General features: G+C 41.2%; 219 protein-coding genes, 6 tRNA genes, 2 rRNA genes, 1 other RNA gene and 2 pseudogenes (2 of these 230 only partly in view). 106 read left to right on the top strand and 124 right to left on the bottom strand.

Features of this window, described 5'->3' with window-relative positions; all coding sequences use genetic code 11:
- From FAI40_07485 to katG, 3 genes are all read left to right on the top strand, one after another.
- Positions 1-1,943: ribosomal RNA gene (locus FAI40_07485) — 23S ribosomal RNA — on the top strand (it extends 786 nt beyond the left edge of the window).
- A 103-nt stretch (positions 1,944-2,046) separates the two neighbouring features.
- A 5S ribosomal RNA gene (gene rrf / locus FAI40_07490) occupies positions 2,047-2,161 on the top strand.
- A gap of 243 nt (positions 2,162-2,404) precedes the next feature.
- The gene (gene katG, locus FAI40_07495) at positions 2,405-4,687 is read left to right on the top strand and encodes a catalase/peroxidase HPI (protein ID QCE35784.1); all 2,283 of its coding nucleotides are present in this window, start codon (positions 2,405-2,407) and stop codon (positions 4,685-4,687) included.
- A gap of 71 nt (positions 4,688-4,758) precedes the next feature.
- Here katG and FAI40_07500 read toward each other — a convergent pair whose 3' ends face one another.
- Complete coding sequence (locus FAI40_07500; GenBank protein ID QCE35184.1) at positions 4,759-5,448, bottom strand: SDR family NAD(P)-dependent oxidoreductase; 690 nt, start codon at positions 5,446-5,448, stop codon at positions 4,759-4,761.
- 109 nt (positions 5,449-5,557) lie between these two features.
- Here FAI40_07500 and FAI40_07505 point away from each other — a divergent pair, with 109 nt between their 5' ends.
- Positions 5,558-6,418, top strand: coding sequence for a hypothetical protein (locus FAI40_07505; protein ID QCE35185.1), 861 nt, complete (start codon positions 5,558-5,560; stop codon positions 6,416-6,418).
- A gap of 6 nt (positions 6,419-6,424) precedes the next feature.
- Here the strand turns inward: FAI40_07505 and FAI40_07510 are convergent, their stop codons facing one another.
- The 13 genes from FAI40_07510 to FAI40_07570 all read right to left on the bottom strand — a co-directional run bounded on the left by FAI40_07510 (position 6,425) and on the right by FAI40_07570 (position 21,992).
- Positions 6,425-7,528, bottom strand: a complete 1,104-nt coding sequence (locus FAI40_07510; protein QCE35186.1) for a hypothetical protein — start codon at positions 7,526-7,528, stop codon at positions 6,425-6,427.
- Positions 7,529-7,597: 69 nt separating this feature from the next.
- Positions 7,598-8,704, bottom strand: coding sequence for a hypothetical protein (locus FAI40_07515; protein ID QCE35187.1), 1,107 nt, complete (start codon positions 8,702-8,704; stop codon positions 7,598-7,600).
- A 10-nt stretch (positions 8,705-8,714) separates the two neighbouring features.
- Positions 8,715-10,103 carry an MBOAT family protein gene (locus tag FAI40_07520; protein QCE35188.1) on the bottom strand — a complete coding sequence of 463 codons (1,389 nt, stop codon included), beginning with the start codon at positions 10,101-10,103 and terminating at the stop codon, positions 8,715-8,717.
- On the bottom strand, positions 10,103-10,351 hold the full coding sequence (locus FAI40_07525; GenBank protein QCE35189.1) for an acyl carrier protein: 249 nt from the start codon (positions 10,349-10,351) through the stop codon (positions 10,103-10,105). Before FAI40_07525 ends, FAI40_07520 begins: the two co-directional genes overlap by 1 nt.
- A gap of 26 nt (positions 10,352-10,377) precedes the next feature.
- Entirely contained in the window at positions 10,378-11,958 is a 1,581-nt protein-coding gene (locus tag FAI40_07530; GenBank protein ID QCE35190.1) for a D-alanine--poly(phosphoribitol) ligase, read from the bottom strand.
- 143 nt (positions 11,959-12,101) lie between these two features.
- A complete protein-coding gene (locus FAI40_07535; protein QCE35191.1) occupies positions 12,102-14,345 on the bottom strand; it encodes a hypothetical protein in 2,244 nt (747 codons plus the stop codon).
- Positions 14,346-14,432: 87 nt separating this feature from the next.
- A complete protein-coding gene (locus FAI40_07540) occupies positions 14,433-15,152 on the bottom strand; it encodes a hypothetical protein (protein QCE35192.1) in 720 nt (239 codons plus the stop codon).
- Positions 15,153-15,300: 148 nt separating this feature from the next.
- Positions 15,301-16,617 carry a cytochrome c gene (locus FAI40_07545; GenBank protein QCE35193.1) on the bottom strand — a complete coding sequence of 439 codons (1,317 nt, stop codon included), beginning with the start codon at positions 16,615-16,617 and terminating at the stop codon, positions 15,301-15,303.
- A 4-nt stretch (positions 16,618-16,621) separates the two neighbouring features.
- Positions 16,622-18,430 carry a GMC family oxidoreductase gene (locus tag FAI40_07550; protein ID QCE35194.1) on the bottom strand — a complete coding sequence of 603 codons (1,809 nt, stop codon included), beginning with the start codon at positions 18,428-18,430 and terminating at the stop codon, positions 16,622-16,624.
- On the bottom strand, positions 18,427-19,176 hold the full coding sequence (locus FAI40_07555) for a gluconate 2-dehydrogenase subunit 3 family protein (protein ID QCE35195.1): 750 nt from the start codon (positions 19,174-19,176) through the stop codon (positions 18,427-18,429). Before FAI40_07555 ends, FAI40_07550 begins: the two co-directional genes overlap by 4 nt.
- Complete coding sequence (locus tag FAI40_07560; GenBank protein ID QCE35196.1) at positions 19,173-19,802, bottom strand: hypothetical protein; 630 nt, start codon at positions 19,800-19,802, stop codon at positions 19,173-19,175. Before FAI40_07560 ends, FAI40_07555 begins: the two co-directional genes overlap by 4 nt.
- Complete coding sequence (locus FAI40_07565) at positions 19,799-20,779, bottom strand: Hsp33 family molecular chaperone HslO (protein ID QCE35197.1); 981 nt, start codon at positions 20,777-20,779, stop codon at positions 19,799-19,801. Before FAI40_07565 ends, FAI40_07560 begins: the two co-directional genes overlap by 4 nt.
- A gap of 31 nt (positions 20,780-20,810) precedes the next feature.
- Positions 20,811-21,992 (bottom strand): aspartate aminotransferase family protein, encoded by a 1,182-nt coding sequence (locus FAI40_07570; GenBank protein QCE35198.1) that lies wholly within the window; start codon positions 21,990-21,992, stop codon positions 20,811-20,813.
- A gap of 128 nt (positions 21,993-22,120) precedes the next feature.
- Between FAI40_07570 and FAI40_07575 the strand changes: the two genes are divergently transcribed.
- The 7 genes from FAI40_07575 (at position 22,121) to mutL (ending at position 30,261) form a co-directional block, all read left to right on the top strand.
- The gene (locus tag FAI40_07575; protein ID QCE35199.1) at positions 22,121-22,756 is read left to right on the top strand and encodes a regulatory protein RecX; all 636 of its coding nucleotides are present in this window, start codon (positions 22,121-22,123) and stop codon (positions 22,754-22,756) included.
- A gap of 131 nt (positions 22,757-22,887) precedes the next feature.
- A complete protein-coding gene (locus FAI40_07580; protein ID QCE35200.1) occupies positions 22,888-23,139 on the top strand; it encodes a twin-arginine translocase TatA/TatE family subunit in 252 nt (83 codons plus the stop codon).
- 71 nt (positions 23,140-23,210) lie between these two features.
- A complete protein-coding gene (gene ribF / locus FAI40_07585; GenBank protein QCE35785.1) occupies positions 23,211-24,176 on the top strand; it encodes a riboflavin biosynthesis protein RibF in 966 nt (321 codons plus the stop codon).
- A gap of 64 nt (positions 24,177-24,240) precedes the next feature.
- Positions 24,241-27,243 carry an isoleucine--tRNA ligase gene (locus tag FAI40_07590; protein ID QCE35201.1) on the top strand — a complete coding sequence of 1,001 codons (3,003 nt, stop codon included), beginning with the start codon at positions 24,241-24,243 and terminating at the stop codon, positions 27,241-27,243.
- An 89-nt stretch (positions 27,244-27,332) separates the two neighbouring features.
- Positions 27,333-27,806, top strand: coding sequence for a signal peptidase II (gene lspA, locus FAI40_07595; GenBank protein QCE35786.1), 474 nt, complete (start codon positions 27,333-27,335; stop codon positions 27,804-27,806).
- Between the two features lie 10 nt (positions 27,807-27,816).
- The gene (locus FAI40_07600; GenBank protein QCE35202.1) at positions 27,817-28,344 is read left to right on the top strand and encodes a DUF3035 domain-containing protein; all 528 of its coding nucleotides are present in this window, start codon (positions 27,817-27,819) and stop codon (positions 28,342-28,344) included.
- A gap of 9 nt (positions 28,345-28,353) precedes the next feature.
- Positions 28,354-30,261 carry a DNA mismatch repair endonuclease MutL gene (gene mutL, locus FAI40_07605; GenBank protein ID QCE35203.1) on the top strand — a complete coding sequence of 636 codons (1,908 nt, stop codon included), beginning with the start codon at positions 28,354-28,356 and terminating at the stop codon, positions 30,259-30,261.
- 9 nt (positions 30,262-30,270) lie between these two features.
- On the opposite strand, the gene FAI40_07610 is transcribed toward mutL, so the two are convergent.
- Positions 30,271-30,831: a DUF1643 domain-containing protein gene (locus tag FAI40_07610; GenBank protein ID QCE35204.1), complete on the bottom strand. Its 561-nt coding sequence runs from the start codon at positions 30,829-30,831 to the stop codon at positions 30,271-30,273.
- Entirely contained in the window at positions 30,828-32,108 is a 1,281-nt protein-coding gene (locus FAI40_07615) for a lytic transglycosylase domain-containing protein (protein ID QCE35205.1), read from the bottom strand. Before FAI40_07615 ends, FAI40_07610 begins: the two co-directional genes overlap by 4 nt.
- Positions 32,109-32,277: 169 nt before the next feature.
- Between FAI40_07615 and FAI40_07620 the strand changes: the two genes are divergently transcribed.
- The gene (locus FAI40_07620; protein QCE35206.1) at positions 32,278-32,505 is read left to right on the top strand and encodes a hypothetical protein; all 228 of its coding nucleotides are present in this window, start codon (positions 32,278-32,280) and stop codon (positions 32,503-32,505) included.
- Positions 32,506-32,563: 58 nt separating this feature from the next.
- Here FAI40_07620 and FAI40_07625 read toward each other — a convergent pair whose 3' ends face one another.
- Together FAI40_07625 and FAI40_07630 are read right to left on the bottom strand one after the other, a co-directional pair.
- The gene (locus tag FAI40_07625; protein ID QCE35207.1) at positions 32,564-33,709 is read right to left on the bottom strand and encodes an AbrB family transcriptional regulator; all 1,146 of its coding nucleotides are present in this window, start codon (positions 33,707-33,709) and stop codon (positions 32,564-32,566) included.
- Positions 33,710-33,734: 25 nt separating this feature from the next.
- A complete protein-coding gene (locus FAI40_07630) occupies positions 33,735-34,310 on the bottom strand; it encodes a hypothetical protein (protein ID QCE35208.1) in 576 nt (191 codons plus the stop codon).
- A gap of 186 nt (positions 34,311-34,496) precedes the next feature.
- Between FAI40_07630 and FAI40_07635 the strand changes: the two genes are divergently transcribed.
- Entirely contained in the window at positions 34,497-36,011 is a 1,515-nt protein-coding gene (locus tag FAI40_07635) for a bifunctional heptose 7-phosphate kinase/heptose 1-phosphate adenyltransferase (GenBank protein QCE35209.1), read from the top strand.
- Between the two features lie 10 nt (positions 36,012-36,021).
- Complete coding sequence (locus FAI40_07640) at positions 36,022-37,215, top strand: hypothetical protein (GenBank protein QCE35210.1); 1,194 nt, start codon at positions 36,022-36,024, stop codon at positions 37,213-37,215.
- A gap of 16 nt (positions 37,216-37,231) precedes the next feature.
- Here FAI40_07640 and ssrA read toward each other — a convergent pair.
- Positions 37,232-37,561: a transfer-messenger RNA gene (gene ssrA, locus FAI40_07645) on the bottom strand.
- Between the two features lie 91 nt (positions 37,562-37,652).
- Between ssrA and FAI40_07650 the strand changes: the two genes are divergently transcribed.
- From FAI40_07650 to FAI40_07670, 5 genes are all read left to right on the top strand, one after another.
- Positions 37,653-38,567, top strand: coding sequence for an FAD-dependent thymidylate synthase (locus tag FAI40_07650; GenBank protein QCE35787.1), 915 nt, complete (start codon positions 37,653-37,655; stop codon positions 38,565-38,567).
- 260 nt (positions 38,568-38,827) lie between these two features.
- A complete protein-coding gene (locus FAI40_07655; protein ID QCE35211.1) occupies positions 38,828-39,430 on the top strand; it encodes a NifU family protein in 603 nt (200 codons plus the stop codon).
- A 40-nt stretch (positions 39,431-39,470) separates the two neighbouring features.
- Positions 39,471-40,097, top strand: coding sequence for a malonic semialdehyde reductase (locus FAI40_07660; protein ID QCE35212.1), 627 nt, complete (start codon positions 39,471-39,473; stop codon positions 40,095-40,097).
- Complete coding sequence (gene tsaB / locus FAI40_07665; protein ID QCE35213.1) at positions 40,094-40,768, top strand: tRNA (adenosine(37)-N6)-threonylcarbamoyltransferase complex dimerization subunit type 1 TsaB; 675 nt, start codon at positions 40,094-40,096, stop codon at positions 40,766-40,768. Before FAI40_07660 ends, tsaB begins: the two co-directional genes overlap by 4 nt.
- 8 nt (positions 40,769-40,776) lie before the next feature.
- Positions 40,777-41,268: a GNAT family N-acetyltransferase gene (locus FAI40_07670; protein ID QCE35214.1), complete on the top strand. Its 492-nt coding sequence runs from the start codon at positions 40,777-40,779 to the stop codon at positions 41,266-41,268.
- Here FAI40_07670 and FAI40_07675 read toward each other — a convergent pair.
- On the bottom strand, positions 41,255-41,518 hold the full coding sequence (locus tag FAI40_07675) for a sulfurtransferase TusA family protein (GenBank protein QCE35215.1): 264 nt from the start codon (positions 41,516-41,518) through the stop codon (positions 41,255-41,257). The two genes, FAI40_07670 and FAI40_07675, sit on opposite strands and share 14 nt — an antisense overlap.
- A gap of 112 nt (positions 41,519-41,630) precedes the next feature.
- On the opposite strand from FAI40_07675, the gene FAI40_07680 reads away from it, so the two are divergent.
- The 6 genes from FAI40_07680 (at position 41,631) to FAI40_07705 (ending at position 46,218) form a co-directional block, all read left to right on the top strand.
- A complete protein-coding gene (locus FAI40_07680) occupies positions 41,631-42,104 on the top strand; it encodes a transcriptional repressor (GenBank protein ID QCE35216.1) in 474 nt (157 codons plus the stop codon).
- A 91-nt stretch (positions 42,105-42,195) separates the two neighbouring features.
- Positions 42,196-43,095 carry a GNAT family N-acetyltransferase gene (locus tag FAI40_07685; protein ID QCE35217.1) on the top strand — a complete coding sequence of 300 codons (900 nt, stop codon included), beginning with the start codon at positions 42,196-42,198 and terminating at the stop codon, positions 43,093-43,095.
- A gap of 29 nt (positions 43,096-43,124) precedes the next feature.
- Positions 43,125-44,690, top strand: coding sequence for an apolipoprotein N-acyltransferase (lnt, locus tag FAI40_07690; GenBank protein QCE35218.1), 1,566 nt, complete (start codon positions 43,125-43,127; stop codon positions 44,688-44,690).
- Between the two features lie 2 nt (positions 44,691-44,692).
- Positions 44,693-45,259: a hypothetical protein gene (locus FAI40_07695; protein QCE35219.1), complete on the top strand. Its 567-nt coding sequence runs from the start codon at positions 44,693-44,695 to the stop codon at positions 45,257-45,259.
- A 217-nt stretch (positions 45,260-45,476) separates the two neighbouring features.
- On the top strand, positions 45,477-45,794 hold the full coding sequence (locus FAI40_07700; GenBank protein ID QCE35220.1) for a hypothetical protein: 318 nt from the start codon (positions 45,477-45,479) through the stop codon (positions 45,792-45,794).
- A gap of 94 nt (positions 45,795-45,888) precedes the next feature.
- Complete coding sequence (locus tag FAI40_07705) at positions 45,889-46,218, top strand: hypothetical protein (GenBank protein ID QCE35221.1); 330 nt, start codon at positions 45,889-45,891, stop codon at positions 46,216-46,218.
- Here FAI40_07705 and FAI40_07710 read toward each other — a convergent pair.
- Positions 46,215-46,853: a protein tyrosine phosphatase gene (locus FAI40_07710; GenBank protein ID QCE35222.1), complete on the bottom strand. Its 639-nt coding sequence runs from the start codon at positions 46,851-46,853 to the stop codon at positions 46,215-46,217. The two genes, FAI40_07705 and FAI40_07710, sit on opposite strands and share 4 nt — an antisense overlap.
- 80 nt (positions 46,854-46,933) lie before the next feature.
- Here FAI40_07710 and FAI40_07715 point away from each other — a divergent pair, with 80 nt between their 5' ends.
- Positions 46,934-47,362, top strand: coding sequence for a hypothetical protein (locus FAI40_07715; protein ID QCE35223.1), 429 nt, complete (start codon positions 46,934-46,936; stop codon positions 47,360-47,362).
- A 60-nt stretch (positions 47,363-47,422) separates the two neighbouring features.
- Here the strand turns inward: FAI40_07715 and FAI40_07720 are convergent, their stop codons facing one another.
- The 3 genes from FAI40_07720 to FAI40_07730 all read right to left on the bottom strand — a co-directional run bounded on the left by FAI40_07720 (position 47,423) and on the right by FAI40_07730 (position 49,200).
- Positions 47,423-47,563 carry a Trm112 family protein gene (locus tag FAI40_07720; protein ID QCE35224.1) on the bottom strand — a complete coding sequence of 47 codons (141 nt, stop codon included), beginning with the start codon at positions 47,561-47,563 and terminating at the stop codon, positions 47,423-47,425.
- 63 nt (positions 47,564-47,626) lie between these two features.
- Positions 47,627-48,253 carry a peptidase gene (locus FAI40_07725; GenBank protein ID QCE35225.1) on the bottom strand — a complete coding sequence of 209 codons (627 nt, stop codon included), beginning with the start codon at positions 48,251-48,253 and terminating at the stop codon, positions 47,627-47,629.
- Positions 48,254-48,264: 11 nt separating this feature from the next.
- Positions 48,265-49,200, bottom strand: coding sequence for a tetratricopeptide repeat protein (locus tag FAI40_07730; protein QCE35226.1), 936 nt, complete (start codon positions 49,198-49,200; stop codon positions 48,265-48,267).
- Between the two features lie 182 nt (positions 49,201-49,382).
- Here FAI40_07730 and FAI40_07735 point away from each other — a divergent pair.
- Positions 49,383-49,457 (top strand) — tRNA-Gly (locus FAI40_07735).
- Positions 49,458-49,504: 47 nt separating this feature from the next.
- Positions 49,505-49,579, top strand: a tRNA-Gly gene (locus FAI40_07740).
- Positions 49,580-49,716: 137 nt separating this feature from the next.
- Here FAI40_07740 and FAI40_07745 read toward each other — a convergent pair.
- Positions 49,717-50,127 carry a hypothetical protein gene (locus FAI40_07745; protein ID QCE35227.1) on the bottom strand — a complete coding sequence of 137 codons (411 nt, stop codon included), beginning with the start codon at positions 50,125-50,127 and terminating at the stop codon, positions 49,717-49,719.
- A 198-nt stretch (positions 50,128-50,325) separates the two neighbouring features.
- Between FAI40_07745 and FAI40_07750 the strand changes: the two genes are divergently transcribed.
- The gene (locus tag FAI40_07750; protein ID QCE35228.1) at positions 50,326-50,748 is read left to right on the top strand and encodes an EamA family transporter; all 423 of its coding nucleotides are present in this window, start codon (positions 50,326-50,328) and stop codon (positions 50,746-50,748) included.
- A 20-nt stretch (positions 50,749-50,768) separates the two neighbouring features.
- On the opposite strand, the gene FAI40_07755 is transcribed toward FAI40_07750, so the two are convergent.
- From FAI40_07755 to FAI40_07770, 4 genes are all read right to left on the bottom strand, one after another.
- A complete protein-coding gene (locus FAI40_07755) occupies positions 50,769-53,498 on the bottom strand; it encodes a TonB-dependent receptor (protein ID QCE35229.1) in 2,730 nt (909 codons plus the stop codon).
- A gap of 221 nt (positions 53,499-53,719) precedes the next feature.
- Entirely contained in the window at positions 53,720-55,834 is a 2,115-nt protein-coding gene (locus tag FAI40_07760; GenBank protein ID QCE35230.1) for a TonB-dependent siderophore receptor, read from the bottom strand.
- 120 nt (positions 55,835-55,954) lie between these two features.
- Positions 55,955-57,262, bottom strand: coding sequence for an AI-2E family transporter (locus tag FAI40_07765; GenBank protein QCE35231.1), 1,308 nt, complete (start codon positions 57,260-57,262; stop codon positions 55,955-55,957).
- A gap of 106 nt (positions 57,263-57,368) precedes the next feature.
- Complete coding sequence (locus FAI40_07770; protein QCE35232.1) at positions 57,369-57,893, bottom strand: inorganic diphosphatase; 525 nt, start codon at positions 57,891-57,893, stop codon at positions 57,369-57,371.
- Positions 57,894-58,138: 245 nt separating this feature from the next.
- On the opposite strand from FAI40_07770, the gene FAI40_07775 reads away from it, so the two are divergent.
- The 8 genes from FAI40_07775 to FAI40_07810 all read left to right on the top strand — a co-directional run bounded on the left by FAI40_07775 (position 58,139) and on the right by FAI40_07810 (position 66,491).
- A tRNA-Met gene (locus FAI40_07775) sits at positions 58,139-58,212 on the top strand.
- A gap of 66 nt (positions 58,213-58,278) precedes the next feature.
- Positions 58,279-59,958 carry an energy-dependent translational throttle protein EttA gene (gene ettA / locus FAI40_07780; protein ID QCE35233.1) on the top strand — a complete coding sequence of 560 codons (1,680 nt, stop codon included), beginning with the start codon at positions 58,279-58,281 and terminating at the stop codon, positions 59,956-59,958.
- A 27-nt stretch (positions 59,959-59,985) separates the two neighbouring features.
- Positions 59,986-60,528, top strand: a complete 543-nt coding sequence (locus FAI40_07785) for a GNAT family N-acetyltransferase (GenBank protein ID QCE35234.1) — start codon at positions 59,986-59,988, stop codon at positions 60,526-60,528.
- Between the two features lie 3 nt (positions 60,529-60,531).
- Positions 60,532-61,494, top strand: a complete 963-nt coding sequence (gene argC / locus FAI40_07790) for an N-acetyl-gamma-glutamyl-phosphate reductase (GenBank protein QCE35235.1) — start codon at positions 60,532-60,534, stop codon at positions 61,492-61,494.
- A 130-nt stretch (positions 61,495-61,624) separates the two neighbouring features.
- Positions 61,625-63,943 (top strand): nitric-oxide reductase large subunit, encoded by a 2,319-nt coding sequence (locus FAI40_07795; GenBank protein ID QCE35788.1) that lies wholly within the window; start codon positions 61,625-61,627, stop codon positions 63,941-63,943.
- 130 nt (positions 63,944-64,073) lie between these two features.
- Positions 64,074-64,160: transfer RNA gene (locus tag FAI40_07800), tRNA-Leu, on the top strand.
- A gap of 293 nt (positions 64,161-64,453) precedes the next feature.
- Entirely contained in the window at positions 64,454-65,797 is a 1,344-nt protein-coding gene (locus tag FAI40_07805; GenBank protein QCE35236.1) for a hypothetical protein, read from the top strand.
- 64 nt (positions 65,798-65,861) lie between these two features.
- On the top strand, positions 65,862-66,491 hold the full coding sequence (locus FAI40_07810; GenBank protein QCE35237.1) for a LysE family translocator: 630 nt from the start codon (positions 65,862-65,864) through the stop codon (positions 66,489-66,491).
- On the opposite strand, the gene FAI40_07815 is transcribed toward FAI40_07810, so the two are convergent.
- A complete protein-coding gene (locus FAI40_07815; protein ID QCE35238.1) occupies positions 66,445-67,146 on the bottom strand; it encodes a hypothetical protein in 702 nt (233 codons plus the stop codon). The genes FAI40_07810 and FAI40_07815 overlap by 47 nt on opposite strands.
- A 120-nt stretch (positions 67,147-67,266) precedes the next feature.
- Here FAI40_07815 and rfbB point away from each other — a divergent pair, with 120 nt between their 5' ends.
- On the top strand, positions 67,267-68,322 hold the full coding sequence (gene rfbB, locus FAI40_07820; protein ID QCE35239.1) for a dTDP-glucose 4,6-dehydratase: 1,056 nt from the start codon (positions 67,267-67,269) through the stop codon (positions 68,320-68,322).
- Complete coding sequence (locus FAI40_07825) at positions 68,322-69,215, top strand: glucose-1-phosphate thymidylyltransferase (protein ID QCE35240.1); 894 nt, start codon at positions 68,322-68,324, stop codon at positions 69,213-69,215. Before rfbB ends, FAI40_07825 begins: the two co-directional genes overlap by 1 nt.
- 75 nt (positions 69,216-69,290) lie before the next feature.
- On the opposite strand, the gene FAI40_07830 is transcribed toward FAI40_07825, so the two are convergent.
- Together FAI40_07830 and FAI40_07835 are read right to left on the bottom strand one after the other, a co-directional pair.
- Positions 69,291-70,580, bottom strand: a complete 1,290-nt coding sequence (locus FAI40_07830) for a hypothetical protein (protein QCE35241.1) — start codon at positions 70,578-70,580, stop codon at positions 69,291-69,293.
- 75 nt (positions 70,581-70,655) lie between these two features.
- Positions 70,656-71,489: a hypothetical protein gene (locus FAI40_07835; protein QCE35242.1), complete on the bottom strand. Its 834-nt coding sequence runs from the start codon at positions 71,487-71,489 to the stop codon at positions 70,656-70,658.
- A gap of 156 nt (positions 71,490-71,645) precedes the next feature.
- Between FAI40_07835 and FAI40_07840 the strand changes: the two genes are divergently transcribed.
- Positions 71,646-72,140 carry a hypothetical protein gene (locus FAI40_07840; GenBank protein ID QCE35243.1) on the top strand — a complete coding sequence of 165 codons (495 nt, stop codon included), beginning with the start codon at positions 71,646-71,648 and terminating at the stop codon, positions 72,138-72,140.
- A gap of 77 nt (positions 72,141-72,217) precedes the next feature.
- Here FAI40_07840 and fdhE read toward each other — a convergent pair whose 3' ends face one another.
- The 10 genes from fdhE to FAI40_07890 form a co-directional block, all read right to left on the bottom strand.
- Positions 72,218-73,237, bottom strand: coding sequence for a formate dehydrogenase accessory protein FdhE (gene fdhE, locus FAI40_07845; protein QCE35244.1), 1,020 nt, complete (start codon positions 73,235-73,237; stop codon positions 72,218-72,220).
- A 30-nt stretch (positions 73,238-73,267) separates the two neighbouring features.
- Positions 73,268-73,939: a formate dehydrogenase subunit gamma gene (locus FAI40_07850; protein ID QCE35789.1), complete on the bottom strand. Its 672-nt coding sequence runs from the start codon at positions 73,937-73,939 to the stop codon at positions 73,268-73,270.
- 14 nt (positions 73,940-73,953) lie between these two features.
- Positions 73,954-75,069 carry a formate dehydrogenase subunit beta gene (gene fdxH, locus FAI40_07855; protein QCE35245.1) on the bottom strand — a complete coding sequence of 372 codons (1,116 nt, stop codon included), beginning with the start codon at positions 75,067-75,069 and terminating at the stop codon, positions 73,954-73,956.
- A 17-nt stretch (positions 75,070-75,086) separates the two neighbouring features.
- Entirely contained in the window at positions 75,087-78,191 is a 3,105-nt protein-coding gene (gene fdnG, locus FAI40_07860) for a formate dehydrogenase-N subunit alpha (GenBank protein QCE35246.1), read from the bottom strand.
- A 269-nt stretch (positions 78,192-78,460) separates the two neighbouring features.
- A complete protein-coding gene (locus tag FAI40_07865) occupies positions 78,461-79,066 on the bottom strand; it encodes a hypothetical protein (protein QCE35247.1) in 606 nt (201 codons plus the stop codon).
- Entirely contained in the window at positions 79,050-79,901 is an 852-nt protein-coding gene (locus FAI40_07870) for a hypothetical protein (GenBank protein QCE35248.1), read from the bottom strand. Before FAI40_07870 ends, FAI40_07865 begins: the two co-directional genes overlap by 17 nt.
- Positions 79,775-81,094 (bottom strand): cytochrome bc complex cytochrome b subunit, encoded by a 1,320-nt coding sequence (locus tag FAI40_07875; GenBank protein QCE35249.1) that lies wholly within the window; start codon positions 81,092-81,094, stop codon positions 79,775-79,777. The genes FAI40_07870 and FAI40_07875 overlap by 127 nt, the downstream gene beginning before the upstream one ends.
- Positions 81,091-81,741 (bottom strand): ubiquinol-cytochrome c reductase iron-sulfur subunit, encoded by a 651-nt coding sequence (petA, locus tag FAI40_07880; protein QCE35250.1) that lies wholly within the window; start codon positions 81,739-81,741, stop codon positions 81,091-81,093. The genes FAI40_07875 and petA overlap by 4 nt, the downstream gene beginning before the upstream one ends.
- A 266-nt stretch (positions 81,742-82,007) precedes the next feature.
- Positions 82,008-84,644 (bottom strand): aconitate hydratase AcnA, encoded by a 2,637-nt coding sequence (gene acnA, locus FAI40_07885; GenBank protein ID QCE35251.1) that lies wholly within the window; start codon positions 84,642-84,644, stop codon positions 82,008-82,010.
- Between the two features lie 28 nt (positions 84,645-84,672).
- The gene (locus tag FAI40_07890) at positions 84,673-86,019 is read right to left on the bottom strand and encodes a citrate synthase (GenBank protein ID QCE35252.1); all 1,347 of its coding nucleotides are present in this window, start codon (positions 86,017-86,019) and stop codon (positions 84,673-84,675) included.
- 170 nt (positions 86,020-86,189) lie between these two features.
- On the opposite strand from FAI40_07890, the gene FAI40_07895 reads away from it, so the two are divergent.
- From FAI40_07895 to FAI40_07915, 5 genes are all read left to right on the top strand, one after another.
- A complete protein-coding gene (locus tag FAI40_07895; GenBank protein ID QCE35253.1) occupies positions 86,190-87,224 on the top strand; it encodes an NAD-dependent isocitrate dehydrogenase in 1,035 nt (344 codons plus the stop codon).
- A 2-nt stretch (positions 87,225-87,226) separates the two neighbouring features.
- Entirely contained in the window at positions 87,227-87,727 is a 501-nt protein-coding gene (locus FAI40_07900; GenBank protein QCE35254.1) for a hypothetical protein, read from the top strand.
- A 283-nt stretch (positions 87,728-88,010) separates the two neighbouring features.
- Positions 88,011-88,631, top strand: coding sequence for a 3'-5' exonuclease (locus tag FAI40_07905; protein ID QCE35790.1), 621 nt, complete (start codon positions 88,011-88,013; stop codon positions 88,629-88,631).
- Positions 88,628-90,121: a hypothetical protein gene (locus tag FAI40_07910; GenBank protein QCE35255.1), complete on the top strand. Its 1,494-nt coding sequence runs from the start codon at positions 88,628-88,630 to the stop codon at positions 90,119-90,121. Before FAI40_07905 ends, FAI40_07910 begins: the two co-directional genes overlap by 4 nt.
- Positions 90,122-90,153: 32 nt before the next feature.
- Positions 90,154-90,468 (top strand): hypothetical protein, encoded by a 315-nt coding sequence (locus tag FAI40_07915; protein ID QCE35256.1) that lies wholly within the window; start codon positions 90,154-90,156, stop codon positions 90,466-90,468.
- Positions 90,469-90,515: 47 nt separating this feature from the next.
- Here FAI40_07915 and FAI40_07920 read toward each other — a convergent pair.
- From FAI40_07920 to FAI40_07940, 5 genes and pseudogenes are all read right to left on the bottom strand, one after another.
- A pseudogene (locus tag FAI40_07920) lies at positions 90,516-93,022 on the bottom strand (restriction endonuclease).
- A complete protein-coding gene (locus tag FAI40_07925; protein ID QCE35257.1) occupies positions 93,019-93,762 on the bottom strand; it encodes a hypothetical protein in 744 nt (247 codons plus the stop codon). The pseudogene FAI40_07920 and the gene FAI40_07925 overlap by 4 nt, the downstream one beginning before the upstream one ends.
- Positions 93,763-93,766: 4 nt before the next feature.
- Positions 93,767-94,764, bottom strand: a pseudogene (locus tag FAI40_07930) (restriction endonuclease).
- Between the two features lie 16 nt (positions 94,765-94,780).
- Positions 94,781-95,446: an SAM-dependent DNA methyltransferase gene (locus FAI40_07935; protein ID QCE35258.1), complete on the bottom strand. Its 666-nt coding sequence runs from the start codon at positions 95,444-95,446 to the stop codon at positions 94,781-94,783.
- 126 nt (positions 95,447-95,572) lie between these two features.
- Positions 95,573-96,613, bottom strand: a complete 1,041-nt coding sequence (locus tag FAI40_07940) for a GMP reductase (protein ID QCE35259.1) — start codon at positions 96,611-96,613, stop codon at positions 95,573-95,575.
- 107 nt (positions 96,614-96,720) lie between these two features.
- Here FAI40_07940 and FAI40_07945 point away from each other — a divergent pair, with 107 nt between their 5' ends.
- The gene (locus FAI40_07945) at positions 96,721-97,170 is read left to right on the top strand and encodes a carboxymuconolactone decarboxylase family protein (protein ID QCE35260.1); all 450 of its coding nucleotides are present in this window, start codon (positions 96,721-96,723) and stop codon (positions 97,168-97,170) included.
- Positions 97,171-97,303: 133 nt separating this feature from the next.
- On the opposite strand, the gene fghA is transcribed toward FAI40_07945, so the two are convergent.
- The 3 genes from fghA to FAI40_07960 all read right to left on the bottom strand — a co-directional run bounded on the left by fghA (position 97,304) and on the right by FAI40_07960 (position 99,958).
- Positions 97,304-98,266, bottom strand: coding sequence for an S-formylglutathione hydrolase (gene fghA / locus FAI40_07950; GenBank protein QCE35261.1), 963 nt, complete (start codon positions 98,264-98,266; stop codon positions 97,304-97,306).
- 24 nt (positions 98,267-98,290) lie between these two features.
- Complete coding sequence (locus FAI40_07955; protein ID QCE35262.1) at positions 98,291-98,950, bottom strand: LysE family translocator; 660 nt, start codon at positions 98,948-98,950, stop codon at positions 98,291-98,293.
- 99 nt (positions 98,951-99,049) lie between these two features.
- Positions 99,050-99,958, bottom strand: coding sequence for a LysR family transcriptional regulator (locus tag FAI40_07960; GenBank protein ID QCE35263.1), 909 nt, complete (start codon positions 99,956-99,958; stop codon positions 99,050-99,052).
- Positions 99,959-100,128: 170 nt separating this feature from the next.
- On the opposite strand from FAI40_07960, the gene FAI40_07965 reads away from it, so the two are divergent.
- Positions 100,129-101,256, top strand: coding sequence for an S-(hydroxymethyl)glutathione dehydrogenase/class III alcohol dehydrogenase (locus FAI40_07965; protein QCE35791.1), 1,128 nt, complete (start codon positions 100,129-100,131; stop codon positions 101,254-101,256).
- A gap of 108 nt (positions 101,257-101,364) precedes the next feature.
- On the opposite strand, the gene FAI40_07970 is transcribed toward FAI40_07965, so the two are convergent.
- The 4 genes from FAI40_07970 to FAI40_07985 form a co-directional block, all read right to left on the bottom strand.
- Positions 101,365-101,811, bottom strand: a complete 447-nt coding sequence (locus tag FAI40_07970; GenBank protein QCE35264.1) for a hypothetical protein — start codon at positions 101,809-101,811, stop codon at positions 101,365-101,367.
- The gene (locus FAI40_07975) at positions 101,790-102,149 is read right to left on the bottom strand and encodes a hypothetical protein (protein QCE35265.1); all 360 of its coding nucleotides are present in this window, start codon (positions 102,147-102,149) and stop codon (positions 101,790-101,792) included. Before FAI40_07975 ends, FAI40_07970 begins: the two co-directional genes overlap by 22 nt.
- A gap of 2 nt (positions 102,150-102,151) precedes the next feature.
- The gene (locus FAI40_07980) at positions 102,152-102,595 is read right to left on the bottom strand and encodes a hypothetical protein (GenBank protein QCE35266.1); all 444 of its coding nucleotides are present in this window, start codon (positions 102,593-102,595) and stop codon (positions 102,152-102,154) included.
- A gap of 302 nt (positions 102,596-102,897) precedes the next feature.
- On the bottom strand, positions 102,898-103,263 hold the full coding sequence (locus FAI40_07985; protein ID QCE35267.1) for a hypothetical protein: 366 nt from the start codon (positions 103,261-103,263) through the stop codon (positions 102,898-102,900).
- 166 nt (positions 103,264-103,429) lie between these two features.
- Here FAI40_07985 and FAI40_07990 point away from each other — a divergent pair, with 166 nt between their 5' ends.
- From FAI40_07990 to FAI40_08045, 12 genes are all read left to right on the top strand, one after another.
- Entirely contained in the window at positions 103,430-105,121 is a 1,692-nt protein-coding gene (locus FAI40_07990) for a D-lactate dehydrogenase (GenBank protein QCE35268.1), read from the top strand.
- Between the two features lie 71 nt (positions 105,122-105,192).
- A complete protein-coding gene (locus FAI40_07995) occupies positions 105,193-106,179 on the top strand; it encodes an NADPH:quinone oxidoreductase (protein ID QCE35269.1) in 987 nt (328 codons plus the stop codon).
- A 9-nt stretch (positions 106,180-106,188) separates the two neighbouring features.
- The gene (locus tag FAI40_08000) at positions 106,189-106,842 is read left to right on the top strand and encodes a glutathione S-transferase (protein ID QCE35270.1); all 654 of its coding nucleotides are present in this window, start codon (positions 106,189-106,191) and stop codon (positions 106,840-106,842) included.
- A gap of 299 nt (positions 106,843-107,141) precedes the next feature.
- Positions 107,142-108,716, top strand: a complete 1,575-nt coding sequence (locus FAI40_08005; GenBank protein ID QCE35271.1) for a glycoside hydrolase family 32 protein — start codon at positions 107,142-107,144, stop codon at positions 108,714-108,716.
- A 198-nt stretch (positions 108,717-108,914) separates the two neighbouring features.
- A complete protein-coding gene (proP, locus tag FAI40_08010) occupies positions 108,915-110,426 on the top strand; it encodes a glycine betaine/L-proline transporter ProP (GenBank protein ID QCE35272.1) in 1,512 nt (503 codons plus the stop codon).
- Positions 110,427-110,504: 78 nt separating this feature from the next.
- Entirely contained in the window at positions 110,505-111,008 is a 504-nt protein-coding gene (locus tag FAI40_08015) for a DUF1737 domain-containing protein (protein ID QCE35273.1), read from the top strand.
- A 75-nt stretch (positions 111,009-111,083) separates the two neighbouring features.
- Complete coding sequence (locus FAI40_08020) at positions 111,084-111,659, top strand: sel1 repeat family protein (GenBank protein QCE35274.1); 576 nt, start codon at positions 111,084-111,086, stop codon at positions 111,657-111,659.
- A gap of 509 nt (positions 111,660-112,168) precedes the next feature.
- Positions 112,169-113,404, top strand: a complete 1,236-nt coding sequence (locus FAI40_08025) for a DUF4102 domain-containing protein (GenBank protein ID QCE35275.1) — start codon at positions 112,169-112,171, stop codon at positions 113,402-113,404.
- A 486-nt stretch (positions 113,405-113,890) separates the two neighbouring features.
- Entirely contained in the window at positions 113,891-114,409 is a 519-nt protein-coding gene (locus tag FAI40_08030; protein ID QCE35276.1) for a hypothetical protein, read from the top strand.
- Positions 114,410-114,988, top strand: coding sequence for a hypothetical protein (locus tag FAI40_08035; protein ID QCE35277.1), 579 nt, complete (start codon positions 114,410-114,412; stop codon positions 114,986-114,988).
- Between the two features lie 53 nt (positions 114,989-115,041).
- Positions 115,042-115,782: a ParA family protein gene (locus FAI40_08040; protein QCE35278.1), complete on the top strand. Its 741-nt coding sequence runs from the start codon at positions 115,042-115,044 to the stop codon at positions 115,780-115,782.
- A 2-nt stretch (positions 115,783-115,784) separates the two neighbouring features.
- Entirely contained in the window at positions 115,785-117,008 is a 1,224-nt protein-coding gene (locus FAI40_08045) for a ParB/RepB/Spo0J family partition protein (protein ID QCE35279.1), read from the top strand.
- A gap of 112 nt (positions 117,009-117,120) precedes the next feature.
- On the opposite strand, the gene FAI40_08050 is transcribed toward FAI40_08045, so the two are convergent.
- From FAI40_08050 to FAI40_08065, 4 genes are read right to left on the bottom strand one after another with little or no spacing between them, the layout of a single operon-like run.
- Entirely contained in the window at positions 117,121-117,630 is a 510-nt protein-coding gene (locus FAI40_08050) for a hypothetical protein (GenBank protein ID QCE35280.1), read from the bottom strand.
- The gene (locus FAI40_08055; protein QCE35281.1) at positions 117,627-118,397 is read right to left on the bottom strand and encodes a conjugal transfer protein TraL; all 771 of its coding nucleotides are present in this window, start codon (positions 118,395-118,397) and stop codon (positions 117,627-117,629) included. The genes FAI40_08050 and FAI40_08055 overlap by 4 nt, the downstream gene beginning before the upstream one ends.
- 16 nt (positions 118,398-118,413) lie before the next feature.
- On the bottom strand, positions 118,414-118,932 hold the full coding sequence (locus FAI40_08060) for a hypothetical protein (protein ID QCE35282.1): 519 nt from the start codon (positions 118,930-118,932) through the stop codon (positions 118,414-118,416).
- Entirely contained in the window at positions 118,925-119,236 is a 312-nt protein-coding gene (locus FAI40_08065) for a hypothetical protein (protein QCE35283.1), read from the bottom strand. Before FAI40_08065 ends, FAI40_08060 begins: the two co-directional genes overlap by 8 nt.
- A 310-nt stretch (positions 119,237-119,546) precedes the next feature.
- Between FAI40_08065 and FAI40_08070 the strand changes: the two genes are divergently transcribed.
- The 4 genes from FAI40_08070 (at position 119,547) to FAI40_08085 (ending at position 124,170) form a co-directional block, all read left to right on the top strand.
- A complete protein-coding gene (locus tag FAI40_08070) occupies positions 119,547-119,936 on the top strand; it encodes a conjugal transfer protein TraJ (protein ID QCE35284.1) in 390 nt (129 codons plus the stop codon).
- A 15-nt stretch (positions 119,937-119,951) separates the two neighbouring features.
- Complete coding sequence (locus FAI40_08075) at positions 119,952-120,299, top strand: hypothetical protein (GenBank protein ID QCE35285.1); 348 nt, start codon at positions 119,952-119,954, stop codon at positions 120,297-120,299.
- Position 120,300: 1 nt separating this feature from the next.
- Positions 120,301-120,768, top strand: coding sequence for a hypothetical protein (locus tag FAI40_08080; GenBank protein QCE35286.1), 468 nt, complete (start codon positions 120,301-120,303; stop codon positions 120,766-120,768).
- Between the two features lie 312 nt (positions 120,769-121,080).
- Positions 121,081-124,170, top strand: coding sequence for a hypothetical protein (locus tag FAI40_08085; GenBank protein ID QCE35287.1), 3,090 nt, complete (start codon positions 121,081-121,083; stop codon positions 124,168-124,170).
- Between the two features lie 2 nt (positions 124,171-124,172).
- Here FAI40_08085 and tssI (FAI40_08090) read toward each other — a convergent pair whose 3' ends face one another.
- From tssI (FAI40_08090) to FAI40_08105, 4 genes are all read right to left on the bottom strand, one after another.
- Positions 124,173-127,076 carry a type VI secretion system tip protein VgrG gene (gene tssI / locus FAI40_08090; protein QCE35288.1) on the bottom strand — a complete coding sequence of 968 codons (2,904 nt, stop codon included), beginning with the start codon at positions 127,074-127,076 and terminating at the stop codon, positions 124,173-124,175.
- Between the two features lie 16 nt (positions 127,077-127,092).
- Positions 127,093-127,641, bottom strand: a complete 549-nt coding sequence (locus FAI40_08095) for an ankyrin repeat domain-containing protein (GenBank protein QCE35289.1) — start codon at positions 127,639-127,641, stop codon at positions 127,093-127,095.
- A 225-nt stretch (positions 127,642-127,866) separates the two neighbouring features.
- Positions 127,867-128,244: a hypothetical protein gene (locus FAI40_08100; GenBank protein QCE35290.1), complete on the bottom strand. Its 378-nt coding sequence runs from the start codon at positions 128,242-128,244 to the stop codon at positions 127,867-127,869.
- A 16-nt stretch (positions 128,245-128,260) separates the two neighbouring features.
- Positions 128,261-129,007, bottom strand: a complete 747-nt coding sequence (locus tag FAI40_08105) for an ankyrin repeat domain-containing protein (GenBank protein QCE35291.1) — start codon at positions 129,005-129,007, stop codon at positions 128,261-128,263.
- A gap of 180 nt (positions 129,008-129,187) precedes the next feature.
- Between FAI40_08105 and FAI40_08110 the strand changes: the two genes are divergently transcribed.
- A complete protein-coding gene (locus tag FAI40_08110) occupies positions 129,188-129,673 on the top strand; it encodes a type VI secretion system tube protein Hcp (GenBank protein QCE35292.1) in 486 nt (161 codons plus the stop codon).
- Between the two features lie 22 nt (positions 129,674-129,695).
- Here the strand turns inward: FAI40_08110 and FAI40_08115 are convergent, their stop codons facing one another.
- From FAI40_08115 to FAI40_08175, 13 genes are all read right to left on the bottom strand, one after another.
- Entirely contained in the window at positions 129,696-129,995 is a 300-nt protein-coding gene (locus FAI40_08115) for a DUF1493 family protein (GenBank protein ID QCE35293.1), read from the bottom strand.
- Positions 129,992-130,432 (bottom strand): hypothetical protein, encoded by a 441-nt coding sequence (locus tag FAI40_08120; GenBank protein QCE35792.1) that lies wholly within the window; start codon positions 130,430-130,432, stop codon positions 129,992-129,994. Before FAI40_08120 ends, FAI40_08115 begins: the two co-directional genes overlap by 4 nt.
- 379 nt (positions 130,433-130,811) lie before the next feature.
- Complete coding sequence (locus FAI40_08125; GenBank protein QCE35294.1) at positions 130,812-131,360, bottom strand: DUF4232 domain-containing protein; 549 nt, start codon at positions 131,358-131,360, stop codon at positions 130,812-130,814.
- 85 nt (positions 131,361-131,445) lie between these two features.
- Positions 131,446-132,390 carry a serine/threonine protein kinase gene (locus FAI40_08130; GenBank protein ID QCE35295.1) on the bottom strand — a complete coding sequence of 315 codons (945 nt, stop codon included), beginning with the start codon at positions 132,388-132,390 and terminating at the stop codon, positions 131,446-131,448.
- A 38-nt stretch (positions 132,391-132,428) separates the two neighbouring features.
- Positions 132,429-132,998 carry a type VI secretion system-associated protein TagF gene (tagF, locus tag FAI40_08135; protein ID QCE35296.1) on the bottom strand — a complete coding sequence of 190 codons (570 nt, stop codon included), beginning with the start codon at positions 132,996-132,998 and terminating at the stop codon, positions 132,429-132,431.
- On the bottom strand, positions 132,998-136,366 hold the full coding sequence (tssM, locus tag FAI40_08140) for a type VI secretion system membrane subunit TssM (protein QCE35297.1): 3,369 nt from the start codon (positions 136,364-136,366) through the stop codon (positions 132,998-133,000). Before tssM ends, tagF begins: the two co-directional genes overlap by 1 nt.
- Positions 136,366-137,700, bottom strand: a complete 1,335-nt coding sequence (locus FAI40_08145; protein ID QCE35298.1) for a hypothetical protein — start codon at positions 137,698-137,700, stop codon at positions 136,366-136,368. Before FAI40_08145 ends, tssM begins: the two co-directional genes overlap by 1 nt.
- Positions 137,697-139,028 carry a type VI secretion system baseplate subunit TssK gene (tssK, locus tag FAI40_08150; protein ID QCE35299.1) on the bottom strand — a complete coding sequence of 444 codons (1,332 nt, stop codon included), beginning with the start codon at positions 139,026-139,028 and terminating at the stop codon, positions 137,697-137,699. The genes FAI40_08145 and tssK overlap by 4 nt, the downstream gene beginning before the upstream one ends.
- Positions 139,025-140,404, bottom strand: coding sequence for a type VI secretion system-associated FHA domain protein TagH (gene tagH / locus FAI40_08155; GenBank protein ID QCE35300.1), 1,380 nt, complete (start codon positions 140,402-140,404; stop codon positions 139,025-139,027). Before tagH ends, tssK begins: the two co-directional genes overlap by 4 nt.
- Before the next feature lie 112 nt (positions 140,405-140,516).
- Entirely contained in the window at positions 140,517-141,026 is a 510-nt protein-coding gene (locus FAI40_08160; protein QCE35301.1) for a type VI secretion system tube protein Hcp, read from the bottom strand.
- 169 nt (positions 141,027-141,195) lie between these two features.
- Positions 141,196-142,359, bottom strand: a complete 1,164-nt coding sequence (locus FAI40_08165) for a hypothetical protein (protein QCE35302.1) — start codon at positions 142,357-142,359, stop codon at positions 141,196-141,198.
- Entirely contained in the window at positions 142,356-142,901 is a 546-nt protein-coding gene (locus FAI40_08170; GenBank protein ID QCE35303.1) for an ankyrin repeat domain-containing protein, read from the bottom strand. Before FAI40_08170 ends, FAI40_08165 begins: the two co-directional genes overlap by 4 nt.
- Positions 142,902-142,963: 62 nt before the next feature.
- Positions 142,964-143,203: a hypothetical protein gene (locus tag FAI40_08175; GenBank protein ID QCE35304.1), complete on the bottom strand. Its 240-nt coding sequence runs from the start codon at positions 143,201-143,203 to the stop codon at positions 142,964-142,966.
- Positions 143,204-143,413: 210 nt separating this feature from the next.
- Between FAI40_08175 and FAI40_08180 the strand changes: the two genes are divergently transcribed.
- The 7 genes from FAI40_08180 to tssG all read left to right on the top strand — a co-directional run bounded on the left by FAI40_08180 (position 143,414) and on the right by tssG (position 151,491).
- A complete protein-coding gene (locus FAI40_08180; protein QCE35305.1) occupies positions 143,414-144,535 on the top strand; it encodes a hypothetical protein in 1,122 nt (373 codons plus the stop codon).
- A gap of 81 nt (positions 144,536-144,616) precedes the next feature.
- Positions 144,617-145,123, top strand: a complete 507-nt coding sequence (tssB, locus tag FAI40_08185; GenBank protein ID QCE35306.1) for a type VI secretion system contractile sheath small subunit — start codon at positions 144,617-144,619, stop codon at positions 145,121-145,123.
- A 2-nt stretch (positions 145,124-145,125) separates the two neighbouring features.
- A complete protein-coding gene (gene tssC, locus FAI40_08190) occupies positions 145,126-146,619 on the top strand; it encodes a type VI secretion system contractile sheath large subunit (GenBank protein ID QCE35307.1) in 1,494 nt (497 codons plus the stop codon).
- On the top strand, positions 146,612-148,138 hold the full coding sequence (gene tssC / locus FAI40_08195) for a type VI secretion system contractile sheath large subunit (GenBank protein QCE35308.1): 1,527 nt from the start codon (positions 146,612-146,614) through the stop codon (positions 148,136-148,138). The genes tssC (FAI40_08190) and tssC (FAI40_08195) overlap by 8 nt, the downstream gene beginning before the upstream one ends.
- A gap of 18 nt (positions 148,139-148,156) precedes the next feature.
- The gene (gene tssE, locus FAI40_08200) at positions 148,157-148,603 is read left to right on the top strand and encodes a type VI secretion system baseplate subunit TssE (protein ID QCE35309.1); all 447 of its coding nucleotides are present in this window, start codon (positions 148,157-148,159) and stop codon (positions 148,601-148,603) included.
- A gap of 57 nt (positions 148,604-148,660) precedes the next feature.
- Positions 148,661-150,463, top strand: coding sequence for a type VI secretion system baseplate subunit TssF (gene tssF, locus FAI40_08205; protein QCE35310.1), 1,803 nt, complete (start codon positions 148,661-148,663; stop codon positions 150,461-150,463).
- A 2-nt stretch (positions 150,464-150,465) separates the two neighbouring features.
- The gene (gene tssG / locus FAI40_08210; GenBank protein ID QCE35311.1) at positions 150,466-151,491 is read left to right on the top strand and encodes a type VI secretion system baseplate subunit TssG; all 1,026 of its coding nucleotides are present in this window, start codon (positions 150,466-150,468) and stop codon (positions 151,489-151,491) included.
- Here the strand turns inward: tssG and FAI40_08215 are convergent.
- From FAI40_08215 to FAI40_08230, 4 genes are all read right to left on the bottom strand, one after another.
- On the bottom strand, positions 151,485-151,727 hold the full coding sequence (locus tag FAI40_08215) for a hypothetical protein (protein QCE35312.1): 243 nt from the start codon (positions 151,725-151,727) through the stop codon (positions 151,485-151,487). The genes tssG and FAI40_08215 overlap by 7 nt on opposite strands.
- 10 nt (positions 151,728-151,737) lie before the next feature.
- The gene (tssI, locus tag FAI40_08220; GenBank protein QCE35313.1) at positions 151,738-154,410 is read right to left on the bottom strand and encodes a type VI secretion system tip protein VgrG; all 2,673 of its coding nucleotides are present in this window, start codon (positions 154,408-154,410) and stop codon (positions 151,738-151,740) included.
- Complete coding sequence (locus FAI40_08225) at positions 154,400-154,861, bottom strand: ankyrin repeat domain-containing protein (GenBank protein QCE35314.1); 462 nt, start codon at positions 154,859-154,861, stop codon at positions 154,400-154,402. Before FAI40_08225 ends, tssI (FAI40_08220) begins: the two co-directional genes overlap by 11 nt.
- 405 nt (positions 154,862-155,266) lie before the next feature.
- The gene (locus FAI40_08230) at positions 155,267-155,914 is read right to left on the bottom strand and encodes an ankyrin repeat domain-containing protein (protein QCE35315.1); all 648 of its coding nucleotides are present in this window, start codon (positions 155,912-155,914) and stop codon (positions 155,267-155,269) included.
- A 524-nt stretch (positions 155,915-156,438) separates the two neighbouring features.
- Between FAI40_08230 and FAI40_08235 the strand changes: the two genes are divergently transcribed.
- The 3 genes from FAI40_08235 (at position 156,439) to FAI40_08245 (ending at position 160,494) form a co-directional block, all read left to right on the top strand.
- Positions 156,439-157,740, top strand: coding sequence for a hypothetical protein (locus FAI40_08235; GenBank protein QCE35316.1), 1,302 nt, complete (start codon positions 156,439-156,441; stop codon positions 157,738-157,740).
- 190 nt (positions 157,741-157,930) lie between these two features.
- Entirely contained in the window at positions 157,931-158,572 is a 642-nt protein-coding gene (gene nfsB / locus FAI40_08240; protein QCE35317.1) for an oxygen-insensitive NAD(P)H nitroreductase, read from the top strand.
- Positions 158,573-158,937: 365 nt separating this feature from the next.
- A complete protein-coding gene (locus FAI40_08245; protein ID QCE35318.1) occupies positions 158,938-160,494 on the top strand; it encodes a phenylalanine aminomutase (D-beta-phenylalanine forming) in 1,557 nt (518 codons plus the stop codon).
- Positions 160,495-160,701: 207 nt separating this feature from the next.
- Here FAI40_08245 and FAI40_08250 read toward each other — a convergent pair whose 3' ends face one another.
- From FAI40_08250 to topB, 5 genes are read right to left on the bottom strand one after another with little or no spacing between them, the layout of a single operon-like run.
- Positions 160,702-162,846 (bottom strand): hypothetical protein, encoded by a 2,145-nt coding sequence (locus FAI40_08250; GenBank protein QCE35319.1) that lies wholly within the window; start codon positions 162,844-162,846, stop codon positions 160,702-160,704.
- A gap of 36 nt (positions 162,847-162,882) precedes the next feature.
- Entirely contained in the window at positions 162,883-163,296 is a 414-nt protein-coding gene (locus tag FAI40_08255) for a hypothetical protein (protein QCE35320.1), read from the bottom strand.
- Positions 163,293-167,351: a DUF1738 domain-containing protein gene (locus FAI40_08260; GenBank protein ID QCE35321.1), complete on the bottom strand. Its 4,059-nt coding sequence runs from the start codon at positions 167,349-167,351 to the stop codon at positions 163,293-163,295. Before FAI40_08260 ends, FAI40_08255 begins: the two co-directional genes overlap by 4 nt.
- The gene (locus FAI40_08265) at positions 167,335-168,093 is read right to left on the bottom strand and encodes a hypothetical protein (protein QCE35322.1); all 759 of its coding nucleotides are present in this window, start codon (positions 168,091-168,093) and stop codon (positions 167,335-167,337) included. Before FAI40_08265 ends, FAI40_08260 begins: the two co-directional genes overlap by 17 nt.
- A 41-nt stretch (positions 168,094-168,134) precedes the next feature.
- A complete protein-coding gene (topB, locus tag FAI40_08270) occupies positions 168,135-170,198 on the bottom strand; it encodes a DNA topoisomerase III (protein ID QCE35793.1) in 2,064 nt (687 codons plus the stop codon).
- A gap of 200 nt (positions 170,199-170,398) precedes the next feature.
- On the opposite strand from topB, the gene ssb reads away from it, so the two are divergent.
- Positions 170,399-170,830, top strand: coding sequence for a single-stranded DNA-binding protein (ssb, locus tag FAI40_08275; protein QCE35323.1), 432 nt, complete (start codon positions 170,399-170,401; stop codon positions 170,828-170,830).
- A gap of 95 nt (positions 170,831-170,925) precedes the next feature.
- Here ssb and FAI40_08280 read toward each other — a convergent pair whose 3' ends face one another.
- The 22 genes from FAI40_08280 to FAI40_08385 all read right to left on the bottom strand — a co-directional run bounded on the left by FAI40_08280 (position 170,926) and on the right by FAI40_08385 (position 186,984).
- Positions 170,926-171,453 (bottom strand): hypothetical protein, encoded by a 528-nt coding sequence (locus tag FAI40_08280; GenBank protein QCE35324.1) that lies wholly within the window; start codon positions 171,451-171,453, stop codon positions 170,926-170,928.
- Positions 171,437-171,718 carry a type II toxin-antitoxin system YafQ family toxin gene (locus FAI40_08285; GenBank protein ID QCE35325.1) on the bottom strand — a complete coding sequence of 94 codons (282 nt, stop codon included), beginning with the start codon at positions 171,716-171,718 and terminating at the stop codon, positions 171,437-171,439. The genes FAI40_08280 and FAI40_08285 overlap by 17 nt, the downstream gene beginning before the upstream one ends.
- 5 nt (positions 171,719-171,723) lie before the next feature.
- Positions 171,724-171,981, bottom strand: a complete 258-nt coding sequence (locus tag FAI40_08290; protein QCE35326.1) for a type II toxin-antitoxin system RelB/DinJ family antitoxin — start codon at positions 171,979-171,981, stop codon at positions 171,724-171,726.
- Between the two features lie 53 nt (positions 171,982-172,034).
- Entirely contained in the window at positions 172,035-172,586 is a 552-nt protein-coding gene (traF, locus tag FAI40_08295; GenBank protein ID QCE35327.1) for a conjugative transfer signal peptidase TraF, read from the bottom strand.
- Between the two features lie 44 nt (positions 172,587-172,630).
- The gene (gene trbL / locus FAI40_08300; GenBank protein QCE35328.1) at positions 172,631-173,791 is read right to left on the bottom strand and encodes a P-type conjugative transfer protein TrbL; all 1,161 of its coding nucleotides are present in this window, start codon (positions 173,789-173,791) and stop codon (positions 172,631-172,633) included.
- Between the two features lie 41 nt (positions 173,792-173,832).
- Positions 173,833-174,156 carry a hypothetical protein gene (locus FAI40_08305; GenBank protein QCE35329.1) on the bottom strand — a complete coding sequence of 108 codons (324 nt, stop codon included), beginning with the start codon at positions 174,154-174,156 and terminating at the stop codon, positions 173,833-173,835.
- Positions 174,157-174,189: 33 nt separating this feature from the next.
- Complete coding sequence (locus FAI40_08310; GenBank protein ID QCE35330.1) at positions 174,190-174,999, bottom strand: hypothetical protein; 810 nt, start codon at positions 174,997-174,999, stop codon at positions 174,190-174,192.
- Between the two features lie 6 nt (positions 175,000-175,005).
- Complete coding sequence (locus FAI40_08315; GenBank protein ID QCE35331.1) at positions 175,006-175,185, bottom strand: hypothetical protein; 180 nt, start codon at positions 175,183-175,185, stop codon at positions 175,006-175,008.
- Positions 175,186-175,411: 226 nt separating this feature from the next.
- On the bottom strand, positions 175,412-175,798 hold the full coding sequence (locus FAI40_08320; protein ID QCE35332.1) for a DUF86 domain-containing protein: 387 nt from the start codon (positions 175,796-175,798) through the stop codon (positions 175,412-175,414).
- The gene (locus tag FAI40_08325; protein QCE35333.1) at positions 175,779-176,069 is read right to left on the bottom strand and encodes a nucleotidyltransferase; all 291 of its coding nucleotides are present in this window, start codon (positions 176,067-176,069) and stop codon (positions 175,779-175,781) included. The genes FAI40_08320 and FAI40_08325 overlap by 20 nt, the downstream gene beginning before the upstream one ends.
- Before the next feature lie 79 nt (positions 176,070-176,148).
- Positions 176,149-177,525 (bottom strand): hypothetical protein, encoded by a 1,377-nt coding sequence (locus tag FAI40_08330; protein QCE35334.1) that lies wholly within the window; start codon positions 177,523-177,525, stop codon positions 176,149-176,151.
- On the bottom strand, positions 177,522-178,022 hold the full coding sequence (locus FAI40_08335) for a hypothetical protein (protein QCE35335.1): 501 nt from the start codon (positions 178,020-178,022) through the stop codon (positions 177,522-177,524). The genes FAI40_08330 and FAI40_08335 overlap by 4 nt, the downstream gene beginning before the upstream one ends.
- The gene (gene trbG / locus FAI40_08340; protein ID QCE35336.1) at positions 178,022-179,443 is read right to left on the bottom strand and encodes a P-type conjugative transfer protein TrbG; all 1,422 of its coding nucleotides are present in this window, start codon (positions 179,441-179,443) and stop codon (positions 178,022-178,024) included. Before trbG ends, FAI40_08335 begins: the two co-directional genes overlap by 1 nt.
- Positions 179,444-179,457: 14 nt before the next feature.
- Positions 179,458-180,225 (bottom strand): conjugal transfer protein TrbF, encoded by a 768-nt coding sequence (locus FAI40_08345; GenBank protein QCE35337.1) that lies wholly within the window; start codon positions 180,223-180,225, stop codon positions 179,458-179,460.
- Positions 180,177-182,762, bottom strand: a complete 2,586-nt coding sequence (locus FAI40_08350; protein QCE35338.1) for a conjugal transfer protein TrbE — start codon at positions 182,760-182,762, stop codon at positions 180,177-180,179. The genes FAI40_08345 and FAI40_08350 overlap by 49 nt, the downstream gene beginning before the upstream one ends.
- 12 nt (positions 182,763-182,774) lie before the next feature.
- A complete protein-coding gene (locus FAI40_08355; GenBank protein ID QCE35339.1) occupies positions 182,775-183,080 on the bottom strand; it encodes a conjugal transfer protein TrbD in 306 nt (101 codons plus the stop codon).
- Positions 183,077-183,619: a hypothetical protein gene (locus FAI40_08360; GenBank protein QCE35340.1), complete on the bottom strand. Its 543-nt coding sequence runs from the start codon at positions 183,617-183,619 to the stop codon at positions 183,077-183,079. Before FAI40_08360 ends, FAI40_08355 begins: the two co-directional genes overlap by 4 nt.
- On the bottom strand, positions 183,552-184,535 hold the full coding sequence (gene trbB, locus FAI40_08365) for a P-type conjugative transfer ATPase TrbB (GenBank protein ID QCE35341.1): 984 nt from the start codon (positions 184,533-184,535) through the stop codon (positions 183,552-183,554). The genes FAI40_08360 and trbB overlap by 68 nt, the downstream gene beginning before the upstream one ends.
- Before the next feature lie 138 nt (positions 184,536-184,673).
- The gene (locus FAI40_08370) at positions 184,674-184,907 is read right to left on the bottom strand and encodes a hypothetical protein (protein QCE35342.1); all 234 of its coding nucleotides are present in this window, start codon (positions 184,905-184,907) and stop codon (positions 184,674-184,676) included.
- A gap of 171 nt (positions 184,908-185,078) precedes the next feature.
- A complete protein-coding gene (locus FAI40_08375; GenBank protein QCE35343.1) occupies positions 185,079-186,260 on the bottom strand; it encodes a hypothetical protein in 1,182 nt (393 codons plus the stop codon).
- A gap of 116 nt (positions 186,261-186,376) precedes the next feature.
- Positions 186,377-186,739 (bottom strand): hypothetical protein, encoded by a 363-nt coding sequence (locus FAI40_08380; GenBank protein ID QCE35344.1) that lies wholly within the window; start codon positions 186,737-186,739, stop codon positions 186,377-186,379.
- Between the two features lie 155 nt (positions 186,740-186,894).
- Positions 186,895-186,984, bottom strand: a tRNA-Ser gene (locus tag FAI40_08385).
- A 116-nt stretch (positions 186,985-187,100) separates the two neighbouring features.
- On the opposite strand from FAI40_08385, the gene FAI40_08390 reads away from it, so the two are divergent.
- The 9 genes from FAI40_08390 to FAI40_08430 all read left to right on the top strand — a co-directional run bounded on the left by FAI40_08390 (position 187,101) and on the right by FAI40_08430 (position 195,237).
- Complete coding sequence (locus FAI40_08390; GenBank protein ID QCE35345.1) at positions 187,101-187,412, top strand: P-II family nitrogen regulator; 312 nt, start codon at positions 187,101-187,103, stop codon at positions 187,410-187,412.
- Positions 187,413-187,543: 131 nt separating this feature from the next.
- Positions 187,544-188,830, top strand: coding sequence for an MFS transporter (locus FAI40_08395; protein QCE35346.1), 1,287 nt, complete (start codon positions 187,544-187,546; stop codon positions 188,828-188,830).
- A gap of 61 nt (positions 188,831-188,891) precedes the next feature.
- Positions 188,892-190,163, top strand: a complete 1,272-nt coding sequence (locus tag FAI40_08400) for an ammonium transporter (protein QCE35794.1) — start codon at positions 188,892-188,894, stop codon at positions 190,161-190,163.
- 151 nt (positions 190,164-190,314) lie between these two features.
- Positions 190,315-191,745 carry a signal recognition particle protein gene (locus tag FAI40_08405; GenBank protein QCE35347.1) on the top strand — a complete coding sequence of 477 codons (1,431 nt, stop codon included), beginning with the start codon at positions 190,315-190,317 and terminating at the stop codon, positions 191,743-191,745.
- Positions 191,746-191,808: 63 nt separating this feature from the next.
- Positions 191,809-192,210 (top strand): 30S ribosomal protein S16, encoded by a 402-nt coding sequence (gene rpsP, locus FAI40_08410; protein ID QCE35348.1) that lies wholly within the window; start codon positions 191,809-191,811, stop codon positions 192,208-192,210.
- A 51-nt stretch (positions 192,211-192,261) separates the two neighbouring features.
- Positions 192,262-192,795: a 16S rRNA processing protein RimM gene (gene rimM, locus FAI40_08415; GenBank protein ID QCE35349.1), complete on the top strand. Its 534-nt coding sequence runs from the start codon at positions 192,262-192,264 to the stop codon at positions 192,793-192,795.
- A complete protein-coding gene (gene trmD / locus FAI40_08420) occupies positions 192,792-193,493 on the top strand; it encodes a tRNA (guanosine(37)-N1)-methyltransferase TrmD (protein ID QCE35350.1) in 702 nt (233 codons plus the stop codon). Before rimM ends, trmD begins: the two co-directional genes overlap by 4 nt.
- A 101-nt stretch (positions 193,494-193,594) precedes the next feature.
- The gene (locus FAI40_08425) at positions 193,595-194,017 is read left to right on the top strand and encodes a 50S ribosomal protein L19 (GenBank protein ID QCE35351.1); all 423 of its coding nucleotides are present in this window, start codon (positions 193,595-193,597) and stop codon (positions 194,015-194,017) included.
- Positions 194,018-194,037: 20 nt separating this feature from the next.
- Positions 194,038-195,237, top strand: coding sequence for a pyridoxal phosphate-dependent aminotransferase (locus FAI40_08430; GenBank protein ID QCE35352.1), 1,200 nt, complete (start codon positions 194,038-194,040; stop codon positions 195,235-195,237).
- Between the two features lie 167 nt (positions 195,238-195,404).
- Here the strand turns inward: FAI40_08430 and FAI40_08435 are convergent, their stop codons facing one another.
- From FAI40_08435 to FAI40_08445, 3 genes are all read right to left on the bottom strand, one after another.
- Complete coding sequence (locus tag FAI40_08435) at positions 195,405-196,868, bottom strand: hypothetical protein (protein QCE35353.1); 1,464 nt, start codon at positions 196,866-196,868, stop codon at positions 195,405-195,407.
- Between the two features lie 444 nt (positions 196,869-197,312).
- Complete coding sequence (locus FAI40_08440; GenBank protein QCE35354.1) at positions 197,313-198,080, bottom strand: thioredoxin family protein; 768 nt, start codon at positions 198,078-198,080, stop codon at positions 197,313-197,315.
- Positions 198,081-198,116: 36 nt separating this feature from the next.
- Entirely contained in the window at positions 198,117-198,554 is a 438-nt protein-coding gene (locus tag FAI40_08445; protein QCE35355.1) for a DUF423 domain-containing protein, read from the bottom strand.
- A 299-nt stretch (positions 198,555-198,853) separates the two neighbouring features.
- On the opposite strand from FAI40_08445, the gene FAI40_08450 reads away from it, so the two are divergent.
- Entirely contained in the window at positions 198,854-199,447 is a 594-nt protein-coding gene (locus FAI40_08450) for a hypothetical protein (protein QCE35356.1), read from the top strand.
- Positions 199,448-199,484: 37 nt separating this feature from the next.
- Here the strand turns inward: FAI40_08450 and FAI40_08455 are convergent, their stop codons facing one another.
- Positions 199,485-201,413 carry an oligopeptide transporter, OPT family gene (locus FAI40_08455; GenBank protein QCE35357.1) on the bottom strand — a complete coding sequence of 643 codons (1,929 nt, stop codon included), beginning with the start codon at positions 201,411-201,413 and terminating at the stop codon, positions 199,485-199,487.
- A gap of 221 nt (positions 201,414-201,634) precedes the next feature.
- Between FAI40_08455 and FAI40_08460 the strand changes: the two genes are divergently transcribed.
- The gene (locus tag FAI40_08460; protein ID QCE35358.1) at positions 201,635-202,642 is read left to right on the top strand and encodes a hypothetical protein; all 1,008 of its coding nucleotides are present in this window, start codon (positions 201,635-201,637) and stop codon (positions 202,640-202,642) included.
- A 218-nt stretch (positions 202,643-202,860) separates the two neighbouring features.
- On the top strand, positions 202,861-203,820 hold the full coding sequence (locus FAI40_08465; protein ID QCE35359.1) for a hypothetical protein: 960 nt from the start codon (positions 202,861-202,863) through the stop codon (positions 203,818-203,820).
- Here FAI40_08465 and FAI40_08470 read toward each other — a convergent pair.
- Positions 203,801-204,409: a hypothetical protein gene (locus FAI40_08470; GenBank protein ID QCE35360.1), complete on the bottom strand. Its 609-nt coding sequence runs from the start codon at positions 204,407-204,409 to the stop codon at positions 203,801-203,803. The genes FAI40_08465 and FAI40_08470 overlap by 20 nt on opposite strands.
- A gap of 162 nt (positions 204,410-204,571) precedes the next feature.
- On the opposite strand from FAI40_08470, the gene ispH reads away from it, so the two are divergent.
- The 6 genes from ispH to FAI40_08500 all read left to right on the top strand — a co-directional run bounded on the left by ispH (position 204,572) and on the right by FAI40_08500 (position 208,767).
- Positions 204,572-205,588, top strand: a complete 1,017-nt coding sequence (gene ispH / locus FAI40_08475; protein ID QCE35361.1) for a 4-hydroxy-3-methylbut-2-enyl diphosphate reductase — start codon at positions 204,572-204,574, stop codon at positions 205,586-205,588.
- A 28-nt stretch (positions 205,589-205,616) separates the two neighbouring features.
- Positions 205,617-206,069 carry a ribonuclease HI gene (gene rnhA, locus FAI40_08480; GenBank protein QCE35362.1) on the top strand — a complete coding sequence of 151 codons (453 nt, stop codon included), beginning with the start codon at positions 205,617-205,619 and terminating at the stop codon, positions 206,067-206,069.
- A gap of 79 nt (positions 206,070-206,148) precedes the next feature.
- Positions 206,149-206,224 (top strand) — tRNA-Asn (locus tag FAI40_08485).
- 523 nt (positions 206,225-206,747) lie between these two features.
- The gene (locus tag FAI40_08490) at positions 206,748-207,278 is read left to right on the top strand and encodes a hypothetical protein (GenBank protein QCE35363.1); all 531 of its coding nucleotides are present in this window, start codon (positions 206,748-206,750) and stop codon (positions 207,276-207,278) included.
- Positions 207,275-208,447, top strand: a complete 1,173-nt coding sequence (locus FAI40_08495) for a hypothetical protein (GenBank protein QCE35364.1) — start codon at positions 207,275-207,277, stop codon at positions 208,445-208,447. The genes FAI40_08490 and FAI40_08495 overlap by 4 nt, the downstream gene beginning before the upstream one ends.
- Positions 208,448-208,449: 2 nt before the next feature.
- Positions 208,450-208,767 (top strand): DUF3761 domain-containing protein, encoded by a 318-nt coding sequence (locus FAI40_08500; protein QCE35365.1) that lies wholly within the window; start codon positions 208,450-208,452, stop codon positions 208,765-208,767.
- Positions 208,768-210,274: 1,507 nt separating this feature from the next.
- On the opposite strand, the gene FAI40_08505 is transcribed toward FAI40_08500, so the two are convergent.
- Positions 210,275-210,511 carry a hypothetical protein gene (locus tag FAI40_08505; protein ID QCE35366.1) on the bottom strand — a complete coding sequence of 79 codons (237 nt, stop codon included), beginning with the start codon at positions 210,509-210,511 and terminating at the stop codon, positions 210,275-210,277.
- 84 nt (positions 210,512-210,595) lie between these two features.
- A complete protein-coding gene (locus FAI40_08510) occupies positions 210,596-210,886 on the bottom strand; it encodes a hypothetical protein (protein ID QCE35367.1) in 291 nt (96 codons plus the stop codon).
- Positions 210,887-211,008: 122 nt separating this feature from the next.
- On the opposite strand from FAI40_08510, the gene FAI40_08515 reads away from it, so the two are divergent.
- The 3 genes from FAI40_08515 to FAI40_08525 all read left to right on the top strand — a co-directional run bounded on the left by FAI40_08515 (position 211,009) and on the right by FAI40_08525 (position 212,292).
- Positions 211,009-211,407 carry a helix-turn-helix domain-containing protein gene (locus FAI40_08515; protein ID QCE35368.1) on the top strand — a complete coding sequence of 133 codons (399 nt, stop codon included), beginning with the start codon at positions 211,009-211,011 and terminating at the stop codon, positions 211,405-211,407.
- A 368-nt stretch (positions 211,408-211,775) separates the two neighbouring features.
- A complete protein-coding gene (locus FAI40_08520; GenBank protein ID QCE35369.1) occupies positions 211,776-212,003 on the top strand; it encodes a helix-turn-helix domain-containing protein in 228 nt (75 codons plus the stop codon).
- A gap of 28 nt (positions 212,004-212,031) precedes the next feature.
- The gene (locus FAI40_08525) at positions 212,032-212,292 is read left to right on the top strand and encodes a hypothetical protein (GenBank protein QCE35370.1); all 261 of its coding nucleotides are present in this window, start codon (positions 212,032-212,034) and stop codon (positions 212,290-212,292) included.
- Positions 212,293-213,069: 777 nt separating this feature from the next.
- On the opposite strand, the gene FAI40_08530 is transcribed toward FAI40_08525, so the two are convergent.
- The 7 genes from FAI40_08530 to FAI40_08560 form a co-directional block, all read right to left on the bottom strand.
- Complete coding sequence (locus tag FAI40_08530) at positions 213,070-215,001, bottom strand: DUF927 domain-containing protein (GenBank protein ID QCE35371.1); 1,932 nt, start codon at positions 214,999-215,001, stop codon at positions 213,070-213,072.
- Between the two features lie 59 nt (positions 215,002-215,060).
- Positions 215,061-215,735 (bottom strand): hypothetical protein, encoded by a 675-nt coding sequence (locus FAI40_08535; GenBank protein QCE35372.1) that lies wholly within the window; start codon positions 215,733-215,735, stop codon positions 215,061-215,063.
- Positions 215,722-216,135 (bottom strand): hypothetical protein, encoded by a 414-nt coding sequence (locus FAI40_08540; GenBank protein QCE35373.1) that lies wholly within the window; start codon positions 216,133-216,135, stop codon positions 215,722-215,724. The genes FAI40_08535 and FAI40_08540 overlap by 14 nt, the downstream gene beginning before the upstream one ends.
- Positions 216,132-216,380, bottom strand: coding sequence for a hypothetical protein (locus FAI40_08545; GenBank protein ID QCE35795.1), 249 nt, complete (start codon positions 216,378-216,380; stop codon positions 216,132-216,134). The genes FAI40_08540 and FAI40_08545 overlap by 4 nt, the downstream gene beginning before the upstream one ends.
- Before the next feature lie 259 nt (positions 216,381-216,639).
- Positions 216,640-216,840 carry a helix-turn-helix domain-containing protein gene (locus tag FAI40_08550; GenBank protein ID QCE35374.1) on the bottom strand — a complete coding sequence of 67 codons (201 nt, stop codon included), beginning with the start codon at positions 216,838-216,840 and terminating at the stop codon, positions 216,640-216,642.
- Between the two features lie 89 nt (positions 216,841-216,929).
- On the bottom strand, positions 216,930-217,700 hold the full coding sequence (locus FAI40_08555) for a hypothetical protein (GenBank protein ID QCE35375.1): 771 nt from the start codon (positions 217,698-217,700) through the stop codon (positions 216,930-216,932).
- Positions 217,700-218,914, bottom strand: a complete 1,215-nt coding sequence (locus tag FAI40_08560) for a DUF4102 domain-containing protein (GenBank protein ID QCE35376.1) — start codon at positions 218,912-218,914, stop codon at positions 217,700-217,702. Before FAI40_08560 ends, FAI40_08555 begins: the two co-directional genes overlap by 1 nt.
- Positions 218,915-219,581: 667 nt before the next feature.
- Here FAI40_08560 and FAI40_08565 point away from each other — a divergent pair.
- From FAI40_08565 to FAI40_08585, 5 genes are all read left to right on the top strand, one after another.
- On the top strand, positions 219,582-219,662 hold the full coding sequence (locus tag FAI40_08565; protein QCE35796.1) for a hypothetical protein: 81 nt from the start codon (positions 219,582-219,584) through the stop codon (positions 219,660-219,662).
- A gap of 66 nt (positions 219,663-219,728) precedes the next feature.
- Positions 219,729-220,442, top strand: coding sequence for a DUF805 domain-containing protein (locus FAI40_08570; protein ID QCE35377.1), 714 nt, complete (start codon positions 219,729-219,731; stop codon positions 220,440-220,442).
- A 52-nt stretch (positions 220,443-220,494) separates the two neighbouring features.
- Positions 220,495-221,196 (top strand): DUF805 domain-containing protein, encoded by a 702-nt coding sequence (locus tag FAI40_08575; protein QCE35378.1) that lies wholly within the window; start codon positions 220,495-220,497, stop codon positions 221,194-221,196.
- Positions 221,197-221,495: 299 nt separating this feature from the next.
- Positions 221,496-221,915 (top strand): DUF805 domain-containing protein, encoded by a 420-nt coding sequence (locus tag FAI40_08580; protein ID QCE35797.1) that lies wholly within the window; start codon positions 221,496-221,498, stop codon positions 221,913-221,915.
- Between the two features lie 89 nt (positions 221,916-222,004).
- Complete coding sequence (locus tag FAI40_08585) at positions 222,005-222,928, top strand: LysR family transcriptional regulator (GenBank protein QCE35379.1); 924 nt, start codon at positions 222,005-222,007, stop codon at positions 222,926-222,928.
- Between the two features lie 42 nt (positions 222,929-222,970).
- On the opposite strand, the gene wrbA is transcribed toward FAI40_08585, so the two are convergent.
- On the bottom strand, positions 222,971-223,567 hold the full coding sequence (gene wrbA, locus FAI40_08590) for an NAD(P)H:quinone oxidoreductase (protein ID QCE35380.1): 597 nt from the start codon (positions 223,565-223,567) through the stop codon (positions 222,971-222,973).
- Between the two features lie 258 nt (positions 223,568-223,825).
- Between wrbA and FAI40_08595 the strand changes: the two genes are divergently transcribed.
- From FAI40_08595 to cysK, 5 genes are all read left to right on the top strand, one after another.
- Entirely contained in the window at positions 223,826-224,476 is a 651-nt protein-coding gene (locus tag FAI40_08595) for a DUF805 domain-containing protein (protein QCE35381.1), read from the top strand.
- 64 nt (positions 224,477-224,540) lie between these two features.
- Entirely contained in the window at positions 224,541-225,086 is a 546-nt protein-coding gene (locus tag FAI40_08600; protein ID QCE35382.1) for an SHOCT domain-containing protein, read from the top strand.
- Between the two features lie 77 nt (positions 225,087-225,163).
- Entirely contained in the window at positions 225,164-226,543 is a 1,380-nt protein-coding gene (locus FAI40_08605) for an amino acid permease (GenBank protein QCE35383.1), read from the top strand.
- A gap of 6 nt (positions 226,544-226,549) precedes the next feature.
- A complete protein-coding gene (locus FAI40_08610) occupies positions 226,550-227,419 on the top strand; it encodes an EamA family transporter (protein QCE35384.1) in 870 nt (289 codons plus the stop codon).
- A 9-nt stretch (positions 227,420-227,428) separates the two neighbouring features.
- Complete coding sequence (gene cysK, locus FAI40_08615; GenBank protein QCE35385.1) at positions 227,429-228,424, top strand: cysteine synthase A; 996 nt, start codon at positions 227,429-227,431, stop codon at positions 228,422-228,424.
- Positions 228,425-228,433: 9 nt separating this feature from the next.
- Here the strand turns inward: cysK and cysE are convergent, their stop codons facing one another.
- The 3 genes from cysE to FAI40_08630 form a co-directional block, all read right to left on the bottom strand.
- Positions 228,434-229,201 carry a serine O-acetyltransferase gene (gene cysE, locus FAI40_08620; protein ID QCE35386.1) on the bottom strand — a complete coding sequence of 256 codons (768 nt, stop codon included), beginning with the start codon at positions 229,199-229,201 and terminating at the stop codon, positions 228,434-228,436.
- Between the two features lie 66 nt (positions 229,202-229,267).
- Positions 229,268-230,134 (bottom strand): phage Gp37/Gp68 family protein, encoded by an 867-nt coding sequence (locus FAI40_08625; GenBank protein ID QCE35798.1) that lies wholly within the window; start codon positions 230,132-230,134, stop codon positions 229,268-229,270.
- Between the two features lie 13 nt (positions 230,135-230,147).
- Positions 230,148-230,686: the 3' portion of a hypothetical protein gene (locus tag FAI40_08630; GenBank protein ID QCE35387.1), read on the bottom strand. The gene runs 118 nt beyond the window's last position; only the last 539 of its 657 coding nucleotides appear in the window; its start codon lies beyond the right edge, outside the window; its stop codon occupies positions 230,148-230,150.

Below are 230,686 nucleotides of genomic sequence, written 5' to 3' on the forward strand. Positions count from 1 at the left end.
TTCTCCGCGAAATCTATTGAGGTAGAGCGTTATGTATTACTAGAGGAGGTAGAGCACTGAATGAGCTAGGGGGACTCACCGTCTTACCAAACTCAATCAAACTTCGAATGCCTTTAAGTAGAGCATAGCAGACACACAGTGGGTGCTAAGGTCCATTGTGGAGAGGGAAACAGCCCTGACCGCCGTCTAAGGTCCCCAAATCGCAACTAAGTGTGAAAGGAAGTGGGAACTCCAGGACAGCCAGGAGGTTGGCTTAGAAGCAGCCATCCTTTAAAGAAAGCGTAATAGCTCACTGGTCTAAATAAGAGTTCCTGCGCCGAAAATGTAACGGGGCTAAAGTTGTGTACCGAAGACGCGGATGTATATGATTTATCATGGTCATATACGTGGTAGCGGAGCGTTCCATAGGCTGATGAAGGTAGATTGTGAGATCTATTGGAGGTATTGGAAGTGCGAATGCTGACATGAGTAGCGATAAAAAGTGTGAGAGACACTTTCGCCGAAAGTCCAAGGTTTCCTGCGCCAGGTTAATCCGCGCAGGGTGAGCCGGCCCCTAAGGTGAGGGCGAAAGCCGTAATCGATGGGAATCAGGTTAATATTCCTGAGCCTGCTAGAAGTGACGGATCTGAAATGTTGTTTATTCTTAATGGATTGAATAGGCTTTTTGAGGATTCCAGGAAATAGCTCTAGCGTATAGACCGTACTCTAAACCGACACAGGTGGACAGGTAGAGCATACCAAGGCGCTTGAGAGAACGATGCTGAAGGAACTAGGCAAAATGCTTGCGTAACTTCGGAAGAAGCAAGGCCATTTTAAGGGAAACCTTAAGGTGGTGGCACAGACCAGGGGGTAGCGACTGTTTAGTAAAAACACAGGGCTCTGCGAAATTGAGAAATGACGTATAGGGCCTGACGCCTGCCCGGTGCCGGAAGGTTAAGAGGAGATGTTAGCGCATTGAATTGAAGCCCCGGTAAACGGCGGCCGTAACTATAACGGTCCTAAGGTAGCGAAATTCCTTGTCGGGTAAGTTCCGACCTGCACGAATGGCGTAACGACTTCCCCGCTGTCTCCAGCATCGACTCAGCGAAATTGAATTCCCCGTGAAGATGCGGGGTACCCGCGGTCAGACGGAAAGACCCTATGAACCTTTACTGCAGCTTTGCAGTGGCACCAGGAAGATTTTGTGTAGGATAGGTGGGAGACAATGAACTTAGGGCGCCAGCTTTAAGGGAGTCACTGTTGAAATACCACCCTGAATGTTTCTGTTGTCTAACTGAGCCTGTTTAGCACGGGCCAGGACCCTGCATGGTGGGCAGTTTGACTGGGGCGGTCGCCTCCCAAAATGTAACGGAGGCGCGCGATGGTAGGCTCAGTCCGGTTGGAAATCGGATTTTGAGTGCAATGGCATAAGCCTGCCTGACTGTGAGAGTGACAGCTCGAGCAGAGACGAAAGTCGGCCATAGTGATCCGGTGGTTCCTTGTGGAAGGGCCATCGCTCAACGGATAAAAGGTACTCTAGGGATAACAGGCTGATCTCCCCCAAGAGTTCACATCGACGGGGAGGTTTGGCACCTCGATGTCGGCTCATCACATCCCGGGGCTGAAGCAGGTCCCAAGGGTTCGGCTGTTCGCCGATTAAAGTGGTACGTGAGCTGGGTTTAGAACGTCGTGAGACAGTTCGGTCCCTATCTGCCGTGGGCGTTAAGACTTGAAAGGATTTGTTCCTAGTACGAGAGGACCGGAATGAACGAACCTCTGGTGCACCAGTTGTCACGCCAGTGGCATGGCTGGGTAGCCAAGTTCGGAATGGATAACCGCTGAAAGCATCTAAGCGGGAAACCAGCCTTAAGATAAGGTCTTTTTGGGGCGTTGAAGACCACAACGTTAATAGGTCTGGTGTGAAAGTCCAGCAATGGATGAAGCTTACAGATACTAATCCCCCAGACCTCTCCAGCTTTGTATTCAATACAAACCAAACGCATCTCTTAATAACTTCTTCAATCTTACTTCTCTTCTATAACAATCCCTATCAGATGTGCCTCAGCGGCGGGGGGTTATGGCGAGGGTCCCAAACCCGATCCCATCCCGAACTCGATGGTTAAACCCCTCAGCGCCAATGATACTTCGTCTCAAGACGCGGAAAAGTAGGTCGCCCCCCGCTACTAAGGCACATCTCTTAAAACAAACCCCCCACTCAATTAACGCAAGTGGGGGGTTTGCTTTGCAAAAAAAGAATTAAGGGGGAGCTAGCACAAGTAGACCTTTAGTTCTTGTCCATTACTTATCATTTGGCTAAAGTAGATTCTGTTAGAATATCTGGAACGAGAAAGTAAGGTTCCTAATAGTATAGCAAATTAAGGAATGTTATATGACTGAAATGAATCGCCGTAAGGCTTTTATGATGATGGGTGGCGTTGGAGCAGCAGGATTTCTTGCTTCCAAGGTTAGCGCCGCTCCAAAGGCTTCTGCAGAAGCTCCTAAAAAACCAGATGCTGAAAAGGCACCTCTTTCTAAAGGATGTCCTTTTTCTGGATCGGGTACACCGTACGCCGTTGCAGGTGAAGGTACAGAGAACAGTGATTGGTGGCCATACCGTTTGCGTGTGGATTTGTTGAATAAGCATTCAGAGAGATCCAATCCGCTTGGTGAAAAATTTGATTACCGTGAGGCCTTTAAATCAATTGATTATGAAGGGCTTAAACGTGATCTTCGCGCCTTGATGACGGATTCTCAAGATTGGTGGCCTGCCGATTTTGGTAATTATGGCCCTTTCTTTATTCGTATGGCTTGGCACTCTGCGGGAACATATCGTCTTGATGATGGCCGTGGCGGCGGTGGAAGAGGGCAACAACGTTTTGCACCTCTTAATAGTTGGCCAGATAATGTGAACTTAGATAAAGCACGTCGTCTTCTATGGCCGGTTAAACAGAAATATGGACAGAAAATTTCTTGGGCAGATTTGATTCTCATGACTGGGAACGTGGCTCTAGAAAATATGGGCTTTAGAACACTTGGTTTCTCTGGTGGACGTGAAGATGTCTGGGAGCCTGATGAGGACGTAAACTGGGGTTACGAAAAAGAATGGCTTGCACATCGTCCTTTAAAGAAATTTGAAGAGCCTTTGGGGGCTTCTGAAATGGGATTGATTTATGTCAATCCAGAGGGGCCTGAAGGCAGAGGTGATCCTCTTGAGGCTGCACAGTTTATTCGTCACGTTTTTGGCCGTATGGGCTGGAGTGAAGAAGAAATTGTTGCCATTATTGCTGGTGGTCATACCTTTGGTAAAACACATGGTGCAGCGCCTCAATCTCACCAAGGTCCTGCTCCAGAAGCAAATGATTTGGCAGCTCAAGGTCTTGGCTGGATTAGCAATTACGGCACAGGCCATGGTGGCGATACGATTAGCAGCGGCCTTGAGGTGACATGGACTCAAACGCCAGCACAGTGGAGTAATTTTTTCTTTGAAAACCTTTTCAAATATGAATGGGTAAAAGTCAAAAGCCCAGCTGGACATGTTCAGTTTGAAGCAAAAGATGCAGAAGAAATCATTCCGGATGCACATGATAAGAGTAAAAAACATAAACCAACAATGCTTGTGACAGATGTTGCATTGCGTGTTGATCCTGTTTATGAGAAAATTTCTCGTCATTTCTTAGAAAATCCACAAGCGTTTGCAGAGGCATTTGCGCATGCGTGGTTTAAACTTTTGCATCGTGATTTTGGACCTCGCTCCCGTTATGTCGGTCCTGAAGTTCCAGACGCTGAATTTTTATGGCAGGATCCACTACCAAAGGCGAACAATAAGCCAATTGGTGATTCTGAGATTAAAGCACTTAAGCAGAAAATTTCGGAAACAGGTTTAAATGTTTCTGAACTTGTTGGAACGGCTTGGGCTTCTGCTGCGACTTTTAGAGGTGGAGATAAAAGAGGTGGTGCAAATGGTGCACGTATCGCTTTAGCACCTCAAAAAGATTGGGAAGTGAATAATCCGAAGCAACTTGCGAAGGTTTTGGATGCTTTAAAGAAGGTCCGTTCTGATTTTAATTCAGGTGGTAAACAGGTATCTCTCGCAGATATCATTGTTTTGGCAGGTAATGTTGGTGTTGAAAAAGCGGCGAAAGCAGCTGGTTTTGATATCACTGTTCCATTTACACCTGGACGTGTGGATGCGACCCAAGAAAAGACAGATATCAAGAATATCAATTCTTTAAAACCTCTTGCAGATGGTTTTAGAAACTATAAAGAGGCGGGATATGCTCCTCTTGCAGAAAAATTCTTGATTGATACGGCTCAGAAATTAACTCTTAGCGCACCAGAAATGACAGCGCTGATGGCTGGTTTAAAGGTCATTAATATTAATTACGACGGATCAGATGTTGGTGTTCTCACCAAGAATCCTGGTGCTTTAACCAATGATTTCTTTGTGAATTTGCTTGATATGGGGACAGACTGGAAAGCAACTTCCAAAGAGCAAGAATTGTTTGAAGGCGTGGATTGCAAGACAAATAAGGTAAAATGGAGAGGATCAAGAACAGATTTGATTTTTGGTTCTAACTCTGAGTTGCGTTCTTTGGCGGAAGTTTATGCAAGTGAGGACGGTAAAGAGCGTCTCGTTCATGATTTTGTCGCAGCATGGGATAAAGTTATGATGTTGGATCGTTTTGATCTTCTTGATGCTAAAAAATAAGATCATTTTTTGATCTAAGAGAGATAGTGGGGCTTTTGCCCCGCTATTTTTTTAAGCTTTTGCTTGGTTCATTACCAAGGCAGCTTATCTCCTTTGTAATTCAAAAATTGCAGCCCTGTTTTTCCTTCTAAACTGATAAGTGTTTTGACCATGGGAATAACAGATTCTTCGATACTGAAATTTGCATATGGGCCGCCCATATCTGTTCTGACCCAGCCAGGATGCATGAGAACGCAAGCACGTTTTGGATATTCATGTGAAAAGTTCCGCATGAGCTGATTGAGAGCTGTTTTACTGCTCCGGTAAAGATGAAGTCCTCCAGAAGTATTCTCCTCAATGGAAGCCATGCGTGTCGTCATAACGCCAATGATCCCTTTTGGAAGAACGAGAGATTCAAATTTGTCTAACAAACGTATAGGATTTAAGGCATTATTGAGCATTGCATGATTAAAGTCTTCATCGCTAATCTCGCTCAATCTTGCTGTTCGGTCTGGCATAATGCCAGCATTGACGAAAAGAATATCGAGTTTTTGGCCTTCAAGTTTTTTTCTAAGATCAGCAACTTGATTGGCTTTATTGAGATCAACCTCTTCAATTTGAAGATTTGAAGGGTATTTTTCTGTGAGCTTTTTTAGAGAGAGTGGGATGATATTTCCTCGAATGGTAGCAATGACATGCCACCCTTTTTTAAGAAATTCTTCGACCATAGCGAGACCGAGGCCACGGGACGTTCCAACAATTAGAATATTTTTAGTGCTCATTTTCCATCCTTATTACATCTTAGAAAGGGACGTGATATTTTAAATCTAACGCTTTCTATTTTGAAAGGGTACTTTTGAAATATGCTTTTCTTCTTTTGGAGATAAAGAAATGCGTCGTTTATCGCATATAAAATTCTTGAGCTTCTTTTTTTTCTGTCTTTTGTTGATGCCACAAAAGAGTTTTGCTTGGGGAGCCGAGGGGCATGCAATTGTTGCTGAGCTAGCAATGCATTGTTTGCCAGAAGCGAAACAAGCAAAAATTAAAGCGCTTTTGAAAGAAGATAAAAGTTTACTTGTTCCGACCTCTTTAGAAGGTGAGGCTAGCTTCCCAGATTCTTATTGGCCACTGCATCCAGAGACATTGCCATGGCACTATGTTAATAATGACTGGAAACATCCCAACGTCTTATCCGCCTGTCCTCCGATTGAAAGTGCGGAGAAAGGTGGTTGTGTTTTAAACCGCATTGAATATTTTAGAAAAATTTTAAAAGATCAGAACGCTTCTTTAGAGAAGAAGCTCTTTGCCCTTCAGTTTATAATTCATTTGGTTGGTGATATGCATCAGCCATTACATGCCATTAGCGACAAGGATCGTGGTGGAACACAAAAATTTGCTGTTGTCTCTGGGCAGCTTGTGCCAACAAATTTTGCTTCAAGCCTTCATACCTATTGGGATACAAATTTTATCGTATTAGAGTGGCTAGGGCGGGTAGATTTAGAGCAAAAATTGATTGCTGAAATAACGCCGAAGGAGATACAGTCTTGGCAAAAAGGAAGTGTTTGGGACTGGTCACGAGAAGCTTATAAATTAGGCGCAAGAGATGGTTATGCTGCTTTGCCAAAGGCACATAAAGATGGACTTTATGTTTTAGATGAAATTTATGTGCATCAGGCTCAAAAAGATATTCATCTTCAATTAAAAAGAGCCGCAGTCAGATTGGCGATGATTTTAGAGGAAAGCGCATTTTAGTCATTTTTATTTATTATTTTGTGTTAGTTGGTAAAAGAGTTCGGTCAGTTTCTCTGTGAAAATTTTGCTGCCAGCTTCATTGAGATGCTGACTATCTTGCATATACTCAAAGTGGTTTAGACTTTCAAAATAGTTTTCATCGATAAATTGAACATTATCCTGTTGGGGAAGCTGCTCTCTTATATCTGCGGCATTTGGTAAAGGTAATCTATCTGTCTCGTAAAAAGCATGGGGCATTTGCAAAAAGATAAGTTTCGTTGGTGTATTTTTATATAAAGAGATTGTTTTCCCGAGCCACGTTTTTTCATATGCGAGAACCTTTTCACTCTCTTCTTGCTTTTTTTCAATGCTTAAAGGGGGGACATCATATTTTAGGACTTGATGGCAGAAACTTTTTCCAAAAGGGCAGGAAAGAATTTCATTCTGCGAACCAATTTGCAGGCCTGAAATAGATTTTGAAACAGCAGACCCTTTATAGAAATATTGGTACTTTTCTTCATCTGTTCTTAGATTATTTCTAAGTCTTTGGCTCGGAATAAATCTTTCTAAATCGTTAATATAAGGACGAGCAGAGAAGAGACAGGCCTGAGTAAGTTTATACTGGACTTGCCTGTTTGGGTGTTCTTTTAAAAAGGAGAACCATTCTTTTATCCGAAGAAATGAGGCTATTTCCAAGCCTTCTTCGTATTCTGTGTCATCTCTAGGGTCAAAAGAGGCAAGCGTTTTATAGGATTCTAAAGGAATGATAATAAATTGAAATTTATTGCGATATGGATCTATCTCTTTGAGCAAGTGATATTGAGTATAGGCTTTTGTTCCAGAGAGTAACAGCGGAATAACCTGAAAAGGGGCATTAGGATTGTTGGTTTCAAGATCTTGAAGTCTTAATCCAGCCTTCATTAGCGAAGCGCTTGGGATAAAGATATTTTGTTTTTGAGAAGAGACATGCTTGAGAGCATATTTTATTTTTAAGCGTACTGTTCCTGTGTAGGAATCTGCAAGATAGGTATCGTAAAATCCAGATCTAAAAATAAAATTATCAAGTGAGAAAAAGGCAAGAAGGCTTAAAGATAAGAGGATAAGAGGGGATTTTGCATTAAATCTACTCACTTTCCCCTCCTTTGTGCTGTTTCTAGACAAATCTTTGCACGATACACTTTTATAAGCGCTTTACCGTTTTCAAGATATGGGCTTCTCTTGCACACATTGATAGAGGAGTGAAGTAAGCCTTTTGGTAAAAACTTCACTGCCTTGTTTATTTAAATGCTGATAATCTTTCATATATTGAAAGTCATTAAGCTGATCAAAATAATGCTCATCTATAAAATGGACATTATGCTGTTTTGGCAAAATATTCTTTAAATCAGGCGCAGTAGAAAGCGGTTTGCGACTATCATTATAGAAGGCTCGCGGCATTTGAATAAAGACAAGCTGGGTTGAAGAATCTTTATAAAGCTCGAGAATTTTTGTCAGCCAAGTTTTTTCATAGGCTAGAATTTTTTTACTCAAGACTTCTTTTTGAACTTCAGGAAGAAGGGGGGTGCTTTGTCTGAGATGTGTTTCGCAAAAAGCACCTAAGGGACAATAAATAATTTCATTATTGGGACCAAGTTTGACGCCTAAAATAGTATGGGTATCTGATGTTCCTGCGTAAAGCTTATGATAGTTTTCATCATCTGAATGAAGGTTTTGAGAAAAGCGGCGGCTTGGAATAAAGCGATCCAAATCGTTAATATAAGTGCGATTGGCAAAAATACAGGCCATACTGAGCTTATAAAAAAGTTCAGACCCCTTATAGGTTTTTAAAAAAGCTGGACATTCTTGAGGTTTTATGAAGGAAATGATTTCAAGAGCTTCTTCATATTCTGTGTCATCCCCTGGATCGAAATTTGAAAGTATTTTGTAAGATTCCGAAGGAAGGATAATTGTGTGATACCTATTATGGGTCGGATCAATAGTTTTTAAAAGATGGTAATGTGTGTAGGCCGCAGACCCCGAGAGAAAGAGAGGAATAATTGTAAAAGGCGCTTCTGGATTTGCTTTTTCAAAATCATTCAATCGGAACCCAGCTTTCATTAATGAAGCGCTAGGAATGAGAATGAGGGGATTTTTTGTATTTTCGTGCTCTTTCGCGTATTTTATTTTAATAGGTGCTGTCATACCACCGGGATCGGAAAGATAACTCGCATAAAAGCCTGATCTGAAAATTAAAATATCGAGTGCAAAAAAGGCAATGACACTTAGACATAAGAGGGCAAATGGAGATTTGATATTAAGTTTTTTCATTTTCTCCCTCTTAAAATTGTCCGTAAATAAATTTAACAGCTTTATCTATAGAGAGGGCTGATAGAAGTAAAAGACAAAAACCGTATTGCAACCAATTTGGAAAGAAGGAGTCGATTTTTCTTTGAATAGGTTTAAATCCAGGAGCACCCGCACCGACATAAAAAGCGATGATCATACAAAGAGTTGATTGTATGAGAATCATAGAATTAACGTCGGCGACAGAAAAAGTTCCTCTTGGGGTGTAACCAGAGAGAAGTTTGAGATGGAATAATGTGGTCTTCCAATCTCCTAAATAGAAAAAAATCTGTGAAAAACTCATAAGAATGAAGGTGAAAATGATCCCAAGAGTCATTCGAATGGCGTTAAGGATTTTTCCTGTGCCGAATAAAAAGTCACGCCATTTTTTTGTGAAAAGCGTGACAAGGATGAAGAAAGCATGAAGTGCACCATAAAGCAGGTAATCGAGGAAAAAACCGTGCCATATTCCAATCAGAATCATATTTGCAGCAACAGCAATACTGAGCCCAACTTTTCCTAAGTTGCGCAAGGCCATATTTAGAGGGGTAAAAAGATAGTCTGTCAGCCAAGAGGTTAAGCTCATATGCCAGCGCTGCCACATTTGTTGAATATTTGGCGCAGCAAAGGGAGCATTAAAGTTTTTAGGTCCATCAATGCCAAAGATTTTCCCAACCCCTAGGGCTATATTGGTATAGCCCGCAAAATCTGCATAAAGTTGCAAAGTATAGCAGGCCGTTAGAAGGCAGAGGATAGAGAAATTATAATCTTGAGGCGTTTTATCAATTGTATCGATAAAGCGAGAAAGCCGATCTCCAATAAGAAGCTTTAACATTAGGCCGCCTAAAATAAGGCGGAATCCGTGTTCAATTTGTTCGGGGTCAGCTTTTCGGACAACGACTTCCCGAAGTTGCGGTAAAAAGTCATAAGCGCGCTGTATTGGACCGCTGACAATTTGCGGAAAAAAAGACGCATAAGCAAGGAGATAGAGAAAATCTTTTTCGACAGATTCATCGTCCCAATAAACTTCAACAAGGTACGAAATGAGTTTAAAGGAATAATAGGAAATACCCAGAGGCAATAAAAAGCCATGCCAAGCGCCCAGAGCTTTAAAGGCAATAAGCATTGCCAAAACTGTGCCCACACCCAGCCAAAGAAAAATGTCTTTCTTATGGTCTTCCTCGTGGCTTGCGATTTTAAGGCCGCAAAAATAGATCAATGCAGTTGAGATTAAGAGCAAAGGCACATAAGAAAGCTGTGCAAGCGCATAAAATCCCAAGGAAAAAATAACCAAGAGCAAAAGCCGAAAACGGGCAGGCACAAAATAAAAGGCAACTGCCATTGGCACAAGCGCAAGGTAAAAAGGAAGAGACGTAAAATCCATTAGAGTTTTTGAGTAATAAGCCTAATTAAGTCACCAACATTGTTCATGCCACGGACTTCTCGGGTTTTTAATTTGATAGAGAATTCTTTTTCAGTGCCGATAATGAGGGCAATATGTGTTAAAGAATCCCAGTCCTTGACATCATCTGCGGACATTTCTTCTGTAATATTAAGATTAGGATTTTTAAAGACTTTTCGAAATACACCTGTTAGCCGTTCTTTAATGGCCTTAATATCTGCATCTGCCATGATTATTCCTTAAATAAACTTTGAGGTTAGACTTCATTATCGTCTGTCATATAGTGAGGAAGGGCTTTTCGATTAAGTTTGCCGTTATCCAAGCGTGGCAGTGAATCTAGAAGATAGTAATAGCGAGGGATCATATAGATGGGCAAATTTTTACTCAAGATTTCAAAGAGGATTTCAGACGTATATTTCTCTTTTACCGCTTTTGGTGGCAATACGAAGAAGCAGATCAAATCATCGACAGAGGATTCATTGAAAGGATAGCCACTTACAATGACTTGTTCGAGATTAAGCATTTTGCGCAGATGCGTTTCAATTTCCTCTGTTTCCACCCGGTATCCTAAGACTTTTAACTGGTGGTCAATCCGCCCTTTGAAAAAGAACACGCCATCTTCATTTTGAGAAACAAGATCACCTGTCCGATACCATCTGCGCATTTTGCCTTGATCTTCACGCCAAACGAAAGCGGCCTCGGTTTTTTCTTTATCATCTAGATAGCCATCTGCTTGTTGGGCACCAGAAAGTAAGAGTTCGCCAGCCTCTTCTTTTTCTGCGATTTTCCCGTCTTCTTTAAGGATGAGAGTTGCGGTTTTTGGAAAAACGGTGCCGATAGGGACAATTTCTCCCTTAAAATGAGGGGGAAGTTCATAATCGAGGCAATCTACGGTCATTTCTGTTGGGCCGTAACTATTAACAAGGCGTGTATTGGGAGCAGCTTTTTGCCATGCTTTTGCTGTTTTGGGGAACAAAGGCGCACCGCTGAAATCTGTCCATTTAAGCTTTGGAAATGTATTTTCTTTTAGAAGACCGCGTTCGAGTAAAATATCGGCGACATTTGGCACAGAATGCCATACCGTAATTTCATTTTCTTGGATAAAACGCAAAGGTGTGAAAACTGTTTTTGCAGAAAGTAAATAAAGCGTCGCACCATTTGAAAAACAAACAGTATAATTACCCACAGAAACGTCCCAAGAGAGGTCTACAGGCTGGGCTACCCTGTCTTCTGATGAAAAATGATGGCGTGTATTTATGTTTTCGGTGTACGTAGCCCTTGCCTTTGTTGAGAGGAGGACACCTTTAGGGGATCCTGAAGAGCCAGAGGTGAAAATAATATAAGCTTCTTCTTTTCCAGAAAGGGTTTTTGGAGAGGCGATTTCTTTTGCTGCTATTGTTGGAATAAGTGTGGCATTTAACCCCAATGTCTGCAAGGAGTGCAGAGTTTTTTCATCACCAGCAAATAAAAGAGAAGGAAAATTCTCTATAAATTCATCAGTGAGCAGTTTTAAGCCGTTTTCATCAATTAACAGGGCGGTGCTTTTTGAAGCGATAAGCTGTTCAGACAGACGGGTAACAGGCGCTTTTAGGCTCAGGGGAACATAAGCAATTCCTTGCCAGGCTGTGGCAATAACCCCGATATAGGCAGAAAGGGTTCGGTCGGCCAAAAGGGCCAACCGGTTGACATTATTTTTCGAGAGAAGGGCGGCAAAAGCAGCACTTCGATCTCTTAAAACCTGATAAGAAAGCGAAACACCTTCAGGATTAACAATCGCCGAGCTATTGGGAGATTTTTTAGCAAAATCATCAATATAAGTCGCAAGATTTTTTGTCATTCCTGAGTCCACAATAAATTTAAGAATTTAAACGCTTGGAAGATAAAGAGTTTTAAAAAATTTTTCTGAAAAATAAGTTTCATCTTTATTTAGAAGAGGTCTTTTTCTTCATAGAGTAAAAGTAGAATTTTATGAAGACTTTCTCATTGTTTTTCCAAGAATTCTTTTCTCAGGCTTACGATGTCTTTTCGTAAATCTTCTTCTGAAGCGGTGAGGAGGCGATTAAAGAAGGCTCTAAGTTCTTCCTGTTTGTGCGCATTAAAATAGAGAGGATGCTTGCGGAAAAGACGCTCAACGCCTTTGGGAAAATGTTTATCATTTCCTCTAAGGAGATTGCTTAATGTGCTGCGGAGAGCTTTCCAAACATAATAATAGGGCGATTTTGATTTTACCATAAAGCCACGCTGATCTTCGAAGACATAGCCTTCAGATTCTTCGTTTTCCTTTTCTTTTAAAAAGGAGAGAAAGGTTTCCTTGTTTGGTAAAATTGCCTTTAGAGGCGCAAGCTCAACTTCCAGCCATTCAGCCACTTTTTTGAGGTGGTCATAGGGGAGTTTTTTAAATTCAAGATTTCGGTAGATGACATCTAAAAGGATAAGCTTTTTGGAGGGATAGGAAATAATATGGGGGTCATTGGCAGGGTCAATAACTTCAAAGATACATGAAACGCCAAAATTTTTATTGAGCGAATAGAGTTTTTCGCCAAGGGTTTGCGAGATTTGTGCCTGAAAGAGTTCTGCAAACGGACCCGTTAAATAGTTTTTAGAAGAGGCGAGAAGATAGCCTTCATCATAACCCGTAATGCCTAAAAAGCCATTTTCTTTTAAGCGGGTTGTAATGGGGTAGGCAAATTTATCAGCGATTTCCTCTAAAGGCAGGACTTCCCCAATGTTGAAAAATTTATCATAGGATCGTGCTGCGATTGTTCCATTTTTTTCATTAAAAAACAGACCTCTTGCCTTGAGCGTCGTATTATCCCAGCCACCTTTATGGAAGATGTGCCGCTTAAAGCTGATTGAAATTATATTTTCCCAGCCTTTTTGATGGTTGATTTGGATTCCATCATGGGCTTTCGTTGTCTCAAGAAAAGATTTTGGAAAGGTTATTTTTGTAGCGCTGAAAAGTTGTCTTATCTCTTGGGGTATCATGACTTCAGCATAGATTTTTTTCTTTACGTCATAGTCAATAAAGGTCTCTTTGGGAAGAAAGCCTTCTTTCCTATGATGGATAGAGCGTAAAGCCCCGTCAAATTCGACTTTGCCTTCGAGATTAAAAGAATGGTGTCCTGCAAGGATCGGCGCATTCTGTTTGTTCCGATGTCCATGAATTTGGTAAAATTTTGACTCTTTTCCGACATTTTCTGAAAAAATACGATCGATATCTGTGTTATAATCCGACCAGCCTTTTTCACACTCATTGGCAGAAATTTTCCAAATCTCCCGAAAGGGGACAGGCAGGCCGCCATGAGAAACAAAAACCTCTTTTCCATGAAATTGATATGCAAAATAGGAACGCAGGGCACGCAGAAAAATTTTAAATTTAGATTTTTTTGGCTCCCAGCCCGCCTGAAGTAATTCAGGGAGGGTTTTTTCTGTAAACTCTTTGCTTCTTATTTCTTCTTGGTTATTCCAAGCCCTGAGATGGCGCTCATGATTTCCTGCAAGAAGGATAATATTTGGTTTTAAAAGGTTTTCCTGGAAGGCATTTTCCCAGAGAAAATCCATTGTGCCTTTGTTGTCGTAGCCACGGTCAATATAGTCCCCAACAAAGATATAAAATTTATTCGGCTCGAAACCGTTTGGAAGGAGTTTTTTTAAATGTTTAGAACAGCCATGAATATCTCCAATTGTGATAATCTCGTCATATGAGTCCAAAATTTTGGATTTTATAGAAAAAGTTTGATTCATATCAAACAGATTGGGAGAAAATATTTTGAGACGCTTAGAAACTTTTTCTTTTGCTTCTTGGAGGGATTGCCAGATATTTGAGACAATTCCTGGGGAAACATACTGAATGCTTCTTTTACGTTTTTCGTTAAAGGCAAGGCATTGCTCTAAGGTTGGATCAAAATCGACGATAAACGTTTCATAGCCGTATTTTAAGGCAAGATTTTCCCATGTGCCGATAGCGCGTCCAACCCCTGTTGAATCGATAATCGTCGTATCCCCTCGGCGAAATCTTTCTCGTATAAGGATTTCCATACGATTAAAAATTTGCCGATTGTAGGATTGATTGATCGTTAAGCTGCCATCAGAGAGAAAAGTCGGGTTCCCAAATTTTAACCTGAGCTGATCTGTTGAGATTGTATAGGGTTCTAAACCTGTTTCATGGATCCAAGTTGATTTTCCACAGCCCGGAGCGCCTCTTAAAATGAGTAACAATCTCATCGCTCTTTATCCCCATAAATTTATTTCATGGAGTATCTTAGAAAGATATAAAAAAATATCCTAGAGGGCTGTAGAAAAATTAAAGATTCAGTATCCGCCAATATCTGCAAAACTATGTGAAAGGGTGCAGTCACGGAAGTTTTGAAGCACTTTGTCCGCCCCATTCAGCGTTACAACATATCGACGCCCCGCACCAAAAGTCAGAATAGCTTTTCTCGAGGTTTCAAGAGCATCTAAAAGAGGGGTGAGTTGTTGCGGTGTAACGGTGGCCTCTAAGGTCATTTTGTTTTTTTGCGACATTGAAAGCGTTGTCCGGTAATTCCCGACAGAAAAGGTTGTTTCTCCCGTAATATTTGGGGGGAGATTCCATGTTGTGTTCATGGCATCAATTTCGAGACCTGTTTTTGCAGAACGGAACATGATTCTAAAAGGGCTGTTTTCATGATTCATAGCGCCACAGACAGAGACGATTTCACCAGCGTCATCTTTCTTTTCAAATCCCATCCAGTTCCCAATTTTGAGATCAACATCTTTCAAGGCCTTTAAGGCGCTATTTTTATCTTCAGGTGGATTGTTGTTAAGGGGAACGGTTGGCGTTGCCGCATTCCCTGATGAGTTTAGCCCTTGCTGTTGCGCTGAATCAGGTTCGGTTGGCGCACTGCCACTTGTCGCTGCTTTGTTCTGGTTTTTTGGCACAGGTGGGGTGGAGGTTGGGTCAGCATGAACCGTTCCCAAAGAAGTTGCTGTTAAAGTGAGAACAAAAAAACTAGCTCCAAGGAGGGCAGGAAACTTTCTTGAATATTTCATATCTTTTCCTTTGCGTTTTTAAGTCAGAGTTATCTGTGCATGAAATAGGTTTTAAGAGAAGGGAGGCAAAACAATTCTATAACTTCCTAAAGAAACCCTCATCTTGGTTTTCTCAGGTCTGATTATCTATTTCTAATCCATTCCCCCTTTAATTTAAAGGGGCTGCTGGAAGGACTTCTTTTTGAATATTTCTGCGGATTTTTCGGACCTTTCGCACAGAGACAGGCTTTGCATGGTTTCCCCATGCGGATCGGATATAGGTAAGGACTTCCGAAATTTGGATATCTGAAAGCATTTCAGAAAAACCAGGCATCGTAAAAGAAGAGGGGGAAATAGAGGGAATAATAGGGGTACTACCGCCGTTTTCAAGGAGATGAATGAGAGAGGCTGTGTTGGATGAGGTTACGATTGGGTTCTTTTTAAGCGGGGGAAAGGATAAGCCATAGCCTTGACCGTCACTGCCATGGCAAGAAGCGCAACGATCGATATAAATTTGCTCCCCCCGTGAAAATTGACGATGCTGTTTTTGGATTCCTTCTTCACGGATGGCCCAATCATTTTCTTTATCGTTGATGGGTGGAAGAGAAAGTAAAAAGGCAGAAATCGCTTTAATATCCTCATCTTTCCAATAGGAAGTGCTTTTTTGAATCACTTCGGTCATAGATCCAAAAACATGGCTTTTTGTAGATTTTCCTGTTTTTAAGAAGCGTTCTAAATCTTTCTGTGTCCAGTCTTTGAGGCCGGAATTTGAATCTTGCCGAAGATTTGGCGCATTCCAGCCTTCCATATTTTGTCCCCCTGAAAGGAAAAGGTGGCTGGTCTCTTCTTCGAGTGTTTGTTCTTGAAGTGCATTTCCTCTGGGGGTATGGCAAGCACCGCAATGCCCAGCCCCTTCAGCAAGGTAAGCCCCCCGTTTTATCAGGGAATCTTTGGCCTGCGGCGTACTCTCTGCTTTTGCTTTTTCAGCACTTGGCGCAAAGAAATAACGCCATATTGTTAAAGGCCAGCGAACATTAACGAGCCAAAAGATTTTTTCTTTTGGAGCCGGTTGATGAACAGGGGCAACTGCTTTTTGAAAATAGAGATAGAGATTATGGATTTCTTTATCACTTAGATGCGCATAAGAGGGATATGGCATCGCTGGATAAAGAGATTTCCCATCCTTGCGGACACCTTCACGAACGGCTTTTGAAAATTCCTGTTCGGTGTAAGTGCCAATACCATAGGTTAAATCGGGCGTGATATTGGTAGCGTAGATAAGTCCCGTTGGAATGGCAAAGGCAAGTCCGCCAGAATATTCGGGCTTATCTTTGAGCGTATGGCATGCAGCGCAATCGGCTAAAAGAGCGCTATATCTTCCAGATTCAATTTGTGTTTTGAGTTGAGAGGCCAAGCCTGCTTGGACAGAAAAGGTGAAGGTCGCTAACGCAAAGAAACAAGCTATTGGAAAGATAAAGCGTTTCATCTGATCAATCCCGACAGAGAGGGTCAGGTTTTTTTAAGTAGGTTTCTTTTATTGCTTTTGCAGACCAATAGGCTAAAGCCGCAACGAGACCTGTTGGATTATAAGTGATGCTATGAGGAAACGCACTTGCGCCAATTACAAAAAGATTATGAAGTTCCCAGCTTTGGAGATAGGGATTTACGGCACTGATATTCGGGTTATCGCCCATAACGGCTCCGCCTCCTAGATGGGTTGTTTTATAGTCTGAAGTATTAAAGGGTGCGGAAAGATGGTTTAGCTTCCATTTTCTGGCATTTAGCTGGTTTGCAATTTGTGGGATTTTGCCTGTGACATAGCGGTTCATTTTAATATCATTCGAATGCCAGTCGAATGTCATGCGCAGCAGGGGCTGCCCGTAAGCATTTTTCCATGTTGGATCAAGATCAAGGCAATTATTCCTGTAAGAGAGCGAGTTTCCATGAGAGTCAATTTCAAAGGAATGTTGATACATGTCTTTGAGACTTTCTTTAAAACCATGACCCCAGTTGCGTTTTGCTTGGGGTTTATGGTTCACCGCAGCGCCAATAGGACGTAATCCTGACTGGTTTACCCATAAGGCGCTTCCGCCAATGAAACCTAATTTTTGGGTATCTAAATGAGGGAGCGTGAAATCATCAATGGCGACACCACTGCCGCCAGCTCCGACAAATTGATTGATTTGTGTTTCTTTATCAAGGAAAATCCGAGAGGTGGAAAGAGATTGGTAGTGAAAATTTTTACCGACGGTGCCTTTCCCTGTTTTTGGATTGTAGATTTCCCCAATTTTAGAGAGTTGGAGTAAATGAACATTATTCATCGAAAAAGCACCTAAAATGACGATTTCAGCTTTAACTTTTTGTGTTTTTCCTGTTTTTAAGTTTGCAAAAGTGACGCCTGTCGCACGTTTTTTGTCTTTGCTTTTGTCAATGTGCAGAACATGTGCAAGTTCAATGAGATGGAAAAGAGGGGAAGGATAAAGGGCAGGAAAAATATTCACATTAGGCGATGCCTTGGAATAATTATAACAGTTATAGCCACCGCAATAGCCACAGAAATTACATGCCCCCATGTCACATTTATAAGGGTTTTTATAGGCTTTTGAGGCGTTAGCAGCAGGAATTGTATAGGGGTGGAAGCCTGCTTTTTGACAGCCTTCCCGAAAAAGTGCGCCTGAGTAAGTTTCTCGCAGGGCCGGCAGAGGAAAGTTTTCAGAACGATCTGGGGCGAAAATATTCCCTTTTCCGACAATTTTTCCCTTAACTGTATAAGCTTCTCCAGAAGTGCCAAAAACTTTTTCTGCTTTTGTAAAAAAAGGCTCTAAATCTGTATAGGAAACACCAAAATTTTGTAAAATCATATCTGGAGGAATAAGGCCATTTCGGTAGGCTTGTTTTCCGTAGCGCTCTTCAAGATATGTTTTTAAATGCAGCTCTTCTGGGATAACCCTGAAATGACAACCAGCCCAATGAAGGCCAGCGCCGCCAACGCCTGTTCCTAATAAAAAAGCGCCAGCACGCCGATAAGGCAGAGCTTGCTGGGAGAGGTGGTTGCGGATGGTAAAAGTACTTTTGGATAAATCTTGAAAGAGGTGATGGCGAAAATTTCCTCTTAATTCATCAATGCTTGCAGGATAAGCGCCTTCAAGGGCAGTATTACGTTTTGGACCACGTTCTAGAACAATGACAGAAAGGCCGGCCTCTGTTAGTTCTTTTGCCATAATCGCGCCAACCCAGCCTGCGCCAACAATGACAACATCCGCTTTAAGTGTCGAGTTTGAGGCGGAAATCTCGGTCATAAGGAAGTCGTGCCATTCTCTTCTTGGAGTTGCCAAAAACGTTGCATTTTTTCAAAGGAAAGGGGGATTGCAACAGGTTTGTAAGGATAGGGCGCACCATGTTGGTTAATCCATTTCATAAATTCTGCGCGGGCCCCGGGAAATCCAAGATATTCCCAGCCTTTCATTTCTGTATTTCCGCCATAAAGCGGATCAGAAAAAACGCCTTCTAAAACATTTTGTCTTAGCTGTGTAAAAAAGACCGAACTTGGAATATCTCCAAGATTTATTTGGTCATCTTCAAGATTTTCTAAAATCTGAATTTGTGTTTCTGAAGGAAGGTTTACAAAAGATTTTTCATGAAAGTTGTCTTTGATCCAAGCAAAAAGTCTGCTTAAGGCGGTTTTGTAGAGATCATAAGGCGGATACGGGAGCTGGTATCCTAGAGCGTGGTCTCCCTGTACAAAAGGTCCTGAGAGATAAGTTCGTTCTCCAAAGCCGTAGGGCATTGCAAGTTGACGTTCAAGATAATCAACAACATGGAGGCCTTTCTTATCGTGCGTCAGGTCTTCTGTTGGAAAAATCAGTTGAGAGGCAATTTCAAGGAACTGGCGTTCTTCTGGTTGAAAAAGGAGAGAGCCATGTGTGTAAGCATTGCCCTTGGTACACCCCGTAAAGGAGAGTAAAGCAATGCAGCTACTGCTTCCGAAAAGAAAATTGCGGCGTGTAAAGGGTACAATATTGTCGGAAAGAAGGTGCTGGCTCAGTGGGGTGTCCTTGCAGAATTTGAGTTTTTCTCATTTTGGGAGGTGTCTGCGGCAGAATGTATTGAAGAATCTTCATTTGACTGTACGAGCCAATTCGAAAATTTTTGGTGGAGTTGGGTTTCAATCTCGGTGTTGACGTCTTCTACCAAAAGATTTGTCAGACGTAAGAGCGTATCACTGTCTGATTCCCCTTTCTTGGGGGTTACTTTCTGATAAACTTCGGCCGAAAGATTTCCTGTTTTTGCAAAAGCTGGGTTCTCCATTGTGAGGGAGAGGATAATTTTACCGTCATAATTATTGAGGTGATGGACAAGACTTGCTTGCCGAATATTCAGAATAGCCTCTCCCGATTTCCCTTCACAGGCAAAACGTTGTCTGGCAAGGTCTTTTAGAAGCTCGTTTGGCGTATAGTCCATCTGCTGAGATTCATGTTTGGGTAATGGTGTGGCATCGTCAATTACCCGAAGAGAGGCAACATTGAGATGAAGGCGAGGTAGAAAATTATAGTTGGGACGGTGATGTGCACGTGAGACTTCTGCGATGACACGGCCAGCATCTAAGAGGAAAAACCCAAGCCCTACGAAAAGCGCACAGGTCATCATGATTCTATAGAGACGGATATTCATGGGATTATTTCTTCGGGGAGAAAGGAAAAGCGGATATTGCAAAAATGGCAGTCAACTTCAATCTTGCCTTCATGAATAAGTTCTTTTTGCTCCTCTCCTTGAAAGCCTTTGAGCATATTTTCAATCTTCTGACGGGTGCAACGGCATCCAAAAGAGAGGGAACGGAAGTCACTTGCCATGACTTCTAAGCTCCCGAAAAGCCGATAGACAATTTCTTCAGAAGGCACCGTTGCGTTCAGAGCCTCATCCTGTTTTAGAGTGTCTGCCAGAGTACAGGCGGTTTCCCATAAATCTTTAATTTTATCTCCACTTAGAGAACTATCTTTGACGGCTCTTATCTGACTCTCGTCTGGCAAGCGTTCTAAAATAAGCGCCGCAGACTGGTATTTTCCTTCGATTAAATCTGAAAAAAGTAAAATATGGCAAGGATATTGCGCACTATCTTTGAAATAGCGTTCTGCTAAATGGGCGAGCGTTTCTGTTTCGCTGCCTTCCATTTTAACAATACCCTGTTGAGGCTGGGGGGCATGTTTTTCTTGAACTGTAAAGGCGAGATACCCTGATCCTAGAAGTTTTCCAGCTTCGGCATCTTTAGAAGGAGTCTCTTTGTTTTCTTCATTTTTTTGCAAGGTAACACGCAACGCTCCCTCGCTGGAGCAATCACTTGCCATCATAGAGAGAAGGCCGTCACCCTTGGTTTGAACAGTGAAATTACCTTCAAATTTTAAAGCAGTAGCAAGCCCAGCCGTCAGCGCTGCCATTTTTCCCATAAGAAAAAGAGCTGCGGAATCTGCCTCTTTATGACGGGAAAGAAGCGCATTTCCCAAATCGCCAAGACGGATAAAGCGTCCCCTGACAGGTGCATTCCTCAGAAAAAAGGGAAGAACAGCTTTTTCTTCTGTAAGGTTAGGGACTTCTCTTGGACGTCCAGAACCAGATTCTTTTGTATTGAGAGAGATAGACGAAGAGGAAAACATAAGCGGCAACGTTTTTAATAAGCACAAAGAATCAATATTTTAATACTAAGGCGACTTGTGAGAGTTTTTCAATGGCTATTTTACATTCTTCCTCGGTTACAATCAGAGGAGGGAGCAAACGCAGGACATTATCGCCCGCTGGAACGGCTAAAAATTTGTGGCGCAAGCACATTTTTGCCACTTCTGAAACAGGCGGTGCACAGCGCAGACCCTTTATTAGACCGATACCGCGCACTTCTGTAAAAACTTCTGGATAGTCTTGGACTAATTTCTGGAGCATTTTATGAAAGGATAAGCTTGTCTTTTGAACTTTTGGTAAGAAACTTGGGGCTAGAATTTCTTCTAAAACTGTTTTTGCAGCGATGCAGGCGAAAGGATTTCCCGCAAAGGTTGAGCCATGTGTTCCAGCTGTCAAATGCTCGCCAAGTTCTTTTTTAACCAATACCGCCCCAATGGGAATACCGCCACCGAGACCCTTAGCAAGACTGAGGACATCAGGGGTGACATTAAATTGCTCATGGGCAAAGAGGTGTCCGCTGCGTCCAACGCCTGTTTGGACTTCGTCAAACCCTAGAAAAATACCATTTTCACTGCAAATGTCTCGTAATTTCTGAAGGAATGCAGTGTCGGGAACATTAATGCCACTTTCCCCTTGAATCGGCTCGACAAGAATGCCGGCAACCTTTCCGTCAAGAAGAGGATAAATAGAATCAATATTGTTAAAGACAGCGTGGCGGAATTCGCTGGGCATAGGCCCAAACCCTTCCTGATATTTAGGGTTTCCTGTTGCAGAGAGCATGGCAAGTGTCCGGCCATGGAAAGCATGATTAAAGCTAATAATGGCACGGCGTTCGGGGTGGTCTGACATATATTGTGCACGGCGGATAAGTTTAACGAGTGCCTCATTGGCTTCTGTGCCGGAATTTGCGAAAAGCACATAATCCGCAAAAGAATGTTTTACGAGATGTTCTGCAACCTCTTCACTCTCTGGAATTTGATATAAGTTTGAGACGTGTATGAGCTTGTGAAGTTGTTCAGTAAGATTTTTAACAAGTTCAGGGTGTGAATGCCCCAAAGAAGAGACGGCAATGCCCGCACCAAAATCTAAATATTTTTCACCAGATTTTTCATAAAGCCAGACGCCTTTTCCATGTGTGAAGGCGATTGGAAAACGGTTATAATTTGGCGTTAGAAAAGAAGAATGGCGCGTCATAAAGTCACATTATAAAAGTAAAATGCTTGGAGCATATCTGCTGTTTAAAAGCAAAATACACTATAATGTCTTAGAAATCAGTATTTTAAAAAATTAAGTGGTTTTGAAAAGCAGGTATTGAGTAGATTATGTCAAAAACACCGAAACAATCTTTGCTTCCAACGCTAGATCGTTTTTATCTAAAAGAAGCTTTGCTGGCTTACACGGCACGTTTTTCGACGACAAAGCAAAAAGCTGCACAAATGTTAGAGCGAAAAATTATGCGCTGGGGCTTTAAAGCTCAAAAGGCGGGTTTGCCAGAGTCAGCTATTTATGAAATCCAAGAAAATGCAAAAGTGCATATACCGCACCTACTTTTGGAGATGGTTTCCTTAGGTGCGATCAATGATTTAGAGTTTGGGCGCTCTAAAGTGCGCCATAGCGCAGGCCGAAAATCACGGCGGCTTATTGTTGCAAAATTATCCGCAAAAGGTATTGGTTCGGATCTTTTGGAAGAGGCTATTGAGGAAGGGCTTGGGGAAGCTGGATCAGAAAAAGCAGAAGCGCTGGAGGTTGAAGCTGCCCTTCGATTGGCAAAAAAACGAAAAATTGGTCCGTTTCAAGAAGAAAGAGAAGAGGGTGAAGGGATGATAGATGAATACGCAGAAATGCAAAAATTTTCTAAAGAGCTCGGTATTTTTGCCAGAGCAGGATTTGGCAGGGAGATTGCGATGAGAGTTTTGAAAATGCCTTTGGAGGAGGCGCTTCCTTATTTTGAAGAATAGAGTGGTTTCTTCTATTAAAATTAAAGGCTAGTATCTTCTGCAATTATACCTATATAATTTAGGACTGAAATTTATTATTTTGGGGATTGTTTTGAGAATGAAATTCTATCCCCCGGCAAGAGGTTGGTTCTATGGGATCTATGAGCATCACGCATTGGATTATTCTGGGCGTTATTGTCCTTATTCTATTTGGCGGAAGTGGCAAAATTAGCAGCATGATGGGCGATTTGGCTAAAGGGTTAAAGACCTTTAAGAAGAGTATGGCTGAAGAAGATGAGCCAGATTCTAAAGCGTCCGCTTCAATTGCCCATAAAGACGGCCAAGATGTTTCTATGGCTTCTTCTCGCACAGCAGCACCGGCAGAACAGTCTCGTAAGGATTAAAGCGTCCGTTGTTCGTCTCGGTCATTAGCATTTGAATTAAAGGATTTGTTTTGGGCACAAAATTTCCTGCCCTGTATAAGGATTGGCGTTTAATTCCAGCACAGGCCAAGGGCTGTGCTGTTGCTTTAGGTAATTTTGATGGTGTGCATCTTGGGCACCAGTATTTATTGCAAAAGCTCTCGAGAGCCTGTCCCTCAGCCCCTTTGGGAGTGGTTACGTTTGCGCCGCATCCAAAAGCATTTTTCCGCCCTCAGGATCCGCCTTTTCAGTTGGTGAATACAGGGAAGGAGCGTGCAAATTATTTGGCCCATTTCGGGGTTGAGCATGTTTTTGAGATCGCTTTCAATCAGGAATTTGCCAATTTTTCTCCAGAAATTTTTGTTGAAGAAGTACTGATTAACTCTTTAGGGGTTAAGCATGTTGGCTGTGGAGTAGATTTTTCTTTCGGGCATCGTCGTCTTGGCAATGTCGCTTTGCTTGCGCAGCTTTTGGGGAAGGCACAAATTGGTTTAACGGATGTCGAACCACGTGATGATGCCGAAGGGCCTATTTCCTCGACCCGTATAAGAAAAGCTTTACAAGAAGGTTATCCAGAGAGAGCAATGCATTTTTTAGGACGCCCCTGGCGGCTTTCTGGGAAGGTGTTGCATGGGGATAAAAGGGGGCGTTTACTCGGCTTTCCAACGGCAAATGTGGCGCTTGGTAATTATATTGAGCCAGCAAGGGGCGCTTATGTCTGCGCCATTAAGTTGCCTCAGGATGGTGGAGACGGTGCAGGGAATGTTTATCATGGGATAGCCAATATTGGTCGGCGCCCAACCATTGATGATAAAATTCAAAGTCGTATAGAAGCGCATTTATTCGATTTTTCAGGCGATTTGTACGGTCGTATGATTGATATTTTTCTTCTCAGTCATTTGAGAGAGGAAAAGCGCTTTGAAAATTTAACGGTTCTGACGGAACAAATCAACGCAGATGCCTTGGCGGCACAGTCTTGGTTTGCAGAGGGGAATGCTGAGCGTATTTCTCTTTTTTAACTTTTCCTTTAAAATATCTTACTCATTAAAACTTTAAGTTTCTAAGCTGATTTGGAAAAACGTAATGTCTCAAAAAGATCATCATCACTTAAACGAGATTACTCAGGCAGAAAAAATTGCCCAAGGGGACTATCGGGGGACGGTGTTTCTGCCAAGGACAAATTTTCCAATGCGTGGAAATCTTCCCACGCAAGAGCCTAAGCGTTTAAAACAATGGGAAGCGGAGAAACTAGATCAGAGGATTAAAGAGGCAGGACGTCAGAGAAAAACGGTTTTTACACTGCATGATGGCCCTCCTTATGCTAATGGACGTATTCATATTGGGCATGCTTTGAATAAAGTGATGAAGGATGTGATTAACCGTGCGCAGCGTATGTCAGGAAAAGAAGTTCGATATATTCCTGGCTGGGATTGCCATGGTCTTCCAATTGAGTGGAAAGTCGAAGAGGAAAACCGTAAGAAGAAAAAAGAAGATGTTAAAGACGATATTTTAGGATTTCGCGCTCAATGTCGTGATTATGCTAAACATTGGGTCAGCGTTCAGGAAGCAGATTTTAAACGTGTTGGTGTACAGGCTGAATGGCAAAATCGCTATGTGACAATGGATTATCGTTATGAGAGCGGAATTGCAAAGGAAATAGGCGCATTTCTTTTGAGCGGACGTCTCTATCGCGGTTTAAAGCCCGTTATGTGGAGTCCTGTCGAGAGAACGGCTTTGGCAGAGGCTGAAATTGAATATCATGACGTTAAAAGTCGCACGTTATTTGTCGCCTTTCCAATTAAACAAGATCCTACGCATGGCAAATTGAAAAATGTCTCTGCGGTCATGTGGACAACAACGCCTTGGACTGTGCCTCTCAATCGGGCTTTAGCCTATAACCCTGAGTTGGAATATTGCGTGATTGAGGCTAAGGAAGTTACTGAATCTTCTTTAGTTCCTGTGAATAGCCGCCTTCTCTTAGCAAAGGAACTGGTCGAAGATTTCGTAAAAAAGGCACAAATTTCTAAATATCGCCAAGTTTCAGAGATACTGGGGGCAGATTTAGAGGGGGCGACAGCCTATCATCCCTTCTCGTCCCATGTGTTAGGAAAAGACCTTCCGAATGGGGAAGTCTTTTATAATGGAGAACGCCCTTTCCTTGGAGGAGATTTTGTTACGGCTGAGGCTGGGACGGGTGTTGTTCACATGGCGCCAGCGCATGGAGATGATGATTTTCGCCTTTGTATTTCCCATGGCATTAAGATTACAGAAGATGTTTTAGACAATGGGCTGTATGCAGATCATGTATCAGGATTAAGTGGCGTTCACGTTTTTAAGGCGGCCGATCCTGTTTGTGACTTGTTGAATGAATCACGTGAACATTATGAAGGAAAAGCGCCAGCTGGTTTAATGGCAGAAGAGGAAATTTTACATTCCTATCCGCATTCTTGGCGTTCTAAAAAGCCCATTATTTTCCGAGCAACCCCTCAATGGTTTATCGCAATGGATGGGCATGAAACGCCAGAAGGGGGAGCTGCAGGCTCTTTAAGAGATAAGGCTTTGGATGCGTTGGAGGAGGTGACGTTTTTGCCTGCCTCTTCTCGTCGGCGCTTAACTTCTATGCTTGCAGGACGTCCTGACTGGTGTATTTCCCGTCAAAGGACATGGGGCGTCCCTATTGCAATTTTTGTTGAAAAGAAAACGAATAAGCTTTTGCGCGATGCAGAAGTGATGCAAAGAATTGTAGATGTCTTTGCACAAGAAGGGGCAGATGCTTGGTATCAGCCAGACATGGCAAAACGTTTTCTCGGTGAAAAATATAATCCTGAAGATTATGAGCCTGTTTTTGATGTCGTGGATGTTTGGTTTGAAAGTGGATGTATGCCAGGTCTTGTTCTGCAAGATGCGCAAGGGAAGCGCCAAGAAGGGCTTAATTTTCCAGCAGATTTGATTCTGGAAGGCTCAGATCAGCATCGTGGCTGGTTTCAATCTACTTTGTTGGAATGTCTTGAATCTTGGGATATTGCCCCTTCCAAAACGATTTTGACGCAGGGCTTTGTTTTGGATGGCAAAGGCCGGAAAATGTCAAAATCTTTGGGGAATGTGGTTTCTCCTATTGATGTTGCAGATGAAATGGGGGCGGATATTTTGCGTTTCTGGGTTGTTAACTCAGATTCCAGTGAAGATTTGCGTATTAGTAAGGAAATTTTGAAACAGCAAGGGGAAATGTACCGCCGTATCCGCAATAGTCTGCGTTGGATTTTAGGCGGGTTAGAGGGGTTTGATGAAAAGGAAATCGTCCCTTTTGAAAAATTGCCCTCTTTAGAGCGCTATATTCTGCATCGCTTACGTCAGATTCATCAGAAAATCACCCTTGCTGCTGGCACTGAAAAAATGTCAGCAACGCATGATTGGCGTGATGTTTTTAATGAAATTTATAATTTCTGTAATTTAGATCTTTCCGCTTTTTATTTTGATATTCGTAAAGACGTTCTTTATTGCGACGGGCAGCAGGAGCATATTCGCCAGTCGGTTAGAACGCTTTTGGATATTCTCCATCGGGCTTTGACAACTTGGCTTGCACCAGCCTTAGTCTTTACCGCAGAGGAGGCTTGGACCGTTCGTTTTGGAGAGAGTAAGGACTCCGATGGAAAAGCTTCAAGCGTGCATTTAGAAACCTTCTATGAACCAGCTCACCAGAATGGCACTTATCTTTGGGATGATACTGCTTTAGCTGCAAATTGGGAGAGAATCCGTGAACTCCGGGGAATGATCACAACAGAGTTAGAAGGTTTAAGAACTTCGGGAGAAATACGCTCTTCGCTTGAGGCCTCCGTTCTTCTAACGCTTTCGGAAGAAGATCAAAACTTGCTTTCATCTGAGGATTGGCAAGATATTTGTATTGTTTCACGGTTAAAATTGACGCAAGGTGAAAAATTCTCTGCTAACGTAGAAAAAGCAAGTGGTGAAAAATGTGCCCGCTGTTGGAAAGTGCTGGAAGATGTAGGGCAGAATGAACAATACAGCGATCTTTGCCCGCGTTGCGTAGCTGTTGTTAAAACTTATTTAGAGGAAATGCCTTCATGAGCGCAGATAACCTTTCTTTCAGAGAAAAAGTTCGAACTTATCTGAATGGTTTTTCTTGGAAGCAGGCGACACCTTCTAAATTTATTGCGATGGGATTAATCGTTCTTGTTTTTCTGATTGATCAATGGAGTAAAGGGATTATCCTCGAAAAATTGAGCGGTTTTGTTCATGCAAAGGAAATTACGCCTTTTTTTGATTTAGTTTTGGTTCGAAATAAGGCTGTAACCTTTGGGATGTTTGGCGGCGTTACAGATACGCTCGGTCCATGGGTTTTTATTATTATTTCGTTAATGGCCTGTATGGCTCTCGGGATGTATCTCTGGCGGACGACTTCGGTTTTGATTGCGCTTTGCTGCGGATTGATTATTGGGGGAGCGCTTGGAAATGCTTTTGACCGCTTATTTCGAGGCGGTACTGTCGTTGATTTTTTGTATTTCCATATTGGGGAAGTTTCTTGGTACGTCTTTAACTTGGCAGATACAGCGATTGTTGGTGGCGTCATGATTTGGATCATTTATTCTTTTTTCAGTGATAAAAAGAATACGGGTAATTTCGAGGGCTGAGGGAGAGAAAATGAAGCATTCTTATCATGTGAAAATTTTAACGACAGTTGTCTGCTCTTTTTTTCTTTCCACAGCCCTCTCAGGTTGTTCAGGAGATGAAGCTGCGAGAGCTTTTGGCCTTAAACGTTCTTTGCCAGACGAATATACAGTGACAACAAGAGCACCTCTTTCCATGCCTCCATCTGAGAGAATGGCTTTGCCTGGAGGTGATAAGTCTGAAGGCTCTGATGTCGATAAAAGTGCTAGCTTGGAAGCAATGGAAACGCTTTCCCCCGAGATGGCGATTCATCCGATTGTTGGAGAACCTAGTCCAGGTCAGTCTGAGTTAACCGCAGCGACGCAAAAAGCTGCTGCAACGCCAGATTCCGGCGGTCTTTCGGAATCTGAAGATCCCCGTTTTGTGAATCGTGTGATGTTTTGGAAAGAGAAAAAGACAGGCGCAGTTGTTAGTGCCGAGGCGGAAAATCATCGTTTACGGCGAAATGAGGCTCTTGGCCGTCCAATGAATGAAGGCCCAACACCAACGGAACAACCCTAAAGGTATCAGATGCTCCCCCAAACAGAAGCGTTGAACGAGGCAGATCATTTTTCTTCCATTCACCGCTTACCGGATCATTTAGTAAATTTGATTGCGGCTGGCGAGGTTGTGGAGCGCCCTTCAGGGGTTGTGAAAGAACTTGTTGAAAACGCATTGGATGCGGGTGCGTCAACAATCGAAATTGAAACGAAGTCTGGCGGAAAAGACCTGATTGAGGTTGTTGATGATGGCAGAGGCATGTCTCCAGAGGAATTGCCCTTTGCTGTGCAGCGTCATTGCACTTCTAAACTTCAGCTGATCTCTTCCACCGTTCAGAGTTCTGTAGAAGAAGATTTCTCGACAATTTTAGAAGATATTCGAACACTGGGCTTTCGGGGAGAGGCATTGCCGTCTATCGCTGCAACGGCACGCCTTTCGTTGACCTCCCGTTTGGCCGATTCTGAAGAGGCTTGGTGTCAAGAGGTGGAAGGGGGAGAGATTTTTCCCGTAAAGCCTGCAGCTGGTGCAAAAGGAACAAAGGTTCGGGTGAGCGATTTATTTTTTGCGACCCCTGCTCGGCGTAAGTTCTTAAAAAGCATACGGGTAGAGGATAGCCGTATCGAAAATATGGTGCGGCGCTTAGCGCTTTGTGCACCAGAGGTCTCTTTTCGTTTAAAACGGGACAATCGGGAAGTTTTATATTTTCCAGCACAACCTGCAAAGGATCGTGCAGCCGCAGTAATGGGTGCGCCAGTAAATCTTTTTATTCCTTGTCAGGCGAATAGAGGGCAGCTTTCTGTTACGGCTTGGCTTGGCAGTCCTTCTCAAACGAGATCAACAGGTTATAGTCAATTTTTCCTCGTTAATGGGCGTACTGTGACGGATAAAGTACTGCAAATGGCTTTGCGTGTTGCTTATCGGCCTTTAATTGAGCGGGGACGTTTCCCTGTAGCGACTGTGCATCTTCATTTGCCCTTTGAGGAAGTGGATGTGAATGTACATCCTACAAAAAATGAGCTTCGTTTTCGGGATGAGGTTAAGGTGCGTGGATTTTTAATTCATGTGCTGAGTGAAGCACTTTCTGGAGGCGCTGGTGAAACGACTTCATTTGCTTTTGGTAAAACAGCAGTGAAAGCGCCATCTTTTTCAGTTGGATCAGCAGGAAATTTTGGGCAAGATAAGAATGCGCTGAATCAGAGATTGATGTCAGCCTTGTCCCCTGATTTTGGGCAGGCGAGCTTTGCACCAGCCTCGCAGGCGAATGTCAGGAAATTCACGGAAACGCAGGCCTTAGCCGCAAGAGTTTTAGAAGAGGCAAAATTCAGTGAGGCCGATGGAAAAACATATCCTCTTGGTCAGCCGATTACTCAGATTTTTGAGACTTATATTCTTTCCCGTGCCGAAAATGGCGCATTGATCTTGGTAGATCAGCATGCTGCACATGAGAGATTAACGATTGAATATTTGAGGGAACAGTTCTTAGAGGGAGGAATTCGAAGCCAAACCCTTCTTATGCCAGAAATTTTGGAAATAGGGGATCTCCTTGCAAAGACTTTATTAGAAAAATCAGCAGAGCTGGAAAAATTAGGATTTTTGATTGAGGATTTTGGAACAGGAAGTTTAATGGTTCGTGGAACGCCCTCTCTTTTGGGGACAGGCGAAGTGGAGCCGCTTTTAAGGGATATAGCTGAAGAGCTTGCGTTCTTAGATGATTTTCCTGCAAAGAAAGCAAAAGCCTTGGAAGAAAAAATTGAGGATATTTTAGCGACAATGGCGTGTCATGGCAGTATTCGGGCAGGGAGGCGTTTAAATCATGAAGAAATGTCTCAACTTTTACGGGATATGGAAACGCATCCAAGAGCTGGTAACTGTCCACACGGCCGTCCAACATGGATTAGTTTAGGAAAAGAAGAACTCGAAAAAATGTTCGGCCGTTAAGGCTTTTGTTTAAGGAACAAAGGGAATAGGTTTGAGTGTTTCACTTAAATAGAGCGGATGGCAGGGACGGTTTTTGGTGCTGAGCTTCAAAGCGTAAAGGTTAATGCCAGCGTCTGCTAGAAATTTGGCGACTTTTGTCCCTTGCGCTTGAAGCATTTTGGCTTGAGGCGTTCCATAAGCAAGGAGAACACAATCGCTTTCTTGTGCCATTTTTAAGAGATGCTCTAGATTTTCTTTCCCAACAGGATCAGAAACTTCTAAAAGTCTTTTTTGATCTGTACAGCGATAGGCGAAAGAATTCCCAACATTCATGCTGCCATAGCCCCATTTCCGAGAAAGACGCTGACATTTTGCAACCGTTCGGTCATCTTCTTTTTCTGTGGCGACTGAGGGATTCATCATAATCCACATAATGCGGGGCTTTGTTTTGTCCCAGACACGGCACAATTTATAGCGGTAACAGTCTCCAAGACCACCGTATAGGGCGGTACTTTTTATATCTTCCCCTAAAAACAGCCCTTGGCTTTTACCAGCAGAGTGAGCATGTTTTAGATTACTTCTCTTGTTCATTTACGCTTTGGTGCGATGATAAAACAGGGGTTTGGCTTGATACGGCGGCAAGCAAGTTCAGCGCGCCCCTTGTTTAGACCTGTGACACGGCCTCGATAGAGGGGTTTCCCTGTATTGTTCGCCTGTGAAATACTGATTGTGCCATCTGCAAGTGACCAGCCAGCTTTGGCCTTGAGTTTTTTAACCTCTGTTGTGGCAGAGACGATAGAGGGGAAAGCGCCGAGTTGAACGCTCCAAGTCGTTTGCGCATTCGTGTTGCGCATTTTATTCACTTCTGCATCTAAGTCAGAGCGGGTGTTTGATGGGCTTGACATAGAAGCGCCACGGGAAGGCAATGCCGCACTCTCTGGCCGTGCTGTTCCAGATAGCCCAGGCGGATAGACAGGCATATTTGTCGCTGCTGCGGCATGTCCTGGCGGATAGACTTGCGGTGCATAAACAGGGGGAGCAGGTTTTGCCAACGGCGAGAGGGAAACTTGTGCCTTCTCTGCTGTTGAAGGATTATCAACCGCATTGTCTGTTGTATAGGTTGCAAAATCAATTGTATCGATGACCTTTGCATCCGGTGGCATTTTGTTGAGAAGTTTTGTTGCCAATCTGCTTGTCGCAGGGTCGTTGGAATAGCGGGAGACCATGAGATCCGCACGGGAACGATAACGAGGCCATGTTCCTGCAATCAACGGCCCAATAGAAGCAACATAGTTGCGTGTTTCTCTTGGAAGTCTTGCCCCACGTTTCAGATAGCGATCAAGGTTTCCCGGCCCATCATTATAGGCGGCTAAAAAGCCCGGCGTCCCATAAATATCATACATTTGGCGGATATAAGCCGTTCCCGCCATGATGTTATCACGAGGATCGTAAGGATTAGGCCCTAGGTTATATTGCTTTCGCAGCATGTCATAAGAAGGCCCCATCAACTGCATCAGACCCATCGCTCCTGCGCCAGAAGTAATGAGTTTTCCACTTTTATCGTAAAGATGGCCACCAGATTCTTGTAGAATGACGCCTTTGATCCATGCTTGTGGAACATCAAAACGTTTGGAAGCTTCAGCGATATAAGGGCCCCAAGGATCGTCTGTTGCGCCAGGAGGACTGTAATGATGGCGGGAGGCTTTTGCTCTATAATATTGTTCTTGTTGTGCTGCCGGCAGATTGAGATATTCGTCACCTTCAAGCGTTGGGGAAGAGCCATCCCCTGCACAAGCGGAGAGAATAACAGGAATCAATCCCGTTAGGAAAAAAAAGGAAAGATTTTTCAAAGGCCTAGAAAAGATCATTGTGCAGAGTTCATTAGGAAATAAGAGAAAAGCCAGTTCATTCTACTTAGCAGGTTATTTATTGGGAAGGTTAGAATTTTTTATTTCTAATAAAATATAGGGCTTTTCTTAATTTTTTTTGTGATTATCTGATGGAGAAGAGAAATTTTTAATTTAAGGAGATAGAGTAATGGCTTCAGGTGTATTGGATGCTGCGCGCGTGGCGAAGGCTGCTGAGCTGACACTCGCAGAATTGCGTGCAATTAAGGAACCAACAGAGGCGCAACAGAAAAAAGCGCTTTATGTCGAGCGTATGGCAGCAATTGCAAAAGCGGCCGCTGAAACAGATAAAGAAAAGGGTGTGGGGAGTATTTCTTTGGTTTCGGAAGAATTTTGGTGGATTTCAAAACACTGGTGAGCTTTTTTTAAGAAGAGATTTTATGAAAAGAGAAGGTTTTAACGGCCTTCTCTTTATTTTAGATTTTGTCTTCGTCTTCAGCTTCTTTTGTGAGAGGTTTGGCCGCATGTTTTTCAAGCCATCGACCAAGGGGTTTAGCTAAAGCAGGCCCAACGATAAGAACAGCAATCATACGGGCTGTTTGCAATGCCAGAATGATTGGGAGGTTCACAGGAGCGCCTGCGCTGATAATGATGATTGTATCAAGCCCTCCAGGGGAGGTCGCAAGATAAGCAGACAATAAATCAATATTCGCTAATTTTGCCAAGGGGAAAGAGAGGAGCGCACATGCCCCAACAACCACTCCTGCAGAGAGGGCAACCGATGGCAGAATTCTGATAACATGTTTTAAAACAGGCTTTGTAAAGCGCATGCCAATAGACCAGCCAATAATCGTATAAGCTGGAACTCTGAGCCAATAAGGCGCATTGATGTCACAAAGTCCAAAGGATTTTAAAATTACACCGATAATAAGGACGCTGAGTAAAGAAACAGCAGGAATTCTCGCAACTAAAGTGAGCGCCGTCCCAAAGGCAATCAGTCCAAGGCTTGACCAAAGGTCAAAATGCAGTTCGTGGGAGAGTTTCACCAGTGTCGAGAGGGAAAGGGAAAGATTAGGGAGTGCAAAATAGGTTACCAGAGATGTGGCAAAGGCAACCAATGCGACTCTGAAATAAAGCATAAAGGCGGCGACTTTCGGATCCGCACCGAAATCACCGCAGATTGCAACCATGGTGGACGCCCCGCCAGGGGAAGATCCCCAAAGTGCAGTCGTTCCTGGAACAACACCTCTCCATGTTAAAGTTGCCCCCATTGTTAGGCTGACAATGATAACGGAAAAGGTAAAAAAGAGAACAATCCAGAGATGTTGTGAGATTGTCGCCATTGCCGTAGCGGAAATCGCACCGACAACAAGAGCTCCCAGAACAGCTTGTGCAAAATTAAAAAAGGGTCGGCTGATTTTAATATGCCGGCCTGTAACAGCACAGAAGACAGCAGCAAGCATTGGGCCGAGCATGAGTCCAGCCCCGAGATGCACTGTAAAAAAACTTAAGGTGAAAATAATGGAGAGAATAAGAAGAAACGCCCACTTCTCAAAGAGAGAGTGGGGCTTTTCTTCTGTATGGAACGTATTTGTGGAGGGAGAGATTTGTGTTTGAGCCACAACAAGTACCTAAAAAAATGAAAAATTAGGCGCTTGCACCGCCTGAAGGAGGTTGGGGTGTTGGATTTTTCTTTTTACGGAAGCGGTCAAGCTGGACAATCTCAGCATTTTCAGAAGAAGTTTCTTTCGGTGCTGATTCATCATCTTCGTCTTCAAAAGACTCCATTTCGTCTTGAGAGCCAACAGGAACAGAAAACTGTAATTCAAGCGGAACAGCTGGATCTGAAAAGACAGCAACGGATTTGAAGGGAATAGTTAAACGGGTTGGCTGGCCATTGAAGGATAGAAGAACAGAAAAATGCTCATTTCCAGCTTCTTTGCTGATTTTCAACTCACCAAACTGGCGTTGAAGGACAATGGTGATATTCTCAGGGTAACGGGCACGAAGCCAATCTGGCAAAATGGCACCTGGATAATCTGTTCGGTAGGAGATGTAGAAATGATGCTCCCCTGGAAGGCCTTCTTCTGCTGCATATTCTAGGGCCTTAACCATAACTTCCCGCTGGGCTTCTTCCAGCCATTTTGGATAGGGGATGATGCTTTGGTTTAGCAATTGTCCAAGGTCAATGGGTGTTCCATCATTGCCGTCATTACCGCTCATAATTTCAAATACTTTTCACGATTTTAGAGAATTAAAAAAATCAGACAAAAGTTTGCCTATATCATTTAAGGATTTCCTTGGATTATATCTTTATTCGATTTAAGGGTACAACAAAAAGATATAACTTATTTTTGGAAATGGGGATTTAGGGGGAGAATAACGCATTTTATTTTAGTCGGAGAATAGATGGTTTTTTCTGAAAAAAAATATGGGCGCATCCTTGTTATTGGGGATGTGATGCTGGATCAGTATATTTTGGGGCGTATTGACAGGATTTCTCCCGAAGCGCCTGTCCCTGTTCTGCGAGAGAAAAATTTATATGCTGTTCCTGGCGGTGCAGCAAATGTCGCGGCGAATCTTGTTGCCTTGGGTGCGAGTGTAAAACTGATTGGAATGTGCGGGGAAGATTCTGAAGGTCAGAAATTGCGTACGCTTTTGGATCAGCTTGTTTTTGAAGAAAATAATCTTTCCCAGTTGGCAAAGGCACAGGGGGCAGGAAAAGTTGATACTTCCGGGCTTATTGCTTGGAAAGGGCGGCCAACGACAGTTAAAACGCGTCTTGTGAGCGGTAATCAGCAGATTGCAAGGTTGGACCGTGAGGAAACTGGAGAGTTTCCTGTCTTTATCTGCCAACAAATCATTCAGAAAGCGCAAGAGGCACTCGAATGGGCAGAGGTTGTGGTCTTCTCTGATTATAACAAAGGATGTTTAGAGGGCGGTATTTTTCAGAAAATTGCTGAATTTACGCAAAAGAGCGGCAAGCCTCTTTTGGTGGATCCTAAGCAAGCTGATTTGTCTTTTTATAGAGGCGCTTCTCTTTTAACCCCTAATAAATCGGAACTTTCAAAAGCAACATCTTTTTCATTGGAGACAGAGATAGAAATTGAAAAAGCTTTAGCGCTTGCCGCAGAATCTTCAGGTGCAGAAATTCTACTGACACGTTCTGAAGAGGGCATGTCCTTGCGGAAACAAGAGGGAGATGTTCTGCATTTTCCCGCAGAAAAAGTGGAAGTTGCTGATGTTTCTGGGGCAGGTGATACGGTTTTGGCAACGATTGCCGTGATGCTGGCGCGTGGTCTCGCACTTGAAGAAGCTGTTAAAGTTGCGATAGATGCAGCTGCCTTAGCCGTTTCACGCCATGGTACAGTCCAAATTACGCTTCAATCTTTGCGGCAAAAAATTAAATCTTATTTAGAATTTGGAAAAGTGATTGAGCCTTTTGCTCCCATTTTTGAACAAGCGGTGGAGGCAGGGCGTTTTTGCAAAGAAATAAGGGAAAAGAAGAAACGGATCATTTTTACAAATGGCTGTTTTGATATTCTTCATCTTGGACATTTGCGCCTCTTGCAGAAAGCTTCCTCTTTGGGAGACTACCTGATTGTGGGCTTAAATACAGATGCCTCTGTTAAACGGCTTAAAGGCGCTCAACGCCCTCTTCAAAATCAAGAAGTTAGGGCTGCTTCTTTGGCGGCTTTGCGTTGGGTGGACATGGTCGTTTTGTTCGATGAGAATACGCCTGCAGCTCTTTTGAAAGAGCTTGCTCCGAATGTGATTGTTAAGGGGGGGGATTACCGCCCTGAGGAAGTTGTCGGCGGAGAGGATGCAGAGGTTTTTCTTTTCCCCCTTGAGGAAGGATATTCGACAACGTCTTTTTATCAAAAACTTTTAAGAGATAATCAGGGTCAAAAAGGAGAGTTATAGGGTGTTGGCGATGAAACAATTACAGGAAAAATGGACAAGCTGGATGTTTGATGAAGCTGCGCCTTTGTGGTCTTCAGCTGGTTATCATTCAGATTTAGGCCTTTTTAATGAGATGCTGACATTTACAGGACGTGCAGAGAATCCACAAGGATTGCGTTTGATGGCGCAAGCACGTCAAGTTTCCTCTTTTGCGCTGCTAGCCTCTTTTCAAGAAGGGGATGAGGCGTGGGGTGATTTAGCATTATCTGTTATGGGAAGGTTAGAGAAGCTCTACCACAACCGAGATGGACAAAAAGGCTGGATATTTTCCCTGAACCAAAAGCAGGAGATTTTAGAGGCTAAAAGAGACCTTTATGGGCATGCTTTCGTTCTTTTTGCTTATGCTTCGCTGGGGCATTTATTGAAAGAAAAAAATTCGCCAGCATTTCAAAAATTTCGTCAAACCTCTTTGTGTGCGGGAGAGGAAATTTTTCAACTCTTTGGCGTAGAGATAGCGGAAGGACAGTTTCAGCGTTTTTCAGAGTGGCGGGAAGTGTTGCCTTATCACGGGGAGCATGCGCAAAATCCTTGGATGCACCTCCTAGAAGCCTGTTTAAGCCTATATGAAGTCTATGGTGACATGATTTGGCAGCAGCGTGCTAAGGAAATTCTGAAGCTTTTTAAAACACATCTTGTGGCTGAAAAAGGGTTGCTGCCAGAAAAATTTGATGAACATTGGCAGGCTTTGGAAAAAGCGGGTCAGAATTCCGTAGAGCCGGGGCACTTATTTGAGTGGAGCTGGCTTTTAGGAGAAGCTTGCCGTCTTTTAGATTTAGAGGATTTTGAAGTAGAAGCTTTGCAGAAAATAGCGCAGACATTCAAAGAGTTTGCTGTTCAGTACGGGAAATCTTCTCAAAATCCCCATTGGATTGTTAATGCTGTTTTGGAAACAGGGCATGAATATAATTCAGCTATTCGGTTATGGCTTCAAACCGAATATTTGCGTCTTTTAGCTTCTAGTTACACAAAGGGCGCAAATGAAAAAATTTTGGAAAAGCTTCAAGAGCAGACAGAAATTTTCTTCGAAGATTTTACGCCAAAGCGTTTAAAAGGTGGCTGGATTGACCGTTTAAATAAAAATGGAAATCCTGAAAGCGCTTTAATGCCTGCGACTTCTTTTTACCATATTTTAAGCGCTGTTATCGCAATCAAAGCAATCGGCTAAAAGCGGAAAGAGGAAAAGTGGGAGGGTTTCTGTTGCTCGGTACCCTCCCGAACCGCGCTTATCTCTGCGTATTAGGCAGCGACAGCGAGCACCTCATGGTTATCATTGGCACTTATAAAGTTTTAGTCCGGTAACGGTGGTACCATGCCGAGCAAAAAGAATATCTTTATTGCGCACGTCGATCCTGTTTCGTCCCCATAGATACTTTGATAACAAAAGCATAGTTTGGTGGAGACGCCGAGCACTGCCCTCGGGTCCGTAACGCCTATTCCATAAACCGTTTATTGCCATAGTCTGGAAAACCAGCTCTTATAAAATGGCGTGTTTTTAGCTATTTTTCAAGCCTTAGAATAAAATAAAATATAATTTTGTTTATTCAAATATTTGCTAAAAAAAGCTATCTGTGAAGGAAGATTTTCATGTTAGGGAATGGTGCTATGGGGCTGACACAAGAACAACAACAAGAAGTTGCAGAATTAAGGCAAGAAAAGAAACAGACTTTTAGATCCGTAGTGCCAGGGCTGGAAGAAATTTTGTTTGAGCCATTTAAGATGCTCGATCATGGTTTTTTGCGGGTTGTTGATTATATGGGCGATGATTCTGCGATTGTGCAGGCTGCCCGTGTTTCCTATGGGCGAGGAACGAAGAAAAGCCTTCAGGATAAGGGGCTGATCCGTTATCTTATGCGTCATCGGCATACAACGCCTTTTGAAATGTGTGAGATTAAATTTCACGTCAAAATGCCTATTTTTGTTGCCCGTCAATGGCTTCGTCACCGTACGGCGAGTGTGAATGAGTATTCCGCACGTTATTCCGTTTTGGACAAAGAATTTTATATTCCTGCGATTGAAAGAATTGGGGAACAAAGTGAAACAAATCATCAAGGAACAGGGGATCTGCTTGCGCCAGAAAAAGCCCAGCAGGTTTTAGAGCTTTTGCGTTCAGATGCGGAGCGTTGTTACCGCAATTATGAAACGATGATGGGCAATGAAAATGAAGAGGGGCTTGCGCGTGAACTTGCGCGTATTAATCTCACTGTGGGAACTTATACGCAGTTTTATTGGAAAATTAACCTCCATAATTTACTTCATTTTGTTTCCCTTCGTGCTGATCCCCATGCCCAGTATGAAATTCGGGTTTATGCTGAAAAAATGCTCGAAATTTTGGAGGTTTGGGTTCCTTTTGCCGCAGAAGCCTTTAGAGAATATCGTTTGGGAGCAAAGACGCTTTCCGCATCAATGGTGGAGGCTGTTAAGCGCATGATTGCAGGTGAAAAAGTCACAAGAGAAGATTCCCATATGAGTAAACGGGAATGGCTTGAAATGTGTGATGCTTTGGATTTAGAGGCTTGAAATTTTGAAAAACGATGAGTTTCCAGAAGCGTATGATTTCTTAAAAGAAGAGGACGCAAAAATCGACAAATATACTTCAAAAACCTTTCGTGTTTGGGGAGTTGTCGCTGTGATTTTGCTGGGAATTTCGATTGGGATTGAGGTTTTTTGGCCTTTGCCAAAATAAAACTTTCCCGAATTCCCCTAGGTTTTTGGCTTTCTCGGAACTATATGAGAACTACGGTTAATTATAGTAATGTTTTGAACATAAGGAATTTAAGATGAGCGACTTACAGGAAACAATGATCCCTGTTCTAATTGATGTGCAGGAGACACCTAATCCGTTGGTGCGTAAGTTTGCTTTGGGACGTTCTGTTACAGGTTCTTTCGATACGGTTGAGCTAGTTGATTTTGCGCAGTCTCGGAAGATTTCTGATTTCGGGGCAGAGCTTTTTGAATATCCAGAAACGAAAAGAGTTTTTCTCGGGCGCGATTTTGTTTCTGTTATGGTACAGACAGAAACGTCTTGGGAAAGTTTTTCGCCGTTGGTTTTGAGTAAGATTAGTGAATATCTTTCTGCCAATAAGCCTTTTGTAAAAGAAGGTGTTTCGGCAGAGTCTAAAGAAGATGAAGCTGAGGTTTCTCCAGAAGATAGAGTCGTTGTTCAGCAAATTAAAGACTTAATTGAAGATCGTGTCCGTCCAGCTGTTGCCCGTGATGGGGGAGACATTATTTTTCGCAGCTACCATGATGGCATTGTCTATCTTGTGCTCAAAGGGGCTTGTGCGGGCTGTCCTTCCGCGCAGGCAACATTAAAAAATGGTGTTGAAAGATTGTTGAAACACTTTATTCCGCAAGTGCTAGAGGTTCGTCAGGCTTCCTGATTTTGCATCACCTGTAAATTTCCTAAAAGAAAGAGAAAAAATGTCCCTTGAGAGTGCTTCCTTAGATCAAGAAACCCATAAGCTTGAGGGACAGAGGATTTTTACAGAATGCCGGACCCCCAAGACATTTTTAGGTAAAAAAATTGATTCTAAAATTTTAGAGGATTTGTATGATCTTTTGAAATGGGGGCCAACTTCTGGAAATAGTGCGCCAGCACGTTTTCTTTTTTTAACAGATTCCGAGGCAAAGGAAGCTTTACTGCCAGCCTTGTCTCCAGGGAATATTGAATCGCTTCGTTCAGCAGATGTTATTGCAGCGATTTGCTATGATCCTTTATTTTTTAATGCTCTCCCAAAGATTGGAAGCCAAGCGGGGTTAAAGGAATGGTTTGCAGCAGATGTGGCATTAAGTGAAGAGACTGCATTTCGTAACTCGACCCTTCAGGGAGGGTACTTGATTTTAGCCGCGAGAATGCTGGGTTTAGATGTTTTGCCGATTTCAGGTTTTGATGCCCCCATGGTTGAGGAGCTTTTTTTGCGGAAACAGGGCTGGCGTGTGAATTTTCTCGCAGGATTAGGCTATGCTGAAAAACAAACACTTCCAAATGGTGCGCCATTGCCCCGTTTGCCACGACTGCCTTTTGAAGAAGCCTGCGAGATTAGATGATTAGTCTTGTTTTAAATGGGGCCTGTGTTGGTGTTGAAAAAGGGAATATGGTTGCTCTTGTTGATGGAGAGGGGCGGCTCTTAGCGCAAGAATTTATTGAGGGGAGAACCGGTTCTAATTTGTTCCCAGCGGTGACAGCTCGACTTTTAGAGTCTATTGCGCCACGGCAACCAGATCAGGTTGTTGCTGTGCGCGGTCCTGGTTCTTTTACAGGTCTTCGTTCAAGTTTGGCGCTTGCAAAAGGTCTTTCAATGGGCTGGGCATGCCCTTTGAGGGCGGTTTCTTTAGGGAGCGCTTTACGGGAAACACTTGATGCGCCTGATGCGCTGATTCTCTCTCTGGCCCGAAGAGGCTATGTTTTTGTTGATTCCCCTCATCAAGAGATACAATCCCTTCCGATTGAAAAAGCGCTCGAATTTTTAACGGAGGATGTCAAACTTGCCGCAGGCGATGCGGTTTCTGGAGAACAGAAAATTCCAGAAATTGTTGAAAAAATACTTTCTATTGGGATAATGCAAGGCGCTGTTCCATACCCTTCTGCTCAAGGGATTGTTAAAGCCGCAGAGGCTCTTTCGAAAGAGGCGGTCGATTGGCTGCCTCTCTATATTGATCCGCCTAAAATTAGCCGTCCAAAGGTTGCGGATCGACCGCCGCCTATTGGGTTTGAGTAAAATTTTAAATGAAAATTCCCTCACAGGACGAATCTTTTTTACTTAGAAAACGAGAAATTACTTTGGTCTATGCTGCCTTAATGGCGGAAATGGACAAAGAATGCTTTGCTTCGGATCTTTGCTGGTCAGAGGATTTGTTTGTTTCCGCTTTGGAAACAGGGGCATGGGGTGAGCTTCTCATTATAGAGGATACGCCTGTCGGCTTTCAGCTTTGCCGTAGTCTTCTAGGTGAAACAGAAATTTTGACTTTGGGAATTCTACCAAAATTTCAAGGTAAAAAACTAGGTAGGCAGCTTATCTCTTCTGTTTTTGAGGGGGCAAAGAAACGCCAAGCAGAGGAAATTTTTTTAGAAGTTGAAGAGGGCAATTTACCTGCGAGAGCGCTGTATGTCGGGGCAGGTTTTAAAGTGATTGGTATGCGTAGAAATTACTACGGAAAAGAACGGCACGCCCTCGTAATGCGCTGCAATTTGAAAGAAGGTGCAACTAGTACTTTTTAGGATAAATGAGGATTTTCCATTCTCCTGTTGTCGCATCTTTTAAAAGGATTTCGGGTTCTGGATAATGGAGCATTGCTAAGAGCGTTTTTGCATTGGAAAAAGCTGTTTCACCGATTGCTAGCATCTCTAACGTTTGATTAGGCTCTAAAGTGTCAAGAGCCATTCTAAGATGAACGCTGGGCATAGGACAGTGGAGTTTTCTGGCATCTAAAAAAGCAGGTGTCATTTTGTCAGGAGACTTTTGCAGCATTTACGGTATCATTCAAATAAAACAGGTGGTTATTATTTCATTCTGTTGTTACCTGTTTTATAACTTTATACTTAATAAAATGTAAGAAATAAGAGGGAAGTTTTACAAAACAATGCGTAGTCAGATAGATCCTCATCAGAATACGCAAGATTCTGAAGAATCTCAGGAAGAGTCTCAGCTTGAACGCCACTGTCGAGATGCTGGTCTTAAAATGACGGGACAGCGCCAGGTGATTGCACGGATTTTGTCACAGACGGATGGACATCCAGATGCGGCTGAATTACATCAGATGGCTGTAAAAGAAAATCCAAAAATTTCCCTTACAACGGTTTATCGAACGGTTAAGCTTTTAGAAGATCATGGTATTTTAGAACGCCTTGATTTGGGAGGTGACCGAGCACGTTATGAGGCTTCTCACCATGGTGTTCATTATCATCTCCTAAACAGTGAAACCGATGAGGTGTTGGAGTTTGATAATGCGAAGCTGACCCAGCTGCTTCACACAATTGTTGAGCGTATGGGCTTTAATTTGCTTTCCCATAGGGTTGAGCTAATTGGAACACCACTCTCTGAAGAGGATGAATAATTTTTGCCTTAAACGTTTTATTCTTATTTTAAAAAGCGTTTAAATTTAGGGTAAAAAGCCATAGACATAGACAGTTAAGAAAGCAGTGCGAATGTTGGACGTAGATAAAAAAATTGGCGGTTTTTCAGAAGGGAAAGCCGCTTCAGATCATGTTCGAAATCTGGCTAAAATTTTAGCAAAAGACCATGTTGAAACGGGAGGAATTCCCGAGCTTCGTGGTGGTGGCCTTGCTGTGCGTCTCGCAAAGAATCAGGCAGAAATTGAGGCGGCGCAAGCTGTTCGCTATAAGGTTTTTGTTGAAGAGTTAGGAGTTTCCTGTTCTGATGAGGTGCGTCAAAGTAAGCGGGATAAGGATAAATTTGATTCCCGTGCAGATCATTTGCTTGCGATTGATACCTCTATTGAAAATGGCCCAAAAGGGATTGTTGGAACTTATCGGCTATTGCGTTCTGATATGCTCAAAGAAGGTGAGAATTTTTATAGTGCGGGGGAGTTTGACATTTCTCCTTTATTGAAATTTGAAGGAATGCTTTTAGAAGTAGGCCGTTCCTGTGTTTTAAAAGATTATCGCCGTCAAGTTGCCATGCAGCTTATGTGGCGAGGACTGACAAATTATTTATTTTTGCACAAAATTGATGTGATTTTTGGATGTGCAAGCCTTTCAGGTGCAGATCCGAAACAGCATGCAAAAACACTTTCTTATCTTTATTATAATCATTTGGCTCCTCCTGCTTTGCGTGTGAAGGCGTTGCCTGAGCGTTACGTTGAAATGCAAATGATTGATCAGGATCAGTTAGATCGCCGTGAATGCCTTTCTGAATTGCCAGCGCTTTTAAAAGGTTATTTGCGTTTAGGCGGTTTCGTTGGTGAGGGCGCTGTCGTTGATCCCGATTTTAAATGCACTGATGTCGCTGTTATGGTGAAAACAGAATTAATGACAGATAAATATTATCGTCATTATGAACGCCAGCTTCGAAATGCACTTGCTTAGAGAATTGACACTCATTTAAGAGAATAAAAATGAATTATCGGGCGTTTTGGGCAAAAGCGGAAAAATCTTGGTGGGGATTTTTATCCGCCGGCATTCTAGGCGCTCTTGCTTTGCCTCCGTGGTATATTTTTATTTTTCTGCCTTTGAGCTTTTTCTTTTTATGGCATGGATCAGTAAATGCGCCGAATTGGAAGAAGACGCTTTGGTGGGGCTTTCTCTATGGAATGGGTTGGCATGTTACGGATCTTTATTGGTTAACCGATGCGATTTTAACGCGGGTTGAGGATTTTTGGTGGGCTGTTCCAATAGCTTCTCCTGGTGTATCCTTGCTGATTGCGCCTTTAATGGCGTTGCCTGCGCTTGCGGCAAGAATTCCTTTTTTTAATGCGTCAGAAGAAAATTCTAGTAAATCCGAAGGGCATCGGCTTGCAAGTCTCCTGCTTTTTGCAGGGATGTGGCCTTTATCGGATCTTTTAAGAACCTATATTTTTACAGGATTTCCTTGGAATCCTCCGGGTTCTGCCTTGGCATTTCCAGGTATTTTGGGAGATATTCTGCTTCAGCCTGCAAGCTGGATTGGTGTAGATGGTTTAACGTTTATTTTGGCCTTGTGTGGAACAGGATTTTTCTTAGGAAGAAAAATTTGTTTTGCGAGCTTATCTATTGCGGCTCTTTTTATTGTTTGTTCGGTCATTCGATATATTTCTCCGCCACAGGCGGTGCAGGCGGAAAATCCGAATGTTTTGATGGTTCAGAATTCCATTTCAGAAACAGAAATTTTTACCCGTAGCGCTGGGCGAGAGCGTTTTGGAACGTATCTCCGCTTAACGAATGAAGGGGTGGAAAAAGCACTTTCTGAGGGAGAAAACCGTAAAAATCTTGTGATTGCATGGCCTGAATCAGCTTTTCCTTTTTTATTAGATCAGACAGAAATCGCTCAAAAGCTTATTGCACAGGCAGCTGAAGGGCATTGGCTGATTACAGGCTCTTTGAGACAAGATAAAAAAGGACGCATTTATAATACAGCGCAGGCGGTTTCGCCAGAAGGCGAGATTCCTTTTATCTATGCAAAAAGCACTTTAGTGCCTTTTGGTGAATACCAGCCAGGGATTATTCCTTTTAATTTATTGCCAGATCAGCTGACACCGGGAGCGGGGGTTACAACTTGGAAGGCATCTGGCTTGGGTTCTGTTAGTCCCTTAGTTTGTTATGAGATGGTTTTTTCGGGACGGGTCGCTTCCTCTAAAGACCGTCCAGGGTGGATTTTAACGATTTCCAATGACGCTTGGTATAGTAACAGCGCAGGACCTTGGCAGCATATGACGGCTGGACGTTTGAGAAGTGTGGAAGAGGGGCTGCCACTGGTTTTTGTAAATAATTTTGGCCCGTCAGTTGCCTATTCACCGCAAGGAAAAGAAATTGCTCTTATTGAGTGGGGGAAGGTTGCGACCAAGCTTGCTAAGTTGCCAAATGCTTTAGGGCCAACTGTTTTTTCAAGATTTGGACGACTAACCCCTGTTTTGATTTCTGTTTTAAGTTGTTTCTTTGGGCTGATTTTGAGTTTTTACTTTAAAAGTCGGAAACCTAGGGGATAATCTTGTTTTCGAATTTTCCAGACATCATTTCAGGGCTGAAGAGAAATAAAAAGAGAATATTTTTTGAGTTTGCTCTTCTCTTTGTTTTATGTGCTGTTACAATTTTTTTATTTTACTTTGCGATCTCTCCAGAGGGTAATTCGGACTCTACGGTTGCTATTTTCGAAGCGCTGGATGTTGCTCAGGGGAATGTTTTATTAAAAGGTTGGTATCTTAGTGAGTTAAATTTTTATTTTTCAGAGACCCTTCCTAAAGTTTTGATGTTATTTTTTGGATTTTCTCCAAAAACAATTCTTTATTTTGCACCGGCCTTTTTTTGGGGATTGGTTGTTTATCTCTCTTTAAAAATAGTCTTCAAAAAATCGGAAAATAGTTGGGCATCTTTTTGGATAATTGCTGCTCTGATTGGCTTGCCAGCGCCTTTTTTTATCAAAAGCGTTTTAAAAAATAACAATATTCACATCGGTTGTCTTATCATAGGACTGTTCCTTATTTGGAGAATGGGGGGGGAAGCTGTCGGAATTAGAAAAATTTTTCTATTGCAGCCTGATTGCCGTAACGTTTTTTAGTGATCCGTTATTTTTACTTTTCTTTTGTCTGCCAACAGCGTTGGCTTCTCTTTTTTTCTTTTTTGTTTTGAAAAAGAAAACCTATTTCCAATGGTTTTGGATTGTACTGGCTGGGATTGCTTTAAAATACTTTCTTGAGTTTCTTTTATTTTTTATTCCACATTTTGTGACACATCGTTTGCGGTATCATTTAGATACACCTTAGTGGCATAGTTTGTTGAATGCTAAATTGCTTGTGACGGCGGCTTTGGATTGTGTCGGAGGAATGCCCCATTTTAAGGATTATTTCTCTTTTTTAGCACTGGGTCTGCTTTGTCTCCTTTTGGCAGGTTCTTATATTTCTTTTTGCCGGCTGAAGATACAGAAAGTGTCTTTTCTGGATTTTAAAGATTATGTTTTGGTTTTAGGGGCTGTCATTTGTTTTCTGGTTGTAAGCACGTCTGCTAAATTTGATGATGTGGATGGGGTTAGATATATCACTGCAACAATCGTTTTTATTTCGATTTTTTTGGCAAGACACTTTGTTTTTTTTTGATTCTTGGGAAAAGCCACTGCTGATTGGTGTCTCTTTGGGACTGATTTTTTGTCATTTGAGGGGCGATTTAATAGCCTGGAAACAGGCTCCTTCTATGAGTTTAAAGGAAACGCAGAAAGTCCTTGAAGAAAATCATATTACGGAATGCTACACCGATTATTGGTCTGGAACGAGTGTGATGTTCCGCATTCCCTTTCTCGTAAGTTCAGCGATCATAAAAGATGGAACTGACAGTAAAATGGTTGCTTACCGTTTTCTTTCTAAAGGATCGTGGTATAGCAAAAAGCCTCGCCGTTGTTATCTGACTTCAGATGAGGGGGATATTGGAATGATAGAGCAGTTTTTTGGTAAAGATTACGATCGTAGAACCGCAGATAACCAATATATTATGCTTTATCATCAGGATGTTTTATCGGTTAATTAGGATTTTGAGCGCTTTTTCTGAATAAATTCTCTTAACGTGACATCGTCATAATCCTTTTGAACCCAGTCCAAAAAGGAAATATTCTTTTTTTCTCCTGTTCTTTCATATAGTTTTAAAAAAAGGTCTAGAACACCTGTTCTGCTTCGGCTGAAATGGAAGAAACGCCAATGAAGCTGTTTTTGAGCTTCTTGTACTGTATATCCTTCAAAAAGAAGGATAAGTGCACTGGCAAGACCGGCTCGATCTGCGCCAGATTTACAATGAATGAGCATAGGCTTAGGAAGTGTTTTCCAAAAATGGTAAAATTTTAAAATGCGTTCTTTTTGGGGAAAATTTCGGCTTTCAAAAGCCATATTCTCGTAAGGAATAGCAATGTTTTTACAGATTTCCCGTCCCAAACGGTCTGATCCACATTCGGGGCGATGACCGCGCAAGTTAATAATTGATTTGAGATGAAGCTGTTTGACGAGACGTTTAAATCTACGGGGGGTCGGGTGGTTAGATCGCCAAACTTTTTGAGGAATGATAGGGGAAAGATTTTTCCAGAAAATGCGTAAAATAGCATGGTCTTTAAAAAGAGAATTACACCAAATTTGAAAGCGTTGAAATAAGTAGAGGTATTTTTTTTGAGACAAGTTTTTACTCTCATTGAGAAGACTGCTAAAAATTAAAAAAATCGCCTTTTCCAAAGCGATCAGATTCAATGGAAGATAGAATGGGTAGCCAAAATTCAAAAGAGAAAGAGAAGAACTCTTTTCGATTCACTTATGCTTATGGAAAAATATTTTTAGGCCTTTTATTGCTAGGGTCAACAACGGCATGTCTTGATGAATATGTTAAAAATATGCGGATTGAAAATCCTTTAGGCGGGCCTAAGGCGGATATGGTGGTTGCTTATGGGGAACAGGAGCTTTTGGACGGTCAGGATCCCAGCCAAGACGAAAGTCTAGAAGGGGCACAGAGAAGGCATAAGAAGCGCAGTCATAGACATAGCAATGCTGCGCCAACAATGATGATGCCTACAGCCCCTCCAGGCGCTGCGTTTGAAGAAGACGGCGAAGGCGGCAAAGATAGGCATTCTAAAAACGGTAGAAAGGGCGTAACGCCAACGACCGAAGTTAATTACGGCGATGGTGACGAGTAGTGTCAAAAGGAAAGGGGCTCTTGAAAGAGCCCCTTTTTGTTATAAATCCATTTAATCGGTTTAAAGCTTGCGTGCCTCTTCTTGGAGCATAACGGGAATGCCGTCTTTAACAGGAAAGGCAAGACACGCCTGTCGTGAGATAAGTTCGCCAGTTTCAGCATTATATTCAAGAGGTCCCTGTGTTACAGGGCAAACAAGCATTTCTAAAAGGCGTTTGGATGGGGGACATGTTTGTTTGAAATGGTTTCTTGTTGAGACATAGAATTATCCTCTTGTTAGAATATCTAAGAAAATTTGTGCGCGTTCTTCTAGTGTTGGAGCCTCTAAGAGTGCCTGCTGATGAATAGCTTCAAAAGGAAGAAGCATGGGCAAGGTTGTTAGTAAAGCTTCATTTGAAAGGAGGCTGATACTTTCCCAATTTGCGCCAAGATGATGCTTTTCTAACCAATTTTTCAGCCCTGTTTTAATCAGCTTACGATCAATGGAAGGTAGAATGGCTGAGATAAAATCACCACCAAAGGCACTGGGATCAATTTTTCCCTCCTGGCCGCCATCTTGTAAAATACTGGTGCTGAGAAGATGAAAACGGCAAATGCCAGTCAGAGAGAGCGTGAGCTTCCCATCTGGAAGTTCTCTAAAGGAGGTCAAGCGCCCAATCGTTCCGACTTTTTCAAATTCGCCTTCGGTTTCATCTAAAGATGGCTGAATGATACCGATAAGACGTGTTTTTAATAAAGGTGCTAAAAGAGAGGAAGCGGCCTCTTGGTCAAAAATACCTAAAGGAAGCTGTCCTTGTGGCAACAGCAAGGCTCTTTTGAGAGGTAACAACCCAACGGAGGGTGGGATGTCAGCTAACGTCATGTCCTTAATGGGAGGGAGTAAGTGATTCATTTAAAAAGATTTCAAGAAAAAAGAAGAGAGGAAAGCTTACGTCTGCAACGGCGTGTCAAATCACTTTCTCCCCAAGCTTCAAAAAAGTGGAACAAGGTTTGTTTGGCTTCTTTAGCCACTTCTTCGTCGGGCTTTGTTGAAAGAATAGAAAGGATAAGGTCGGCTGCTTCCTCTGACTTGCCAGCCGCATTTAAAGCATTAGCAAGTTTGAATTGCGTTTCGGTATCTTCGGGGGAATTTGCAGCGGCTTTCTCCAAGGTTTCTAACTCAGAAAGAGCCTCTCCCTTTTTTTCTGCAATTTCGAGAGCTGCAACAGCGCCCTTAATCTCCGCATTTTCTATCATCGTTTCTGGAATATCTGCTAAGGCTTCCTTCGCTGCTTCAATTTCATCCATGGCAATGAGGGAACGTAACAATCCTGCCCATGCTTGCGCATTTTCAGGGTTCTTTTCAAGAATTTCGCCAAAACAGGCACACGCTTCATCAAATTTGTTTTCTTTGATGGCCTTTTGCCCTTTTTCAAGCAGATGTGTGGCGGGAACAGAGATGCCTATTTTTTTTAATGCCGCTTCAAGAAACTGATGCACTGCTTCTGGAGATTTGCTTCCTTGAAACAGATCAATAATTTTTCCTTGCGTAAAAAGAACGGTTAGGGGAACAGCGTTAAGCGGAAGACCGCTTTGGACAAGCTGTTGGCAAAGGGTACGATTTTCGAGGAGGTTCAAACGCCCCAAGCGGATGATTCCTTCCATAGAGGCGGTGACATTTTTTAAAGTTGAAAAAAGCGTCTCGGAATCTGGATCGTTTTCTGTCACAAATTCCAAAAGAAAAGGGCTATTAAGGCTTCCCTCTAAAACTTCCTGCATGAAGTTTTTCTCAGTGATTTCAAGATAGTCTCCTCCCAGAGAATTTTGGGAAAGTGTAAAGGAATCGTTAGAGAGAGACATACAAACTGGCCTTAAATCTTAAAAATAACGTATTTTCTATAAAGCTGTGCATTCTTTATGGCTGAAACAAGGCAGGAAGGAAAAGAAAAACTCAAAAATTTATATTTTTATAAATTAGGACTTGCCAGAAAAGGTCTCTAAGACGTATATCATGTTCAACGTCTCTTAGAGATTAGAAGAGTGCGGGCGTAGCTCAGGGGTAGAGCACAACCTTGCCAAGGTTGGGGTCGAGGGTTCGAATCCCTTCGCCCGCTCCATGTTTTTCAAGCATGGAGCTTTTTTTGTTTAAGTATGTCTCAAGAGTGCGGGCGTAGCTCAGGGGTAGAGCACAACCTTGCCAAGGTTGGGGTCGAGGGTTCGAATCCCTTCGCCCGCTCCATGTTTTTTCAAGCATGGAGCTTTTTTAATCTCTATTTTTACTATCAAATTTCAAAAAAAATTTAGATATATAAAAACAGGATGCTTTTTCAAACATCCTGTTTCTAAAGAGAAAATAAGGCGACTTACCCTAATTCTTTACTGAGCCGGCGCTTCGGTTACCTCGTGTGTTGTCGTTGAGATAACATTGCCATTTTTGTCTTTTTTTGTTGTGACAATGGTTTTTTTCACAAGGGCTGTTTGCTGCTGGGGTTGCACAGCAACGGGTGCTGGCTGTTTTAGGCATTCCATAACCATGGTTTCACGCACGGCAAATCCGAGCGCAAGCCAGTTTCTCCAACCGCCAAAGGAAGCGTTGGTATCAGAGAGCATTTTATAGCCATTTGGGCATTCTTGGTTTGCAACACGTTGGCATTTAGCCGCAGGATGATCGCCACCGCTGCATGTTACATCAAGAAGATCAACACCTTGTGGTGTCTGCACATGTTCTACGGTTGTACAACCAGCAAGTGTTGCTGCGGCGAGAAGAGAAAGTGCAAATTTTTTCATAGAGATTAAAATCCTGCCCATGAGAGATGATTAAAATAATTAGGGAAATCCATACCGCAAAAAATCGATAATTTCCCATTTTACGCTGAATGGTAAATCTTTTCTGGTTTTCTTTGTAAGGGGGAGTCTGTATTTTTCTTCTAGTTGTGGATTTTAAGAAGCAATTCAGTTTTTCCGAAGGCTAAGAAAGATTTTGTGATGCAAACTTGGGTACTTTATGCACTTTTATCTATGTTTTCAGCAGGGGCTGTTTCCGTCATTGGGAAGATGGGACTGACAGGGATTTCCTCAGAAGTTGGTTTGACGGTGAGGACATTGTTTGTCAGTTTTTTTGTGCTGATTTTTGCTGGAATTTTTACCCAAGCAAAGGAATATGCAACGCTTGCATGGGAGAATTATTTATGGCTTGGTATTTCAGGCCTTGCGACTGCTTTTTCATGGATATTTTATTATAAAGCTTTAAAAATAGGGAATGTTGCAAATATCGCTTTGATTGATAAAGGCAGTGTTGTCGTTGCAATGATTCTTGCTTATCTTTTCTTAGGGGAGGCGATTAGCTGGCGCATGGCAGGAGGCTGTTCTTTAATTGTCTGTGGTTTGCTGGTCATTGCATGGCGTTAAAGTAGTCTAAAGAATTGACGCTAAAAAGAGACATTGAGAGATCCAAAAAATTCTCTTGGGGCTGACCATGCAAGGTTAGGTGTTTTGTCGCCTGAGACAGCTGCTCCTAGGTTATATAATTGTGTCGTGTAATGTTGATCAAAGAGATTACTTACAGAGAATGCGAGTTTTACTTTGTCTCTTTGCATATTTGGCCCTAATAACAATGAACCTGTAAATTCAGAAGTCCAGTAGCCTGGATTTTTGACGTCGCCTGTATAGGTGACATTTGTCTGGCTGTTGTAATTAACATTGAGATCCCAAGCTAAGCGTCCATTCCTGTAATGAACATTTGTCTTATACATATAGCGTGGATAGTTTACTTGTTGAACGCCATTTAAGGAGGTGCTTTTGCCATTTAAGTTTGGGACAGAGCCTTCATAAACGGCATGATTGTATGAAAAGCTATTCATAAAATCCAACTGTCCTAAATAATTTGGCATTCTAAATATTCTTGATAGGTGAGCGAGGCCTACAAGATCCATCCCGTCCATTTTTTCATTACCTAAATCAGCTAAATATTGGCTTTGTGTCGAACTCGCCGAATTTCCGATTGTCACGGTTCCAAGCCGTCCAATATAGTCTGTATGATAATAATCCAGACCTAAATTGAAAGATTTCCCGCTATAACGATAACCAACAACATAGTTCCAAGTCCGCTCGCCTCGTAAATTCTTTTTTTCTTGTTCAAAAGCAGTCTGTCCACTGTTAAGGCTGGCAGAATTTCCGAGCTTATAGCTCCAAGCAGCGCCACCAGCATCAATAGGTCGCATATTTTCTGCAACATCGAAATAAAATTCATGCTGTTTGGAGATTTTCCAGTCATAGTTAAAATGAGGTAAAAACGCATTTGATTGGGTGAGGCGGCCGCTAGGGCCACGATAACTATAGCTCGCAGGATTTCCATTCTCAGCAGATCCTCCAGCTCCCCAGGACCAGAGTGTTTGATCGCTGGCGCGGTCGTACCAGCTGCCATTTTCTGTTTGAACAAGGGATTTAAATCCGTAGGTGAAAGTCATATTTTTCGAGAGTTTAAAGGCATCTTCAGCATAAAATTGAAAAGTATTGCTTGTAAAAACAGAGTTTGTTGCAAGTATCCCGTCGGCGTTTTTTAAATCAAAGTCATTATTCGTTTGGTTTGCGCTATTGAGCGGATAAAAGAATCTTGGGTCATGATAGCGGTTATTTTCGTACCAGATCCCCGTTTTTAGCGTGTTGCGATGTCCTAATTGAATGGAAAAATTTTGTGTAATTCCGATACGCCTTCCTTTTACATGCTCATCGGCAATTCCGAGATTTGATGCGCCTCCAGGGGCATTAGCAGGTGTTGTGTAAAATCTGGAAGCTGTGCCAGATCGGCTGTCTGTGACTTGTCCATAGACAACAGAGCTGGATTTGATTGTAGGACTAATTTGGAAGTCTGCTTTCAGGCCTTCTAAATAGACACGTTGAACTTCTGTGTTTCCATAGACAAGATTGCACAAATCTGTATTTGTGGTTTGTTTATGGTTGCAGGCTCCTGCAAGATTATTTGCAGCGTTGTAATCGGGTGCAAAATTATAATCGCCATAGCCTAATGATTTTTTCATGGAAACAGTATTATCTGTTGTGCCATATTCAGGCTGATCGGCCCAGTTTGATGTGAGAGTGAGTTTTCCAAAACTCGAAAGGGGTTGAACCAATTTAAAATTGATAGATTCTTCTCTATTGTACCCGTAAGGGCGTTTCCCTGCACCTCCATAGGGCGCTAATAGAGCCATTTCTTTTTCGCTAGCGTAGCTGTTTGTCCAGAGATCTTGTGCATTTCTGAGAAAAGAAACGGCAAATTTGGTGCCTGTTTTATTGAGTTTCCCAGAATCTAATTTGCCGAAAGTTCGGTAACCATTAAAACTGCCGAATTGCTGACTTATATGCACTCCAAAAGTGTTGCTCGGATCAAAGGTTGTGTAGGTAACGGCACCCCCTAATGTTGTTGCAGAGGGAGTTGTGAGAGCGCCAGCCCCTTGAGATGCAGAAAGTGATGCAATGTTTTCTTGAATAATAATTTGATTTGCATCAGCGCCAGCTGTGCTGCCATAGCCTTGGCTGCCTAATGGAATACCGTCCATTGTAAAGCCAAGCTGTGTTTGGTTGTAACCGCGTAAATAGAAGGTGTTGGCGAAGGCATCGAGGCCGCTGGCATCTGAAGATTGAAAATTTGCGCCAGGGGTTGAGGCTGCTAAAGCCTGTAAAGCGTTTGTTCCTTCGGCAAAATGTTCGAGTGTTGCCCGCCCAATCGCTGTTTCAGCATTATGGGATTCTTCAGGATTGCTTGGTTTGTGCCGATGTCCAATAGCACCTAGATGTTCACTCCCACCGCTATGCCGGTTCGATATTTTTCTTTTGCTTCGAAGAGAGGAGGTTTGATCTGTTGATGGGGTAAAGAACTTTTTATATGTCGCACTATTGCGAGGATCATCTAGGTCTAAGTGATTTTGCGGTTCTGTAAAATATCGTTTGTAAGTAGGACTATTCTCAATAGAAAAAGAATCTGTCTGTGGTTTTACATGTTCTTTTTCAGTCGCGTTCTGTGCTTCTACTTTTTCTGGCAAAAAGAGAAGAGCGCCCACGATGAAAAATGTACGTGGAATAAAACGATTTTTAGGAAGATTTGGAAAGTCACAAGGAGGGCGGCAAAAAGTTTTTTGGGATTTTTGCGCCCGGGCGCTCATCGCGGCGGCGAGAGCTCGGACAAAAGACGGCGGAATAATTTTGCCATCTTTTTAAAGGAAGGAAAATGAGTCGGTGGACTCAAATGATCAAAGGTGGCGAAACAATTCAAAGGAAATATCCAATAAAGTTACGGCTTAATTGATGGAGATGGATGTATATCTAGGATTCGTTTTTTAGGCAAGTTTTATTTTTAGTCATAATGATTTTGAGATGTCCTGTTTTAAAAATAGATAGAGCTGGTGAGATGCCACGTCCTAGGGAGTCCTAGTGCAGCGACATTGGTGGCGGAGGAGCCGGCACTTGCGCTTGGAGTCATAGAGGCCCAATAATTTTCCTGCGTGACATTATCCACCTCAAAACGAAAAACAATATTCTTATCGCAGATTTTGGTTGCAAATCGTGCGCCTAAATCAAGGGTTACATACTGATTGGCCCAACTTGTATTATAAATATTAGCAGCTCTTGTGCTGACATAATGGATATTCGCATTAAGGCCTAAGCCTCTGATTTGATGCGGATGGTAGTCCAAGAGAAAATTGGAAGCCCATTCAGGAACTCCAGGAATTTCTTTGTTTTCATAATTTAGATTGCTGGCATGTTCTAAAAAAGGATGAAGCCATGTAACACCTCCCAAGACAGCGATGTCAGGTGTCAGACTCCCAGAAGTTTGGAATTCGATCCCAGCATCTCTTTGAAGGCCGTTATAGTTGAATAGATGCGTAACAGGATCTGTAAAGGCATAGGGGCGATCCATGGTAAATCCATCCAAATTGAAATTAATACGCTTGCGGTAAAGATATTTAATACCGCCTTCAAATTGTTCTGACTGATAAATTGGAAGTATTTCTCCAGCATTGAGTGAGCCAGAAGAGGCCTGTGTGCCATCACCAACCGATTTTCCCCAGTTAAAATAGGCACTAAAAGAGGAGGTTGGATGAAAAACGGCGGCAACAGAAGGTGAAAAACTTCCTTGGCTATGCGATTGAGAGGTGATTTGATGCTGCTTATTATAATTTTCGAGGTTAATCCATCCCCATGAAAATTCGCCCATGACAGAAAAATATTTTCCAATTTCCATTTGATCGCCCAAAATAAGGCTTTGCTGCTGCGTGGTGGATTGGTGATAGCTGCCTGAAAATTTAGGTTCAGGGCCAGAGACAATTTGAGGATTGTTAATGTTGGCCACACCAATATTAAAAGATTGAAATTGAAGGGGAGAGTCCATAGAGGCAGTAAAGCCATTTGTGCCAAGATTAAGATGATGCTGTATTACACCCGTTTTTATGTCGGCATTTAAATAAGCAAGATTACTCCAGACTGAAAATTCGCGCCCAACAGGTGCCGCCGTGACACTTTGCTGATAGTCGCCCTGATTGTTTAAAATTGTGTTGGTAATAGAGTAATTATAGCTTGGTGAGCTTTGGTAAAGGCCACCTAAGGTTAGATGTAAATGTTGATTAAAATCATGTTTTAATTTCATGATGCCAAGCGCCGTAGAAGCATTCACCCCACCTTGAGATTCTCCAAATCCGGGGGTAGCAGCGCTCGGCGCATTTGGCAGCTTAACATTCGAGCCATAAGTAAAAATGCCAGGAAGGCCAGAAAAGGACATATTATACTGGCTACCGTCTAACTCTAATTTTGTTCGTTTTGTTAATTGAATATCAATATCGCCACTATAGGCGTTTCGCCATTGATTAGAGCCTTTTACATACATTTGTCCTGTTTGGTTAAGGTAGTTGAAGCGGATTTTGATCGGTCCTTTCCCAAGGGAAGTATCTAAAGATTCCAAAGGAGATCCAGTTGAATCATAGCCAAAATTAAAATTGAAAAAAGGTTTTGCAGTTGGACGTTTGAGGGTGACATCAACCATGCCTGCGGGACTTTCCGGGCCGTACATTGCGCCAGAAATACCATTGAGAATGGTTAGGCTATCGATTTCCTCTGTCGCAAGAGGCGTTGAAAAACTTGCATTGAGGCCATCAATACGAGAATTTGCGAATTTATCAGCTAAAAAACCACGATTGATAATGCCTGTAAAAACAGGATTGTCGCCTTTAGGCTGGATTTGAACAGAAGGCATAAAACCAACAAGCTGATCGACCGTTCGGAGCTGCTGGTTCTCAATGACGTCATGCCCAACTTGCATTGCAGAAAAAGGGGCTTTTTGGAGATCAAGATTTCCCAAAGGACCAAAATTGGCTTTTCGGTTAAGGTAATCTACCTTTTTGCCTGAGATTTGATCCACTGGGTCTGGAAAGGCATTTTTCTTTATGCCCTTAATGGAGAGATGCTCCTCCGCTTTCGCTGTGAGCGGTACAGAGAGGAGGAGCATTGAGAAAAATGCAGAGAGTTTAAAGAAGGATTGAGAGCTAAGTCGTTTATGAAAAAAGAAATCTAGAGAAACAAACCTTTCGAATAATGTTTAACCCATGAAGATACTTTTAAAAGAAGATTATTCTGTGCCTTTTGGTTTTATATCTTCTTCAATAATTTCTAAGTCGGCGTCACCTTTAGCACGTTTTGAATGAATGTGAAGCTTTTTTTCAATTTTCATAAAAGCTTTACGGTCTGCAAGAGTTGCCTTTTGATAAGCTTCTTCCCGTTCTTTTCTTTCAATTTCTTTTAATTCACGCAGTTGCCGAGGGGAAAGCTGGATAGAGGCAGGGATAGGAGGAGAATCAGAAGAGGTGCTCTCCTGAAGTCTTTGAATATCTTCAGGCGCAGCCCAAGCTCGCCAAAGGCTTGTCATACAGGCCATAATCGCAGGGCCGAGGAAAAGGCCAAGCAGTCCCATAAGCTCGATACCACCTAGAATACCAAATAAGACCCAAAGGAAAGGAAGATTTGTTCGTCCACCAATTAATGCTGGACGAATAAATTGATCCGCAATGGATTGGACAAGATAACCGAAGATAAAGCAGGCAATACCCCAGGCAACAGATTTAAAGCAAATAACGAGGCAGCAGAGTAAGAGTACGAAAGTTCCAACAAAAGGAATCATCGAACTGATACCCGTGAGAAGACCTAACAAGACGGCCTGTGGAGCTTGCGCAAAAATATAAGAGATTCCAATGAAGATACCTTCACCAATCCCAACTAAAACCAAACCTGTTAAGGTGCCGTAAACAGAACCAACAATTTGCTGGGCAAGGGCTTCACCTTGTGCGCCAAAAAATTTAATGCTGACACGGTTAACTTGTTTAATGAGGACATCTGCATATTTTAGGATACAGAAAACTGCTGTCAGCGCAAAAGTGAACTGCACACTGATGTCCATGACAGCTAAGCTTAGGTTTTTGGTAAGATTTGCGGCGGGGCTGACATCAATAGATTGAACAAAACGCTTGATTTCTTCTGGACTTGCTAGATTTTTATCCCACCACGAAGAAATCATAGGGAATTTTTCAACCCATGCTGGGGTTGGCAGACCATGATGAACCATAGACATTAAAGCAGGAACAGCTTCGACAGCCTGAACGCTGGCCTCATAGGCAAGATAACTTAAAGGAACAATAGCTAGAAGCGCAATAAGGGTCACGGCCAAGGTTGGCAGGATAAGAGGACGCCAATATTTGCTTTTTGGAAAAAAACCTTCTGCCCGATAGTACGGAGGCCATGCGCAGATGGAGATGATAACGGCCCAACCAAGTGCTGGTATAAAAGGCGCTAAAAGAAAAATGCTTGCCGTGATGATGCAGACCGCTAAAAAAAATCTAGCGTATTTTTGCAAGTCTTTATTCGAAGGGGTATTCAAAGGCATAATGGTCAGTACTTCATCAAAGGGAGCATGGTCTATTTTAAGAATATAAAAAGAAAGCTGAAAAGAAAATGAACTTTCTTCTCAGCTTTCAACCACGTAAACTTATTTACTTTTGAGCTTGCTTAAGCGCATCTTGAATCAACTCATGAGCAGCTTTTTCATCGGCCCAGTCGGTGACTTTAACCCATTTATTTGGCTCTAAATCTTTATAATGCTCAAAGAAATGTTTGATATTGTCCAGAACGATTTTAGGAAGATCGGCGACTGTTTTTACTTTAGAAAAAGCAGGATGGACTTTATCTGCGGGAACGCAGAGAATTTTTTCATCTTGTCCAGCTTCATCTTCCATTTTTAAGACCCCAATAGGGCGGGCACGGATCACGCAGCCTGGGATAATAGGCTCAGGTGCAAGAACGAGTGCATCTGCAGGATCCCCATCGGCCGCTAATGTGTTTGGAATGAAACCATAGGAGGCTGGATATGCCATTGGGGTGAAAAGAAAACGGTCAACCATAATTGCACCGCTGTCTTTATCAAGCTCGTATTTAATACGAGAGTTTTCAGGAATCTCAATGACGACGTGAACTTCATTAGAGTTTGGAAGGAGGGCGGGGATTTTTGAAAGATCCATAATCCTGTGATGTCCTTAAATTTCTTATAAAGAAAGAATATTCAAAATGTTGCGTAAAATACAATTTATAATGCTTAAATATTAGACAGATTGTGTTTTTGTTGCAAAAGATATCGTCTTATTTGGGATATAAATATTCATGTAGCCTTCTTATAAAGGGGTTTTTGAAAGAAAATCGACATCTTTTTATAAAAAAAGCTTGAAAAAAAAGAGCGAATGAGAGAAGTTCTCCGCCAGCGCCCTATGCGCCTGTAGCTCAACTGGTTAGAGCCGTCCGCTCATAACGGATTGGTTGCGGGTTCGAGTCCTGCCGGGCGCAGGGCGCTTTTGCATTGATATTTTATATTGCGATTTATAATTTCCAAGTTTTATAGAAAGGGGTCACATGGCTGCCCATCAATATGTTTATGTGATGAAGGATCTCACAAAAGCGTTTCCTGGGGGTCGGGAGCTTTTTAAAGGCATTACCCTTTCGTTTATGCCAGGCGCTAAAATTGGTATTTTAGGTGTGAATGGTGCGGGTAAATCGACTCTTTTGAAAATCATTGCGGGGAAGGATAAAGAGTTCGGGGGTGAAGCATGGGCTGCAGATGGCGTTCGTGTTGGTTACCTTGAGCAAGAACCTAAATTAGATGAGGCGCTCACGGTTGGTGAGAATGCAGCGCAAGGGTTTGGTGAAATTCGCCGTAATGTTGAGCGTTTTAATGAAATTTCAGCCCGCTTTGCAGAGCCGATGACCGATGAAGAGATGAATGATCTTCTGGCAGAACAGGCAGAGCTTCAGGAAAAAATTGACGCAGGGGACGGTTGGGAACTCGATCGTAAGCTCGATATTGCTTTAGATGCGCTGCGCTGCCCACCAGCAGATTCTTCTGTGAAGCATCTCTCAGGAGGAGAAAAGCGCCGTGTTGCGCTTTGCCGTTTACTTCTTGAAAAGCCTGATATTTTGTTACTTGATGAGCCAACCAACCATCTCGATGCAGAGAGTGTGGCTTGGCTGGAGCGCACTTTGAGAGAGTATCAGGGAACAGTGATGGTGATTACCCATGACCGTTATTTCCTTGATAATGTCACAAACTGGATTTTAGAAGTTGAGCGTGGGCGGGGCATTCCGTTTGAAGGAAATTACTCTTCTTGGCTGGAGCAGAAGCAGAAGCGTTTAGCCCAAGAAGAAAAAGAGGAAAGTTCACGCCAGCGAGCTTTGGCTGCCGAGCAGGAGTGGATTCGTTCTTCTCCGAAAGCACGTCAGGCCAAAAGTAAGTCCCGTATTCAGCGCTATGAGGAATTACTGGCAGAAGGTGGCGATAAAGGAAATGGAACAGCGGATATCGTGATTGCGCCCGGCCCACGTCTTGGCGGAACTGTGATTGAAGCAGAAAGCCTTTCTAAAGGGTTTGGGAATCGTTTGCTTATTAATGATCTGAATTTTAAATTGCCACCTGGCGGTATTGTCGGGGTTATCGGTGCCAATGGTGCTGGGAAGTCAACCTTGTTTAAAATGATGACGGGGGTTGAACAACCAGATGCAGGTTCTCTGACCTTGGGCGAAACAGTTCAGCTCGGTTATGTGGATCAGTCCCGTTTTGCGTTGGATGATAACAAAACCGTTTGGGAAGAAATTTCTGGCGGAACAGATGTTATTCATTTGGGAAAACGTACTGTTCCTTCCCGTGCTTATGTTGGGGCATTTAATTTTAAGGGCTCTGACCAGCAGAAGAAAGTTGGGATTCTTTCGGGGGGAGAGCGCAACCGTGTTCATTTAGCAAAAATGCTTCGTGGAGAACATAATGTGCTTCTCTTAGATGAGCCTACCAATGATTTGGACGTTGATACGTTAAGAGCTTTGGAAACGGCCTTAGAGACATTCGCAGGCTGCGCTGTTGTTATTACCCATGACCGTTGGTTCTTGGACCGCTTGGCAACACATATCCTCGCGTTTGAGGGAGATTCCCATGTCGAATGGTTCGAGGGAAATTTCCAAGCCTATGAAGAAGATAAAATGCGTCGTTTAGGCGCAGATGCTGTGAAACCAGGGCGTTTACGCTATCGTCCCGTTGTCCGTTGATTTGAACATATTGTAGAGCATTAAGCTATGAAACAGTCAGAATCTTTTTCGATTTTGACCCCTCGCTTGACGCTGACAAAAGTTTCTCTAAATGATCTTGAGGATTTGTCGAAATTTAAGGCAGATCCTCAAAGTTTTTCCCACATGCTGGGGGGACTTCGCTGTTTTTCAGAGACACAGGAAGAGTTGGAAAAAGATCTTCTTTTCTGGCAAGAGAATCGTGTTGGGATGTTTACGATCCGTCTCAGGGCGGAGGCGCTGGATATAGGCGATTTTGTTGGAATAGTCGGCGTGCATCAGCGGCCAGATTGGAGAGGTTTGGCTTTGCGTTTTGCGATTTCTCCTTCTTTTAGAGGAAAAGGAATCGCAACTGAAGCTGTTTTATCAACGCTTGATTTTGTTTTTCAAATGGGATTGCCTTCTATTCTTGCTTTGGCAAGAGAAGATAATGTTGCTTCACGCCGAATTTTAAGCGCCGTAGGGATGTCTGCACGAGGTATTTTTATTCGGAAAGGCGTTCCAATGTGGATTTATCAGATGAATAGCCCTTTAAAAAGAGATATAGATTAAGGGATGATTTCTTCTGCTTTAAATAAAAAAATAGCCGTTTTTATTGACGGGATGGCCGGTACGACGGGGCTTTCTTTGCGGCAACGGATCGAAGAGGAGGCTTTTCGGCCTTTTTTTACGTTGTTAACGCTGCCAGAAGAGCTGCGTAAAGATGAAAATGCACGTCGGGAAATGATGCAACAGGCCGATATTACGGTTCTCTGTTTACCAGATCAGGCCGTTAGGCAGGCTGTCTCTTTAGCGCAAAAAACGAAAACAAGAATTTTAGATGCAAGTTCAGTTCATCGGGTTGATGAGGGGTGGATTTACGGGTTTCCAGAACTTGAAAAAGGACAAGCTGAAAAGATTGCTCATGCAGAAAGAGTCAGCAATCCTGGGTGTTATGCCACAGGTGCGATTGCTATTCTGCGTCCTTTGATGCGTGCTGGCATCTTGCCAGAAAGTTATCCAATTTCTTTACAAGGTATTTCAGGCTATAGCGGTGGCGGAAGAGGCATGATTTCCGCTTGGGAAAAAGAGGATTCTCCTTCTTTTGAGCTTTATGCTTTGATGCAGACGCATAAGCATCTTCCTGAAATTACAAAATATGCTTCTCTTTTTAGAACGCCGCTTTTTGTCCCTGCTGTTGGTAAATTTGAGCGCGGGATGGTTGTTTTATGTCCTTTAGATTTGGGGCTTTTACCTAAAAAATATCGTGTCGAGGAGATTAGAGAAATTTTGACCTCCTATTATGCGGATTGTTCCCAAAGTGAGCGTGGAGCTATTCGAATTTTAAGTGGAAAAGAGACTTTAGAAGAAAAACGTTTATCGCCAGAGAAAATGGCTGGACGTGATGATCTTATTCTTCGGGTTCAGGGCGAAGAAGGTGGGCGTCTTGTGATTACAGCACATTTCGATAATTTGGGGAAAGGCGCTGCTGGAGCTGCATTATCAAATCTTTTGCTGATGCGAAAATACCACTTTTAAAAGCGCAAAATCGACTTTGCAAAAAAAATATCTTGCTTTTGAGTAGAAATTTAGTCTTAAATGAGCATTTCAAATATGTATTTGGTTTTCTAAATTTTTTAAGGAGATACTCATCGTGTCTTATCCCACCGTGGATACGTCGCAAATCATAGGAGGGGATGAAAAACTTTCCCCTTGGTGGCGCCGTATTCTTATTTTAACAGTGGTGATTGCCTCTGCGGCACTTGTGTACATCACTGCACATACACCTGAAATTTCTCCACCAATTCCTGAAAAAGTCATCAATGTCGCAGATAATTCTGTGATTGCAACGAAAGAAGATATTCAGGACGGACAGAATATTTTTCAACGCTATGGCTTAATGGACAATGGTAGTCTATGGGGGCATGGCGCTTATATTGGGCCAGATTTTGGTGCGGCTGCTTTGCACCGTGAGGCCATTATTCTTCATGAAGAATATGCGCAATCTGAGTACAAAGTTGCTTATAAGGCTTTAGATGAGGGGCAGAGAGCTGCAGTTAATGCGGAAGTAGCAACGCTTTTAAAGAAAAATGAGTATAATCCACAATCAGGTGAGTTACACTTGACAGCTGCTGAAGCAGAGGCATGGAAAACGTCTCCAGATTATTGGGAAGATTATGTTAAAGACCCTAGCAAAGATGGTGGTTTGAAGCCTAATCTGATTACGGATAAGACAGAGCTTCGTAAGTTGGCTGCTTATTTTGATTGGGCTGCTTGGGCTTCTATTGCGCAACGCCCTGGCCAGACCCATTCTTATACCAACAATTTCCCATATGATCCTGATGCAGGCAATACTCCAATGCCTGGCGCAGTTCTTTGGAGCGTGTTGAGCGCCTTGACGCTGCTTGGCGGTATTGGGGGAGCGATTGCCGTTCGTGACCGTTATCCTGGTGCAGGCTGGGTCAGCAATATGCAAAAGCAGCTGCCTTCACGTCTTGTTCCAGGGCAGGCAACCCCAGCACAGCGTGCTTTAGGGAAATATATGCTTGTTGCGGTGACGCTTTTCTTCCTTCAGACTTTGATGGGTGGGGCGATTGCGCATTACCGGATTGATTCCGCAAGTTTCTATGGTATTGAGCTTTATAAAATTTTCCCGTCAAACCTCTTACGCGCATGGCATTTGCAGTGTGCTGTTTTCTGGGTTGCAACAGCCTATGTTGCTGGTAGTCTGTACATGGCAATTGGCTTGCGTCCAAAAGGTGATGAACTTGCAAACTCCAACCTTCTAAAATGGATGGTTAATGGACTGTTTGCAGCTTTTGTTGTGGTTGTTGCAGGTTCTTTCCTTGGGATATGGACAGGCTTTTTGGATCTTTTCAAAGGCTCTTCTGATCTTTGGGAATGGTTCGGTGCAACAGGTTGGGAGTGGCTTGAACAAGGTAAGTTTTGGCACTTTCTTTTGGCTGTTGGTCTTTTTGGCTGGTTCGGAATGCTTTTCTGGCTCGGTCGTTCCAGTAAGAATGAAAATAAAGATGACAGAGCGCTCATCCGTGTTTTCTGGTTAGCAACTTTGGCTGTGCCATTGTTCTATGTTCCAGTTCTCTTTATTGGACATAAAACAAACTATTCCATGGTTGAAATTTGGCGGTTTTGGCTGATTCATCTATGGGTTGAGGCTTATTTGGAATTTTTCGCAACAACCTTGGTTGGTGTGATGTTCTATATGCTGGGTATTGTTCGGGTTAAAACAGTCCTTCGTACGGTTTACTTTGATGGTATTCTGTTTTTCATGGGCGGTGTGCTTGGAACATGCCATCACTGGTACTTCACAGGCCAAAATCAGATGATGTTTGCTTTTGGTTCGTTGTTCTCTGCGATGGAAGTCGTGCCTTTGACACTTATGTGTGCGGAAGCATGGGATTTCTTCTCTGCAACAAAACGCGATACAGATGGCGGTTACTCTGTTGTTCACAAATATGCATTCTACTTCTTGGTTGCTTGCGGTTTCTGGAACTTTGTTGGTGCTGGTATGTGTGGGTTCTTCATCAATATGCCAATTATGAGCTATTATGAAGTCGGTACAATGCTCACAGCAAACCATGGCCATGCTGCCTTTATGGGTGTATTTGGTATGTTAGCGCTGGCAATGGTGGTGTTGGTTCTTCAGAACCTTTCCAGCAAAGAGGAATGGGTTAAGCTCGAAAAATGGATTAAAGTTTCTCTTATTGGAACGAATATTGGTTTAGCGCTTATGTGCGTTACTAGTCTGTTTCCAGGAGGAATGTTCCAGCTTTGGGATGTTATGACCAATGGGTACTGGCATGCTAGAAGTGCAGCTTACACTAAAACAGAACTTGCGCTTGGTATTGAGTGGGTCAGAATGTTTGGAGATATGATTTTCATTCTTTTTGGTTCTCTTCCTGCCTTTATCTTCGCATTAAAAGCATGGGTTGGATTATTCTCAAAGAAATCTAAAGAGATTGCTTAAGAGGGTGGTTTTATCCTAGAAAGGGAGGCCTTTTGGCCTCCCTTTTTTCTGAAATGATTATTTTATTGAAATGGTGAAAAAGGGGCTTTCCTAAAAAGGAAAAATGGCGTAAGTAAGTGAAGAGTTTCAAGCGAGAGTGGCGGAACGGTAGACGCAGTCGACTCAAAATCGACCGTCCCAAAAGGACGTGGGGGTTCAAATCCCCCCTCTCGCACCAATACTAAATTCTAATCAAGATTTTTCTTAAGGGAAATCAAATGGCAGAAGCCCCAAAATGTCCTTTTGCAGGGATGATTGAGAAAATTAAGGCTTTTTTTAAGCGCGGAAAGAAATAAGTAGAAATTATTTCTTTTAAGCGCTTTTCCGTTATCGCCTCCATTCGGGGCGATATTTTTTTTTGGCGATCATACATCTCTAGTAGCTTCTGTTTACAGAAGAAGAGAGGATTTTTTCATTTTGAATGGGGCTTATCACCCTAAAATGAAAAGGGATTTTTTAGGGTTTAGGCGCATGTTTTTAAGTGTTGCTTTCAAAGAGGTTGTAAAACTCTTTGTGGTTCTTGGTCTGGTTTTCTGTGTAAAAAATGAGGCTTCCGCACAGGTTGCTCAAAATACAACGTTTCAGGCCCAGCCACACGAGCTTCATCTCTCCATTCCAGAACCAGACACCCCTGAGGTTTCTTCTTTTCATTATTCCAAGGCGGATTCAGTTTTAAGAGCGTATCCGCCTGCGCTACAAAATCGCTCTTATATTCAAACGAGCGCTTCTAAAGTAGAAGCCGTTCCCCCTTATATCATTCCGCTCAATCAGTCTTCTGAATATCATGAAAAAGCAGGTATTCATTATGGAAAAGCGCATTATGACTATGAGCGCTTTGCTGGAAGCAGCGGATTGCCTCGAGATGTGCAAAAGAAATGGGCTTCTAAAAAGGGCTGGTTTAATAAGACTCTTTATGCCATGGATCGGTTTTTTAATCAGCCTGTTCCAGAGCAATGGTCTTCTGGCACATTATATGAACTCTTTGCTCCAGGCGAAAAACCAGGGGAATGGACGATTGAACCTTACTTTATTGCGACCGTTCCAAATGGCCAATTTGATAATTTAGGCAGGCAAGTTTCAAGTAATCCAGGCTCTTATTCCTTTGCGCAGCAGTGGTATATTCAGGCGGCGGTTACAAAGCGTCTAACAGTCAATATCAATCCGGGATACAGCTATAGTTGGGGAGGGGGAGATCGCTCTGGATCGGTAGAAGTACAAGATTTGCCCTTCGATCTCTTTTACAGGGTGACCCCTGATGATCATTATCCTTTGGTCACGGTTTACCTCGGTGGACAAGCGCCCACAGGCCCCTATGATCAATTACAAAATTCGAATAATGGAACGGGGACAGGCGCATGGTCTTTTAACTTTGGCGTTAGCAGCATGATGACCTTTCCTATTTTTGGGCATGCTTTAATTGCAGATGCGTGGGCACAGGCAAATCAGACAACGGGTGATGTGCGTGTTAAGGGGATGTCAACTTATGGAACAGATCAAAATTGGGATGGCTGGGCGATCCCAAGCCAGTTTGGCAGCGCAGGCTTAGGTCTTGAGTACGGCATTACAAAAAAGTTTATGCTGGATTTGGAATTGATAGGTTACTGGAATGCCCCTGTAAGGATGAAGGGTTGGGAGTCTGGTCAGTGGCAAGAATATCAAGAATCTGGATGGACAGATGTTTTCGATTTAGGGCCAGGGTTAGAATATAATTTTAATGAACATTGGAGCGTCGTCAGCGAGGTTATTATTCCCTTGGCAGGTGTTAATACAACCGCCTCTCTTTCTCCAACGGCAGCAATTGTTTGCTCTTATTAAAATCACCTTGATAAGATTTATCGTAACGTATTAAAAGTAAGCTTCGATTTTAGAAAGTGGTGCAATGTTACAGGTTTTGATTGCGATTGGCTGGATGTGGGGAATTGGCGTTATTGTCCCTGGGATGGATTTTGTCCTAATTTCCCGTATTTCTTTTTTACATGGTCGAAGGGCAGCCATTTTGGCAACTTTCGGCGATGCAGCAGCCATTGCCTTGTGGAGCTTTGCTGCCTTTATTGGAATTCAGACACTTTTTGAACATGCGCCAAAATTATATCATCTTTTACAAATTATAGGGTCTCTTTACCTTATTTACTTGGGACTTCAGTTAATTTGGCAAAGTTTCAAACCTATTGAAATGGAAAAGGCTTCAAAAGAGGCTGAAGATCATAAAAATAGGGGTTTTTTTCTCACAGGTTTTTTCGTAACGCTTGCTAATCCTGCCGCTATCTTTTGGTTAGCCGCTATTTTTGCCGCAAATTTACCTGTGCATACGCCTTGGGAGTGGGGCATTCCTATTATCGCAATGATTGGGACAATGGAAATTGTCTGGTATAGCCTTGTTGCTTGTCTATTTGGGCATCCCCTGGTTTCTGAAAAATTTAATCGTTGGCGCCGTTGGGTTGATGTGGTGAGCGGTTTAGTTTTTATGGGGTTGGCGGTTCAGATTGCCCTTGAGAGCTTGCTTCAATAGGCAATTCCCCTTCGAGCCGAAGACTGTCTGGGTCTTCAGGCTCATTGGTGAGGACAGAAAGATAGCGTTTTTCGTTGTTTGTGCATGCTTTAAGAGGACTTTCTTGATACCAAGGGGTTTGGGTTACGCCACAGAAAGTGCCTTTAAAAGGTGTAATCCAGTGCATTTTAGGAAAGGAAATTTCTAAAAAAGCGGGGTGAAGGCAGACACCCGTTGCGTAAACAGGTGCGGATATCCAAAAAAGAACCGAATAGGCTTCAGATTTCTCTTTTTGAGCTTTCTTTTGAAGGAAATAGGTTTGGGAAGGTTTTTTGTGGAGAAAGCTCCGAAAGGGATATGTCTCGGGCTGTTCATGGTGAATGGAGAGAACGTCTTTATTGTTATTGAGAAATTGGATTTTAGGTGTTGCGGGGATGCTGCAGTCTTGATCTGAAATGTTTTTAAAAAAAAGTGTCGCTTTATCTTGAGACATGCCGTTATACGGGCCTTCGCTATTTGAAAAAGCCATTTCAATTTGATCTTGACGGCACTCTTCTGCCAAAACAGGTGAGTGGAGCGTTACAAACGGAAATAAAAAAATGGCGGCAAAAGAACCATATTTTTGATAATTTGATTGAAAGAAGAGAGGGTGTTTAAAAACTGGAATAAGAGTCATTTTGGCAGTAAAATGGAATTCTAGAAAAATCTCTACTATCTTACTAAGAGCGTTCTTAAATAGCTAGCTCTTGAAAAGACGTGTATCAAGATTTTGGTATAAATCAAAAAAGGGACAAGAATGCGGATATTTGTTACAGGTGGGTGTGGTTTTATTGGCTCAGCAGTCGTTCGCGAGTTGGTGGCTCGTGGGCACGAGGTTCTCAATTTTGATGCGTTGACTTTGGTGGCCTCTCCAGAATCTGTGCAGTCTTTAGAAGGAAATGAGAAATATCATTTTGTTCAGGGAGACATTACAGAACCTGTTCAGCTTGAAAAAGTTTTCTCAACCTTTCGTCCGCAGAAAGTTATGAATCTTGCGGCTGAGACGCATGTCGATCGTTCCATTGACGGTCCAGCGGGTTTTGTGGCGACCAATATTGGCGGCACGTTTACGCTTTTAGAAATTGCAAGACATTATTGGAATGGTCTCGAAGGAGAAGAAAAAGCTCTCTTCTGTTATCATCAGATTTCAACGGATGAAGTCTTTGGACCTCTTTCAATGGAGGATTCGCCTTTCGATTCAAATACACCTTATGCGCCTCACAATCCGTATTCTGCAAGTAAAGCGGCTGGAGATCATTTGGTGCGTGCCTGGTATCATACCTATGGCTTTCCTGCGTTTGTGAGTAATACTGCAAATAATTATGGGCCATGGCAATTTCCAGAAAAACTTATCCCCTTGGCGATTTTGAATGCTTTGGAAGGTAAAAAAATTCCTGTTTATGGAAATGGGCTGCAAATGCGGGATTGGATCTATGTTGAAGATCACGCAAAAGGACTTGCAGATGCGATTGAGCAGGGACGTCCTGGAGAAACTTATTTCTTAGGTGCAGCGCAACCAAGAACAAATATTGACGTTGTTAAAGAAATTTGCCGTTTAGTAGATGAAATGGCACCCAAAGAGGGTTTAAACCGTCAGGATTTGATTGAGTTTGTCACAGACCGTCCAGGGCATGACGTGCGCTATGAGATTAATCCGACAGAAGCTGAAAAAAAGCTTTCTTGGAAGGCGCAGAATGATTTTGAATCTGGTATTCGTTTAACGGTTGCTTGGTATTTAGAAAATAAATCTTGGTGGGAAAATATCCGAAAAGCGCTTTATACAGGCGAAAGACTTGGGCTTGGAGAGAAATAATGACAGAAACAAAGGATCGTAAAGGAATATTGTTGGCAGGAGGGCACGGAACACGTCTTCGTCCTTTGACAACGGTGATTAGTAAGCATCTTTTACCGCTTTATGATAAACCGATTATTTTTTATCCACTGTCTTCAATGATTCTTGCGGGTCTTTCAGAAATTATGCTGATTACGACACCAGAAGAGGCTGGATTATATAAGAAGCTTCTTGGAGATGGATCTGAGTTTGGGATTAAGCTTGTTTATAAAGAACAGGCAGAGCCAGCTGGGATTGCTCAAGCGCTTTTGATCGCAGAGGAGTGGTTGGATGGTGCGCCTTCCATGCTGATGCTCGGTGATAATATTTTATTAGGCACTTCTGTTTCTGAGCGTTTGAAAAAAGCGAGCGATGCGAGAGAAGGGGCAACTGTTTTTGCGCATCAGGTAAGAGATCCAGAACGGTATGGTGTTGTTTCCTTTGATTCATCTGGAAAACCCATCGAAATTATTGAAAAACCTCAAAATCCAGCTTCTTCTTGGATTGTTACGGGGGTTTATTTTTATGATGGAGAAGCACCTAAAATTGCCCGAGGTTTAAAACCTTCTGCCCGGAATGAATTGGAAATTACAGATATTAATCATGTCTATTTAGAGAAGGGCGTTTTGACTGTTGAGCGTCTGGGACAGGGATATAGCTGGATGGACGTTGGCATGCCAGAACCTTTATTAAGAGGGGCAGAGTTGGTGAAGGGGCTTCAGGATTATTCTGAGCATGCGATTGGATCGCCTTTGGCTTCTGCTTATCAGATGGGTAGAATTGATAAGAAGACTTTTGAAGATGGGATTAATAAGCTAGGAAAGACTTGTTTGGCACGCCTTTTAAGGAATGAGCTTCATAAAGGCATTTTTTAAGCAATTTGAGCTTTAATAAAAAGGGGCGCTTTAGATTTATAAAGCGCCCCTTTTTATAAGTTCAAGAAAAAATCCTTATTTGATATTGAGAATGTTTTTAACCTGATCTGTTTGGGTCACTTCAGGCAATATTGCAATGCTTAATGTCGCAGGATATGCCGCCATTGGAACGCCACTGCAGGTCGCATCTTCCTGAGTTGGATCTTTTTTAACACCAAAATTAACAACAATGCGTGAAGATTGGCGTTCGGATTCACTTTGGATAAAGTCTGCATTCTCATACTCAAGCGGATAACGGCAAAGTTCTTCAAGCTCTCCATTCGGCAAGAAGGTCAGTTCAGAGGTTAAGAAGCTTTTGCCATCTTCGGCTGGGTAATAGACAAATTGAACCTGTTGTCCTTTTAGGTTTTTATAAATAATGCCGTCTGAAAAATAAGGGCTGGCAGCCGCCATATCAGAAAGCCATCCCGTTAGCCAGGGTAAAGAGGATTGGCTAACCGCTTTTGTAAAGGAATGATTTCCCCAAAGTGCAAAACCAGAGAAGACAATGGCATTGGAGACGTAATCTTTTTCATCCAAATGGACGCCAGAATCAACTTTCCCAGCTGTTTTTTCACCATGAATAGAGAGCGTATAGCGATAAATTCCTAGATCATTAAGGTCATTTGGCATGAGAAGAGGATTTGAAGAAATATTAAACATGCCGTCTCTTAAAAAGAAGAGAACAGGAGCGGCATTCGGATTTCCGGGAACTTTATATTCGTATGCTTCTGGAACAATAGTCGCCGTGATTTCTTTTAAATGCGGGAAATAGGCTGCGCAAGCTGTATTGATTGGAAGGTCAGGGGAAAAGCGTGCGCTAATCGTTTTTTTATTTTCATCTGTACGCAAATTGGAAACATGTAAAGGCAGTCGGCATTGGCCACCGCCAGCTGTTGCAATGATAATATCAGGATTTGAGTCTGGAGATGTTGCTAATTGGAAGCCAGGGTAAGCAACTTGCTGACGTGTATCGGTATCACTTGTCCAGACATTTTTCGTTAAAATTTCGTCAATGGCAGAACGTTCCCCATGTAAAGCAGACATATAGATGTCTGTATGCTTAAAGGCATGCACATCTAGCGTTTCACCAGTGGTTGTTTTGAAAGTGAGGGTGACTTTGGCTTGAATACCATGGCCATCTTTCAAGTCAGCCTTTAGTGAAAGTGCTGGAGGGGATTCAATGGTAGAGACTTCTTTACTGCCTTTACTGGCTGCAGAGGCAGCCGAAACTTGCGTTGAAGAAGCCGCAACAGATTGTGCGGCTTCAGCACTTAAAGGAAACAGAAAAAGGGAGGCAATAACGAGTGGAGCTTTATTTAGCATTATTTGTTTGATTATATCAGAGGAAAAGGCATGAACTTTGCTCAATACTAGCGGTATCTCAAAAGAAGGACAAGCTTAGGCGTTAGATTTCTCTTTTCTGGAAATGTTAGGAGACTGCTCCGTTAAGGCAGAAAACTGTACCATGAGAAAGGCAAAACTTTCTCCAAGAAGACCTGGAAATTCGCGCCGAAGAAGAAGGGCTGTACGCTCTCCTGCATGGTCAGTTGAAAGGGTTGCTTTTGGGTTAGATTGCCAAGAATTAACTTCTTGGTGCGCGCGTGGCAGCAGAAAGCGTAATCCGCCATTTTCACCAGAAAAACTTGCAATAAGTCCCGTTTTTTCTGTGAGGTAGGCGTTTAATTCATGGTGTCTGAAATGATAACTTTCTGCGATAAGAAGTGTTAGAAAGAGGGTTAAAAAAGGAATGGAAAGTCTTTGACGTTTAGAAAGATTATCTTCTTTTGAAAAAGGCACAAAAAGGCTGGCAGTTATTATCCCAAGGCAAAGAATTATTCCTAAAAAATAGACCTGTGTTGGCAGGATATTCCCAAAGAAACGCATAGGTTTGAGAATGTAAAGGTCGCTTTCTTTAAAGTGGGAGGAACTTTTTATTGCAAGAGAAAGAGCTAAAATCGCCAATAATCCTAAGGAGAAACTGTTTAAAATTTTTGGCAGAAAAAGGCAAAAAGCGCACAGAGCAAGAAGGGCGGAGCTGCTCATAATGATGAGAGGGATAGAAAAAACTTCTGAAGTATTTTGCAGGCCTAACAGATTAATTTGCTTAGGAAGATGCAAAATGATCCATATATTACTGATTAAAATAGTTGTAATTAAAAGCGTTAAAATAAAGGTTTTATTCTGCTTAAGGAGGTGTTTTAACAAAGGAAGTGGCAAATCAGAAAAAGACATTGAGAGATTAAATCAAGTAAAAAGAAGATTTTAGAATATTAAGGGAAAAAATACGAAAAAACCCTAGATTATTTTCTAAAAAAAGTAGAAATTAGGGGGGTAGTTTCCTGTATTGTCAAGGATATAGGATGGAGTCGCTGTATCGTGATGGGTTTTATGTCAATTTCTTCTTTTTTCTTTAAAATGTCTTCTTCCGCTCTTGCTCTGGCTGGGATTGCTTGTTTGAGTATTTCTTCGGCGCATGCAGGAGGTTCTTCTTCTGCTAGAATTGATAAGTGGCAGACGGCCTATCAAAACCTGCAAGCAAAATCAACAGCTTGCAAGCATTCATTTCCGTCACGTGTTGGCCAGATGGTTGATCAGGATAAGTGTCTAGAAAAGGTTTATTCTAAATATGGATCCACTTTTTATGGCGAGACTTGGCCACAATTTGAAGAAGCTATTTTGGGATACCGTTTGCAGTTGAGCTTTAATATTGATCGTGGTCAGATGCAGTTCCAGGAGGCTGACAATAATATTAAGCACATGTTGCAGGAAATTGGCGCTGCAAATTATCAGCGTCAAGCGATGATGTACGCAAATAATACAGTTGCCGTTAGCCCTTCGGCTGAAACTGAGTTAAAAGCCCCAGGTCTTTCTTTCTTAGATTAAGCTATAAGGTAAGGTTTGTGGAAGTAAAAAGGCGCTCGAAAGAGCGCCTTTTTTGTTGTGTTAAAGTAAGCAATCTTTTAGGTGGGGAAGGAGAGGACGAAAGGGTTTAGCGTTCTGCGTGAAAATCCTTTTTCTTCAACTAAAGCGTCTAAAACAACACTTGCAAGATCGTCACTGCAAAGTTCGTAATTCGGGTTGCGGTCTAATCTAAAAATTTTGCTATAAGTTTTGCAATCAGCACAGCTTTCGATTTCAATAGATGGCATTTTTTCTTCAATAGACCAATAATCAAGATGCTCTGACCCTAAACATTCAGGGCAAATAGATCTGACTTTATGCCAGCGTGTTTCACATAAAGCGCATTGTTCATAGCGGAGACCTTCTTGCTGGCCTGTTAAAACCATATCGGCAACAGCGGGTGTGCCACAAAAGGGGCAATGCGCTTGTGAGGTTACAATGGTTTTTTCTTCTTCGAATTCTTTGGCATAGTCTGTTGCCGCTTGTGCCCAGCAAAGGGAAAGACAAGCCCAAAGAGGAACGGCGGCTGCGGCATCACATTGCGCAAAATTACCTGTTAATAAATAAGCACTTTGCTGTGCAAAATAAGCTGCATTGTCACTGAGTTTTTTCAAGGAAGAAAGATGTTCTTCTTGAATAAGTGGCGAAATTTTTTGAAAAAAAGCTTTATAGATTTTATGTAAAAAGGGTTCTTTTTCTAGATCTTCTGGAGAAGGATCCTTTTTGGCTTCAAACCAAGATTTAATCTTTGAAATATCTTCTTTATCAAGAGGATATTGTGCGAGAAGCTCCTTTTGGATAAGAACCATTTTTTCAAGAAATTTGAGATATTCTCCACCATCTTCTTTTGCTTCTTGTGAGAGAAGATGGAGGCGTTTTGCTCGTCTGTCATAGAGTTTAGAGAGATCGGTTAAAAGGAGTGGCGAAATTTTTTTGACGCCTCCCTGAAGGAAAGCAGGGCCTTCTTTGAGATCTGAAGGGAGATGCTGTGGTTTTGCCGCATTCTGGTTCTGAGATGCACACATAAGGAAAATTGTCCCAAAATAAAAAGGATCGCAAAAGAGCATGGTTAAAACCAAAGCCCTTTTACGATCCTGCGTTAGAAAAAATTAATGCCCAGAAGTATGCTGTTTACTTTCTATGATCTTTGGTGATTTGGTTTTTTTATCCATAATCTGTTCATACCAACGGCTATGGTGGGAACGTGCCCAACGTAGGGAGACGTAACCTGTAATCATCGCCGTAATAGATCCACGTACCCAAATACCGAAATAGATATGTCCCAGCACAAGCAACATGAGCGCCAGTGCAATAGCAGAATGCGCCAGCATCGCAACACGCAAGACGGGCACGGAGAAATAGTCAGAAAAATATTCTCTCCAAATGATTAAACCGGAAAGGAGCAGAACACAGATACTGGTCATAATGCACCAGAAAAGAATTTTCTGTCCGGCATTATATTTCCCGATATGGAGGTCTTTTCCATGAAGATTTAGGAGAACGCTATCAATATTTTTAAACCAAAGAAGATCTGTTTTTTGAAAGAGATTCCCCTTAACAAATTTAAAAAACATGATGAAGAGGCATAAGAACACCACAACCCCTAGAATAGGATGCAGCATTCTTGCTGTTTGCGGTGTTCCCAAAACACGTCCAAAGAATTCAAAACTTGGAAATGCAAAAGAGAGGCCGCTAAATCCGACGAGGAAAAAGCAAACGGCATTCAGCCAATGCAGCAGGCGCTTTCCATAGGTTGTGCGCATGACAACGCTTTTATTCATATTTGGCATTATTTTTAATCCTTTAAGTGATTTTTTTCTGCCGCAGCATCTGCCTCTCTGGCTGCTTTAGCCTCTTCCGCAGCCTGAAGTTTCTCTCTTAGAGTAGATGCGGCTTTTTCGAGATCATCTTCGACAAGATCCGTCGCCTGACCAGACTTGACGGCATTTTTAAATTTTTCAGCTTCATCTTTCGCAAAAGAAGCGGCATCTTCGAGATTTTCTTTTAGACCAGGAATTTCTGAATCCTCTTTATGGTCTAGACCACCGATTTGATCGTCACCACAAGGCCCGACAAAGGCAAAATGGGAGAAGACACCTGCAATCGTTGCGATGAAAGCGGTTGCACCGAGCGGTTTAAGCCAGTCCTTCCAACCTAAAACGATTGGGCTGATAGATGGATCTCTTGGAAGGCCTCCGTAAATTTCAGGCTTGTCGGCATGTGGAAGAACGTAAATGACGTGTGTTCCACCAACGCCCTGAGGGTTATAAACCCCAGCATTTGGAAAACCTCTTTCTTTCAAGCCTTTAACACGTTCTTCAGCAAGCTCTAGCATGTCATCACGCATTCCAAAGGCGAGAGCGCCTGTTGTACATGTTTTGACGCAGGCAGGTTCTTGTCCGACAGCAACACGGTCAGAGCAAAGCGTGCATTTATAGGAATGATTATCCTTATGGCTGACACGTGGAATATTGAAAGGGCAACCAATCATGCAATAACCACAACCGATGCAATGCTCAGATTCAAAATCGACAATACCGTTTTCGAACTGAACAATAGCACCTGCAGAAGGGCAGGATTTTAAGCATCCTGGTTCAGAGCAGTGCATGCAGCCATCTTTACGCATGAGCCATTCAAGCTTGCCGTTCTCATTGACATATTCATCAAAACGGATAACGGTCCAAGTTTCTGCTTCCAGATCCATGGGGTTATCATAAACCCCATAGTTTTCTCCAACTTTTGTTCTGAGGTCATTCCATTCATCACATGCTGCCTGACAGGCTTTACAGCCTGTGCAGATTGAAACATCAATGAGTTTCGTAACCTGAAGGGAGGCGTCTCGAGTGCTGGGCGGAGGAGTCATTCCATTTGTTGCCGAGCGGCGCCGTATGTCCTGTGACTGTAAGGTCATTTTCTATTCCTCAACCCTTAAATTTTCTCAAGATTAACCAAGAATGCTTTAAATTCTGGTGTGTGCGTGTTTGCATCGCCAATTGGTGGCGTCAATGTATTCGCCATAAAGGCAGGTTTCGTTGCTCCCATAAATCCAAAGTTAGAAGGAATTCCGATTTGGTAAAGGGCTTTACCCATAACCTTCAATTTTGTCAGACGTTTTGTAACAACCGCTTTACCTGTGATATAGCCACGTTTTGATGTCAAGCGAACCATATCGCCTCGTGCAATGCCGAGTGAGTTTGCGAGCTCTTCAGGAATTTCCAAGAAAGCCTCTGGCTGCAGAATGGCATTGATGGCCGCATGCTTTGTCCATGTACGGAAAAGTTCTGTAATAGAGTAGGTTGTCGCTGTATGCGGAAACTGATCTGCATGTCCAAAAAATTCAGGACGATTGGAAGGCAAGAACCTAACAGACGGCGACTGAATGTTCTCTTTACGATCTGGCAAAGTTTTTACAGGAGATTCTACAGGCTCATAATGCTCAGGGAAAGGACCGTCAACCATAGAGGTTGTGCAGAAAAGACGCCCGACACCCTCTGCTGTTGTAATGAATGGACCTTTTGAGGAGCCTGGTGTTTCATTCTCTGGAAAATCAATCGCATCCGCACCAGCCCAGCTTTTGCCATTCCAGTAGATATATTGACGCTTTGAATCCCAAGAAACACCATTCGTATCTGCTGAAGCACGATTATAGAGAATGCGCGCATTCCCAGGCCAGCACCAAGCCCAGCCAGGTGTGCATCCAAAGCCCGTATCCGTATTGTCACGGCGAGCCATCTGGTTGCCTTCTTCGGTCCAAGAACCTGTGAAGACCCAGTTAAAGGAAGCCGTTGTCCCATCGTCACGGAGATCCGTTCCCATAAGATTATTTCGCAGCAGCTGCCCCTTGCGCAGAATGATTTTACCATCAGCATCTATAATGTCTGCCAAAGCGTAGCCATTTGATTCCTTGGCAACCTCTTCTGGCGTAGGTTCTTCTGGATCTTCATAGTTCCAAGACATGTTTAGAACAGGTTCTGGCGCTACAGGTTCAGATTTCTTTGTGCCTTTCTGGTAAAGCGCAATATCTTCTTCGTAGAGCTTACGAATTTTGTGAAGAATTGTTCCTAAAATACGGGCATCGGCCCATGCTTCTCCAGGTGGGTTTGCACCTTTCCAGTGCCATTGCAGCCAACGAGCAGAGTTTACGATAGAACCATTCTCTTCTGCAAAGCATGTCGTTGGAAGACGGAAGACTTCTGTCTGGATAGAGGCAGAATCGACGGCATTATATTCTCCGACCTTCTTCCAGAAATTTGAGGTTTCGGTATCCAATGGGTCCATTGTGACCAAAAATTTAAGCTTAGAGAGGCCTGCAATTGTACGGTTTTTATCAGGGAAGGAACCAACAGGATTAAAGCCCTGAACGATAAAGCCGTTCATTTCGCCAGCGACCATATTCTCAACCATTTGAAGAATATCGTAGCTCTTATCCCATTTTGGCAACCAGTGATAACCCCATAGATTATCTTTCGTTGCATGATCTCCCCAAATGCTCTTTAGGAAAGAGACAAAGAAGGAGGGAAGCTGTTTCCAGACATCAACCTGCCCAAGCGCCTCTGGCTTAATAGGACGTCCAGCATAGTACTCTTCGAGCGTTTGTTGTTTTTCGCTCGGAAGCTCCATATAACCAGGGCAATTGAGTGAAAGGAGACCAAGATCTGTAAATCCTTGAATGTTGGAGTGTCCACGCAAGGCATTAACACCACCGCCAGGCATCCCCATATTCCCAAGGAGAAGCTGTATCATCGCAGCACAGCGAATGGTTTGCGAGCCATTTGTGTGATGGGTAAATCCAAGCGCATAGAGCCAAGAAGTTGTTAAGTTTGGCGCAGATGTCTCTCCAAGAATCTTACAGACTGTCAAGAAATCCTCAACAGGTGTGCCGCAAATTTCAGAGACGATTTCTGGCGTGTAGCGCTCAACATGAGCTTTCAAGAGATTAAAGACACAGCGTGGATGTGCAAGCGTTTCGTCACGGAGGACATTGCCTTTTTCATCAAGCTCATAATCCCAAGAGGATTTATCGTAAGCCTCTTTTCCAACCTTCCCAGGGTTATATCCACTGAAAAGACCGTCTTTGAAACCGAAGCCTTCTTTTACGATGAAAGACGCATTTGTATATTGAAGAACGTACTGGTGTTGAATCTGGTTCGTGGAGATGAGGTAACGCATTACGCCGAGCATAAAGGCAGCATCAGAACCTACACGGACAGGTGCATAGACATCGGCCACAGCGGCGGTACGGTTGAAGCGAGGATCAACAACAACAATTTTTGCTTTGTTTTGAAGGCGCGCTTCAGTAACCCATTTAAATCCAACAGGATGAGCCTCAGCAGCATTACCGCCGAAGACAAGAACGACATTGGCGTTCTTAATATCGACCCAGTTATTTGTCATTGCGCCACGGCCAAAACTAGGACCTAACCCAGCAACGGTTGGCGCATGGCAGGTGCGCGCCTGATTATCAAACCCTAACATTCCGAGCGCACGGGCAAATTTCCAAGTCAAAGCGCCTGTTTCACTGGAAGCGGCAGAAGAGCCCAACATTCCTGTTGACAGCCAACGGTTTACAAGCTGACCATCTTTATTTTTGACAATAAAGTTCTTGTCGCGATCTTCTTTAATGAGGCGGGCAATGCGATCAGTTGCTTCGTCCCAACTGATACGTTTCCATTCGGTACTGCCTGGAGCGCGGTAGGAAGGATATTTTAAGCGGGATTCACTATGAATAAAGTCAATTAGACCAGCGCCCTTGGGGCAAAGAGACCCACGACTGACAGGATGATCAGGATCTCCTTCAATGTGGAAAATAGATCCTTTTGCATTGATAGATCCATCGCCCATTGTATACATGAGAAGACCACAGCCAACAGAGCAGTAACAACAGTTATTGCGTGTCTGTTTGGCATGGGTAAGTTTATATTCGCGTGTTTCTAGAGCGTGGGCAAAAGGGGGTTTAAAACCCAAGGCGACAACACCTGTGCCAACAGCTGCAACACCTGCTCCTCGTAGAAATTGTCTGCGCTTTAATGTCATAAGCCTCGTCTCGTTTCTAAACCAATTATTGCACCAGCATCTTTATGTATAGGATGGGGAAGCATTAGTATCGGATAAGTAAAAAAATATTTTTCCAAGCTCGGTAATTATAAAAGCTAGGTCTATTTCTGTGAAGTCCAGCATATCTCTCTGGATGAACGCCATGCGTGCATAGAGGGAAATATGCAACAGTCATCAACAATGATTAAGTACTATTTTTGTACTCTTTTAAGATAGACTTTGCAAGTTTTCCAAGAATGCGAGTCTTTCTAAGGGGTTACAGCAGAGGGCTTTGGTGCATCTGGAAGGGGAAGGGGGACAGATCCTTTGAAATTAACAATTGCAATCATTTTTTCTGCTGTTTTCTCGCCTTTTGCGGGCGCTGTCGTTCCCCAGGCAATACAGCTGATAACCCATTCTGGTATTTTTAATTTTGGACGCTCTTTGTCGGCAGGTTCTTTTGGCATCCGCATTTCGGCAACGCACCATCCTGCTTCTGCTGGAATGCGTTTTTGTTTAACGATGAAATCAGTGACATTTGCATAAGAGCGTGAGGCTGTACTTTTAGAGGGATCGATTTTTGTAACAAAACCAGCGCCAGGGGCATCCTCTCCCATATACCCAAATTGGCTTAGGCTGATTCCATCTCCATAGTCCTGCAACAGCGCCATGCTGCATCCAAAATCAATTTGATCTGATTTGAGATCTTCATCCGCAGGGCCAATCGCATATTTGGCAGAGACGCATTCCCCGTTGGAAATGCCGAGAGGAAGATCTTGCTTTTTTTTATCCGCACCTTGTGCTGGAGAGATAAAAAGCGTCAGTGAGAAAGAAAATAGGGTTATGCCTATAATCGCCTTATTTTTTCCAGACACGGTTTCTCCATAAGCAGGCGAAGACGCCCATGAGGATGAGATAAAGACAGATTAACCCGCCACTGATTTGACGTGCGTTGTGCGAGGGGTCATTCGCCCATTCTAAGAAAGTGCTTATATCTGCTGACATTTGCGCATCGCTTGGATGTGTTCCATCAGGATAGGTCAGGGTTTTTGCTGCTTCTTGTTCGAAAGGAGGCGCCATTTTGAAATGACGGTGGTGGGTCAGTGCAACTGGATTATAAAAAAGGCCAGGTTCTAGCTTCATATCGGGTGGCGGTGTCTGATAGGCAAGCAACATGCTGTTAATGTAGTTTGTGCCTCCAGCAATATTGCTGGCAATATGTGAAAAATCTGGAGGCAGATCGCCAGCATTGGCGTTTCTTGCAGCTTTTTCTGTTGGGTATGGCAATGCGATAGGATCAAAAGCGTTGGCCTGACGTTTTTTTAAGTTTCCATTATCATCTAAACCATCAGGCACCTCATGGTGTCCTGCCCAAGCCAAAATTTCTTTAGAAGGAATGCCGATCTTTAAAAGATCTCCATAATGGAGATTTTGCGCACCATGGCACTGGTTGCAGATATTGGCAAAAACATAGAAGCCTTTGGTGGCATCTCCTTTAAGGGGCTCTTGGTTCTCTTTGGCTTGCGCTTGGGAGAATAATGCTGCGCCACCACAAAGCAATAGCGTAAAGAAAGAGCGGTATTTCATTGGAAAGCCTCCATTTCTTCGAGCTGTTCTTGTCTTTTGGCGATACGCTCTTTCCAAGCAAAGAAGGGGACAATGCCATACATGTAGAGAAGCCACCAGACCAAACATCCTCGGGCAAGCCATAGCATTGTATCTGATGGAGGGTTTAGACCTGCAAAGCAAAGGCCAGCAAAAGAAGCAATAAAAGTGATGAAAATAAATTTTAGCATCCCTCTGTCTGACATTTCTACTTTTGGAGATCGGTCAAGCCAAGGGAGGAGGGCAAGCGAAAAAACGACCAAAATAACGGCAACTAATCCAAAAGCTTCCGAAGGAACGGCTCTTAAAATGGCGAAGAAAGGGGCAAGGTACCACGGGGGATGGATATTGGTCGGGGTACGCATCGGATCGGCAGGAATAAGGTTTTCAGGCTCACTCACAAAATTGGGTAAAAAAGAGGCACAACCAAATAGGACTAAAAGAATACAGACAATCCCAATAGCATCATTGACGACAAAATAGGGATAGAAAGGAAGGCGTCTGTTCGGCTGGCCACATTTAGATTTTGAACGGCAGACACCTATTTTGGACTGTTTTTTTTCTTCATTGCTAGGACGGTGACAGCATCCAACTTGTCCAGCCTCTGGATTTGTGCGCCGCATTCCAAGCCCATGAACGCATAGAATATGAAATCCTACAAGAAGGAGCATAAAAAGCGCCCCTGAAAAATGGAAAATAAAAAGGCGTTGTAAGCTCATGGTTGCTGCGGAAGGATTTCCTGGTTCTTCAAAAGAGGCTGCGCCAAAGAGCCAAGCGCCTAAGCCACCAGAAGGATAGGGGACAACATTAAGCGCATTGCGGCTGACAGTTGCAGCCCAGTAGGAAAGCTGTCCCCAAGGGAGGCAGTATCCTGCAAAAGAAATGGCTAAAAATCCACAAAAGAGAACCCATCCGCTAATCCAGGTCAATTCACGGGGAATTTTGTAAGAACCATACCAAAGTCCTCTGCCAATATGGAGGTAAAGCGCAACAAAGAGGGCAAAAACGCCGCCTTGGTGGAGAAGGTGGAGAAACCATCCAGAGGGAAGCCTTCTTATAATGTCTTCAACGGAATTAAAGGCGTTTGCTTCTGTTGGGCTATAAGCAAGTGCCATGAAAATACCGCTGAAAATCATGAGCACCAAGGCAGTTAGAATACAAGCGCCTGTTGTCCAAAGCAGCCATAATTTTCCACGTTTAAGAACAGGAAAATCAAGAAAGTGCTTTATCATTCCTTCAAGCATTGGCAAGCGGGTATAAAGCCAGAAAGGTTCTTTAGGATCGGAAGGGAGATTCATAATTTTTCAATCGACGAGAGGGAAAAATCTGGGGACTGCTCAGATTCCCCAATGCGTAGCATCAGGCCTTTTTCAGTATTTTTAAAGGAGACTGGTGGGACAGGAAGATTAAACGGGGCTGGCATATTTTTAAAAACACGTCCAGCGCCATCGAACCAAGAGCCATGGCAGGGGCAATGAAAAGAAGAATCTTTTTTTGGTTCAAAAAGTGTTGTGCATCCAAGATGGGTGCAGGTATTGATGAGAATCAGATATTCAGGCTTAAGGGAACGATGCCAATTACTTGCCTCTGGGGGTTGCTGTTTACGTTGGGATTCAGGGTCTCTTAGCTTAGTTAAAAGTTCTGGTTTTTGGAGTTCATTTAGCATGACCTGTGTGCGGTGCTGAATAAATACAGGAAGGCCTCGCCATCTTACAATTCTAAAAGAGCCTTCTGCTAAATCTGAGAGATCAGTTTCTAAAATACTGCTTTGAGAAAGTGTGGAGGCAATGCTGTGATTGGTTCCATTGAGGCTATTGATTGCGGGGATAGCAAGGGAACACGCTCCAGCTCCAGCGCATGCGCAGGTTGCATAGCCTACAAGTGACATTTTTCCCCCATTTTTAAGAATGTCCCTGCGTGAAGGGTCAGAGGAATCTAAAGACATAAAACACCCTAAAAAGAGGAAATAATAAGATTTCCTATAAATTATTTTATTTGCACAACGGATTTAATTTTTAACTCAAAGAATGTTTAAACTTAAATATCGTGCATTCTAAAGAAGATTTTTCTAAGTCTCTTGGAGTTTACGTGAAAATGATTATCATTTTCAAGGTTCGAGAGAGAAAAGAGGTTAATCTTCATAATGCGCAATGGGCACAGATTAACCTCGTTCTTTTAAAAGAGGCTCTAATTTTTCACTCTAAGATGCTTCTATTGAGATGTTTCAGAAGCAAGACGCTGGAGAATAGAAGGGAGAATGCCACCATGTTGTAGATAATGGATTTCTGCTTCGGTCTCTAAGCGTGCCATCATCAAAATTTTTTCTTTCTTGCCATTTTTTCGTGTGAAAATGACTGGAATTTCAGCATGTGGCGCTAAGGTTGATGGTAGGTGAATATCAATTAATTCCTCTCCTGTCAGGTTTAAGCTTTTGCGTGTTATTTTCTCAGGAAAAGTGAGGGGGAGGATACCCATTCCAACAAGGTTGGAGCGGTGAATACGTTCAAAGCTTTCCGCTAAAATAGCTTTTACGCCAAGTAGGTTTGGCCCTTTTGCCGCCCAGTCACGGCTGGAACCCATGCCATAATTCTCGCCAGCGATAACAATAAGAGGAATTTTTTCCTCTTTATAACGCATTGCGACATCGAAAATGGAACCTTTTTTACCGTCTGGATAATGGCGAGAAATACCTCCCTCACTTTCTGGAAGCATTTCATTACGGATGCGAATATTGGCAAAAGTTCCCCGTGCCATAATCTCATCATTTCCACGTCGGCTGCCATAAGAATTGAAATTTTCAGCTTTGACACCACGCTGCGTGAGATAGGCGGCTGCAGGGCTGTTGGGAGAAATATTGCCAGCCGGGGAGATATGATCGGTTGTAATATTATCTCCTAAGAGCGCTAGAATGCGCGCTTGTGAGATCGGCTCAAAATGGTCAATTTTTTGGAGTGTATGAACCCAAGGTGGATTATGAAGATAGGTCGAGTTGTCTGGCCATTGAAAAAGGGGTGTCGATTTTTCTGATTTAAGGCTTTGCCACAGAGGTGTGCCGTTTTCGGCTTCTTTGTAGCTTTCAGAGAAAGTTTTGGGCGTGATGTAGCTTAGAATATAATCTGATATTTCTTTTTCGCTAGGCCAAATATCTTTTAGATAGACATCTTTCCCATTTTGATCTTGTCCAATCGGATCTTTGGTTAGATCTGTTTTGAGATTGCCAGCAAGTGCATAAGCTACGACAAGCGGCGGGCTGGCTAGATAATTAACTTTTGTAAGGGGAGAAATGCGTCCTTCGAAATTACGATTGCCCGAAAGGATAGCACCAACAGTAAGATTATTTTTTTGGATGGCCTCTGTAATATCTGTTTGCAAAGGGCCAGAGTTGCCAATACAGGTTGCGCATCCATAGCCGACAACTTCAAATCCTAAGGCATCAAGGTCTTTATTTAATCCGCCTGCTGCAAGATAGTTGGAGACGGCGCGTGAGCCAGGTGTGAGGGAGGTTTTGACGCTGGCTCTAATTGAAAGACCAAAAGAGCGTGCTTTTCTTGCCAATAATCCAGCCGCCACCATGACGGAAGGATTAGAGGTATTGGTGCAGGAGGTGATGGCAGCGATCACAACATCATTGTTTTTTAAGGTTTCACCATTTTTAAGTGTTGCTTTGACAGTCTCGTCAGAGGGAGGGAGTGATTGTGCAACTTCGGCGAGAGGATGACGTTCTGAAGGGTTTTTAGGGCCTGCGAGACAAGGTGCAATGTTTGACAGATCAATTTCGAGGATGTCTGTAAAATGGGGCTCTGCGCTGTTGCTTTCTCTAAACAGTTTTTGTTCTTTGAGATAGGTTTCTGCAATTTTGAGATGTTTTTCAGAACGTCCTGTGAGACGAAGATATTTTAATGTCAGGGCATCCGCTGGGAAAAAGCCACAGGTTGCGCCATATTCTGGCGCCATATTTGCAATTGTGGCCCGATTTTCGACAGGAAGTGTTTCTAACGCAGAACCAAAAAATTCAACGAATTTTCCGACAACGCCTTTTTGACGAAGTTTTTGCGTTACCGTAAGAACGAGGTCAGTTGAGGTTGTGCCAACAGGCAATTTGCCAATGAGACGAACGCCGATAACATCTGGAATACGCATGGCAATGCTTTCACCTAGACTGGCGGCTTCGGCTTCAATACCGCCAACGCCCCAACCGAGAACACCTAATCCGTTAATCATTGTCGTGTGGCTGTCGGTTCCAAATAATGTATCTGGAAAAAGCGTGTGGTTTCGATTTTGAACAAGAGGGGCAATATATTCGAGATTCACCTGATGGCAAATGCCGTTTCCTGGTGGAATGACACGGAAATTTTTTAGATTTTTCTGTGCCCAGTCTAAAAAACGGTAACGTTCTTCATTTTGTGAAAATTCAACTTCGATATTTTTTTTGAGCGCTTCCTGTGTGCCTGAGAATTCAACTGAAAGAGAGTGATCAATAACAAGATCCACAGGAATTGCAGGATTGATATTTTCAGGCGCTTTCCCAAGTTTTTTCATACCGTCCCGAAGCGCAGCAAAATCAACAACCGCAGGAACGCCTGTGAAATCTTGCATGAGAATGCGTGCAGGGCTAAAGGGGATTTCTTTTTCAGAATGTCCTGTTTCTGCCCATGAAATAAGCGCTTCTGAAGCTTCTTTTTCATGGTGTCTTAAGGTGTTCTCGAGAAGAATTTTAAGGGAAAAAGGGAGTTCTTTTCCGGCAGTCTTTGTTTGTTTAAAAGCTTGTGGCAGAGAGCTGAAATGATATGTTTCCCCCTCAATTTTGAGGGTGCTAGGAAAGAGCATGTTAGAGAAAGTGTCTACCATATAAAGAGATTCCTAAATTTTGAGGCGGTTAATGATTTCTAGAGCGGAATTCTTCTGGAATATCGCGCTGGGCTTGGCCTGTATAAATTTGTCGAGGGCGGGCAATGGTTGGGTTGGTTTCTAACATTTCTTTCCATTGCGACATCCACCCTGCTGTTCTTGAGACGGCGAAAAAGACTGTAAAGAAAGAAGAGGGGATACCGAGTGCCCGCAACGTAATCCCTGAATAAAAATCAACATTCGGATAGAGGTTGCGTTTAATGAAATAATCATCTTGCCGGGCAAGCTCCTCCAGTTTTAAAGCAAGTTTAAGCTGAGGGTCCTGTTTAACGCCAATTTCATCTAAGATTTCTAAGCAGAGTTCGCGCATGAGGTTTGCACGTGGGTCTCGGTTTTTATAAATACGGTGCCCAAATCCCATGAGACGGGTCGGATCGTTACGATCCCGTACTTTTGCTAAAAAGGAAGGGATATTTTCAATGGATCCAATTTCCTGAAGCATATCTAAAACCGCCTCGTTGGCGCCACCATGGGCAGGTCCCCAGAGGGCAGCGACCCCAGCGCCGACACAGGCAAAAGGATTGACACCAGAAGACCCTGCCATACGGACTGTTGAGGTTGAAACATTCTGTCCATGATCGGTGTGCAAGGACATGATTTTATCAAAAGCGCTTATAAGCGCCTTGCTGCCTTTCCACTCTTTTCCAGGCATGGAAAAAAGCATGTGCAGGAAGTTTTCAGCATAGCTTAGGCCAGGCTGAGGATACATGAGGGGAAGTCCATTGCCATAACGGTAAATCCAAGCGGCTAACGTTGGCATTTTTGCAATAATTTTAATCGCAGAAAGCTGACGTTCTTCTGGCAGAATCATGTGACGCTGATCGGCAGAGGGATCTGCATAAAAGCTTGAGAGTGCCCCCATCGTAGCACAAAGCATCGCCATAGGATGGGAGCTGCGCCGGAATCCGTTAAAGAAATTTCGGATTTGCTCATGAAGATAGGCTTCATCTGCAAGCGTATTTTCGAAATCCTGTTTGGCCTGTTGTGTAGGAAGTTCTCCATTTAGCAGAAGATAGGCGATTTCAGGATAGGTGGCATGGGCGCAGAGCTGCTCTATTGGATAACCACGATGGAGCAGGACACCGTTTTCGCCGTCAATAAAGGTAATAGCGCTTTCACAGGAAGCCGTGCTTGAAAATCCACTGTCGAAGGTTAAGACACCATGTTCTGCATAAAGGCGGTTAATATTGATGCCATCAGCGCCGAGTGTCGCTTTTTTTAGTGGAAATGAAATAGATTGTTGTTGTGGTGTTTGTAAATTCCAGTTTGAAGGGGTTTTATCGGCATTAGAGGAAAAATGCGATTTAGGCTGCATAAGAATCTCTTTCACAACTGGCAGGGCAGAACATTTTGGCTTGATAGGATATGTTAGCGAAATTTTTTCCTCTAGAATATCCTAGTCAGAGCGCAATAAGCTATTCATACTAACGGAGAGAGAATTTCTCTCAAGCTTATTTTTAAAAAATAGAGAAGAAAGGTAGGCAAATGGCTTCGCTAAATGGAAAAATCCCTGCAACGCTGATTCCTGGTGATGGGATTGGCCCTGAAATTACACAGGCAACAATTTCTGTTTTAGAGGCGCTTCAAGCTCCCTTTCAATGGGATGAACAGATTGCAGGCATGGCTGCTTTGGAAAAATCTGGCTCTCCATTACCTGAAGAAACGCTTAAAAGTCTGCGTAGAACAGGTCTTTCTTTAAAAGGGCCTTTAACAACGCAAAGCGGTAAAGGTTTTCGTTCCATTAACGTGACCTTGCGTCAGGAATTTGATCTTTTTGCGAATGTGCGCCCAGCCAGAACACTTGTCCCACGCCCTGATTTAGCACGCTATGATCATCTCGATATTGTGTTAATCCGTGAGAATATTGAGGGATATTATGCGGCTCGGGAATATTATCTGCCACAAGATAATGATCCAGAGGGAATGGCGCTCGCAGCAGGTTATGTCACAAAAAAAGAGTGTCGGCGTATTGTGCGCTATGCGTTTGAATATGCGTTAAAAAACGGACGTAAAAAAGTGACGCTTGTGCATAAAGCCAATATTGTAAAATTAATGTGCGGTATGTTTCTTGAAATTGGCCGTGAAGTGGCAAAGGAATATTCTGGCAGGGTAGCTTGCGATGAGCGGATTGTTGATGCCTGTGCGATGCAGCTTTGCTTAGATCCTTTGCAATTTGATGTGATTGTAACAACTAATTTGTTTGGAGATATTTTGTCTGATCAGATTTCGGGTTTGATCGGTGGGCTTGGATTAGCACCGGGCGCAAATATTGGAGAAAAAATGGCTATGTTTGAGGCCGTTCATGGCTCTGCCCCTGATTTGGTTGGAAAATCCTGCGCTAATCCTGTTGCCTTGATGCTTGCTGGAGGATTGATGCTGGAACATGTTGGTGAAGTTGAAAAAGCACATGCCTTGCGCAAAGCCATTGATAAAACATTGGCAAGCAATATCCGGACAGGTGATTTGGGTGGAACGGCGAAAACCTTTGAATTTTCTCAAGCGATTATTCAAAATTTATAACAATGGCTGACTTAGAAGGCGCATCTTCTCTTTTAACAGAGAAGGAAGCGGAAGAAATATTTTATAAAGATGATCTTGTTAAAGTGACCGGGCGGGGGGTCTTAACGCTGGATAAATTTTATCCGATTAGAGAGATTAGAAAAGTTTATCTTCAGCGGGAAACGGTTCGCTTTGTTTGGACAAGGATTATTATTTCCGCTTTGCTCCTTTTGCCAGCCCTTGCTATGGGCGAAGGTTTTATTGGGAAGGGCCCTGTTGGATTTTTGACGATTTTAGGACTGACAGCGCCTTTTTTATTGGTCGGGGGCGGGGCGGTTTTTAGTCTCGTACGGCCGAGTTATTACCTTTATTTTCAGACATTCCTCTATGATGAGAGGGTTTTAGAAAGCCAGTCAATTTTTCAAATTGTCCGTATAAAAAAAGCGATTTTAAAAGCAATCCATCTATATCAAAAAGAGGAAGCAGCCTATGAAAAATCTGGAAAAATTTTAAATTTTTTTTAAGCCAGTTTGATTTACGGATTATTTTTCCTTTTTAGGAAGAAGTTTTAAAAGCGCCCATCCAAAGCCAAAGCCCAGAACCATGGCAATTGCGGTTGTTCCGATAATCATGCCAGTTCCCATAAAATTTTCCTTTTCTATAAAGTCGAGATTATTTAATGATAAAGACTTTATTAAAACAGTTTTTGTCTTTAGTCCAAGAGAGACGCTTTATCTTTTTAAGCGTGGTTTGCAAATTATGCTTTATTGTAAAACTGTAAAAATGGTTAAGGGATTGTAAATGAGCATGTCGGCAAAAGAGGCTGTTTTATTTTTTGATACAGAAACGACAGGATTTGTTCGTAAAGACCTTCCTATAGGTGATCCTGCACAGCCACATTGCGTTCAGATAGCCGCTTTGCTTTGCTCAAAAGAGGGAGAAGTGCAATCCGCCTTGAACGTGCTTATCCGTGCGGATGGTTGGCGCATTCCTTATCAGGCTGCGCAAGTCCACGGGATTACAGAAGAGCAAACACATCGTTATGGCGTGAGAGAAGAGGTCGCCGCAGAGATTTTTTATAATTTGGCCTCGAATGCGTTTGCCATCGTTGGGCATAATATTGCCTTTGATATTTCAGCGATTGAGACGTTATTCCACCGTGTGAAAAAAAATGCCTGGTCCTTGCCGGAACAACGTTTTTGCACCATGAATCTTTCTAAAAAAATTTTAAATCTGCCCCCTACCCAAAGGATGCTCAACGCTGGTATTGACGAACCTAAAGCGCCTTCTTTGGCTGAGGCTTATCGTTTTTTCTTTAAAGAAGAGATTGACGGGGCGCATGATGCTATGGCTGACACAAAAGCCTGCCACCGTATTTTTTATGAACTCAGACGTCTTAGACAGAAAGAAAAGGGAGACCAAGCGTGACTGACTCTTCTCCAACCAAAACAGAATCTCCCTTAGAAGAGCAGGTTCTTTCAGAGACAGAAGCCAAGGAAAAATTTGGCGATTCTTTGACAGAGGAAGCACAAGCAGAATTTCAAGAAGATGCCGTGGAGGCTTTTTCTGCGCCAGAGGAGAAAAAACGGGAACTTTCAGAAGAGGAAGCTGCAGAAATTTTTGGCGATGGCCTTGTGCAAGAGGCGCAAACAGAATTTCGTGAGGATGCTGTTGAAGCCTTCACACAGGAAACGCATTCAGAGGAAGAGGTTCTTTCTGAAAAAGAGGCAGAGGAGAAATTTGGAGAGGGGCTCGTTGCGGAAGCGCAGTCAGAGTTTCAAGAAGATGCCGTAGAGGCTTTCTCCCCGCTAGAGGAGGAAAAACAGGAACTTTCAGAAGAGGAAGCTGCACAGCCTACTGTAGCGCCAGATTATCTTTTGACGGACCAGGGAATACAGGCGCTTCTTTCCATTTTTTGGGATGGTTTTCAACGGGATGAGGATGAAAGAAAAGCCTTTTTTCAGGAAGCCTTATCCAAAGATGAATTTCAGTTTTTCCATTTACTTTCAGAGAGGAAAGCAACCTCTGATCTCGAATTTATTGAGGGTAAAATCAAGGGGATTGAAACCCCGCTAACGCAGACAAAAGAAGAAAAGGCCTTTGAATATTCTCAAGGATTAGCGCAAATCGCTATCCAAATGCGGGAATTGAGGGAAGTCAGAAGAAATGCAATTACGTTGCTTTCTTGGTGCATCGGCCTTTTTTCTATTTTGGCATTGGTTTCCGTAATTTTGTTCAGCACGCCACATCTTTCGCAGGGAAAAGCCACCTTATTGGCCTTTTTATTGGTTGTACCGGGGGGTGTGATTGGGCTTGCCGTCATTACGCTGGGTCGTGTTTGGGAATATTTCACCTTTATTCATGGCAGTGGCGAACCGATTAAGGAGTTGTCGGATCCTTCCTTGGTAGAGGCAGGCGATTTTCTGACAAAAGGGCTGGAAGGCATTGCTGAGAAGCATCTCCAAAATAAAAATGCGCTTCATTCTGTTTCAAAGTCCATTGAACAATCTATTCAAAGATTGATTTTAGCAGGTGGTTTACTCTGTTTCTCCGTGACCGTATGGATAAGCTTGGGGATTGCTTCAACGTTCCAAAAGTTTATCTCTTGGGAACATGTTGGCTTTTTCGTATTTACAAGCTTTTTCTTTTTTGTCGTGACCTTCTTTTTGCGCATTGGCTATTGGAAAAATCCAAAATCGGCGAAAACATGGGGCTGGTGCTTTGCCTTGGCTGTCTTTATTTTTACGCTTTTTGGCGCAGGCGCTGTTGCCCGTGGGCCAATCCGTATCGATCCGGGCGCAATGCCGGAAATTTCGTCTTCTTGGATGCACAATCTCTCTCCAAATGGTTTTTTTGAAGGGCTGCGTGGTTGGTTCTATCCCGGTATAGCCTTAGAGCGGGTTTCTCCAAAATCGTGAGAGCGCTTCTAAAAAAGGCCTCAAAGAGTGTCATGCTCTTTTTGGTCTGTGGTGTCTGGGCAGGGAATGCGTTAGGGGCTGCGCCTAAAGTAGCTTCGCCACCCAAAGACCTAGATGATCCTATTCCAGCGGCCGAAGCCAAAATGCCAGCGGAAGAATTAGAATTTCTTTCGCTAGGGGAATATTGGGGGGTGCGCACGGATATGGATGCCGCAGAGGGAGGAAATGGCGAGCGCAAAGTCATTGACAGCGCCTATAATTGGGACGATGAAGTTTCTGCTAAAAGGGAAGAAGAAGCCTTTAATGAGACAGAAAAATCTAAAAAAGCCCCTTCCCAAGATCATTGATTTTTAAAGATAAAATCCCCAGCCTTTTTAGGGTGGGGATGTGAAATTTATAATCTGGGTTTTTTAGAATCATATCCCATTAAAAACATCATTCTGCTGGAGCTACATTTTAATCCTGTATATTCGAGGCTGAAATCTTCATATCTTTTGAAATCAAAAACAGCATCATTCATGCGTCTTCCATTAAAAAGGCCAATTTTTTCTAAGAGCTGAAAATCAGGAATGCTTAATCCTGTTACTTTCCGAAAGAGACCAGGTTCGAGCTGTTCAATAATATCTCTAAGATACTCCTCTCGAAAATCTGTGAGATACATAAAAATAGGAATACGGGCAGCAAATTTTATGAGTTTTTCCTGTACTTGTTTTCGCAGGTTTTTATATTCTTTTTCTTCATCAGAGAGTTGTTTTTTTCTGCTTTATCTAGCACTTCAAGCGTATTCTTCTGTTTTAGTTTTTTGACAGATTCATTTTTTGAAATAAGTTGTTCAAAAATATTTCCTTCATCAGAAACTAAGCCTCGAAAGCCTTCGATCCGCATTACAGCATCATAAACATCCTGATTTTCTAGGACACGGCGTAATGTTGAATCATCCACATTTACCAAAAGCGTATCTTCCCATTTGCGGGCTAGAAGATTTCCTGTTGTCCCGACTTCGGCCATATCAAAGATATTTTCAGCATTGATCTGCGTCATGCGGGCGCCGTCATATGCGATGACAGGTAGAAAGTTTAGAAATTCGGCAATGTTTTTCTCTCTTCCAACTTCATTGATATCTAATCGGCTAGAATAGGTAACAACTTGGCGCAAAGCTCGGTTCGGCGCAAAATCGAAAACGTAGCATTGTTTTTTTAAGATAATCTCAGGAGAGGAAAGTGTATCAGCAGGAAGTGTCCAAGGAGACTGCACTCGAAAAGCAGCTTGAAAATAAGTTTCCGGTCCTTGTGAATTCCGCAGCATTAAAATGCCACCCCAAGGTTTTACGGTTACACCCGTTGTGAGCTTTCCACAGGAAAGTGTAATTGTTTTCGTTGTTAAAGCATCTTGGGGAGAACCATGTATGTTTCCGCCATTCATGGCTTTCTTTACAGGTTCAATAGCTTTAGCCCCCATACCAGCCTTTGAGCCAGCGGCAACAATGACTTTATACTCGTTCCAAAAAGCATTTTCTGGAGCTTTTAAGAGGTTTGCCATTGCATCACAGGCGGAGACCGTTGGCATGTACCAAAAAGTGTGGCGCATAGCATCTCGAAAATATCCTTTATCAAAAGGCATTTGCGGGCGTTCATTGGTTTCAGTTTTTAACGTGTCAATTTCAGTCCTGCGTGCAACGCCCCGAATAACATCCAGCCAGCGTAAAACTTCAGCTTCATGTTTAAAATGTGCTGTTTTAGCAGAACCAGAAGCTTCAAAAAATTTATTTAAGTCAAAGCCATCAAATTCACCGCCCATAGCAACTTCACGAATATCGCTTGGAAGCTCATAGGTCATGAGCATCATTCGGGGAAGAGCAGCGTAGGGGTTATGCTTGCTGGGATATTGAGTCGGCCAGTCTGTTTTTGCACGTTGTTCGTCGGTATAAGTCCAGTTGAAAATCTGGTCTTCGAGAAATTCGCCACCTTGAATAGCACGAAAAGGGGTACCTGAGAGATAAAGCCGGAAGTTAGACGTAATCGGCAAGCTTTTGGCTTCTTCCATTTGGTTTTCTGCTTTTTGTTCCTCTTTATCGCCGTCTTCGAATAAGTCTTTTGTGCTATCTCGCCATGCGCCGTAGTGATATTCATCAAAAATAACGCAATCCCAGTTAATTTCATGAATCCAGCGGTTTTTTTCTTTAATTTTTTTGTCAGATTTTCCTAAAATATCCTGAAGGGACGCAAAATAGACAAAAGGATTTTGTCCCAAAGAAGGTATTTGGTTATCCTCTGCTTTATAAAATTTCCAGCCTTTAAAATCTATATGACGTTCTAAATCTTCTCTCCACGCACTGCTGACAGCAGGTTTGAATGTTAGGACGAGTAAGCGTTTCCAGCCCATTTTTAAAGCGAGTTGATAGGCTGTAAAGGTCTTCCCAAAACGCATTTTAGCGTTCCAGAGGAATTTGGCATCATGGTTAGGATTACGCTTGAATTGTTCTTGAAAATATTGGGCTGTTTTTTCAACGGCTTTTTGCTGTTCGGGACGCATTTCAAAAGAAAGGTCTCTTGAAAGATCGATTTCTTTTCCTTTTCTTAAGGAAAGAATAACGGATTTCACTTCCTCTTTAGAAACGCGAAACCATTCGCCTTTTTCTCGTTGAATGCCTAATTTTTCCAACGCTTTATGGACAGTATGATCTGTGAAGGCAGAGCCATCCTCTTTAAGCGCAGATTCATCTAAAACAATTTTCCATGATTTCTCTCCCGGTCGAATAATTGGAAATTGTTCTTTAATCCGCTCTTCTGCGTTTCGAGTGGTATATCCAATTTTTAGAAGGTCTGGATAATGCTTATCTTCATAGGCATAGATGCGAGGATTGGCATTTGAAAGGGGAGGAAGGGCTAGAGACTTGCTCATGCGTCTTCTCCGTCCATATTTTCTTCGGAAGGCCATTCCCGAATGCGTGAAGCAATAAATTCCTGTTGTTGCTCCGTTAGATTAAAATATTTGTAAAGCTTTTCATCTGTCCATTGTTCAGACATATCCATGATAGGAACAAAATTATAAACACGAGCCGGAATGTCTTGAGATACTAAGGAGCAAGAAATCAGAAAACGAAAAAATTTCGTTTTCATGTAAGTGGCAAGATTTTCGGCTTCTTCTAAGGTGTCATATGCTCCAATGACAAGATAGGTTTCGTTGCAAACTGTATCTGGCGGCAAAATATCAATTTTTGAAAAGATTCTATATTTACCATCCTTTCCCGTCATACCACCATGGTCAAAGGCGGCCCTTCCAGTGATTACTTTATACTTGTTGATTATTTTATGGCCAGCTGTAATTTTCTCTCTTGGGTAAGGTCCCTCGCCACTTTGCCAGCGGAGATTTATGTAATCAGATTGTTTTTCTTCTTCTGGTACAGTTTCAACAGGTCTGGCAAATGTTCTGGGGCCAAAGGGACGGGAGTTTGAAACCTGTTGGCTCATGACGCATCTCCCATTTCGAGAGGACGTGCTGTTGTGCTGAGTCCGAAGGGCTTGCGAGATGAGACTTGAGCTGACATGGTTTTGCCCATTGCCCATTGCCCATTGCCCATTGCCCATTGCCCATTGCCCATTGCCCATTGCCCATTGCCCATTGCCCATTGCCCATGTCAAGTTTTTTTAAGATTTTTCTTAAAATAGGCACGGCTTGATTCTGGCGGATAAGGATATCGAATTCGTTGAGTGGGCGGTTAGAAGTCGAGTGTTTTTCACCTGCAATAGAAACAAATTCACAATCCCCCTTATAATGTCGATCCCAGAGGAAGTAGCAGACACCACCAGCAATATCGACGCCAGGAAAGACTTCAGAGGAAAGTTCGTAATCCACAAGTTTTTTAATACGCTTATCGTTAAGCATTTCTTCTCTGAATTTATCTAAGCCTTTACCACCCCCCATCCAGCGAGAAGGGACGATAAAGCACATATAAGCTGGATTAAGCTGTTTTGCGGCTTCAATAAATTTATTGTAGATCGGAGAGGCGCTTCTGCCAGAACCGCCATCGGCGAGTTGGTAAGGAGGATTGCCAATAATAACATCGAATTTCATAGCTAAAAGTTCTTTTGGGACATTGTTATGGATAAAACTGTAAGCGTAGTCTTCTCCGCCTTGTTCTAAGCGGTCGTAATTTTTCTGTGAGGCGCCACAAAAAGAGCATTTCCCTTTTTTATTCCAGTCATGTTGCGTGGGAAGGTAAAAAATATTTCCTTCCTCCCGTGTGAAAATATTACAGGCGGAATACTCTCCGTTTGCTTTTTTGGAGCAGTAAAGAGAGCGTCTGGAAATCATTCCTGTTAATTCGCCTGTACTAAGACCAAAAATTTGTTTGGTGAAAATATGATTTAAACGTTCCTGTAAGTCAGGGATTTCTTGCTTTAGGCCTCGGATTAAACGTTTAGCAATTTCCCGTAAAAAACACCTGATTTACAAAAAGGGTCTAAAAATCGACTTTCTGGACTGCTGAAAAGTTCTTTTGGCAGCATATTCAGCATATAATTCGCCATTTTAGGCGGCGTAAAGACTTCATCTGCACTTAAATTGGCAAGGCAGGTCAATACATCCGTGGATGATTTTCCATAGTCCCAAGCGTCTATTTTAATATCAGCGATTTCCAGCATCTCAAATTATCCTTGTTTAAGATAGAAACGGTGCATTCCAAATTTGATCGTAGCGAACAGGAAGCCAAATATGTTGCTCTTGAGGGAGAAAAGCCTCTTCGCCAATATCAGAGAAAAGATTAAGGGTTCTGCTGTCACTTTTTGTAATCAGGTGGCTAAATGAAAATTCTTTTCTTTGAATGAGAAAATCTGGAAGCTGTGTCCATTCGCTAAAGAAAATAGGTGTTTCCACTCCTGCCATTTTATAGGTGAGGGCATTTCCATGTACGATATTATGTTCGAGAATAAAGTTAACGGATTTTTCAAGTTTTACTTTTTTTTCAGCAGAAAATGTTTTTAAAAATTTCTTTGGATAGCCTTTAAAAAAAGCCTCTTTTAAGCGTTTTCGGCAGGTTTCAACATTATCATAGAGAATTTCGATGCCATAAAGGGAGGCTAATCCCATGATTGCGTCAAATTCCCATTCTTTTTGAATGCGTGTCTTAGAAATTTTGTTAAGTTTACGTTCTAAAACTTCAAGAAGAAAATTGCCATCACCGCAGGCTGGCTCTAAAAAACGTGCTTCTAATCTTTCGGCCTGTTCATGAACCATATTTACCATGGCTTTTATTTCACGTTGTCCCGTAAAAACTTCGCCATGATGCTCAACCCGTTTTTTAGAGTTTATTCGAGAAATGCTCATTGAATATTTTTTAAGCCTTAAAGAAGTATTTTTATCTATGTCTTACTTTTAAAGAGATTTGAGGAATAGAAAACCCCATTTCTTGCGAAATGGGGTTTTCTTATGATTTGCACAAAGTAAAAAAAATTAAGCGTTGAAAACGCGGTTTTCCTGTTCGGCAACACGGATAAAAGTGGTGCGTTTTGTCAGTTCCTTAAGCTTTTCTGCGCCGACATAGGTGCAGGCAGAGCGGAGCCCTCCAAGGAAATCTTTAACCGTATCTTCAACTTTCCCCTTCATCGGGATTTTAACGGTTTTCCCTTCGGAGGCACGGTATTCTGCGACACCGCCCGCATGTTTTCCCATAGCGGTTGCGGAGCTCATACCGTAGAAAAGGCGGTATTTTTTGCCGTTTTCCTCAACAATTTCGCCACCTGATTCTTCATGTCCTGCGAGCATACCGCCCAACATGACGAAATCAGCACCGCCGCCGAAGGCCTTGGCGAGGTCGCCCGGAATGGTGCAGCCGCCATCAGAAATAATTTGCGCACTGAGGCCATGGGCGGCATCTGCGCATTCAATCACAGCGGAAAGCTGGGGATAGCCAACGCCTGTTTTGACCCGGGTGGTGCAGACTGATCCCGGACCAATTCCGACTTTAATAACGTCTGCGCCAGCGAGGACCAGTTCCTCGACCATTTCGCCTGTGACGACATTTCCAGCAATAATGACATGTTTTGGAAAATGTTTGCGTGTTTTCTTCACAAACTCAACGAAATGTTCTGAATAGCCGTTGGCGACATCAATGCAGATCATTTTTAGATCCGCAGAAATCGCTGTAATTTCTGTGAGTTTTTTAAAATCCTCATCAGACGTGCCACAGGACACCATGAAATAATTTTGTTCCTCGGCAGAGGCTGTTTTAAGGAACTCTTTCCATTGTCCAACGGTATAATGTTTATGGATAGCGGTAAGAATTTTAAACTCGGCAAGAGCCTTCGCCATTTTGAACGTGCCAACGGAATCCATGTTTGCCGCAATAATAGGCACACCTTCCCAAACGGTTTGTGCGTGTTTGAATGTAAAACGCCGGCAGAGATTCACTTGGGATCGGCTTTTTAAGGTGGAGCGTTTAGGGCGGATGAGAACATCTTTAAAACCAAGTTTAAGATCTTGTTCGATACGCATGATTTAGCTTTTTTCCTATGGTATAGTGAAGAATAGAGTGGAAAAAGCAAAAGTCTTTTTCCTATCTACTCTAAAGCAAAACCTTCTGATGGAAAAGGAAAGAATAAATGCGTATCGATTATGGAAAGCTCATCCCTGAAGGTGTTGCTAGACTTTATAAAGTGCATGAATATATCATGCAGTCAGGTGTTGATCCTGTTTTAGCTGAGTTGGCTTCTTTGCGGGCGTCTCAAATCAATGGCTGTGCTTTTTGCATTGAGCTTCATTCAAATATTCTGCGTAAGCAGGGTGTTTCTTTTGAAAAATTACTTTTGGTTTCCGCATGGCGTGAGGCAGGCAATGTTTTTAATGCAAAAGAACAGGCTGTTTTAAACTGGAGTGAAAGCTTGACGCATCTTCCTCAGACCCATGCGCCGGATGCTGATTTTGAAAAAATGACAGCGCAGTTTAGTGGGGATGAAATTGCAAAATTCACCCTCTCTATCGGCCTCACCAACGCTTATAACAGAATTGCAGTTGGTCTGCGCCACGAGCCAGAGGCTGCTTCAAAGTCCTGATGATGAAGGGGGAGGCTCGTCTATAGTGTCATTGAATTTATGAGAACCCTATATCGAAAGAAATGATCGAAGTGCAAAACGCCCCTTTAATGAAAATTAAAGGGGCGTTTTATAAAGCATTTTTTTGAAAAGATCAGTGCTTATCGTTGTGCAGGTAAAGTGAATGGAATTCAATATGGCTTTGGATAAAGCTTTGGATAAACCAATAAGAGTGATCGAATTTCTCATGGGCACGGAAAATCACGGATTGGCTCACTTTATCGGCAACATTGAGAAAATTCTTAGGAAGAAGCTGTCCGTCATGCAGGAATTTATCTTCTTTCCCCTGATCAATCAGAATAGGCGTGTTATGACGGCGGCCATCTTGGAGAAGATGTGTCGGATCATAGGCTTTGCCTTCGGCTGGATCATTGAAATAAAGCTTTGCGGCATCTATGCCCCACTGACATTTTGAAGGGTTTGTTGCAGGCGCAAAGGCAGAAACAGAAAGCCATTTTTCAGGTTCTTTTAAACCAAAATTGAGTGCTCCCATGCCTCCCATAGAGTGCCCCATAATGCTTTTTCTGTCATTATCGAGCCATAATTGAGACGCAACCAGCTTGGGGAGTTCCTCGCTGATATAGTCATACATTTTATAATGCTTAGACCAAGGCTCTTTTGTCGCATTGAGGTAGTAGCCTGCGCCTTCACCGATCCACCAGCAATCCTCGACTTTATCCAGATTGCAATTACGGGGAGATGTGTCGGGACAAACGAGCGCAATATTATGCTGATTTACAAAAGGAAGTGCGCCAGATTTGGTAATAAAGGTTTTGTGATGAGAGGTAAGCCCTGCCAGCGCCATGATGTAAGGCGTTCTGCCTTTGCAATCGATACCTTTCTTTCGTGCTGCCATATCTTTCAAAGCACGGCGAGGGAGGAAAACGGAAAATTTTGCCTCGGCATTCAGTGCTGTTGAGTGGTGCTTATAAAAGCGGATTTCACCATCGAAAGCGGCGCTTGAAGCAATAAGTTCTAAAGAATCTGTCATGAAATTTCCTTTTCGGTATAGAGACCGATTTTCTTCTATTTTAAGTAGGTCTTTCTTGGATTTCATCAAGGGGAAGAGAAGGGGATTTACTTAAACAGGTGGCTGTGTTGCAAAAAGTTTGGTGGCGCAAAGAAGGAGTGCAATCCCTGAAATTCCATAAAAAAGGCGCAAAGCCTGTCCTTTTTCCAAGAGTTTTTTTAAGGGAATGGCTGCTAGAAGGACGATGGTCAGGTATGTCGTCATAATAACGACCTCAAGCGCTCCCTGAAGCAGTAAAATTCCTTTTATTTCGTTGGGTGAATAACCAGAAGGGATAAAAGTTGGGAACATGAGAACAAAGAAAACAGCAACATTTGGATTTAGTAATGCGCTTAAAATACCTTGACGGAAAGCATCTGCTTTGGAGGTTGTTGTGTGTTCTGCCATTTTTCCAGCATTGAACGCATGCGGTTTTTTGCAGGCTTCAAAGAGAAGGCGCAAGGCCAAATAAATCAGGTAGGTAACGCCAATCCATTTTAAAAAATCAAAAGCTTTTGGGCTGGAAATAAAAATAGCACTCAGGCCGAGAGGTGTTGCAATAGCCCAAAGAGACATGCCAAGGGCAACACCGATGACAATCCATTTTCCGATTTTTCGGGCCGCAGAGGTTGCCACAGTCAGCGTTAAAATGAGTTCTGGCCCTGGAGCAATACTTAGAATTGTTGCCGTTGTTATGAAGGTGCAAAGGCTGAGGATAAGCGGCGATAACATTTTTAAATAACTTTAAGACGGTAAGAATAAAGATGAATTTAGCAAAATAGGGGAATAGGATCGAAGAAGATAGTCTTTATTAAATTGCGTTAAGGATATTTAGCTGGGGGAATATTTCTCTTTCTGAGCATTCAAAAAATGAGGCATTTCGGTTTTTAACATCTCTATAAAGAGATGAACTCTTTTTGGGATATGATGCTTATGGGGAAGCACGCCCCAAATAGGTTCTGCTGGTGGAGAAAATTCTTCTAAAATAGCCTCTAAATTTCCGATTGAAATATCCTTATTGACGTAAAAGGAAGGTAATTGGCAGATGCCTTTTCCGTTTAACGCAGCTTCTAGGACGGCATTTCCGCTATTAAGTTTCCAGTCTCCTTGAGGTTTAAAAATAAATTCTTCCCCTTTGTCATTAAAACGCCAATTCCCACCCGTTTGAATACAGCGATGCTGTGTTAAGTCTTCTAAAGATTTAGGTTTGGCGTGACGTTTAAAATAGTCAGGGCTTGCGCAAAGTCTGAGAGGACGAGAGGCTATTCGGAATGCAATTAGCCCTGAATCTGGAAGATTTCCTGTTCTAATAGCTAGATTAACACTGTTCTCAATAAGATTTATAACCTTATTCTCAAAGGAGATATCGAAAGAGATTTGAGGATATTTATCTGCGAATTTCATACAAATTGGCAGGATAATACGTTCTCCCATGATGATAGGGCAGGTTAATTTTATGATTCCAGCAGGCGTTTCAGAAGTGGAGATGGAGGCGATAATTTCATCACGTTCATGGATAATATCATGAAAGCGTTCAATGAGCGCTTTTCCCTCAGGGGTTGGAGAAACTTTACGGGTATTGCGTAAAAATAAGACAATCCCTAGACGCGCTTCTAAATTGGCAATTGTGCGACTGATATTTGAGGTTGAAACGCCAAGCAGTTTTGCCGCTCCGGAAAAAGACCCTGCTTTGTTTAGAGCGACAACTTCCTCAATACCGCTCCATTTGTCTTTCGTCATCTTAATGTTCTTCTTTTGATTAACGTAATTTTAAAGAAAGTGATTATTCTATTTTTGCAAAAATCATTTGAAATATTATCTATAATTCTAATCATTTTTTAGTGGTATTTTATGACAATCATACTGAGTTTTTTTAGAAGATTAAGCAAGGAGAGTTTATGGTTGAGACAATGGATGTTCGTGCGGCAATTGCTTTAGAGGCTGGAAAACCTCTTGTCATTGATACGGTTCAGCTAGAAATGCCTCATGATGATGAGGTGTTAATCGAAATTAAAGCCAGTGGTATTTGCCATACAGATAAATATACGCTGTCAGGAAAAGATCCTGAAGGTGTTTTTCCTGTGATTTTAGGGCATGAGGGGGCTGGAATTGTCCGTAAAGTCGGGAAGAATGTCACGAGTGTGAAACCTGGTGATCATGTGATTCCTGTTTATATTCCGGAATGCCGTGAATGTCCGTCTTGTTTGTCCCAAAAAACAAATCTTTGCACAGCTATTCGTTCCACGCAGGGCAAGGGATTGATGCCAGATGGCACAACACGCTTTTCCTATAAGGGCAAGCCCATCCATAATTACATGGGAACGTCCACGTTTGCCCAATACACGGTTGTTCCAGAAATTGCGGTTGCAAAAATCCGTGAAGATGCCCCCTTTGACAAGGCCTGTTACGTGGCCTGTGGTGTGACAACAGGGGTTGGCTCTGTCATTTGGGGTGTCAAAGTTGAGCCAGGTGCACGTGTTGTTGTATTTGGCCTTGGTGGCATCGGCTTAAATGTCATTCAGGGGGCGAAGCTTGCGGGTGCTTCCCAAATTATTGGGGTTGATATTGTGGAAGGCCGTGTGCCGTTGGCAAAAGAATTTGGCATGACGGATTTTATCAATTCAAAAGAATTGCCAGAGGGTAAAAACCTTGTGGAAACAATCGTTGAAATGACAAAAGGCGGTGCAGATTATACATTTGAATGTGTTGGGTCTGTGGATTTGATGCGTCAGGCTTTGGAATGCGCACATCGTGGCTGGGGAACAGCCTGCATTATCGGTGTTGCTGCCGCAGGTGAAGAGATCAGTACACGTCCATTCCAGCTTGTAACGGGCCGTAAATGGGTAGGAACGGCTTTTGGGGGTGCAAGAGGCCGTACGGATACGCCAAAAATCGTGGATATGTATATGGAAGGCCAGATTGAGATTGATCGTTTGATTACAAAGACAATTCCCCTTTCTAAAATCAATGAAGCCTTTGAAAATATGGGGCAGGGAAATAGCATTAGAACAGTAATTGACTTCTCGTTAGAGGATTAAGAAACGCTTTAATGCTTGGAAAAGGGCGCTGAAAAGTGCCCTTTTTAAATTTAGAAATAGGTTAAGGGGCGAGTGTTTTGATTGATTGATGCCAAAAGGAGGTCTCTTTTATTCTATTTTGTCTAAGTTGAAGAAAATCAATTTATCAATATTTCCTTGGCCTGTTGTCCATAATGTTTCTAACTCTTTATCCATTTTCTTGATTTTATCAGGGATAGGCGTGCCTGCTTCATTAAGTTGATGAATACGCTCTTTGATGTCTTCAGTTTTCTTTATGAGAGAGTGAATATGAAACAGTATATCTGGCCTCGTCGAAAAGTTATTTTCGGAAATATTTCCATCGCCATTCTGAATTTCTTCGAGCTGTTGAAGGTAGTTTTTAATTTCTTGCGGTAGAGAGGAATTGTTTTTTTTCCAAGGGCTTTCTTGAAGTAATTCGTTCGTCTTTTTAATTTCCTCACGAGCTTTGTCTTTTGCAAAACTTAAAATCCCCCCGAAACCTGATTTTGGATGAATCTTTCTGGCTAACTTCCCTAGAGGAAAATGTGGGAACAAGCTTGCTTTAAGATCACTCTTAGGAACACCGATTTTAGAAAAAATGACGAGGTGATAAAAATTTTTAACGCATTGAGGGCGGAGTAAAATGTGTCATCCATTTTGAAAGGATTACCGTGGGCGAGACTGTCTCTTCCCATTCGTATGGCGCAATTTAGATTTTGAAGCGCTTTTTTCGGAAGCTCTAAGTTGAGAGCTTGTAACCCTTCATCAATAGCTTCTTTCAGTGTTTTTTTATCTTGCTTCGGTGTAATTTTTTTTAGGATTTCATCGAGTTTTTTTTCTGCTTCTGGATTCAACGCTGCGTTCTGTGTCCAGTCTTTTATTTTTTCCTTCAATTTTAATATTTTGTATTTTTTTTACTGCTTTTCCCTTTTTCGTCTCGTTCTCCATTTTCCTTGCGAGGCCAAATAAGATCCTCAAACGCAGAAGCTAGATAAAGTAAGTTTTGTTCCATAAAGGTTGGATAAAATAATTCAGAAAGCAACGGGTAGTACTGGTTGGGATTTTCCAAAGCAAACAAAAGATAATTTTGAAAAATTGTGCCAAAATTCTCTTTTAAAGATATCCCCCGTATATTGTAGTCTATCCAGTTTAAATCTTTAGAAGATTCATGGTGCAATAAATGCCTACAATAAAAATATTGGCCTTTTATGCCATCTTCAAGCTCAATAGAGGGATAGGGAAGTAAAATTTTAGAAGTCGCAACGGTGAGAAAAAATCTCTCTGCAGCCCAAGAAATTGGAACAATTTTTTCAGAGGATTGGGCTTCATCTAACTCCAAGCTAAGGGCGTAATCAGACCTGACAGTATGTTTCCCATTATAAGGTAAGCTATCATGATATATTCGGGGATATAATTTTATTTCGCCACAAGCATTCCCCTTAGAGATAGAGGGATATATTAGCGTTTTTCGTAGATTTTCTGGGAATGAAATTTGGATTTTTTGAGAAAGATATGTGCCTTGTTCACACTCGTCATTTTTTGTTGTGAACGGGTTTGGAAGCCAATTGGTGTAATCCGAAAGATCCCAAGTGAGTGTTTTAATTTTTGGGAATTTTTCTAAGTTGTTGGGATTTATTGAGTTTAATATGACAATTTTTCCGCAGAAAATTTAAAGGGTGGTAGAGCCATTTTTACAGACCCTATGGGTGGGTAGCCTGTTCGAAATACAGAGCTATGAAAAGTGACTCCATCGATGAAGGCATAGCGAGAAATCGGTTCCTGTAAAGAAGCCTGAAATTCAACAGGATCTATGCTTTCTTGGTTAGAACCAAATGAAGGTAATAACTTCTCAAGCCAAGTATTTTTTGCTTGAAAAATTTCGCCACTCATCGTGCCATCTTTAGCGATAGAGAGTGTTCCAGGAAGCCAATCATTCTCTTCGTTTTCTGAAAAAAGTAAGAAATGAGCAGGAATTCTTTCAAGAGGAAGTTTTATAGGATCATTCATTTGAAATCTTCTACCTATTTATAATAATTGAGTTGTAACTTTTTTATTCAAAACAAAAATGAATAAGAACTCTTTTGTTTTGAGTTTTCCCTAGCAATTCAAAATAATCGGTCTAAAATGGTCAGCGTTTTTAAAATTAAGACGTCCTAAAATATCTTAAAGGATAATGGTTATGACGGGAAATGCGCTTCTTAAAAGACTCTCTGATATTGTCGGTAAGTCCTATGTTCTCCATTCAGATGAAAAGACATACCGCTACCGTAAAGGTTTTTCTTTCGGGGAGGGCGCTGTTGAGGCTGTGGTGCTGCCAGCGACATTGGTAGAACTCTGGAAGGTCGTTTCTCTCGTTCATGATACGAACCGTATTTTGATTATGCAGGCGGCGAATACGGGTTTGACAGGCGGATCTACGCCTGACGGCAAATATGACCGCCCTGTAATCCTCGTAAGCACCAGACGGCTCAAAGGGTTAAAACTGTTAGGCAAAGGCGAGCAAGTTCTCTGTCACCCGGGCGCAAGCCTTTATGAATTAGAGGATTTGCTCAGACCTTTGGGCAGAGAACCTCATTCTGTGATTGGCTCTTCCTGCATTGGGGCATCCGTTTTAGGAGGAATTAGCAATAATTCAGGGGGCGCTTTGGTTCAGCGTGGGCCAGCCTATACGGAAATGGCGCTTTTTGCGCAAATAGGGGAAGATGGAAAGCTCCGCCTTGTTAATCATTTGGGGATTCAACTGCCAGAGGATCCGATTGCGGCGCTAGAGGCACTTGATAAAGGGAAATTCACTCCTGAAGATGTGCAATGGAATGTTGGTGCAGGGCATAATAAAAATTATTTAGAGCGGGTTCGGGATGTGGATGCGCCAACGCCGGCCCGTTATAATGCGGATCCTAGTCAGCTTTATGAAGCTTCTGGGAATGCTGGAAAATTAGTCGTTTTTGCAGTGCGGCTTGATACGTTTGTCTCTGAAAAAGATGTTGGGGTGATCTATATCGGCAGTAATGATCCCCATGCGTTGGAAGATGTTCGCCGTGGGCTTTTGACTGAATTTAAGGAAGTGCCGATTTCTGGGGAATATATTCATTCGGATACGCTTGAATATGCGGATAAATATGGGCGGGATACAGTTTTTTTAATTCGTTTTCTTGGAACGAAATATTTGCCCTTTTTATTTGACTTGCGTGCAAGGGTAAACGCCTTGGGAGAGAAGTATCGCTTTTTTCCATCTTATCTGAGTGATAAAGCGATGCAGTTTGTTTCCCGTTTTATCCCATCGCAGATGCCAAAAAGAATGCAGTTTTTCCAAAAATGGTACAAACATCATTTGATGCTAAAACTTTCTGGAAGCTTGGCGCAGGAGGTTGAGCCTTGGCTGGCGACTTATTTCCAAGGAAAGAAGGGAACTTTTTTCAAATGTACGAAACGGGAAGGTAATATCGCTTTTTTACAGCGTTTTGCGGCGATTGGTGCAGCTGAAAGACTTCTGGCGCTTCATTTAAAACAATCTTCAGGCCTTGTTTCCATAGATGTTGCTTTGCCTCGTAATGATCGGGATTGGCTTGAAAATCTTCCTAAAGATTTGGAGGAGCAGATTCTAGCGGAAATTTATTGCGGGCATTTTCTTTGCCATGTTTTTCATCTGTATTATATTGTGAAAAAAGGGTACGATGTTGATGAATTTAAAAAGCAGCTTTTAAAGCGTTTAAAAGAAAGTGGCGCACAATATCCAGCGGAACATAATTTTGGACATTTGTACCAAGCGCCAGAAGTTTTGCAAAAACACTATCGTCAGCTTGACCCTTGTAATTGCCTCAATCCAGGGATTGGAAAGACAAGTAAACAGAAAAATTGGGAATAGTTTTCATAGACAGACTATCTTTTTAGCTGATTTTGTTTCGTTGTACTTTAACATCGAGGAGAGATAATAAAATGAGAGCGTTACAATTTCATCAGTTTGGAGATTCTGCAAAGGTTCTTTCTATTGAAAATGTGCCTGTTCCTGAAATTAAATCAGATGAACTTCTTGTCAAAATGCACCTTTCTCCTATTCACACGCATAATCGGATGCGTGTGGAAGGTGTTTATGGTGGAAAAGTTGAATTTCCTGCGTGCGCAGGCAGTGAGGCATTGGGCATCGTTGTAAAAGTCGGCAGCAATGTAAAGGATTTTCAAGAAGGTGATAAAGTGGCTTGTGGCGCTTGCGCTGGCACTTGGGCAGAATTTTTCGCTGTACCTTCAAGGAAAGCTTGGCGTGTTCCAGATGGAATGAAGGATGAGCTAGCCGCTCAAATTTCAGAAATGCCGCTTTCTGCATGGCTGTTATGTGATTTTTTGGAAAAAACTGCAGGTCTTTCAAAAGGCGATTGGTTTTTGCAAAATGCTGCAGGCGGAACGGTTGGCCAGATGCTTTCGGTTTTTGCTGGAGATCGTGGTTTTAAAGGCCTTAGCTTCGTTCGGGATAAGGAGAAAGCGGAGGCGCTTTCTCAAAAAGGCATTAAGGTCGTTTGTACACAAGATTCTTATTGGAAAGCAGACGTAAAAAAGATTTTAGGGACATCTAAAGCTAAAATTGTGATTGATTCTGTTGGAGGGGAAGCCGGTGCAGATCTTCTTCCTTTCTTAGATGAGGAAGGGCAGTTTGTTATTTTTGGCAATCTAACGGGAAAGCCTTTATCTGTCCCTGCGGGGGATTTTATTTTCTCTGATCGTATTTTGCGTGGGTTTTGGGCTGCGCCTCTAAAAGAAAAATTGCAGGGGGAAGCTCGTGAGGCTGTTTTAAAAAGGCTGGCTTCTTATATGAGGGAGGGGCGTATTCATCTTCCTGTTTCGAAAATCTATCCTCTTGAGGAGATTGAAGAGGCTATTCGAGAGAGTCGAATGGCTGGTCGGGAGGGGAAGGTTCTTTTGACGTGTTAAGGAGTTTTTATGTTGAAAATTTATCATCTTGAGCCATCCAGATCAGAACGTATTGTTTGGCTCGCAGAGGAAATGGGGCTTTCGTATCAGCTCATTAAACTTGAACGGGATCCAAAAACGCATCGTGCGCCTGAAAAGTTAAAGGAAATTAATCCGCTGGGGCGTGCGCCAGCCATCGAAGATGGAGAGGTTAAGCTTGCGGAATCAGGGGCAATTGTAAGCTGGATGCTGGAAAAATATGGTGCAAAAACAGCAGAAGGATCTCCTTTACGTCCCTCACCGAGAGATCCAGAATTTCCAGCTTATTTGCATTGGCTTTTTGCAGGGGAATCTACCCTAACAACAACGCCTGTTATGGATATTTTGACACAAATGGCAGGGGCGCGTTCTGCCCTTTTAGAAGACATGCTGAAAAAGGATTATGCGCTAGTGCTTAATTTGTTAGAAGAAATTTTGGCAAAGCAGGATTATGTCGCAGGTTCTTTTTTTACAGCAGCAGATATTATGGTTGCATTTCCCTTGCGAATGATGGCGGTGAAAGAAGTTTTTGAAGGGGTTGAGCTTTTCCCTGAATTGTCTGATTACCCTGCGATTATGCGATATTTAAAGCGCCTTCATGAGCGTCCTGCCTTTAAAAGAGCATTAGCAAAAATCCAAGGTTGAAATTTTTAAAAGAAGGCTTTTTAGCCTTCTTTTTTTATGGATGATTTTTAGTAGAAAACGAATCGTAAAAGGCGAGTGATTTTAGAGACTGAAAATTGAGGGGGGAAGCTCGCTCACTGGTGTTTTTTATTGCAAAGTCTTTATTTGATTTTTTATAAATTTATAAACCCTTAGGTTTCTAGGCTTTGTTTCGGTTTTTGAATCTGAGGAAGGCTTTGTCTTTTTTGTTTTGACTTTTCGATTTCCTTTTGAGTGTTACGCTCGAGGAGCACTTTTAATAAAACAAAGGAGATAAAAAAGTGAAAAACAATATTAAACTTACACCAGAAGAATTAAGAATTTTTGGTGAAAACGCAGAAGCGAATGCAAGAGTTCCTTCTAAATTCCGTCCCATTTCGGGAGGTCAGGCTGTTATTGCGCCAGCGACTATTCCTTGGGAAGATCAGACCATTCCTTATTCTTTGGAATATCTGAAAAAAGATACACCGCATGAAATTGGCCATTGGCCTGTTTTTACAGATGCTGCAGGCATTACCAAAGATGAAAATGGTGTTTTGTGGTCGATGGCGGCTTATTCAAAAGACGCTTATTTTAAAGTTCTTAAAAATCAGGGACCTGGCGGCTGGATTGTTGATGGTATGATGCAGGTTTACAGCTTTGATGGTATCAAATGGTACAGTTTTAGAGAACTCCCAAATCGAATCAACATTGCAAGAAACTATTTCATTGATCCCAAAGGGAAATTTATGAAGGGTGGAAAAATCGGCGATTGGTATGCTGTTTATGACAATGATAAGCCAAGGTCGCCTTCTGTTGTTTGTTTTAAAGACGGGCCACAGACAGCACTTCAGGATTTAGAGTTCGATCTCGAGATTGAATATAAGCAGGATGCGAATGATTTGGTTTATGGTCAGGGCGGTTCTGACTGCACGATTGGCTATGATGCCGTTCATGATGTCTATGTTCTAACGGGTCAGACAAATGATGATAATCAGGGTGCGATAAATTTCTGGACTGGAAAAACAGGCCAGACAATGGCGTTTCAGTCCTCTTATCAGCCTTATACCTCTAAGTACCGTATTGAATGCCAGTCTATTCCGTTGCAGGTCGTTGACAGGGTTACGGGAGAAAAAGTCTGGGTGCTTTCTTATTGTGTTCAAAACCAGAATACAGGAGATACGAATTCATGGGATAACTGGTTCGAAATTTCAGTCGGTGACTGGGATGGAAAAAATTGGATTCCTAACAATGAATTTAATAAACGTATAACCTATGGCTATGACCAATATGCTGGAAATTTGGAAGTAACAGAGGATCCACATATTTTAACTTTAACCACGGGTTGCTTTAACTGGAACCGCTATAATCAGGATCAGTTAAGCAATGAGGTTGGACAGCTTGGCGGTTTTGGTGTTCCGATGAAAATCGTTGTTGATAATGGCGTGCCAAATGTGATTGAAGATCCTGCTTTTAAAGCTCTCTTTAAGGAAGAGTGCCGTCAGATCGTTGATAATGTAAATGTGCAGGAAAACATTCCCGGAAAAACAATTTGTATTTCTGGTATCGTTGGCGCTTTTAAATCAGAAGTTGGAGCCTCAGGATTTTCAATCATTGTGGAAAATGAAGAAAATTCAAATTCGCCATTTATTATTTCTTGTGATGGTACAGGGACAGATAATCCTGTTGGGTGCTCTGATTTGCCAATGCCTTGGGAAGACGGGGATCGAATCACAATGATTTTGGACAATGGTCTGTGCTATGTGACGAATGTGACAAAAGGCACGAGGTCTGCCTCTTTATTCCAGCATCCTGTTAATGATAAGGGCGAAATTACGATCAATTTAAATAAAAGCATTGCCTTTATTTCTAAATAATTGGTCTAATTCATTTTATAATTAAACTTCAAAGAAAGACCTTTTGGACTATGTTCAGAAGGTCTTTCTGAATTTGTATTTTGAATGAAAGTGTAAAATTGGCGATATTTTTGATTTTAGGTTAGAATTTTATGCAAATTTTGTAAGCAATTAAATGTTAAGTAGAAAGCATATAAATTTCAAAAGGGTGAGGACTGCGTGAAAGCCAAGAAAAAAACAGTAAAACCTTATACGCTTAAAGATGTGACAATTATTGAGGACGCTAAGGTTCGCCGTGTTATTGCTGCGGCTGCTCTCGGTAATGCGATGGAGTGGTTTGATTTCGGCGTTTATGGCTATCTTGTAACGGTTCTTGGGAGGGTCTTTTTCCCAGCCGTTAGCAGTTCAGTTCAGCTGGTTGCCGCTTTTGCAACGGTCTCTGTTCCCTTTATTATGCGTCCCTTGGGAGGCCTGTTTTGTGGATTGATAGGCGACAAGCATGGGCGTCAAAGTGTTCTCGCCGTTACTATCATCATTATGTCTATCAGCACTTTTTGTATTGGGCTAATTCCTTCTTATGCGACCATTGGTATTTGGGCGCCCATTATGCTGCTTTTGTGCAAATTGGCGCAGGGGTTCTCGGTCGGAGGAGAATATACAGGTGCGGCTATTTTTATTGCAGAATATTCTCCAGATCGGAAACGTGGTTTTTGGAGCAGTTTTCTTGATTTCGGCGCTTTCTTTGGTTTTATTGCAGGGGCAGGCGTTGTTGAGTTATTGACGCTTGTTCTGGGCGGGGGTGGTATCGAGCAGTGGGGGTGGCGTTTACCGTTTTTCCTTGCTTTGCCGCTGGGTGCTTTAGGGATTTATTTCCGTCACGAACTCGAAGAAACACCAGATTTCCAACAGCATGCAAATTCTGTTGAAAAAACAGGCCAGGGAAAAGCAGCAGAGGCTGCAAAGCCAAAACGTATTGGGTTTATAGAAATTATCAGCAGTTATTGGCGTGCATTGCTCATGTGTGTTGGCATGGTCATTACGGCGATGATGGCAACGCATTTGATGCTAACTTATATGCCAAGTTATTTAACGGGCAGCCTAGGGTATACTCCTGAAATGGGTGTTCTGATTATGATTGCGGTCATGGTTGGAATGCTTTTCATTCAGCCCTGCATCGGTTGGATGTCAGATCATATTGGGCGTAAACCCTTCTTTTATATTGGTAGTATCGGATTTATTGCTCTTTCAATTCCTGGATTTTGGGGGATTGGAAGTGGAAATCCTGGTATTTTATTCGCAGGGTTAATGCTTTTTGCGGTTTTGATGAACTGTTTTACAGGGGTTGTCGGATCGACTTTGCCAGCTTTTTTTCCAACGGCCGTACGTTATAGCGCCCTTGCCAGCTCTTTTAATATCGCTGTTGTGATTGCAGGACAGGCACCGACAATCATGGCTGCCTTGGTAAGTGGAACGGGAAATTTAATGATGCCAGCCTATTTCATGATGGGGGTTGGGTGTGTTGGATTGATAACTTCTGTCTTTATGAAAGAGACTGCCAATAGACCGCTAAGAGGCTCAAAACCAATGGCGTCTGATATTGAAGAAGCACGGGAAATTCTCTTTCAACATTATGAAACGTTGGAAGGAAAGATTGAAGCGATTGATGAAGAAATCGAAATTCTTGAAAAACGCCGTCAAAAACTAGTGCAGCAGCACCCACATATTGATTAGGAAAATGCCAGAATCTTTAGAAAAGAGGTTGGCATTTGTTCCCTAAAAATGAGTGTGGGGTTTGTAGGAGATATTTAAGTGCGTAAAAAAGCAATTTTAATGCTTGGAATGACATTCATTGGTGTTGCTATGGGAGGATCATCTTATGCGGAAGAGGCTTCCACAGTATCTTCTATTTCGGCGAGCAATATAACGAAAAATGTCCTCGATTATAAAACGGTGGTGGGACATTATTCTGGACGAAAGACGCAGGAAGGGGAGCTTTCTGCTTTTGATGAACAAGTAAAACAAGCCTTAAAAGAGGGATTTAGCTTGAATGGTAATCCCGTTATCAGCCAAGGGCTTTATGATGGTTATAATGAAATGCTGATTGTTCAGTCTCTGATTAAGTATGAAGAGACAGAAAGAAAAGTGATTGATTACCAATTATTAGGGGACCGTCAGGAAGGGGATCTCTCTGATAAAGTTAAAAAATACTTGAATAGTGGCTGGTATCTTTATGGTTCTTCTACCGCTAATATGGGTGAAGAATACCAAGCCGTCGTTAAATATGCGACCGCCCCAAGAGATAAAGATGGATAGGCTTCTATTAACTTAATTAAAAAAGTGATTTGATTTATTTCGTTCTATTTTACAGGTTTAATCAGGTTTTGTTTTATGTTTCAGATAACTAGACGAGCTGTAAATGATATTTCTGCTAGAAAAGTTCAGAGAGCATTTCCAGCATGGATTGTCACGAAATATTTTCTTTTGTGTGTAGCTGTCCTTTTTTTGAGTAGAAATGCTTTTTCGCAGGAAACATTACCTTCTATTTCAGAAAATGACCGGCAAGCGCTGACTCAAAGTATTAAGGATCATGAAGAACAAATAAAAGCGCTTACGCCGCAAGCGGAGCGAGGGGAGGCAAGGGCCGAGTATCAGCTTGCTGATATTTATAATACATGCGCACGATATTATTACCCTGGAGGGAGAGATGCAGAATTAGGGCATTCTCCTAAAATAGATTATTCGCACTGTAATAAGAAAAAGGCTGTTTATTGGTATCAAAAATCGGCTGAATCTGGCGATAAGATTGCAGAAAGCCGTATGGGAGATTTGTATGATTATAGCGATCTTCTCAAAACAAATTATGAAAAAGCAAGTTATTGGTACACAAAGGCCGTTAGTCATAAAGGGCAAAAAGACAGTAAAGAAGATGGTCTTATTTTGAGTAAATTGGCAGCTATCTTATAGAGAAGGCGGCTATGGCCTTAAAAAAGACATGAAAAAAGTTGCCTATTGGTGCAGAAGAGCCTGTAGAGTTGGTACTTCTTGTTAGCTTCGCGCCATTATAGTGAATTTGCGAGCAATAAAGAAAATAAAGAGGCTCTGGAAAAGAGCTTCTTTTTGGAACAATCAAGATAGAATGCTAAGCATCGAAGCGGATCTAATTTCTAAGATTTAAAGCAATGCCCAGACGATTTTGCGGTAGTGAGTTTAAAATTATTTAAACTTAAAGAATCTATTTTTAGGAAAAAATGGCGGAGAGGGCGTCCTCAGTCAAGCTCTATTTATCTTTATTTTTCTTGAAGTTCTAATTCTTAATTATCCGCAGAACTGAACTAATTTTTAATCAAAAAAACCCTTATAACATAATAGTTATATGAAATTATTATTTTATAATATTTTTTATGTTGCTATTTCTTTTGCTTTTAATAGTATTAAGTTTATTCTTAATCTTTTAAAGCGAGGCTTTGAAGAAAATGGCACGAAAACGAGGAATTAAAGGTTCTCATAGATTAACAGAAGAACAGATAAATGAGCCATTGGAAAATGGTTATTATGGTGATGGTGATGGTCTTTATCTAAGAGTTGCTAGAAGCGGTAAATATCGCACTTGGAGTTTTCGTTTTAAGAGTCCAAAAGTAGATAGATTAAGGGAATATAATATTGGAAATTTCCAATATTTTTCTCTTAATGAAGCCAGAAAAAAGGCTGAAAAGCTTAGGAAAATGCTTGAACGGGGTATTGATCCGGCAGAATTGAGAACGCCGACATTACCTGAAAATCGTTCAGCTCCATATCTCGTAACATTTGAAGATGCTGCGCGTTCTTATATTCAAAATGTTAAAGCTCCAGAATTGAAAGATAGAAAAGGTGTAAAAACGTGGATTTCTTCATTAGAAATGCATGTTTTTCCTTACATTGGTTCTGTGCCAGTAAGTCTTGTGGAAGAAGAAGAAGTTCTTTCTGTATTAAAACCGATTTGGAGCGACATAACAGAAACGGCTACACGTATTCGCATGCGTATAGAAAAAATTTTAGATTATGCGCGGGCTGAAAAATGGCGAAAAGAAAAGAGCGAAAATCCTGCTCGCTGGGTAGGTATTCTTCAGTATAGACTTCCTAATCCGGCGCCCATTTTGCGTCGAAAAAAAACGCATTTTTATGCTTTAAAAGCGAAAACTATTCCAGGCACGATGGTAGGTCTTGAAAGCAGTTCTGGAAAAGTAGCGAAGATGGTTCGTTTCTTAATTCTTACAGGAGGGCGATCTATTGAAATTAGAGAGGCTGTTTGGGAAGAAATAGATCTTGAGGAGAAAATTTGGACAATCCCAAAAGAGCGAATGAAAGCAACTAAGGATCATATTGTTCCTCTATGTGAAGCAGCTCTGAACATTCTGAAAGAATTTTATCCACTAGACAATGGAAGAGGGCTTATTTTTCGCAATCAACGAGGAAATGCTTACACGGATAAAGCCATGTCAAAAGCGTTAAAAATTGCATCAAACGATAAGAAGGCGACTATTCATGGTTTAAGATCTACAATGTGGGATTGGTGTGCTGAGAATAAAGTGGGAAGTTATCACGCAATTCAACAGACTTTTGCACACACGGCCATATCGGCTTCTGACGCAGCTTATTTTAGAAGTGATCTCTTGAATGAGAGAAAGGCGTTAATCAATGCCTGGGAGAATTTTGTACTAGAAAAATCTTAACTTTAGTTTTATGACTAAAAAAAGGCGGCCGCTTATTGGAAGTAAGCGACCGCAATATTGTTAATAATCAGATTAGAGATTTTTGCTTCATTTTTCGAAGAAGAAAGCAAAAATCTCTCTAGTTAGGAGACCATCAACAGTATGGATATTAAATCATCCTTCCTTGAAATCAAGGAAAGGGAAGATGAAACGCCCCTTTCTGCTTTTTCTCATGATGCTATTCTAAAAGCTTGTAAAATAGATAGCAATCAAAAAGCAATATTTTACTTTAAAAAACAAAAAATTAAAGAATCTTTAATCTCTAAAAAAGAAGTGAAGGCGCATTTCAAAAATCTCTTCCGTCTAGGGGAAGTTAATCGCCTGGAAAGAGACATTATGCTTGCTTTTATTTCCTTTTGGGGAGAGCAGGGTATTTTCCCAAATTACGAAACAATTGCTGTGGAAGTTTTATGCTCTCTTTCATCTGTTAAAAATTGTGCAAAAAAAATGAAAACGCTTGGCGTTCTTGATTGGGAAAATAGACATCTCAAAAAGCAGCAATTTTCCAATAAATATTTCTTCACAATTTCAGAAGAAGAATTTGAAAAAGTGAAAGAAAAAGCCGCAGATGTAAAGGCCAAACAAGAAGGTGCTAAAAAAGGCAAAACTTCAGAAAAGAAAGGGTTTCTTCAGCATTTTCGGAAGTTAAAGCAGAGTGTAAAAATTACACTCACTAGAAATAATTATAATAAATATAATTATAAAAATAAGGTATCCAAACTATCCACAGATCCTGTGTTTATTTCTATGGAAAATTCTGTGGATAGTTTTCAAAAGTCGAGACTGACTTTGTGTGATTTAGTCAGCCGAAAATACCAAGCGCTTTTGAAAAAGAGCAAAGAACAAGCTCAAATATTCTTAAAAGCCACTTTTTCTTTAAATATCCATGCAGATACGGATGAGAATTGCTTAGAGATCGATTTAAAGAGGGTGAGATCAGAGCTTGCAAGGCTAGGAGTCTGTTAAGTGAAGAAAGAATTAAGCGGCAATAAGCGTAAATTTTTACAGGCAGGAGAGCAGGTTATGGCAAAAGAGCTTCAGGTTTTAGAGAAAATTGATGCGGGAATCACGGAAATGAAAAGGGGCGTTGTTTTCTCTCAGAATTATCCTTCTTTTTTGTTGAATGCTTGGAGGTCTGGCAAGCTGGGGACAATGAAAGATGTTGTTAAGCTCCAAGAACTTTATGAAAAAGAAGGGAAAGTTGTGGAGGAATGGGTTTCTTCTCAGGAGTATATTACGCCAGAACGCCTTAAGCTTTTTGAGGAATTTTTAGAAGATAAGAACGCTCAAGGGGGAATAAAAGAAGCTGTTTTCAAAGAGGTAGATGCTATTGAAGAAGACTATTGGAATTTTCCTGAGCAAAAGCTTTTAATAGAGAAAATAAATTCAATTTTTCCAAAGAAATGCAGATCTGACGCTGAAAATATAGGGCAGCTTTTCTTGGCTGTGAAACGGATTGAAGCAAAACGGATCAAAGAGGAAAGTTTAGGGTGGTTTTTAGAGTTACAGGAAAAGATTTTACTTTTAAAAGTTATCAGTCACTGATATTTTAAAAGAGGAAGCGGATTATATTTCGCTGGTAAAAAGGATGACTTGGAATGAAAACTTTAGTGATTGCCAATCAAAAAGGTGGCGTTGGAAAAACAGCTAACCTAGTTCATTTGGCTTGGGCAGCTGCCAAAAAAGGAAAAAAGGTTATTGTGATTGACCTTGATACACAAGGCAATGCGAGTGATACATTGAGTCGTTACATTCAATCGGATCAGTTTCGATCAAGTTTATTGTTTCAGAATAATGTTGCTCTTCCTGTTTTGCCAGAGGATAATAATATTACGGTGGTAATGGCAGATTTGAAGTTGGCAGATTTACCACGACAGAATGCCAAAGAGGCTTTTGAAAATTTTCAAAAAAATATAGATATTCTTGGAAAATCTGGATTTGATCTTTGCTTAATTGATACGCCACCAAGTTTAGGTGTGGTGATGGCGTTTGCTCTTAAAGTCAGTGATTTTATTGTTTCTCCAATTGAAATGGAGACATATTCTGCCAAGGGAGTAGGGTTACTTCTTCAGACAATTGGTAATTTAGGAAAAATGCCTAATTTTCTTGGCTTGTTGCCATCTAAATTGGATCGTCGGAATCCACGTCAAAAAAGAGAATATGAAAAGTTAAAAGGAAAGCAAGGCGTTTTGGATTTTCCAATTACGTTAAGAACCAGCATTGGGGATGCTTTAGCTGAAAAATGCCCTGTGTGGGAAATTAAGAAAACTTCTGCTAGGCAAGCAGCAAAAGAAGTTCAGTTGTTGGCAAATAATATTTTTATGAAAATGGGGATTTAAGAATGGTTTCAGGTTCAATTTTTTCAAGTGCCATTTCAGAGATTGGTTCAGCCAAGGAAATAAATGAAATAAATGAAGGAGAAAAAATCACCATTCTATCTTTGGATTTGATTGACCCAGATCCAGGACAGCCACGAAAAGAATTTGATGAAGAAAAGATGGAAGAGTTGAAGGCTTCAATAGCAAAAGATGGCGTATTGCAGCCTATTACGGTTCGTGGCGGAGAAGCTGGGAATTTTTCAGAAAAAGGCCGTTTCGTTATTGTTTTGGGTGAGCGTCGTTATCGAGCTTGTCAGGCTCTAGGATTAGAAACAGTCCCTGTGATTATAAAAAATGACTATGACTCTATGAAGAGTATTAGAAGAGTTCAATGGGCTGAAAATATTATGAGAGAAGATCTATCGGAGGAGGATTCTGCTGATGTTATTATAAGAATGCTCTCAGATGGTTTATCTCAATCAGAGATCTCTGAAGATCGAGGCATTAGCCAAGCAAGAATTTCGCATCTTAACTCTATGCGTAATAAACCCGCTTTTTTGGAAGAGGCTTGGAAGAAAGGCATTGTTGAAAGTGCATCAATCAATGCTGAAATTAAGCGCGTTTGGAAAAAGAATAAAGAAGCCGTTGAGGATTGGGTTAATGCTCAGGATGAAAAGATTTCTCTCGCTCGCATTCGTTCGTTTGAAAAACTTCTAAAAGAAAAAGAAGAATTGAAAAAAAATTCTGAAATAGGCTCAAACATTTCTCAAAAGAAAAAAAACGTAGCAGTTGAAAACGAAAGAGTTTCTGTTTCAGAAGTGCCAAAAGAGAAAAATTCTTCTTTAAGCGATGATCCTGTGTCTTCTAGAAAATGGAACGAAGCAGAGGAAGAGAGAGAAGTAGGTTCTTTGTCTCCCTCTAATCCTTTTGTCCCAGAAGAATCTTCTTCTTATAAAATAAAACAAGAGCCTGTTCCTAAAAGTGCTGAAGCTAATAAAGAACTGCACGAAGGTAATCCTGCATTGAGAGTGCCTGTTAGTCCAGTAGAGATGATTTCCGGAAATGTGCAGCAGCGTATTGTGAGGCCAAAGCTTGTTGTTGAGTTTTATGGTAAAAGAGCGATTTTGCTTTTACATAAAAAACCGAGCAATGAAGATAAGGTTTGGATTAAATACCATCAAGATGGTGATGAAGCAGAAGTTGATTCTGAGCAGCTCAAAATTAAAGGACTTTTTGAAGGAGAATAAAACCACCTCCACCATTTTTAGTGCACGAATGAGTATGTGAGAATAAAAATATCAGTGACTGATATTTTTAGAGAAATAAAAAGGGAGCTTTAAGCTCCCTTTTTTTGCATCCTTAATGGTGTAATAAACGATAGCATAAGTAGAAAATGCAGCCTGAATTGAGGAGCGTAAAGAGCAGCAGAAAAGGCATAATATCTGATAAAGAGAAGCCTAAGCATGTCCAATCTTTATTGGATTGTAGGTTTTGGAGTTGTTCATATTTGCTGCTAATTGTCGCTTCTATTTGTTTAGATAATGTTTCAAGACGCTCGGTAGCTTGATCCATTTGCGCTTTGTGAAGCTTGTCTTCTGCCCGAAGCATTTTTGTAGCGACTTCTTTGGTTGTCCTGGTACTGTCTGTCTCCCATTTTGCAAGAAACTCTTGATAGAGTTGTTTTTCTTGATCGTGGAAGGCATTTAAACTGTTCGCTAGGTTACTTGTTGCTTGTTCATGAGAAAACTCAAGCATTGTAAAAACGACAGCTATCGGATCATCATTGGGGAGTTTGATGCCATGGTCTTGGGCAATGAGCGTTTTTAGTTTTTGAAAATTATTTTCAAGATGCGCTTCAGTGCTGTTCATAAAAATTGACTTCCAATGGGATCAATTTGTGTGAAAATTTTCTTTTTAATATTTTTAGCACGTTGTGCTGTAAATATATCAAAACCCTCTTTTTCGCCTTCCTTCCAAAGCGTATTTACTTCCGAGAAAGTTAGATGAGCATTCATAATTTTTTCAATAGTATAGGCAGATAAGGTATCCCATGTTGGTAGTTTAATAATTCCAAGGATTTTATCTTTGTTTTCTGAATAAAGAGTTGTGTCCTCAAAACCCATTCCATTGCTTTCAATTTTTCCGAAATAAGGATTTTCCCAGACAACGAGTTTACAGTTTTCAAGAAAAGTTTTTAGGAGATGTTCTAAACCTTGAAAAGTGTCAATCATACCAGCGCCACCTGTTAAAATTGTATGCACGAACACCTCATTGCCAGCTTCATGAAAAACAGAAAAGGCCTCGGAATTTGCAAGAAAATTGTTAATAGGTAGAAAAGAGGTGGCACCATTATCAACAATAATTTGAAGATTATTTGCCTTGGCTGTTTCCATTGTTTTTAAAATATCCAGAGCAAGCTTCTGGATAAGAAAATCATCAATGACATTATGTTCATTTGTGATTTTTTCATGGCGAACAGAGAGTTTTTTAAAATATTGAAAAGTTGAATTTACAGGATCTGTATCTAGGCACGTGATTGGGATATTCGCTTCTAAAAGATATTGTGCCAGCATTGTTGAGATAAATGATTTTCCAACACCGCCTTTTCCTTGAAGAATAAAATGAATGGCTTTCATAATTTAAAGTCTCTTTTCATAATTTTTGGACGATATTTGTAAACGGGGTTCCTTCATTCTTGTAAGAAGGATTGTTAAAGTATTTTTTTGGAATATCCTCTGCATTTGGATTGTAAGTAGAGCTTTGTGGAATCTCTTTAGATTTTAGCTCTCTTTGAGGAGAAGAAACTTCTGGTTTTTCTTGAGGCGTTTTTTCTTGTGAGAGAGGGGACTGAATTTCTTGTTCTCTAAATTCTTCCGAAAAATATTTTTGAAGTCCGTGTTTTCGGACATGACGACAGAAGGTTAAAAAAACATAATCAATTTTTCCTACTCGTTTAAGATATTTCCAAACTCGTGTTCTGGAATATCCTTTTTTGGCAAGTTCAATAATTAAGTTCTTAGAAAGAAGAAATCTTACACGAGAAATGTCAGAAGGTATTTTTTTATTATTCTTAAGGTTGGTATGTTCAGGGATTTCCTCGGTTTTTAGCCATTCTTCAAATTCCTTCATTTCTTGCTCAAGTTTTGATTTTTGTTGCGTTGGATTAGACATTGTGTGAGCCAGCTTCATGATAAAACAATTCAGGCAAAAGACTTTTTGAATGTTTGAAAAAAGTTGAGTATGTGCAGAGAATTTTTTTCTCTTCAAAAAGGTATTGCCAAATTGTGTGCGTAGAAGAGGAACGTTTTGATAGAAGAAGGATTAGTTCTTTATTTTGGAGAATTTGGCACTTGTTTAACCATGCAGGTGTGCCTTTGCTTTTTGAAAATTTTTTGATTTGTTGGGGAATGAAGACTTCTGCAAATTTTTGGAGCTCCTGTTGGAGATCACTATTAACATTTTGTATGTCTGACATTGAGCGAAACTTTCAATTTTTATAGCAAATCATCCCTTTTATTTATTTTATAAAATAAGAATTAACATTTTAAAAGCTGAAAATTTCATTTATAAAATAATATTAGAACTCGTTTTAAATCAAGATTTTCAATAAGTTTCAGAAGATTACATTTAGGAACACTAAAAGTCGGGGCAGGATAGGTGAAGTGACCCCACGCTTAAAAGCTAGGGACTTCACACATTGCTTATTCGCCTTTGGCTCAACGAATATCCTGATCTCCGATGGAAACGGCTACCGCCGCGAGTGTCTATTTTTTGAAAGAAAGTTAATGAAGGTTTCGGATCAAACAACGACAAAGAGCAATCTTCAATCTCGAAGAAACTTTCCTCGCTTGAAAGTTTCTTGTTCTCCAGAGGAAAAAATAGAGATTGAAGCAAACGCTAAAAAAGCAAATCTGTCTGTATCTTCGTATTTACGTTTTTTGGGGCTTAATTACCGTATCGTTGCGCCAGTTGATTTGGAGAGAGTGGATGATCTCCTTCGTATCAATGGAGACCTTGGTCGGCTTGGAGGCCTTTTGAAATTATGGCTGACGAAAGATGGGGTGCGGAAAAAATTTGGTTCGGATTATATTTCCGCTTTGTTGGTTAAAATTGAAGAAACGCAAGGTGATATGCTTCTTCTTTTAAAAGATATTCGTAGGAAACACAGTAAGTAGGGAAAAGAAGTTAAAATGAAGCATCCATTTTTAAAGTCCAGTACTTTTAGTCTTTTGTTTTTGGCAATGGATCAGAGTGCTTTTGCGTCTGATACTTCATTCACTGCTGGAGTGAATGAAGCGTGCCATGAAGAGCTGAGATTTCATCAGGCAATCTTTGGGATAGATAACTCGCTCTTAGTTGGCTTTTCAATCGTTTCGTTTCTTGTTTTCTGCCTGATTTATTACGCTTGTCTTGTTTCTAATGCGAGGGGGATCAAGCGACCGCTTATCGAAAAAGGAAGTTATTTTGGAGCTGCTTTGAGTTTGTGTCTGATACTCACTTTTTTAACTAACATCTTTCTTTCAAATAGTAGGTTTTAAAATGTCTCTCTCAATACACACAACTAATGATTTAATTGAACAACAAATGAATGCAGGTATTCAGCATATTTGCGGCACTGAGCCTGTATTTAATTTAGTTTCACATTCTTCTCATGTTCATCTCGGAGTAGGCTGTGCCATCGTTTTTTTCATCAGTTTTATCTTAGCTTTGGTACTTTTTATGCAGCTGGGCAATTTATCCGATTTTGGATACTGCCTTTTACTTATCGCGGCAATCGGTTGTTTCGGTTCGCTAGATTATTGTCTGGGGTTTTCAGATGAGATTGTTGTTTCTGATTCTGAGTATAATCAAAAGTTCAAAACTTATAATGAGCAGAAAGAGCTTTATGACAAAGGAATTAAAGCTTGTTCTCAAAAAGTTAAGGAAAAATGGAATGTTAATAAATCAGGGGAAGAAAATATTAAGAAGATCAAAAGCGAGGTAAATCTGACTGGAGATCTGAGATGAGTAGCTTAATAATTTCACAAAAGAAAGACTAATGCTTTCTTTTAAAAGCCTTTTCTCTGGGGCTTGTATTGCTCTTATTCAATTTCTTCTTTTTGTTGGTTTTTGTCTGATTGTATTTCAGATTTTCCCAAATTTTGAGGTCTTTGTTCTCAAGCATTCCCCCTTATTCGGGGGTGTTTATGATTCAGTCTGCGTGGATTTTATTCTTATTTGTTTTTTCGTAAGAGCCATCATAAAAAGATGGAAAAAGCAAAGATTTCAAGGAAAAATTCAAAAATTTGATGCAAAGTTTTTTAAAGTGAAAAAAGACTAATGCTTGCTAAACGCATTTCAATGAAAAAGATTGCAAAGAGCAGCTTTTCTGGACTTGTTGATTATATTTCAAATGATAAGGCTAATGCGCAACGGATTGAGAGTATAAATCTTACAAATTTCCCATCACTGGAACATTATGAAGATAAACAAGAGGCCGCTCTTGCTGCTGGGATTAAAGGGGATCTTGTTCAAACAAAAAACAAGCGATCAAAAGATGATAAAACTTATCATCTTCTTGTGAGTTTTAGAGCAGGTGAGCATCCATCTCCTCAAGTTTTAAAAGAGATTGAGCAAGCTTATGCGGATGCTTTGGGATTTAGTGAGCATCAAAGAGTTTCAGCCGTTCATACAGATACGGATAACCTGCATATCCATATTGCTTTTAATAAAATTCACCCTAAAAATTTTACCATTAAAACACCGCATAATGATAACTGGACGCTCGATCAAGTTCGGGAGAGTTTAGAAGAGAAATATGGATTACAGCGCGATAACCATATTAAAGATAAACAACGAACAAAAACACAAAGTCAGAGTAAAGCAGCCGATATGGAGGCGCATTCAGGCCAGGAAAGTTTTTTAAGCTGGATGCAAAAAAATCTAAAAGACGAGCTTAAAAAAACAGAAGATTGGCAAAGCTTTCATAAGCTTTTAGGGGAGCATAGTGTCGAGCTTAAAATGCGCGCAAATGGTTTGATTTTTGAATCTGAAGCCGGTGTGAGATTAAAGGGGTCTTCTTTAGGAAGAGAGTTTTCTAAAGGGAATTTGGAAAAGAGATTGGGGGAATTCGTTCCATTAGAAGAAGACAAGCCCTCTCTTAATCCTGAAAGCAATTTCTCAAAGGCTGAGAATAAGCCTGAACCAGAGAAGAGTGCTAAGGCAACGCCAAAAAATACACAGAAAAAGACTTCTGAAACGCCCAAGAAAACCTATCAAAAGCGTCCTTTACCTCTGAATTTAGATAAAGAGACCGCAGATCTTTTGAAAGCTTTTGAAGCAAGGAAAGAATGGATCAAAGCAGGCTATAATCTTTATGACGCAGATTATCTGAAAAAAAGAGAAGCACTTAAAGCAAAGAATACGTTGTTAAAAGAGGCCATCGACCAGAAACTCTCAGATGAGTTCAAAAAAATTTACCAGACCTTTGACGAAAAGATGAAACAGGCAGGCCTACCGAAAGAAACATGGTCGCAATGGAAGGAGCGGCAAGTTAAAGCAGGTAATCAAGAAGTTTTGGAGGCTTTGGCAAAGAAGCAGACCAATAACATCTATGCAGATTATCAGAAAGAACGTCAGCAAGTCTTTGAAACAAGACAAAACATACAGGCAGAAAAGCAAGTTCAGATCGAAAAACAAAAAGAACGTAGTGCTGAGCTTCGGAAAGCTTTCTGGGATAGATCTTCTCTGGAATCAAAGCAACTGTTTGAAGGCTACAAAGAAGCTAAAGCAAAGATTGGGGATTTACGTCAGAAATATGGTGATTGGCTCCAGGAGGAGGCTCGGTCAGGTAACGAGCAAGCGAAGGCGTCTCTTTTGGCAGCAGAACGTTCTAAAATAGCTGAAAAACTCATGCCACGTTGGAAACAGCAATCCGACAAATTCAAGAAAGAAAAGGTAGAACTTCTTAAGGAACAGCAGGAACGGATTGATAAAGTTTTAGCAGAAACAAAGCTTACACGAGAAATCTATAAAAGGATGAAAGTGCATGAGAGTAAAAAGAAGGGTTTTGACTATCTGCATCAAAAGAAAACCCAACAGATCAAAGAGATTAAGACAGAAATAACAGGACGAATTGAAAATCTTGGTGATGGACGATTGTCTTGGGCAGATTGGCTCAAGAAAGAAGCTACAAAGGGGAATGAAGAAGCTCTGGAAGTGATGCGTGGCAGGCGCTCATCTTTGATTAAACGTGCAGAACGTTATGCTAATGATCCTTCTATTCAATCGATGTCAGCTTCAGCACTTGCTGGGCGAAAGGATGTTGAAGTCACTAAAAGCGGAACGCTTCTTTTTAAGCTGGGACGAGAACAGATTAAAGATGATGGTAAAAACCTGACACTGAATGAAAAATCCAGTGATGAAGCACTTCTCTTTATTTTAACGGCCTCTGCAAAAAGAGGTGGCAATACGCTCAAATTAACAGGCACGAAAGCTTTTCAAAAACGCATGGTGAAGCTTGCAGCGCAAGAAGCGCTTGATGTTACTTTTTTAGATCCAAAATTGGAAAAACTTAGACAAAAAGAAACTGAAAAAAGGATAGAAAATGAACAAAGAAACGGAAAAGAGTCCAGAGGAGCTTCTAGCAGAAATGGAAACCGTTTTGGAGGAAGCAAATTCGGAGATAGCGCAAGAAGCTTTGCAGATCGAGTTTACCGATACACCTCTCGTTTCTTCCACGGAGGTGCAAACTTATCAAAGTGGGGTTTTGGAGAAAGTAGGCAAGCATCCCCTGAGGCCGAAAGTGACAATCGCATGCGAGACATGCCCTTCAGCGACATGGCAAGCCGTTCGCAATCCAGAGACACAAGAAGTGATGGATCTTCCATGTCAGTGCCTGTGGCTGAGGGAGACAGTTTGGAACAAAGAGATCGCCCAGAAGGGGAACAAGTACATTATGGAGTGCGACGGGAAGGCACAGTCAATCAGAATGCAGTCAGCGTTTTAGAACAGGTAAAAGAGAAGAAAGCGTTAGAAGGAGAGAACGAGACTTTCCTTAAAAAGTTCCGTCAGATGAGTCCCTCTGAGAAAGAGGCTTGGAAAGCCGTTAATGATTATATTAAGGAGCGTACGGATAAAAGAATAAGAGGTCTTGTTCAGGAAGCGTATGTGCCACTAGAGGATCAAGCTGTGGGCGCTTTTACCTATGAGGGAATACGGCATAAGAATAACCAAAGCCTGGTGCTTTTAAAGAACGAAGAGAAGAACAAAATCTTTGTGTTGGCGATTGATAAAAAAACGGAATATCGGCTCAAGCAGATTAAGTTAGGAAAGCAGATTGAAATTCAAAAAGGGAAGAGCGTGGTAACGCAGCCAGAAGTTAAGCCCTCTCAAACTTGTTCTAAAGGAAATAAAAACGAGGGGAGATAAGATTACATTTGACTCTCTACGTCACCTCCTTTGATGGTAAGACCAGTTTCGGAGATTGTAAGAACAGCATCACCACAGATAATGTTAATTTTAGTTGGTGTTTCAACAATAACTTTTCCGTTTTCCGTTTTTATTGAAAGATTACCTTTCTGAACAAGAAGGGCATCTTCTCCATTGATAGTCACATCACGACTATCTTTTATTTCAATTTTTTGTTCACCTTTAATTATCTCTTGTTTATTCCCTTGAATTTCCACGGCTTGATTTTTATGGACAATGATATTTTGGTTTTCGAGGGCTTCGAGATGCATAGAACGTTGTGATTTTAAGGTAAGAGACGTCTCATTGTCCTTATTGTCGTCAAAACAAAGTTCATTCCCATCCTCAGACTGTTCTGATCCTAAGGTGCGTGTTTTGATCCCAGAAACAGAAGATTTATCTGGAAGCTTATAGGGTGGAAGGTCCTGATTGTTATAAAAGCATCCAACAATCACAGGCTGGTCAATGTCTCCGCCCATAAAAGAGACCGCAACTTCCGTTCCAACCCGTGGTAAATGCATCCAGCCATAATTCTCTCCAGACCATGGGTTTAAAAGACGCGCCCAGATGATATTCCCAGCCTTTGTTGTCTTATCTTGATCAAAACGAAGTTTGACTTTTATTCTCCCAAGCTTATCGGTTTCAATCGTTCCTTTGTTTTGATTGCCCTGAATGAGACCACTATAAATGCCACCAATACGCGGACGTTGTGGAACTTCATCATGCCAATTGATTTCTGAAGGAAAGGCTTTGAACTGATTATCATAGGAGGGCGCTTTAGGTTTTTCTCCATTGGAGCGATACCAACTTAAATCTTCAGCCTGATGGATCACCTGCTGTAAAACATAAGGAGATCCTTCTTTATCTGTTTTAGAAGCCGCAATGTGGATTTTAAGACCAGGTTGGAAGGTTGGATCGGTACTCAGTCCACTGCACAGAGAAGCAGAAGCCAGGATTGCTTGCTGGGTATAGTCAGCTAATCCCTCTTGGGGTGTTGTGCTGGACGAAGGAGAGGAGGAGGCTGCCTTTTGCTCAACCCAGTTCTTTGTCTCTCTCTGTTCTTTCCAAAGAGAACGTTCCCCTGTTAAGAGCGTTTCGGATTGTTTTGTTCCAGAAAAACTTGCATCGGCGGTATCTTCCTCTTTATCTAAATTACTGGTGAGAACAGTGATTTTTTTAGGAAGGGTTTTTGCTGTGCTGTGGAACTCTCGTAAAAGATGCTGATGATCTCCGCCTTGTCCCAGTTGGTAAAGATTTGGCGCTTTTTTCTCAAAAGCTTTATTGTCTCTGCCAATAACCATCTGAGCTTCTTCTTGCGTATGCCTAAAATAATAGAAATAGCCATTTTCACGCATGAGGCGGTGTAGAAAGTCTAAATGTGTTTCATTAAACTGCGTCACATAAGGCAGCGTGGTTGTATCCTCAATATGAGAGAAGTTGGGTTCAATATTTGCGTCTGTGAGGATTTCTTCGAGGATGGCTTTGGCGGTTTTTTGCTGAAAGGTACGATTGATCTGCTGGTCTTTTAAGAAATAAAGCTCTGGCACGACTTCCATATGATAAACCCAGCCACGGTCTTCATGGGTTTCTTCTTGTGTAAAACTATGAACAACACCATGGAAATAACGGTCTTCTCCGTTTTGACGTTTAATGAGAAGAGAGACCTTCTGGCGAATGAGCTTGTCTGGGGAGATATTCTGCTCATTGGCAAAGAGTTTGAGTTTAAAGAAATAAGGTTGTGAGAGGGTTTCTTCAGCGTAGAAGGAAGCAGCATGAAGGGCTTTTGGATTAAAACTTTCGCCGTCTTTGCCGAGTGGGGTTTTCAGCTGCAATAAAAAAGGCACCTGATACGTGCCTTTATCATTAGGAGCTGGAGTAGAGCGTATACTTACCGTGTTCTTGCTGGGGGTGGGGGTTTCTTCTTTAGGAGGAAAAAGAAGATTGTTTTCAAGGAGACATTCTTCACTGCGTAAATCTGAGAGCTTTTTACCGATCAGTTCTCGTGCCAGAAGCTTGTCATGTAACGCAATCCGTCCAGTGCTTAAATTATATTTTTTTAAAGCATCGGCGGTAGGCTCTAAAAGGATAGGGGGTTTTAAACTTGTCGTTCCCTTTAAAGAAGAGAGAGGATTCACAAAGCTGTCAAGGATTTCTCCATTTGTGACCATCGGCATTACATTGGGAGAAGCCTCTGACCATGCATTCCAGTTTTGTAATTGTTGGGCGGAAAGAGAGGCAGGATTGACATTTGCAGGGTTAATGAGAACTGTTTTGACCTCGGAACCGCCGTCTAAGGCAGCATGTAAAGCATCTACCGCCCCTTTTGAATGGCCTGCAACAGCTCTGCCCCAACCATAATAAGGACTCTCTGGATTGATTGTGGCTCTTTTTAGGTTTTTAAGAAGCTTTACTGCAGATTGGCTATCTTCACTTTGTCCTCCCAAAGCCTGTGTGATATTTTGCAACATATCATCGCCAAAAAGGCCATCATCGGTGCCTTTAACCCCAAGCCAAAGGGTTTTGGTGTTGGGATCTGCCATGATCGCAGCATCAAAATTCGTATAATAGCTTGTTGATAAGGCAGAAGAGAGTTGGCCAGAGTTTGGAGTGTCTGCATCATCTAGATCCCACAATGGGCGATGAAGCGGCGTATGTTCCGGATCGTCGAAAGCGTTGTCATCAAAATCAAAATATTTTTCTAAATGCTCATCAGGAACATGAAAGGGCGTGTTTTCTCCGTCTCCCCAAAGTTCTTCTTGCGTCAGCTTGGGGTCTTTATAGGCCTCGGCAGCAACGCCCGATCCTGTATGGAGATCTTCCCATTGCGCTAGCGTGTAGCCTTGCATATCGCATTTATTACTGACCATTTTTTAGTCCTGAACTTTATTTATAAAACTCTGGAAAATATTTTCTTTTAAAGGCTTCTCTTTCTGGTCTTGGCAGATCAATATATTCATCAAACAATTTTCGATCAGCTTTTAACAAGAAATATGCTCTCTTGTCTTTTGGAAGTTGCGATTCTTCTCTTTCCTTTCCCGTCACGAAAGCCGGTGGCCATTTACCTTCTTTGACAAGTTTAGGCATTTGCCATGGCTCTGGAGCTGGCCAAGGATATTTCTTAGATTTGAGGAAATCAATCAGCCATTGTTTATCTTCGCCTTTATTATCTGGGTAGGATGTTGCTAGCATCCAGCCAACATTAGCTCCACCAGAGTCATAAACCCAGATATTGGCGCCATGGAGAAAAAACTCTTTAACCATATCCCATTCACCAGCGAGAATGGCACATATAATGGCGGGATATCCATCACGATCTCTAACATTTAAATCGAGATCAGGCGGGTTTTCTTGCAGGATTTTACTGAATTCCGTTGTGTCATGTCGGGTGATGGCACGAAGAAGCCTGATAGAGGATGAAGACTTACGATTCATATTTTGTTGTCCTTGCTGAGCAAAGGTCTTTTGGGTTTTTAGTGTGAAAAGAGAAAGGAATCCCCCAGCAATAAGTTTAAGGAAATTGAGTCTTTTCATGATATGAGGCCAGTAGGGGTTTGATTTCTGAGACGGAAACTTTGAAAGTAATGTTACGCCTTTTTGCTTCACATCAAAAACAAAATTTTAAGGAACTTTTTGTGTCAGCTTCGCACCAGTAGGTGGCTATTTGCCTTCTTTGGCAAGCCAAAGGGTCTTGGTGTTGGGATCTGCCATAATCGTGGCATCAAAATTTGTATAATAGCTTGTTGATAAGGCAGAAGAGAGTTGGCCAGAGTTCGGAGTGCCTGCATCATTTAGATCCCATAATGGGCGATGAAGCGGCGTATGTTCTGGATCGTTGAAAGCACCTTCTTTAAATTTGAAATATTCTTTTAAATGCTCATCAGGAACACGAAATGGCGTGTTTTCCCCGTCTCCCCAAAGTTCTTCTTGCGTCAGCTTGGGGTCTTTATAGGCTTCGGCAGAAACACCTGATCCTGTATGGAGGTCTTCCCATTGTTCTAGGGTATAACCCTGCATATCGCATTTATTACTGACCATTTTTTAGTCCTGAACTTTACTTATAAAACTCTGGAAGATGTTTTCTTTTAAAAGCTTCTTTTTCTTCTTCGTTCGAAATTTGTAGGTATTCATGGAATACTTTGCTGTCAGCTTTTAACAAGAAATATGCTCTCTTGTCTTTTGGAAGTTGCGATTCTTCTCTTTCCTTTCCCGTCACGAAAGCCGGTGGCCATTTACCTTCTTTGACAAGTTTAGGCATTTGCCATGGCTCTGGAGCTGGCCAAGGATATTTCTTAGATTTGAGGAAATCAATCAGCCATTGTTTATCTTCGCCTTTATTATCTGGGTAGGATGTTGCTAGCATCCAGCCAACATTAGCTCCACCAGAGTCATAAACCCAGATATTGGCGCCATGGAGAAAAAACTCTTTAACCATATCCCATTCACCAGCGAGAATGGCACATATAATGGCGGGATATCCATCACGATCTCTAACATTTAAATCGAGATCAGGCGGGTTTTCTTGCAGGATTTTACTGAATTCCGTTGTGTCATGTCGGGTGATGGCACGAAGAAGCCTGATAGAGGATGAAGACTTACGATTCATATTTTGTTGTCCTTGCTGAGCAAAGGTCTTTTGGGTTTTTAGTGTGAAAAGAGAAAGGAATCCCCCAGCAATAAGTTTAAGGAAATTGAGTCTTTTCATGATATGAGGCCAGTAGGGGTTTGATTTCTGAGACGGAAACTTTGAAAGTAATGTTACGCCTTTTTGCTTCACATCAAATGTTTTTATTTTTAACAAAAAATGACATTATCTCAGAAGAGACAACTAGATCGTTTCTGTCAGGCGAGTATCCAGCTTCTGATGAGAGGGTTCTTAAATGCCTGCTTTATTATTTGTGTACTTAAAAATTCCTAGAAATTTGCATATTTTTTAGGCGGAAAAGTGTTTAATTTAAATATCTAGAAAGGAGATCTTGGTATGGGAATTTACATGAAGATCGAAGGTATAGAAGGAGATGTCACGGCCAGCTCTTATGAAGGTTGTATTGAATTAAAAAATCTTGATTGGGGTGGAGATCGGAATGTTTCCAAAGGGAACGGCCTCGGAATGGCGAATAGAGTAAATGCTGTTTCCTGCAAAGATTTATTCTTTTCTAAGCAGATTGATAGCGCAAGCTGCGCCCTAATCGATTTGTTTTTTCGTGGAAAAATGATGAAGCAAGTCATGATTTACATGACGCGCGTTTATGAGGGAAGTGAAACAACGCTCAGGTCTCTTCGTTTAGAAAATGTTATTTTCTCAAGTTTTGATAATCCTGTTACAGAAGAGACGCTTCCTTCTGAACATGTTTCTTTATCTTATGAACTTATTGAAATTGCGGATTATGGTGCGGCTATGAACGGCATTCAGAAAGGTGTTTACAGAACAATTTACGATCTACGGAATGCAAATAGCTCTTTTTAATTCCGTTTTGTAAGAAACAATATCAATAAAGCCAGCGTCCAGCCTCTGCAGATTTGATAAGCATTTTAACTGTTAGAGGCTCTGGCTCTGGGCTTCGAAAGCGCTTAGGAATTAAGAAATTAGGTAAGAGATGTTCTTTGGGAAAATAAGAGTCCCAGTGAAAGGTTGTCATATCTACGTTTAATTTTTCTAGATAGTCATTTAAAAAATAGAAGATATCCTCACGATCAAAAAGAAAATCATCATTGCTTAATGAGTATGTATCCAGAAACTCTCCGAAATGTTTTTGCGTAAGCTTTCTGACTTCATCTGCTACATTCATAGCCGTTCTCTTTCAGGAACTATCATTTGATAACGATGGATCACTCTATTAGTTATTTTAGTTAAGTCGTAAATTGTTAGTGGAGCACCTACCCAAGGAACCCAACGACCAATGTAGGCACCTATACTCCTTGTCATAGCCCACTTTAATTTTTTTATTTTTCCCCAAGTGATGGTTCTATGATTTGCTTTGAAAAATTGTTGTTTAAAATTACGTCTAATAAACTCTCTGGAAGCTATGGGTAATGGACTTGTCCCTTTCGTAGCTCCGCTTCCTAATTTTCCAGTAACGGGAATTGTCGGCAAACTAAGAAGAATTAAAGCTAAAGACAGAGCGTCTAATGCTTCACCAAATTCAATGTAGAATTCATCTATAATTAACCAATAAAGAAGTTCGAATTTATCTACTCTCATGCCATTTAGAACTCTTATCTGCATATTATAGAGAATGTATTTTTGTTCGAATTCTTCTTTAAGTGAAGACATCTTATTTGAACTCCAAAAGCTCAATATTTAGATGAACTATATTAATTGTAAGTTTTAAATATTTTTGTTCTAAATTATAGAGTAAAATCCTTTAATGCGAGAGATGATTAATTTCATTTAAAACTTCATTCCATTTTTCTGGATTGTTTCTGTGAAGTCTATCGGCTACGATCCAAGGCGTTCATGGCTTTTTCATTAACAAAAACACATCTCATATCATTGAAGGCGTAGCTTAAACCAAATTTCAGGGTTATGTAGTATGAATCCGATGTGAAGCATCTGAGGCTTTTGCTAAAAAGTCCTTTTACAGAGATTTTTGATCTTGGAGATTTTAGACGCCGCTTTTAGAATCTGGCGTTAATAAGCTGGTTTCGTAAACAACACCCTTTGTTTTGTCTCCGCAAATCTTATTTTTGAAGGCGATGCGTGTTTGTTCTCCTTGAATAACAAGGGCTAAAAAGGAAGTTTTATAGCAAAGATTTTTATCAAAAAGTTTTTGAGAAACCCAGCGCAATCTCATCTTGGCTTTGCCTCCTGCGGGAATAGTAATTTCTTTTAGAGTAGATTGAGAGTCTGATAAGTTTTCTGTTCTAAAGGCAATGGGAAGGGGGCGCTTTCCGCCATTTAGGAAGGAAATTTCAGGGCGGGTTGTGATGCTGCAACTTGTTGTCCTGCTGTTGATAAAAGTCAAATCAGCGGCATCATGTGACATACCAGAAGTGCTGGCAATTTTTTGGTCAATGTTGAGGGTAATAGCGCCAGCTTGGCAAGAGGGAAGTTGCATTCCTATAGAAGAGGCATATAGATTGTTTGATGTACAAACTAAACATAGAATTCCTGAAATACTTCCAAAAATAAAAAATCTAGTTTTACGCAGCATCTTAACCCCCTAATCAATATTATATTTTTTAAAATGGAACTGAATTTTGCCCTTGAGAAAACTCTCTGTTTAGGGAGCCTTTGGTTTATTCTTTATTTTCTGAAAATGGCACAATACATGTTGCATCGCTGTCTTTAAAGCAATTGGATGGTAAAAATTTTAAGAAAAAGGATTGTTTCTTTTTACCTTTTTGAGCCTCCATGCTCGTATCTTCCAGTATTTTTAGGTTGTGCTTAAACTGTTCTATGTTTTGGAATCTTTTACAAGGCTCTTTGCTTAGGGCTGTATCAAAAAAGCTATCTAATTTTTTTAGCAGAAAACTGTTCATATCTGTTCTGATGCATGAAATTGGTAGTGGAGGATTATGCAGAATATTATTAATAATCTGCATGCAATTTTTTCCATCGAAAGGTTTTTTTCCGCTAAGTAAAGCGTAAAAAATAGAGGCAATGGAAAATATATCTGATCGTTCATCCATTCTTTTCTTGAGGCATTGTTCTGGGGACATGTAATTGGGAGTCCCTATGAGTAGATTCTCATTTATGGCTTCTTCTATAAAAGTTGCAGTTCCGAAGTCTATTAACTTTAGCTCTGTTTTATTGGAGATTAAAAGATTAGAGGGCTTTAGATCTCTGTGAATTATGCCTTTTTTGTGCAGATGAGAGATTGCTTCAGCTAAGGCATAAATCAGCGTTAGGATTTCCCCAAAATCGTTTTTAGAATCTTTTGATAGTAGGCAGGCTAAAGTTGAGCCTTCTATATATTCTTCAATGATGTATATGTTTTCATTTTTAAAAAACGCATCATAGATTTGGACGATATGAGGGTGTTGGCATTTTCCTAGGATTTTTATTTCATTTTCGAAATATGTTTTTGTAGATTCAAAGCTCAGAGGTTCTAGTGGATCAGGATTAATTGTCTTTACTGCGACGAAACGTTCAATGAGCGGGTCATAACCTTTATAGATGATTCCCATACTGCCTTCGCCAAGCAGGGAATGTATGTGGTAGCGCTCTATCTGTTGAAGCATTTTCGTTAACGATTATCTCTGTCTGCTAAGCCATAATGTTATGGAGTAGAATGTAGAAGAAGGTGAAAATTTTCTTTCATAGGTAAGGTTGTGTTTTCTAAAAATGTATCGCCTGACCACCAGAAATTACTTTTTATTTCAATAATGTTTGCGGTTTTTTCTATATGCTCTGCTATCAAATTTAATCCATCTTGAAATGGTATTTCCCCTAAAAGGATTTTATGTAGATTGATGGCAGAAAGTTGTAGAAGGTTTTGAGGTGTAGAATTGATTCCTTCCTGAAAATCTATGTTTTCAGGGAGAAATAGAAACAGCAAAAAGGGGAAAGGACGATTAGCTTTATCAAGGCTAGGCATCCAGACCCCAAAGGTGGATTTTTGAAAGAGGTTGTTATTTTTCTTTAAGGCAAAGTAGTAAATAGGGGCTTTCAGCCACTTTTGATCGAAGTGACCTCCACAGTGCCGTTGGGCTTCTCGTAATTCTGTAGAGATCCATTCATCTAGCGTTATGTAAACTTTTTCGGGGAGATTCCCTTTCAAGAAATCTCCATATTGTGGCAATTTCCCAAAATAACTTATGCGGTTACTGATATTAAAAGAGTTAGGCATTAGTTAATCTTTGGGCACTGAAAATGATGGATAGCAGAGAGAGTTTCTTTAATATCTTGCTTATTAATTTTTAGGGTTTCGCCTGCTAAAAAGCGGTATGTTACGCCCTCTGTATCTTCGGATTGAATTTCTCCTGAAGAGAATAATCTGAACAATGCCCACGCACCATTATTGATTGAGGAGGTATCCTCTTTTTTGATTTTTGATTTTAAGAAAAATCCATAAGTTGATTTGTCTAAATCAGGCCAAGAAACGAGTGCTTGCTCACCAGATTTGAGTGTTAGACTTCCTAATCTTAAAACAACTTTTGAAGAGCCTTTAAAAGAGATATTCGCCTTGAAAGAAGGGGATGAGCCGTCTTGGAAAAAAGCGTTTCGAATTTTAGATACCAATTCAAATGATGTGATTTGGGATTGATTATAAGGCGGTTTGAAGGTTCCACCATCCTTGAGAGTCCAATGAATGCCATTCTGGTTTACATATTGTGCCATATGGTCTTGGAAATATTTATCCATGAGGCCATTAGGAGCAAATAAACGAGAAAAATCTTGTAAGGGGATATCTTTATCCGATTGAGCTGTAAAGGGAAAACGGTTTTGAATAATCTGATGACAGGCTTGTCCTAGGCCACTAGCCTCACGATTGAAATCTTTTTTTACAGCTTTGACCTCTTTATTGTAGAGCGCCTGATGGGCGGTATTAGAAAGCTCTTGCATCCAAGTTGATACAGGTTTTGGAAATCTAAGACTTTCAAGTTTTAAATGTTTAATGGGAACAGCAAGCTGCTCATTGGTTAGGGAAGAAGTATCTTCGCTAGAGACCAATTCACTAAGCTCAGCAATTTGTTTATTTAATGTTTCCATCATTGGAGGCGCATTTTCACCTGGTGTTCTTGAGGTATTCCATCTCTGTTTAATTTCTTCGAGAGGTTCTGTTGGGAGTTTTTCTATAGCTGATAAATCGGAGATTTTTTGGGCTTTTGCAATGGATGAAATAACTTCCATAAGAGGAGACGGAGTAGAGGATAAAAGATAAAGCTGGTTGGTTAGTGCATTTTTATCAGTAGATAACCGCAAGTGAATATTGTTTAAGAGGTCATCCCATTTTTGGGTGGCTTCAGCGAGCCAAAGTTCACCGACTTCTTTTTCTAGAGAGAGGATATTATTGGGTAGGGACACATCTGTTGCTTGTCCTGTGATCCATCTTTCTTCTGCTATTTCCTTTGCTACAATAGGTAGGTTTTTACGTAAAAGCTTATTAAATCCATCTCCAGTAAAAAAGGGTGGAATATCTTGAGAAAGAGCGGCTACTTTGTTTACTTTAAATAGAACAGGCGCAATGTCTGTTCCATTTTTCTCAAAAACATCCTCTAAATTCCATCCTTGTAAACTAGTCGGGGCTTCTTGCTGACGTAAGTTTGCATAAATACGTTCTGCAGGACTTATGTGACTAAAGGCTACACGTGCTTGCGCAATTAACCCACTATCTAATTCTGCATCTGGTAAACTTGTAGCTTGTAAAGCGCTTAAATGTTCGTTTAGACAATTTCGTAGATCTGAATTTAGCATCCCAGGATATTGACGTTGCCATTGGGAGAAAAACCATGACTGCACAAATTTTGGTTTATGAGGACCTGCACCGCCTAAAATGAGATAAGTCCGTACGCTATCATAAAGAGAAATAGGGTCTCTGGGGTGTAAACGGATTTCTTCTTCTATGCGCCAAAGGAGGCGAGGAAAAAAGATTTTTTGAAGACTATTTTCGTAAACAGTATTGGCCGTTTCCGTTTCAATTCTATTGGTTTTTTTATTAAAAACAGAGAGAAACCGCCTTTGAGCTTGCGAAAGTTCTTTTGATTTATTTAAGATTTCGCATATTTGCGGAAGGTCATCATCACTTGTCACTTTGGGTTTGATAACAGGAATAACTGTATCATGATACTTTGCGAATTGATCTAGTTGCGTTTTTATACTCTGGTGCGATGCATATTCACCTTTCCAGATCCAAAGAGAAGTAATAGCAGCAATTATGCCAAATGAAATTAGGCTTAATAATCTTATTAGTTTACGTTTTTGATAATACTTAGGTGTATACGAACCAAGAAGTGCTTCTCCAAGAATAATGTCTTTTGTTAAATTAAAAATGAAATAAGCGCGCGTATATGAAGATTTATGTTTTTGTTTCTGAGAAGTTTGTTCAATTCCAAAAGTTTTTAAAAGAGCGCCAGAAAGTTGATCGAAGGGAGAGCCCGTTTGTGTTGCGCTTGTAAAGTAAATGCCCCTCCAGAGAACATTGTCTTGCTGAGACAGTGGTCCTAGAGACATTTTTAAAAAACTATCTAAAATGCTGGATAAACCACTCATTTCTGTTGGAAAAGAATAAATTTCTGCTCTGTGATCTAAGCCACGCTCTGATTGCATGCGATCTAATTGTCTTGCATAGAGCGCTTCTAGAAGAAGGTTATATTCTGTTTGAAAATCTTGCTTTCCTTTTTCTAAAGGAAACGTCATTCCCCAAACTTGTTTGCGGTTCTCTGCATTTAAATCATTAAAAAATTCTTCAAAGCCTGTAATTTTATCTGATTTATTAAAAATCACATAAATGGGGATGTTAACATTGAGCGTATTAACAATTTCTTCTATGCGTTTTCGTATTTGTTTCGCATGTTGAAGTGTAATTTCTTTAGAGTCTGATAACAGGTCTTCTAATGAGAGCATTACAATTAAGCCGTTAATAGGCTGTCGATTTCGTACTTTTTTAAGGCCCTTAAGAAAAGCAAACCAGCCTGCATGATCTACTGAAGTATCAGAATCTTGGGTCGTGTAACGTCCCGCTGTATCAATCAAGACAGCTTCGTCACTAAACCACCAGTCGCACATGCGAGTTCCACCGACACCTTGAAACCCTTCTTCTCCATCTTCTTCGAGTGGAAAATTGAGGGAGGATTGTTGTAGAAAAGTCGTTTTCCCGACCCCAGGTGGTCCAATTAAAATAAACCACGGAAGATCATATAGACTTTTTATGCCACGCTGTTTTAGCAGTGAAATTGCTTTTTTGAATTTTTCACGTTGTTTCAGCTCTTCAATTTCTATGATTTTATTGTGTTTTATTTGAGCTTCGTCTTCATCAAGAAGACTTTCTGTTAATTTTTTCTCTTTTTTTTGTTGAAAGAGATGAAACAAGAGGAAAGAGAGAAAAACACAAATAACAATGAAAGTTATGAAAAGAAAACGGCGTAATAGGGGAGTAAAATAAGAAAAGAAAGGAAGAGTAAACCAAAGAAGTATCGCAATAAGTAAGGTGATTAGCGAGATCTTTACAGGTTTTAAACTAAGATAGAATTTTATTTTTTGTGCAAAAGAGGTCATTATTTTATGTCTCCTTCGACAACAATTTCGACCCTTCGATTAAGTTGACGTCCTTCTTCAGTTTTATTGTCACCGATATGGTTTTGCTCACCATGTCCTATTGAAACGATTTTGGTATTTTTTAATTGAGACGATAAAATCGTAGCTATGCTTTGAGCTCTTGCTAAGGATAAGTCGTAGTTTGAGGGATATAGGAGTGTGTGAATGCGTTTAGAATCTGTATAACCTACGACTTTGACACGGCTTACATTATTTAAACTGATCTCTTTCCCAATTTTTTCTAAGAGAATTTTGTATTTTGGCGAGATTCCAGTTGCGGCCGTACCAAACATTTCACGCATATTCAAGCGAATGACAGGAACCATCTCGGATCCTTTAATTGTGAGCTCTTCCGTTTGGATTTCTTTCGATAAGCCTTTGGAGAGTTTATGGCGTAGGCTTGAATCATCGGCAAGGGAAACAGCTGAAATTCTATCACGTATAGGCATAGAAACGGGGGGAATACTCGAGACTTCTCCCATAAGCATATCTGTATTGTTCCCTAAAATGAGTGAGCAAGCAATATATGAAAATATAATAAAAATGGCGGCGGCAATTCCAGCCATCCAAATAGGAAATTCAAATTTTAGAGGTTTGTAAGGGTTAAAAATTCCCTGACAATGAGGGGAGAGTGTATTCCTGTCTTTGTTTTGGTAGCGTGTAATCAGAAGATAAAGTTCTTCTCGCGAATGTGAAAATTCAGCAGCACCATTTGGAGAAAAGCGGTAATAACCCCGCATCCCTAGTGACATGCAATAATACATTAGCTCTAAAAGAGGAAGGGAGCTGGATGGGGATGTTGAGAGTTTCTTTAATAAGAGAAAAAAACGTGAGCCACTTTGAACGTCATGATGAAATTCTGCGGATAGAGAAGGAAGTTGAGCCTGTTTAGCTTGCAGAAACCAAGGCATGCAATGAACTATATCATCAAGACTGGCACATAAAATGTAATGCGCCGTTTGGATTGTCATGTTGTCCACGCCAATATTTTGGAGTTTTTCAACATATTTATAAAGTTCAGAGACGAGGCTAGACCTTAACGCATGAAAATCGGGTTCCTTTTGAACTTTTACCAACCCAGCCATAAAAGATAAAAGCGGAGCAGCTGCTTTTGTGATATCAGATTTGTTTTTTATATTTAAATCGTCAAAAACAAAAATTTGTTGATTACTGTCATTGGAAAATTTAGCGGCACGAGCAGAAAGCGGAGAAGGATAATCTTCTGAAATGACAATGGTTGGGTCTTCATCTGACCCATGATTGTGATAATTGTTGCCTTCCAGAAAATTATTCATGAACGCAAAGCCCAAAGTTCCATTTTTAGATTTGGAAATTCATGAGACACATGAATGGCGAAGGCTGCTGAATTTTGCATTTTATGCCAAGCATCAGAATGTTTATCTAATTCAAAATAGAGTGCATTCGGGATAAATGGCATTTGCCGAGGTGCAACTGGTAAAAGATGTATGCCAATACCAGGCAGAGAAATATTAACTAAATCTCGTATATGTTCGACCGCCCCTATTTTTACTTTTGATGGAAATAGGCGTTGCAAAATATCTATGGATGTATCGGCAGAAACGGCAAGAACGATACTGTCAGATTCCAAGATGCTTTTGTCATGCAAGGGACCAACACGCACATTATGTTTCCGCATATTCAATTTAATAGGCGTAGCAGCCTGTTCGAAAACGCTTGATAATGATTTTTGAATAGAGTGAATTACGGGGGAGAAAGTTTCAAATAAATTCTCATGTGCGTAAACAGGGAAATGATCTGGTAAGTGTTTTTCTGAGGTAAATGTTGCTAACTCACCAGCAATTTCTAAAAAAAAGGTAAAAAGTCTTTCAGGAGATAAGGCAGGATAATTTACATAATGTCCCATCACTGAGTGCCACACATTAATACGTTGCAAAAGCATAAAGTCACTAATTTCTGTGGTGCCACGTTCCTTAATAGCGCCCAAGCGAGAGCTAATAGCTTCAGCCCGTTGTCTAAGAACGGCATAGATCTCTAAAATGATATTTTTAAGCCAAGCGCTAGCACGGCAAACAATAACGGGTGGTATCCAATTTTGATCTAGAATGACGTGATGATCGTGATCAACTTCTAATATCTTTGCGATTGGCAGGAGCTGATACCCTTCTAAATTATTTTTTTCGAGTAGGAGCTTAAAGTTAAGGTTTGCGACTTGGATAGGTTCATCGTCATCGAGGTCTGCTACGTATGAATCTTGAACGATCGCATCTGTAATTTTAAAACGTTCTGCAGAAGATTCATCAGCACTAAATTCAAGCCTTTTGGCAGACATATTTGGTAATGCCAGATAGACAAGTTTGCCGCTCGCATTGTCATTGATGGTTAATGAATTTGGAAGTTCCCCTTCCTGAGGAAGATTGAAACGTGTTCCATCTCTCAAAAAACCAGAGGCGGAAAGAAGGCAAATCTGTCCTGAAGATAATAATTCTTCATTTATTTCGTATTTCTTTAGTCCCCAGCAGCAAGAGTTCATTTCGATAAAGCTTGAAGCAAGGTCATGACTAATCCAGCGATCTTGCTGTTGAAAATGCTGTGTCCTTAGGAACATACCTTCTTGCCAGAAAACGCGGCTAAATTTACTCATTTGTTTTTCCGTAGTGAAGCATTCAAGTCGATATTGGATTGTTCAGAGTTTAAGTCAGCGTAGCTCGTTTCATTTTTCATCTTCTGAAGATATTTTTCGTAAGCTGTTGCAAATGCCTTTCCAAATACACCGTCAGTATTTTCTCTAAGCTCTTTCTTTCCTTCTTTATGTAAAGCAGTTGCTTTCTGCCAAGCGGAAAGTGTGTTCCACCAAGGCAAATCGCCACTAGAATTTTTTCCGAAAGTTTTTTTAGCTGCTTCAATACTGTACGTTTCTAAAAACTCTTCTAGAGCTGGAATCATCGCATTCATTATAGCCAGCTCGTGTAACTGCATATCTCGTAAAGTTTCAGCAATAGTATTTTCAGGGGAGAAAGCTGTTTTGCGCCCGATGCCGAGGAGCGCCCAAAGGGCATCATCGTCATTCACTGCAAATTTCAGGGGGTTATTTCCAGAATTATGGATAATAGTCCGCTCAATACGAAATTCATTTTTGATTTCAGAACGTGCAATAATTGCTTTTCTAAGACCTTTGATAATAGAACGGAAAGTTCTTCCCATTTTTTCAAGCGTTTCCCTAGCTTCTCGAGGGGAAAGCTTATGAACTTCTGTTTCATCTAATTCGGCACCTCTTAAAAAAGCCTCGAGGCCAAGACTTTCTTCTGCTGCTAAGTGTAACGAAGGTGGCGGCACCTGTCGTTCTAAAGGATAGGATTTTTCTGGGGGAGAGGGGCGGTTTTCTGGAGGTTTTTTTTGTGGTGTTATATCTTCAAGCAAAGAGTCTAGAAAATCATCTCCTATGTGATCTTCGACCGTACTGCTTTTATTTTCCTCTAAAAGAGTCCTGCGTGGCGTGAAAGCCTGATCTAAACCAAAAGGCGCTTGTTGTCCTCTGGAGATCTTAGAAGGAATTTTATTCCCAGAACTAAATCCTTCGAGCGGGTCGAGGGCGTTTTCCTGATAATGCAGGAGATTGGAATTTTTTGGAAAAAATGGATCATCCTCCTCTTCAAGAGGGGGAGTAGGGATAATAATATTGGGGGGATAAGATGAATCTGAGGAATCAATGGACAAGGCAATTTCATACTCGCCTATTTGCAAAAAATCTCCAGAGAAAAATATCTGCTCTTCTTCTGATTTAATAGGGGAGTTGTTTAGAAAAGTTCCATTTTTGCTGGTATCTTTGACGACCCAGACTGTTTTTCCAGAATTGGTTTTTTGAAATAATTCACAGTGGCGCTTTGAAAGTCGTTTTTGTGGATCTTTTAGAACGATCTCACATTCTGTGCCTCGCCCAATTGTGACATGCTTCCCATTGACATTTCGGCGCATTTGTATGTTACGATCCGAAATTTGCCTCACGGTAAGAATAAGCACGACACTGTCCTTCAAATTTCATTGTATTAAACAATGTGATTATTTTGTGACTTTTAAAGATTGAGATAAGAAAACGGGCTATATCTAAAAGATACAGCCCGTGCCTGTGATTTTATAAAGTTTTGGCTTGTGTCAAATCATAGATGACACGGCTTGGGCCTTTAGGTTTACCACTTAGGTCTTCACCATAGTCAGAAATTGTGATTTCTGTGAAGTTGAAGGAGATTTTCTCAAGAGGACGTGTATCTTCTAAAAGACGTTTTTCCTGATCCCGAGAGGTGTAAGAGTTTTCCATCTTCGCCATAATTGCATTTTTCAATACAATTGTACGGATAAGAGTCTCGCCGCCTTCATTGACACGGGTAAAGTCAATTTGAGCCTCTTTCGCTTGGCCTGTGAAAGCATAGGTCACAAATTTATGACTTGCGCTATCGATATATTTTGTGATGGCGAGCTCACTCACATTTGCAGAGCTGGACTCACGGTTTTTCCCAACCCCAACAGCATTTCGAATGCTACGTGTCATGTTCCAGTCGAGATCAAGAATCTCAACCCAGCCTTTGTGCTGAGCTTCGGTAACATCTCCGATTGTCTCATTATTGTATTTTAGATAAACGCCCATTTATATCTCCTGAATTTTTCAAAAGCACCACTTAAACGAATTATCTAAAATAGGACATTCGTTTAGAGAGTTGTGTCGTTATTGGCATTGATTTTAGGATTAAAGATTTTTTTATAAAAGGTTAAAATTGCGTAAGAGATAATTTTTTTTGATGGAGAAACATAAAAGCTCACCCCTTGCGGATTCTTACAAAAGCACTGGTGGGAGAGGCCGAGCAAACCCCTCCGTGAGAGCTGATATCTCCAAGTAAAACGGTGCGTCTTCCGTTAATTTTCAGATGTCCTGTACCTACGATTGAGGCGGCACAGGCCGATTTGCATCCTGAAAAAGCCGCAGGGCGTCCAGCAATGAGAATGGAAACGCCCGGCACAATGATAGGAGTCGCAAAATGAAATGGCATTGGACAAAGGTGAATGTCTCCTTCGCAGACAGGTGGCAGGCCGAATGCAAAAGAAGGAGTATTGGTAATTTTTAGCTTGGTTTCTGAAACGGCGTCTTCTGCCTTTTTCGTCGCTGTAATGAGGGCTTTTAAGCCTTGAATGGTGCGGTCCAAACTATGCTTGTGGAAGGCAAATAAATAACGTGTAAAACAGCCTGCCGTCATTTGAAGCGGATTAGGCGTTGTCATCATAATTTGCGAGTTCATTTGTGCCAATGCTTCTGGATGCGCTTGAGGCAATGGAATTTGCTGACCTTCCAGCTTAGGAAAGCCGATACTGGGTAAAACTTGAGCAAATTCGCCTTCCATATAAAAATTCGTAACAGGTGGATTGTTAATCCCGTCAGGAACATTTGCTTGGTTAGGTCCCATAGCAGCAAAAGTGGTGGCTTTGATTCCTGTTGCCTTTGCAATATCGGCAGATTCTCCGCCACCTAAAGAATGTCCAACGGCTTCAAGATTAAGATCAGGATGGTTTCTTAAAATTGTTTTTGCAATCTCACGGCTATGGCGATAGTAGAAAGAATCGCCTCCAAATGCATTTTTTACATTCTGCCAAACATCTTGAAGATTGAGGGGATCCGTCCCCGGATGTGCGAGAACATATTTTTTGGGCTCGGAGTCGCTTATAAAAATTTGCGAAAAATAATGTGTCTTGGTAAAAATTTTTGAGTTTGGATCTTCTGGAAATTCCAAATCTCCTTTTCGGTCTAATCCGAGAAAGGATAATTCCTCATCCGAGGCGGAATGCCAGCCTATGGGGGCTTCGCGTTTTTCTGGCGCAAAGAGCTTTCCCTTATCGGTGGCAAAGCGTGCTTCTTTCGTCAATTTAAGCATTTGCGCCTTCTCAAAAGCATCTTCAATCTCTTGTAAGGAAATTTGAGGGAAATTCATGGCTTAGCTATCTTTTTAAAATAATCACTGACAAATGCAGGTGGCCATTTGCCTTCTTCTACCATTTTGAGAATTTCTTTTGGTCTTGGGGTAGGAATGGGATATCCCATTTTGAGGAGTTTTTCCCGTACACGCCAATAAGCGGCCACATCTCTTTCCGTTGTCGGACTATGGAAATCATCGGCATCAATGACGAGCCCAAATTTATCATATGCCCAAGGATTCGCACCATTATCTAAGAGGATTTCTGCATCCTCCCAGCTTCCAGAAAAAGCAGCAAACATAAGAGGGGTTTTCCCACCCTTATAATTACGATCTTCCATGCCTTTTTTTAGGGGGGCCAAGCGTTTTAAACTTTTCAGGTCGCCGTGCATGACAGCTCCTAGCAATGGCCTGTAGCCCGTGTATTTATAAGGCTTATCACTTGTTGCTTCAGGGGGTTCTGTCATTGTTTTTGATCCTTTTTTCCAGAATATGATAACACCTATTAAAAGGAATAGAGAGGTAAGTAAGGAAAGAAATTTTAAAATAAAGCGTCCCATTGTTTTACTTTGAATTAGGGCCTTGATGTCCGTTTAAATTCTTCACTGACGAAAGCAGGTGGTCATTTCCCTTCTTCTGCCATTTTGAGAATTTCTTTTGGCCTTGGGGTAGGAATGGAATAGCCCATTTTAAGAAGTTTTTCCCGTACACGCCAATAAGCGGCCACATCTCTTTCCGTTGTCGGACTATGGAAATCATCAGCATCAATGACGAGCCCAAATTTATCATAGGCCCAAGGATTCGCACCGTTATCTAAGAGGATTTCTCCATCTTCCCAGCTTTCGGAAAAAGCAGCGAACATAAGAGGGGTTTTCTCTAATGCTGGAGCTGTCGTTACGATTATGGCTATCGAAAAAAAGCTTAAGAGAAACAAAAAGAATTTAAAAGAAAAAGACATTAAGCTCTATACCGTTACACTTATAAGGCTTATCCTACCAGAAAAGGAAATGTGATTTGGCGCTTCACTTGTCATTTAGATTAAAGTCGGCGCACCAACAATTATCTTAAAGATATAGAATATTTGATTCTCCAGAGGGAGGAAAAATTGTTTTTGGATGAAGCAGGCAAACAACCCTCGCCATTGGAGAGTTTAAAATCTTTACAAGGGAATGCTGGGGAGAATTTACGTTTAAACGTGGACCTTGCAAATCCTTTTACGAAACTCAAAGATTTACGTTATGAGGCGCGTGAAAAAGAGCGCAAAATTGATAATAATCCTGATCTAGTTCCGCAGACTCCAGAGGAATGGGCACAGATAAAGGAACTTGCCTTAGAGATTATTCTAAGTCAGAGTCGAGATGTTGAGGTTGCCAGCTGGTTGATTGAGGCCTGCGCACGTTTGGATTTTCTGCGTGGGATTATCTTTAGCGTTCCAATAATGATAGAAATTTTAAAGGGCTTTTGGGATCGTTCCTATCCCGAATTTGATGTTCAAGATCCTGAGGAACGTTTTTTTTCTATTAGTGCCTTGAGTGGGGAAGGGCGTGATGGAACGATTATTCAGCCCTTGAGGAGTCTTCCTTTTTTAAAGATGGATGAGGGAGAGCCATTGCCTTTCTGGAAATTTGTAAGATCTCAAGAAATCAGTTTGGCAAAAGGGCAAGGCAATAGTGTTTCGTCCATGATCGAAAATCTTCCTGAATTTTCGACTCTCGAAAACATGGCTTATGCTTCACAGGATGCAATGAAAAATTTATCGTCAGAGTGTCGTTTGGCATGTGAGGCTTGGAAAGGGCTGGAAGCGGTTATTGATGATAAATGTGCATTTTATGAGATTGTTCCGCCTTCTCTTAGACGTGTAAGAGAGCTTTTAGAAGAGATTCAACTTGTAAGTGACCGTTATGTACCGTTGTCCGAAATTGTTCCTGAGGGGGAAGAAAAATCGGAACTTTCTCAGAGGAAGGCAGGTAGAGACCTCCCTCATTGGGGGCGGGAAGAGATTTTAGGTGAAATCTTGCGTTTGGCGGAGGAGTTTCGGCGTAGAGAGCCACAGTCTCCTTTAAGCTATGCCATTGAAAATTCTGTACAGCAGGCTCGTTTGGGTCTGCCAGATCTCTTGAAAAATGTCATTCAAGATGAGAATGTAAGAAATGATGTTATGACTAGGCTCGGTATGTTTTTTTCTAAGGAATAGCATCTTTCTTCTGTGTTTTAATCCTGTGTTTTGTCCATTTTCTATGGGCATTCTCTTTGTTTTTAAGAAAGAAATATGAGCATGAATGATAGTATCCACAATAAACTTTCACGTGTACGCAAACCGCGTGTTCACATCACGTACGAAGTAGAAACAGAAGGGGCTGAAAAAACAAGAGAGCTTCCGTTTGTCGTTGGCGTCATGGGAGATTTTGCAGGAGATTCAACCAAATCGCTTCGTCCATATAATGAACGTCGTTTTGTGCAGATAGATAGTCATAATTTTAATGAAGTCATGTCAAAAATGTCGCCTTCCCTGAAGTTGGAGGTGCCAAATACGATAAAAGATGATGGGAGCACTTTAAAAGCAGATCTTTCCTTTGAAAAAATGGAAGATTTTGAGCCTTTGAATATTGTGGAGCAAGTTCCTGAATTAAAGAAGCTTTTGGAAACCAGAAATCGTTTGAGAGACCTTTTGAGTAAGGCAGATCGCTCTCAGGAATTAGAGCAATTATTGGAGCATATTTTACAGAATAAAGATGAGATGAAGTCGTTATCTCACGAGGTATCTAATTCTAAGGAGGATTGATTATGAGCGAAGTTATGGAGAAAGAGGCGAATAAGGTTGAGTCACCTGTGTTGCAGGAAGCTTCTATTTTGCCGAAAGTTATTGCTGCGACACGTCAAACAGAAAAAGAAAGAGTTCTAGAATTAATTGAATCTCTTTCAGAAGGTGTTGAGAATGGCACAGTTGTTTTTGATAGAAACCTGACTCTGACAATAGATCAGGCGATCAAGAAAATAGATAATGCGATTAGCGAACAGCTAACAGCTGTGATGCACGACCCACGTTTTTTGAAATTAGAGGGTAGCTGGCGTGGCCTTGAGTATTTAACGAAAAATAGTGATACGGGACAAAATCTTAAAATTCGAGTTGTCAATGCAACGAAAAAGGAATTGCACCGAGACCTGACGCGTGCAGTGGAATTTGACCAGTCTAATTTGTTTCGAAAGGTTTATGAAAGTGAGTTTGGGACGCCTGGTGGTGAACCTTATGGCGCTTTGATTGGTGACTATGAGTGGACACATAAACCAGAAGATTTGGAGACACTTCGTCAAATAAGCCATGTTTCCGCAGCTGCTTTTGCGCCATTTATTTCCGCAGCAGGTGCAGAAATGTTTGGATTTAAGGATTGGACAGAGCTTTCACGTCCAAGAGATTTGGCAAAAATTTTCGACACGGTTGAATATAGTAAATGGCGATATTTCCGTAATACAGAGGATAGCCGTTTTGTTTCATTGACGCTGCCTCGTGTGTTGGCTCGCTTGCCGTATGGGGCTGATACAAATTCAGTGGATGGCCTTTACTTTGAAGAAGCAAAACTTTCCAAAGATGGTAAGCCGTTAGCGCTTGATCATGATCAGTATTGCTGGATGAACGCAGCTTATCTTATGGGTGCACGTTTAACAGATTCTTTTGCTAAAACGGGTTTTTGTACGACAATTCGTGGAAAAGAAAATGGTGGACGGATTGATAACCTTCCTCAGCATATTTTTAAATCTGATGACGGGGATATGGATGCAAAATGTCCAACCGAAATCGGTATTACAGATCGGCGTGAATATGAGCTGTCAAAGCTAGGTTTCTTGCCAATTTGTCATTATAAAAATGAAGATTATGCTGTTTTCTTTGGCGCTCAGACAGTTCAATCACCTGCTGTTTACGATAAGCCTGAAGCGACTGCAAATGCGGCTATCTCTGCGCGCTTGCCGTATATCATGGCGACTAGCCGTTTTTCACATTATTTGAAAGTGATGGCACGTGATAAGATTGGATCTTTTTTGGAGGTTTCCGATTGTGAGCGCTGGCTGAATGACTGGATTTCACGTTATGTCAACGATAACGCCTTGTCTGGAGCTGAAGGTAAAGCGAGCTATCCTTTACGTGCCGCCAAGGTGGAAGTAACCGAAATCCCTGGATGCCCTGGGTCATATAATGCTGTCACATATATGTGCCCTTGGTTACAGCTTGAGGAATTGACGACGAGCATGCGTATGGTCGCCCGTATTCCAGAACGTGCCTAAAAAGCCTGATAACCAGCCTCTGAATCTGTCAGAGGCTGGTAGCACTCTGAGTGTAAGAGAAATTTTTTTTTCTGGAGATTTTTCAAATCTTTCAGAAGATTATGATGCGTTTTTAAACGATGATCTGACGGCGTTTTCTTTATGGTTTGGCGCTTTGGAGACTTATTTTTCTCTGGAAGGAAATGTTTCTAAGGAAACTCTAAAAGCGCTTTTGCGTTCGGCAATTGAAAAAGATCTTTTAGCGCTTAAGACGCTTTTAGATGAACAAATAGACCGTATTCTGCATGCTGAGAAATATCAAAAATTAGAAGGACGTTGGCGAGGGTTGGCATCACTCGTTGTAAAACAGTTTCGGTCAGCGCAGAGAGTTTCAAAAGTTATTGTGCGGTTTTTTCCAGCATCTTGGAAGGAAATCTCAAAGGATCTTAGCCGTTCGGTAGATTTTGATGACTCGAAATTGTTTCAATTATGGTATGAAAACGAATTTGGCCATCCTGGAGGACAACCTTTTGGTCTGATGTTGATAGATCATGAAATTTCATATCATCCACGTGATATCGAAGACCTAAAGCATGTTTCAAATATTGCCGCTGTGTCTTTTATTCCAGTTGTTTTAAGTGCGTCGCCGTCTTTGTTCGGGGCAGACAGTTTTACAAACCTTGCCAATAGTCATCATATCAGCAGTGTGTTTGAGGATAGGGTTTATCATCATTGGCGAAAGTTTCAATATACAGAAAATGCCCGTTTTGTTGGCTTAGTATTACCTTATGTACGTGCCCGTTCGCGTTGGACCTATGACAATAATTTAATGGGACATTCAGAAAAAATTTCTTCTCTTGAGGATTATTGTTGGTCTCCTGGAATTTACGAGTTTGGAAGAAACGTCATTAGAGCTTGTCAAAGGTTTGGATGGCCTGCTGATATTCGTGGGATTGTTCCTGGGCATGAGGGGGGAGCTTTTATCCAGAAAAAAGCGACAGATACTTTTCGTTTTGGGAGTTATACCTTTTTGCCACAAGCTCCTGTTGCTTTGGGTTTTACAGATGAACAGGAGCGAGATATTACTTCGTCGGGCTTCATGCTTATAAATACACTCGTAGATGGACATATTGCTTTTGTTTCTACTTGTAGTGTTCAGTTGCCAGAAGTGAGTACAAAACAGTCCAAAATGGCAGAGGCACATAGGCGCATAAATAGAGATTTTGGGCCTTTACTATGTGCTTGCCGCTTTGCGCATTATATCAAAATGCTGGGAAGAGATATGGTCGGGAGATTCACAAATGCAGATGAAATTTCTCAAGAGCTTCGGAGATGGCTATCCCAATATACAAGCGTTAATGCAAGTTCATCTTTAGACGGTAGGGCAAGATATCCTTTGCTATCCAGTGATGTTTCATTAGAGCCCTCAGAAGACGCTGAAAAATATCATTGTCTTATTAAGATCGAACCGCATTATCAGCTGGAAAATGCAGTTGCTACTTTTCATTTTAAAACGATGCTTTCTAAACGTTCTAAATAAGATATTTGAGAGCTTGTTATGGATAATTTTTCTTCTCTTCTAGACCATTTACATGATGGTAATCCTAAGCAAAAGACTGATTTGCTATCAGGGACAGAGAGCGAGATGGATCATCTTGTTTCTTCCATTAGTTTTGATCTAGAGCGTCTTTTAAACTCGAGATCAGCATGGAGTATTTTGCCGAAAGAGTGCCGGGATCTTAAAAAATCTTTTTTGGGATTTGGCTTAAATGATTTGAAAATGTACGCTTTTTCTAATGAGGAAGATTTAGAAATTATTCGACAAAATCTTGAAGATTTGCTTTTGCTTTTTGAGCCACGTTTAAGTCATGTTAACGTTATTTTGATGCCACAAGAGGCATATCTCCACGGTTTTTTACCTATTGTTGTTGAGGCAACATTATGCCCTCCTTATCGGGATGAGGCTGTTTATTTTGATATATCTTTAAAAATTTCGGAAGAATAATACGTATTGATGCTGCCGTAATTTAAACAGGGTTATAAATTTTTAAGGGAATAAAAGATGAATGATGATTTTGTTTATTATTATCAACGCGAATTAGAGACCCTTAAGAAATTAGCAGCTGAATTTTCAGAAGATAATCCTAAAATAGCAAAGCGCCTTCGTGTCTCTCCTGATCTCGTTGAGGATCCTCATGTAGAAAGATTATTGGAGGGATCCGCTTTTTTAGCAGGGCGTACTCAAAAACGTCTTGATGATGAATATCCTGAGTTAACGGACGCTATGTTGGATGTTTTGTTTCCTCATGTTTTATCGCCGATGCCGTGTGCAAGTATCGTAGAGCTTTTTCTTCCGACTTCTAGGAGAGAAAAATTTTTATTGGAAAAGGGAACATCTTTCTCAACGCTTTCTCCTGAAGGCGAGAAGTACCCTTTTATGAGTACAATGGAGACTGAAGTTTGGCCTATAAAAGCAGAAAAAGCTTTTTTTGAAGCTCAGCCTTTTAAAGCCCCGAAACATCCCAAAATACAGCATGCAAAAAGCTATGTGCGTATTTCTTTGAAATTATTCGACAAACAAGCAAGTTTTGGAGAAATCTCTCCAGAAAATCTATGTTTTTATTTAAACGCCTCAGATGGGCAAGCTATTACTCTTTTTGAATTGATGACGCAGCATCTCATAGGGATTCTGATTGCGGATGACGTAGAGGACACAGCTCCTGTTTTTGTTCCACCTTCCGTTTTAGAGATGCCTGGATTTGATATAGAAAATTTTTTACTACCTGATTTTGCGCAGTCTTTTTCTGGTTTTCATTTTTTATATGAATATTTTGGATTTTTAAAAAAGTTTTTATTCATCAAATTAAAGGGGCTAAGCAGTTATTTCACTGGTGTAAAACAGTCCGAAAAAGTTCTTTATTTTTTCTTTAATGTTACCAATAAGCTTTTTGAGACATTATTTCATGCAGACATTCTAAAATTAAATTGTGTCCCTGTTATTAACCTTTTTGAGGGATCAATAGATCCAATTTCTTTGGATTTAACAAAAACTTCTTACCCTCTTATAGCTGATTCAACAAAAAGAAATTATTTAGAGGTCTGGAGATTAAAAGAAGTCTATGAAATTTTAGAAAATGGTGAAAGAGGGTATTGGCGATCGCTTTATCAAAATTTAGCTTATCATGAGACGCAGGCTTTGGGCAGATATACGCTAGGGCAGCGTTTTTCTCTCAAAAACTCAAAAAGAGAGCTTTTTTTTAATCCAATTGATTTTGAAATGGATACTCAAAAAGATTCTTTTCCTGTTCTATCGATGAATGCTTGGTTGCATAACGGTAATTTGCCATTAGCCATTCCTTTTGGAAAAGGTGCGCCATATTTTAAAAATACGGCCTTTAAAAAAATAGAATCACTGACGCCGTTTTCACCTTGCTGGCAGCCTGTTTTACATGACAAGAAGGCTTGGAGCCTTATTTCTCATTTAACGTTGGATCATTTGTGTGAAGAAAAAGGGGAAAAAGCAGCAGCCTCATTGAAAAAGCTCCTTTCTCTCTATGATGTCTGCCAAACGGCGGAAAGCACTATGCTCATTGAGAGCTTAATTTCTGTGAATGCTGTTTTTACAACTATGCGACACCCTCAGAAAGTACCTTTAGCCTTTTGCAAGGGGATTAAAATTTCTTTAATTTTTGAACGAAAATCGTGGCATCGTCATGGAATTTATTTACTAGCCTGTATTTTAGAACGATTTTTAGCTCTGAACGCTACAATTAACACCTTTGTCGTGACGAGCGCGTATCTTAAAGATCAACAAGAGCCAATTGCTGTATTCCCGCCTCGTATTGGTCTTCAGGAGCTCATATAGACATGAAGACGCCCGCAATCATCAGGAAAAAAGAGAGAACTCGTAGAGAAAAGGCGTTAGGACATCTTTTTCATTCTCCCTATGTGTTTACTTTTGATGCTGCTTTTATGTTGATTTCTGGATGGGCAGATAAAAAAGACGTTTTTTTTCAAGTCGTTGATAATTTGGTTACGCCGAGCGCACATATCCTTGCTGTAAGAGAGGATTTTAGAGGACGAATTAGATTAACAACAAGTTTTAGCGGTTTGGTTGGACATAATAGTGTCTTGCCTCGCTATTTTACAGCAGAATTGAGTAAAGAAAATCATGCAAACTCCTATGCGCTGAATGATTTGCTTAACCTTTTAACGCAACAGCCACTCAAGCAATTTGCTCTGGCAGGTATAAAATATCAGCCACATCTTCAGATTACAAAAGCGATTGCGGATCATAAGAAATCTAATTCTGTTTTGTTTACACGTTCTTTGCTTGCATTGACTGGAAGAGATCCGGATTTATCTTCTTTTGATAAATTAGATGAAACGCGGATTTTCTTTTCAGGTTTATTTGCAGGGAAAAGACGATCTGCTGAAAAATTAAGAAATTTTTTAGAAGGCTGGCTGGAAAGTAGGGTGCGTATTGAACAGCTAAAAGGGCAGTGGAGCAAGCTCCCAGAAGACCAAATAACACGGCTTCCTTCTAAAGGATTCAAAGGGCAGTACAATCAATTGGATAAAGGATGTGTGCTGGGAAAACGTTATTGGGACGTCGATGGATGTATTTGGATTGTGATTGGTCCATTAAATTTTAAAAAGTTTTCAATTCTTTTGCCCCCTTCAAAGCGATTGCAGGAACTCTTTAAGCTTATTCAGTCCTATCTTGGGAAGACAGTAGATTTTAAAATTCGTCTTGTTTTAGATAAGCAGGATGTTCCTGCTCTAACATTAGGAAAGACAAAACTCGGGCTCACCAGTTGGCTTCCAATGAAAAAGCAACGGAGATTAGATCTCGAGGATTTAGTCTTTTCTCTAAAAGAGAATGTTTACTGATAAAGGGCTATTGTGAATTTTGTTGTATAACAAGTTCTGCTGGACATTCCGTTCTGGGGATTTTCCTCATCTGGTGAAATTTCCACGCGTGCACTTTCTTGAATGGTTTGGTACCCACCTGGGAGTAAGAACCACCCATCCTGTAAATGCTGGTTAACTTCCTGCTCAAGTTCAGCAATGTCAAAAGATGATAAGATTTTAAATTTTTGGATTGTTTCTGCTGATTTCCTAACCATAAATAGTCCCCTAATCGAATGAGATGGTTCCGCCTTTAATAGAAATACCTGCTGGCGAAAATTCAATTGTTGCTGGGCCACATCTAAATTCAATTCCTGAATTCGCTTCAATGACAATTTTGCCATTACTGGTTTTTATTGCCAGTGGTCCGCCTTTGATGGTGAGTGTATCGCCCTCGCCAATAACGGTTTCTCTGCCTTTCTCAACCTTCACCGTTTGCTTTTCTTTTACGGTTAATTCTTGCTTGCCAGAGATTTCCACGGATTGATTTTTATGGACATTGATATTTTGGTTTTGGAGAGCTTCCAGACGCATAGAACGTTGTGATTTTAAGGTAAGAGACGTCTCGTTGTCCTTATTATCGTCAAAACAAAGTTCATTTCCATCTCCAGCTTGTTCTGATCCTAAGGTGCGTGTTTTGATCCCAGAAACAGAAGATTTATCTGGAAGCTTATAGGGCGGAAGGTCCTGATTGTTATAAAAGCATCCAACAATTACAGGCTGGTCAATGTCTCCGCCCATAAAAGAGACCGCAACTTCTGTTCCAACCCGTGGTAAATGCATCCAGCCATAATTCTCTCCAGACCATGGGTTTAAAAGACGCGCCCAGATGATATTCCCAGCTTTCGTTGTTTTATCCTGATCAAAACGAAGTTTGACTTTTATTCTCCCAAGTTTATCGGTCTCAATCGTTCCTTTGTTTTGATTGCCTTGAATGAGACCACTATAAATTCCGCCAATCAGTGGACGTTGCGGAACTTCATCATGCCAATTGATTTCTGAAGGGAAGGCTTTGAATTGATTATCATAGGAGGGCGCTTTAGGTTTTTCTCCATTGGAGCGATACCAACTTAAATCTTCAGCCTGATGGATAACCTGCTGTAAAACATAAGGATATCCTTCTTTATCTGTTTTAGAAGCCGCAATGTGAATTTTAAGGCCAGGTTGGAAGGTTGGATCGGTACTCAGTCCACTGCACAGAGAAGCAGAAGCCAGGATTGCTTGCTGGGTATAGTCAGCTAATCCCTCTTGGGGTGTTGTGCTGGACGAAGGAGAGGAGGAGGCTGCCTTTTGCTCAACCCAGTTCTTTGTCTCTCTCTGTTCTTTCCAAAGAGAACGTTCCCCTGTTAAGAGCGTTTCGGATTGTTTTGTTCCAGAAAAACTTGCATCGGCGGTATCTTCCTCTTTATCTAAATTACTGGTGAGAACAGTGATTTTTTTAGGAAGGGTTTTTGCTGTGCTGTGGAACTCTCGTAAAAGATGCTGATGATCTCCGCCTTGTCCCAGTTGGTAAAGATTTGGCGCTTTTTTCTCAAAAGCTTTATTGTCTCTGCCAATAACCATCTGAGCTTCTTCTTGCGTATGCCTAAAATAATAGAAATAGCCATTTTCACGCATGAGGCGGTGTAGAAAGTCTAAATGTGTTTCATTAAACTGCGTCACATAAGGCAGCGTGGTTGTATCCTCAATATGAGAGAAGTTGGGTTCAATATTTGCGTCTGTGAGGATTTCTTCGAGGATGGCTTTGGCGGTTTTTTGCTGAAAGGTACGATTGATCTGCTGGTCTTTTAAGAAATAAAGCTCTGGCACGACTTCCATATGATAAACCCAGCCACGGTCTTCATGGGTTTCTTCTTGTGTAAAACTATGAACAACACCATGGAAATAACGGTCTTCTCCGTTTTGACGTTTAATGAGGAGAGAGACCTTCTGGCGAATGAGCTTGTCTGGGGAGATATTCTGCTCATTGGCAAAGAGTTTGAGTTTAAAGAAATAAGGTTGTGAGAGGGTTTCTTCAGCGTAGAAGGAAGCCGCATGAAGGGCTTTTGGATTAAAACTTTCGCCGTCTTTGCCGAGTGGGGTTTTCAGCTGCAATAAAAAAGGCACCTGATACGTGCCTTTATCATTAGGAGCTGGAGTAGAGCGTACAGTTACCGTGTTCTTGCTGGGGGTGGGGGTTTCTGGGAGGGATGGTGTTTGTGGGATACAACCAGCATTTCTTTGAGAAGCTTCAATGGATCTCAAAATAGCATCTGTACCATGGCGAGTGATGGAAGAAGAACTTTCATCATCAGCAGCAGGAAGGGTGACATGTTGAACACCAGCTGCTTTTGCAAAAAGTTTATTTTTTTGGATTTTTGTTAAAAACTCTCCTTGAACATTTACGTCTGTGATTGCGGAAGGCTGCGGAGAAGCCACAGTACCCGAACGCAATCCTGCGGCATTGAAAATTGTTGCCGGATTGCCAGATGCTTTTGCTGCGGCGGAGGCTAATCCTCCGCCTAAAGAGTGACCTGTGTAAGAAACGTTTTCAATGCCTTCATCGTTTAATATGTTGGCAATATTCTGGGCTTGAGCATAGTAAAATGACTTTAATCCAACACCTTGCGTAAGATTTTGTTTCCAATCTTGCAAGCTTGTAAAGTCAGTACCTTTAAAGGCGACTAATGGAGCGCCAGTTTCATGATCTATAAAAATAGCAGCGCGAAAATTACTAGCTTCTCCATTATTTAGTGGATGCTCAATATCCGCTAATTTTAATCCTAGAGATTTTAGATCAGTTTCGGTAGCATTTCGATATCCTGGTGGGGCAATACGATCCTCAGGAGCTTTATAGGCTTCTTGGCTAGCTAAAGCATTCGTCTTGTAATCCGCAAGCGTTGCGCAAAGATTACTCGTCACCAGACACTCCTTCTGCCGTCAGTCTGACACCTTCAGGTGGCCATTTACCCTCTTGAGCAAGTTTTAGAACCTCCCTTCTCACTGGAGGGTGACGAGTATATCCTATTTTGAGCAGAATCTTTCGGACATTTTCTCGGTAAGGCACTTCTTTTACAAGTGGATATATTTGATCGTTAAAGGCGAAACGGGCAACTATATGTCCAAACTCATCGTAAGCCCAAGGATCGGCGCCGGCTTTGAGTAAAATCTCTACCATCTGCCAAGACCCTTGACTCGCTGCGCGAATAAGAGGCGTATAATTTGTTTCATTAGGAGCAGGATTACGTTTATTTAGAAGACTTTTATTTTTAGAAAGTTCTCTGACACCATTCGGCCCATCTAGACGATCATTCATGATAGCCCCTAGTAAAGGGTGAATAAGTTTGCTTTCTTTCGCAGTTGGTTCAGACATTTCGCTTCCTTTAACTTCTTTGGGCAGTATTAGGTTGATTCCTACTTGCGAAAGAAATAAACATCCTAAGCAAATTTTGATGGTTTTTTTTAACATGTATCAGATTCTCAGCAGAGATTTATTAAGCTCCATCTCTGGGAGAGCAGTATAATACAATTATGTGAAGTAGAAAAACGCTAACTGCTAAAATTACTGTACTGATTTATTGGATGTTTCAATGTCGTGGTGGAACAACAATACACTTCTTGATTGGCTAAGGCGTTTGCTTTTTAGAATTGAAGTTCTTTACCTTTGGAAAAGAGTGATTGGCAGGCCTCATTTAAATTTTGAGAGGGCGCTTCTGAAGGAGATAAAACATGACCAGCAGCAAGCTTGGAGCATTTATCACTGAGTTTTTGAGGAGAATCAGTTTTTACCATCATAAGAACCTTTCTGATAAATCAGGTTCCCATGAGCATCGCGTCCATAAACGACTTCTCCCGGATGAGGCTCAATGAGTTTTTGCTCTGCTTCCGTAAAATCAGACATTTTAAGCTGATTACCATCCATACCTTCAGCACTTAACTTGACACCTTCAGGCGGCCATTTACCTTCTTTAACCAATTGTCTGATTTTTTTAGGACTTGGGGTTGGATTGACAGGATAGCCTATTTTGAGCAGGATTTTTTTTACATTCCGATAGTGCAGCATTTGATCATGGCCAGGGAAATATTTATCGCGGTTAAAAAAAGCACTTGATCCCGTCGTGTATCCCATTTCATCTTGTGCCCAAGGATCGGCGCCAGCTTTGAGTAAAATCTCCACCATGTCCCAATCGCCTTGCCCAGCAGAACGAATCACAGGTGTAGTATTATCTGCCGGGTCTCTTTCCTCAAGACCGATTTTTTTAGCAGCGAGTTTCTGTACCTTTTTAACATCGCCGTTTTTAACGGCATAAAACATTGGGCCGCCCCATTCCTGATCCATATTCGCAGGCTCCTTTAGCGCATAAATCATTAAGCAGACAAAAATCAAAACCACAGCAGAAGAAAAGAGAAGCATGAATTTTTTCATAGAATGAATGCTACGTTTTTAGAAGAAATAGCCAGCGAAGAAATGAATATTGTTTTTAGCATTGTGAAATTCGTTCATCTTCTTTCATGTTAGGCTTGATGCTTAATAAGCTAGCACAAAGATGAGATGCTCTGAATATACACTTTGTCTTGCAAAGAGCGTTTTTCAGACATCCGGAATCATTCTTCTATACCTTCTGCCGTTAGTTTAACACCAGCTGGAGGCCATTTTCCATGAGCGCAAAGAAAGTTTGTAAGCTTTGCGTGGCAGATGGGAAGAGGTAGGTAACTAGAAGTGGTAGTAATTTTTGCCACTTCTAGTTATCGTTAAAAATTACTAACTCCGAGTATATGTCATATTTCCTAATTTAGTGCTTGTTCTATTGGAAATTGTTATTGGTTTTCCACTACCAACTCTTGTTGTTGTGGAGGTGTTTCCAATTGGATTTTGAGGTTTTTTGCTTTTAGATTAACTTTGTAAAAGAAAGATCTGATTTCGTTTATCTACCATTTAAAAGGGTTTTTATGACATCTATTTCAAACAAATGGCCTGCTGGAGCTGTTGAACAAGCGTTTCGTTTATTTGATAAAGCAGCGACCAGTGCATCAGCCCCCATGTGCCAAACAAATTTAGTTTGTTTAGTTGAATTTGAAACAGAAGGTCAAGAAATACCGACAGCTAATATGTTGCGGGAGTTAATTGAAAAGCACCTTTGTCATCTTCCTTGCTTAACGCACTTTTTAAAGGAAGATAATGATGGTCAACTCTATTGGGCTTCCTATGAACCTAACTTAGATAATATCATTTTATCTAAAAAAATTCCCCTTCATAGTTTAGAAAATGAAATAACAACCTCTCTTGCTTCAAGACTTCCTTATGATATGCCTTGGAAACTTATCTTGCTCTATGGTTATGCAGAAGGAAAAATTTCTATTCTATGTTCAGTGCGGCATGAAATCATGGATGGTGGTGCGGTAGCAGAAACGCTTTCTGTACTCTTCGGAAAGAATAAAAATACAAAAAAAGCAATTTCTCTACCTTCGCCTCAAGAAGCACTAAAAATAATTCCGACAGAATTTATTCAAGCGTCTCCCGTAGAAGAAAAGAGCTTATTCTGGAATGGCATTTCACCAACGCTCAAAAGAAAAAACACTATTCTTCAAATGCCTTCACGCCTCCTTCCTGAAATTGGAAAAAAACTTGGTGTATCTGGAAATGATATTTACTTATTCACAATGGGTAGAGCTTTTTGGAAATGGGCACAAAAATATAGAAATACTTTACCAGACAATGGGGATTTTTCTCTTTTAGTACCTGTTAATTTGCGTCTTTCTGGAGAACATTGCCCTGGAAGTTGTTTTTATCTTGCTAAAATCACTCTTTCACAACAAGCCTCAATAGAGGAACTCGTTAAACAAACAGACATTTTGCGACAGAAAACTATTAGGGAAAGCTTGGCTGCACTTTATAAAGAAAATTCAGAAATAGCATTAAACTATATGGCTGATCCAAAATTAACAGCCTGTGCCAGTAGCAGTTTTCGAATTACGGAATCCTTGGGATGGGGGGAATACCCTCTTGTACGCATGGTTCAATCATTTAACTCCCTAGCGGGAAGGATGCCTATGTACAGTATGTTCAGTACATATGAGCCTAAAAATATAGAAAAGGGCACTTTCTATTCTATTTTATTTTTCTCAATGGATGACGGTATTGACGGCTTATCAGAAATACCAAATCTTTGGGTTAAAGAGCTTCACAAGATTGCAGAACAAACAGGGCAGCTGAATCAAATTAAAAACTGTCAGATAGAACCATTCTGCTAATTCTACCCATGGACGCGTTGCCATTGTTTTTTATAGGTCTATTCTAGCTTATTCGATCTAGGATGATTTTTACTTTTGAACTTTTTAAAGCGTAAATGATCATCATCCTAAAAAGAACAAAGCAATTGTAAATGCAGCTTTGCAATTCTGGGCAACTGTATAAATTCTCTCTTGATTATTAGGAGGCATTATGAATATCGAAAATATTGTTGAAAGTCGCTATACGACGAAAGCTTTTGATCCTCAAAAGAAAATTTCAAATGAGGAAATTTTAAAATTAAAAAAACTGCTACGCCTGACTCCCTCTTCTTGTAACTTACAGCCTTGGCACTTTATTTTTGCTACGAGCAAAGAAGGAAAAGAAAAAATTTCCAAATCAATGGATAGAGTTTTTCCTGAAAATGTAGACAGAGTCATGAATGCCGCTCTTGTTATTGTGTTTTGTACTAAACTCAAAGTAGATGAAAATTATCTCACTTTACTTTTTGATCAAGAAGAAAAAGACGGGCGTTTTAGAAGCCATGAATCCCGAATTAAGGGGCAAAAATTCCGTCAAAATTATGTTGATAATCACGCCAATCAGCTAGAATGGTATAAACAGCAAGCTTATATTGCTCTCGGTGCCTTTCTTGTTGAGGCGAAAGCACTTGGTATTGATGCTTGCCCAATCGGAGGGTTTTCACGAGAAAAACTTAATGATCTCCTTTCCTTAGAAGATAAAGGACTTACTAGTACGGTGGTTGTTTCATTAGGACATCACAGTGAACAGGATTTTAACAAACACTTAAACAAATCTCGCCTTAATCTAGATCTTCTTTTTACGGATATTTAAGCTAAGAGTGATATTCCTTAGTGGTCAAAAGGGATTTTCAATAACCCAGCTACAATGAAGAAAATTTTTAAAACACAAAGTGACATGCTTACCAATTTTTGAGATGTGTCTTTTTTATAAAAAATGAATTTAAACCTCCATTTTTAAAGAAGGAAATGGAGGTCTTTATTTGGTCATTTTATGTATTTTGAAGGGCGTTTTTGGGAGAAAGTGATAATCTCAAAACATATATTCAGGTAATCAACCTTCAGAAATTTTATGAATAAAAAGACTATCTGAAGAACCAAAAAATATTACAGCATCAAGCTTTACAAGCATTTTTCTGGAACTAAGATTATCGCATCTGCATGTCATAAGGAAAATTCATGATGACGAAAAATACTCTTCTCCTTGAAATAGAAAAAGACATAACACCCGAAGAACTCATCGCCTTTGCCGAAGAAAGAAAATACGTCAAAGCCTCGGAAAATGTTAAAAAAACAGTTCAAAAATCAAGAATATTTTTGGAAAAACACGTTAAGGACGGAACTGTTATTTACGGTGTGAATACAGGGATGGGCGGATTTGTGCATAAACTGGTTTCCATTGAAAAGGCGCCAGAACAGCAGAAAAATCTTATCCAAGCCGTTGCAACAAATGTTGGTCCTCTTCTGCCTCCCAGACTCGCCCGTGCGACAATGTTGGCACGCATTATTTCCTTATCACGCGGATGCTCTGCAATTTCTTTGGAAAATTTCAACCGTTTTATTGCAATCTATAATGCAGGAATCATTCCTGAAATTCCTTCTAAAGGATCTTTAGGCACGAGTGGAGATCTTGGTCCTCTAGCAGCGATGGCAGCAATGCTGACGGGAAGTGCCCCTTTTGTCCTTCTAAATGGAAAACGTCTCCCTACGAAAGAAGCTTTTTCAACTTTAAAACTTGAACCTCTAACTCTTTCCTATAAGGAAGGACTTGCCCTTATCAATGGCACATCCTGCATGACAGCTTTTGCTGCGGAAAACATTCTTTCTGCCAATGCTCTGCTGGAAAATTACGTTGCGATTTCGGGTCTTTCTTTTGAGGCTTTTCGTGCCTGTATCCGTCCATTTCATCCAGATTTACATAAATTAAAGCCCCATCAGGGACAGCGTCATATTGCTGGTCTCCTATGGAAATATATCAAAGACAGCTCCCTCACAGTTGATGATACCCATCTTTCTAAAGAATTGGCGAATTATCCTGCTGGCAAAGAGCCGCCAGAAGATATTGCGATTGAGGATGCTTATTCGATAAGATGCACTCCTCAAATTCTCGGACCTGTTTGGGATACAGTCAAATTTACCTATAATATCATTCACAATGAAATAAATGCCTCCAGTGATAACCCTCTCGTTACCCCTGAAAATGGAGAAATTTTCCATAATGGCCATTTTCACGGGCAATATATTTCTGCAGCTATGGATTATTTAGCGATTGCGGTAACAACCTTATGCAATTTGTCAGATAGGCGTGCTGACCGCTTCTTAACCAAAGCCAATAATAAAGGGCTTCCTGCTTTTCTTTGCGCAAAAGACGGAGGATTCCATTTTGGACTTATGGGGGGGCAGTTTATGGGAGCATCCCTAACAGCCGAAAATCGCTCTCTTACTTCGCCCGTCTCAATCCAGACATTATCGACAACAGGTGATTTTCAGGATGTTGTTTCTTTCGGGCTTGTCGCAGCACGAAAGACACAGGAAATCATACAAAATGCCCGTTATATTATAGCATTTGAGCTTATCTGCGCAGCACAGGCTGCTGAATTTAGAGGGATTGAAAAACTCAGCCAGAATGGAAGTGAATGGTTTAGGAAAACACGTGAACTCGTTCCTTTCATTGAAGAGGATATCTCTCTTACCCCTTATATTGAGGCAATCGCCGAGAAAATACTGAGCTGTTAAAAAAAAGGAATACTGCTTTCCCTCATAAAATCTATATATAACTTTATCGAACAATCAGCTTTGCAGATGATTGTTGGGAGGGAAAAGAGTAATCCTGCGATCTAATCCTTTTAAATCTTGAAAAGATGGTTGTTGAAAAAGTACAGCGTAAAAGCTGTACTTTTTTGTTGTTATGGTTTGTTTTTATCAGACGAAGACAATAAAGCATCAATTTAGTATTCCAGCTACCAATTGCTCTAAAGGCGGGTGATTACTGTTATTTTCTACAAGCACATCAATCTCTTCTTTTTCCAGCATAGGAATTTGCGCTCTTTTTAGAAATGCTGGATTTTTAAAGTAAAGAATTTGCTCTCCACGAATAGCCGAATAGCCATATGGGAAGATAATGACCTCTCCAGGCGCTACCATTTCTTCGCCTTTGATAATAGGGGACTTTAGACGCCTTGCTTCATCAGGCGTGATTAAAGGGCGGGAGGTTTCAGTGTAAGAAGTGTTTGTTCCTGTCAATTTTCCACTCGCAGATCGACTTTCAGAAGTGCTTTCTTTGACAATCGTTGTTGTGCCAGCTTGTTTAGAAATATATTCCGCTGTTTCAACAGAGTTTGAAGCGAAGGTGATTTTAAGATTGCAGTTATCAGAGATTTCTTCTTTATCACCGTATTTTTGTTTAATCTGATTGATGCTTTGAGCAACCATCATGATTTTAATGCCATAGCCTGCTGAATAGGGAATAGCTCTCGGAAGAGAGGGAATTTTCCCAGGTGCTGTGAATTCATCGAGGAGTAAAAGAAGGCGGTTTTTATAGTTTTTGACCGAACGCCCTCCTTCAAATTTCTGTTCTTTGCAAAGAGTTATGAGGATGGTGTTGAACAAGATGTTAATGATGTTTTGTGCTGTGTCTAAATCGGTAGGTTCGACAATAATATACAGCGTTGTCGGTTTGCCATTTTCAGCATTCATTAAATCGTTGATATGAAAATCACATTTTCCTAGATTTTCGGCAATGATCTTATTCCGAAACACGGTAAAGATACGGCCTAAGCAAGACATTTTAGAGCCATATTCACGAGAGGGCGTATTGATAAAATCCTGAGCATTTTTCAGTGCTAGATTGCCAATATCCGCAGGAACTTTTCCAACTCTTATATCTCTGACAATATCATACCAAACTTTTTTCTTTTTTCGCTCCTCATCCTCACTATCGTTGCTCTTCTGTCCAGCATTGCTGGCTTCTAGGGCGCTAAATTTTTCGTCAACGAATTGTTCTAAATTTTCATTTGTAACGCTGCCATTGTGGTAGAGATCAGCAATGTTTTCCCAAAGATCCGCTTCGTCTTTCGGCAGGGCAGCAGAAAGCCGATCATCAATTTTTAGAAAGCTAGGTGTTTCACCAGCAGCTTTGGCACGATAGATTTCATAGGCAATCAGCCCTTGAAACCCATTGATGGCAGCATCCATCCAGTGATCGACAGGCGTGCCATTGGGATTGGCAAAAATATGCGACATGACCTGAATGTCTTTTGTTTCATATTCTTCCTTGCCAATGCGGATTTCTTCTAAAGGGTTCCAACGTGAATAGCCGCGCGCCATAGGCTTAAAAACAAGAATGTTATTATTGGCATACTTCTTCCGCCAGCCAGAAGTTAAGGCAAAAAGCTCTCCTTTAATATCCAGAACGGCAACACTGGAAAGCCAAGTGAATAAGGTCGGAATAACATTTGTCACGCCTTTTCCTGAACGGGTAGGCGCTAAAATCATGGTATGTTGGGGACCGGAATGTAAAAGTGGATGAAGGATGCCTTTTTTATCTCTCCAGCCGCCAATAAAAATGGCAGATTTTGTTTCTTTCTTTTCTGTTTTTACACTTTTATTTGATTTTCCTTGAAGGGCAGCTTTTAGATTAAAAGATGCTTTCTTTTTATGATTGTCTTCAGATGTTGGAAGGAGATCTGCATTTTCAATGTCTTCTTGGGTTGCCCAATGGGCTGACCCGTGCAGTGTGTCGATTGCATGGGCTTTTTTCCGAAAGAAAAAATGACGGCTAAGGGCAGCACAGATAACGCCAGCTGTAAAGCAAAGTGTTACTTGCCAGAGGGCATCATTAAAGAGTTGAGGGTAGGTATTATTCCACCAGATGTCCCAGAGGATGCTGTCCCAGAAAGGATAGATATGCGCACAATGCCATCCTAAGGAAGAATGATAATTGAAATGATAGGCGAGATATTGGGTGGCTTTTTGCAGCCCGATCAACAGACCAAGAACAGAAATTCCAAAAAGGATGAGAGATTCTTTTGCAGGAATGGGCTGTTTGGACTGTTGTGTTTTTTGGGAAGAAGCAGGTCGTTTTGACATGGTGGAGTTTCTTGAATGAGGATGGACGTCCCAGAGTTAAAGGAGACCAGGATCTCGATACCAAGTGCCATAGATGGCATTTACTTCTAAAGCGATGAGCACATCTTTGCTTGAAGCATCTGCGGAAATACATTCGGCTAAAAATCGTTGTCGAGAAATTGCTGTCCAGGGAGGATCATAAAAAGGCGGACCAGGAGAAAAGAGCCACCAGATACTCCAGCGATGGATAGAAAAATAAGCATGCGTTGCAGGTTGGCAGAGAGGTTGCTGTCCACCTGTTATATGGCTTTCACCTGAATAATGATGACGGCCATAGAGACACATGATTGCCATACATGCGAGAGGATTTACATTGGGAACAGGTGCTGCAACGGCTTTGTTCAGATAAGAAAAACTCAAAGAACTCCCTAAAAATAGGAGTGCAGAGGTAATAAGCGTAAAACGTTTCATCTTTCCATGCCGCGCTCGTTAGAACGGCTTGGCTTTGAACGGGATTGTTCTTGTAGTTGTTCACGTGATGTTCTCGCCTGTGCTTTTGATTGCTCTAGAATTTTTGTTCTTTGCTGTTCCTTTGTCTTTTCTTTGTTTTTGGCAATCACGGCTAATTCTCCTCTAAATTGGTTTTTGAGGATTGTTTTACCTAAGCGTGTTTTTTGTGCGAGATCATTAAAATCACTAAGTTTCTTGTAAGTGTTATGGGCTTCTTTTTGTGCTTCTGTGAGGCTGTTTTTACGCCATTCTTCTTTTGTGAATTTTGGAATATTGTCAGGCCAATGTTTATCTTCTTCCAAGAAAACTGGCATCACCACTCTAGCGCCAACTTCTTTGGCCGCTGCAAAGGCTTTTTCTTTTCCGACATTGTGGCCGTTTGTCATAAGGCAATGTCGGTCATCGTCTGCGGCAATCAAAATAGGTTGTTCGGGATAAGCTTTGTGAATGGCTTTAGCAACAGAAAGAAGTTGTCCTGAATCAAAAGCAACGACAACAGATCCGCCCGTTTGGGCTTCGTGGATTGAAGCCCCTGTCGCCAATCCTTCAGCAATGATAATTGCTGGCGCTGTTTTAAGACTATCAAGGCCAGAAAGAGGGAAGAAAGTTCCTTCCTTTTTGCCATCTTTTGCAAAGCGTTTGCTTCCATCTGTGTAGATGGTTTGTTGATTCCACTGTTTGCCCGAAATATCCATCATAGGGACAATGGTATTTCCATGTTGATCTGTTTTTAATCCATTGGCCGATGAAAGGGAGAGACCTTTTGCTTGCATATAAGGCGTTGGAGATTGGATTTCTTTGAGAGAGAGAAAGGCTGAGGAAACTTCTTTTGCCGTTTTTTCCTGCGCTTGCAGACGTTTTTCTTCTCTGTCTTTCTGGCGTTGCGCCATGAGCAGCTTTTGGGCTTCTATTTCTGATGCAGACATCTTTGTTTGAACGCCGCTTAAAGGATAAGCCTTGGCTGAGCCTGTTTGGTGATTGCCAATATAAGCAAGTGGATGACCGTTATTTTCGTGAATAATGTAATAGCCTGATTTTTCACTTCCTTTGTTCTTTTCTGTTGCGATGGAATGCATTTCACCATCTCGAATAGGTGTTACGGCTTTTAGGCCTTGCTCTCTGAGAGCATCATAAAAAGCATCTTCAATATTTTCGATGATGGGTGCTGGTTTTTTCTCTTGAGGATTAAGCCATTTTTCGAAGCCTTCGCTGGAATGGCCTTTGGGAATAAACCAAGATTTCTCTTTGGCGCTCCATTGAGCGCCTGCTTTTTTAGCCTCTTTGCGCTCCTTATAGGGGACAGAGATATAAACTGGTTTGTCAGAGATTTTTGTTTCGTTTTTTGTCTCTGTTTGAAGCGCAAGATGACGGTCTAGTTCTCTATTGAAAGCATCTTCTCTTTCTTGTGCTGAAAGTTCACCCCTAATATTCCTTCTTGCTTGAGAGGCCGTTAAACCACCGCCGACATAAGGGCTTCCACCGCTTCTATTGTAGAGGTCTTGGGTTTTTTCTGTATCAGCTCTCCTGGCGTCATTGAGTTTTTCAAGACGCTCTTCAGCGCTTTCTGTCATTTCTTTTTTGCGCTGATCCGCAAAGCTTTGGACATCTGGCGTATTATCTTTGGTTGTTTCGGCCGTAAATGTTTTGTTATGGCTGAAACCATATTCAACATCTTTAATTTCAGCTTCAATGAAGCTGGCATTGTCTAATTCAAGAGAAGGAAGAGCTTCTCTAAGAGCAGAATAGCGTGTTTCTCTTGCGGCAATTTTCTGATCTAAATGTTCTGCTAATGCGGACAGATAATTCTCATTAAACCGAGACGCAATTTGATAGCCATAAGATCCATTTTGAGGGTCGAAGCCGTCCTTTGCTTTAAGGAAATCTTGTTCAGGATCAAGTGTTCTAGCAAAAAGTATCACTTGGCTGTTGTATATATCTTCTTCAGTCGGATCATACGTGAAATGATCTGGAGAAGGTGGATTTTCTATTCTTTCATTGAAGGCATCCGCTAATTCCTCTGCGTGCTGAGGAATATATTGTTCAATATTTTCTTTTGTGATTTTCAGGGAAATTCTTTCAAAAGCTTCTAGGGCTTCTGAACGTTCTTCTGTGTGAGTGCTTTCTTGAAGATTTTCTTGCTCCATTTGCTTCTCAAATCCCATCACAAAATCTTTGATTTTGGAGGCATCTCTGGACGCTTTAATAATCTCTTCGGGATCATTCTTGAGGGCAGATACCCAGCTTTGGATATAAGAAAGATGATTGTCAGCTGTTTGGCCGTTTTTAAGCTGAATGGATGGTTGAAAACCTGTGCCCAGCTCCATTGCAAGCATCATAGAGCCGATTTCAGCTCTGAGTTCTTCTTGAGCGTATGCGATGGATCCAAAAGGATTTTTTATATCTCTGTTTAGACGGCTTTCGTGCCCAGTCCAGTGTCCAAGCTCATGGAGTGCCGTGGCGTAGTAACCGCTTTCTGAATGAAATTGCTCTTTTTGAGGTAGAATGATTGTATCTTGAAGTGGAGAATAAAAAGCACGTGCACTGGGCTTGTGTTCAATTTCAGCGCCAGACGCTTTTAAAATAGCTTCGCCTCGAGCATTGGCTTTAAACACCTTGTCTGGATCTGGAATAGGTCTTTCTAGCTCAGGAAGTCCATCTATTTGTTCTGCATTAAAGACATTAAAGGTTATTGGAATAGGGCGGTCTAAAGGAACAGTTTCTTTTAGAGCTTTACCATCTTCGCCTTTAATAATTTTGCCATTTTCATCTTTTTTAAGAACTTCTTTGTCATAAATGATGCGGATAAGTTCAAGAGATTTTTCTCCCCTGCGAACTTGAGCGCCAGTTTCTTTGGCTTGCTTATATGTCATCCAACGGGGATCTTCTCGTCCTGCCATTTGAAGCCATAAGTTATTCATGCCGCTATATTGATGATTAGTGACAGGATTATACGGAGATTCCAGTGCGCCTGCTTCCCATGGCTTTAGCCAAGGGGCTGTTCCATTTTCTAATTGTTCAATGACTTTTGTTGCAAATTTTTCGGCAAAAGTGGCTTTCGGGGAAGAGGTTATTGGCATGGGCGTTTTTCCTTCACTTTTTTCAAGAGAGGCTTCGTATTCTTTATTCCTTTGTTCAACCTGCAAATCTCGTTTTTGGAGTTCGTATTTCAGAGCAGAAAGATCGTTTGGAATTTTTAAATCAACAAGATTTGCGCCGTATGTTTGGGAAAAAGTAAGCGTTCTGCTGTTTTCTGATTTTAAGTGAATACCGTATTGGTCTTGGAGCTTTTCAATGATGCTCTCACGTTCACTCTTCGGCGTTTCTTCTTGTTCAAGAGGGAATAAGAGATGTTCAATTTCTCGATGAAGTTGATAAGGTGTAATGACAGAGCCAAGAAGCTTTTCTAAGCTTGTGTGGCCATTTTCTTTGAAATAATCCATGCTTCCCTGGACAAATGTTCTTGTTTCGTCAAAGCGAATGTTGGGTAGGGCGATTTCATTTACGGCCATATCACGGGCTATATAGAGAATATCTCTACCTCGCCTGTCTGCTATGCGGTTAAAGCGTTCCCATCGTAAATCATAACCTGCTTCTTGAGAGAGCTGCTGTGTGAAGATTCTTAAGGTGCGTGTATTTCCGTCAAGAAAGGGGTGGATATAGTCCAGATTGGCATATAAAGAAGCCATTTCTTTTGTGAATTGCTCTTTATTGAGTTTTGAAAGTTCTTTTGGATTTGCTTTTTCTAAAATACTGGAGAGTTTGTCTTGGGAAGGCTGATCCATAGGAGAGTAGGCAACCCAAGGAAAAAGGTCTTTAATGGTTTCAAACTCTCTTTGTTTGCGCCAGTCTCCACGAGCGTCAGAGCGAAATTGTCCAGGACTTAAAATTGGAGAGCGTTGGAAAATATCGCTATGAATGGCTTTGAGATGGGCGACATCAAAGTCGCCCTTAATTGGATTGAGACGTAAGAAGGCGCTTCTATATTCGGCATGTCTGTAATCAATCTTTTCGGCCATGCTCTTCTACCTTTTTATTTATAAGCTCTTCATATTCTTCCATTGTTATTTCTAGATTGATAAAACGTTCAGATAACGCTTTGTCAGTATCGCTGGCGTAATGGCCTTCCAGCTCAAAAGAGGCTCTTGAGGCCTCTATGGCATCACGGCGACGACCTTTTTCTGCAAGCAGATTCAATTCTTCTGCGAGTGCATCTTTTTGTTCTTCTTGGCTTAAAAGAGGCTGCCATTTAAGGATTAAGGCTAAGTTTTGCTCTCTTGTATTTTTTCTGGCTTGATTTTGAAGAAATTTGATTTCTTCCATGGCAAAGTTAAGAGAATGAAAACGTTTTTTTTCTGCTTCAGTTAAGTCTATATAGGCTGTTTTGCCGCCATTATTTTCTTTACTTTGTGCTTTTAAAATCTCAATCGCTTTACTTAAAAGTCCACTGAGGATTTCAGTGTAGTCGCCATTTTTAACGGCTTCTTCAATTTCTTCTTGGGAAAAATTATCGCCTTCAGGATCATAGCCTTCAGCGACAGCTTCTGCGAAAGAACAAGCTTCCCATCCTAATTCTTCGGCTCGTTCTGCTTCGTTAGGGTCAAGTTCAACAGGGTAACCAGCTTCTGCCAAGGAGAGTTTGTTTTGTAAATTTTCTTTGGCAGCTTGTTTTTGAAGCTCTTCTTTTTGAGGAAAAGCATTTTCATTTACGGATAGCGCCTGATCTTCGATATTTTTTGTGTCATTAGAAACATATGTCATTGGAAAATCCTTTTGGAAGAGTTGTTATGAACAACTTTATTTTATGCTTTTTTCTTAGGCGCAACAGGCTTCCCTTTCTCATCAAAAAAAGTTTCTTTGCAGGTTGGGTAATTGGTGCATCCCCACCAATAAGTGCCCTTTTTGTTTTTGCTGGCGCGGCGGCTCAAAGGAGATCGGCATTTAGGGCATTTATATTTTGAAGAGATTTTCCCCGTTATTTTTGGGCTAGGGGCTGTTATGTGAAGGTTGATTTTGGGATCTTTTAAACGTGCCACTTCGAGAGTGACTTCTTTAGAAGACAGCGTAATAAAAGCTTCTTCTGTCATAGAACCATCTTCGATTTGTTTTAAAAATCGTTCAAAAACGGCGGTCATAACAGGGCTTTTTATTTTTGGATTTAAGCAATCAATTAACTCTTGGCCGAGTTTTGTACTCAGAAGATTTTTGCCTTTCTCTTCAATATATTCTTTCTTTTTAAGTTCAGAGAGAATGGAAGCTCGTGTTGCAGGCGTACCAATGCCTTCTCCATCTTTGAGAATTTTCTGTTGTTTTGGATCATCAATGAATTTGTGGACGTTAATCATTGCTGAGATGACTGTGCCTTCTGTAAAAGGACGAGGAGGCTTGGTTTGAAGGGATTTTTTCTCGGATTTTTGGCAAAGGATAGGATCGTTTTGGGCGACTTTAGGTAAGGTTTGCTCTTTGTCTTCTTCGCCTTCTTTAGAGTTTTCTTCTTTTTCGGTACTTAAAATTTCAGTCCAACCTTTAGAGGTAATGGTTTTCCCTTGTGCTGTGAACTTCTCTTCCGAGATTGAAATATCAATCTTGGTATTTTGGAATGTTTGGGCAGAAAAAAACTGCGCTAGGTAAGTACGGCAGATAAGATCATAAATTTTAATCTCTTTGTCGGATAATTGAGAAAGATCTCCAATTTTCTTTGTTGGTATAATCCCATGATGAGCGGTTATTTTTTTATCGTTCCAAACCTTTGATTTTAAAGCCGTATTGGCTTTTGCAATTAGGCTGCTTAAAGCTGGATAGTTTTTGGAAAGGCTAGAAAGGACTTCTGGCGCTTCTTTAAATTGATCTTCTGGAAGGTAACCACAGTCACTTCTGGGATATGAAGTAAGCTTGTGTATTTCATAAAGTGATTGGCAGATATTCAGGACTTCTTCTGAAGAAAAGCCATATTTGGCATTGGCTTTGATTTGAAGTGAACCAAGGTCAAGGCAAAGGGGTGGCTCTAATTTGCCTGCTTTTTCTTCAAAAGACGTTATTTCTCCTGTTTTGTTTTGAATTTTAGCAAGCAAGGCATCAGCAATTTTTTCATCTAATAGTCTATTTTCTTCATCTAAGCCGTTTTGTTCTTCTGTTGGTTTCCAACTTGCTATGAATGAGCCGTTTTTGTGGTTTATTTCAGCAATGATACGAAAGTAATTTTTTGGCCTGAAATTTTTAATTTGTTTGTCTCTCGTGACAATTAAATTAAGAACAGCGCTTTGCACTCGGCCAACAGAAAGCAAGACAGGTGCGCCAGTGCGTTTAGAGGCTAATGTATAAGCTCTTGAAAGATTCATACCGTAGAGCCAATCTGCTTTGCTTCTGGCTCGAGCTGCGAGGCCAAATTTCTCAAAGGCTTTATTGGGTTTTAAGGCAGAGAGGGCTTTTTGAACGGAGGCTTCGTCTTGAGCAGAAGCCCAATAGCGCAATGTTTCTCCTTTGAAATGGAAATAATCAAGAACTTCATCAATAAGAAGTTGGCCTTCTCGGTCAGGATCACCTGCATTGATAACAACAGAAGCTTGTTTCAAAAGGGACTGGATCACTTTGACTTGATCTTTTGTCTCTTTCTTAACTTCTAAAAGCCATTTTTCTGGAATGATTGGGAGATCTTCTTCTCGCCAGAGCTTTTTGCCTGATTTTGTTTTGGGAATATCATCCGATGTGTAAGCATCAGGTTCTGCCTGTTCTAGAACATGCCCGACACACCATGTTACCAAATCACCATTCTTACAAGTGATAAAACCTTTGTCTCTTTTAACAATGCCGAGACTTTCAGAAATGGCTTTAGCAACAGAAGGTTTCTCAGCAATAAAAAGGCGTATCATTCTTATAACCTTACTTTTTAAGATAATAATATAGTTTTAAAATATTAAGCTTATAAGTCAATATTTTTTATTTTTAAAAGTAAAAAATAGATTGAGGCAATGATAAAAAAGATGCAAATTTAGAGTTGGAAGCAAATTCTAAAATGCCCTGGCTCCATTCGGAAGTCAGAGCGCTTTTTTCATCAAGAGGAGAAGATATGGCAGGTTTAAACAAAGCACAGATTTTAGGAAAATTAGGATCAGATCCAGAAGTCCGTATGACTCAAACGGGCAAGAAAGTTGTCAATTTTAATTTAGCAACTTCTGATAAATGGACGGATAAAGAAACAGGCGAGAGAAAAGAACGCACAGAATGGCACTCTATTGTGATCTTCAATGAAAAGCTTGGAGCGATTGCGGAGAAATATCTTAAAAAGGGCAACTCTGTTTTTGTTGAGGGAAAGCTTCGTAAAAACAAATGGACAGATGACAAAGGCATTGAGCGTTTTAATACAGAAATTGTTTTAGATGCTTTTAGCGGCGAGCTTATTCTGGTTTCCGGGAATGCTAAAAGAGGAAAAACTGAGAGTGAAGGGGAAGAAGAGTCTTCCTCTGAATCTAATGTTCTAGATCCTGATGATTTCAGGTGAAGGTTAAGAACAGTGAAAAATCAATTCATTGGAATGATAACCTATAAAGAGAAAGCCCTCTAAAAAGAGGGCTTTCTTTATTTGAAGAGGTCAGATCACTTTTTAGAAGAGGCTTGTCTTTCTGCTTTTGTGAGTATTGTAGATATTTTTTCGTCAAGTTGTTTTAGTGTGCAAAAACGACCTTCTCGCATATTTCTAATGCCAGCTTCTACATCTTTTCGGAGATGAATATCTTCGGCCGTTTTTAAGCTTTTAAGAGCTTTAGAAGATTTTGCTAAATTTATTCGGCTCATTGCACGAGTTACAAGCTTTAAGGCATGAAGGGTCGCTTTGAAATCTTCAGAGTCGCCATCATTGAGTTGAGCGGTTTCTTGGAGGAAGCCTTTAATATCCTCTTCATTCTCCAAAAATTTTTCTATTTTTAACTCTGTAAATTTTGTCATTTTTTTTGAAAAGGAAAATGTTGTGACATTCCCAGCTTCCATGTCGGCTTTTGCTAATAGAGATTCTTTTATAAAAGACATTGGTAAATCTGGGTTTTCTTCAGCTATTTTTCCCAGGCGGTAGTAATTGTACCTCTTATTTTTTAGTGTATTTTTAAAAAAGTTAAGTAAAAAGCTCATCGTGCGTTCCTAAGCGGATAAGCCTTAGTTTTTCACCGTCAATCCAGTAAATAAGAAGCCAGTCTGGATCAATATGTAGCTCCCTAAAGCCGATCCATTTGCCTTTTAGATCGTGATCTCGGTAAGATCGAGGAAGCTTGATTCCTTTTGCTAAGAGATTAACGGTCGTTTTGAACTTAGATAAGTTTCTTTGATCGTATTTTGCCTTTTTTAAATCAGCTAAAATCTCATTAGATGGAACAACCGTAAGAAGGTATTCTCCCATAAAAGTTAAATTCCAACAGATTTAAAGAAGTTGTCAGGTGAGTTGTACTCAGTACCTTCTCCTCGCTGAGCACTTTCCATGGCTCGTTGCGTCGTCGGGTTAGGAATTTTTACTTCAAAAGGGACTTTTCCCTCTTTGGCAACTCGATTAACAGTCATACGAACAAGATCAGAAATGTTTAGGCCAATATTTTCTAAAGTGGCAGTCGCTTGTGCCTTTATTTCAGAATCAACACGTACGCGAATTTCAGAAGTTAATGCCATAATAAAAATCCTTTTTAATCACTCCTACATTGTAGCTACAATATTAAATGAAATTAATAAAAAATCCAAACGGGTTTCATAACAGAAATGACATCTGAAAGCGGTAAAAGGCCGAAATATCTGGCGTCGTAAGAGGCTGGATTTTCTCCCATGAGCAGAACTTCATTCTCTTTGAGTTGATAGTCTTTAATGAAAAAATGATCGAATGAATGATAGTAAAGATCTTCTGAAAGAGGAACGCTATTAGGATAATATTTGCCGTTAATTGTTAGCCCTTTTTCTGTTATTGAGATCGTGTCGCCAGGCATAGCAGCGACTTTTTTTAGCAAGAAGCGCATCTGGTTAGGGCAAGATCCAACCTTGATATATCCATACCTATGAGCAGTGAGAAAAGGTTCTCTGTTGGGAGGGCAGATTTCGACATAGCTTCCCTTCGTAATTGAGGCGCTGATACGCTGATAGAAACCTGTTGGGACGCTTGGAGTATTGTTGTAATGTATTCCAAGAAGCCAGGCAGTCATGAGCAAAGCCACTAATATTCCAGAGCAGATAAGGCTAAGTTTTAAAAGAAACTGGATTAGATATTTTCTTTTTTCGTGTTTCATTAGTGGATATCAGTCACTGATAATAGGTTTGTCCGTTTTTCTTTTTATTTCTTAAAGGGAGGCGGTGGCGCTGGTGGTTGCAAGGCCGTTACTGCAGGCTGTTGTCCCGTAGAGCTTTCACTAGAGGAAGATGTGTTAGGTTTGACTTTTGCGCCATCAATGCCAGAGGCACTTCCTCCTTCATTGCCTGCGCTTTTGGCAAGCATTTCGGCAGCTTGAACAGCAGCCCCTTGAGGAGTGGCAGCTTTTGAGACTTTTGCTGCGGTTTCTGCGACACCTTTAACGGTTTGAGCCATGTTTCCAAAGTTAGAATGGCTCGTGAAACTCGCTCCGACCATCCCTGAAATAACTTCAGGAAGTTTGTTGGACATCATGTACATGACAAGAGCAAGAAGGAGGACTTCTACGCTTGTATGGATCGTAAATTCATGTTGTCCATCTACGTATGTCCTAAGGACGCCAACACACGCATCGACAACAACAAATAATGTAAAAATTCTTACGCCGTAGCTAATTGCTGATTTGAAATAATTGATAATCATTTCTTGGGTCCAGACTGCAACGCCAAGGCTCAAGAGGACGGCGCCCCCATAGACCATCATCCAAGCTTTTATCATCGCCATCATGACTGTGATTGAAACGAGAGCGCAGAGGATTAAAAAAGCCAATCCCATCCCCCAAAGAGAGAGACTTTCAAAAACTTGCCATGAATGAAAACTTTTTAAACCATCAGCGATTGTTTCGTAAAATTTCAAGCCTATTTCCAAAACACTAGAAGGTTGGAGAGCTCTAGATGAAGAGCCCAGTGTTATGATTCCAGCCATTTGTTCAAAGGTATGAATAATAGACATTCCAATGCTGACACCATTCCGAATAAGAAACATAAAAAATCCCATCGTGAGGGAAAATTTGAAAATTTCCTGAACGAATTCTTCCATAGTGCTTTGTTTTAAAGCCATAGGAAAAAAGCGAATGACTAAGCAAATAGGAATGAGGCTATAAAAAATATGCTCTGCAAAACTTTCCATTTTGTTTTGAAAGCCGTTTGCACCGCCTAAAACATCTTTGAAGCGGTTAACAATATCATCGGGAATATGTGCAGGATTTACTTGAATTGCAAAGCTGTGATGTGGATATAGCAACACACAAGCGCAGGTAATTGCCAAAAATAGGAATGTAAAAGGTTTGTGTATTGCTGTGTGCATTCTGAACCTACTAGGCCATGTTTAGAGAGGATGTTGATTTTTTAAAAGTTTGGATCATCAGGATTACCTAAGCTTTGCCCTTTGTAATTTGCTATGGCGTCTCTTTTTTCTTTTGAAATACTGAGGAGCTCATTTCGCGAAGTAGGGACTTTTGCTTCAACTTTGGGATGTTTTCTATCATATTCGTCGATGTCTGCATTGGTAACTTTGCTACAAATTGGATCTTTAGCAAATCTATAAAACTCTTCAGGGTGGGCATCCATTTTTTCAATGCATGCTGCTTTTTGTTCTTCCTCTGACTTGCCGCAGGCTGTTAGAGAAAATGAGAGAGGTGCAATTAGACCTAAGAGTAATAGTTTTTTCATGATTTTTCTTTTCGGTTAGAGTGAATCAGAAGTTCAAAAATTTGGATCATTAGGATTGCCCAAGCTCTGACCTTCATAGGATTGGATAGCTTGCCTTTCGCTATCAGGAAGACTTAGAAGGGCATTTCTTGAAGCTACTGCTTGCGCTTCTTCATCGGCGCGTTTTGCTCTTTCATTGGCTTCTGCTGTGAAGTTTGCAAGTAACATTTGCTGTTCTTGCTGGTTCTGCGCCGCAATGTGAGAGAGGTACATATTAGTCATTTCTTGAGACTGTAATCTACCCTTAACGCCGCTATTTTGAAGATTTAATTTATTGATTGTTTGTGTTTGGGCATCAAGGTTTTTAACTTGCTGCGCATTCGTAAGAATGGCTGCTTGATTTGTTTTGTTGATGGAATCTGAAAGTTTCTTTTTGGCATTCCAAAGTGTATCGGCATCGCAATCTAAAGAGAGTTGGTAGCAAGGTGATCCTGCATAGAAACCTGTTGTTGCAAATTGATCTACAAATCCTTGAGCGCCGCCGTAGTCTTTGTAATATTGATACTGGTTTTGGATGCTTTGCATCTCTGACATCACGTTTTCTACATTGTCCCAAATATAGCCAGCAGGTGCTAAGGTATTTGTCACCATGTTTTGGAGTTGCTGTTCCATATTTGAGAGCTGTTGGGCTTCATTTGCCAATTCTCTTACGCCTTGAGCAACGCGAGAATTTCCAAGCTGAGCAAGTGTTGGATCTAGTGTAATGATTCCTTGTGCTTTTGCGAGATGCGGTACGAGGAAAGAAAGGCCTAACAAGGCAGCTGCTAAAGAAAAATTCTTAAAGGAAGAGTTTACGTTTTTCATAAAGCCTCAAAAGCCCAGATACATCAAGCCAAAGCTAAAAGTGAAACTAAGGACAACAGTTAGAATAAAAATCCATCCCATGTGTGGAGAGATTTTTCGTTGTTTGTCATAAGCGGCAAAAAGCAAAGAAAGAGGGGAAGGAAGACCTTCCTGAAGAATCTTATTGTTTTCTTTGAAGTCTTTCATTCTATTTTCTCTTTAAATATAGATACTAAGCGTTCCAGCTTTATGATTTTCTGTAAAGCAGTGGCACAAATAGGACTCTTTTCACCGATCTACATCTTTCTAAGTAGAAAACTTCCTTTAAATATAAAACATTACCTTTAAAAGTAAAATATATTTTTGTATTTCAAGACATAAAAAAAGCTTTCAAGATGAAAGCTTTTGAAAAATAGATGATCTTTTCAGTAAATCATTTTACTTGAATTTTTAACTGCTCTTTAAGTTGTTCTAAAAGAGGCGGAATATTCTTTTTTGTAATATGCCAGATATCGATCAGATTTAAATCGTCGTATCCATGTGAAATTTGATTGCGTAACCCACGAATTTCTCTCCAGGGAATATCAGAATTTGCTTCTATAAACTCGGGAAACTTGCGAGAAATTTTTGAAGCGTTTTCTCCTACAATTTGCAAACTCATGGCAACAGCTTTTTGACAATAGTGATCTCTCAGATAGTCAGCTTGTGTCTTATCATTCAGAAAAAGAATTGCATCTTGAGCATGAGAAATCATTCTATCAAGAAAAATTGTAAGGCCTTGGTTCTTATTGATCATAGAGTTAAATTGGCTTTGCGTCATGAAAGATAGAAGCGTGTTTGTCTTGTGTTAGACGGTTAGAGCGTACAATATCTACTCTTACGCCTGTGATATCTTCTAAAGCAGCATATAGTCCGCACATCTTAAATGGATCAATTTCTGTGGACTCGTCTACTAATAAATCTATATCGCTTTCATCATCATCTTCGCCCCTAGCAACAGATCCAAATACACGGGGATTTTGTAGACCATATTGGTTAAGCTGCTGAATAATTTCTGCTTTATGTCGTTTCAATTTTTCAGAAGCTTTCATGGAAAAATTCCTTAGTTTGAAGTAGTTCTACTTGGTAGAATATCTCTTTTTTAAAGATTTTTGAATGTAATATTACATTTTAATTTTTGTAAAAATTTTCAAATTGAAGATCTTTATTCACAATGACGTTCAGGATGAAGCCAGGGCGAATAATAAGGGTAGGGGAAGCGGTAATGTCTCTTTGGAAAGGCATGGCTAAGGATGATCCCGTTTGAGAAAAAACTTGTTGTGCAGCCATACCGCCACCTGATTGCAAATTGCTCATCATGCCATTTGAGCCTGTACCAGACATGCTAAGAACACTTCCCATTGCACTTGGCGCTTCCAAAATGGAACTAAAAATCGCTGCTGTAAAAAGGCGTCCCCAATGGTTATTGACTTGATCTTTAAGGCCATTGATTCCTGAGAAGTCCGCTCCTTGCATGCCGCCAATATCCATAGAAGCTCCGTCAGGGAAAATCAGACGCTCCCATAAGACTGCAACACGTTTTGAACCATAGGCTGGCGCAGATTGATAGGAACCAATGAGTTTTGAGCCTTGAGGAATAAGGAGATATTTCCCTGTGGCAGAATCATAGACGTTCTGAGAAACAAGCGCTTGCGTTTGTCCTGGTTGATCTGAGTTTAAGCCAACATTCAAAATTGCAGGAATGACAAAGCCTGATCTGATTGTATAAGGTGTTTGCAGGGCTAATTTTTTTGTTTCCAGATTCCAGCGTTTTTCCCGTTCTTTATCAGAAAGTGCAGGCTTTTCCTCAGGATCAAAGGTCGGCATATCCGCATTCACAGAGGACGCATTCGGCGTATTTTGTCTTTGTTGTGTGTCAGGTGGTGTCGCAAGGCTAATAGCAGAGCTGCTTTGTGTTGCTGCTTGCAGCATTTGCATTTTTTGTTGTGCAATTTGTTCGCGGAGCTGTTCGTCTCGAATATCACCATCAGGAGGTGGTGGAGGTGCAAGAGAGGCCTGTCCTGGAACAATATGCAGCGGTGGAGCTGAGGGTGCAGAAGGCTCGCTTGCCTCTACAATGCCGTCATTGCCTTCACTAATCGGTGCTTCGGCAGGTTTTTCAATCACACCATCTTGTAAATGTTTTAAACGGGCATCTCTTGCGGCATCTGAGTTATCTCCTTTAAGCGCAGCTTCTTCTTCTGGAGAAACAGATTGGGAATTATTATCAAAGTAAAAAAGGCTAGAGACCGCAATGACGGCAATGCCAATGGCAATAGCCAGCGGCCTTCTATTAGGGCGTTCGGTATTGGGTCTTGCCATCCCTCCTGTATCAATTTTGTTAGTTGTCTCTGAAGTGTTGAGAGCAACTTGAGGATTTAATAGAGGATCAATTTCTTGTTGATCTTTAGGGAGATCCTTTGTGTCTTGCGCTGTATTTTGCGTTTCTGTTTCATTGTTGTCTTTTTTGGAGGTGAGCAAATATTTCAGTTTTTGAAAGAAATTCATAAGACAGCTTCTTTCTCTTTCTGTGGATAGTTTAATTTTGTCCAACTTCCTAAAGGCATGAAGCCTGGTGGATTGTCTAAATTTTGGTACGCCCGTGTATATCTCTCTGTGCCAGATCCAGAGAGAAGCTGAAGACGCCAATAATTTTCTCCGATACCGTCTAAGAGATAAGAGAGATGAAGGATCGTCTGCGGTGCTGATGTTTTTGGTGTTTGGGCTTGTTTTTCGCTTTTTTCTTCGATGGCATAGCCTCTCATTCTGAGATCTGCAATCAACGCTTCTCCAAAAGGATCGTTTGTCGATTGCGTGATGATGATTTTTGTGAAGGCCGGAAGATAAAGGTCTTGAAGTTCTAGGCCGGCATCTCTTGCTATGGCTTTTTGAAAGGAAGCAGGGGCATGGTGAGGATTTAAACCCTTTATCACGCCAACAGAGGATTCACAGGCGGTGAGAGAAGTTAAAGCCAGCAGCAAAAGGAGCTGTTTGTGCCGAAACATTAGCAAACTCCCTTCTTGATTGTGATTTTTTGTTGTCTTTTGCCAACTCCCATCATGAGCTGCGCTTTATCGAAAAGCTGATCGACAATGAATTTATGATTTTGGAAGCGGCTATTTACTAAGCCAGGCGTCTTGGAGAAAGGAGAAGAAACCAAGAGTATTGGAATTTCTGTTTCTTGGATCGCATCCGAAAGTTGGATAATGGTTTTATGTCCATCATTATACACTCTCTCAGGTGTCCAATGGTATTTTTTCCCTTTAATGCAGTAATGGAAATTAAGATTCCCGAGATATTCTCCTGTTTCAGGGAGTGTGTTTTCTGTTTTTTCTTTTATTTCTGCGGCTTTTTCTTTTTCGAGTTTTGCTTGAAGAATAGCCTGTGCCTCTTCGGGATAAGAAAAGGTCACATAAGGATAATAATGCATGAGATCTGATTTAAGATGGAGATGATAAATACGGCGATCTGTTGCAACGACAAGGCTGGACTGTAAACCATTTTCAAGAGGCTTAATGATTAAATGTTGTGTTGCGGTTTCTCCTGTTCCCGTGCTTGCAGGATCAAGTTTCCAGCGTGTTGCATCGCCAACATTAACATTTAAAATTTTCTCACCTTCCTGAAACTGCACATCTGTTACTTGAAGGACAGCGGCTAAGATACTTGGCATTTGCGTCCCGAACACAAACTCTGTGGCACCATTCTTGCCAGAAGTGGGTTTGACACTATTGCGTGTATTCCAGCTTTTTTGGTTTTTTAAGGCGGTTAATTCATCCTCATTGAGGAGAGGATTATCGGCAGGACTAAAGAATTTATGGTCGCTTTCTTGCGTTGAAGGATAGGCAATTTTGCCTTGAATGACCTGGCCAAGTTTTTGGATAACATCATTCTGTTTGAGGAGAATTTTATCCTGGCGTGTCAGCTGTTCCTCGGTTTGTTGAAGTTTTACCTTTAATTCATCAGGGGTAAGGTCTTTCTCTTTAGATTTAGGCGTGTTTTGGTTTTCTGGCGTAGGATGATTGTCATCGGCCGTTGTTTCTGCATTTGAGGAAGTGTTGGCAGATTTATTATTATCAGTGACTGATAATTTTTTGGAAGGTTCATTTTTAGGCGCAGGAGCTGGTGGTAGAGGGGCAATCGTAGGTTGGGGGGCTGGAACGGGATCGGCTGGAGGCTCTGGCAACACTGTTTTTTGTTTTGCCTCTTCCTCGGCTCTTTTTCGGTAAATTTCGGCTTTAACGGCCTCGACTTTCGCCATATAAGCCTGCTCTTCTGCTGGTGAAGGGGGAACATTATCTTCTGGTGGGTTGGCTGGGATCGTAGACGCTAAGGGAGGTGGTGGAGGTGCAGCCTGCTCTTGAGCAAAAGCGCTTCCTGTTAGAAGAAAAAGGCTAGAAAGCGCTGAGGACAGAAGAAGTTTTTTCATAAGATAATCCTGATTTAAGAAGCCCGAGACCAAGAGAAGGAAGGGATAAAAATCCCCAAAGGATTGAGGAGAAGATTTTCTTCATTTCCAGAAGAAACAGGTGGAATGATTTCCACTGTTATGAGTGCCTTCATTTTAAATTGTTGTTTGATTTGCCCATTTCTGGCGCGGACAATTTCTGTCCAATCTATTTGCCAAGTGGATGGAGATTCTTTGAGAACGGATGTGATGTTAATATCGACAATTGTGTTCAAGCCCCGTATTTCAGGGCGAAGATCAGATGCAAAGATTTCTTGAATTTTAGTATGGGCAGGGGTGCCTGTTAGGAGATGAGAATAGAGGCGTTTGGTAATACTTCTTTCCAACGTTTTGTCAGGAGAGACTGTTCGAATATCTTCAATCCATTGCGCAAGTGTCGCCTCTATAATGGCATCATTGACAGGACTTGGCGTACTAATCGTACCAAGCGCCACAGGGATATGGTTTGTCGGTACTTCCACGAGATAAGGGACAATTTTTACTTGGGTGGCAACGTAAACCATGCCGCCAACGGCAATAAAACTGACAAGCCAACTTCCCATCGCAAAGAGCTGCCAATTCAGTTTTTGGCTCACAAGGCTGCCTAGAATATCCCGATAGTTCTGTGGTCTATCCAGAATTTTAACCTTTGTCTTGGGTATTTCTTGTTTGGATTTTTGTGAACCGAACAAGTTCTTTAGGTTTTGAGGGAATGTCATAAAGCAATTTCTTTCTGTGGAATTTTGGGAGTGTTTGCCGGCCATAGAACATTACGCTCATCAAGCCAGTGTTCGACCCAGTCATAGCCATGTTCTTTTTGAAGTTTTTTAATTCGGGAAATAGAAATTTTGTCACTGCAAGCGACAAAGGAGAGAGCGAATTCACCGAGAGCCAGTTCAAAAAGTCTTTGACCTTCTTCAGAGAAGAAATAATATTCTCGTTTTTGAATACCTTGAGAGATGATCTCGATTTGTCGATCATTTAGGCCGAATTTACGGTAAGTTTTTGTGTCATGGACAGCCGAAGGATTGGGCAGAAAGATCTTTGTTTGACAGCTTTCAATCAGAACATCCAAAATGCCACTTCTATCCGCATCCGAAAGGCTTTGGGTGGCGAGGATAACCGAGCAATTCGCTTTTCTAAGCACTTTGAGCCATTCACGGATTTTTTCTCGAAACACAGGGTTACCTAGCATGATCCAGGCTTCGTCTAAGATGATGTAAGCGGGTTGGCCTTTAAGTGCTTTTTCAATCCGCCGAAAGAGGTAGAGGAGGACAGGCATCCGAAACTCTTCTGAGAGCTCCATGAGTTCCTCGATCTCAAAGACGTTAAAATCGGCAAAAGCGAGTGTGTCTGTGTCCGCAGAGAGGAGATGAGAATGACTGCCGCCAATAATATAGGGGGCGAGAACATCTCGAATAGTGGTATCTGCAACAAGATTTTCAAAAGCAGACAGGGAGGTTTCTCCCTTGATATTCGCCATTTTTTGAATGGCTTCAGCGATAGATTTCATCTGCTGGGGGGTAGGATCAATCTTATTAAGGTTAAGAATGTCTTTGATCCAACCAATTGCCCAGGCCTGATCGCTTTTTGTCTCTAAAAATTGAAGAGGGGCAAAAGAGAGCGTGCTTTCATCACTGCCAACTTCATAATGCTGTCCTGATTTTCCTTGTGTTGCGGCATTGATGGCCGCACAGAGTGGATACATGGACATGCCTTTATCAAAGGCAAAAAGGGTAGCGCCTTCATAGCGTCTTGCTTGAGCTTCCATAATGGCTAATAGGGTGGATTTACCTGCGCCTGTTGGCCCCAAAATCAGCATGTGCCCGACATCACCGCGATGGTTATTGCAGTAAAAAACTTCTGCACCTTGGGTTACGCATTGCATTAAAGCAGGGCTATTGGGTGGAAACTTATCACAAGGCGCAACAGGGCTTCCCGACCAGATCGCATTTGTGGGCAGCATATCGCCAATATTGCGTGTGTTGACGATAGGTCTTCTGACATTTGCAATGGCATCGCCTGGCAAAGCGCCAAAGAACGCATCTAATGTATTAAAAGTCTCTATTCTAGCGAGAAAACCTAATTGATTGATCCTTGCGGCAACTTGCTTGGAATATTCTCCAAGTTGTTTTTTATTTTCATGTCTTAGGATAACGCCAGAAGTGAAAAAGGCTTGGGATACTTCTTGAGAACGTGTTTCTGCGAGTGCCGCAATGGCATCTGCTTCCATTTTCTGGGCATCTAAATCTGGATTACTATGGTCGTTTAGGAATTGTGCACGCATCCCATAGATTTTCTGACGCCATTTTTTACGCTGTTTATCGTAAACGCCAATTGCATCATGTTCTGCCAGCATGATGCAACGGCTAGAAAAACGGCATTCAATCGGGAGCTGGGTTAAAACATTGAGAATGCCTGGGGTTGAAGATTCAGGAAAACCTTCAATCGCAACAAACTGGGTATATTTTCCAGCAATATGGGGCACTTTGCCAGGGATCATTTCCTGGGAGCCGATCAAATAATCAATGAAGGAAGGATCAGCAGGAAAACGAACACGGTCATTTACCCCCGTGATGCAGTAACGCAAATACTCCAGCAATCTGCTAAATTTAACTTCACTTCCATCCTTTTGTGGGACGACATAAGATCCAAGCCGTTCCAGTTTGAGGGACGAAGAAAGTGCTTCTTTAAATTTTTCCAAACCTTCCTTGAATTTTTGTAAATTTTCTTGAGCGTGTTTTTCAGGCGTTGCATCAACCTCATCTTTATCCACGAAAAGGTCGGTGTATTTTTTAGTGAGAAGGGCTGGTGGTAAAAAGCCAAGAGAAAAGGTAAATCCTGTATTAAATAAGGCACCTTTCCCCTCAAAGAGTGCACGTCTTTCTTCATCTATCGCTTCTGTGAGAGGATCGTTAAAGTGACTAGCGTCTTTAGGGAAATAATTGGGAACCTGTACACGTGAAGCATCGACATGGAGTGTCCAGCCATCTCCTAATTGCGCAAGTGCTCTGTTAGTGATTTCACTGAGGTAGTTTCTTTCTGAGGCTGTGGAACTATCAATATCCTTGCCACGATAAGCAAAGACAGCTAGCAGGGAACCGTCTTTGCATAAGAGAGTGTCATCTTCAATCAATTCTTGATAGAGAAGCTTATCTGGAAAGGCCGTTTCTGTGGTTCGGAACTGATTGAGTTTTATATGGTTTCCTGCCTGCTTAACGAGCTGTGCGTAGCATACAAATAAAATTGAAAAGATAATCAATAGGTCGATAGGACAGGTGATAAGGAGGAAGAAAAGCATCTAAATCCCTTCTCAGCGTTTCAAGTTAAGATGAGGGATACAAAAAGGGGTGCTTCTTGCAGGATAAAAATCTTGGGGATAGCTACCAATATATCTGAGATAGACAAGGCGCATTTGTGGGTCGTGGGCGATTAAACGCAACGAATAGAAAATGATAAGCCAGAGCGTCAAAGAAATAGCTCCAGCTCTCCAGTCCATTGGTACAAGGGCGAGAATTCCAAGAGCCGCTCCTGAAATCAGGAGTACTTCTCGGTCGCATCCCATAAAGAGGGTGGTTCTCGTTGCAGATTTGCGGAAAGAGGTTACCCTTAAAGTCATGACAAAGCCTGAGAGGTTAAGGGAAAAAGAGCTTTTTCTGTTGAATAAAGACCTGTTGGTGCTTGGTTTTGATTGGCAATATCAATTTGCGCCATCGAAACAGGGATCATTGCACCGCCTGGGGAAAGCTTTGTGACAACGGTATCGGCAAAGAGAAGAATGCCGCCAACCAGGCAGAAGGTCATCATATGTCTGACAAAGCCATTCATATCGCTTCCACCGTGAATGTATGGATAAAGTCCAACGGCAATCCCAATCACCATGATGGCATGGGCAACGGGGCCTGTAAGAGAGCGTTGAATGGTTTGAATAGACGTTTCATAAGGCATTTGGGTGCCGCCCATGGTTGCTGCATGGACTAAATTTGGTGCGAGTGTAAAAACGCCTAACAGAAGGGCAAATGTGCCTATTTCTAAAAGAGGGAAAGAACGTTTTGATCTGCTTGTTGTCATGAAAATTTCCTTTTCTGGATTAAGCGATTGGCGTTGTAAGGAATTCTTGGGCTTGTCGATCCCACTTATTGACCCGAATGATTTCATTTACGCGGCGAATGCCTTTTGATGTTTTTTCCATGAAAACAACGAGGTTGACCGCCTCTGCGATCATCGGTTCAATAAATCTTGGTGCGTTCTGGTTTTCGGAGACGTAACTCACGAGTTTGGAGAGGCCTAGAAGGGCACTATCTGCGTGAATGGTTGAAAAACCGCCTGGATGGCCTGTATTTAGAGCTTTAAGCAGGCCTAACGCTGCGCCGTCACGAACTTCCCCAACAATCAGTCTGCTTGGGTTCAGTCGGAGGCTAATTCTTAATAATTCTTCGAGACCGCCTTCTTTTTCGGCGTACATTTGGACTTTATCTTCGGAAGAAATTTGAAGCTCATAAGAGCGCTCTTCCATCGTGATAATGCGGTCTTCTGGTGTGAGAGAAGAGACGGCATGAAGCAAGGCATTAAGGAAGGTTGTTTTACCTGATCCTGTACCACCGACAACAATGATAGATTTTTTATCTCTGCCGTTATTTTCGCCACGGATAGCTTCTTTTAAAACCTCAGATTGTCTTTGTGTGATACCGCCATTTTGAATGTAATCTTCTAACGTAAAAATCTTTGTTGGTTTTTTACGCAGTGCAAATGTCGCATTACGAACATAGGGAGGGTAAACACCTTCAAAACGTGAATCATCTAAGGGAAAGTTGCATTCTAATTTGGGATAACGATCATTGACGATTTTTCCGTGATAAGAAGCCACAAGATCTACAATGATTTTGGCGTTCAGAGGGGAGATTTTGCCTACAATGGACTTTTCAATACCGAAGCCTTCAATGAAAAGATTTCCATCGGGGTTAAGCATGATGTCTGTGACATTTGGATTGTCTAGAGGATCAAGAATAAGTTCGCCACAACGTCGTTTTAGGCGTTCAATTGTATCTCTCTGTTTTGTTTCACGATTAGGCATTAAAAAACCTCGACGAAGGAATCGAGGCTTTTAAAAAGAAAACAAAGTCTCGAACTAAAGAGTCAATATTTTCTTAATATTATTTTTAAAAGTAAAATGCAAATGACTTTTTCCTTTTAAAGTAAATTTTGTTTGATGTTACTTTTTTGAAAAATCGTGTTCTTGAATAAGCCATTCCACAGAAACATTTAAGATTTTTGCAACTTTTTCTATTGTTTTTAATTTTGGATTAGCGCTGGGTTTTAAGAGGCAATAAACAGTATTGGCTGCAAGGAATAGCTCTCCCTCGCGGTTGATAAGAAATTTCACATCTTTTCCAGTTGTTTTTAAAAGATATAAAATGTTTTTGCTTAAATTTTCAGCCTCTTTCATTGGCTTTCCTTCTTTTTAAAAATAAAAACCCTAGAGGATTTCTAGAGTTTTTATTTTATAAAGTAAAATTTTGGAAGGAAAAATAGAAATAGATCATTAAAGCTGGGAGTGTTTTAAATAAAAAATACAGTTTAGGACAACTCTATTACGTCCCATTTTTATTAAAAGTTTTTAAAGAATTTGAGAAACGGTCTTCAGATAAGAAAGCGTTTCTTCCATATTTAATGTTCCGTTTTTATCTACTTTGATGGGCTTGAATGTGATTTTAGCGACGTGTGTTGAGCCTCTTTCCGTATGATTGGTAATAAAATCTTCTTTTATATTGATATTTAAGTTTGAGGCTGTTTTTTTTAATATTTCTAGATATTCTCGGCGTTCTTCTTCAGAGATGTCTTCTTTTTTAGGATTTTTAAGACAAACATCTAAACGGATAATTGTAGGGATGTAATTATTTTTGTTTTTCCAAGATTTAATTCGCAGATGGCTTGTAAGATGTTTCCATGGTTTATAGCCAAAGTCTGCATAATTAAAAACACGACGTTCTTCCGTTGAGTGTTCCCAACATGAATACCAAAAAAGATCTGAAAAGTATGTTTCTAAATGGATAAGAAAAGCTTGAAGTTCTAAATAACGCCACTTTTGAATTGGAATGTTTTGATAGTTTTCGTAATGGAATTGACGCTCTTTCAATGCTGTCAAAAAATCTTGGAAACTCTCGTCGCTTGTGAATAACTCTTGAGAACTTCCTAAGAAGGCAAGTAGTTCTGTTCGATTGATGAGAACATATCCTTCTTTTTTTACTTTGTTGTATTCAGAGCGACTGATGTTTCCTGTTTTTATATAAAATTTAATGATATTAGCTTGAGGATAGGTTTTTTCAATATTTGTTGTATACCTTTCCAGTTGAAAATTGTTGGGCACACTATCAACTTTATCTTCAATTAAGAAAATCAAATTTTTGTTAATTTCAACAATAAGATCTGTATTTTTAGACTGTTTTACAACAGAAATCCTGTCGTAAAGGGGAGTGTTGATGTTGGCCTTTTTACAAAGAAAAGAGATAAAATTTCTACCAGTTTGTGATACTTGATCATCAATTTTGTTGGTAGATATAAAAAGGGAAAATAAGAAACTATCTTGAGTAGTTTCATTAAGGATGTATTTGCAGAGCCTTTCCTTTTTGCAAGAAGGGGAAGTGGAGTTATTGCTTACCGTTGGCTCTAAGGAAGAGGTGGGAGTTGAGAGAGTTGAAGAAATTGCTTTTGCATCTTGATTTTGGATACTTGAATTGTTTTGGAAGCTATTTTTGAAAATCTTAAGGGCACGTAAGAATTTTGATAAAAATGGAAACATTTTCTAATTTCTCTGTGAGACTATGACGTTAATGTAATCCAGCTTAATAGACTTCAGTTTATGTCTCACATTAAACAAGCCTAAATAAACATACGATGAGATTTGTGTCTAAGAACTCAAGATGAGGTGAATTTCTTTCGAGTACTTTCAATCAGAAGGCATTTTTTGTCATACTTATCGCGCATGCAAAAAGCCTCAAATTCTGGGATTATACCTATATACAATTCGTGATTTTTAGGGAGTTTTTCTTCGGCTTCGATTTTTTTAGGGAATCTAGAAGAATCAAATAAAATTGGTAGGGGAACGCCTAAAACGCGAGCGACTTCTTCCATCGTTTGGATTTTTGGATTGGAATCAGGTTTTAAAAGAGCATAGGTTGCATGGACAGATAAGCCTGTTTCTTGCGCGAGCCAATTGGCCGTTTTGCCAATTTGTTTAAGAATTCTACTAACATTCTCTGCAAAAACTTCATTGTACACTTCTACAATGCTCCGATTCTGTTTTTTGCGATCTTGGCTATATTTAAAATTAGCTAGAAATTATGTCATTTTCTTTACTGCTATTTTTCATAAGAAAATGACAGCAACATGCTTTTTATCAAAATCCCTGAATTCTCTCTAATCCATAAAGCCTGTGGCGGAGAGGGTGGGATTCGAACCCACGGTAGGCTTGCACCTACGCCGGTTTTCAAGACCGGTGCCTTAAACCGCTCGACCACCTCTCCGTAAATATATTTCCCTTATAAAGACTATTTCGCTTGAAAGGTAAAGGGAAATTTAGAATATAATGTGAAATATAGAATTATTTTCCTTTATTTTAACCTCATTAAAGTCTTGTTCTATGAAACTTTTGACGACGATTTTTCAAGCACACCAATTGGATTCCGTCCGTACAGCTCTAATTGAAACGGGCTTTTCTGCGATGACTGTTACATCTGTTCGGGGAGCCGGCGTACATAAGGGGACAACGGCTACTTACCGTGGGGCAATTTATAAAGATGAGTTTAGTGATTGCATTCAAATCGATCTCGCAATTGAAGCGGCGCAGGTTGAAAAGGCAATTGAGGTGATCCGCACCGTTATCAGTTCGGAGGAGGATGGGGTTCTCTGGGTGAGGCCTTTGGAGCGATTTATACATTTTCATAAGCGATAATTAAAAATTACATGAGAATCTGAGGGTAAAATGAGCGTATTAAACCTGCACCTAATCAAGAAAAAGAAAACGGGGTGGGGAATGCGCCTTCATTGTCGGACTTTCCTTTTGCAAAAAAGAGGGCACGGAAGATGAAAGCTTTAATTGCGCTCATGGCAGCGACCCTGCTGCAATGCTCCTTTATTGGCATGGTGATGCCTGTTTTACCTCTTTTTATTGATAAAAAACTTCATTATGGGACAGCCGTTGCGGGGGCGGTGAATTCTTTGCAATTCATTGTAATGCTCTTCTCCCGTTTTTGTGCTGGACGTATTTCAGATTCAAATGGTCCTCACTATGCAATGGGTTTTGGAGCATTTAGCGCAGCTGCAGCTGGTATTTTTTATATTTTTGCGTGTTTTTTTACAAAATTACCTTCCGTCTCAATTGTTTTTCTTGTTGCGGGGTGCGGTCTTCAAGGATGGGCGCAAAGTATGCTTGTGACAGGGGCTGTGGCTGGCGGCGTCGATGTTACGGATCAGGAAAAGAAAAAAGATGTCGCAACCGCCAAGGGACAAAAGAGAAAGGGTAAAAAGCCTAAACCTGCGCAGGGGGCGGGTTCTGCGATTGGCTGGATTGGACTATGCGTTTTTGGGGGATTGATTTTAGGGGCGCCAGCAGGAACGTTTCTTTATCAAAAAGTAAATTTTCTGGTTATTGGCGCTTTGTTAGGCGTTTTTTCTGCCATTTTAGGGATTTGGTGCTTTAAATCATCTTTTTTGGGTCGCATTTTTTCGCAGGAAGAAGAGTTAGAAGAGCAGGATCAAATTGTCGAGAAAAAATCTTTATCATCTAAAGAAGTTTTGAAAATCGTTTGGTTTCCTGGTCTTTGTTTTGGGTTTTGTGCTGTTGCCCATGGGTTAGTCATGACTTACGGTTCTCTTCTTTTCTCAGAGCATCATTGGGCTCCTTTGTGGTTTTCTTTTGCGTTTTTTGGTGGAGGATTGATGATTTCAAGGGTGACACTTGGCTATCTTCCAGATGTTTGGGGAGGAGAAAAGACAGCTATTTTATCTTCTGTTTTGGAGGTTATAGGTTTTCTTCTCATCGGTTTCTTTCCATGTAAAACTTGCGTTCTTTTAGGAATTTTTTTGCTGGGATTTGGTTTTTCTTTTGCATTTCCTGCCTTTGCGCTTTTGTGCTTGTCGGAAAAGCATGCCAAGAGCAAAGGAATTCTTATCGGTGTCTGTAATGCTGTTGGCGATGGTATCAGGGGTGGAGGAATTCTGTTTTTAGGGATGCTTTCAACCCATTTTGGTTTTAAAGGTGTTTTTTTGGCTGGTGGTCTGGTTGCTGTTTTTGGGGGTGTTGGTGCAGTTATGATGCATAAGAGAAGTAGGAAGCAGGATGTCATAAAAGAAGAGACTGCTTTGCTTTGAAAAAAGGAAAAGTTAGGGCACTTTTAAGATTCTTTAAGGGGTAGATATGGAAATTGTGAACCTGCACCAGATCAATACAGGAGATACGGCGTGGGTCATGCTCTCTTCTATTCTTGTGCTTTTGATGAGTTTGCCAGGGATCGGGCTTTTTTATTCAGGAATGGTGCGCCGTAAAAACGTTTTGGCAACATTGGTGCAGCCATTTGCGGCCTGTGCGATTATTTCGCTTCTGTGGATTACTGTGGGGTATTCTCTCACATTTTCCTATAGTCCTGATTGGATTTCGCCTTGGATTGGCGGTTTCGGAGATGTGGGGCTGAAAAATCTTCTATCCCATTTTAATGAGGCTTTTACGCTTGGTGCGGGACAGCAAGGCGCAGTCGAAACCCGTATTCCAGAATCTGTTTTTGTTTTATTTCAGATGAATTTTGCGGTGATTGCGCCGGCACTTCTGGTGGGGGCGTTGGCTGGAAGGACACGTTTTTCTGCTATTTGTGTCTTTATTACCTTGTGGAGTCTCTGTGTGTATGTGCCTGTTGCCCATTGGGTCTGGTCACCTTCAGGATGGATGGCACGCATGGGAGCGATTGATTATGCTGGTGGAACGGTGGTGCATGTGACATCTGGGATTTCGGGGCTGATTGCTGCGTATTTAATGGGGCCGAGAAAAGGTCTTGGAACAGAAGATTTCTCACCATGGAATCTTTCTTACACGCTGATGGGGGCGGCTTTTCTTATTGTTGGCTGGTTTGGTTTTAATGCAGGTTCGGCAATGGGTGCAAATGGAAGAGCAGGAATGGCGATCCTTGCAACGCAGGCTTCTTGTGCAAGCGGTGCGCTTATGTGGGGGATTTTAGAATGGAAAACTGTTGGCAAGCCCACAGCGCTCGGAATTGTTTCTGGTGCTTTAGCGGGGTTGGTCGGTATTACGCCAGCGGCTGGGTTTGTTTTACCGTTAAGCGCTCTGTTTATCGGCTTTGTAACGTCTTTGGCATGTTGGTGGTCTGTGACACGGTTAAAGCCTGCCTTGGGATATGATGACACATTGGATGCTTTTGGCATTCATGGCGTTGGTGGTATTTTAGGGGGTGTTTTAACTGGAGCACTGGCTTGTGGAACACTTACAGCGAGTCAAGAAGACCCTTTAGGGATCTGGGGAGGTTTTAGTTTGATGGGTAAGCAAGCCATAGCGTGTGGTGCAACGATTTTATGGGCTGGGCTTGTGACGGTTGTTCTTTATAAGCTTGTGGATTTTCTCTTTTCATTGCGTGTGGATGTTGATGATGAGCATCAAGGAATGGATATTACGCAACATGGGGAGCGTCTTAATTAGATAAGTCTGAATTGTTGGGTCTGGTGGAAACTTGACGCTGGGAGAAGACTGATTTAAAAGAGTGGAATAATCTGGTCCCGTCACTCTGCGAAGGCTCGCACAGTGGCGCTTTTGGCTTGCAGTAAAAAAAGCTTATTTAAGGAATAAAAGTTTGTTCGATCGGCTATCGCAACGGATGAGCAATGTTTTTGAAGGAGTTTCCCGTAACGGAACGCTTTCAGAGGCAGACGTAAAACAGGCAATGCGTGAAGCACGCCTTGCAATGTTGGAGGCAGACGTTGCTCTTCCTGTCGTCCGAAATTTTGTTTCTAAGGTTCGTGAAGCGGCTGTCGGTCAAGAGGTTGTTGAAGGCGTTTCCGCTGGGCAGACCGTTGCTAAAATTATCAATGATACATTGATTGAAGTTTTAGGGGGCGCTGAGACAAAAACCTTAAATATTGGTGCGCCACCTTCTATCATTTTAATGGCAGGTTTGCAGGGCGCTGGTAAAACAACAACAGCAGGCAAGCTTGCTTATCGTTTAGCGCAAAAGGAAAATAAGCGCACCTTGCTTGCAAGTTTGGACGTTTATCGTCCAGCAGCACAGCTTCAGCTGACGCGTTTGGCAGAGCAGGCAAGTCTTACAACCGCTGGAAAAGTTGTGGCTTTGCCTATTGTTGAGGGAGAAAAGCCTGCTCAGATTACAAAGCGTGCAATGGATATGGCAAAGCGTGAAGGCTTTGATATCCTGATTTTAGATACTGCGGGGCGTTTGTCGATAGATGAAACGCTCATGGCAGAGATTAAAGAGATTTCTGAACTTTCTAAGCCTCAGGAAACGCTTCTTGTTGTCGATGCGATGACAGGGCAGGATGCTGCGAATACTGCAAAAGCTTTCCACGAGACGATTCATTTAACGGGTGTAGTTTTGAGTCGTATGGATGGGGATGCGCGCGGTGGCGCGGCTCTGTCGATGAAAGAGGTTTCAGGAGCGCCGATTAAATTTTTAGGGCTGGGTGAAAAACTCGAGGCTCTGGAAGTCTTCCATGCGGATCGTATGGCGAGCCGTATTCTTGGTCTTGGCGATGTCGCTGGTCTGGTGGAAACTGTTGAGGAGCGCCTAGATCAAGAGGAGGGGGAACGTGTTGCTAAACGTATGGCAGCAGGTGAGTTTGATCTCGAAGATTATCTTTCGCAGATTAAGCAATTATCACGATTAGGCTCTATTTCCGGTATTTTAGGCATGTTGCCTGGAATGGGAAAACTGAAGGGTTTGATTGAAGATAAGGGTATGGATACGTCTTTCTTAAAGAAGCATGAAGTTATTATTTCTTCTATGACACGGCAGGAGCGTAAAAATCCCGACATTATTAAAGCATCTCGTAAAAAGCGTATTGCAGCGGGGGCAGGTGTGGATGTTGCAGCTGTTAATCGCCTCTTAAAGCAATTTACAGAGATGTCAAAAATGATGAAACGTGTCCGGAAAATGGGCATGGCTGGTTTGTTCGGTGGCAATAGAGATATGGCCGCAATGGGTAAAATGCTTGGTGGTAATTCTGCCGCTGAGGGTTTGCCAAAAATGCCGAATTTTCCGAAGAAATAAATGAAGTTTTTAAAACGTGTAAAAGCGTTTTGAGTGTAGCAGACAAAAATAGGAGTAGTCTGAATGAGTGTTAAAATTCGTTTGGCCCGTGGGGGTTCCAAGCATCGTCCATATTATCACATTGTTATTGCGGATAGCCGTTCTCCACGTGATGGCCGTTTTATTGAGAATGTTGGCCACTATAATCCAATGTTGCCTTCTGATCATGCGGAACGTGTTGCGCTTGTTGAAGACCGTATTAAGCATTGGCTTTCTGTCGGTGCATTGCCAACGGACCGTGTCGCACGTTTTCTAGGAAACGCTGGCATCATTGAGAAACCAAAATATAATGAGCAGCCAAAGAAATCTGCGCCTAAGAAGAAGGCTCAAGAGCGTCTAGCTGCGCTTAAAGCAAAAGAAGAGAAAGCTGCCGTAGAAGCAAAGGCTGCTGCTGAAGCCTCCGCAGAAGAAGGTAAAGAAGCCTAAGATATTCTCAATTTTTTCTAATTGCGATTAAAAACAGGCTTAATGACGCTCATGAGCAATTCTTCCAAAATCGAAGCTGCCTATATTCGTCGGGCACATGGTCTTTCTGGACGTGTGCAGGTGCAGTCCTTGCTTGAGGATTCCAAGTTATTGGAAAATGTACCTTTTTTAGAAGACGATAAAGGGATGAAGTGGCATCTCAGTTGGGAAGGGAAAAATATTGCAAGCCTTAGAAATGAGGCTGGCACTTCCCCGAAAGACAGAGATGAAGCACAAGCTTTGATCGGAACAAAACTTTATATTTTGAGAGATTTTTTTAAAGATCTTCCCAAAGATGAGTTTTATCATGCAGATTTGGTAGGTTTAACAGCCTTTGATGATGCAGGGAAAAAGCTCGGTAAAGTCAATCTTGTCCATGATTATGGCGCAGGGGTTAGCCTCGAACTGTCCAATGGCTCATTGATTCCCTTTACACCTTCTTGCGTGCCAGAAGTTTCGATTGAGGCTGGGAAGATTACGGTCGTTCAACCTTCTGAAATTGAAGTGACAGGTTCACTCGATGGAGAAGTCGAGGTGCGTGAATGAGCAATTTTTGGCAGGCTGATATTGTCACATTGTTCCCTGAAATGTTTCCAGGTCCTTTAGGGTGTTCTCTTGCAGGAACGGCTCTAAAAAAAGGTATTTGGTCGTGTGAAACGCATGATTTGCGTGAACATGGGATTGGTGTGCATCGTAATGTCGATGATCAGCCTTATGGTGGTGGAAGTGGCATGGTTATTCGTCCAGATGTGCTTGAAAGTGCATTGAAGACGGTTAAAAAAGCGGAAGATAATCGTCCTGTTGTTTATTTTACGCCACGCGGTAAACGTTTGGAACAAAAGATAGCAGAGGAATTATCACAAGGTGATGGGGTTATTCTGCTTTGTGGGCGCTTTGAAGGAATTGATGAGCGTTTCTTAGAAAAAAACAAAATTACTGAATTAAGTTTAGGGGATTTTGTTTTGTCAGGCGGAGAAATACCAGCACTTGCTTTGCTCGATAGCTGTATTCGTCTTTTGCCAGGCGTGATGGGATCAGAAGAAAGTTTGAAAGAAGAAAGTTTTTCAAATGGTCTTTTAGAGTATCCCCAATATACACGCCCAGCAAATTGGGATGGCTTGGAAGTGCCAGAAGTTTTGCTTTCAGGTAATCATGCGGCCATTAGGGAATGGCGGGCTGAAAAATCTTTGGAAGCCACGCAAAAGCGCCGTCCAGATCTTTTGGAGAAGAGAGTAGGTTTTTAAAAGTAAGTGGAAGAAACATTTTTGGAAGTTGCCTTAGAGCATCTCTAGAAAACATTGAAAATTGAGTATATTTTAAGAGTTCAGAAATAAGGATCATTGTGATGAATATTGTAGAAGCATTTGAAGCGCGCGAAGTTGAACGCCTTTCTGGCAAGCGTGCCATTCCTGTTTTCACTCCAGGGGACACTGTCCGTGTTGGTGTGCGTGTTATTGAAGGTACACGTGAGCGTGTTCAGGTTTTTGAAGGTGTCGTTATCGCACGTTCAAATAAATCCCTAAACAGCAATTTTACGGTTCGTAAAATTTCTAACGGTGAGGGTGTGGAACGTGTTTTCCCACTTTATGCCCCTTCAATTGATTCCATTGAAGTTGTTCGCCGTGGTAAAGTCCGCCGTGCGAAACTTTATTACTTGCGTGAACGTTCTGGTAAATCTGCGCGTATTGCAGAACGTACCCGTGGCGTTAAAAGTAAAGCTGTTCGTAAGGCTGAAGCAGCCGCCGCTAAAGCAGCTGCCGCTTCTTAATTGAAGAGTAGGTTCTTTAGATGAAACTGGCATCCCGTCTTTTAGAGCTTCCTGAATCGGCGACCTTGAAGGCTGCTGCGCGTGCAAGAGAATTGCGGGCGCAGGGGAAAGATATTCTTTCCCTCGCTTTGGGGGAGCCGGATTTTCCTTCTCCGGCGTCAACGCTTGGAGGAGTTGAGAAAATTCTTTCAGAAGGCAGGACGGGATATCCCCCTTTGCGGGGGATGCCAGATCTCCTCGAAAAAATTCGGGAAAAGTTTGAATCTCAAAATGGGATTAAAACAAAAATAAACCAATTAATGGTTGGAAATGGTGGAAAGCAGCTTCTGTTTAATGCCTGCTTAGCTGTCATTAATTCAGGGGATGAGGTTATTATTCCTGCCCCTTATTGGGTAAGCTATCCGCTAACGGTTCAGTTTTCTGGTGGAAAATCTGTGATTATTGAGACGTTGGAAGAGAATAATTTTCATCCAACAGTTGCACAGATAGAAGCTGCTATTACGCCAAAAACAAAAGTTCTTATTCTTAACTCCCCTTCAAATCCAACAGGGGCTGTGCTTTCAAAAGAAGAGTTAGAGCAGATTGCTCAATTAATGCGTAAATATCCAGAAATTTGGATTTTTACCGATGAGATGTATGAGCATCTCACTTTTGATGGTCAAAAATCATATTCTCTTTCAGCCATTGCGCCAGACATGTCAGATCGTATTTTGACAATGAATGGCATGAGCAAGGCTTATTCTATGACAGGGTGGCGTGTTGGCTTTGCGCATGGTCCAGAGGAGCTTATTTCTGCAATGATGGTTTTGCAGGGGAATAGTACTTCTGGTATTTGCGCTCCAGCGCAAGGCGCTGCTCTAGCCGCTTTAAATGATGGTTTAAGCGGTGTAGAGAAGATGCGTCTGACTTATGAAAAGCGCCGTGATCTCCTTCTTTCTCATTTAGCTGATGTTCCTGGGCTTTCTTGCCGGAAACCGGAAGGTGCTTTTTACGCATTTACAAATGTTGAGAAGTGGCTTGGAAAAACAACAAAAGCAGGTACTCTTCTTGAGGATGATTCTGAAATTGTAAATGCTCTTTTAGAAGAGGTCGGTTTAGCTGTTGTGCATGGGTCTGCTTTTGGGAAAGCGGGTTATTTACGTCTTTCTTTTGCGGCTTCGGATGAAGATTTAATTGAAGGCTGTCAACGTTTAAAATCGTTCGCAGAAACGCTTCAATAGACTGACAGCCTCTTCTATAAAGAGGCTTCCAACAAGTTACTATCTGCTCAGAGATTATTTTTATTTTAATAGGCATTAAGAAGCTCTGTTTTCCTATTATTAACGTATCTATTGATTGTTTCTTGTTGCAAAAAAAAAAGCCCCATTATGGGGCTTTTTTTATCTTGTTAATGTACAACAACCCAGATCATATTTTCATCTTTATAGATGGAGTAAACGGCCGTGTTAATGACAGGATCCTGAGGTTTCGTTCTTCCTGTTGTGTCCCAGCAAAAGCGGGAAACAGCATTGTCAATACTGAAGCGACTTTCAAAAAAGCCAGGCAAGTGAGACCAGACCTCAGTCGTGTCAACAATCCCGTTACTGTGAGCATAGCGGTTTCTTAAGTTACTTTTTTTGATATATCCTTCCATGCTCCATTGAGCATTAGGATTTTCTGACATGAATGCGTTGAGGTCTCTCGCGATTGGCGCCATGTTAAAGTCAAGATTATGAAATTCTGCCGCAAGCGCATTGTGGAGTTCTACAATATTAACAGTACCTACCCAAAGCAATACAACAGAAAACCCGATTTGAATTTTTTCTGCTAATGCAGAACGATTTAATTTGGTTAAAATGCAATTAACTTGGAGTAGCGGAAGTAAAAGTAAAAAGCTAAAGGATAACAGTAGGCGCGGTTCAAACATTGGACTGCTTAGGGGAAGATAACATCCAAATAGTGAGATAATTAAGCCTACTGGAAGACAGACCACTAAGGCAATTTTGGTGTAGAGCGTCCTTTTTGACATAAAAACTAAAATGAAAAAGCTAATAAGATAAATAATTAGTGTCGCTTTTATAGGGTAGAAGATAGGGCCATTAAGGCATTGCTCTAGAAAATGATAAAAGTTCACGATATTGGAAGAGACACCCGTGATAATTTGACCTTTTGGATATGTCGCTAAATGTTTTTCAAGATAGTCTTGTGGATGTGCAAAAATTTTATAGGTCAAAAGACCGACAATAAGAACACCGCCAGAAATAAGGGCGTTTCTAACTATTTTTTTTAGATCTTTATCTTCATCATTGATAATTGAAATATATGTATTAAAGAATAGGCAGATGACAAATAAATGAATTGCAGGCTGGTAGGTGAGGAGAGACAAGGCCATCCAGAGACTTGCGATTAAAAAATAGCCTAAAGATCTATTGAGGCTGCACTTAAATGCCACCACTGCTAATAACATCGCAGCAGACATTGTAAAACTATCAAAAACCCAAACTAAGTTTGCAGCGAGTATAGGACTGAAGAGGGGAACGAGAGCAATTAAATTATAATATTTATTTTCGTTTTCTTTTTGATAGATACTTATAAAAACAAGCGCAGACAACGTTATTAAAATAGAGCCAGCAATTTGTGAAAGCGGTGAAAGCGGCAGAAAGCCTGTTCCTAATGTTAGGAGCTGATAAAGGACAGTACTCATTGGTCTGCCATCAAAGTCCCATCCATTAAACCAGTCATATCCTACGGCGGCCCTCATAGGGTCATCCATAATCCAAGGCGTTCCATTGCCAGCTATATAGTAGCCATAGATTGCAGCAATGAGGAGAATAAAGCATTTAGTATTACTGTTAAAATATTTAGAAATCATCTGTTACTCTTTGACAGTCATTTGTCTAAATAATCACCTGATTGAAATTTCAGTCAGGATCATAGGTTCAATTACATTGATCTCTACCATTATTGACAGAGTGATTGATTCCTAAAGGGAGCTAACAGGCATCAATATTGAGCTTTTTCTTTTATTATCTTTGGTCGGTTAAGGCATAATACTTTACCCTCTTCCTATAGCGGAATAAAGTTTTTTAAGGCAATAAGCTTATAACATTAGATACGAAAAAAGAGTGCTTGATGTTGAAAAGCAATAGCTCTGTGCTTTATTTGTAGACAATTTTTATTGTGGGGATTTCCTTAAACGCTATTTGATTAAATTCCTTTAAACAATCTTTAAAAAAGAAAAGGGATCGGTACAATATAAAACAGCCGAAGTAAAAATACTTTGGCCGTTTTATGAGCGTGGCTTTAAGGTTTTTTATTACTGAACAGGAACTGTTCGTATAATTTCACCGTCTTGATAAGCGCTGGAACTAACAGGCTGTCCTTTTCTAAGGGCTTGTTTTTGCGCTTTTTCTTGAGCTTTCTCCATTTGTTCTGCTTTTGCCGCAAGATGTTCAGCATGAATAGCTTTTTCTGTATTTTGAAGCTCAAGCTGCTGTGCCGCTGGCGCACGAGAGGCCCAAATATTGAGAAGATCTCCAATTTCTTGAGATTTCATGCTTTGTGCATTACTGAAAGCCTCTGTGCCATCAGCATTTAAAACCGTATTGCGAGGGGTCAGAGCCAAAACCGTTGGCAGGGCTTTTATAACCGTATTATAAGGTTTTGCCAGATCCATATTACGGTTAAATTTACCTTCTTTTTTACTGACATTAATATTTACAACGACAAAAGTTTGATCAATCCAAGGTTTGAGTTCTTCTAGATTAAAGACCCCCGCTAAAGTGTCACAATCAGCAGACCAGTTTGCGCCAAAAACAAGAAGGACAAGTTTGTGTTTTTTAGCTGCCGTTTTAAAGGCTTCTTTTAGATCACTTTCGGCATGACCTTGGGAAGGATAGGAATTTTTGATGGGTAAGGCTTTTGGGCGGATAAAGTTTGGGAATGTCGCAGCTTCTTTTGGCATATCAGCGACATAGACTTGTTGCGGAACAGGTGTTGCTTCTGCTTTGAAAGTGAGGAGTGAAAAAGCCCCAAGACCGAGTAACAGGGCAGAGCGTAATGTACGGACAGGAAGAAAAGTCATTTTTATGAAACTTTCAACAGTGAGAGGCTAATTTTTTCAATCAGAATATCTATGAGAATTTTTTCTTAATACTCCAGAAATACAGATAAAAGTTGGCATAATCCAGCCCAGCATTTGAAGTATAGCGCCTAAAGGGGTGAAAAAGGTAGTGGAAATCATTCCAAATGCTAAGAGGGTAAGGGTTGAGGAAAATAATATTGTCCCAAAAAGAACCAGTAAAGATGCCAAAAGCCATTTTTTAGCTTCGTTTTTACGGCATAAAGGTGTGAGAGGCACAAGACTTAACAAGATCGTGCCAAAAGATTGAATTAAGAGAGTATTGCCTGCCAGTTTCAGGTAATGCCTGTGATTTATATTAAGAAAGTAAGAATCTGGAAGATGTGCAGAGATTGCTTGTAAAGTAATGGCAAGCGCAATTAAGATTCCTGAAAAGGCAAAAATAAAGCGTATGATAGGAAGATATTTTTCATTCATTTTTAGCAAGATTTCCCTAGAAAGATGATAGAAGGCTGATGTAAAAAGGTTTTTTTGAAATTGATTTGATTTTAGAGTGGAGAGTGACTATTCTCCAAAATATACACGATGGCATGAATGGCTTAGAGACTTTATTTAGAAGTAATAAGTGCAGAGAAGATGTTCCATTGTTTGATTTTCTGTTTAAAGAATTCAAATACGCCATGAAAGGCGTATTTCTAACACTCTCTACGAAAGAGGGATTGTTTTTCTCCATTAAGTGACTGAAAATATTTTCAGTTTAAGGAAAGGGAAGTTGTTTGGCTTTCGATAGTTTTAGAGGGAATGAGGCTGATGAAGAGTTTGAAAAATCAGCATTAACAGAAGATTCTCTACGTTTAGCGCTTTCTAAATTAGGGGGCAAAAATGAACAAAAACGCTCTCGCTCCAGTAAAGCACGTTCTTCTAGTCCACCAGCACGGCGTAAATTTGTAGAGGAGGATTCTGTTGTTGTTGAAAAACTCCCTTCACGCTTATCTCTTTCAAGTTCACGCATTGTGGGAGGGCTCGGCACGCTTCGGGCACCTAAAGAAAAGAAAGAAGAGGATGGCTCTGAGGATCTTCTTTCAGATTTAAAGGCGCAGCTTAAAGTTTTTGAAAAACGACAGAAAGTTTTAGAAGAGCGTCAATCTGACTTAGAAAACGCGCTTGAAGAAATGAGAATGTTATTAAAGCGGAAAAATCAAGCCGTTTCCCGATATGATGAAGAAAAGATCTCCGAGAATGTTCAGGAGAAAGTCAAAATAAAAAAAACGCAGGAGAAGATTTTATCTGCTTCAGATGAGGAGTTATCTGCGGCGATACCGATTAAGTTAAAAGAAGATGCCGATCCTGTTGAATGGTGGAAAGCTTAAAAAAAGACCGTCTTTTAGACGGTCTTTTTTTTGAAGTCTAGGAAGGGTCAGCTTTTCTCGCCTGATGAATGAACCAGAGAGAGGAGAGTATAAAGAGGGTGCTTCCTACGAAAAGTTGTACCAGCTGAGGGCTGAACGGGAGAGAAATCGCTAAACTATTGGGTGATCTAGAGAAAAGCGTGATAAGCGCTAATCCAATCCCAGCAAAACTCTCACCGACGATAAATCCTGCTGCAGCCATTGTGCCGCTTCGGGTCACTTTTTTGCCTGTGAAAATCGCAATGAGTGCGCCTAAAGCCATGCCAAAAGAGACGCTGGCAGGAAAATAGAGTCCCATTCCAACGGCAAGGGGTGGAAGAGAAGGTTTTTCTTTCATATGGCTTAAATGTTTTTTTGCGAATTTTTTAATAAAAAAATCACAAATAATTAAAATAACACCTAAAAATCCACCAATGCCAAGCATTGTCCAGTCCATTTGATGTAGAATAATTTTTTTGGCAAGGGAAGCCATCAGGAGAGGTTGCGGTGGGGTGAGCGCCGCACTTTGATCCATGTCGGGGCGTGGAAAATGCCCTTCAAAACCATAGGCTTGGTAAAGAAGATTTAAGACAGGCGCAACGGTGGCAGCACCCACAGTGCAACCAACAAGAAGAGAAATTTGCTGTGCCCGAGGGCTTGCGCCCAGCAAAGCACCTGTTTTTAAATCTTGCAGATTATCATTGGCCATGGCCGAGGCAGCAATGATCGCAGTTAGAAGAAAGAGGGAGTAGGCTAAAGCTGCAGGAGAGTCTGTTACATTTAACAAGCCCGTTTCTTGAAGGCTTGCCATTGCAAATGCAAGAAAAAGAATAGCGAGAATAGCTGCGCCTGAGATTGGTGAAGAAGAAGAGCCTAAAAGACCAGCCATATAGCCGCAAGCACTGGAGACAATAAAACCAATACCAATCCAAATAATTGCCCCGATTAAAACGAGTAAAAGGGTTTGAATGAGTGTGAGATTTGTTCCTAGAAATTCAAAACATAGAAAGCTAAAGAGTGAAATTGCAGCAACACCTAAAAGAATGAGTGTGCTAGGGGCTAAATCACGTTCTTTATGGGGAACAGAAAGATGCGAGCTGGCAGAGAGAACATGTCTGATGCTGCGGATAAGGGGCAAAGTGAGGCGAAGAATAATCCAAAAGGAAGCCGTCGCAATAATGCCTGCGGCAATATATTTAACTTCATTTTTCCATAAAAGAGGGGCAGCATGAACTGGGTCAGCGATAGGATGAAGCGTTAGAAGGAGTGGAACGATAACATCCCATGCAAGAAAAGATCCAAGAACACAAGCCGCAGCGCCCCATGGACCAACAAAATAGCCAATCCCTAACAGGGCAAGCGAAAATCCGCCTTCAATACGGAAAGCCATCGCACCACATTTCCATGCTCTGATAAAGCCGTCACTGGCGAGATGAAGTGCAGAGGTTAAAAACGTGCAGAGAACAGAAATTAACGTTCCGAGGAAGAGTGTCATGGTCTCGGCTCGGCTCTTGCTTTGCTCTTGCTCACCACTTTCCAGAATGACAGCGCAAGCCGTGCCTTCAGGGTAGGGAAGGTCACTTTCTAAAACCAGGCATCTCCTTAGGGGGACAGTAAAAAGAACGCCTGCTACCCCTCCAGCTAAGGTAATTAAGGCCGTTTCCCAGTAAGGAAATTTTTGCCACCACCCAATCATAACCAAGGCAGGTAACGTCATGAACACGGCAGATAAACATCCTGCGGCGGAAGCTTGCGTCTGTACCAAATTATTTTCAAGGATTGTGCCGCGTCCACCTCTTCTGAGAACGGCCATAGAAATAATGGCCGCAGGAATAGAGGAGGCGACTGTCATTCCGAGGCGCATACCCATATAAAGATTTGCGACTGTAAAAATAACGGTAATTAGAGCGCCAAGAAAAAGCCCTCGCAGGGTAAGCTCACGGGACAAATCAAAATCCTTTGGTTAAAGCCTTTTTATTTGGGTAATTGTCGTCTTTACCATCTCATTCTAAAAAGGAGAAAGGACTAATCTAAAAAAAAGCATGAAAAAAGCAAGGAAAACGATTATTGCTCTCCCCATTTTCAAATGATTTTTTTGGCTCAACGTTTCAGTGGAAGTCTAAGCCCCTTAAAATTTTGCATGTGGGGGATTTCTTTTTTGATTCGAAAATGAATTCGCCATCACAGTTTCAAACGTCAGGAAAAATCAATAATGGGCTTATCCGTAATGGTCATCATTTGATTCCTTTCCCGTATCGAGAGGTAGGTCGGCGAGGTTTGGGAAAATACTTCTCTTTTTGCAAGAGGCAGGTGCTTGATACAATTTTAACGCATTTTGTAGCGTCTGCTGATCCAGATTTTTTATTGCTTTCGCATAGTGCTGAGATTTCTCCAATTGCCTTGAAAGAGGTGAAAGTTAAATATCCCAGGCTTAAAATCGCTCAATGGTGTGGAGATGCTTTATTCGAGGGAAAGACAGTTCAAAAATTACAAGAAAAATATCCCTATTGTGATGCGACTTTTGTCTCGACAGCCTCCTCTTTGACAAAGAAAAGTTTAGGAGAAGAAAAAGGGATTTATTTTTTGCCAAATCCTGTTGATCTCTCGGTTGAAAAAGAAAGAAATTTTAGAAAGTCATTTTTGCCAAAAGATATTTTTCTTTCAGTTGGAAACGAAGAAGATAGCAGAGAAATTTGTGGAGAAGCTTGGAAAATGAAAGAATTCTTTGCTTTTCTTTCTAAAAACTTGCCACATAAAACACGTTTTTCTCTCGCTGGGGTTGGGGGGGAGAAATATGCTTCTGGTGCAGCGTATGATTTTCTTCTGAAGCAGGCCGCTATTGGGTTAAATCTTAGCCGAAAAGGAAATGAGCGCTTTTATAGTTCTGATCGTATGAGTCATATTGTGGGAAATGGGCTTTTATGTGCGCAGGAAAGGGAGAGTTCTTTTAATGTTTTTTTTTCGGAGGAGGAGATGCTCTTTTTTTCTTCAAAAGAAGAATTATTAGAAAAACTGATTTATTTTATGAATCATCCGCAAGAGCGGCAGAAAGTCGCCCAACGAGGCTGGCAGAAATACGCAACATTTTTTAATGAAAGCGCTATTGCAGATTATTTGTTGAAAGCGACTTTGCAGATTTTAAAACCGAACGAACATTCATGGCATTTACTGTCTTAAATTTTTTAAAGCACCCGCTTACAAATTGGCCATGCTTTTTTTTGTACTTTTTTGGGGTAGGCTTTCTTTCGCCTTCCTTACCTTTCTGGGCGCTTTGCTTTTATTTATTTTTTATTCCTAGATTTTTTTTCCATCTTTCTCAAAAACAATTTTTTCCTAAATTAAGCATTGAGGAAAATACGCTCCCACTTTTTTTCTTGCTGCTTTGTTTTGTTTGGGTGGGAGGAATTTCGTGTTTTTGGAGTATTTTTGAAAATCACAGTTGGAAATGGCTTATTGATTTTACCTGTACACTGCTTTTTTTGTGGGGGGCGTGGGAGGCGCTTCGAAATAATGAATCGTTTTTAGAGAAGCTTCTTTGGACGGTTATTATTGGAAGTGCTTTTAATGAATTTTTAGGGATTTTTTTACGTTTCATTGGACAAAATACAGATTCTTTCGCACCCGATAGAGTGCCAGGGTGGGGGGTGTTCTATCCGATTGTTTTTGCAGGTGATCTCGCAGGGCTGAGTATTTTGTCGCTTATTTTTTTGCGTTATCGGAATAATCTGTTTTTACGAACGCACAAAGTGCTTGCGTTTGCTCTTTTTGCCTTAAATCTTCTTTTTTTATTTCTGACAGGATGCCGTATGGCTTGTCTGGCGCTTTGTTGCGCTTCTTTGCTGGCTTTGGGATTTTGGCGAAAAAAGAGGCTTCTTTTGTGTTTGGGAGTTCCTCTTCTTGCGATTGCCTTTGTGGCAAAACCGCTACTTCCTTTTTTAGGAAGAGGGGATAGCGGTCATGTTGAGATTTGGCGGAAAGGATTTGCAGGATGTTTTTTGCATCCTTGGATTGGAGAGGGCGTAAGGCTTCAGATGAAGATTGCAAATGGACAAGGGGGATTTTTTCCACATCCGCATAGTTTTTTTATTGCGCTTTTTTGGCAGGCTGGCGGCATTGGTTTTTTTCTGTTTTTTTTAAGCCTTATCAGTTTGTTTTTTATAGGGCTTAGAAAAGCTGGAAATGAAGTGGGGATGTGCTTTGTCGTTTACGCTCTATTGTGTGGTGCAACAGACCTTTCTTTTGTTTTTAAAGGCCCTTCAGAGGAATGGATTTTGATTTGGCTTCCATTCCTTTTATCGGCGGGATTTGTATCAGCAAAGAATCAGGAGTTTCGCCTTAAAACCCGTGACGTGTGAAGGTTTCACGTTCCATATGTTCACGGTTGTATCGGAGCTGTGTTTCCGTGAGTTGGAAACCAACCATGAGCGTATAGTCATTGACTTGAGGGTCTCCACCTGCTGGGAGGTCAATGTAGCGGACAGGGGCTTTGAAAGCGAGATTTTCATTGTTATTGGAAAAAGTTCCAAAGGTTGGAAAAACCTGTTTCGTAATAATTTTTCCGTCCCGCACAACCGCAATGAAATAAGGCACATCAAATTTGTTGGATTGTGAAGCAGGGCCTCTTTCCGCACGGAAGCTTACGCTGACATCGACACGTGTCATCGGACGTTTTTTCGAATCAGGCATGCCTTCACGGCAAACGCCATTAACTTCTGTAATTTGCGCTTGGTGCATTAAGTGGGAAAGGTCTTGGTCTTTCCCAGGCTCCCAAGCCACAATGTCTCCTGTTCCTAGAGGAACTTCAACTTCAGGACATGCTGGGGCAAACCCTGTGCTGTCATCTTGATCTACGCAGCCGGAAAGTGTGAGCAGAGAACATAAAGAGCCTGAAAGGACAGCAAGAGAGCGGAAGGTGAGGTATTTTTTAAAAAAAGGAGCGTGCATGTGAGAAATCATTAAAAGAAAGTTCTTCGTATGGTACGGAAATCTTGGTTTTTTAGATAGCATTTTAATGCCGAAACAGAAAATAGGGGGACTATTTTCTGTTTTTTTCGTAATAACAAGGGAATTATTTCTCTGCCGTGAAGAATTCGGAGTCGTTATTTTATGACCACAACATCTTATGCAACTACTCAAAGCTTGGATGAAACTCTTCCGCCTTTGCGCGTGTTACTCGCAGGGCCAAGGGGGTTTTGTGCAGGCGTTGATCGGGCTATTCGGGTTGTTGAAGAAGCATTGCGGCGTTATGGCGCCCCTGTCTATGTCCGCCATGAAATCGTTCACAACCGTACTGTTGTAGAAGGTTTAGAGGCCAAGGGGGCTATTTTTGTTGAAGAGCTGGATGAGGTTCCAAGCAATGCCCATGTTGTTTTTTCTGCCCATGGTGTTCCTAAGTCTGTGCCACTCGAAGCGGAAACGCGTAATCTCATTTATTTAGATGCAACCTGCCCACTTGTGTCTAAAGTTCACCGTGAGGCTGAACGGCATTTTGCAGGTGGCGGAGAGGAAAGCCGTCATATTATCCTTATTGGACATCATGGACATCCAGAGGTTGTCGGGACAATGGGACAGTTACCACAAGGGGCTGTTACGTTAATTGACAGTGTTGATGAGGCTCAAAAATATCAGCCAAAAGACCCTGAAAAGTTAGCCTTTATTACACAGACAACGCTTTCCGTTGACGATACAGCGGATATTGTGGCTATTTTGAGAGAACGTTTTCCAAATATTGAAGGCCCTAAGCGTGAGGATATTTGCTATGCAACAACTAATCGCCAGCAAGCCGTTAAAGAATTGGCGACAGAATGTGATTTGGTCATCGTGATTGGTGCTCCCAACTCTTCAAATTCTCAACGTCTGCGTGAGGTTGCCGAGCGAAAAGGTGCTAAAAAAGCAATTTTAGTCCCGAAATTAGCAGAGATGGATTGGGAAGCTCTGAAAGGTGTAAAGACGCTTGGCATTACAGCAGGAGCGTCTGCACCAGAAATTTTGGTTCAGGAAATTTTAGAAGCGTTGGGGAAACGTTATACGCTCCAGATTGAAGAAAGAATTGTAAAAAAAGAGCGTGTAAAATTTCGTTTACCGTATCCACTTTCGGAAGCAGAAGAGGAAGAAAGTGAATAAATAAAAGAAACAAGAGAGAGTTATTTAGATTTTGTTAGATAAAAAAGTACAAAAAGTAGAGATTTGGACGGACGGCGGATGCCGTCCAAATCCTGGGCCAGGAGGCTGGGGCGTCCTGTTAAAATATGGTGATAAAGAAAAAGAAATGTGGGGAGGAGAAGCGGATACAACCAATAACCGCATGGAACTAACGGCAGCTATTAAGGCATTGGAGGCCTTAACGCGTCCCTGTCATGTTCTTCTTCATACTGATAGCACCTATGTAAAGCAGGGGATTACAAGCTGGCTTAAAGGCTGGATTGCAAAAGGCTGGAAAACAGCCAGTAAAAAGCCCGTTCTTAACCGTGATCTGTGGGAGAAGCTGAATGAAGAAGTCTCCCGCCATCAGATTGAGTGGAAATGGGTTAAGGGGCACGCTGGGGATCCTGGCAATGAGCGTGCGGATGTCTTGGCGACGAGAGGAATTGAGGAGCAAACCTAAAAAAAAATTAAAAAATTCTTTTTTCCCTCTTTCCATAGCGAAAAGAATTGGCTAAAAGGAGTTCAACAACACGGCATGTTCCCGAATAGCTCAGTTGGTAGAGCAAGCGACTGTTAATCGCTGGGTCGTAGGTTCGAGTCCTACTTCGGGAGCCATTTCTGTTTAAAGAATGCCTGTTTTCTGCCTGTTGTATCTATTCACTAAAATATGAATGTTTCATTAAATGTCTCTTAATACCTTTAGATAAGAGTTAAAAAGGTATATTTAGAGCTTATAGGAACCCTTTTGAAAATTATTATAGCAAGGTTTTTTCGTAGGGTTGTCGGATACTATTCTGTTTCAGAAACCAAAGGAAGGCCTTGAAAGCTTCCCAGTTTTTAAATTTAGATGCTGGCCGCAGGGCTCGAAATGGAAAGCTCATCTGATCTAGTAGCGATTTCGCCGATTTTATCAACCAAATAATGAGCGCAAGCGCTTCTTCTTCCCATGTAATTCAAGAGGTTAGGAAGATGCAGGAAAGCTAATGTCACACGACAAAAATTAAGCTTTCTGGAATTGCATAAAATCTATTAGGACGTAGCATTGTCCTTATGAGCAATTTTTCCGTTCGATTTTCTAAAATAGATTCCTTTTCTATGATTTAGAATTTTAAAAAACCAGAGAAACCATGAGTGAAATATGAAACGGTTTTTAAAATGTCTGATTTTGTTCTGTTTAGTTTTGGGTTTGATAGGAGGCTGTATGTTTTGGAATAAGGGGAAAAAGATTACCGAGCCAGAGAGTGACAGGCCGTATAAATATACGGGTATTCTGCCATTATTAGGCGCTGTACAAAATGGTGATTTGGACGATGTTAAACGCCTTGCGCCTCTGAAAGAAGGAATGGAAGATCGCAACGGAAAGGGCGGGCAAACTGCTTTTTCATTTGCCATGTCCTCTGGACAAACAGAAATAGCTGAAATTCTCCTAGATAATGGGGCTAATCCATGGTCGTATAATGAATTTGGATTTGTAATTGATGCAGATGCCGAGAATAGCCCAACAACAAAGAAGGATTTAGAGGCTTACTGGCGGGTAAGAGAGAAGCTTCTTGAGATGGGATATCCGTTACATTCGCCAGCTCCTCAAGAAATCCTCAAAATGGCCTCTGAGGGGAAGTGGCCGCCTGCTTTTGTGAGTGAAGAATTTAAAAGGACGTCACGGCCATGAGTGAATTTATGACATTAGAAGAAGCCGAACATTATTTAGATTTGGCTAAAATGGTACGTTACACGAAAGAAGCGAGAGCTTTGGCTGATAAGGGAAAACTTGCCTTAGAAAGCAGAGGTGCGCCAGAAGGGTGGCATGTTGCCTCTGATGATGAGTTGGCTTCTTTGGGTCTTAAAAGAGGGAGAGATTTAGAATTTCCAGTGAATAATAAAACTGGGAAAGTAACCCATTATTTTTCACAGATTTTCGTGAATGATGAAGAGCCTCAAAGGGTTGTGTTGGCGCACCCGGGTACAAATCCGTTTAATTTAGAGGATTTGTTGCAAAATACGAAAAACATACAAGGCAAAGATCCGTTTTATTACAGTCATAGCCGAGATGTGGGGCGTCTTATTTCTAAATTTACGTCTAAAAATACCCCTGAAATGCGTGTCGAAGTGACAGGCCAGTCTTTAGGGGGCGGGCAATCTGCTGATATTTCCAAGGATACAGGAATTCCTGCAATCACTTTTGCGGCGATGGGGCCGAATGAGGCGAATGTTCAAAATCCAAAGGAAAGCTTAGTTCGGAACTTTTTTATTAAGAATGACTTTGCACAGATTTTACCCCAGCGCTACGGCACACCGTCTGTTTATAGCGAGCAGGTAGAGCTTCCCCAAACGGAAGAAGAAAAGCAAGGCGATAAGAACGTTGCCTTTATTCTGGAAAATTTTGGGAATGATTGGCTTGCTGTTCCTTTGCAGATTAAATTATCGGTCGGCGCTCACGGGATCGACCGAATTGTTTCTGGCATGGAAAACGGCATTGCAGAAACTAAAATTGTTCGGGAACAAATTGCCAATTCAGGTGCTAAAGTTTCGGAGCGATTAGAGGCAAGTGATGGGCTTGGCTTACCACCTGTTTGTGACGGTGATATTCATTTGTGTCCGATACCATTCCATTTTGAGACACCGATTAAGGTTACTGGAAAATCTATCTTCATGGTTGGACGGCTTGCTGCTTTTACAGGGTGCGTTGCGGGTTGTGGTGCGGTGGTTGAAGGTATGGGGCATTTAAAGATAAATGGCTTACGTACCGTTCGCTTGGGAGATAAGAGCAATCATGGGGGCGTTTGCATGACGAATGGCTCGACTAATCATATCAGGATTGCGATAGCTAAAGATTTATAGAAATGAAGAAGTTATTTATCGCTGGGCTTTTATTTTGCTTTGCTGGAAATGCTTATGCTCAGAAAAATACTCAAACACCCTATTCAGAAAAATCCTATTCTCAATCCCAAAAAGAGATAAAACAGCCCGATGAAAACCAACTTGTAACGCATGGTTCTTATACCAATAGCCGTGGCGTACAGGTTCATGTCCCTTCAAAATCCATAAATGAAACAGTGCCTGAGGGCGCAACAGCTAAATGCAGAGATGGCTCTTATAGTTTCTCTCAATCGCATAGAGGCACTTGTTCGCATCATCATGGCGTTGCTGAATGGTTATGAAAAATCCCATAGAAGTACCAGCTTAGAGAATAAACTTCTTACGCAGGCATGACTTGGAGAGATTGCAGGCACAACAGGACACGCAGTTAGATTTAATTACTCCCCAAACCCCGTAACCGCTTTAAAACTCAGGGGTATAAGCGTTTTTCTCAAATCATAGAGCAATAAACATTCAAAATCTGAGGGGAATTTTCAGGTGCAGGGCTTGAAGCATTCCCCTGTTAAATATCCTTATTTTTTAAGGATGAGGGCATTTTTATTTTTCTTTGTTGAATTGTATCTCTAGCGGTGAAAAACTTAATGAGAGCTTAAAATAATCCTCTTTTTAAAATAGTGTATTTCAATGATAATAATAACAATAACAACCGCTAAAAATTTTTGACACAAACTCTCCCAGAAAGCGGATAGAATCACTCGCCAAGGCGTTCAGGCCTTAGAAGGACCCGTAAAGAAATTTAAACGACAAAAACAAAAACAGAAGCCCTAAAAACAAAAACGGGCACGCCCTCTTAAAATTGTTAAAATTTCCGTGGAACATTTTAAAAAGCAACAGATCAAAAATAATATTCTATATATATTATCTGTTTTTTCGTCTCACCTTCTCACCTTTTGAAAAAATCGTTCTAGAAGTCGCTCTCACACTGAGTTTTTTAGGTGAGAAAACAGGTGAGAATTGCATTTTTAATTTCTCACTTTTCTCACCTTTTCAGGAATTTTTAAAAAACACACTAAAAACTTTTCTCACTTTCTCACCTAAATCTCACCTTTTTCTCACCTCTATTTTCCGCAGAAATCTCTACTCTATTAAGATAAAATTATACAAGGTGAGAAGGTGAGATAAAAAAACGTATTCCTATACGGAAAAAAATTTAGAAAATTCCATATCGTGACTATTTTTTCCGTGGAACATTATTATGCCAACTCAAAATAGAAAATTTTTATCGTTTTGAATGTTTTATTCAGAATGAAAATAACGGATCAGTTTTCTATCTTTTTTATTCTTTGAATGTTTTTAGAAAGCTTTTAATAAAAATCATCTTGCAGCTTAAAAATGGGTAATCTTTAATTTTTGATTTCCCTTTGTTTTTGTTTCAAAAAATATTCCGTTTTGTAAGCCTGTTTTTAACGCCAAGCGCAGGGCGTGAATTATGTATGTACAAAAAAGCAAAAGCTTATCTGGACTTAATTTTGATAGATTGTAGTATTTTCTATTTAAGGCTTATTTTTTAACGCTGTGAGCGTTTTTGTATTTTGTGATAAATTCTAAGTTAAAAATCATTTAACGCATTAAAATTTACTCTATGGCCTTTCTGATTGCATTTTAAGTGTTTTCCAAATCTTTAAAAAGTGAAGCAGTAAAATCTATTTCGTTCATTTCGAGGGGGAGGGGGAATTGTTTAATAATGAAAGCACTTTTTATGAAGCTTTGCTCAAAACTGAGCCAAAGTGGAATTAGTGCTGATCCAAACAAAAAAGGAAGGCCTTGAAGCCTTCCTAATGTTTAATTTTAGTTGCTTTCCGCAGGGCTTGAAATGGAAAGCTCATCTAACCTAGTAGCGATTTCGCTGATTTTATCGGCCAGATAATGGGCGCAGGCGCTCCCTCTGCCTGTGTTCTTTTCATCATCCTCTGGAATAAATTCCAAAAGGTTAGAGATGCAGGAAAGCTCAAATTGCACCGCAGAAAGCAAACTCTCTGGAATTGAATAAGTTTTTTGGGTCATGGTATTATCAGTTTTAGCCACTCAGAAACTTTTCTTTCTGAGGTTGGTTAGGGGATGGCAGAGAAGTCAAGGCTCTGCCTTTTTTGTTAAAAAAAGCCTTGCGTTTTAGGCGTTTACTTTTCCATCAAGCTTTTCGTATTCAGCGATGTCATTAGAAACCGATTGGAGAACGTCCTCTAATTGGTCTTGGTGCAATGACAAGGCTTCGGCCAGCATAGACAATTCTAAACTATCCCTTTTTTCTGCTTGTATTTCTGCCCACTCCACTAGGATTGTCAGCAAGGCATTCGTACGGCTTAAAAAGCTTTTGGAAGCGCCAGAGGCACTATGAAGCCAAAGCATTTTGCAGGCGCTCTTGTCTTTTTCAGATATGGTATTATTTTGGTTTTCAGCCATTTTCTAAGTCCTGTTTAGGGGATGGTTAAAGGCGTTTGAGAAGTTGCAATTCTTAAGCGCCTTGTTTATTTTATAGCTAATAAATTAAATATTCTCAACAATAAAATAGCTAGAAAAATAAAATGAAACAGAAAAAAAGAAAGGTTGGAAGGCCAGCCGTTGTAAGCGAACAAGTTAGAACCAGCATTCAAGAGCCAATGCTTGGAGAATTAAACCGCTGGTCTCAAGAAAGGGAGATTTCTAGAACGGATGCCTTGCGCCATTTGATTTCTATAGGCCTTGCTGAAAGTTTGCCGAATGACCTTAGGGAACTTGTTAAAAAGCCTTTAGATACGCCAACCGCTGAGGAAATACGCCAACTCAGAAAAGAAGCCTCTCTTACTCAGTCAGAGCTTGGAGAGATTGCAGGCACAACAGGGCAAGCGGTTAAGCAATGGGAAGCAGGCGAATATCAACCACGCCCAGCGGTATGGCGTTTCATTGAGGTCTATATTTTTCTTAAAAAGAATAACTTTCTTTAATAGTAATTTTCTTACTAAAAAAGATGCTTTTTTCTATTTACATTATTTAATTAAGTTTCTATATTGGAAACATACCGAACGCAATGAAGCGTCGGTGTTATGAAACCTTTAGGAGTTCTAAATGAAAAATACATTACGCCTTATTATAGATATTTTAGTGGGAATTGCCGCAGCGCTTACTATTTTAGACCACTTTACGAAATAAGAGGGACGGGGGCGTCGTAAGCCCCCGCTTTTAAGATGTTAAAACAATTAAATTTCTGGATTGGTGAAAGAATATATTCAAGGCCATATTCTCGCCTGATTGTCATAGGGGCATCTTTTGTTGCGACGCTTTCTATCATTTTATTAAAAAGGTTTTTCTTCCAATGACAACAGATGAGCTGCGGGCGTGTATGGATTCTTTAGAGTGGAGTCAGCATGCCTTATCGAGAATTTTAGGCGTAAGTCACACAACCGTTTCTCGCTGGGCAACAGGAAAGCTTCCAATCCCTGAAAATGTTGCTATTTGGATAAGAGGGACTTCTCAATACCTAAGAGAAAATCCCCTACCAGATGGCTGGAAAACATGGCAAGAGCGCCGTTCTGCTGAATAGTAGTGTATTATTTACTTTAGGGGGTAAGATGTATTTAGAAGATGAACGTTTAACGCCTAAAGGCTTAGAAATTGTAGGACAGGCGCTTTTTGGTAAAGAACGCTGGAAATCACCGCTTGCCTCTATCTTGGGTCTTCAATCAAGCAGAATTAGGGACGTTGTCAGAGGCGCAAGGCCTTCCCCAGTTGGTTGGACAGATGAGATTTTAAAAGCGCTGGAAGAACAGTCTCAAAGGTGTCTTGCAGCTAAAGAAGCCATTGAAAGAGAAATGAAGAAGGAGAGAGAATAAGCTCTCTGTTCCTTTTGTTCTCTCTAGCCCGGCGTTTAGATGCTCCTAATCAAGCGTCCCTTTCTAAATGGATCGGGGCGCTTTTTTATCTTGGTAGGTGTGAAATCCCAGCGGTGTCATTCTTTGGATAGATTGAACGATGATAAAAGGGGGGCGCTATTGGTGGACCCCCTTTACCTTCAAGTCCGCTTCAAATGAGGTTGTGATGCCTCTTAAGCCCAACATATTTTTCTCTTTTTGTGTTAATAAAAAGTTTCAGCGCTGGAAAAAAGTTCTCTTTTTTTAAAACGATGGAATTTAAACGAGTTTTTTAAGCGCTGTGAGAATTTTTGTTCATTTTGGCGGTCTTGTAAATTAAAAATTGAATGAGCGCCTAAAAATTCCTTTCATTAAAGCAACAGGTAAGGGGGTAGTGTTTTGCGACCCCCTTAGCATGGGTAGAACGCAAGTGTAGATCTTTAGGCTGTGAATGGATTTAAAATTTCTCAAAGATGAGCAGTTTTTGAACTTTTAAATCAGACCCCGAATTCGGGGTCTGGCTTATTCTTCTTAAAAGTTAGGCTGTAAGGAAGGTACAAGGGGGGAATTCCCCCCTTGCTCTAAGCTCTTAAGCGTTCCTCATATTTGAGGAACGGTATCATAAAGCAGGAATTTCCGTTTTTTCTCTAACGCCAGAAATACCGATAAGATGGAGTAGTAAAATACCATCCCATCATGAACAAAAGAAAGGCAAGCTGTGAGACTTGCCTTTCTTAAATTTCTAGTTGTTCATATCGTTTAAAGCTTGCTTTGTCCTAATTGCGTTAATGTATAAACATACTTTGAAAGTCCTGTTCTGAGTTTTACGGATTTAGCAGGCTCTAAAATTTCCTTATCCAGTAAAATTTTTATAGCTTGTTTGTGTTCACCCATAAAAATGTCTCTGAGACCACTAGGGAGTAAAAAATAGACCAATCCGCCATCTTCAAAACGTTTCCATCCTAAGCGTTCTCTTGGTGCTAAATCTTCAGATACAAGCTGAAACCTATCTTCATTCATATCAATAATAGTTTTTAGTTCTGCGAATATTCGTAATTCTTCAAGAGAGCCTGTGCCACGCTCTGAAAGCCAGTCTTTTGCTACGCTTAAAATAAGCCGAGTTGCAGTGCCTTTCTCCCATGGTAATATTTTCCATTCTGTTGCTAATTCCCCAGCAATGGCGCAAATGGCAAAACGTTTAAGAACAGTTGTTATCTGCCCACGTTTTTCTATTTCAGGATAAGAGATTTCAATAAAATCTCGCATATCTGAATTTATCCGCTTTTTAAGAGCTTTAAGGTCTTGTTTTACAAGTTCTTTAAGCCACTCATCGCCTGCAGTGCCGTAATTCTCAGAAAGTGAAGTAGTGAGGTGATCCGCAAATTCTCCGCCACTGTTAAACTTATATTTTGTATCAAAAACGCCATACGTTCCATTATCGGCCTGAATGTCCGTGATACGGACTTCTTGCCCAGCGTTTGATTTACCGCCTTGTCGTTCGATTAAATCTTTAAGGGGACTCTCTCCAGTGGAAAGAAAGAGTAAGCGCCAAGTAATCAGTTTTCCGTCCGTGTAGCGTGCTTTTCCTCTACCATTGGCAAGCATGTATGCAGCTTTTGACAGTGCTTTGTCATTTGCTTCCTGCATTTCATCTATGAACAAAACCCCATCATTTACCTTTTCGGCCGTCAGCTCTAAAGCGTTGTCTGTTGTTCGCCATGTTTGAACTTGTCCGCTTCTCGAGGGTTCTCCCCAAACACTTGCAGCCATTTTTAGAGCTGTGGATTTTCCGCATTGAGAATTTCCTATCAGATTTATTCCACCGCCTTCCATATTGGCTAATTTTAGTAGTGAGCCAGCAAAAGAAAGAGAAATGCCCAGCGCCAACATTTTATTTTCATCTGCATAGGTGGCAACTTTATCTTTCCACTCTTGAAGCGTGCCTTTTTGCTCATAGAGAGAGTTTCCATTGCTGAGGTCAGGAACATAGATACTCTCATCTTTTGGGTAGGAATTACCATCTGAGAGGGCGTAAAAATCAATTTCGCCTAATCTGTTCCAGCCTACTCTTTCAAATCTAGTAAGGCATTTTTTACTAGAGGTATTTTCTGAAAAATCTTGGAAAGCTTGTCGTCTATTCTTATCGGTCGGAATAGTAAGGCCGCTCTGCGTTAGTTCAGAAAACAAGTTAGATTTTTCTTTATTTTGGTGAAGTTTTCCAGGTCTAAATTCTTTCTGGTGAGGAGTTCCCCATTGATCCTTCCATTCAAAAAGTAAGGCTCTATCTGTTCTTTTCTGATTGTTAATTTCAGCGGTTACTTTAAACGCAGGGCAAATCCAATGAGGAAACTCCATTTTTCCATTTAGTTTTTTTCCATTATCCGCATGTTTGAAATCTCTTACTCTTGCACGTTCTGATTTCAGCCATAGGCCAGCTTTTAACTCTATGGGCATGATTTCCTTCTTACCCTCTGGAAACTCTATAAGAAATTTTTGTACTTCGCTTTTGTGGCGCATAACAAATCCGTCAGGAATGATAGGAGAAATCTCAGGAGATTTTTCTTTCTCTGGTTTCTTTTGGGGAATAGCTTGTTTTATGAGTTGCTCTGCTTGTTCTTTGGTTGCCTCAGATGCCCCTGTGATTTCTAGGATTGCATTTTCTTTTGATTGGGTTATATTCATCTCATTCATTTGTGTTTCCCTGTTGGAAATTGATTGAACCCGTTTCTTGGCGAGAGGAACGGGTTTTTTTATGTCTGAAAGATTTTGCCTGTTGGCAGGATAGAAACGGATAAAGCACCAGCTTCCCAAGCTTTAGCGGTAACTTCTTGAGCATATTTTTTTCCTGCTTCATCATTGTCTGGCCAGATCAGAACATTTCTAAATTTTAGAGCTTTCCAATCTACAAGCTTGGCACTGGTTGCACCGCCGCTTGTTGTGCATTCATAGCGCCCACCAAAAAGCTTTTGCGCTGAAAGCGCATCTTTTTCCCCTTCGCAGACAAGAACAGGCGTGTCCGTAGAAAAAGGGCTTTCTAATTCAAATAATCTAAAGAGGACTCGTTTTTTGGGGGATTTATAGAACCATCCATCACGCCCCTTGAATGTTCCATAAGAAAGAGGGGGCGTAACTTTTCCACCATCTTCTCGAATCATACGGACAACAAAATATAAAGGGTCGCCTTGCTCATCCGTGTAACAATAAAAAGAATGAAATTTATATCCGTCCCAAGCTCTAGGCATGGGATGCGGAAAAAATTCCGCATCACCTTCCTCTGCTAAACGGTAAGCATTTTCTGGAGGCCTTTCCCAAGGCTTCCAGTCTTTTTGCTTATTCTCATGTTCTGGTTTGTATAATTGCCCAGCGTAAGATTTTTCTTGTGCTGTGAGCGGTTTAAAAAGGGCATCTAAGCTATGAGGAGACACTTTCACCCCCTTTTATAAGCCCTTCATACCAATCTTTTAAGCGTAAATAAGGCTGTTTTACGTCTTCATTTAAGAGAGAAATTTCCTCTAAAATATCAGATTTTTCCTGATAATCAGTTTTACCTAACCATTCCAACCTATATTCCTTATCTGCTTTTTGACGTAAGAGAACAGAACATTTTTCTAAGTCATCTAAGATAAAATCAGGGAAGGAGATTAGAGTTCTGAAAGGAATTTCCATAAAAAATTCTTTAATATTCTCTATTTGTTTGTCCTCAGGGGCAAATTTAAAGCTTTCATCATCATCATTTAAAAAATCTCTATGCTCAATTAGGAGAAGGCATTTCTTAATTCCGTCCTTAGAAGCATTTTGCACCAGATTATCTTTTGCTTGTCTCATATCTCTACCCCCACCATTTGAGCCAAGCGTTTTGCAGCTTCACCTTGGGAGAGGTCATACAAGTAAGCGGTTAGGCTGATTAAATCACCCCCACGGTCATTGGTGGTAAAGTCACACCAGACCCCAGAATTTAAATTGATAGAGAAGCTTCCTAAGCTTTTATCATTGCGCTTAGGATTTTTAGCTAAAAACTCTTTTCCTCTGATCCTTCCTTCGGGAAAGAAACGGTAGAGAATAGCTACCATGTTATGAGATGAAGCCTGCTTTATGGCTTCAAAATTGATATGTTTTCCATTTTTAGAACCGTCTCTATGAACGGAAATGGATTTTATGGTATGACTCATAAAGCCATGTCCTTTCCTTTTAAGGGGGATACCCTTTCTTAAAAGTTTGTGTTTATGCCTTGCGTTTCTGTTTTTAATTGTTGAAAGCGCAGGGCGGTGAATGTGGTATCAAGAGGCTTCTTAGCTGGTACCTGAGAAGCCTCTTCTTTATCTGTTCTGGTTAGGCATTTTTTTCCTCAAATTTCACTTTAGGGGCATTGGCAAAGAAATTTCTTACGGATGCCATGTTTACCCGTGTCATGCCACCGACACGCACCGCCTCAAAATGACCTGCCTTCAAATGGCTATAAACGTTTGTCTTTCCCATATCGAAAAGCATTGAGATTGTTTTGATAGATGCGTATTCCATCTGTTCTTTCATTTTGCATCCTTCCTGTTGTTTATGATTGGTTATTTGTTTGTTTATGAACGTATTTAATGTTTTTAAGAAAAAAAATATGAACTGAATTTTTATTTTGAGTTCAATATTTTATTCCTTTGTTTTCTAGGGTTTTTCTTTTTTAAGGGTCTACCTGATTTTTTCCTTTTGTCGTCAAGAATCGATTGTATTCTTTTTTCATCCTGTTCTTTTATTTGAGGTTCCAGATATGTTCTTAAATGTTCAAATAGACGGTTCGTTGATTTCAAAGCTTTTGTTGGATCTTTGAAAATTTTTTTGCTTTCTTCGGAAAGGTTTTTTAAAGGCTCTAATTTAGAAGAATGAATTAAACGAACGCCTCTTTCATAGAGTTTACTGAATTGACGTTTTCCTAGTTTCCATCGTTCAAAAAAAGGACGCCAGTACTGCTTTTGATGTTCATGAAAAGCAACGAGAATAAGAGAGCGGTAATCAGTGAGCTCACTTTCTAAATTCTTTACTTTTTTCTTTCCTGTTACGGCGCTTAAGAGCGTTTCTGTAATTTTTGAAGACGCTTTATTTTTATTCCAATGATCTATCCATTTTTGTAATTGTTCATGATTAATTCCTGAAACTATCAACTCAGAAGGAGTGCTTTTCATTCCAGAAACGCCAAATTTTCCACTGGGGGAGACAATGCCAAAAGCCCCGCTTGAAAGTATCCTTAAAGTGGTATCTTTGAGCAATTCAGCATCTTTTAGCTTCAGGGTTATCTGTGCGGATCCGCTTTCTATGAAGTCTCTATCATTAAGCCCAGCGTCCAAAGCAAGATGAAGTTTCTTCCATAATTCTAAAAGCTCTCTTTGTTTTGCTTTATCTGGCATTAGTCAATTTCTCCCATACAGAACTTTCCCCAGTCTTCCATTAAAGGACGGCGTTTTTCCACGGCTGTATTTCTGCGGTAGGCTCTTTCTGTTTTACTTCCTTTTGCATGAGCTAAGGCATACTCTCCTAATTCTTCGGGATAGTCTGTTTCATCTCCTATCCAATCTCTGAAAGTAGAGCGCAGACCATGAACGACAGCATTAGAATTTTGTGGACGTGCTGCCTTGAAGCTTTTTAAAACGCCTGCATCAGATAAAGCTTTTCCTTTATCAGAGGAAAAAAGAAGGGCATTTGGTTTTCCTGTATGGAGTGGTTTAATTTCTTCTAGTAAATCAAGAATAGGCTTGGAAAGTGGAACTGAATAAAGGTTGCCTTTCTTCATACGTTCCCCTTGTACCGTCCAAAGTTTTTCTTTGAGGTTTATTTCATCCCACCTTGCGCCTCTGCCTTCTATAGAACGGCAACCCGTTAACATGATGAAACGACAGACCAAAGCGCCCATTCCGCCAGCTTCTTTAAGTCTTTGCATTGTCGGGGAAACTTCCTCTGGCTTTAGAGCTTCATGATGCTTGACGGGTTTTAAATTGGAGAGATTAGGGAAGGTATGCTCTAAGTCTCCTTTCCATTGGGGTATTTCAGCGTCTCTTGCGCCTTCCACTTTGGAAAGCTCTAGGACTTTCCGAATGTAACGATAGAGTTTTCTTACCGTGTCAGCTTTTTTCTCATTGTAGATAGGAGAAATGACAGAAACTAAGTCTTCTCTTATGATGCTGGCCGCAGGGCGATCTCCAAAAACAGGCAAAGCATAGCTTTCTAAAGTATTCTTAGCGTGTCTGAATGTATGATCGCCACGCCAGTGGGGCTTATTTTTTTTCAGATATAGTTCTGCCATCTCTTGAAATGTACTGCCCATTTGTACTTTAAGCTCTTGCTTCTCTTTCAAGCGTTCATCTAACGGGTCTTTGCCACTTCTAAGGACAGCTCTTAAACTCGCAGCTATTTCTCTGGCTTTTTCTAAAGAAATATCAAAGGCAGATCCGATTCCCATTTGTCGGCGTTTTTTTGTGAGCGGGCTTGTGTACTTAAAAGTCCACTGCCTGCCTTTTCTTTGATTGGTAATGACAAGAGAGAGGTTTCCACCGTCATAATAGACTCCATCGCCAAAATTTTTAACTTGAGAAGCCCATAATTTACCAGGTGCCATTCTAGCCAATTTTCTTAATCCTCTAGGTCAAGATATACTTTAAACGTTTCTTGATATGTTGCATTAAAAAGCGGTTAGATACAATCTATTTTAATCTTATTTGAACAATGTTTTTTCTAAAGTGCTGGAAATCAGGGTTTATTTTAGATTTTTTAAATTTTATTGAAAAGAGGTTTTGGCTCTACTTCGGAGCCATTTTTTAAAGTGTTTTTTCTCTTTCCTTATAAATATATTGATTAAATTAACTCATCATTTTGATGAGATTTTTGTGTTTGTTTTGCACCAAAATGTGTGAATTACATCACTTTGTACCATTCAATCAGGAGGCAATGCGTATCTTTTTGACTTTGTTTTTCCTGTGTTGGAATGTTTTTCCGCATAAAATTTTAAAAGAGTGGGAAGAAGATAATACAGCGCTTGAATGGATTTGATTATTTTCTTCTTGCCTTTAGAAAATATATTCAGTTTTCAGGAAGATCAACGCGCTCTGAATTTTGGTATTTTCAGCTTTTTGCTTTTGTTTTTCCTTATCTTTACAATTATTGGTCTCATTCCTCTGATTGTTTTTTGGTGCCAGAAAAGCGATCAATGTCCAAACCGTTTTGGAGGCATGTTAGAAACTAGTCCCTAAAAAAGAGATTCCAAGGACGATCGTTTTAAAAATAATTTAGAGAAAATTAAAAAGCTTGCCGAGCTTAAAGAAAAAGGGATTTTAACCGAGGAAGAGTTCCAACGACAAAAATCCGAAATCCTTTAAGTTGATGCTAGAATTGAAAATGTCCTCTTTGCTGAAAAGAAGAAGGGTAATGGGAGAGTTTTTAAGATGAATACGATACTGCGCTTAACTGGACGTGAGTACTATGCGCTGGCTTTTCTAAAATATGCAAAATTTTCTGGCCGTTCGACACGCTCTGAATATTGGTACTTTGTTTTATTCTCGTTATTACCTTTGTTTGCGATAAATTTTCTTACTTTTTTCGCAGAGTATCTGGAGGAATCAGCTCCACAGAATTCTCACGCAGAGATTGTATTTCTTGTAACATCTCTGATTTTATTCTTTGTTTCTACGATTGTTAATATAGGAACTTTTATCACTTTGACCGCCCTTGTGTCTCGGCGTTTACATGATGTGGGTTATTCTGGTTGGTGGCAGATTATTCCTAATATGTTGGTGATTTTGGCCGAGATTTCTTGTTATCTACTTTATAGTTCTTTGAAGCATGGATCTCCGTCTTTTTCTTTGAGTTTTGTGTTACTTTTATTTACAGCCATTCCTTTTTTAGTTTCTTTTGTGTGGATATTGGTTTTGCTGTGTACAGCAAGTGATCTGGAAACAAATCGCTTTGGGGAAGTACCGTCTATGATCGCGGTCTTTGAAAATGAAAATTTTCAGAGCGCTTCATTTCAAAGGCAAGCTAAAAATTCATTCGATCTTACTTCAGATAATTTGGAATTGATTGTGCAATTATCAGAGCTTCGGGATAAAGGCATTTTGACAGAGGCAGAATTCCAACAGAAAAAGTCTGAGCTTTTATAAAAGCAGCGCTAAAAAATTTAAAATGAAAGAATAAGATAGGAGTTTTTTAAAGATGGATCAGAGAGAACGGTTAAGCGGATTTGATTATTTTTTGATGGCTTTTAAGAAATATGTGCAGTTTTCAGGTCGTTCGACACGTTCTGAATATTGGTATTTTGTTTTATTTTATTTTTTAATTGCTGTTGGGCTAAAAATTCTTCTTTTTGTAACAGCGCTTGCCGCAGAGGCATTTGAAGGAAAAATGGCGTTTTCGGCCCTTATGGTTGTTCTTAGCGTGATTTCCATAATTTTTGCCCTCGGAACTGTTTTGCCAGCGGTAGCAATTATCTGCCGCCGTTTGCATGATGTGAATTACTCTGGCTGGTGGCAGATTTTTCCAAACTTATTTGCAACCTTAATGTGGTTTTCTCTCTTTCTCATTTATAATCCTTGGACAGATACCTATTCCCATATTTATTTGGGATCTTTTTTACTTTTATCTTTTTCTATTCCTTTTTTGGTTTCTTTTGTGTGGATATTGGTTTTGCTGTGTACAGCCAGTGATCTGGAAACAAACCGCTTTGGGGAAGTGCCTTGCGCAGTAATGGTTTTAGTACAGGAAAATTTAAAGACAGATATTATTCAGGAACGGGCAAAAAAGGCGATGCCACCCAGTTCGGAGACTTTAGAATTGATTGTGAAATTATCAGAACTTCGGGATAAGGGCATTTTAACAGACGAAGAATTCCAGCAAAAAAAATCAGAGCTTCTTTAAACGATCTAAGAGATATATTTATTGTGGGAGAGGATTGAGAATGAATGGATCACAAGAATTGGATGGGTGGGATTATTTTTGTTTAGGGTTCAAAAAATATAATGAAATTGGACGATCAACCTGTTCTGAATTTTGGTTTTTTACACTCTTTAATTCAATTTTTCTGATCCCATTTGCCTCGCTTTTTATTGTAAGTGTTCACTATGCATCGATTGCGGAAAGTAAGCTCTGGAATGCTTTTTGGGTTTTTATAGCTTTTCTTTGTTTTATTTATCCTTTCGTAAGTTTTTTTTCCAGCAATTGGTGTTGCTCGCCGTCGTTTACATGACACAAATAAGTCAGGGTGGTGGTTGGGTGTTCCGTTTCTACTTCTCTTATCTCAGTGGCTTTTTGTAGGTATTTCTGGGGCTGAAGGAGAATATTTAGGGAGTAGGCTCATTTTTGCTCTGACGGGCGGATTTTGTCTCCTGTTTTTCGTGGTTTTGTTCGTTTTCTTTTGCATTCAAAGTGATATCGGAAAAAACGATTTTGGGGAAATGCCTTCTATAAGCATTTCTCCAATGCAGAGGGATTTTCTATTGAGGGAAGAAAGAGCTAAATCGACTTCAATGCTGGATAATGTGAAAATGATGCAAAAATTATCAGAACTTCGAGATAAAGGTCTTCTAACAGAGGAAGAATTTCAAAAGAAGAAATCCGAATGGATACAAAAATTATAAAATTTAGAAGATCAAAAAACTTTGAGTCTGATAAAATGAATTTTTGTTAAACCATACATTATTCAACTTTACGAGGGGACGCTTAAAAGATGCGCCTGCCAGATTTGGAAGCTTGGGCTATTTTTGCGAAAGTCGCCAGTCTTGGTTCTTTTACGCAGGCTGCGATTGAAACACAGCTTTCTAAACCGACGATTTCAAAAGCGGTGAACCGTTTAGAGAAATCTTTAGGGGTTGCCTTATTTAACCGGAATTCTCGGCATATTTCTTTAACAGAAACAGGGAAAAAGCTGCTTGTGCATGCAAACCGCATTTTGCAGGAAGCAGAACTAGCAGAGGTGAAGGCTCATGAGAATGCTCAGTCGCTTTGCGGGCGTATTCGGATGACGGTTCCTGTGATGTTTGGCACGCATTATCTTGCAAAAATGCTTCCTGAGTTTTTAGAGCGTTATCCAGAGATAGATTTGCAAATTCATTTTGATGATGCATTGAGCGATCTTGTTGCCGAAGGGTACGATGTGGCGTTGAGAATTGCCTCTCTACCAGATTCGGCTTTGTTGGCTCGAAAATTATGTGATGTGCGTTTGCTACTTGTCGCTTCAGAACAATTTCTTAAGAAAGTAGGTCAATTATCGCATCCACGGGATTTAGAATCAGTGAGGGGATTTGTTTATTTGAATACGGACATGCCTGGTGTTGTGCCTTTGCATGAAACGCATACAGGTAAGAAATTTTCGCTTACACAGAAAAGTTATTTTTCTGCCAATAATGCAGAAGGCTTTTTGCCATCTCTTGAAAAAGGACTAGGCTACGGTGTCTTTCCAGATTTTATGGTGTGGGAGAGGTTGCAGGAAGGAAAACTGAGGCAGATCTTTCCAACATGGCAGGGGAAGACTTTAGGTGTGTATCTTGTCTCGCCTCCAAATGCAGCAAGGCCTATTCGGGTAACAAAGTTGATGGATTACATTATAGAGGCTTTTAAAAGTCCTTTTTGGACAGAAAACAAAGAAAAATAAGAGAAAGAAAGGGGCCTTATTTAGAGCCCTTTCTGTAAAGTTTTAGGCGAGTTTCTTAACAATCTCAGCAACATGATTCCCAAGGAATTTTGCGCCATTAACTTCGTTCTCGCTTGGCTGACGAGATCCATCGCCTGCGGCAATCGTTGTCGCACCATAAGGCGAACCACCAGAGACTTCATGAGTTTCGAGCTGTCCTTGGAAGCTGTAAGGGAGTCCACTGATTAACATGCCGTGATGGAGCAGGTTAGACATGAGAGAATAGAGGGTTGTTTCCTGCCCGCCATGCTGTGTCGCAGTGGAGGTAAAAACAGCGCCTACTTTTCCAATTAAGGCACCTTTGAGCCAGAGCCCGCCAGTTTGATCCCAGAAATTTGCCATCTGGGAAGGCAATCTGCCAAAACGTGTTGGCGCACCAACGATAATAGCATCATAATTTGGCAATTCGTCTGGCGTTGCGAGAGGGGCTTTTTGGTCGGTTTTGAAATGATGTGTTTTTGCGGCTTCTTCTGAAAGAAGTTCAGGAACACGTTTGATGTCAACTTCCAGCCCCACGGAACGAACGCCGTCAGCGATAGCATTTGCCATCGTTTCAATATGACCGTAAGAGGAATAATAAAGGATCAGGACTCTAGGCATTTTTTTCTCTTTCTTTGTTGGAATTTAAAAATAAAATCATCGTAGAAAGAATATGCTGTCATCTCTTTTGAAAACCATAGAAGAATAAGAAACACTAAGTTTCTTAAAAAGTGTGGTGAAGCCTTAAAAGAAGACGTCGTTTTTATATTCTTCTTCTAAGGCATTTAGGCTAATCTGAAAGGAATGATTCCACATTTAAATTCCTTCTATTGTTTTAGAATGGAAGTGTTTTACAAGCTTGTAGATAGGAAAAATTGAATGAAGCCCGTCAATCCATTTTGTTATATTGCATCTTGTTTCCAAAAATATTTCCAATTTCGAGGGCGTGCCTCTCGGGCTGAATATTGGTTTTTTTCAATTTTTGCCTCTATGCTTTTGGGCGTTGGAGAAATTATTGATCGTTTTCTGCAGGTGACCTTTAAGGATGTAAGTATTTTTTCCTTTTACAAAGAGGATGGTGGTTTTTTCTCTTTCGCAATTCTCGTTATGATATCTTTCCCTCTGTTAACCGTTGCGTGTCGTCGTTTGCACGATTGTAATTATTCAGGCTGGTGGCAGTTGATGCTTATTCCACTGTCTATCTTAACTAAATGCGATTTGAGTACCTCGTATTTGAATCATTTAGTGGGGGCTGGGGAGTTTGTAAAAACAGATTTTTCTGATTTGTCTTTTTCCCTTATGACGTTAGTCTTTGCGTTATTTTTCTTTGCCCAGAAAGGGGATGCTGAGGCAAATTATTTTGGGGCAGTGCCAGCAGATATGCAAAGAACAACGCCAGAATTTTCTCAGGAATCAGAGATTCCATTTGAAAATTTTGAGATAATTGAAAAACTTGCAGATCTACGGGATAAAGGGATTCTGACAGACGAAGAGTTTCAGACTAGAAAAGAAAAATATTTGATGTTGTAATGTTTTTCTTTTGCAATGCGTTAAAAAACGAGACCAATTAATTTCGAAAAAGAGGAATTTACATTTGCCACCCTCCATTCAAAAACAGCTAGAAGATCACGAGACCATTCGCCGTATTGCAGATTATCAGCGTATTTCTGGAATTATTTGGATCATTCTTGGGATTTTGCAGATTTGCTGCATTTTTACGATCATTGCGGGAATTTGGAATGTGGTGATCGGCATTGGGCGTCTCAAAAGCACTCCTGGCATTTTGATGCGGAATAGAAACATTCCTCTGCTTTTCGAAGGCATTGGGGGATATATTGCCCTTTTCATTGTTAATCTGATTTTTGGTGCTTTTGGCGCTGGAATTTGTGTTATTGCATTTCTTTTAGATCTTTATGTGCGGGATCAAATTTTAGCAAATCGGAATTTATTTAATGTTGGGGATTTGCCTCCTTCCTATGTAGAAGGGGCATGGCCGTCCCAAAATGTGGATAATTTTGCTTCAAAAGAAGCGAGTTTTAATGATTTGGAGAAAATTGAATCTCTTGCAAATCTGCGAGATAAGGGCATTTTGACAGAAGCAGAATTTCAGCAGAAAAAAACAGAAATTTTGTCTTTATAATGTTATAAGCCTTTAGAGATTTTAAGAAATATTTCAAGAAGCTAAAATAAAAATTTAAATGAATTAAGGAATTGTTTATGCCGACGAAACGTATGCTCGGCATCAGGCAGCTTGTTACGCTTGGTGTTGGAGCAACCTTAGGGGCAGGATTATTTTCAATTACAGGAATCGCCGCAGGGCAATGTAGTGGAGCAGCGGTTTCTCTTTCTTTTATTTTTGCGGCCTTGGCCTGTTCTTTAATTGGGTTATGTTACGCTGAATTAGCTTCAATGTTTCCGAACGCTTCCGGATCTGCTTATGCCTATGCGTCCGAAGGATTGGGGGAGTTTGTTTCTTGGCTACTCGTTTGGTGTTTGGTTGCGAGTTATGTCTGTTGCATTGCTACTGTGGCCTCAAGCTGGAGCAGCTATCTTGTTTCTCTCTTAACAGAGTGGGGATTTCATCCTGATTTGCGTTTTTGGAAATCAACAGGCACGTTAATTCCGCTTACAGACGGAAGCTCTGTTCGGGCTTTTGGAAATTTCCCAGCCATTATTGGGATGGTTTTGGTGACCTTTTTGCTTTTGAGAGGTTCAAAAGAATCAGCATGGATCAATAGTCTCATTGTGGCTCTGAAAATTGCGATTATTGTTGTCGTTGTCGCTTGCTGTTTAAAAGGCATACAGATGTCGAATTATGAGCCTTTTATCCCCGAAAATACGGGAGAGTTTGGACATTTTGGCTGGAGCGGTGTTGCCCGAGGCGGGGTTCTCGTTTTCTTTTCTTTCATTGGATTTGATGTCGTTGCTTCAGCGGCTAGAGAAACAAAAAATCCACAGCGTGCTTTGCCGATTGCCATTTTAGGCACATTATTCGCCATTACGTTCATTTCAGTTATTTTTTCCGTGGCGTTGGTTGGTGTAGTTAACTATACGCAACTGGCTGGAGATGCCAGTCCTGTTGGAACAGCAATGAATATTTTGCATTTGCCTCTTATTGGCGCGCTTGTGAAGGTTGGCGTGTTGATTGGCTTTGTCGCAGGGCTTTATGGGCTCTCGTACGGACAGGCAAGGGTGCTTCAGCATGTGGCAGAGGATGGTTTGATACCTAGAATTTTCGCAAAAACAAATCAGCAGCATGTCCCAGCTTATGCTTTGCTTTTTTTGAGTCTGCTCATCTCTATTTTAGCTGTCATTTTGCCTGTGCCTTTTTTGGGAAGCATGACATCGGTCGGAATTTTACTCGCTTTTTTGCTGGTTTGCGCTTCTGTAACAGCTCTTCGTTTTAAAAAACCAGATGTAAAACGGCCTTTTAAAGTTTTTGGCGGAAAGTATTTTATTCCAGGTGCTGCCATGTTGGTTTGCTTTGGTGGACTTTTGACCGTTGCTCCGATTTGCTGGCTTTATCTTGTCGGGTGGGTTGTTATTGGGATTTTTGTTTATTTTCTTTATGGCAAAGGCCATGCCATTCGCAGGTAAATCATTATGGGTCAATTAACCCCTCTTTTTGCGGTGATGAGTGCGCAGCTTTCAATTTGTACGGGGGCTGTTTTTGCAAAACAGCTTTTTGGCGTTATGGCGCCAACAGGTGTGACGTGTCTGCGTCTGTTGATTGGCGCGCTTTTACTTGCTCTTCTTTTTAGAATTTGGCGTAAGCCGATTAGTTTTGCGCAGTTTAAAGGCGTTCTTCCTTACGGTTTAGCCTTGGCCTTTATGAATCTCTTTTTCTATTGGGCTTTGAAAGATTTGCCTTTAGGCATTGCGCTGGGGGCAGAATTTATGGGGCCTCTGACTGTGGCGGCTTGGGGATTAAGGCGCTGGCAGGATGGGCTTTTTATTTTACTTGCTGTGATTGGGCTCGTATTGATTTTACCTTTTCACGGTACACAAATTTCTTCACAGGCTCTAAAGGGGATTGTGTATGCGCTGATTGCTGCCATTTTTTGGGCGCTTTATATTCTGAGTGCAAATAAGGCAGGAAATGCGGTGGGGGCGCATGCCACCACATGGGGGCTGTTAATTGCGAGCGTTGTTAATTTACCGTTTGGGATTTTGGCATCGGGGACAGATCTTTTAAATCTTCATAATTTAAAATTAGCAGCGGTAATTGCGGTTTTATCGAGTGCTATTCCATATTCTTTGGAAATGTTTGCCCTGAGACGTCTGCCATCGAATGCGTTTGGCGTTTTAACCAGTATGGAGCCAGTGGTTGGGGCTTTCCTTGGGATGTTTCTATTGCATGAGATTTTACCTTTACTGCAATGGATTGGAATTTGTGCTATTTTATGTGCATCTATCGGAACTGTTCTGATGTCTAAAACAAATGCGCCATCACCTTTAAATATTGTGGAATAGTTGGAAAATATGACTCAAGATTCTCAAAAACCTATCGTCAATACAAATTTATATGCAAAAGCACGGGGGCGCATTTATGGATCCGCCCTTGAAGCTGTTGGCGGAACACCGCTTGTCGCCGTACCAAATTTGCAGAAAAAAGAAGCCTTGAAGGCTAACTTGCTTTTGAAGTTAGAGTTTTTTAATCCAATGGCTTCTGTCAAAGATCGTTTGGCAAAGGCGATGATTGAAGATGCTGAAGCAAGGGGACTGATCTCTGCTGAAAAAACACATCTTATTGAGCCAACTTCTGGCAATACAGGCCTTGGCTTAGCGCTTGTCGCAGCTTCTAAGGGATATAAAATCACATTGCTGATGCCAGAGAGCGCTTCTGTTGAGCGCCGTGCGATGATGGGACATTTAGGGGCTAATCTGGTTTTAACACCTGCTTCAGAAGGTATGAGCGGTGCGATTAAAAAGGCCGAGAGCCTCCTTGGAGAAGATCAAAATGGCTGGATGCCAAGCCAGTTTACAAATCCTGTTAATCCTTTGGTGCATGTTGACACAACAGGGCAGGAGCTTTGGACAGATACAGAAGGAAAGATTGATGCTGTTGTTGCCGGTATTGGCACAGGCGGAACGATTAGCGGTATTGCAAAAATTTTGCATCAGCATAATCCCCAGATTAAAATTTTTGGGGTGGAGCCAGAGGAAAGTCACGTTTTAACAGGGGGTAAACCAGGGCCTCATGGGATTCAAGGGATTGGTGCCGGCTTTAAGCCAGAAATTCTAGACTTGCCAGCCATTGAAAAAGTTTTGCCAGTCACAACAGAAAATGCACTTAAAACCGCAAGATTAGTGGCAAGAACCGAGGGAATTGCCTCTGGTATTTCAGGTGGCGCAGCTGTTTTTGCTGCAATGGAACTGGCAAGGCAACCTGAATGGGCAGGCAAGGTCATTGCTGTGATTATCCCTGATTTTGCAGGGCGTTATCTCTCAACAGCTTTGTTTGAAGCCAATAAATAGGCTTTTTGGCTAGCCCTCTGCCGTTTCGGGTGGGGGGCTTACCCGAATAATCCGTGCGGGATTGCCAACGGCTGTCGCATAGTCAGGAATATTGGTAAGCACCACGGATGCTGCGCCAATTTTGGCGTAGCGGCCAATGGTAATGCGTCCAAGTAAAATAGCGCCAGACCCAACCATAGATCCTTCTTTTAAAATGGGATGACGTTCGCCGATTTCTCTTCCCGTTCCGCCAATCGTGATACTTTGAAAGAGAGAGACTTTGTCTTCAATAATAGCTGTTTCTCCGATAACAACGCCTGTTCCGTGATCAATCGTAATGGATTTCCCTAAACGGGCAGCTGGATGAATATCAATGGAAAAACGCTCATTGATGCGGGACTGAAATTGATAGGCAAGGGGCAGTCGTTTTTCTTTCCACAGTTCGTGGGAAATGCGATAGGCTTGAAGCGCCTGCCAGCCCTTAAAAAAGAGGAAAGCCGTTGGCAAGTCTGGGCAGGCAGGATCTCTCTCTTTTACAGCCAGAAGATCTTGGGCGGCAATCCAGACAATTTCTTCGTTATGTGTCAGAATATTTTGAATGAGTGGCAACATATCTTCTACTGGGATAACCCAATCAGCGAGCTTTTCTGTTAAAAGTGCTGAAAGCGCAGACGAAAAATCTGCATGATTGCAGACACTTGTTGAAAAAAGTTTTTTAATAAGGGGATCTGTGCAAGCGCAAGACTGAGCCTGTATTTCTCTCCAAAAATTTTCTAAAAAAGCAGTATATTCCGACATGTTCTAATTAAGATCGCCCCATAAAAGATTATTCCTATCTATAAAGGAGATATGGCGTTCTTCAAGTCATAGGAGCAAAGGATTTTCAGATATTTTATGAAAAAGGTCTCTTTTGGCCGATTTTCCTGAAAGACATTGTTGGCTTTGCCATCTCTTAGAGGCTTCTAGCACAAAATCATAGGCAGAAACAGGAATTTCATGCCATGTTTTTCCTTTAAACAGATTGCCATTTTCTTTTCGGGAACGTTTGATGCCATCTTCACCGTAAGCGCCCCATTGGTGAAAGGAAAATCCTGTGCCGTCACGCCGTGCCGTTTGAAAAATATGTTCAATCCACTCATGTTGCATGGGGCGGGCACGCAATCCGCTTTCTCCACCGACATAAATAAAATCAATTTCTTTAAGGTTTATTTTTCCAACATCTCCAATCAAAGGCTCGAAAGAAATGAACCGTATGGCTGCGGGGGTTTCACGGATAAACTGAATGCGCTCTGCTGTTTTTTGATGTTCAACACTTGCGCCAATCCAAAGATTAGGCAGAGTTCTTTTTGCAATTTTTGAAATAAAATGCTGAAGACGCTCAGGGCGCTTTGTCAAAAGAAAATAGAGATGCCATGGTGTCTTAGCCATAATTTCCCAGATTTTTAACAGATAATCATCAGGAACAGCTTGCTCGAATAGATCGGTCATAGAATTGACAAAAACACGCCGTGGTTTTGTCCAAGAATAGGGAAGTTCTAAGCGTTTTAAATCTGGACGGAGAACCCCTGTCCAAACGGGGTAGCGACGGGATAGATCGACAAGCCCTTCATATTTGGAAACACCTTTTCGCAATAAGTTTCCAGCTATTCCCATGGCATAACAATGGCGGCAACCTGCACTGGCAATATTGCAGCCGAGAATAGGATTCCAAGCCTCCTCTTTCCAATTCAAAGCAGAATTATTTTTAGCATTCAACCGTGATGACACCGTTATTTAAGCCATCAGAAGCTTCACTTGAGAGGAAAGTGACGGCATTTGAAATATGCGTTTCAGCTTTTGGTGCTGGATAGCCTGTATGGTTAAGCTGGCAAAGATTGGCAGAAACAAGCGTTCCTTTAAGCGTTTTAGAAAGAGAGCTTGCGTAAGCGGCGCGAGCTTCTTCAATAGATCGGATATTTGCTTCAGAAGGATCGCGCATCGCATTGGAAAAAAGGTTAAGGATAAGAATGCGTCCCCAATTATTTTCTTTCATCTGACGGAGGTACGGAAAGGAAAGAAGCTGTGGCGCACGTACAGAGGCTGTAAAAACGTTATCCCAGTTTGTTTCTTCTGCTCTCTGGCCGATAAAGGGGAGGGTTGCATCTATAAAAACGTCACATTGCGGAACGGCTTTGAAAATCTCGTTACGTCCTTCATCGCTTGCGGGATCGATTGAAAAAGCATGAATTTTTTCGGAGATTTTGGTTGAAAGTGTTTGCGCAAGAGATTCTTTAGCACTGGCAA

This window comes from Acetobacteraceae bacterium (assembly GCA_004843345.1).
Taxonomy (GTDB): domain Bacteria; phylum Pseudomonadota; class Alphaproteobacteria; order Acetobacterales; family Acetobacteraceae.

Excerpts from the sequence above, each read along its gene's own strand:
- katG (QCE35784.1), top strand. The coding sequence starts at position 2,405 with ATGGGTGGCGTTGGAGCAGCAGGATTTCTTGCTTCCAAGGTTAGCGCC.
- FAI40_07500 (QCE35184.1), bottom strand. The coding sequence starts at position 5,448 with ATGAGCACTAAAAATATTCTAATTGTTGGAACGTCCCGTGGCCTCGGT.
- FAI40_07505 (QCE35185.1), top strand. The coding sequence starts at position 5,558 with ATGCGTCGTTTATCGCATATAAAATTCTTGAGCTTCTTTTTTTTCTGT.
- FAI40_07515 (QCE35187.1), bottom strand. The coding sequence starts at position 8,704 with ATGAAAAAACTTAATATCAAATCTCCATTTGCCCTCTTATGTCTAAGT.
- FAI40_07520 (QCE35188.1), bottom strand. The coding sequence starts at position 10,103 with ATGGATTTTACGTCTCTTCCTTTTTACCTTGCGCTTGTGCCAATGGCA.
- FAI40_07525 (QCE35189.1), bottom strand. The coding sequence starts at position 10,351 with ATGGCAGATGCAGATATTAAGGCCATTAAAGAACGGCTAACAGGTGTA.
- FAI40_07530 (QCE35190.1), bottom strand. The coding sequence starts at position 11,958 with ATGACAAAAAATCTTGCGACTTATATTGATGATTTTGCTAAAAAATCT.
- FAI40_07535 (QCE35191.1), bottom strand. The coding sequence starts at position 14,345 with ATGAGATTGTTACTCATTTTAAGAGGCGCTCCGGGCTGTGGAAAATCA.
- FAI40_07540 (QCE35192.1), bottom strand. The coding sequence starts at position 15,152 with ATGAAATATTCAAGAAAGTTTCCTGCCCTCCTTGGAGCTAGTTTTTTT.
- FAI40_07545 (QCE35193.1), bottom strand. The coding sequence starts at position 16,617 with ATGAAACGCTTTATCTTTCCAATAGCTTGTTTCTTTGCGTTAGCGACC.
- FAI40_07550 (QCE35194.1), bottom strand. The coding sequence starts at position 18,430 with ATGACCGAGATTTCCGCCTCAAACTCGACACTTAAAGCGGATGTTGTC.
- FAI40_07560 (QCE35196.1), bottom strand. The coding sequence starts at position 19,802 with ATGAATATCCGTCTCTATAGAATCATGATGACCTGTGCGCTTTTCGTA.
- FAI40_07565 (QCE35197.1), bottom strand. The coding sequence starts at position 20,779 with ATGTTTTCCTCTTCGTCTATCTCTCTCAATACAAAAGAATCTGGTTCT.
- FAI40_07570 (QCE35198.1), bottom strand. The coding sequence starts at position 21,992 with ATGACGCGCCATTCTTCTTTTCTAACGCCAAATTATAACCGTTTTCCA.
- FAI40_07575 (QCE35199.1), top strand. The coding sequence starts at position 22,121 with ATGTCAAAAACACCGAAACAATCTTTGCTTCCAACGCTAGATCGTTTT.
- FAI40_07580 (QCE35200.1), top strand. The coding sequence starts at position 22,888 with ATGGGATCTATGAGCATCACGCATTGGATTATTCTGGGCGTTATTGTC.
- FAI40_07590 (QCE35201.1), top strand. The coding sequence starts at position 24,241 with ATGTCTCAAAAAGATCATCATCACTTAAACGAGATTACTCAGGCAGAA.
- lspA (QCE35786.1), top strand. The coding sequence starts at position 27,333 with ATGGGATTAATCGTTCTTGTTTTTCTGATTGATCAATGGAGTAAAGGG.
- FAI40_07600 (QCE35202.1), top strand. The coding sequence starts at position 27,817 with ATGAAGCATTCTTATCATGTGAAAATTTTAACGACAGTTGTCTGCTCT.
- mutL (QCE35203.1), top strand. The coding sequence starts at position 28,354 with ATGCTCCCCCAAACAGAAGCGTTGAACGAGGCAGATCATTTTTCTTCC.
- FAI40_07610 (QCE35204.1), bottom strand. The coding sequence starts at position 30,831 with ATGAACAAGAGAAGTAATCTAAAACATGCTCACTCTGCTGGTAAAAGC.
- FAI40_07615 (QCE35205.1), bottom strand. The coding sequence starts at position 32,108 with ATGATCTTTTCTAGGCCTTTGAAAAATCTTTCCTTTTTTTTCCTAACG.
- FAI40_07620 (QCE35206.1), top strand. The coding sequence starts at position 32,278 with ATGGCTTCAGGTGTATTGGATGCTGCGCGCGTGGCGAAGGCTGCTGAG.
- FAI40_07630 (QCE35208.1), bottom strand. The coding sequence starts at position 34,310 with ATGAGCGGTAATGACGGCAATGATGGAACACCCATTGACCTTGGACAA.
- FAI40_07635 (QCE35209.1), top strand. The coding sequence starts at position 34,497 with ATGGTTTTTTCTGAAAAAAAATATGGGCGCATCCTTGTTATTGGGGAT.
- FAI40_07640 (QCE35210.1), top strand. The coding sequence starts at position 36,022 with ATGAAACAATTACAGGAAAAATGGACAAGCTGGATGTTTGATGAAGCT.
- FAI40_07650 (QCE35787.1), top strand. The coding sequence starts at position 37,653 with ATGGGGCTGACACAAGAACAACAACAAGAAGTTGCAGAATTAAGGCAA.
- FAI40_07655 (QCE35211.1), top strand. The coding sequence starts at position 38,828 with ATGAGCGACTTACAGGAAACAATGATCCCTGTTCTAATTGATGTGCAG.
- FAI40_07660 (QCE35212.1), top strand. The coding sequence starts at position 39,471 with ATGTCCCTTGAGAGTGCTTCCTTAGATCAAGAAACCCATAAGCTTGAG.
- tsaB (QCE35213.1), top strand. The coding sequence starts at position 40,094 with ATGATTAGTCTTGTTTTAAATGGGGCCTGTGTTGGTGTTGAAAAAGGG.
- FAI40_07670 (QCE35214.1), top strand. The coding sequence starts at position 40,777 with ATGAAAATTCCCTCACAGGACGAATCTTTTTTACTTAGAAAACGAGAA.
- FAI40_07675 (QCE35215.1), bottom strand. The coding sequence starts at position 41,518 with ATGCTGCAAAAGTCTCCTGACAAAATGACACCTGCTTTTTTAGATGCC.
- FAI40_07680 (QCE35216.1), top strand. The coding sequence starts at position 41,631 with ATGCGTAGTCAGATAGATCCTCATCAGAATACGCAAGATTCTGAAGAA.
- FAI40_07685 (QCE35217.1), top strand. The coding sequence starts at position 42,196 with ATGTTGGACGTAGATAAAAAAATTGGCGGTTTTTCAGAAGGGAAAGCC.
- lnt (QCE35218.1), top strand. The coding sequence starts at position 43,125 with ATGAATTATCGGGCGTTTTGGGCAAAAGCGGAAAAATCTTGGTGGGGA.
- FAI40_07705 (QCE35221.1), top strand. The coding sequence starts at position 45,889 with ATGAGTTTAAAGGAAACGCAGAAAGTCCTTGAAGAAAATCATATTACG.
- FAI40_07715 (QCE35223.1), top strand. The coding sequence starts at position 46,934 with ATGGGTAGCCAAAATTCAAAAGAGAAAGAGAAGAACTCTTTTCGATTC.
- FAI40_07720 (QCE35224.1), bottom strand. The coding sequence starts at position 47,563 with ATGCTTGTTTGCCCTGTAACACAGGGACCTCTTGAATATAATGCTGAA.
- FAI40_07725 (QCE35225.1), bottom strand. The coding sequence starts at position 48,253 with ATGAATCACTTACTCCCTCCCATTAAGGACATGACGTTAGCTGACATC.
- FAI40_07730 (QCE35226.1), bottom strand. The coding sequence starts at position 49,200 with ATGTCTCTCTCTAACGATTCCTTTACACTTTCCCAAAATTCTCTGGGA.
- FAI40_07745 (QCE35227.1), bottom strand. The coding sequence starts at position 50,127 with ATGAAAAAATTTGCACTTTCTCTTCTCGCCGCAGCAACACTTGCTGGT.
- FAI40_07750 (QCE35228.1), top strand. The coding sequence starts at position 50,326 with ATGCAAACTTGGGTACTTTATGCACTTTTATCTATGTTTTCAGCAGGG.
- FAI40_07755 (QCE35229.1), bottom strand. The coding sequence starts at position 53,498 with ATGAGCGCCCGGGCGCAAAAATCCCAAAAAACTTTTTGCCGCCCTCCT.
- FAI40_07760 (QCE35230.1), bottom strand. The coding sequence starts at position 55,834 with ATGCTCCTCCTCTCTGTACCGCTCACAGCGAAAGCGGAGGAGCATCTC.
- FAI40_07765 (QCE35231.1), bottom strand. The coding sequence starts at position 57,262 with ATGCCTTTGAATACCCCTTCGAATAAAGACTTGCAAAAATACGCTAGA.
- FAI40_07770 (QCE35232.1), bottom strand. The coding sequence starts at position 57,893 with ATGGATCTTTCAAAAATCCCCGCCCTCCTTCCAAACTCTAATGAAGTT.
- ettA (QCE35233.1), top strand. The coding sequence starts at position 58,279 with ATGGCTGCCCATCAATATGTTTATGTGATGAAGGATCTCACAAAAGCG.
- FAI40_07785 (QCE35234.1), top strand. The coding sequence starts at position 59,986 with ATGAAACAGTCAGAATCTTTTTCGATTTTGACCCCTCGCTTGACGCTG.
- argC (QCE35235.1), top strand. The coding sequence starts at position 60,532 with ATGATTTCTTCTGCTTTAAATAAAAAAATAGCCGTTTTTATTGACGGG.
- FAI40_07805 (QCE35236.1), top strand. The coding sequence starts at position 64,454 with ATGTTTTTAAGTGTTGCTTTCAAAGAGGTTGTAAAACTCTTTGTGGTT.
- FAI40_07810 (QCE35237.1), top strand. The coding sequence starts at position 65,862 with ATGTTACAGGTTTTGATTGCGATTGGCTGGATGTGGGGAATTGGCGTT.
- FAI40_07815 (QCE35238.1), bottom strand. The coding sequence starts at position 67,146 with ATGACTCTTATTCCAGTTTTTAAACACCCTCTCTTCTTTCAATCAAAT.
- rfbB (QCE35239.1), top strand. The coding sequence starts at position 67,267 with ATGCGGATATTTGTTACAGGTGGGTGTGGTTTTATTGGCTCAGCAGTC.
- FAI40_07825 (QCE35240.1), top strand. The coding sequence starts at position 68,322 with ATGACAGAAACAAAGGATCGTAAAGGAATATTGTTGGCAGGAGGGCAC.
- FAI40_07830 (QCE35241.1), bottom strand. The coding sequence starts at position 70,580 with ATGCTAAATAAAGCTCCACTCGTTATTGCCTCCCTTTTTCTGTTTCCT.
- FAI40_07835 (QCE35242.1), bottom strand. The coding sequence starts at position 71,489 with ATGTCTTTTTCTGATTTGCCACTTCCTTTGTTAAAACACCTCCTTAAG.
- FAI40_07840 (QCE35243.1), top strand. The coding sequence starts at position 71,646 with ATGTCAATTTCTTCTTTTTTCTTTAAAATGTCTTCTTCCGCTCTTGCT.
- FAI40_07850 (QCE35789.1), bottom strand. The coding sequence starts at position 73,939 with ATGAATAAAAGCGTTGTCATGCGCACAACCTATGGAAAGCGCCTGCTG.
- fdxH (QCE35245.1), bottom strand. The coding sequence starts at position 75,069 with ATGACCTTACAGTCACAGGACATACGGCGCCGCTCGGCAACAAATGGA.
- fdnG (QCE35246.1), bottom strand. The coding sequence starts at position 78,191 with ATGACATTAAAGCGCAGACAATTTCTACGAGGAGCAGGTGTTGCAGCT.
- FAI40_07870 (QCE35248.1), bottom strand. The coding sequence starts at position 79,901 with ATGGCTTGCCCGAGGATGTTTGGTCTGGTGGCTTCTCTACATGTATGG.
- FAI40_07875 (QCE35249.1), bottom strand. The coding sequence starts at position 81,094 with ATGAATCTCCCTTCCGATCCTAAAGAACCTTTCTGGCTTTATACCCGC.
- petA (QCE35250.1), bottom strand. The coding sequence starts at position 81,741 with ATGTCTTTAGATTCCTCTGACCCTTCACGCAGGGACATTCTTAAAAAT.
- acnA (QCE35251.1), bottom strand. The coding sequence starts at position 84,644 with ATGGTAGACACTTTCTCTAACATGCTCTTTCCTAGCACCCTCAAAATT.
- FAI40_07890 (QCE35252.1), bottom strand. The coding sequence starts at position 86,019 with ATGCAGCCTAAATCGCATTTTTCCTCTAATGCCGATAAAACCCCTTCA.
- FAI40_07895 (QCE35253.1), top strand. The coding sequence starts at position 86,190 with ATGGCTTCGCTAAATGGAAAAATCCCTGCAACGCTGATTCCTGGTGAT.
- FAI40_07900 (QCE35254.1), top strand. The coding sequence starts at position 87,227 with ATGGCTGACTTAGAAGGCGCATCTTCTCTTTTAACAGAGAAGGAAGCG.
- FAI40_07905 (QCE35790.1), top strand. The coding sequence starts at position 88,011 with ATGTCGGCAAAAGAGGCTGTTTTATTTTTTGATACAGAAACGACAGGA.
- FAI40_07915 (QCE35256.1), top strand. The coding sequence starts at position 90,154 with ATGCTCTTTTTGGTCTGTGGTGTCTGGGCAGGGAATGCGTTAGGGGCT.
- FAI40_07935 (QCE35258.1), bottom strand. The coding sequence starts at position 95,446 with ATGAGCATTTCTCGAATAAACTCTAAAAAACGGGTTGAGCATCATGGC.
- FAI40_07940 (QCE35259.1), bottom strand. The coding sequence starts at position 96,613 with ATGCGTATCGAACAAGATCTTAAACTTGGTTTTAAAGATGTTCTCATC.
- FAI40_07945 (QCE35260.1), top strand. The coding sequence starts at position 96,721 with ATGCGTATCGATTATGGAAAGCTCATCCCTGAAGGTGTTGCTAGACTT.
- fghA (QCE35261.1), bottom strand. The coding sequence starts at position 98,266 with ATGAAATCCAAGAAAGACCTACTTAAAATAGAAGAAAATCGGTCTCTA.
- FAI40_07955 (QCE35262.1), bottom strand. The coding sequence starts at position 98,950 with ATGTTATCGCCGCTTATCCTCAGCCTTTGCACCTTCATAACAACGGCA.
- FAI40_07960 (QCE35263.1), bottom strand. The coding sequence starts at position 99,958 with ATGACGAAAGACAAATGGAGCGGTATTGAGGAAGTTGTCGCTCTAAAC.
- FAI40_07965 (QCE35791.1), top strand. The coding sequence starts at position 100,129 with ATGGATGTTCGTGCGGCAATTGCTTTAGAGGCTGGAAAACCTCTTGTC.
- FAI40_07985 (QCE35267.1), bottom strand. The coding sequence starts at position 103,263 with ATGAATGATCCTATAAAACTTCCTCTTGAAAGAATTCCTGCTCATTTC.
- FAI40_07990 (QCE35268.1), top strand. The coding sequence starts at position 103,430 with ATGGTTATGACGGGAAATGCGCTTCTTAAAAGACTCTCTGATATTGTC.
- FAI40_07995 (QCE35269.1), top strand. The coding sequence starts at position 105,193 with ATGAGAGCGTTACAATTTCATCAGTTTGGAGATTCTGCAAAGGTTCTT.
- FAI40_08000 (QCE35270.1), top strand. The coding sequence starts at position 106,189 with ATGTTGAAAATTTATCATCTTGAGCCATCCAGATCAGAACGTATTGTT.
- FAI40_08020 (QCE35274.1), top strand. The coding sequence starts at position 111,084 with ATGTTTCAGATAACTAGACGAGCTGTAAATGATATTTCTGCTAGAAAA.
- FAI40_08025 (QCE35275.1), top strand. The coding sequence starts at position 112,169 with ATGGCACGAAAACGAGGAATTAAAGGTTCTCATAGATTAACAGAAGAA.
- FAI40_08030 (QCE35276.1), top strand. The coding sequence starts at position 113,891 with ATGAAAACGCTTGGCGTTCTTGATTGGGAAAATAGACATCTCAAAAAG.
- FAI40_08040 (QCE35278.1), top strand. The coding sequence starts at position 115,042 with ATGAAAACTTTAGTGATTGCCAATCAAAAAGGTGGCGTTGGAAAAACA.
- FAI40_08045 (QCE35279.1), top strand. The coding sequence starts at position 115,785 with ATGGTTTCAGGTTCAATTTTTTCAAGTGCCATTTCAGAGATTGGTTCA.
- FAI40_08050 (QCE35280.1), bottom strand. The coding sequence starts at position 117,630 with ATGAACAGCACTGAAGCGCATCTTGAAAATAATTTTCAAAAACTAAAA.
- FAI40_08055 (QCE35281.1), bottom strand. The coding sequence starts at position 118,397 with ATGAAAGCCATTCATTTTATTCTTCAAGGAAAAGGCGGTGTTGGAAAA.
- FAI40_08060 (QCE35282.1), bottom strand. The coding sequence starts at position 118,932 with ATGTCTAATCCAACGCAACAAAAATCAAAACTTGAGCAAGAAATGAAG.
- FAI40_08065 (QCE35283.1), bottom strand. The coding sequence starts at position 119,236 with ATGTCAGACATACAAAATGTTAATAGTGATCTCCAACAGGAGCTCCAA.
- FAI40_08070 (QCE35284.1), top strand. The coding sequence starts at position 119,547 with ATGAAGGTTTCGGATCAAACAACGACAAAGAGCAATCTTCAATCTCGA.
- FAI40_08075 (QCE35285.1), top strand. The coding sequence starts at position 119,952 with ATGAAGCATCCATTTTTAAAGTCCAGTACTTTTAGTCTTTTGTTTTTG.
- FAI40_08080 (QCE35286.1), top strand. The coding sequence starts at position 120,301 with ATGTCTCTCTCAATACACACAACTAATGATTTAATTGAACAACAAATG.
- FAI40_08085 (QCE35287.1), top strand. The coding sequence starts at position 121,081 with ATGCTTGCTAAACGCATTTCAATGAAAAAGATTGCAAAGAGCAGCTTT.
- tssI (QCE35288.1), bottom strand. The coding sequence starts at position 127,076 with ATGGTCAGTAATAAATGCGATATGCAAGGCTACACGCTAGCGCAATGG.
- FAI40_08095 (QCE35289.1), bottom strand. The coding sequence starts at position 127,641 with ATGAATCGTAAGTCTTCATCCTCTATCAGGCTTCTTCGTGCCATCACC.
- FAI40_08100 (QCE35290.1), bottom strand. The coding sequence starts at position 128,244 with ATGGTCAGTAATAAATGCGATATGCAGGGTTATACCCTAGAACAATGG.
- FAI40_08110 (QCE35292.1), top strand. The coding sequence starts at position 129,188 with ATGGGAATTTACATGAAGATCGAAGGTATAGAAGGAGATGTCACGGCC.
- FAI40_08115 (QCE35293.1), bottom strand. The coding sequence starts at position 129,995 with ATGAATGTAGCAGATGAAGTCAGAAAGCTTACGCAAAAACATTTCGGA.
- FAI40_08120 (QCE35792.1), bottom strand. The coding sequence starts at position 130,432 with ATGCAGATAAGAGTTCTAAATGGCATGAGAGTAGATAAATTCGAACTT.
- FAI40_08125 (QCE35294.1), bottom strand. The coding sequence starts at position 131,360 with ATGCTGCGTAAAACTAGATTTTTTATTTTTGGAAGTATTTCAGGAATT.
- FAI40_08130 (QCE35295.1), bottom strand. The coding sequence starts at position 132,390 with ATGCTTCAACAGATAGAGCGCTACCACATACATTCCCTGCTTGGCGAA.
- tagF (QCE35296.1), bottom strand. The coding sequence starts at position 132,998 with ATGCCTAACTCTTTTAATATCAGTAACCGCATAAGTTATTTTGGGAAA.
- tssM (QCE35297.1), bottom strand. The coding sequence starts at position 136,366 with ATGACCTCTTTTGCACAAAAAATAAAATTCTATCTTAGTTTAAAACCT.
- FAI40_08145 (QCE35298.1), bottom strand. The coding sequence starts at position 137,700 with ATGAATAATTTTCTGGAAGGCAACAATTATCACAATCATGGGTCAGAT.
- tssK (QCE35299.1), bottom strand. The coding sequence starts at position 139,028 with ATGAGTAAATTTAGCCGCGTTTTCTGGCAAGAAGGTATGTTCCTAAGG.
- FAI40_08160 (QCE35301.1), bottom strand. The coding sequence starts at position 141,026 with ATGGGCGTTTATCTAAAATACAATAATGAGACAATCGGAGATGTTACC.
- FAI40_08165 (QCE35302.1), bottom strand. The coding sequence starts at position 142,359 with ATGAATTTCCCTCAAATTTCCTTACAAGAGATTGAAGATGCTTTTGAG.
- FAI40_08170 (QCE35303.1), bottom strand. The coding sequence starts at position 142,901 with ATGGGACGCTTTATTTTAAAATTTCTTTCCTTACTTACCTCTCTATTC.
- FAI40_08175 (QCE35304.1), bottom strand. The coding sequence starts at position 143,203 with ATGTTCGCTGCTTTTTCCGAAAGCTGGGAAGATGGAGAAATCCTCTTA.
- tssB (QCE35306.1), top strand. The coding sequence starts at position 144,617 with ATGAATGATAGTATCCACAATAAACTTTCACGTGTACGCAAACCGCGT.
- tssC (QCE35307.1), top strand. The coding sequence starts at position 145,126 with ATGAGCGAAGTTATGGAGAAAGAGGCGAATAAGGTTGAGTCACCTGTG.
- tssE (QCE35309.1), top strand. The coding sequence starts at position 148,157 with ATGGATAATTTTTCTTCTCTTCTAGACCATTTACATGATGGTAATCCT.
- tssF (QCE35310.1), top strand. The coding sequence starts at position 148,661 with ATGAATGATGATTTTGTTTATTATTATCAACGCGAATTAGAGACCCTT.
- tssG (QCE35311.1), top strand. The coding sequence starts at position 150,466 with ATGAAGACGCCCGCAATCATCAGGAAAAAAGAGAGAACTCGTAGAGAA.
- FAI40_08215 (QCE35312.1), bottom strand. The coding sequence starts at position 151,727 with ATGGTTAGGAAATCAGCAGAAACAATCCAAAAATTTAAAATCTTATCA.
- FAI40_08225 (QCE35314.1), bottom strand. The coding sequence starts at position 154,861 with ATGTCTGAACCAACTGCGAAAGAAAGCAAACTTATTCACCCTTTACTA.
- FAI40_08230 (QCE35315.1), bottom strand. The coding sequence starts at position 155,914 with ATGAAAAAATTCATGCTTCTCTTTTCTTCTGCTGTGGTTTTGATTTTT.
- FAI40_08235 (QCE35316.1), top strand. The coding sequence starts at position 156,439 with ATGACATCTATTTCAAACAAATGGCCTGCTGGAGCTGTTGAACAAGCG.
- nfsB (QCE35317.1), top strand. The coding sequence starts at position 157,931 with ATGAATATCGAAAATATTGTTGAAAGTCGCTATACGACGAAAGCTTTT.
- FAI40_08245 (QCE35318.1), top strand. The coding sequence starts at position 158,938 with ATGATGACGAAAAATACTCTTCTCCTTGAAATAGAAAAAGACATAACA.
- FAI40_08250 (QCE35319.1), bottom strand. The coding sequence starts at position 162,846 with ATGTCAAAACGACCTGCTTCTTCCCAAAAAACACAACAGTCCAAACAG.
- FAI40_08255 (QCE35320.1), bottom strand. The coding sequence starts at position 163,296 with ATGAAACGTTTTACGCTTATTACCTCTGCACTCCTATTTTTAGGGAGT.
- FAI40_08260 (QCE35321.1), bottom strand. The coding sequence starts at position 167,351 with ATGGCCGAAAAGATTGATTACAGACATGCCGAATATAGAAGCGCCTTC.
- FAI40_08265 (QCE35322.1), bottom strand. The coding sequence starts at position 168,093 with ATGACATATGTTTCTAATGACACAAAAAATATCGAAGATCAGGCGCTA.
- ssb (QCE35323.1), top strand. The coding sequence starts at position 170,399 with ATGGCAGGTTTAAACAAAGCACAGATTTTAGGAAAATTAGGATCAGAT.
- FAI40_08280 (QCE35324.1), bottom strand. The coding sequence starts at position 171,453 with ATGAGCTTTTTACTTAACTTTTTTAAAAATACACTAAAAAATAAGAGG.
- FAI40_08285 (QCE35325.1), bottom strand. The coding sequence starts at position 171,718 with ATGGGAGAATACCTTCTTACGGTTGTTCCATCTAATGAGATTTTAGCT.
- FAI40_08290 (QCE35326.1), bottom strand. The coding sequence starts at position 171,981 with ATGGCATTAACTTCTGAAATTCGCGTACGTGTTGATTCTGAAATAAAG.
- traF (QCE35327.1), bottom strand. The coding sequence starts at position 172,586 with ATGAAACACGAAAAAAGAAAATATCTAATCCAGTTTCTTTTAAAACTT.
- trbL (QCE35328.1), bottom strand. The coding sequence starts at position 173,791 with ATGCACACAGCAATACACAAACCTTTTACATTCCTATTTTTGGCAATT.
- FAI40_08305 (QCE35329.1), bottom strand. The coding sequence starts at position 174,156 with ATGAAAAAACTATTACTCTTAGGTCTAATTGCACCTCTCTCATTTTCT.
- FAI40_08310 (QCE35330.1), bottom strand. The coding sequence starts at position 174,999 with ATGAAAAACGTAAACTCTTCCTTTAAGAATTTTTCTTTAGCAGCTGCC.
- FAI40_08315 (QCE35331.1), bottom strand. The coding sequence starts at position 175,185 with ATGAAAGACTTCAAAGAAAACAATAAGATTCTTCAGGAAGGTCTTCCT.
- FAI40_08320 (QCE35332.1), bottom strand. The coding sequence starts at position 175,798 with ATGACGCAAAGCCAATTTAACTCTATGATCAATAAGAACCAAGGCCTT.
- FAI40_08325 (QCE35333.1), bottom strand. The coding sequence starts at position 176,069 with ATGAAAGCTTCTGAAAAATTGAAACGACATAAAGCAGAAATTATTCAG.
- FAI40_08330 (QCE35334.1), bottom strand. The coding sequence starts at position 177,525 with ATGAATTTCTTTCAAAAACTGAAATATTTGCTCACCTCCAAAAAAGAC.
- FAI40_08335 (QCE35335.1), bottom strand. The coding sequence starts at position 178,022 with ATGTTTCGGCACAAACAGCTCCTTTTGCTGCTGGCTTTAACTTCTCTC.
- trbG (QCE35336.1), bottom strand. The coding sequence starts at position 179,443 with ATGAAAAAACTTCTTCTGTCCTCAGCGCTTTCTAGCCTTTTTCTTCTA.
- FAI40_08345 (QCE35337.1), bottom strand. The coding sequence starts at position 180,225 with ATGGCCGGCAAACACTCCCAAAATTCCACAGAAAGAAATTGCTTTATG.
- FAI40_08350 (QCE35338.1), bottom strand. The coding sequence starts at position 182,762 with ATGCTTTTCTTCCTCCTTATCACCTGTCCTATCGACCTATTGATTATC.
- FAI40_08355 (QCE35339.1), bottom strand. The coding sequence starts at position 183,080 with ATGACTTTAAGGGTAACCTCTTTCCGCAAATCTGCAACGAGAACCACC.
- FAI40_08360 (QCE35340.1), bottom strand. The coding sequence starts at position 183,619 with ATGAAATCATTCGGGTCAATAAGTGGGATCGACAAGCCCAAGAATTCC.
- trbB (QCE35341.1), bottom strand. The coding sequence starts at position 184,535 with ATGCCTAATCGTGAAACAAAACAGAGAGATACAATTGAACGCCTAAAA.
- FAI40_08370 (QCE35342.1), bottom strand. The coding sequence starts at position 184,907 with ATGAAAGAGGCTGAAAATTTAAGCAAAAACATTTTATATCTTTTAAAA.
- FAI40_08375 (QCE35343.1), bottom strand. The coding sequence starts at position 186,260 with ATGTTTCCATTTTTATCAAAATTCTTACGTGCCCTTAAGATTTTCAAA.
- FAI40_08390 (QCE35345.1), top strand. The coding sequence starts at position 187,101 with ATGAAACTTTTGACGACGATTTTTCAAGCACACCAATTGGATTCCGTC.
- FAI40_08395 (QCE35346.1), top strand. The coding sequence starts at position 187,544 with ATGAAAGCTTTAATTGCGCTCATGGCAGCGACCCTGCTGCAATGCTCC.
- rpsP (QCE35348.1), top strand. The coding sequence starts at position 191,809 with ATGAGTGTTAAAATTCGTTTGGCCCGTGGGGGTTCCAAGCATCGTCCA.
- rimM (QCE35349.1), top strand. The coding sequence starts at position 192,262 with ATGAGCAATTCTTCCAAAATCGAAGCTGCCTATATTCGTCGGGCACAT.
- trmD (QCE35350.1), top strand. The coding sequence starts at position 192,792 with ATGAGCAATTTTTGGCAGGCTGATATTGTCACATTGTTCCCTGAAATG.
- FAI40_08425 (QCE35351.1), top strand. The coding sequence starts at position 193,595 with ATGAATATTGTAGAAGCATTTGAAGCGCGCGAAGTTGAACGCCTTTCT.
- FAI40_08430 (QCE35352.1), top strand. The coding sequence starts at position 194,038 with ATGAAACTGGCATCCCGTCTTTTAGAGCTTCCTGAATCGGCGACCTTG.
- FAI40_08435 (QCE35353.1), bottom strand. The coding sequence starts at position 196,868 with ATGATTTCTAAATATTTTAACAGTAATACTAAATGCTTTATTCTCCTC.
- FAI40_08440 (QCE35354.1), bottom strand. The coding sequence starts at position 198,080 with ATGACTTTTCTTCCTGTCCGTACATTACGCTCTGCCCTGTTACTCGGT.
- FAI40_08445 (QCE35355.1), bottom strand. The coding sequence starts at position 198,554 with ATGAATGAAAAATATCTTCCTATCATACGCTTTATTTTTGCCTTTTCA.
- FAI40_08460 (QCE35358.1), top strand. The coding sequence starts at position 201,635 with ATGAATTCGCCATCACAGTTTCAAACGTCAGGAAAAATCAATAATGGG.
- FAI40_08470 (QCE35360.1), bottom strand. The coding sequence starts at position 204,409 with ATGCACGCTCCTTTTTTTAAAAAATACCTCACCTTCCGCTCTCTTGCT.
- ispH (QCE35361.1), top strand. The coding sequence starts at position 204,572 with ATGACCACAACATCTTATGCAACTACTCAAAGCTTGGATGAAACTCTT.
- FAI40_08490 (QCE35363.1), top strand. The coding sequence starts at position 206,748 with ATGAAACGGTTTTTAAAATGTCTGATTTTGTTCTGTTTAGTTTTGGGT.
- FAI40_08495 (QCE35364.1), top strand. The coding sequence starts at position 207,275 with ATGAGTGAATTTATGACATTAGAAGAAGCCGAACATTATTTAGATTTG.
- FAI40_08500 (QCE35365.1), top strand. The coding sequence starts at position 208,450 with ATGAAGAAGTTATTTATCGCTGGGCTTTTATTTTGCTTTGCTGGAAAT.
- FAI40_08510 (QCE35367.1), bottom strand. The coding sequence starts at position 210,886 with ATGGCTGAAAACCAAAATAATACCATATCTGAAAAAGACAAGAGCGCC.
- FAI40_08515 (QCE35368.1), top strand. The coding sequence starts at position 211,009 with ATGAAACAGAAAAAAAGAAAGGTTGGAAGGCCAGCCGTTGTAAGCGAA.
- FAI40_08520 (QCE35369.1), top strand. The coding sequence starts at position 211,776 with ATGACAACAGATGAGCTGCGGGCGTGTATGGATTCTTTAGAGTGGAGT.
- FAI40_08525 (QCE35370.1), top strand. The coding sequence starts at position 212,032 with ATGTATTTAGAAGATGAACGTTTAACGCCTAAAGGCTTAGAAATTGTA.
- FAI40_08530 (QCE35371.1), bottom strand. The coding sequence starts at position 215,001 with ATGAATGAGATGAATATAACCCAATCAAAAGAAAATGCAATCCTAGAA.
- FAI40_08540 (QCE35373.1), bottom strand. The coding sequence starts at position 216,135 with ATGAGACAAGCAAAAGATAATCTGGTGCAAAATGCTTCTAAGGACGGA.
- FAI40_08545 (QCE35795.1), bottom strand. The coding sequence starts at position 216,380 with ATGGTAGCTATTCTCTACCGTTTCTTTCCCGAAGGAAGGATCAGAGGA.
- FAI40_08550 (QCE35374.1), bottom strand. The coding sequence starts at position 216,840 with ATGAAAGAACAGATGGAATACGCATCTATCAAAACAATCTCAATGCTT.
- FAI40_08555 (QCE35375.1), bottom strand. The coding sequence starts at position 217,700 with ATGCCAGATAAAGCAAAACAAAGAGAGCTTTTAGAATTATGGAAGAAA.
- FAI40_08570 (QCE35377.1), top strand. The coding sequence starts at position 219,729 with ATGAATACGATACTGCGCTTAACTGGACGTGAGTACTATGCGCTGGCT.
- FAI40_08575 (QCE35378.1), top strand. The coding sequence starts at position 220,495 with ATGGATCAGAGAGAACGGTTAAGCGGATTTGATTATTTTTTGATGGCT.
- FAI40_08585 (QCE35379.1), top strand. The coding sequence starts at position 222,005 with ATGCGCCTGCCAGATTTGGAAGCTTGGGCTATTTTTGCGAAAGTCGCC.
- wrbA (QCE35380.1), bottom strand. The coding sequence starts at position 223,567 with ATGCCTAGAGTCCTGATCCTTTATTATTCCTCTTACGGTCATATTGAA.
- FAI40_08595 (QCE35381.1), top strand. The coding sequence starts at position 223,826 with ATGAAGCCCGTCAATCCATTTTGTTATATTGCATCTTGTTTCCAAAAA.
- FAI40_08605 (QCE35383.1), top strand. The coding sequence starts at position 225,164 with ATGCCGACGAAACGTATGCTCGGCATCAGGCAGCTTGTTACGCTTGGT.
- FAI40_08610 (QCE35384.1), top strand. The coding sequence starts at position 226,550 with ATGGGTCAATTAACCCCTCTTTTTGCGGTGATGAGTGCGCAGCTTTCA.
- cysK (QCE35385.1), top strand. The coding sequence starts at position 227,429 with ATGACTCAAGATTCTCAAAAACCTATCGTCAATACAAATTTATATGCA.
- cysE (QCE35386.1), bottom strand. The coding sequence starts at position 229,201 with ATGTCGGAATATACTGCTTTTTTAGAAAATTTTTGGAGAGAAATACAG.